General features: G+C 72.5%; 201 protein-coding genes, 3 tRNA genes, 2 pseudogenes and 1 riboswitch (2 of these 207 running past the window's edge). Of the genes and pseudogenes, 73 read left to right on the forward strand and 133 right to left on the reverse strand.

From position 1 onward, the window contains the following. Positions 1–855 carry the 3' portion of an LLM class flavin-dependent oxidoreductase gene (locus tag ACZ6ZT_RS08705; RefSeq protein WP_469716846.1) on the forward strand. 177 nt of this gene lie to the left of the window's left edge, so the window shows 855 of its 1,032 coding nt (coding positions 178–1,032); its start codon lies off the left edge, out of view; its stop codon occupies positions 853–855. A gap of 92 nt (positions 856–947) precedes the next feature. Here ACZ6ZT_RS08705 and ACZ6ZT_RS08710 read toward each other — a convergent pair whose 3' ends face one another. Next, positions 948–1,340 (reverse strand): SCO5389 family protein, encoded by a 393-nt coding sequence (locus tag ACZ6ZT_RS08710; RefSeq protein WP_469716847.1) that lies wholly within the window; start codon positions 1,338–1,340, stop codon positions 948–950. A 220-nt stretch (positions 1,341–1,560) separates the two neighbouring features. Here ACZ6ZT_RS08710 and nucS point away from each other — a divergent pair, with 220 nt between their 5' ends. Continuing rightward, positions 1,561–2,232, forward strand: a complete 672-nt coding sequence (gene nucS / locus ACZ6ZT_RS08715; protein ID WP_469716849.1) for an endonuclease NucS — start codon at positions 1,561–1,563, stop codon at positions 2,230–2,232. Between the two features lie 76 nt (positions 2,233–2,308). Here the strand turns inward: nucS and ACZ6ZT_RS08720 are convergent, their stop codons facing one another. The 4 genes from ACZ6ZT_RS08720 to ACZ6ZT_RS08735 all read right to left on the reverse strand — a co-directional run bounded on the left by ACZ6ZT_RS08720 (position 2,309) and on the right by ACZ6ZT_RS08735 (position 7,540). Continuing rightward, positions 2,309–5,263: an ATP-binding protein gene (locus ACZ6ZT_RS08720; RefSeq protein WP_469716851.1), complete on the reverse strand. Its 2,955-nt coding sequence runs from the start codon at positions 5,261–5,263 to the stop codon at positions 2,309–2,311. Between the two features lie 212 nt (positions 5,264–5,475). After that, positions 5,476–6,117, reverse strand: coding sequence for a LysE family translocator (locus tag ACZ6ZT_RS08725; protein ID WP_469716852.1), 642 nt, complete (start codon positions 6,115–6,117; stop codon positions 5,476–5,478). Positions 6,118–6,208: 91 nt separating this feature from the next. Further along, the gene (locus ACZ6ZT_RS08730; RefSeq protein WP_125603340.1) at positions 6,209–6,532 is read right to left on the reverse strand and encodes an STAS domain-containing protein; all 324 of its coding nucleotides are present in this window, start codon (positions 6,530–6,532) and stop codon (positions 6,209–6,211) included. Between the two features lie 159 nt (positions 6,533–6,691). Continuing rightward, a complete protein-coding gene (locus tag ACZ6ZT_RS08735) occupies positions 6,692–7,540 on the reverse strand; it encodes a 3-hydroxyacyl-CoA dehydrogenase family protein (protein ID WP_469716854.1) in 849 nt (282 codons plus the stop codon). 180 nt (positions 7,541–7,720) lie between these two features. Between ACZ6ZT_RS08735 and ACZ6ZT_RS08740 the strand changes: the two genes are divergently transcribed. Together ACZ6ZT_RS08740 and ACZ6ZT_RS08745 are read left to right on the forward strand one after the other, a co-directional pair. Beyond that, positions 7,721–8,293, forward strand: a complete 573-nt coding sequence (locus tag ACZ6ZT_RS08740) for a cob(I)yrinic acid a,c-diamide adenosyltransferase (protein WP_469716855.1) — start codon at positions 7,721–7,723, stop codon at positions 8,291–8,293. Positions 8,294–8,463: 170 nt separating this feature from the next. Next, entirely contained in the window at positions 8,464–10,377 is a 1,914-nt protein-coding gene (locus ACZ6ZT_RS08745) for a glycosyl hydrolase family 18 protein (protein ID WP_469716857.1), read from the forward strand. Between the two features lie 99 nt (positions 10,378–10,476). On the opposite strand, the gene ACZ6ZT_RS08750 is transcribed toward ACZ6ZT_RS08745, so the two are convergent. From ACZ6ZT_RS08750 to ACZ6ZT_RS08870, 25 genes are all read right to left on the reverse strand, one after another. After that, the gene (locus tag ACZ6ZT_RS08750) at positions 10,477–10,923 is read right to left on the reverse strand and encodes a DUF2550 domain-containing protein (RefSeq protein ID WP_469716859.1); all 447 of its coding nucleotides are present in this window, start codon (positions 10,921–10,923) and stop codon (positions 10,477–10,479) included. A 130-nt stretch (positions 10,924–11,053) separates the two neighbouring features. Continuing rightward, positions 11,054–11,428, reverse strand: coding sequence for a F0F1 ATP synthase subunit epsilon (locus ACZ6ZT_RS08755; RefSeq protein WP_469716860.1), 375 nt, complete (start codon positions 11,426–11,428; stop codon positions 11,054–11,056). Positions 11,429–11,568: 140 nt separating this feature from the next. After that, positions 11,569–13,011, reverse strand: coding sequence for a F0F1 ATP synthase subunit beta (gene atpD, locus ACZ6ZT_RS08760; protein ID WP_469716862.1), 1,443 nt, complete (start codon positions 13,009–13,011; stop codon positions 11,569–11,571). After that, positions 13,011–13,928 carry a F0F1 ATP synthase subunit gamma gene (locus tag ACZ6ZT_RS08765; protein WP_469716864.1) on the reverse strand — a complete coding sequence of 306 codons (918 nt, stop codon included), beginning with the start codon at positions 13,926–13,928 and terminating at the stop codon, positions 13,011–13,013. The genes atpD and ACZ6ZT_RS08765 overlap by 1 nt, the downstream gene beginning before the upstream one ends. 20 nt (positions 13,929–13,948) lie before the next feature. Beyond that, on the reverse strand, positions 13,949–15,544 hold the full coding sequence (atpA, locus tag ACZ6ZT_RS08770) for a F0F1 ATP synthase subunit alpha (RefSeq protein ID WP_469716865.1): 1,596 nt from the start codon (positions 15,542–15,544) through the stop codon (positions 13,949–13,951). 129 nt (positions 15,545–15,673) lie between these two features. Beyond that, the gene (locus tag ACZ6ZT_RS08775; RefSeq protein ID WP_469716867.1) at positions 15,674–16,489 is read right to left on the reverse strand and encodes a F0F1 ATP synthase subunit delta; all 816 of its coding nucleotides are present in this window, start codon (positions 16,487–16,489) and stop codon (positions 15,674–15,676) included. Next, entirely contained in the window at positions 16,486–17,025 is a 540-nt protein-coding gene (locus ACZ6ZT_RS08780; RefSeq protein WP_351028251.1) for a F0F1 ATP synthase subunit B, read from the reverse strand. The genes ACZ6ZT_RS08775 and ACZ6ZT_RS08780 overlap by 4 nt, the downstream gene beginning before the upstream one ends. 43 nt (positions 17,026–17,068) lie before the next feature. Continuing rightward, a complete protein-coding gene (atpE, locus tag ACZ6ZT_RS08785; RefSeq protein ID WP_079429787.1) occupies positions 17,069–17,302 on the reverse strand; it encodes an ATP synthase F0 subunit C in 234 nt (77 codons plus the stop codon). A gap of 79 nt (positions 17,303–17,381) precedes the next feature. Further along, positions 17,382–18,221 carry a F0F1 ATP synthase subunit A gene (gene atpB / locus ACZ6ZT_RS08790; RefSeq protein WP_469717298.1) on the reverse strand — a complete coding sequence of 280 codons (840 nt, stop codon included), beginning with the start codon at positions 18,219–18,221 and terminating at the stop codon, positions 17,382–17,384. A gap of 210 nt (positions 18,222–18,431) precedes the next feature. Beyond that, the gene (locus ACZ6ZT_RS08795) at positions 18,432–18,869 is read right to left on the reverse strand and encodes a hypothetical protein (RefSeq protein WP_469716870.1); all 438 of its coding nucleotides are present in this window, start codon (positions 18,867–18,869) and stop codon (positions 18,432–18,434) included. A 274-nt stretch (positions 18,870–19,143) separates the two neighbouring features. Further along, positions 19,144–20,478, reverse strand: coding sequence for an MraY family glycosyltransferase (locus tag ACZ6ZT_RS08800; protein ID WP_469717300.1), 1,335 nt, complete (start codon positions 20,476–20,478; stop codon positions 19,144–19,146). Positions 20,479–20,581: 103 nt separating this feature from the next. Then, a complete protein-coding gene (locus ACZ6ZT_RS08805) occupies positions 20,582–21,814 on the reverse strand; it encodes a serine hydroxymethyltransferase (protein WP_469716872.1) in 1,233 nt (410 codons plus the stop codon). 90 nt (positions 21,815–21,904) lie between these two features. Continuing rightward, positions 21,905–22,567: an arsenate reductase/protein-tyrosine-phosphatase family protein gene (locus tag ACZ6ZT_RS08810; protein WP_469716874.1), complete on the reverse strand. Its 663-nt coding sequence runs from the start codon at positions 22,565–22,567 to the stop codon at positions 21,905–21,907. Further along, entirely contained in the window at positions 22,564–23,211 is a 648-nt protein-coding gene (locus tag ACZ6ZT_RS08815; protein ID WP_469716876.1) for an L-threonylcarbamoyladenylate synthase, read from the reverse strand. The genes ACZ6ZT_RS08810 and ACZ6ZT_RS08815 overlap by 4 nt, the downstream gene beginning before the upstream one ends. Positions 23,212–23,260: 49 nt before the next feature. Further along, positions 23,261–24,106, reverse strand: a complete 846-nt coding sequence (prmC, locus tag ACZ6ZT_RS08820; RefSeq protein WP_469716878.1) for a peptide chain release factor N(5)-glutamine methyltransferase — start codon at positions 24,104–24,106, stop codon at positions 23,261–23,263. Positions 24,107–24,159: 53 nt separating this feature from the next. Then, positions 24,160–25,239 (reverse strand): peptide chain release factor 1, encoded by a 1,080-nt coding sequence (gene prfA, locus ACZ6ZT_RS08825; RefSeq protein ID WP_469716880.1) that lies wholly within the window; start codon positions 25,237–25,239, stop codon positions 24,160–24,162. A 120-nt stretch (positions 25,240–25,359) separates the two neighbouring features. Next, on the reverse strand, positions 25,360–25,578 hold the full coding sequence (gene rpmE / locus ACZ6ZT_RS08830; RefSeq protein ID WP_351879120.1) for a 50S ribosomal protein L31: 219 nt from the start codon (positions 25,576–25,578) through the stop codon (positions 25,360–25,362). Positions 25,579–25,756: 178 nt separating this feature from the next. Then, complete coding sequence (locus ACZ6ZT_RS08835) at positions 25,757–26,857, reverse strand: LCP family protein (protein WP_469716881.1); 1,101 nt, start codon at positions 26,855–26,857, stop codon at positions 25,757–25,759. Between the two features lie 220 nt (positions 26,858–27,077). Continuing rightward, the gene (gene rho, locus ACZ6ZT_RS08840) at positions 27,078–29,213 is read right to left on the reverse strand and encodes a transcription termination factor Rho (protein WP_469716883.1); all 2,136 of its coding nucleotides are present in this window, start codon (positions 29,211–29,213) and stop codon (positions 27,078–27,080) included. 427 nt (positions 29,214–29,640) lie between these two features. After that, entirely contained in the window at positions 29,641–30,579 is a 939-nt protein-coding gene (gene thrB, locus ACZ6ZT_RS08845; RefSeq protein WP_469716886.1) for a homoserine kinase, read from the reverse strand. 327 nt (positions 30,580–30,906) lie between these two features. Beyond that, the gene (gene thrC / locus ACZ6ZT_RS08850; protein WP_469716888.1) at positions 30,907–31,977 is read right to left on the reverse strand and encodes a threonine synthase; all 1,071 of its coding nucleotides are present in this window, start codon (positions 31,975–31,977) and stop codon (positions 30,907–30,909) included. Positions 31,978–31,983: 6 nt separating this feature from the next. Further along, positions 31,984–33,273: a homoserine dehydrogenase gene (locus ACZ6ZT_RS08855; protein ID WP_469717302.1), complete on the reverse strand. Its 1,290-nt coding sequence runs from the start codon at positions 33,271–33,273 to the stop codon at positions 31,984–31,986. A 170-nt stretch (positions 33,274–33,443) separates the two neighbouring features. Then, on the reverse strand, positions 33,444–34,835 hold the full coding sequence (gene lysA / locus ACZ6ZT_RS08860) for a diaminopimelate decarboxylase (protein WP_469716890.1): 1,392 nt from the start codon (positions 34,833–34,835) through the stop codon (positions 33,444–33,446). Positions 34,836–34,854: 19 nt separating this feature from the next. Beyond that, positions 34,855–35,847: an ArgS-related anticodon-binding protein NrtL gene (gene nrtL, locus ACZ6ZT_RS08865; protein WP_469716892.1), complete on the reverse strand. Its 993-nt coding sequence runs from the start codon at positions 35,845–35,847 to the stop codon at positions 34,855–34,857. An 80-nt stretch (positions 35,848–35,927) separates the two neighbouring features. Continuing rightward, positions 35,928–36,395, reverse strand: a complete 468-nt coding sequence (locus ACZ6ZT_RS08870) for a response regulator (RefSeq protein WP_469717304.1) — start codon at positions 36,393–36,395, stop codon at positions 35,928–35,930. 106 nt (positions 36,396–36,501) lie between these two features. Here ACZ6ZT_RS08870 and ACZ6ZT_RS08875 point away from each other — a divergent pair. Further along, a tRNA-Arg gene (locus ACZ6ZT_RS08875) sits at positions 36,502–36,573 on the forward strand. A gap of 135 nt (positions 36,574–36,708) precedes the next feature. Here the strand turns inward: ACZ6ZT_RS08875 and ACZ6ZT_RS08880 are convergent. The 13 genes and pseudogenes from ACZ6ZT_RS08880 to ACZ6ZT_RS08940 all read right to left on the reverse strand — a co-directional run bounded on the left by ACZ6ZT_RS08880 (position 36,709) and on the right by ACZ6ZT_RS08940 (position 47,773). Continuing rightward, complete coding sequence (locus tag ACZ6ZT_RS08880; protein ID WP_469716894.1) at positions 36,709–37,266, reverse strand: hypothetical protein; 558 nt, start codon at positions 37,264–37,266, stop codon at positions 36,709–36,711. Positions 37,267–37,391: 125 nt separating this feature from the next. Next, positions 37,392–38,833, reverse strand: a pseudogene (locus ACZ6ZT_RS08885) (tyrosine-type recombinase/integrase). A gap of 20 nt (positions 38,834–38,853) precedes the next feature. Then, on the reverse strand, positions 38,854–39,045 hold the full coding sequence (locus tag ACZ6ZT_RS08890; RefSeq protein WP_078892742.1) for a helix-turn-helix transcriptional regulator: 192 nt from the start codon (positions 39,043–39,045) through the stop codon (positions 38,854–38,856). A gap of 336 nt (positions 39,046–39,381) precedes the next feature. Next, positions 39,382–41,364 (reverse strand): YfjI family protein, encoded by a 1,983-nt coding sequence (locus ACZ6ZT_RS08895; protein WP_469716895.1) that lies wholly within the window; start codon positions 41,362–41,364, stop codon positions 39,382–39,384. A gap of 84 nt (positions 41,365–41,448) precedes the next feature. Continuing rightward, complete coding sequence (locus tag ACZ6ZT_RS08900) at positions 41,449–41,955, reverse strand: hypothetical protein (RefSeq protein ID WP_469716897.1); 507 nt, start codon at positions 41,953–41,955, stop codon at positions 41,449–41,451. 11 nt (positions 41,956–41,966) lie between these two features. Then, positions 41,967–42,416 (reverse strand): hypothetical protein, encoded by a 450-nt coding sequence (locus tag ACZ6ZT_RS08905; RefSeq protein ID WP_469716899.1) that lies wholly within the window; start codon positions 42,414–42,416, stop codon positions 41,967–41,969. Positions 42,417–42,427: 11 nt separating this feature from the next. After that, positions 42,428–42,622, reverse strand: a complete 195-nt coding sequence (locus ACZ6ZT_RS08910; protein ID WP_469716901.1) for a hypothetical protein — start codon at positions 42,620–42,622, stop codon at positions 42,428–42,430. Between the two features lie 23 nt (positions 42,623–42,645). After that, on the reverse strand, positions 42,646–42,897 hold the full coding sequence (locus ACZ6ZT_RS08915; protein WP_469716903.1) for a hypothetical protein: 252 nt from the start codon (positions 42,895–42,897) through the stop codon (positions 42,646–42,648). Positions 42,898–43,037: 140 nt separating this feature from the next. Then, on the reverse strand, positions 43,038–45,263 hold the full coding sequence (locus ACZ6ZT_RS08920; RefSeq protein WP_469716905.1) for a cell division protein FtsK: 2,226 nt from the start codon (positions 45,261–45,263) through the stop codon (positions 43,038–43,040). A 95-nt stretch (positions 45,264–45,358) separates the two neighbouring features. After that, entirely contained in the window at positions 45,359–45,742 is a 384-nt protein-coding gene (locus ACZ6ZT_RS08925; RefSeq protein WP_469716906.1) for an RRQRL motif-containing zinc-binding protein, read from the reverse strand. Beyond that, positions 45,742–46,830, reverse strand: coding sequence for a conjugal transfer protein (locus ACZ6ZT_RS08930; protein WP_469716908.1), 1,089 nt, complete (start codon positions 46,828–46,830; stop codon positions 45,742–45,744). Before ACZ6ZT_RS08930 ends, ACZ6ZT_RS08925 begins: the two co-directional genes overlap by 1 nt. After that, on the reverse strand, positions 46,830–47,474 hold the full coding sequence (locus tag ACZ6ZT_RS08935) for a GGDEF domain-containing protein (RefSeq protein ID WP_469716910.1): 645 nt from the start codon (positions 47,472–47,474) through the stop codon (positions 46,830–46,832). The genes ACZ6ZT_RS08930 and ACZ6ZT_RS08935 overlap by 1 nt, the downstream gene beginning before the upstream one ends. Then, the gene (locus ACZ6ZT_RS08940; protein WP_469716912.1) at positions 47,471–47,773 is read right to left on the reverse strand and encodes a hypothetical protein; all 303 of its coding nucleotides are present in this window, start codon (positions 47,771–47,773) and stop codon (positions 47,471–47,473) included. Before ACZ6ZT_RS08940 ends, ACZ6ZT_RS08935 begins: the two co-directional genes overlap by 4 nt. 815 nt (positions 47,774–48,588) lie before the next feature. On the opposite strand from ACZ6ZT_RS08940, the gene ACZ6ZT_RS08945 reads away from it, so the two are divergent. From ACZ6ZT_RS08945 to ACZ6ZT_RS08965, 5 genes are all read left to right on the forward strand, one after another. Next, positions 48,589–48,939: a GntR family transcriptional regulator gene (locus tag ACZ6ZT_RS08945; RefSeq protein WP_469716914.1), complete on the forward strand. Its 351-nt coding sequence runs from the start codon at positions 48,589–48,591 to the stop codon at positions 48,937–48,939. Between the two features lie 231 nt (positions 48,940–49,170). Further along, on the forward strand, positions 49,171–50,589 hold the full coding sequence (locus tag ACZ6ZT_RS08950) for a helix-turn-helix domain-containing protein (protein WP_469716916.1): 1,419 nt from the start codon (positions 49,171–49,173) through the stop codon (positions 50,587–50,589). Between the two features lie 41 nt (positions 50,590–50,630). Continuing rightward, entirely contained in the window at positions 50,631–51,314 is a 684-nt protein-coding gene (locus ACZ6ZT_RS08955) for a RibD family protein (RefSeq protein ID WP_469716918.1), read from the forward strand. After that, entirely contained in the window at positions 51,311–51,763 is a 453-nt protein-coding gene (locus ACZ6ZT_RS08960; protein WP_469716920.1) for a cytidine/deoxycytidylate deaminase family protein, read from the forward strand. Before ACZ6ZT_RS08955 ends, ACZ6ZT_RS08960 begins: the two co-directional genes overlap by 4 nt. 139 nt (positions 51,764–51,902) lie before the next feature. After that, entirely contained in the window at positions 51,903–55,271 is a 3,369-nt protein-coding gene (locus tag ACZ6ZT_RS08965) for a type ISP restriction/modification enzyme (RefSeq protein WP_469716922.1), read from the forward strand. Positions 55,272–55,633: 362 nt separating this feature from the next. Here the strand turns inward: ACZ6ZT_RS08965 and ACZ6ZT_RS08970 are convergent, their stop codons facing one another. Further along, on the reverse strand, positions 55,634–56,866 hold the full coding sequence (locus tag ACZ6ZT_RS08970; protein WP_469716923.1) for an MFS transporter: 1,233 nt from the start codon (positions 56,864–56,866) through the stop codon (positions 55,634–55,636). Between the two features lie 284 nt (positions 56,867–57,150). On the opposite strand from ACZ6ZT_RS08970, the gene ACZ6ZT_RS08975 reads away from it, so the two are divergent. Both ACZ6ZT_RS08975 and ACZ6ZT_RS08980 read left to right on the forward strand, forming a co-directional pair. Next, the gene (locus tag ACZ6ZT_RS08975) at positions 57,151–58,140 is read left to right on the forward strand and encodes an XdhC family protein (protein ID WP_469716925.1); all 990 of its coding nucleotides are present in this window, start codon (positions 57,151–57,153) and stop codon (positions 58,138–58,140) included. Between the two features lie 52 nt (positions 58,141–58,192). Beyond that, positions 58,193–58,597, forward strand: coding sequence for a DUF6479 family protein (locus ACZ6ZT_RS08980; RefSeq protein ID WP_469716927.1), 405 nt, complete (start codon positions 58,193–58,195; stop codon positions 58,595–58,597). Positions 58,598–58,655: 58 nt separating this feature from the next. Here the strand turns inward: ACZ6ZT_RS08980 and ACZ6ZT_RS08985 are convergent, their stop codons facing one another. Beyond that, positions 58,656–59,255: an ATP-dependent DNA ligase gene (locus tag ACZ6ZT_RS08985; RefSeq protein ID WP_469716929.1), complete on the reverse strand. Its 600-nt coding sequence runs from the start codon at positions 59,253–59,255 to the stop codon at positions 58,656–58,658. Positions 59,256–59,692: 437 nt separating this feature from the next. Here ACZ6ZT_RS08985 and ACZ6ZT_RS08990 point away from each other — a divergent pair, with 437 nt between their 5' ends. Together ACZ6ZT_RS08990 and ACZ6ZT_RS08995 are read left to right on the forward strand one after the other, a co-directional pair. Then, positions 59,693–59,971 (forward strand): hypothetical protein, encoded by a 279-nt coding sequence (locus ACZ6ZT_RS08990; protein ID WP_469716931.1) that lies wholly within the window; start codon positions 59,693–59,695, stop codon positions 59,969–59,971. Between the two features lie 189 nt (positions 59,972–60,160). Beyond that, positions 60,161–60,820 carry a hypothetical protein gene (locus ACZ6ZT_RS08995; RefSeq protein ID WP_469716932.1) on the forward strand — a complete coding sequence of 220 codons (660 nt, stop codon included), beginning with the start codon at positions 60,161–60,163 and terminating at the stop codon, positions 60,818–60,820. An 89-nt stretch (positions 60,821–60,909) separates the two neighbouring features. Here ACZ6ZT_RS08995 and ACZ6ZT_RS09000 read toward each other — a convergent pair whose 3' ends face one another. Continuing rightward, on the reverse strand, positions 60,910–61,839 hold the full coding sequence (locus tag ACZ6ZT_RS09000) for an ATP-dependent DNA ligase (RefSeq protein WP_469716934.1): 930 nt from the start codon (positions 61,837–61,839) through the stop codon (positions 60,910–60,912). Further along, positions 61,836–62,720, reverse strand: coding sequence for a non-homologous end-joining DNA ligase (gene ligD, locus ACZ6ZT_RS09005; protein ID WP_469716936.1), 885 nt, complete (start codon positions 62,718–62,720; stop codon positions 61,836–61,838). Before ligD ends, ACZ6ZT_RS09000 begins: the two co-directional genes overlap by 4 nt. A gap of 31 nt (positions 62,721–62,751) precedes the next feature. On the opposite strand from ligD, the gene ku reads away from it, so the two are divergent. Continuing rightward, entirely contained in the window at positions 62,752–63,939 is a 1,188-nt protein-coding gene (gene ku / locus ACZ6ZT_RS09010) for a non-homologous end joining protein Ku (RefSeq protein ID WP_469716938.1), read from the forward strand. Between the two features lie 18 nt (positions 63,940–63,957). Here the strand turns inward: ku and ACZ6ZT_RS09015 are convergent, their stop codons facing one another. After that, on the reverse strand, positions 63,958–64,758 hold the full coding sequence (locus tag ACZ6ZT_RS09015; protein WP_469716940.1) for a nuclease-related domain-containing protein: 801 nt from the start codon (positions 64,756–64,758) through the stop codon (positions 63,958–63,960). A gap of 203 nt (positions 64,759–64,961) precedes the next feature. On the opposite strand from ACZ6ZT_RS09015, the gene ACZ6ZT_RS09020 reads away from it, so the two are divergent. The 3 genes from ACZ6ZT_RS09020 (at position 64,962) to ACZ6ZT_RS09030 (ending at position 67,792) form a co-directional block, all read left to right on the forward strand. Continuing rightward, a complete protein-coding gene (locus ACZ6ZT_RS09020) occupies positions 64,962–65,585 on the forward strand; it encodes a hypothetical protein (RefSeq protein ID WP_469716942.1) in 624 nt (207 codons plus the stop codon). 171 nt (positions 65,586–65,756) lie between these two features. After that, positions 65,757–66,521, forward strand: coding sequence for a hypothetical protein (locus ACZ6ZT_RS09025; protein ID WP_469716944.1), 765 nt, complete (start codon positions 65,757–65,759; stop codon positions 66,519–66,521). Next, the gene (locus ACZ6ZT_RS09030; RefSeq protein WP_469716946.1) at positions 66,518–67,792 is read left to right on the forward strand and encodes an ATP-binding protein; all 1,275 of its coding nucleotides are present in this window, start codon (positions 66,518–66,520) and stop codon (positions 67,790–67,792) included. Before ACZ6ZT_RS09025 ends, ACZ6ZT_RS09030 begins: the two co-directional genes overlap by 4 nt. A gap of 643 nt (positions 67,793–68,435) precedes the next feature. Here the strand turns inward: ACZ6ZT_RS09030 and ACZ6ZT_RS09035 are convergent. The 3 genes from ACZ6ZT_RS09035 to ACZ6ZT_RS09045 form a co-directional block, all read right to left on the reverse strand. Then, complete coding sequence (locus ACZ6ZT_RS09035) at positions 68,436–68,705, reverse strand: hypothetical protein (RefSeq protein WP_469716948.1); 270 nt, start codon at positions 68,703–68,705, stop codon at positions 68,436–68,438. Between the two features lie 10 nt (positions 68,706–68,715). Continuing rightward, positions 68,716–69,429 (reverse strand): TetR/AcrR family transcriptional regulator, encoded by a 714-nt coding sequence (locus tag ACZ6ZT_RS09040; RefSeq protein WP_469716950.1) that lies wholly within the window; start codon positions 69,427–69,429, stop codon positions 68,716–68,718. A gap of 77 nt (positions 69,430–69,506) precedes the next feature. Continuing rightward, positions 69,507–70,436 (reverse strand): AurF N-oxygenase family protein, encoded by a 930-nt coding sequence (locus tag ACZ6ZT_RS09045; protein WP_469716952.1) that lies wholly within the window; start codon positions 70,434–70,436, stop codon positions 69,507–69,509. A gap of 160 nt (positions 70,437–70,596) precedes the next feature. Between ACZ6ZT_RS09045 and ACZ6ZT_RS09050 the strand changes: the two genes are divergently transcribed. Then, the gene (locus ACZ6ZT_RS09050; protein WP_469716954.1) at positions 70,597–71,721 is read left to right on the forward strand and encodes a ferritin-like domain-containing protein; all 1,125 of its coding nucleotides are present in this window, start codon (positions 70,597–70,599) and stop codon (positions 71,719–71,721) included. Positions 71,722–71,802: 81 nt separating this feature from the next. Here ACZ6ZT_RS09050 and ACZ6ZT_RS09055 read toward each other — a convergent pair whose 3' ends face one another. Both ACZ6ZT_RS09055 and ACZ6ZT_RS09060 read right to left on the reverse strand, forming a co-directional pair. Further along, positions 71,803–73,278, reverse strand: coding sequence for a penicillin-binding transpeptidase domain-containing protein (locus ACZ6ZT_RS09055; RefSeq protein WP_469716956.1), 1,476 nt, complete (start codon positions 73,276–73,278; stop codon positions 71,803–71,805). After that, on the reverse strand, positions 73,275–74,645 hold the full coding sequence (locus ACZ6ZT_RS09060; protein WP_469716958.1) for an FtsW/RodA/SpoVE family cell cycle protein: 1,371 nt from the start codon (positions 74,643–74,645) through the stop codon (positions 73,275–73,277). The genes ACZ6ZT_RS09055 and ACZ6ZT_RS09060 overlap by 4 nt, the downstream gene beginning before the upstream one ends. Before the next feature lie 109 nt (positions 74,646–74,754). Here ACZ6ZT_RS09060 and ACZ6ZT_RS09065 point away from each other — a divergent pair, with 109 nt between their 5' ends. Further along, on the forward strand, positions 74,755–75,144 hold the full coding sequence (locus tag ACZ6ZT_RS09065; RefSeq protein WP_469716960.1) for a DUF6325 family protein: 390 nt from the start codon (positions 74,755–74,757) through the stop codon (positions 75,142–75,144). After that, complete coding sequence (locus tag ACZ6ZT_RS09070; RefSeq protein WP_469716962.1) at positions 75,144–75,554, forward strand: SHOCT domain-containing protein; 411 nt, start codon at positions 75,144–75,146, stop codon at positions 75,552–75,554. The genes ACZ6ZT_RS09065 and ACZ6ZT_RS09070 overlap by 1 nt, the downstream gene beginning before the upstream one ends. Before the next feature lie 115 nt (positions 75,555–75,669). Here ACZ6ZT_RS09070 and ACZ6ZT_RS09075 read toward each other — a convergent pair whose 3' ends face one another. Genes ACZ6ZT_RS09075 through ACZ6ZT_RS09085 form a run of 3 tightly spaced genes read right to left on the reverse strand, consistent with a single transcriptional unit; the run spans position 75,670 to position 77,491 of the window. After that, entirely contained in the window at positions 75,670–76,260 is a 591-nt protein-coding gene (locus ACZ6ZT_RS09075) for a GntR family transcriptional regulator (protein WP_469716964.1), read from the reverse strand. A gap of 15 nt (positions 76,261–76,275) precedes the next feature. After that, on the reverse strand, positions 76,276–76,743 hold the full coding sequence (locus ACZ6ZT_RS09080) for an NUDIX hydrolase (RefSeq protein ID WP_469716965.1): 468 nt from the start codon (positions 76,741–76,743) through the stop codon (positions 76,276–76,278). Next, positions 76,730–77,491, reverse strand: a complete 762-nt coding sequence (locus tag ACZ6ZT_RS09085; protein ID WP_469716968.1) for a DUF5919 domain-containing protein — start codon at positions 77,489–77,491, stop codon at positions 76,730–76,732. The genes ACZ6ZT_RS09080 and ACZ6ZT_RS09085 overlap by 14 nt, the downstream gene beginning before the upstream one ends. 834 nt (positions 77,492–78,325) lie before the next feature. Here ACZ6ZT_RS09085 and ACZ6ZT_RS09090 point away from each other — a divergent pair. After that, complete coding sequence (locus tag ACZ6ZT_RS09090; protein ID WP_469716970.1) at positions 78,326–79,453, forward strand: C40 family peptidase; 1,128 nt, start codon at positions 78,326–78,328, stop codon at positions 79,451–79,453. On the opposite strand, the gene ACZ6ZT_RS09095 is transcribed toward ACZ6ZT_RS09090, so the two are convergent. The 5 genes from ACZ6ZT_RS09095 to ACZ6ZT_RS09115 are packed head-to-tail and all read right to left on the reverse strand — an operon-like array spanning position 79,408 to position 85,626. Beyond that, a complete protein-coding gene (locus ACZ6ZT_RS09095; RefSeq protein ID WP_469716972.1) occupies positions 79,408–80,664 on the reverse strand; it encodes a styrene monooxygenase/indole monooxygenase family protein in 1,257 nt (418 codons plus the stop codon). The two genes, ACZ6ZT_RS09090 and ACZ6ZT_RS09095, sit on opposite strands and share 46 nt — an antisense overlap. A gap of 49 nt (positions 80,665–80,713) precedes the next feature. Continuing rightward, the gene (locus ACZ6ZT_RS09100) at positions 80,714–81,328 is read right to left on the reverse strand and encodes a GTP-binding protein (protein ID WP_469717306.1); all 615 of its coding nucleotides are present in this window, start codon (positions 81,326–81,328) and stop codon (positions 80,714–80,716) included. Between the two features lie 28 nt (positions 81,329–81,356). Beyond that, on the reverse strand, positions 81,357–81,740 hold the full coding sequence (locus tag ACZ6ZT_RS09105; protein ID WP_469716974.1) for a DUF742 domain-containing protein: 384 nt from the start codon (positions 81,738–81,740) through the stop codon (positions 81,357–81,359). After that, positions 81,737–82,216, reverse strand: coding sequence for a roadblock/LC7 domain-containing protein (locus ACZ6ZT_RS09110; protein ID WP_469716976.1), 480 nt, complete (start codon positions 82,214–82,216; stop codon positions 81,737–81,739). The genes ACZ6ZT_RS09105 and ACZ6ZT_RS09110 overlap by 4 nt, the downstream gene beginning before the upstream one ends. After that, positions 82,213–85,626, reverse strand: coding sequence for a sensor histidine kinase (locus tag ACZ6ZT_RS09115; RefSeq protein WP_469716978.1), 3,414 nt, complete (start codon positions 85,624–85,626; stop codon positions 82,213–82,215). Before ACZ6ZT_RS09115 ends, ACZ6ZT_RS09110 begins: the two co-directional genes overlap by 4 nt. 376 nt (positions 85,627–86,002) lie before the next feature. Between ACZ6ZT_RS09115 and ACZ6ZT_RS09120 the strand changes: the two genes are divergently transcribed. Further along, a complete protein-coding gene (locus ACZ6ZT_RS09120; RefSeq protein ID WP_469716980.1) occupies positions 86,003–86,776 on the forward strand; it encodes a protein phosphatase 2C domain-containing protein in 774 nt (257 codons plus the stop codon). 33 nt (positions 86,777–86,809) lie between these two features. Here ACZ6ZT_RS09120 and ACZ6ZT_RS09125 read toward each other — a convergent pair whose 3' ends face one another. After that, the gene (locus tag ACZ6ZT_RS09125) at positions 86,810–87,250 is read right to left on the reverse strand and encodes a MarR family winged helix-turn-helix transcriptional regulator (RefSeq protein WP_469716982.1); all 441 of its coding nucleotides are present in this window, start codon (positions 87,248–87,250) and stop codon (positions 86,810–86,812) included. A 142-nt stretch (positions 87,251–87,392) separates the two neighbouring features. Next, entirely contained in the window at positions 87,393–89,789 is a 2,397-nt protein-coding gene (gene lon, locus ACZ6ZT_RS09130) for an endopeptidase La (protein WP_469716984.1), read from the reverse strand. A gap of 437 nt (positions 89,790–90,226) precedes the next feature. Between lon and ACZ6ZT_RS09135 the strand changes: the two genes are divergently transcribed. After that, positions 90,227–91,084, forward strand: coding sequence for an SDR family NAD(P)-dependent oxidoreductase (locus ACZ6ZT_RS09135; RefSeq protein WP_469716986.1), 858 nt, complete (start codon positions 90,227–90,229; stop codon positions 91,082–91,084). A gap of 96 nt (positions 91,085–91,180) precedes the next feature. Here the strand turns inward: ACZ6ZT_RS09135 and ACZ6ZT_RS09140 are convergent, their stop codons facing one another. After that, positions 91,181–92,449: a glycosyltransferase family 39 protein gene (locus ACZ6ZT_RS09140; protein WP_469716988.1), complete on the reverse strand. Its 1,269-nt coding sequence runs from the start codon at positions 92,447–92,449 to the stop codon at positions 91,181–91,183. 168 nt (positions 92,450–92,617) lie between these two features. Between ACZ6ZT_RS09140 and ACZ6ZT_RS09145 the strand changes: the two genes are divergently transcribed. The 4 genes from ACZ6ZT_RS09145 to ACZ6ZT_RS09160 all read left to right on the forward strand — a co-directional run bounded on the left by ACZ6ZT_RS09145 (position 92,618) and on the right by ACZ6ZT_RS09160 (position 99,410). Further along, on the forward strand, positions 92,618–93,190 hold the full coding sequence (locus ACZ6ZT_RS09145; protein WP_469716990.1) for a hypothetical protein: 573 nt from the start codon (positions 92,618–92,620) through the stop codon (positions 93,188–93,190). Between the two features lie 221 nt (positions 93,191–93,411). Further along, positions 93,412–94,152 carry a response regulator transcription factor gene (locus ACZ6ZT_RS09150; RefSeq protein WP_362124241.1) on the forward strand — a complete coding sequence of 247 codons (741 nt, stop codon included), beginning with the start codon at positions 93,412–93,414 and terminating at the stop codon, positions 94,150–94,152. Next, positions 94,149–95,228 (forward strand): HAMP domain-containing sensor histidine kinase, encoded by a 1,080-nt coding sequence (locus tag ACZ6ZT_RS09155; protein ID WP_469716992.1) that lies wholly within the window; start codon positions 94,149–94,151, stop codon positions 95,226–95,228. The genes ACZ6ZT_RS09150 and ACZ6ZT_RS09155 overlap by 4 nt, the downstream gene beginning before the upstream one ends. 258 nt (positions 95,229–95,486) lie before the next feature. Continuing rightward, complete coding sequence (locus ACZ6ZT_RS09160; RefSeq protein WP_469716994.1) at positions 95,487–99,410, forward strand: multifunctional oxoglutarate decarboxylase/oxoglutarate dehydrogenase thiamine pyrophosphate-binding subunit/dihydrolipoyllysine-residue succinyltransferase subunit; 3,924 nt, start codon at positions 95,487–95,489, stop codon at positions 99,408–99,410. 90 nt (positions 99,411–99,500) lie between these two features. On the opposite strand, the gene fxsT is transcribed toward ACZ6ZT_RS09160, so the two are convergent. From fxsT to ACZ6ZT_RS09195, 7 genes are all read right to left on the reverse strand, one after another. Continuing rightward, entirely contained in the window at positions 99,501–102,503 is a 3,003-nt protein-coding gene (fxsT, locus tag ACZ6ZT_RS09165) for an FxSxx-COOH system tetratricopeptide repeat protein (RefSeq protein WP_469716996.1), read from the reverse strand. A 100-nt stretch (positions 102,504–102,603) separates the two neighbouring features. Beyond that, positions 102,604–103,989, reverse strand: coding sequence for an HEXXH motif domain-containing protein (locus ACZ6ZT_RS09170; protein ID WP_469716998.1), 1,386 nt, complete (start codon positions 103,987–103,989; stop codon positions 102,604–102,606). Next, positions 103,986–105,254, reverse strand: coding sequence for an FxsB family cyclophane-forming radical SAM/SPASM peptide maturase (locus ACZ6ZT_RS09175; RefSeq protein ID WP_469717000.1), 1,269 nt, complete (start codon positions 105,252–105,254; stop codon positions 103,986–103,988). The genes ACZ6ZT_RS09170 and ACZ6ZT_RS09175 overlap by 4 nt, the downstream gene beginning before the upstream one ends. A 120-nt stretch (positions 105,255–105,374) precedes the next feature. Continuing rightward, on the reverse strand, positions 105,375–105,575 hold the full coding sequence (fxsA, locus tag ACZ6ZT_RS09180; RefSeq protein ID WP_469717001.1) for an FxSxx-COOH cyclophane-containing RiPP peptide: 201 nt from the start codon (positions 105,573–105,575) through the stop codon (positions 105,375–105,377). Between the two features lie 692 nt (positions 105,576–106,267). Continuing rightward, a complete protein-coding gene (locus ACZ6ZT_RS09185; RefSeq protein ID WP_469717002.1) occupies positions 106,268–110,686 on the reverse strand; it encodes an SAV_2336 N-terminal domain-related protein in 4,419 nt (1,472 codons plus the stop codon). Positions 110,687–110,692: 6 nt separating this feature from the next. Continuing rightward, positions 110,693–111,724, reverse strand: a complete 1,032-nt coding sequence (locus ACZ6ZT_RS09190; protein ID WP_469717004.1) for an AAA family ATPase — start codon at positions 111,722–111,724, stop codon at positions 110,693–110,695. 82 nt (positions 111,725–111,806) lie between these two features. Further along, a complete protein-coding gene (locus ACZ6ZT_RS09195; RefSeq protein WP_469717005.1) occupies positions 111,807–114,002 on the reverse strand; it encodes a VMAP-C domain-containing protein in 2,196 nt (731 codons plus the stop codon). 135 nt (positions 114,003–114,137) lie between these two features. Here ACZ6ZT_RS09195 and ACZ6ZT_RS09200 point away from each other — a divergent pair, with 135 nt between their 5' ends. Further along, positions 114,138–114,323 carry a DUF6104 family protein gene (locus tag ACZ6ZT_RS09200; RefSeq protein ID WP_469717007.1) on the forward strand — a complete coding sequence of 62 codons (186 nt, stop codon included), beginning with the start codon at positions 114,138–114,140 and terminating at the stop codon, positions 114,321–114,323. A 101-nt stretch (positions 114,324–114,424) separates the two neighbouring features. On the opposite strand, the gene sodN is transcribed toward ACZ6ZT_RS09200, so the two are convergent. Beyond that, the gene (sodN, locus tag ACZ6ZT_RS09205) at positions 114,425–114,820 is read right to left on the reverse strand and encodes a superoxide dismutase, Ni (protein WP_469717009.1); all 396 of its coding nucleotides are present in this window, start codon (positions 114,818–114,820) and stop codon (positions 114,425–114,427) included. Between the two features lie 171 nt (positions 114,821–114,991). Between sodN and sodX the strand changes: the two genes are divergently transcribed. Continuing rightward, positions 114,992–115,411: a nickel-type superoxide dismutase maturation protease gene (sodX, locus tag ACZ6ZT_RS09210; protein WP_469717011.1), complete on the forward strand. Its 420-nt coding sequence runs from the start codon at positions 114,992–114,994 to the stop codon at positions 115,409–115,411. Here the strand turns inward: sodX and ACZ6ZT_RS09215 are convergent. Beyond that, complete coding sequence (locus ACZ6ZT_RS09215) at positions 115,315–115,944, reverse strand: CGNR zinc finger domain-containing protein (RefSeq protein ID WP_469717013.1); 630 nt, start codon at positions 115,942–115,944, stop codon at positions 115,315–115,317. The genes sodX and ACZ6ZT_RS09215 overlap by 97 nt on opposite strands. A 92-nt stretch (positions 115,945–116,036) precedes the next feature. On the opposite strand from ACZ6ZT_RS09215, the gene ACZ6ZT_RS09220 reads away from it, so the two are divergent. Continuing rightward, positions 116,037–116,828, forward strand: coding sequence for a methyltransferase domain-containing protein (locus ACZ6ZT_RS09220; protein WP_469717014.1), 792 nt, complete (start codon positions 116,037–116,039; stop codon positions 116,826–116,828). 101 nt (positions 116,829–116,929) lie between these two features. Here ACZ6ZT_RS09220 and ACZ6ZT_RS09225 read toward each other — a convergent pair whose 3' ends face one another. The 3 genes from ACZ6ZT_RS09225 to ACZ6ZT_RS09235 are packed head-to-tail and all read right to left on the reverse strand — an operon-like array spanning position 116,930 to position 119,637. Then, a complete protein-coding gene (locus tag ACZ6ZT_RS09225) occupies positions 116,930–117,697 on the reverse strand; it encodes an amino acid ABC transporter ATP-binding protein (RefSeq protein WP_469717016.1) in 768 nt (255 codons plus the stop codon). Next, a complete protein-coding gene (locus tag ACZ6ZT_RS09230; RefSeq protein ID WP_469717018.1) occupies positions 117,694–118,644 on the reverse strand; it encodes an amino acid ABC transporter permease in 951 nt (316 codons plus the stop codon). Before ACZ6ZT_RS09230 ends, ACZ6ZT_RS09225 begins: the two co-directional genes overlap by 4 nt. Positions 118,645–118,680: 36 nt before the next feature. Further along, positions 118,681–119,637, reverse strand: a complete 957-nt coding sequence (locus ACZ6ZT_RS09235; RefSeq protein ID WP_469717020.1) for an ABC transporter substrate-binding protein — start codon at positions 119,635–119,637, stop codon at positions 118,681–118,683. Positions 119,638–120,162: 525 nt separating this feature from the next. On the opposite strand from ACZ6ZT_RS09235, the gene ACZ6ZT_RS09240 reads away from it, so the two are divergent. The 4 genes from ACZ6ZT_RS09240 to ACZ6ZT_RS09255 all read left to right on the forward strand — a co-directional run bounded on the left by ACZ6ZT_RS09240 (position 120,163) and on the right by ACZ6ZT_RS09255 (position 123,358). Continuing rightward, the gene (locus tag ACZ6ZT_RS09240; RefSeq protein WP_469717022.1) at positions 120,163–121,365 is read left to right on the forward strand and encodes an NAD(P)-dependent malic enzyme; all 1,203 of its coding nucleotides are present in this window, start codon (positions 120,163–120,165) and stop codon (positions 121,363–121,365) included. Positions 121,366–121,534: 169 nt separating this feature from the next. Continuing rightward, the gene (locus ACZ6ZT_RS09245; RefSeq protein ID WP_469717024.1) at positions 121,535–122,497 is read left to right on the forward strand and encodes a zinc-binding dehydrogenase; all 963 of its coding nucleotides are present in this window, start codon (positions 121,535–121,537) and stop codon (positions 122,495–122,497) included. 79 nt (positions 122,498–122,576) lie between these two features. Beyond that, positions 122,577–122,786: a helix-turn-helix domain-containing protein gene (locus ACZ6ZT_RS09250; protein ID WP_469717026.1), complete on the forward strand. Its 210-nt coding sequence runs from the start codon at positions 122,577–122,579 to the stop codon at positions 122,784–122,786. Then, positions 122,786–123,358 carry a Clp protease N-terminal domain-containing protein gene (locus tag ACZ6ZT_RS09255; protein WP_469717027.1) on the forward strand — a complete coding sequence of 191 codons (573 nt, stop codon included), beginning with the start codon at positions 122,786–122,788 and terminating at the stop codon, positions 123,356–123,358. Before ACZ6ZT_RS09250 ends, ACZ6ZT_RS09255 begins: the two co-directional genes overlap by 1 nt. 65 nt (positions 123,359–123,423) lie before the next feature. On the opposite strand, the gene ACZ6ZT_RS09260 is transcribed toward ACZ6ZT_RS09255, so the two are convergent. The 3 genes from ACZ6ZT_RS09260 to ACZ6ZT_RS09270 form a co-directional block, all read right to left on the reverse strand. Then, entirely contained in the window at positions 123,424–124,320 is an 897-nt protein-coding gene (locus ACZ6ZT_RS09260) for a PadR family transcriptional regulator (protein WP_469717029.1), read from the reverse strand. A gap of 1 nt (position 124,321) precedes the next feature. After that, entirely contained in the window at positions 124,322–125,242 is a 921-nt protein-coding gene (locus ACZ6ZT_RS09265) for a DUF4097 family beta strand repeat-containing protein (protein ID WP_469717031.1), read from the reverse strand. Positions 125,243–125,377: 135 nt separating this feature from the next. Further along, a complete protein-coding gene (locus tag ACZ6ZT_RS09270; protein ID WP_469717033.1) occupies positions 125,378–126,310 on the reverse strand; it encodes a LysR family transcriptional regulator in 933 nt (310 codons plus the stop codon). 214 nt (positions 126,311–126,524) lie between these two features. Here ACZ6ZT_RS09270 and snpA point away from each other — a divergent pair, with 214 nt between their 5' ends. Then, positions 126,525–127,184, forward strand: coding sequence for a snapalysin (gene snpA, locus ACZ6ZT_RS09275; RefSeq protein ID WP_469717035.1), 660 nt, complete (start codon positions 126,525–126,527; stop codon positions 127,182–127,184). 141 nt (positions 127,185–127,325) lie between these two features. Here snpA and ACZ6ZT_RS09280 read toward each other — a convergent pair whose 3' ends face one another. From ACZ6ZT_RS09280 to ACZ6ZT_RS09295, 4 genes are all read right to left on the reverse strand, one after another. Continuing rightward, positions 127,326–127,910 carry a dihydrofolate reductase family protein gene (locus ACZ6ZT_RS09280; protein WP_469717037.1) on the reverse strand — a complete coding sequence of 195 codons (585 nt, stop codon included), beginning with the start codon at positions 127,908–127,910 and terminating at the stop codon, positions 127,326–127,328. Between the two features lie 101 nt (positions 127,911–128,011). Continuing rightward, positions 128,012–128,626, reverse strand: coding sequence for a GNAT family N-acetyltransferase (locus tag ACZ6ZT_RS09285; RefSeq protein ID WP_469717039.1), 615 nt, complete (start codon positions 128,624–128,626; stop codon positions 128,012–128,014). Between the two features lie 193 nt (positions 128,627–128,819). Further along, positions 128,820–129,875, reverse strand: a complete 1,056-nt coding sequence (locus ACZ6ZT_RS09290) for a family 2 encapsulin nanocompartment cargo protein polyprenyl transferase (RefSeq protein ID WP_469717041.1) — start codon at positions 129,873–129,875, stop codon at positions 128,820–128,822. After that, positions 129,875–131,281 (reverse strand): family 2B encapsulin nanocompartment shell protein, encoded by a 1,407-nt coding sequence (locus tag ACZ6ZT_RS09295; RefSeq protein WP_469717042.1) that lies wholly within the window; start codon positions 131,279–131,281, stop codon positions 129,875–129,877. Before ACZ6ZT_RS09295 ends, ACZ6ZT_RS09290 begins: the two co-directional genes overlap by 1 nt. 485 nt (positions 131,282–131,766) lie before the next feature. Here ACZ6ZT_RS09295 and ACZ6ZT_RS09300 point away from each other — a divergent pair, with 485 nt between their 5' ends. The 3 genes and pseudogenes from ACZ6ZT_RS09300 to ACZ6ZT_RS09310 all read left to right on the forward strand — a co-directional run bounded on the left by ACZ6ZT_RS09300 (position 131,767) and on the right by ACZ6ZT_RS09310 (position 133,702). Further along, positions 131,767–132,357, forward strand: coding sequence for an N-acetylmuramoyl-L-alanine amidase (locus ACZ6ZT_RS09300; RefSeq protein WP_469717044.1), 591 nt, complete (start codon positions 131,767–131,769; stop codon positions 132,355–132,357). Between the two features lie 70 nt (positions 132,358–132,427). Further along, positions 132,428–132,793: pseudogene (locus ACZ6ZT_RS09305) on the forward strand (GNAT family N-acetyltransferase); the annotation flags it as partial. A gap of 15 nt (positions 132,794–132,808) precedes the next feature. Then, the gene (locus tag ACZ6ZT_RS09310) at positions 132,809–133,702 is read left to right on the forward strand and encodes a 1-aminocyclopropane-1-carboxylate deaminase/D-cysteine desulfhydrase (RefSeq protein ID WP_469717046.1); all 894 of its coding nucleotides are present in this window, start codon (positions 132,809–132,811) and stop codon (positions 133,700–133,702) included. A gap of 10 nt (positions 133,703–133,712) precedes the next feature. On the opposite strand, the gene ACZ6ZT_RS09315 is transcribed toward ACZ6ZT_RS09310, so the two are convergent. Beyond that, entirely contained in the window at positions 133,713–135,293 is a 1,581-nt protein-coding gene (locus ACZ6ZT_RS09315) for a Na+/H+ antiporter (protein ID WP_469717047.1), read from the reverse strand. Positions 135,294–135,337: 44 nt separating this feature from the next. Here ACZ6ZT_RS09315 and ACZ6ZT_RS09320 point away from each other — a divergent pair, with 44 nt between their 5' ends. The 3 genes from ACZ6ZT_RS09320 (at position 135,338) to ACZ6ZT_RS09330 (ending at position 137,219) form a co-directional block, all read left to right on the forward strand. Beyond that, the gene (locus ACZ6ZT_RS09320) at positions 135,338–135,598 is read left to right on the forward strand and encodes a UBP-type zinc finger domain-containing protein (protein WP_469717048.1); all 261 of its coding nucleotides are present in this window, start codon (positions 135,338–135,340) and stop codon (positions 135,596–135,598) included. A 215-nt stretch (positions 135,599–135,813) separates the two neighbouring features. Next, positions 135,814–136,227: an ATP-binding protein gene (locus ACZ6ZT_RS09325; RefSeq protein ID WP_030012703.1), complete on the forward strand. Its 414-nt coding sequence runs from the start codon at positions 135,814–135,816 to the stop codon at positions 136,225–136,227. Positions 136,228–136,238: 11 nt separating this feature from the next. Further along, complete coding sequence (locus ACZ6ZT_RS09330; protein ID WP_469717308.1) at positions 136,239–137,219, forward strand: RNA polymerase sigma factor SigF; 981 nt, start codon at positions 136,239–136,241, stop codon at positions 137,217–137,219. Between the two features lie 40 nt (positions 137,220–137,259). Here the strand turns inward: ACZ6ZT_RS09330 and ACZ6ZT_RS09335 are convergent, their stop codons facing one another. After that, positions 137,260–137,718: a hypothetical protein gene (locus ACZ6ZT_RS09335; protein WP_469717050.1), complete on the reverse strand. Its 459-nt coding sequence runs from the start codon at positions 137,716–137,718 to the stop codon at positions 137,260–137,262. 85 nt (positions 137,719–137,803) lie between these two features. Between ACZ6ZT_RS09335 and ACZ6ZT_RS09340 the strand changes: the two genes are divergently transcribed. Both ACZ6ZT_RS09340 and ACZ6ZT_RS09345 read left to right on the forward strand, forming a co-directional pair. Then, a complete protein-coding gene (locus tag ACZ6ZT_RS09340; RefSeq protein WP_469717052.1) occupies positions 137,804–138,769 on the forward strand; it encodes a diacylglycerol/lipid kinase family protein in 966 nt (321 codons plus the stop codon). A gap of 320 nt (positions 138,770–139,089) precedes the next feature. Beyond that, entirely contained in the window at positions 139,090–139,347 is a 258-nt protein-coding gene (locus ACZ6ZT_RS09345; protein WP_004937597.1) for a WhiB family transcriptional regulator, read from the forward strand. A gap of 165 nt (positions 139,348–139,512) precedes the next feature. Here the strand turns inward: ACZ6ZT_RS09345 and ACZ6ZT_RS09350 are convergent, their stop codons facing one another. Together ACZ6ZT_RS09350 and ACZ6ZT_RS09355 are read right to left on the reverse strand one after the other, a co-directional pair. Next, a complete protein-coding gene (locus ACZ6ZT_RS09350) occupies positions 139,513–140,982 on the reverse strand; it encodes a sensor histidine kinase (RefSeq protein ID WP_469717310.1) in 1,470 nt (489 codons plus the stop codon). Between the two features lie 448 nt (positions 140,983–141,430). After that, positions 141,431–142,033 carry a TetR/AcrR family transcriptional regulator gene (locus tag ACZ6ZT_RS09355; protein WP_469717053.1) on the reverse strand — a complete coding sequence of 201 codons (603 nt, stop codon included), beginning with the start codon at positions 142,031–142,033 and terminating at the stop codon, positions 141,431–141,433. Between the two features lie 84 nt (positions 142,034–142,117). On the opposite strand from ACZ6ZT_RS09355, the gene ACZ6ZT_RS09360 reads away from it, so the two are divergent. Next, positions 142,118–142,888: an SDR family NAD(P)-dependent oxidoreductase gene (locus ACZ6ZT_RS09360; RefSeq protein ID WP_469717054.1), complete on the forward strand. Its 771-nt coding sequence runs from the start codon at positions 142,118–142,120 to the stop codon at positions 142,886–142,888. Between the two features lie 159 nt (positions 142,889–143,047). After that, on the forward strand, positions 143,048–143,833 hold the full coding sequence (gene nagB, locus ACZ6ZT_RS09365) for a glucosamine-6-phosphate deaminase (RefSeq protein ID WP_469717056.1): 786 nt from the start codon (positions 143,048–143,050) through the stop codon (positions 143,831–143,833). A gap of 94 nt (positions 143,834–143,927) precedes the next feature. Here nagB and ACZ6ZT_RS09370 read toward each other — a convergent pair whose 3' ends face one another. From ACZ6ZT_RS09370 to ACZ6ZT_RS09385, 4 genes are all read right to left on the reverse strand, one after another. Continuing rightward, a complete protein-coding gene (locus ACZ6ZT_RS09370) occupies positions 143,928–145,418 on the reverse strand; it encodes a glycoside hydrolase family 3 protein (protein ID WP_469717057.1) in 1,491 nt (496 codons plus the stop codon). A 7-nt stretch (positions 145,419–145,425) separates the two neighbouring features. Then, positions 145,426–146,244: a carbohydrate ABC transporter permease gene (locus ACZ6ZT_RS09375; RefSeq protein WP_469717311.1), complete on the reverse strand. Its 819-nt coding sequence runs from the start codon at positions 146,242–146,244 to the stop codon at positions 145,426–145,428. A gap of 71 nt (positions 146,245–146,315) precedes the next feature. Then, on the reverse strand, positions 146,316–147,335 hold the full coding sequence (locus tag ACZ6ZT_RS09380) for a carbohydrate ABC transporter permease (RefSeq protein ID WP_469717058.1): 1,020 nt from the start codon (positions 147,333–147,335) through the stop codon (positions 146,316–146,318). A gap of 160 nt (positions 147,336–147,495) precedes the next feature. Then, positions 147,496–148,782, reverse strand: a complete 1,287-nt coding sequence (locus tag ACZ6ZT_RS09385) for an extracellular solute-binding protein (RefSeq protein WP_469717060.1) — start codon at positions 148,780–148,782, stop codon at positions 147,496–147,498. A gap of 293 nt (positions 148,783–149,075) precedes the next feature. Here ACZ6ZT_RS09385 and ACZ6ZT_RS09390 point away from each other — a divergent pair, with 293 nt between their 5' ends. The 3 genes from ACZ6ZT_RS09390 to ACZ6ZT_RS09400 all read left to right on the forward strand — a co-directional run bounded on the left by ACZ6ZT_RS09390 (position 149,076) and on the right by ACZ6ZT_RS09400 (position 152,441). Next, complete coding sequence (locus tag ACZ6ZT_RS09390) at positions 149,076–149,840, forward strand: GntR family transcriptional regulator (RefSeq protein ID WP_469717313.1); 765 nt, start codon at positions 149,076–149,078, stop codon at positions 149,838–149,840. 130 nt (positions 149,841–149,970) lie between these two features. Then, complete coding sequence (locus tag ACZ6ZT_RS09395) at positions 149,971–152,247, forward strand: carbon starvation CstA family protein (RefSeq protein ID WP_469717062.1); 2,277 nt, start codon at positions 149,971–149,973, stop codon at positions 152,245–152,247. Continuing rightward, the gene (locus ACZ6ZT_RS09400; protein WP_469717064.1) at positions 152,244–152,441 is read left to right on the forward strand and encodes a CstA-like transporter-associated (seleno)protein; all 198 of its coding nucleotides are present in this window, start codon (positions 152,244–152,246) and stop codon (positions 152,439–152,441) included. Before ACZ6ZT_RS09395 ends, ACZ6ZT_RS09400 begins: the two co-directional genes overlap by 4 nt. A 55-nt stretch (positions 152,442–152,496) precedes the next feature. Here ACZ6ZT_RS09400 and ACZ6ZT_RS09405 read toward each other — a convergent pair whose 3' ends face one another. Further along, positions 152,497–153,081, reverse strand: a complete 585-nt coding sequence (locus ACZ6ZT_RS09405) for a Uma2 family endonuclease (protein WP_469717066.1) — start codon at positions 153,079–153,081, stop codon at positions 152,497–152,499. Positions 153,082–153,193: 112 nt separating this feature from the next. Next, positions 153,194–153,326: riboswitch (cobalamin riboswitch) on the forward strand. A gap of 146 nt (positions 153,327–153,472) precedes the next feature. Between ACZ6ZT_RS09405 and ACZ6ZT_RS09410 the strand changes: the two genes are divergently transcribed. Together ACZ6ZT_RS09410 and ACZ6ZT_RS09415 are read left to right on the forward strand one after the other, a co-directional pair. After that, complete coding sequence (locus ACZ6ZT_RS09410) at positions 153,473–155,857, forward strand: ribonucleoside-diphosphate reductase subunit alpha (RefSeq protein ID WP_469717068.1); 2,385 nt, start codon at positions 153,473–153,475, stop codon at positions 155,855–155,857. Beyond that, positions 155,857–156,870 carry a ribonucleotide-diphosphate reductase subunit beta gene (locus ACZ6ZT_RS09415; protein WP_469717072.1) on the forward strand — a complete coding sequence of 338 codons (1,014 nt, stop codon included), beginning with the start codon at positions 155,857–155,859 and terminating at the stop codon, positions 156,868–156,870. The genes ACZ6ZT_RS09410 and ACZ6ZT_RS09415 overlap by 1 nt, the downstream gene beginning before the upstream one ends. 70 nt (positions 156,871–156,940) lie before the next feature. Here the strand turns inward: ACZ6ZT_RS09415 and def are convergent, their stop codons facing one another. From def to ACZ6ZT_RS09455, 8 genes are all read right to left on the reverse strand, one after another. Further along, on the reverse strand, positions 156,941–157,576 hold the full coding sequence (gene def / locus ACZ6ZT_RS09420; RefSeq protein WP_469717074.1) for a peptide deformylase: 636 nt from the start codon (positions 157,574–157,576) through the stop codon (positions 156,941–156,943). Positions 157,577–157,633: 57 nt separating this feature from the next. Continuing rightward, the gene (locus tag ACZ6ZT_RS09425; protein ID WP_469717076.1) at positions 157,634–158,629 is read right to left on the reverse strand and encodes a tetratricopeptide repeat protein; all 996 of its coding nucleotides are present in this window, start codon (positions 158,627–158,629) and stop codon (positions 157,634–157,636) included. A gap of 118 nt (positions 158,630–158,747) precedes the next feature. Continuing rightward, entirely contained in the window at positions 158,748–160,028 is a 1,281-nt protein-coding gene (locus tag ACZ6ZT_RS09430; protein ID WP_469717077.1) for an HD-GYP domain-containing protein, read from the reverse strand. Beyond that, on the reverse strand, positions 160,025–161,509 hold the full coding sequence (locus tag ACZ6ZT_RS09435; protein WP_469717078.1) for an HD-GYP domain-containing protein: 1,485 nt from the start codon (positions 161,507–161,509) through the stop codon (positions 160,025–160,027). The genes ACZ6ZT_RS09430 and ACZ6ZT_RS09435 overlap by 4 nt, the downstream gene beginning before the upstream one ends. A gap of 203 nt (positions 161,510–161,712) precedes the next feature. After that, a complete protein-coding gene (gene rsrA, locus ACZ6ZT_RS09440; protein ID WP_266574027.1) occupies positions 161,713–162,015 on the reverse strand; it encodes a mycothiol system anti-sigma-R factor in 303 nt (100 codons plus the stop codon). Beyond that, the gene (locus ACZ6ZT_RS09445) at positions 162,012–162,656 is read right to left on the reverse strand and encodes a sigma-70 family RNA polymerase sigma factor (RefSeq protein ID WP_266576354.1); all 645 of its coding nucleotides are present in this window, start codon (positions 162,654–162,656) and stop codon (positions 162,012–162,014) included. Before ACZ6ZT_RS09445 ends, rsrA begins: the two co-directional genes overlap by 4 nt. A 334-nt stretch (positions 162,657–162,990) precedes the next feature. After that, entirely contained in the window at positions 162,991–163,635 is a 645-nt protein-coding gene (locus tag ACZ6ZT_RS09450) for an alpha/beta hydrolase family protein (RefSeq protein ID WP_469717080.1), read from the reverse strand. A gap of 28 nt (positions 163,636–163,663) precedes the next feature. Then, positions 163,664–164,479 carry an SOS response-associated peptidase gene (locus tag ACZ6ZT_RS09455; RefSeq protein WP_469717082.1) on the reverse strand — a complete coding sequence of 272 codons (816 nt, stop codon included), beginning with the start codon at positions 164,477–164,479 and terminating at the stop codon, positions 163,664–163,666. Between the two features lie 53 nt (positions 164,480–164,532). Between ACZ6ZT_RS09455 and ACZ6ZT_RS09460 the strand changes: the two genes are divergently transcribed. The 4 genes from ACZ6ZT_RS09460 to ACZ6ZT_RS09475 all read left to right on the forward strand — a co-directional run bounded on the left by ACZ6ZT_RS09460 (position 164,533) and on the right by ACZ6ZT_RS09475 (position 168,086). Further along, a complete protein-coding gene (locus ACZ6ZT_RS09460) occupies positions 164,533–165,246 on the forward strand; it encodes a M50 family metallopeptidase (protein WP_469717083.1) in 714 nt (237 codons plus the stop codon). Positions 165,247–165,299: 53 nt separating this feature from the next. Next, positions 165,300–166,652 carry a 3-phosphoshikimate 1-carboxyvinyltransferase gene (aroA, locus tag ACZ6ZT_RS09465; protein WP_469717085.1) on the forward strand — a complete coding sequence of 451 codons (1,353 nt, stop codon included), beginning with the start codon at positions 165,300–165,302 and terminating at the stop codon, positions 166,650–166,652. Between the two features lie 8 nt (positions 166,653–166,660). Next, a complete protein-coding gene (gene rsgA / locus ACZ6ZT_RS09470) occupies positions 166,661–167,671 on the forward strand; it encodes a ribosome small subunit-dependent GTPase A (protein ID WP_469717087.1) in 1,011 nt (336 codons plus the stop codon). A gap of 91 nt (positions 167,672–167,762) precedes the next feature. After that, positions 167,763–168,086: a DMT family transporter gene (locus ACZ6ZT_RS09475; RefSeq protein WP_469717089.1), complete on the forward strand. Its 324-nt coding sequence runs from the start codon at positions 167,763–167,765 to the stop codon at positions 168,084–168,086. On the opposite strand, the gene ACZ6ZT_RS09480 is transcribed toward ACZ6ZT_RS09475, so the two are convergent. Beyond that, positions 168,052–168,654: a TetR/AcrR family transcriptional regulator gene (locus ACZ6ZT_RS09480; protein ID WP_469717091.1), complete on the reverse strand. Its 603-nt coding sequence runs from the start codon at positions 168,652–168,654 to the stop codon at positions 168,052–168,054. The two genes, ACZ6ZT_RS09475 and ACZ6ZT_RS09480, sit on opposite strands and share 35 nt — an antisense overlap. A 139-nt stretch (positions 168,655–168,793) precedes the next feature. Here ACZ6ZT_RS09480 and hisN point away from each other — a divergent pair, with 139 nt between their 5' ends. Then, positions 168,794–169,597, forward strand: coding sequence for a histidinol-phosphatase (gene hisN, locus ACZ6ZT_RS09485; protein ID WP_469717093.1), 804 nt, complete (start codon positions 168,794–168,796; stop codon positions 169,595–169,597). A gap of 185 nt (positions 169,598–169,782) precedes the next feature. Further along, positions 169,783–170,175, forward strand: a complete 393-nt coding sequence (locus ACZ6ZT_RS09490; protein WP_469717095.1) for a CBS domain-containing protein — start codon at positions 169,783–169,785, stop codon at positions 170,173–170,175. A 74-nt stretch (positions 170,176–170,249) separates the two neighbouring features. On the opposite strand, the gene ACZ6ZT_RS09495 is transcribed toward ACZ6ZT_RS09490, so the two are convergent. Continuing rightward, entirely contained in the window at positions 170,250–171,758 is a 1,509-nt protein-coding gene (locus tag ACZ6ZT_RS09495; RefSeq protein ID WP_469717097.1) for a catalase, read from the reverse strand. Between the two features lie 97 nt (positions 171,759–171,855). On the opposite strand from ACZ6ZT_RS09495, the gene ACZ6ZT_RS09500 reads away from it, so the two are divergent. Then, positions 171,856–172,272 (forward strand): Fur family transcriptional regulator, encoded by a 417-nt coding sequence (locus tag ACZ6ZT_RS09500; RefSeq protein ID WP_469717098.1) that lies wholly within the window; start codon positions 171,856–171,858, stop codon positions 172,270–172,272. 129 nt (positions 172,273–172,401) lie between these two features. Here the strand turns inward: ACZ6ZT_RS09500 and ACZ6ZT_RS09505 are convergent. From ACZ6ZT_RS09505 to ACZ6ZT_RS09520, 4 genes are all read right to left on the reverse strand, one after another. Then, a tRNA-Met gene (locus ACZ6ZT_RS09505) sits at positions 172,402–172,475 on the reverse strand. Between the two features lie 69 nt (positions 172,476–172,544). Further along, on the reverse strand, positions 172,545–174,401 hold the full coding sequence (locus tag ACZ6ZT_RS09510) for a tetratricopeptide repeat protein (protein ID WP_469717100.1): 1,857 nt from the start codon (positions 174,399–174,401) through the stop codon (positions 172,545–172,547). Positions 174,402–174,605: 204 nt separating this feature from the next. Further along, a tRNA-Met gene (locus ACZ6ZT_RS09515) sits at positions 174,606–174,679 on the reverse strand. Positions 174,680–174,743: 64 nt separating this feature from the next. Then, positions 174,744–177,635, reverse strand: coding sequence for a UPF0182 family membrane protein (locus ACZ6ZT_RS09520; RefSeq protein WP_469717315.1), 2,892 nt, complete (start codon positions 177,633–177,635; stop codon positions 174,744–174,746). A gap of 124 nt (positions 177,636–177,759) precedes the next feature. On the opposite strand from ACZ6ZT_RS09520, the gene ACZ6ZT_RS09525 reads away from it, so the two are divergent. Continuing rightward, entirely contained in the window at positions 177,760–178,332 is a 573-nt protein-coding gene (locus ACZ6ZT_RS09525) for a PPA1309 family protein (protein ID WP_469717102.1), read from the forward strand. Between the two features lie 46 nt (positions 178,333–178,378). Here ACZ6ZT_RS09525 and ACZ6ZT_RS09530 read toward each other — a convergent pair whose 3' ends face one another. The 4 genes from ACZ6ZT_RS09530 to ACZ6ZT_RS09545 form a co-directional block, all read right to left on the reverse strand. Beyond that, positions 178,379–179,467: a YlbL family protein gene (locus ACZ6ZT_RS09530; RefSeq protein WP_469717104.1), complete on the reverse strand. Its 1,089-nt coding sequence runs from the start codon at positions 179,465–179,467 to the stop codon at positions 178,379–178,381. 118 nt (positions 179,468–179,585) lie between these two features. Then, entirely contained in the window at positions 179,586–179,873 is a 288-nt protein-coding gene (locus ACZ6ZT_RS09535; protein WP_469717105.1) for a hypothetical protein, read from the reverse strand. Positions 179,874–180,021: 148 nt separating this feature from the next. Next, positions 180,022–180,483 (reverse strand): molybdenum cofactor biosynthesis protein MoaE, encoded by a 462-nt coding sequence (locus ACZ6ZT_RS09540; protein ID WP_469717107.1) that lies wholly within the window; start codon positions 180,481–180,483, stop codon positions 180,022–180,024. 145 nt (positions 180,484–180,628) lie between these two features. Further along, on the reverse strand, positions 180,629–181,795 hold the full coding sequence (locus ACZ6ZT_RS09545; protein ID WP_469717108.1) for an SDR family oxidoreductase: 1,167 nt from the start codon (positions 181,793–181,795) through the stop codon (positions 180,629–180,631). Positions 181,796–181,988: 193 nt separating this feature from the next. Between ACZ6ZT_RS09545 and ACZ6ZT_RS09550 the strand changes: the two genes are divergently transcribed. Both ACZ6ZT_RS09550 and ACZ6ZT_RS09555 read left to right on the forward strand, forming a co-directional pair. After that, positions 181,989–183,476: a zinc-dependent metalloprotease gene (locus ACZ6ZT_RS09550; protein ID WP_469717110.1), complete on the forward strand. Its 1,488-nt coding sequence runs from the start codon at positions 181,989–181,991 to the stop codon at positions 183,474–183,476. After that, on the forward strand, positions 183,473–184,003 hold the full coding sequence (locus tag ACZ6ZT_RS09555) for an NUDIX hydrolase (RefSeq protein ID WP_469717112.1): 531 nt from the start codon (positions 183,473–183,475) through the stop codon (positions 184,001–184,003). Before ACZ6ZT_RS09550 ends, ACZ6ZT_RS09555 begins: the two co-directional genes overlap by 4 nt. An 83-nt stretch (positions 184,004–184,086) precedes the next feature. Here ACZ6ZT_RS09555 and ACZ6ZT_RS09560 read toward each other — a convergent pair whose 3' ends face one another. The 4 genes from ACZ6ZT_RS09560 to ACZ6ZT_RS09575 all read right to left on the reverse strand — a co-directional run bounded on the left by ACZ6ZT_RS09560 (position 184,087) and on the right by ACZ6ZT_RS09575 (position 188,036). Beyond that, positions 184,087–184,842 carry an AIM24 family protein gene (locus tag ACZ6ZT_RS09560; RefSeq protein ID WP_469717114.1) on the reverse strand — a complete coding sequence of 252 codons (756 nt, stop codon included), beginning with the start codon at positions 184,840–184,842 and terminating at the stop codon, positions 184,087–184,089. Between the two features lie 15 nt (positions 184,843–184,857). Next, positions 184,858–185,538 carry an AIM24 family protein gene (locus ACZ6ZT_RS09565; RefSeq protein WP_469717317.1) on the reverse strand — a complete coding sequence of 227 codons (681 nt, stop codon included), beginning with the start codon at positions 185,536–185,538 and terminating at the stop codon, positions 184,858–184,860. Between the two features lie 26 nt (positions 185,539–185,564). After that, complete coding sequence (locus ACZ6ZT_RS09570; RefSeq protein ID WP_469717115.1) at positions 185,565–187,283, reverse strand: TerD family protein; 1,719 nt, start codon at positions 187,281–187,283, stop codon at positions 185,565–185,567. Between the two features lie 156 nt (positions 187,284–187,439). Next, the gene (locus ACZ6ZT_RS09575; RefSeq protein WP_469717117.1) at positions 187,440–188,036 is read right to left on the reverse strand and encodes a M48 metallopeptidase family protein; all 597 of its coding nucleotides are present in this window, start codon (positions 188,034–188,036) and stop codon (positions 187,440–187,442) included. A 154-nt stretch (positions 188,037–188,190) separates the two neighbouring features. Here ACZ6ZT_RS09575 and ACZ6ZT_RS09580 point away from each other — a divergent pair, with 154 nt between their 5' ends. Both ACZ6ZT_RS09580 and ACZ6ZT_RS09585 read left to right on the forward strand, forming a co-directional pair. Continuing rightward, complete coding sequence (locus tag ACZ6ZT_RS09580; protein WP_469717119.1) at positions 188,191–189,303, forward strand: ThiF family adenylyltransferase; 1,113 nt, start codon at positions 188,191–188,193, stop codon at positions 189,301–189,303. A 136-nt stretch (positions 189,304–189,439) separates the two neighbouring features. After that, on the forward strand, positions 189,440–190,768 hold the full coding sequence (locus ACZ6ZT_RS09585; protein ID WP_469717120.1) for an ABC1 kinase family protein: 1,329 nt from the start codon (positions 189,440–189,442) through the stop codon (positions 190,766–190,768). Positions 190,769–190,817: 49 nt separating this feature from the next. Here the strand turns inward: ACZ6ZT_RS09585 and ACZ6ZT_RS09590 are convergent, their stop codons facing one another. The 5 genes from ACZ6ZT_RS09590 to ACZ6ZT_RS09610 all read right to left on the reverse strand — a co-directional run bounded on the left by ACZ6ZT_RS09590 (position 190,818) and on the right by ACZ6ZT_RS09610 (position 194,753). Beyond that, entirely contained in the window at positions 190,818–191,024 is a 207-nt protein-coding gene (locus ACZ6ZT_RS09590) for a hypothetical protein (RefSeq protein WP_469717122.1), read from the reverse strand. Between the two features lie 117 nt (positions 191,025–191,141). Then, complete coding sequence (locus tag ACZ6ZT_RS09595; RefSeq protein ID WP_469717124.1) at positions 191,142–191,474, reverse strand: hypothetical protein; 333 nt, start codon at positions 191,472–191,474, stop codon at positions 191,142–191,144. Further along, the gene (locus ACZ6ZT_RS09600) at positions 191,471–191,842 is read right to left on the reverse strand and encodes a WhiB family transcriptional regulator (RefSeq protein WP_266574053.1); all 372 of its coding nucleotides are present in this window, start codon (positions 191,840–191,842) and stop codon (positions 191,471–191,473) included. The genes ACZ6ZT_RS09595 and ACZ6ZT_RS09600 overlap by 4 nt, the downstream gene beginning before the upstream one ends. Positions 191,843–192,024: 182 nt before the next feature. Next, on the reverse strand, positions 192,025–192,345 hold the full coding sequence (locus ACZ6ZT_RS09605; protein ID WP_469717126.1) for a hypothetical protein: 321 nt from the start codon (positions 192,343–192,345) through the stop codon (positions 192,025–192,027). A 167-nt stretch (positions 192,346–192,512) separates the two neighbouring features. Then, complete coding sequence (locus ACZ6ZT_RS09610) at positions 192,513–194,753, reverse strand: ATP-dependent DNA helicase UvrD2 (protein ID WP_469717128.1); 2,241 nt, start codon at positions 194,751–194,753, stop codon at positions 192,513–192,515. A gap of 159 nt (positions 194,754–194,912) precedes the next feature. Here ACZ6ZT_RS09610 and ACZ6ZT_RS09615 point away from each other — a divergent pair, with 159 nt between their 5' ends. After that, positions 194,913–195,173, forward strand: a complete 261-nt coding sequence (locus tag ACZ6ZT_RS09615) for a glutaredoxin domain-containing protein (protein ID WP_469717130.1) — start codon at positions 194,913–194,915, stop codon at positions 195,171–195,173. A 91-nt stretch (positions 195,174–195,264) separates the two neighbouring features. Here ACZ6ZT_RS09615 and nudC read toward each other — a convergent pair whose 3' ends face one another. From nudC to ACZ6ZT_RS09640, 5 genes are all read right to left on the reverse strand, one after another. Further along, positions 195,265–196,218, reverse strand: a complete 954-nt coding sequence (gene nudC, locus ACZ6ZT_RS09620) for an NAD(+) diphosphatase (protein WP_469717132.1) — start codon at positions 196,216–196,218, stop codon at positions 195,265–195,267. Between the two features lie 116 nt (positions 196,219–196,334). Then, positions 196,335–197,741 (reverse strand): dipeptidase, encoded by a 1,407-nt coding sequence (locus tag ACZ6ZT_RS09625; RefSeq protein ID WP_469717134.1) that lies wholly within the window; start codon positions 197,739–197,741, stop codon positions 196,335–196,337. A gap of 10 nt (positions 197,742–197,751) precedes the next feature. Further along, on the reverse strand, positions 197,752–201,819 hold the full coding sequence (locus ACZ6ZT_RS09630) for a UvrD-helicase domain-containing protein (protein ID WP_469717135.1): 4,068 nt from the start codon (positions 201,817–201,819) through the stop codon (positions 197,752–197,754). A 91-nt stretch (positions 201,820–201,910) separates the two neighbouring features. Further along, on the reverse strand, positions 201,911–205,375 hold the full coding sequence (locus tag ACZ6ZT_RS09635; protein ID WP_469717137.1) for an ATP-dependent helicase: 3,465 nt from the start codon (positions 205,373–205,375) through the stop codon (positions 201,911–201,913). Positions 205,376–205,621: 246 nt separating this feature from the next. Next, entirely contained in the window at positions 205,622–205,969 is a 348-nt protein-coding gene (locus tag ACZ6ZT_RS09640) for an MGMT family protein (RefSeq protein ID WP_469717139.1), read from the reverse strand. 167 nt (positions 205,970–206,136) lie between these two features. Here ACZ6ZT_RS09640 and ACZ6ZT_RS09645 point away from each other — a divergent pair, with 167 nt between their 5' ends. Together ACZ6ZT_RS09645 and ACZ6ZT_RS09650 are read left to right on the forward strand one after the other, a co-directional pair. Then, entirely contained in the window at positions 206,137–209,037 is a 2,901-nt protein-coding gene (locus ACZ6ZT_RS09645; protein WP_469717141.1) for a lysylphosphatidylglycerol synthase transmembrane domain-containing protein, read from the forward strand. Between the two features lie 138 nt (positions 209,038–209,175). Continuing rightward, positions 209,176–210,774, forward strand: coding sequence for an alpha/beta hydrolase (locus ACZ6ZT_RS09650; RefSeq protein ID WP_469717143.1), 1,599 nt, complete (start codon positions 209,176–209,178; stop codon positions 210,772–210,774). Between the two features lie 88 nt (positions 210,775–210,862). Here the strand turns inward: ACZ6ZT_RS09650 and moeZ are convergent, their stop codons facing one another. The 7 genes from moeZ to ACZ6ZT_RS09685 all read right to left on the reverse strand — a co-directional run bounded on the left by moeZ (position 210,863) and on the right by ACZ6ZT_RS09685 (position 219,210). Continuing rightward, entirely contained in the window at positions 210,863–212,041 is a 1,179-nt protein-coding gene (moeZ, locus tag ACZ6ZT_RS09655) for an adenylyltransferase/sulfurtransferase MoeZ (RefSeq protein WP_469717144.1), read from the reverse strand. A 63-nt stretch (positions 212,042–212,104) separates the two neighbouring features. Then, a complete protein-coding gene (locus tag ACZ6ZT_RS09660) occupies positions 212,105–212,860 on the reverse strand; it encodes a spherulation-specific family 4 protein (protein WP_469717146.1) in 756 nt (251 codons plus the stop codon). Then, positions 212,848–213,921, reverse strand: a complete 1,074-nt coding sequence (locus tag ACZ6ZT_RS09665; protein ID WP_469717148.1) for an NAD-dependent epimerase/dehydratase family protein — start codon at positions 213,919–213,921, stop codon at positions 212,848–212,850. The genes ACZ6ZT_RS09660 and ACZ6ZT_RS09665 overlap by 13 nt, the downstream gene beginning before the upstream one ends. Before the next feature lie 81 nt (positions 213,922–214,002). Next, on the reverse strand, positions 214,003–214,896 hold the full coding sequence (locus ACZ6ZT_RS09670; RefSeq protein ID WP_469717150.1) for a hypothetical protein: 894 nt from the start codon (positions 214,894–214,896) through the stop codon (positions 214,003–214,005). Next, on the reverse strand, positions 214,893–216,500 hold the full coding sequence (locus tag ACZ6ZT_RS09675) for a DUF3492 domain-containing protein (protein ID WP_469717319.1): 1,608 nt from the start codon (positions 216,498–216,500) through the stop codon (positions 214,893–214,895). The genes ACZ6ZT_RS09670 and ACZ6ZT_RS09675 overlap by 4 nt, the downstream gene beginning before the upstream one ends. A 218-nt stretch (positions 216,501–216,718) precedes the next feature. Next, complete coding sequence (locus ACZ6ZT_RS09680) at positions 216,719–218,224, reverse strand: DUF3152 domain-containing protein (protein WP_469717152.1); 1,506 nt, start codon at positions 218,222–218,224, stop codon at positions 216,719–216,721. 5 nt (positions 218,225–218,229) lie between these two features. Next, positions 218,230–219,210 (reverse strand): alpha/beta fold hydrolase, encoded by a 981-nt coding sequence (locus ACZ6ZT_RS09685; protein WP_469717153.1) that lies wholly within the window; start codon positions 219,208–219,210, stop codon positions 218,230–218,232. A 132-nt stretch (positions 219,211–219,342) separates the two neighbouring features. Between ACZ6ZT_RS09685 and ACZ6ZT_RS09690 the strand changes: the two genes are divergently transcribed. The 4 genes from ACZ6ZT_RS09690 (at position 219,343) to ACZ6ZT_RS09705 (ending at position 221,147) form a co-directional block, all read left to right on the forward strand. Next, positions 219,343–219,558, forward strand: coding sequence for a hypothetical protein (locus ACZ6ZT_RS09690; protein ID WP_469717154.1), 216 nt, complete (start codon positions 219,343–219,345; stop codon positions 219,556–219,558). 148 nt (positions 219,559–219,706) lie between these two features. After that, complete coding sequence (locus tag ACZ6ZT_RS09695; RefSeq protein ID WP_469717156.1) at positions 219,707–220,357, forward strand: TetR family transcriptional regulator; 651 nt, start codon at positions 219,707–219,709, stop codon at positions 220,355–220,357. A gap of 120 nt (positions 220,358–220,477) precedes the next feature. Next, positions 220,478–220,705: a DUF3107 domain-containing protein gene (locus tag ACZ6ZT_RS09700; RefSeq protein WP_469717158.1), complete on the forward strand. Its 228-nt coding sequence runs from the start codon at positions 220,478–220,480 to the stop codon at positions 220,703–220,705. Positions 220,706–220,844: 139 nt separating this feature from the next. After that, positions 220,845–221,147, forward strand: a complete 303-nt coding sequence (locus tag ACZ6ZT_RS09705; protein WP_469717160.1) for a hypothetical protein — start codon at positions 220,845–220,847, stop codon at positions 221,145–221,147. A 111-nt stretch (positions 221,148–221,258) separates the two neighbouring features. Here the strand turns inward: ACZ6ZT_RS09705 and ACZ6ZT_RS09710 are convergent, their stop codons facing one another. Continuing rightward, entirely contained in the window at positions 221,259–222,017 is a 759-nt protein-coding gene (locus ACZ6ZT_RS09710) for a ferritin-like fold-containing protein (protein ID WP_469717162.1), read from the reverse strand. A 456-nt stretch (positions 222,018–222,473) separates the two neighbouring features. Here ACZ6ZT_RS09710 and ACZ6ZT_RS09715 point away from each other — a divergent pair, with 456 nt between their 5' ends. The 3 genes from ACZ6ZT_RS09715 to ACZ6ZT_RS09725 all read left to right on the forward strand — a co-directional run bounded on the left by ACZ6ZT_RS09715 (position 222,474) and on the right by ACZ6ZT_RS09725 (position 225,674). Continuing rightward, on the forward strand, positions 222,474–224,456 hold the full coding sequence (locus tag ACZ6ZT_RS09715; RefSeq protein ID WP_469717164.1) for a DEAD/DEAH box helicase: 1,983 nt from the start codon (positions 222,474–222,476) through the stop codon (positions 224,454–224,456). 88 nt (positions 224,457–224,544) lie between these two features. Beyond that, positions 224,545–225,426, forward strand: coding sequence for an alpha/beta fold hydrolase (locus ACZ6ZT_RS09720; protein WP_469717166.1), 882 nt, complete (start codon positions 224,545–224,547; stop codon positions 225,424–225,426). Positions 225,427–225,521: 95 nt separating this feature from the next. Further along, positions 225,522–225,674 (forward strand): hypothetical protein, encoded by a 153-nt coding sequence (locus ACZ6ZT_RS09725; RefSeq protein ID WP_167456791.1) that lies wholly within the window; start codon positions 225,522–225,524, stop codon positions 225,672–225,674. Between the two features lie 63 nt (positions 225,675–225,737). On the opposite strand, the gene ACZ6ZT_RS09730 is transcribed toward ACZ6ZT_RS09725, so the two are convergent. Then, on the reverse strand, positions 225,738–226,328 hold the 3' portion of the coding sequence (locus ACZ6ZT_RS09730) for a MarC family protein (protein WP_469717168.1). The gene runs 15 nt beyond the window's last position; the window shows 591 of its 606 coding nt (coding positions 16–606); the start codon falls outside the window, past its right edge; its stop codon occupies positions 225,738–225,740.

Genomic DNA, 226,328 nt, shown 5'->3' on the forward strand with positions numbered 1-226,328 from the left:
GCGCTGCTGCTGGGGCGGACCCGGCGGCTGCGGGTGGGCACGGCGGTGAGCGTGCTGCCGAGCACCCACCCGGTGGCCCTCGGGGAGCAGGCGGCCCTGCTCCACATCACCTCGGGCGGACGGTTCACCCTCGGGGTGGGGCGCGGCGGGCCGTGGGTGGACCTGGAGGTGTTCGGGGGCGGTCTGGAGGCGTACGAGTCGGGCTTCCCGGCGGACCTGGACCTGCTGCGGCGGTGGCTGAGCGAGCCCCGGGTGGGCGCCGCCGAGGCCCGCTACGCGTTCCGCGAGGTGGCCGTCGTACCGCGGCCGGCCGAGGCGCTCGACGGGGACGGGACGGGGCCGGAAGTGATCGTCGCGTGCACCTCCCCGGCGTCGGTGCGGCTCGCCGCCGAGCGGGCGCTGCCGATGCTGCTGGGCATGCACTGCGGGGACGAGGAGAAGGCCGAGATGGTCGCGCTGTGGCGGCGCACCGCACGGGAGGCGGGCCACTCCCCCGACGCCGTACGGGCGGCCGGGCACGTGTCGGCCGGGGTCTGCCAGCTGGCCGACCGTACCGCGGACGCCCGCGAGGCCCTGCTGAAGGCGATGCCGGGCTGGCTGCGGCAGGGGCTGGACGCCCATGTGACGGTGGACGGCCGGCACCGCGCCATGCGCGACCCCGTCGCGTACACGGAGCTGCTGTGCGCCCTGCATCCGGTCGGCAGCCCCGCCCTGGCGGCGGACCGGCTCGCGGCGACCTCGGAGCGCACCGGCATCACGCGCTTCGCCCTGCTGACGGAGGGCTCCGGCGACCTCGCCGCGACGGAGGAGAACGTACGGCGCCTCGGCGCGGAGGTCCTGCCGCTGCTGGGATGAGCGGGGCAGGGCGGCTGGGCGGGACCAGGGCTGCCGCTCCGGTGTCAGTCGCACCTCCCGCGACACGGAGCGGCAGCGAAGTACGGGTCCCGCTAGCAGTCGCGGAGCTCCGGCGACTGGTTGAGCAGCTGGCCCCGGATCGAGGTGAACTTGGCCAGCCGGTCGTCCACCGAGGGGTCCAGCGGGAACACCGCCACCCGGTGACAGTTCTGGAACGCCAGGCGCACCCCGAAGTGCCGCTGCAGCGCACCGCGTATCGCGTCACTCGCGAGCGCGCGCAGCAGCTGCCCACGGGCCTGCTCGTCCGGCGGCGGCGTCTGGTTGTCGGCGAACTGCCCGCCCTCAACCTCCAGCTGGGCCACCAACGAGCTGATCATCTCCCATGCGAAAGGCAGGGAGGTCCGGACGCAGTCGACGAAGGCGGCTTCGTCGACCTCGCCTCGCTCGGCCTGTTCGAGTAGGGCCGGTGAGACGTCGAGCGACATGGGTTCTCCTCTCGTGACCCCGGGCATATGGGTTGCCGGAGTCTTACGGGCAGGGAAGGAGACGGCGACGCAGCGTGCACGTCTGACAACCTCCCGCTCACCACGGTAGGCGCCCACCGGGTGCCGCACCAGGAGAATGCGCATACAACGCGCCATCGGCGAACGGGGCTTTCAGGGGCGAATCGCGTGGAGGCCCGTCGGTCGAGTAGCGTTGCCGACCATGCGTCTCGTCATCGCCCGCTGCTCCGTCGACTACGCGGGCCGGCTCACCGCCCATCTGCCCTCGGCACCCCGTCTGATCCTCGTGAAGGCCGACGGCAGTGTCTCGATCCACGCGGACGACCGAGCGTACAAACCGCTCAACTGGATGTCGCCTCCGTGCACCCTCAAGGAGGGGAGCGGGGACGACGCGGGCGTCTGGACCGTGGTCAACAAGGCGGGCGAGAAGCTCATCATCACCATGGAGGAAGTCCTCCACGACTCCTCCCACGAGCTGGGCACCGACCCCGGGCTCATCAAGGACGGCGTCGAGGCGCACCTCCAGGAGCTGCTGGCCGACCGCATCGACACGCTGGGCGAGGGCTACACGCTGATCCGGCGCGAGTACATGACGGCGATCGGGCCCGTGGACATCCTGTGCCGGGACGCGTCGGGCGCGACGGTGGCGGTGGAGATCAAGCGGCGCGGGGACATCGACGGCGTCGAGCAGCTCACCCGCTACCTGGAGCTGCTGAACCGCGACCCGCACCTGGCCCCGGTGCGGGGCGTCTTCGCGGCCCAGGAGATCAAGCCGCAGGCGCGTGTCCTGGCCCATGACCGCGGCATGGCCTGCGTGGTCCTCGACTACAACGGCATGCGCGGCATCGAGGACGACAAGCTCCGCCTGTTCTGATCCGCCGTACGTACGCGGCCCCCCGAGCCACCGGCTCGGGGGGCCGTCGTCGTACCGGGGGGCCGGGAGGCCGGGGCTAGGCCGGGGCCGAGGCCGTCGGGGGCCGGGTGGCCGTCGGGGACTGGGCCGTCGTCGACGTGGCCGGGGGTGTCGCGGGGTCGGTGACCGGCGGGGGGCCGGTCGGGGGCTGGACCGGCGGCGTCAAGGTCGGGGGCTGCGACGCCGGGGGCTGGGGGGACGACGGAGCGGTCGGCGGCTTCGGCGTGGGCTTCGGGTCGTCGGGCCGGGTCTCCGGGGGCCGTGAGGGGCCGGGGGTGTGGGCGGGCGGGGTCGGCTGTCCGGGCTTCCCCTTGGCGGGTGGCGGCGCGGCGGGCCCGGAGGTGGCCGGCTGCGGCGCGGAGCCGTCGCCGTTCCCCGGGACCTGGGGCGGGACCGCCGCCGGGGCGTCCGGGGTCGAGGAGACGGCGGGGGCGGCGGGCTCACGCTCGTCCCCCGACCCCAGCGACAGGCCGATCACCGTACCGAGCGCCACCACCGTGAGCGCCCCGGCGGCGGCCAGCAGCACCGGCTTGCGCCGCCCGGACGGCTCGGGCCCCGGGCGGCCGGGCAGCGGCGCGGGACGCGGGGTCTGCGGGGTCTGCGGGAAGGCGTCCCCGAACATCTGGGACAGGGTCGTCGGCGGGACGGACGGCGCCTGGGACTGGCCGAGGCCGATCACCGGCGTCACCTGCGTGACGGCCTCCGGGGCCCCCGAAGCCGCGGCGGCATCCCGCTTCACCGCCGGGATCGGCGACGTCGCGGACGGCACCGACGGGAACGGCGTCTTCCCGGATGCCGACGGACCAGACGACGCCGAAGCCACCGGCGGGAACGGCGACTTCCCGGACGCCGACGAACCAGACGAGGACGGAGCCACCGGCGGGAAGGGCAACTTCCCGGGCACCGTCGAACCGGACGCCGTCGGCCCCACCGGCGGCAAAGGCGTATTCCCGGACGCCGACGGACCAGACGACGCCGAAGCCACCGGCGGGAACGGCGACTTCCCGGACACCGACGAAAGGGGCGCGGTCTCCGCTGCCGGAGAAGTCGGTGCGGTCGGTGCGGTCGTCGGGAGCGACGGGAGGGGCGCGGTCTCCGCGGCCGGGGAAGTCGGCGCCGTCGCCGGAAGCGACGGGAGGGGCGCGGTCGCCCGGAGCGGCGGAAGGGGCGCCGTCGCCGAGGTCGGGGACACGGGCGCCACCGGCGGGGTCGATGCCTTCGGCGGGAGCGCCGGCCCCGAGGCAGTTCCCGGCCCCGGCGGAGTCACCGGAGAAACCGGCGGAGCCACCGGCGGAGCCAGCCGCAGCGGCGGGGACGCCTCGCCCGTTAGGGCCTCGCGGTCGGTGACCAGGGCCAGGGCCCGCCGCCCCGCCACCGTTCCGCGCTTGTCCGCGAGCGCGCCGCGCAGGCCTATGGAGGCCTCCAGTTCGGCCCGCGCCCGCTCCAGCCGCCCCTCGCACAGCGCGAGCACGCCCAGCTCGTGGTGGAAGTACGCCTGCTCCGCGACCTCCCCCGCCTTCCGCGCGGCCTCCGCCCCCGCGCGCAGCACCCGCTCCCACGCCTCCCAGTGCAGGGACGCCGCGAAGGCGGGCGCCGCCGTGCGGGCCAGGAGTACGGCGGCCACCACATCGGCCCCGGCCAGCGCGGCCAGCACCGCGTCTGCGTCGGCCGCCACCCGCTCCGGGGTCACCGAGGCGTGCCCGGTCCACCAGGCGTAGTGCCGGGCGGCGGTCCGCGCCTCCTCGGCGGCGGTGTCCCCGTACCCGGCCTCCTCCAGCTGCCGCGCGACCCCCTCCGCGAGGCGGTACCGCGGCCCGACGGCGGTGATCAGCCCGCAGCCCAGCAGTTCCGCGACGGCGGAGTCGGCGTGCGTGTCCCCGACCAGCGCGGGCAGGTGCGCGTGGTGCGGGAGTTCCCCGCCCAGCGCGCAGGCGATCCGCAGCGCGGCCCGGGCCGACTCGCTGACCCGGGAGGCCAGCAGTGCCGCGGGGGCCGCGCCCTCGGCGAGGGTGGGCAGCGGCACCGGCGCGGCGTCGCGGGGGCGCTCCTCGAAGACGCCGGGCTCCTCGTCCTCGTCCTCGGCGGAGCTCCGGTTGAGCTCGTCGCGCTGCCGCAGCAGGGCGCCGGCCTGCACGAAGCGCAGCGGCAGCCCCTCCGAGGCGAACCGCAGGTCACCCGCCCAGGCGGTCTCCTCCTCGGTCAGCGGCCGGCCCGCGCCGGCTTCGAGCAGCAGCAGGCAGTCGGCCTTGCCGAGCCCGTCGAGGAAGACCTCTTCCAGGTGGAGTTCCTCGGAGGGGGGCGCGGCGTCGGGGGTGGCGGCCAGCAGGTAGGCGCACTCGGGGGTGGCGCGCAGCAGTTCGTCCAGCGCGGCCCCGCCCAGTTCCAGGTCGTCGAGGAGGACGATCGCGCCGATCTCGGCGGCCCGCGCGAGGAGTTCCGTACGGTCGGGACGGCGGCCGGGGGCCTCGTACACGGTGGCGTACAGGGAGTGCAGCAGTTCGGCCGGCTGCTGGACGCCGTGGCCCGAGAGCCGGACGACGCCGTCGGGGGCGAATCCGGCGCAGCCCGCGGCGACCGCGTCGAGCAGGGAGGTACGGCCGGATCCGGCGGGTCCGGTCAGGCGTACGGAGCGGCCCCGGCCCAGGAGCCGGACGATCCGCTCCCGCTCCTCGGCGCGCGCCCGCAGCGGCCGCGCGGGCGGGGGCGGCCCGGGAAGGGCGGGGGGCCGGGCGGCGGCGTCCCGGTCGGCGCGGTCGAAGGCGCCGCGCCTGCCGGGGGGACGGCCCGCGGCCGGGCCGTCGCCGGGGCGCAGGGGCTCGATCTCGCTGCCGTCGACGGGGTTCACGGTGAGGGTGAAGTCGCCGCTGGTCAGGGTCACGACGCGGGCGGGAGCTCCCGGCGCGGCCGCGGGCCCGGACGGGCCGCCCGCGGGCCGGTCCACCGGCTGTCCGCCCGAGGCGGGCCGCCCCTGTGTACCGTCCGTACGGTCCATGACCAAGTCCCCCGATCGCGTCGCGCGCGCCGTCGCCGCCGTCATTACGCCCGGCCTTCGCTCGCCGCTGTCGCTACTGGTCCGGTTTCCGCCCGAACCCTAGACGGTGGCCGGTCCCGCCGGAACCGCAGGGGTGGCTTCAGCACCGGACCGTTACGATTCCTGCGGATTCGCCCGGGACGTGACGGCCCGTCCGCGTCCCCGGGGCCCCGTCAGTCCTTGCGTCCGGTGACCGCGACGGTGACGCCGAGGCCGATCATCGCGAGCCCGCCGGCGCCGCCCACCCTGGACAGCCGGCGCGGCGATCCGGCGAACCAGCCGCGGGTGGTGGCCGCGACCAGCCCCCAGGCGCTGTCGGAGACGAGCGCGATGAGGTTGAAGACGAGACCGAGCTCCAGCATCTGGAGCGTGACGTCTCCGGCGGCGCGGTCCACGAACTGGGGCAGCACGGCCGCGAAGAAGACGATGGTCTTGGGGTTGGACACACCCACCACGAAGCCCTCGGCGAGGGTCCGCAGGCCGCCGCGCGCGGCCGGGGCCTGCCCGGCGAGGGCCTCCCGCAGGGATCCGCGCCCGCGAAGCGCCTTGACGCCCAGGTACACGAGGTACGCGGCGCCGACCAGCTTCAGCGTGGTGAAGACGGGGACGGAGCGCTCGACCACCGCGCCGACGCCGAGCGCCACGGCCACGACGAGTACGTACGCCCCGAGGGTGTTGCCGACGACCGTGGTCAGCGCGGCGCGGCGGCCCTGCGCGAGGGCGCGGCCGACCACGAACAGCACGCTGGGGCCGGGGATCACGATCAGCAGGCAGGACATGGCCGCGAAGGCCGGCAGTCGGTCGAGGGGCACCATGGGGCCATGAAAGCCGACCCCGGCGACCGCCCGCAGCCGGTTTTCCCGCCCGTGCCCGCAGCCGGTTTCCCGCGCCCGTGCCCGCCCCCGCTCACACCCGGGGCAGGGACTCCGCTTCCAGGCCGCCCTCGATCGCCAGGATCCGGTGCAGCCGGGTCGCCACGAGCAGCCGCTGCATCCGGTCGGGCACCCCGCGCAGCACCAGCCGGCGGCCGGTGCGGCCGGCCCGCCGGTGGGCCCCCATGATCACGCCGAGTCCGGTCGCGTCCCAGGAGTCCAGGCCGGTCAGGTCGAGCACGAGGTCGCCGTGGCCGTCGTCGAGGGCGGTGTGCAGGACCGTACGGGCGTCCGCCGCGCTGCGCACGTCGAGGCGACCCCCGACCGCGAGTTCGGCGTGGTCGCCCCTGATGTGCATGTGTGCTCCCCGGCTGTACCGCGTGCGTCTGGTCCGACTGATCCGTGACCGGCCACTCTCACTGCAACTGACTGCCCCGCGGGCGGGGAAGTTGCCGACCGTGAGCGAACCGATACCTAATTCACCCCGTAGGGGGTGCGGAGATTCGAACGTCCGTGCTCAGTGCTTGTAGAAGCCCTGCCCGCTCTTGCGGCCGATGTCGCCCGCGTCGACCATGCGGCGCATCAGCTCCGGCGGCGCGAACTTCTCGTCCTGCGACTCGGTGTAGATGTTGCTGGTGGCGTGCAGCAGGATGTCCACGCCGGTGAGGTCCGCGGTGGCCAGCGGGCCCATCGCGTGGCCGAAGCCCAGCTTGCAGGCGATGTCGATGTCCTCGGCGGAGGCCACGCCCGATTCGTAGAGCTTGGCGGCCTCGACGACCAGCGCGGAGATCAGACGGGTCGTCACGAAACCGGCGACGTCGCGGTTGACGACGATGCAGGTCTTGCCGACGGACTCGGCGAACGCGCGGGTGGTGGCGAGGGTCTCGTCACTGGTCTTGTAGCCGCGCACGAGCTCGCAGAGCTGCATCATCGGGACGGGCGAGAAGAAGTGCGCGCCGACGACCCGCTCCGGACGCTTCGTCACGGCCGCGATCTTGGTGATCGGGATGGCGGAGGTGTTGGAGGCGAGCACCGCGTCCTCGCGCACCAGCTCGTCCAGGGTGCGGAAGATCTCGTGCTTGACTTCGAGCTTCTCGAAGACCGCCTCGACGACGATGTCCACGTCGGAGACCGCATCGAGGTCGGTGGTCGTGGTGATCCGGGCCAGCGCCGCCTCGGCGTCCTCGGCCGTCAGCTTGCCCTTGGCGACGAACCGGTCGTACGAGGCCTTGATGCCGTCCGTGCCGCGGGTCAGCGCGGCGTCGGTGACGTCCCGCAGGACGACGTCCCAACCCGCCTGAGCGGAGACCTGAGCGATCCCGGAACCCATCAGTCCAGCACCGATGACGGCGAGCTTCCCAGCCACTGCACACCCCTCGTTTCCCTTACGGCCCCAGTCTCATGGCCCCTCCGCCGGAGACTAGCGTCCGCGACGTACGGTGTGACCGCGAAGTAACACGCGTCACGTCTCAGATGACGGACATCACACCGGGACGGGCCAGCAGTGCGCGGGCCCACCGCAGTTGGCCCGCACTACCCTGGCGCCATGGTGAACCTGACGCGTATCTACACCCGTACCGGCGACAAGGGCACGACCGCCCTGGGCGACATGAGCCGTACCCCGAAGACGGACCTGCGCATCGCCGCGTACGCCGACGCCAACGAGGCGAATGCCGCGATCGGGGCGGCCATCGCGCTGGGCTCGCTGCCGCAGGAGGTCGTGAAGGTCCTGGTCCGCGTGCAGAACGACCTCTTCGACGTGGGCGCCGACCTGAGCACGCCGGTCGTCGCGGACCCGAAGTACCCGCCGCTGCGCGTCGAGCAGTTCTACGTCGACAAGCTGGAGGCGGACTGCGACGCCTTCAACGAGGAACTGGAGAAGCTGCGCAGCTTCATCCTCCCGGGCGGCACCCCGGGCGCCGCCCTGCTGCACCAGGCCTGCACCGTGGTCCGGCGCGCCGAGCGCTCGACGTGGGCGGCGCTGGAGGTGCACGGCGAGGTCATGAACCCGCTGACGGCCACCTACCTCAACCGCCTCTCCGACCTCCTCTTCATCCTGGCGCGCACGGCCAACAAGGAGACCGGGGACGTCCTGTGGGTCCCCGGCGGCGAGCGGTAGTCGAGGGCGGACGATGAGGTCTGGACCTCTTGACGCTTGGTCCAGACCTTTCTAATCTCACCGCAACACTGTGGTGAGCGTGCCATGTCAAAGGCTCTCGAATGCGGCCTCCGAAGGCGGCCCGGAAGCCCCGGCACCGCGTGCTCACGGGCGGCGCAGGTCCCACCCCCATGGAGCGGTCGGCCCCACGACGGCTCCGGACCTACGGAGGAGCACCCTTGAGCACAGCACCCCCACGACGCACCCGACTGTTGCGGAGGCTGGCCGCCACGGTGGCCGCCCTCGCCCTGCCCGTCGCCGGCCTGGTCGGCCTGGCGGGTCCCGCGCAGGCCGCCGCCTCCGCCACCGCCACCTTCACCAAGGTCTCCGACTGGGGCTCCGGCTTCGAGGGCAAGTGGACGGTGAAGAACACCGGCACCACCACCCTCGCCGGCTGGACCGTGGAGTGGGACTACCCCTCCGGCACCTCGGTCACCTCCGCCTGGGACGCCACCGTCACCAGCTCGGGCACCCACTGGACCGCGAAGAACGTCGGCTGGAACGGCACCCTCGCCCCCGGCGCCACCGCCAGTTTCGGCTTCAACGGCGCGGGCCCCGGCGCCCCTGCCGGCTGCAAGGTCAACGGCGGCTCGTGCGAGGGCGGCACCACCCCCGCCGACACTCCGCCCTCGGCCCCCGGCGCCCCCACCGCGACGGGCGTCACCGAGACCGCGCTCACCCTGTCCCGGCCGGCCGCCACCGACGACAAGGGCGTGAAGAACTACGACGTCTACCGGGGCGGCAGCAAGATCGCCACGGTCACCGGCACCACCTTCGCCGACTCCGGCCTGACCAAGGGCACCACGTACTCCTACGCGGTCACCGCCCGCGACACCGCCGACCAGACCGGCCCCTCCTCCGCCACCCTCTCGGTCACCACCCCGGGCGGCGGCACCGATCCGGGCGACCCCGGCGACCCCGGCGACCCGGGCGCCAAGGTGAAGCTCGGCTACTTCACCGACTGGGGTGTCTACCAGCGCAACTACCACGTGAAGAACCTGGTCACATCCGGTACGGCGGCCAAGATCACCCACATCAACTACGCCTTCGGCAACGTCCAGAACGGCAAGTGCACCATCGGTGACTCCTACGCCGACTACGACAAGGCCTACACCGCCGACCAGAGCGTCGACGGCGTCGCCGACACCTGGGACCAGCCGCTGCGCGGAAACTTCAACCAGCTGCGCAAGCTGAAGGCCAAGTACCCGAACATCAAGATCATCTACTCCTTCGGCGGCTGGACCTGGTCCGGCGGCTTCGGCCAGGCCGCCCAGAACCCGGCCGCCTTCGCCCAGTCCTGCTACGACCTGGTCGAGGACCCGCGCTGGGCGGACGTCTTCGACGGGATCGACATCGACTGGGAGTACCCGAACGCCTGCGGGCTGTCCTGCGACACCAGCGGCGCCGCCTCCTTCAAGAACCTGATGTCGGCCCTGCGCACCAAGTTCGGCGGATCGAACCTGGTGACCGCCGCCATCTCCGCCGACGGCTCCAACGGCGGCAAGCTCGACCTCGCCGACTACGCGGGCGCCGCCCCGTACGTCGACTTCTACAACGTCATGACGTACGACTTCTTCGGCGCCTGGGACGCCAAGGGCCCCACCGCCCCGCACTCCCCCCTGACCTCCTACTCCGGCATCCCGATCGCCGGCTTCAACTCCGAGGCCGCCATCACCAAGCTCAAGGGCAAGGGCGTCCCCGGCTCCAAGCTCAACCTCGGCATCGGCTTCTACGGCCGCGGCTGGACCGGCGTCACCCAGGCCACCCCCGGCGGCACCGCCACCGGCCCCGCTCCGGGCACCTACGAGCAGGGCATCGAGGACTACAAGGTCCTCAAGACCAGCTGCCCCACCACCGGCACCATCGCCGGCACGGCCTACGCCAAGTGCGGCAGCAACTGGTGGAGCTACGACACCCCCGCCACCATCGCCGGGAAGATGACCTGGGCCAAGCAGCAGGGCCTCAGGGGCGCCTTCTTCTGGGAGTTCAGCGGCGACACCGCGAACGGCGAACTCGCCGCCGCGATCCACACCGGACTCCAGTGACCCCACGCACGGACCCGGTGACATGACGAAGCCGGGGAGACGGGTCCGCCCCCGTCTCCCCGGCTTCTCCGGCGTTTCCGCCTACTCGTACGTGCCGTCCTACGCGACGTTCACCCGCTGGCCGGGAGGCGCCGCCTCCAGCCAGGCCAGGAAACCGGTCAGCGCGTCCTCGCTCATCGCCAGCTCCAGGCGCGTCCCGCGGTGGGAACAGCCGAGCACGATGGCGTCGGACAGCAGGGCCAGCTCCTCCTCGCCCTCGGGCGCGCGCCGGGCGAGCACCTCGATCGAGGAGCGCTCCAGCAGCCGGCGCGGACGCGGGGAGTACGAGAAGACCCGGAACCACTCGATCCGGTCACCGCTGTAGCGGGCGACCCCGTACACCCAGCCCTTGCCGGAGACGTCGGACTCCTCGGACACGGCCCAGCGCAGGCTGCAGTCGAAGGTCCCGCCGGAGCGCTGGATGAGTCTGCGGCGCAGCCCGAAGACAAACAGCCCGATCACCACCAGGGCTACGACCAGGCCGCTCACAAGCAGAGCGAGGAGCATCTTCACCGACCTCCTCGCTCATCGAAATCACGCAGAACAAAAAACGGATCCGCATCGCCTCAGCCGCGACCCGGTCTGGAAAATTCCAGAACGGACCGCGGCTGAGGTGTCACGCTCTTCGGTACGGAGCTCAGTGCCCCGTCACCGCGCGCAGCCGGACATCGGCGCGACGTTCGGCGGCCGCGTCGGCCTCCGACTTCGCGCGCTCCAGTGCCCGCTCCGCCCGCTGGACGTCGATCTCGTCCGCGAGCTCGGCGATCTCGGCCAGCACGGACAGCTTGTTGTCCGCGAACGAGATGAATCCGCCGTGCACCGCGGCGACGACAGTGCCGCCCTCGCTGGTACGGATGGTCACCGGGCCCGATTCCAGCACACCGAGAAGCGGCTGGTGACCGGGCATGACGCCGATGTCGCCGGACGTGGTGCGGGCGACAACAAGGGTGGCCTCGCCGGACCAGACATTGCGGTCCGCCGCGACCAGCTCGACGTGCAGCTCAGCAGCCAAGGTGGCTCCTCGGGTCACCACCCGGCGGGTCGGCCGGGTGTTGGGTCAAATTCTAATGGGCGTGGGGAGAGGGACGGGACGCACCCCGCCCCTCTCCGTCAATCAGCGAACCGGAAGCGCTCCGGGAGGAGCGCGCCCGATCAGGAGACGCCCAGCTCCTTGGCGTTGGCCTTCAGGTCCTCGATGCCACCGCACATGAAGAACGCCTGCTCGGGGAAGTGGTCGTACTCACCGTCACAGATCGCGTTGAACGCGGTGATCGACTCTTCCAGCGGGACGTCCGAACCGTCGACGCCGGTGAACTGCTTGGCGACGTGCGTGTTCTGCGACAGGAAGCGCTCGACGCGACGGGCACGGTGGACAACGAGCTTGTCCTCCTCGCCCAGCTCGTCGATACCGAGGATCGCGATGATGTCCTGGAGGTCCTTGTACTTCTGCAGGATCCCCTTGACGCGCATGGCGCACGCGTAGTGGTCCGCCGCGATGTACCGCGGGTCGAGGATGCGGGACGTCGAGTCCAGCGGGTCCACGGCCGGGTAGATGCCCTTCTCGGAGATCGGACGGGAGAGAACCGTCGTCGCGTCGAGGTGGGCGAAGGTGGTCGCCGGCGCCGGGTCGGTCAGGTCGTCCGCGGGGACGTAGATCGCCTGCATCGAGGTGATCGAGTGACCACGGGTCGAGGTGATGCGCTCCTGGAGGAGACCCATCTCGTCGGCCAGGTTCGGCTGGTAACCCACCGCGGAGGGCATGCGGCCGAGCAGCGTCGACACCTCGGAACCCGCCTGGGTGTACCGGAAGATGTTGTCGATGAAGAACAGCACGTCCTGCTTCTGCACATCGCGGAAGTACTCCGCCATGGTCAGACCGGCGAGCGCGACGCGCAGACGGGTGCCCGGGGGCTCGTCCATCTGGCCGAAGACGAGGGCCGTCTTGTCGATGACGCCCGAGTCGCCCATCTCCTCGATGAGGTCGTTGCCCTCACGGGTACGCTCACCGACGCCCGCGAAGACCGACACACCGTCGTGGTTGTTGGCGACGCGGTAGATCATTTCCTGGATCAGAACGGTCTTGCCGACACCGGCACCACCGAACAGACCGATCTTTCCACCCTTGACGTACGGGGTGAGGAGGTCGATGACCTTGACGCCGGTCTCGAACATCTCGGTCTTCGACTCGAGCTCGTCGAAGTTCGGGGCCTTGCGGTGGATCGGCCAGCGCTCGGTGACCTCGGCGTTGGCCTCCGGGTAGTTGAGCACCTCACCCAGGGTGTTGAACACCTTGCCCTTGGTGAAGTCACCGACGGGGACGGTGATGCCCTCGCCCGTGTCGGTCACCGCGGCCTGGCGCACCAGACCGTCGGTCGGCTGCATCGAGATGGTACGGACGAGGCCGTCACCCAGGTGCTGCGCGACCTCAAGGGTCAGGGTCTTGAGCTTGCCGTCCTCGGCCGGGTCGGCGACCTGGACCTTGAGGGCGTTGTAGATCTCGGGCATCGCGTCGACGGGGAACTCCACGTCGACGACCGGGCCGATGACCCGGGCGACGCGGCCCGTGGCGGCGGCCGTCTCAACAGTGGTCGTCATTACTTGTCACTCCCCGCGGTCGCGTCGGCCATGGCGCTCGCGCCACCGACGATCTCGCTGATTTCCTGGGTGATTTCGGCCTGGCGGGCCGCGTTGGCAAGCCGGGAGAGGCTCTTGATGAGGTCTCCGGCGTTGTCGGTCGCCGACTTCATCGCGCGGCGGCGGGCGGCGTGCTCGGAAGCGGCCGACTGCAGCAGTGCGTTGTAGATACGGCTCTCGACGTAGCGCGGCAGAAGGGCGTCGAGGACGTCCTCCGCCGACGGCTCGAACTCGAACAGCGGAAGGATCTCGCCCTTCGCGTCGTCCTCGTCCGCAACCTGGTCGAGGCTGAGCGGCAGCATCCGGCCGTCCACCGCGTTCTGCGTCATCATCGACACGAATTCCGTGTAGACGATGTGCAGCTCGTCGACGCCGCCCTCGGCCGTGTCCGTCTGGATGGCCTCGATCAGCGGCGCCGCGACGCGCTTGGCGTCGGCGTAGGCCGGGCTGTCGGTGAAGCCCGTCCACGACTCCGCGATCTTGCGCTCGCGGAAGCCGTAGTAGGCGACGCCCTTGCGGCCGACGATGTAGGCATCGACGTCCTTGCCCTCAGCGCGCAGCCGCTCGGTGAGCCGGTCCGCCTGCTTGATGGCGTTCGAGGAGTAGCCGCCGGCCAGACCGCGGTCGCTCGTGATGAGCAGGACCGCGGCGCGGGTCGGGGCGTCGGCCTCGGTGGTCAGGGCGTGCTTGGTGTTCGAACCGGTCGCCACCGCGGTCACCGCACGGGTGAGCTCGGTCGCGTACGGCATCGATGCCGCCACCTTGCGCTGCGCCTTGACGATGCGCGAGGCGGCGATCATCTCCATCGCCTTGGTGATCTTCTTGGTCGCCGTGACGGCACGGATGCGACGCTTGTAGACCCGGAGCTGCGCTCCCATGAGTCAGGTCCCTTCCGTCGTCACTTGGAGACGTTGACGGCCGGCGCGTCCTCGCCCAGGAGCCTGCCGTCCGAGGTCTCGAACTGCTGCTTGAAGGCAGCGATCGCGTCGGCGATGGAGGTCAGGGTGTCGTCCGACATCTTGCCGCCGTCGGCGATGGAGGTGAGGAGGTCCTTGCGCTCGCGGCGCAGGTGCTCCAGCAGCTCCGACTCGAAGCGACGGATGTCGTTGACCGGAACGTCGTCCATCTTGCCGGTGGTGCCGGCCCAGACGGAGACGACCTGCTCCTCGACGGGCATCGGCTGGTACTGGCCCTGCTTCAGCAGCTCGACCATGCGCTTGCCGCGCTCCAGCGAAGCCTTCGACGCGGCGTCCAAGTCGGAACCGAAGGCGGCGAACGCCTCCAGCTCGCGGTACTGGGCGAGGTCCACGCGCAGTCGGCCGGAGACCTGCTTCATGGCCTTGTGCTGGGCGGAGCCACCGACGCGGGAGACCGAGATACCGACGTTCAGCGCCGGGCGCTGGCCCGCGTTGAACAGGTCGGACTCCAGGAAGCACTGGCCGTCGGTGATGGAGATGACGTTGGTCGGGATGAACGCCGACACGTCGTTCGCCTTGGTCTCGACGATCGGCAGACCGGTCATCGAACCGGCACCCATCGCGTCGGAGAGCTTCGCGCAGCGCTCCAGGAGACGCGAGTGCAGGTAGAAGACGTCGCCCGGGTAGGCCTCACGGCCCGGCGGGCGGCGCAGCAGCAGCGACACGGCGCGGTAGGCGTCGGCCTGCTTCGACAGGTCGTCGAAGATGATCAGGACGTGCTTGCCGGCGTACATCCAGTGCTGGCCGATGGCGGAACCGGTGTACGGCGCCAGGTACTTGAAGCCGGCCGGGTCGGACGCCGGGGCGGCGACGATCGTCGTGTATTCGAGCGCGCCGGCCTCTTCCAGGGCGCCGCGAACGGACGCGATGGTCGAGCCCTTCTGGCCGATGGCGACGTAGATGCAGCGGACCTGCTTGTTCACGTCGCCCGAGCGCCAGTTGTCGCGCTGGTTGATGATCGTGTCGACGGCAAGAGCGGTCTTGCCGGTCTGACGGTCACCGATGATCAGCTGACGCTGGCCACGGCCGATCGGCACCATGGCGTCGACGGCCTTGTAGCCGGTCTGCATGGGCTCGTGCACCGACTTACGGACCATGACGCCCGGGGCCTGCAGTTCGAGGGCGCGACGGCCTTCGGTCGCGATCTCGCCGAGACCGTCGATCGGGTTGCCGAGCGGGTCGACGACACGGCCGAGGTAACCCTCGCCGACGCCGACCGAGAGCACCTCACCGGTGCGCCGCACCGGCTGGCCCTCCTCGATGCCGCTGAACTCGCCGAGGACGATCGCACCGATCTCGCGCTCCTCGAGGTTGAGGGCGAGACCGAGGGTGCCGTCCTCGAACTTCAGCAGCTCGTTCGCCATGGCGGAGGGCAGGCCCTCCACCTTCGCGATGCCGTCGCCGGCAACGCTGACCGTTCCGACCTCCTCGCGCGAGGCCGCGTCCGGCTGGTACGACTGGACAAAGTTCTCCAGTGCGTCCCGGATCTCCTCCGGCCGGATCGTGAGCTCCGCCATCTGGGTTCCCTGCTCTCCTTGTTGGGCCTGAAGCTTCTTAGGGGTCTGGGGGCGACCCCCAGGAATCTTCTGCAAGTTCTGCACGGCCCAACCGGGCCGCTAGGAATGCGTTGTTCTATTGGTGGCTGGTCAGCCGGCCATGCGGCGGGACGCCTCTTCGAGGCGGTCCGCGATGGTGCCGTCGATGACCTCGTCGCCGACGCGCACCGAGATCCCGCCGAGGACCTCGGGGTCCACGTCGAGGTTCAGGTGCATCTGGCGGCCGTACAGCTTGGCCAGCACCGCTCCGAGACGCTGCTTCTGCACGTCGCTGAGCGGAACCGCGCTGGTCACGGTGGCGACCATGCGATCACGGCGCTCGGCGGCGAGCTTGGAAAGGGACTCCAGTCCCGCTTCCAGGCTACGTCCACGCGGGTGCGTGACAAGACGGATCACCAGGCGCTCGGTGACGGCGTTCACCTTGCCGTCGAGCAGGCTGCGCAGCAGCTCGCTCTTGGCGGAGGCGGTCGCCGCGCGATCGGTGAGCGCGGACCGCAGCGCGGTGCTCGACGCGACGATGCGGCCGAAGCGGAAGACCTCGTCCTCGACGTCGTCCAGACCGCCGGCCTGCTGGGCCGCCGTGAGGTCGGCGGTGGCCGCCAGCTCCTCCAGCGCGTCCACCAGGTCACGGGACTGCGACCAGCGGGACCGGGCCATGCCGGACACCAGGTCGAGGGTTTCCCCGCCCACCTGGCCGGACAGCAGTCGGCCGACCAGCTCGGCCTTGGCCTCGCCGGCCTGCGCCGGGTCCGTGATGACCCGACGCAGCGAGACCTCACGGTCGAGCAGCGCGGTGACGGCGGCCAGCTCACCGGCGAGCTTCGCCGCGTCGACGGACGTGTTGTCCGTCAGCGCGTCGAGACGCTCGCGTGCGGAGGCCAGTGCCTCGCGGCTCGCTCCGTTCATCGGGCGGCCTCGGCCTTCTCCTCAAGCTCGCTGAGGAAACGGTCGATGGTGCGGCTCTGCCGGGCGTGGTCCTCAAGGGACTCGCCGACGAGCTTTCCGGCCAGGTCGGTGGCGAGCTTGCCCACGTCCTGACGCAGCGCCTGAGAGGCGGCCTTGCGGTCGGCCGCGATCTGGGCGTGGCCGGCAGCGATGATCTCCTCACGCTGCCGCTGGCCCTCTGCGCGCAGTTCTTCCTTGAGCGCAGTGCCCTGCTCCAGCGCGTCCTGGCGCAGGCGCGCGGCCTCGTGCCGGGCTTCGGCGAGCTGGGCCTTGTACTGCTCCAGCACGCTCTGGGCCTCGGTCTGAGCGGCCTCAGCCTTCTCGATACCGCCCTCGATGGCCTCACGACGCTCGTCCAGAACCTTGTTGATGTTCGGGAGGAGCTTCTTCGCGAGGAAACCGAAGACGATGACGAAGGCGATCAGACCGATGACGAGCTCGGGGATCGGCGGGACGAGCGGGTTTTCCGTCTCGGCCGCGAGAACCAGGAGGTTCACATCAGTGCCTTTCGTCTAATGGGCTGTTCGTCGAGACCGAGGATCAGGAGGTCGGGTAGACGAACGGCATGACCAGACCGATCAGGGCGAGCGCCTCACAGAAGGCGAAGCCGAGGATCTGGTTGGCGCGGATCAGGCCGGCAGCCTCGGGCTGACGGGCGAGGGCCTGGGTGCCGTTACCGAAGATGATGCCGACGCCGACGCCGGGGCCGATGGCCGCGAGACCGTAACCAACGGAGCTGAGGGAGCCGGTGACGGCGGCAAGGGTCTGGGACATGCCAGTTCTTCCTTCTCTTTCACGGACCGGTGGGGGTTGGCCACCGGACGAATGGGGGCTGAGCGGGGGCGGGCCTGGCTCAGTGGTGCTCGGCGAGCGCGCCCTGGATGAAGCTGCAGGCCAGGAGGACGAAGACGTACGCCTGGACGGCCTGGATGAAGAGCTCGAAGGCGGTCATCACGATGACCATCACGAACGAGACACCCGCGTAGGCGATGCCGATGCCGTTCAGCAGGTACCAGCTGGCGATCGTGAAGAGCAGCAGCAGGGTGTGACCGGCGAACATGTTCGCGAACAGTCGGACCGCGTGGGTGAACGGGCGCACCAGGACGTTCGAGAAGAACTCGATGACCATGATGAGCGGCAGGACGCCGCCGAGGCTCTTGTCGTAGCCGGTCAGGTTCTTCAGGCCGCCGACGAAGCCGTGGCGCTTGAAGGTGACCGACATCCAGACCACGTAGACCAGCAGGGCCAGCACGGCCGGGTACGCGATGATCGAGGTCACCGGGAACTGGGCCACGGGGACGATCGACCAGACGTTCAGGATCCAGACGAAGAAGAACAGCGAGACCATCAGGGGGACGTACTTCTCGCCCTCCTTCTTGCCCAGCGTCTCGTAGACGATGCCGCGGCGGACGAAGTCGTAGCCCGCCTCGGCGACCATCTGGAGCTTGCCCGGAACCATCTTCGGCTTGCCGAAGGCGGCCCAGAAGAAGCCCACGATGATGATCGAGCCCAGCAGAGCCAGCAGCATCGGCTTGTTGAAGTAAGCACTGGTGGTGCCGGCTTCGCCCCACAGCGGCTCGAAGAGGAACGAGTGCAGGCCCGGACCGGGGAAGCCACATCCTTCGAAGATGTGACAGTCGGTCTCGAAGGCGAGCACCTGCGTCGGGTCAGCACTCACCGCGGGCTCCTTCAGCGTGGCGCATAGGTACGGCAACCTCGTTGTGTCGGCGCGGCGCACAGCCGCGGTTCGGCACTGGACTGGTGTAACGGATGTGGGGGCGGCGTTCAGGCATCGAGCCTCGCGATGGAACAGGCGTCAGCTCAGATGCCCGCGCCCGCAGTGCCGCAGTTGGAACCGGACGATAGCAGGATCTCGAACGCGCCCTTATCCCGGCCCTACCCCTCACGACTTCGATCCCGGATTCTCGGGCTTTTCGGCCTTCGAGGAGTCGGGCTCGACGTACAGGATCTTGGCTTTCATGTGAGCGCGCGTCTGCGCGGCGATCCACACGAGGGTGGTGGCCACGAGAGTGATCGCGAACGCCCGGGGGTGGAACAGCGTCGTGTTCTTGAACACGGCGAGAAAGACGAAGAGCAACAGGATCTGGGCCGCGTAGAGCATGAGGCCCATGGCCTGGAACAAGTGCGGAAGGGATTTCGCCGTGCGCTGCAGAACGACGAATCCGATGCCCATGAAGAGAATCACGACCACGGTCGCGACGACGGCCCCGACGGCCCCCTTGCCTCCAACGACCAACGCGCTGATCACGGCGGCGAGAGCGCCGGCGGCAGCTGTGGGCACGGCGGCGTGCAGGAGGGATCGGACGTCATCTGACCGCATGGCGGTTTGCTCCGCGTGGTGGTGGGGGCACGGGACTCGTACGGGACGAGCGTAAGCCCGGTCCGAGTGAGAGCCTCGGGCCAATGGACCGTCGCACTACGGTCCTTCGGCTCTGTCGCCGGGTTTAGTGAACGGTATCACAAACTATTTGATGAGAGCTTTACCTGTCCGGTGTGCTGACTGTCACACATGAGAGTGACCCTGCGCGTGTGTGCGGGACAGCCAAGTGTCTTGTCTGGTAAAGGGCGTTCATGTCGGACATGCCCCCGCACGGTCAGCGGGACGATCCGGCCTTACGCCGGTCGGGAAGGCGCGAACGGGGGCCTACCGCGGTCGCGCCGTTGACGCCCGCCACCCCGGCCGCGATCGGCCGCGCCGGTTCCGGCTCCGCGCCCGCGTCCTCGCGTACGGCCGCCTCCGCCGCCCGCTCCGCGTGCCGGTAGCGCGGCGGCACCAATGTCTCGGCCCAGCGGGGTGTCCGCGGCGTGAACCGCGGCAGCAGGAGCAGGACGAGACCCAGGCCGCTCAGCGCGGCGATGGCGAGGACGATCCACATCGAGGTGGAATGCACCGAATAGGCCACCGCCCCGAATGCGATCAGGCCCGACCAGAAATACATGATGAGTACGGCACGGCTGTGGGAATGTCCGAGTTCCAGCAGCCGGTGGTGCAGGTGCCCGCGGTCCGCGGCGAAGGGCGACTGGCCCTTCCAGGTGCGCCGCACGATCGCCAGGACGAGGTCCGCGACCGGAATCGCGACGATGCTCAGCGGCAGCACGAGCGGAATGAAGGCGGGCAGCATCGCGTGCGTCGCGTTGCGCTCACCGCCCGCGAAGAGCGCCATCGTGTCGGGGTCCACCTGACCGGTGATGGAAATGGTCGAGGCGGCCAGCACCAGGCCGATGAGCATCGAGCCGGAATCGCCCATGAAGATGCGCGCGGGATGCATGTTGTGCGGCAGGAATCCCAGGCACATGCCCATCAGGATCGCGGCGAAGAGCGTCGCCGGGGCGGCCGCCTCGATGCCGTAGCCGAACCAGATCCGGTAGCCGTAGAGGAAGAACGCCGCGGACGCGATGCAGACCATGCCGGCCGCGAGGCCGTCCAGGCCGTCCACGAAGTTCACCGCGTTGATGGTGATCACGACGAGGGCGACGGTCAGCAGGTTGCCCTGCCACTGGGTGAGCGCGACCGTCCCGATGCCCGGGACCGGGATCCACAGGATGGTCAGGCCCTGGATCACCATCACGCCGGCCGCGATCATCTGCGCGCCCATCTTGATCAGCGCGTCGAGCTCGAACTTGTCGTCCAGTACGCCGACCAGCCAGATCAGCGCCGCCCCCGACAGCAGGGCTCTCGGCTCGTTCGACCGCTCGAAGACCCCGTTGAGGTTGCGCAGGTGGTCCGCGACCAGCAGGCCCGCGCACAGACCGCCGAACATCGCGATCCCGCCGAGCCGTGGAGTCGGCTCCCGGTGCACGTCGCGGGCGCGGATCTCCGGCATGGCGCCGGCCGCGATCGCGAACTTCCGCACGGGTCCGGTCAGCAGGTAGGTCACCGCGACCGTGACGCAAAGCGTCAGCAGATATTCACGCACGGGCTGCCCCAGATGTATCGCCGGCCATCTCAGCCCCACACATTAGCCGCGATGTCACCGCTCACGAGGACGCTCGCTTACCCGTTCCCGGTTGCGGTACGCCCCTCGTGCCCCTTTAAACCCCGTACGGGGGAAATTCCCGGGCCAGCTCACCGGCCTTCTTACGGGTCCCCGCCGCGGCCCCGCCGCGCAGCGCGGCCGTGAACAGCTCCGCGATCCGGACCATCTCCGGCTCCCCCATCCCCTGCGTGGTCACCGCCGCCGTGCCGAGGCGGATCCCGCGCTGGTCGCCGTACGGCAGGGCGCAGGTGTCGAGGACGATCCCGGCCGCCGCGAGCCGGCCGCGGGCGGTCGGGCCGTCGAGGCCGAGCCGGGCCGGGTCGGCGCTGATGAGGTGGGTGTCGGTGCCGCCGGTGGTGAGCGCGAAGCCCCGGTCCTCCAGGGCCTGCGCCAGTGCGCGGGCGTTGGCGACGACCCGGTGGGCGTACCGGGTGAAGGCCGGGCCGGCCGCCTCCCCGAAGGCCACCGCCTTGGCCGCGATGGTGTGCATCTGGGCGCCGCCCTGGGTGAAGGGGAACACCGCCCGGTCCACGCGCTCCGCGAACTCCGCGCCGCACAGCACCATCCCGCCGCGCGGGCCGCGCAGCACCTTGTGGGTGGTCGCGCAGACCAGGTCCGCGTACGGCACCGGGCTCGGCGCGGCGCCACCCGCGACCAGGCCGATCGGGTGCGCGGCGTCGACGATGAGGTAGGCCCCGGCCTCGTCCGCGATCTCACGGAACGCCGAGTACTCGATGTGGCGGGGGTAGGAGATCGAGCCGCACACGATGGCCTTCGGGCGGTACGTCCGGGCCAGCTCCTGCACCTGCGCGTAGTCGATGAGCCCGGTCTCGGCGTCGACCCCGTAGCCGACGAAGTCGAACCAGCGGCCGGAGAAGTTCGCGGGCGAGCCGTGCGTGAGGTGTCCTCCGTACGGGAGGCCCATCGCGAGGACCGTGTCCCCGGGCCTCAGCAGGGCGGCGTACGCGGCGAGCACGGCGGAGGAGCCGGAGTGCGGCTGTACGTTGGCGTGCTCGACCCCGAACAGGGCCCGGGCCCGCTCGACGGCGGTCCGCTCGGCCAGGTCGGCGTACTCGCAGCCACCGTGGTGGCGGGCGCCGGGGTAGCCCTCGGCGTACTTGTTGGCGAGCGCGGAGCCGAGGGCGGCGAGCACGGCCGGGGAGGTGAAGTTCTCGGCGGCGCTCAGCTGGAGCGTCTCCGCCTGGCGCCGGTGCTCCCCCGCGAGGACGTCGGCCATCTGCGGATCCTGCTGCCGCAGCAGGTCCGAGGGCTGGGTGATGACGCTCATGGCGCGACTCCAGGGGCTACCCGACAGGTACAGCCACGATAGCCCCGCCCCCCTGAACCCGCCGCGCGGCGCGGCGCCCGCCGGCCCCGCTCAGCGTGCGGCCGTGACGCCCGTCAGGGCCGTGACCACGGGGTCCAGTGCCTGGTTGATCTCGTCGCCGATCGAGCGGAAGAAGGTGATCGGCGCGCCGTACGGGTCGTACACCTCGTCGGCGTCCGCGGACGGTGCCAGCAGCCAGCCGCGCAGCGCCGCGGCGGCCCGTACCAGGGCCCGGGCGCGCTCGGCCATGCCGTCGTCCAGCGGCGGCAGCGTCGCCGGGTCTATGGCCCGCACGAGCCGCGTGAACTCCTTCAGCGTGAAGGTGCGCAGCCCCGCCGAGTGGCCCATGGAGATGACCTGCGCCCGGTGGTCCCGGGTGGCGGTCAGCACCAGGTCGGCGCGTATGACGTGCTCGTCCAGCAGCTCGCGCCCGGTGAAGCCGGTCGCGTCGGCGCCGAAGTCCGCGAGGACGGCGGCGGCGTTGGCCTCCATCGGCGCTCCCTCGTGGCCCCAGGTGCCCGCGCTCTCCACGATGAGGTCGCCCGGGGCGAGCCCGAGGCCGTCGAGCCGGTGCGTCAGGGCGTGCCGCGTCAGCCGCTCGGTAATGGGCGAGCGGCACACGTTGCCGGTGCTGACGTGGAGTATGCGGAAGGGGTCTTCCCCGGCCCCCACCGGGACCCGGCCCCTTGCTATGCCACGCCCCTCAGGGCTCACGGGGCCACCTCAAGGTCGGGTACGACCTCCCGCAGCTGCTCGGCGGTCAGGGCCCCCGCGCGCAGCAGGACGGGAACCTTCCCGGTGACGTCGACGATCGACGACGGCAGCGTGCTCGGCGTCGGGCCGCCGTCCAGGTACACGGACACGGAGTCGCCCAGCATCGCGCGCGCCGCGTCGCAGTCCTCCGGCGCGGGGTGCCCGGTCAGGTTCGCCGAGGACACGGCCATCGGGCCGACCTCGGTCAGCAGCTCGATCGCGACGGGGTGCAGGGGCATGCGTACGGCGACGGTCCCGCGGGTCTCACCCAGGTCCCAGGCCAGCGACGGCTGGTGCTTGGCGACGAGCGTGAGGCCGCCCGGCCAGAAGGCGTCGACGAGCTCCCACGCCTGCTCGGAGAAGTCCGTGACCAGGCCGTGCAGCGTGTTCGGGGAACCGATGAGCACGGGCGTGGGCATGTTGCGGCCGCGCCCCTTGGCGGTGAGCAGGTCACCGACGGCCTCGGCGCTGAAGGCGTCCGCGCCGATCCCGTACAGGGTGTCGGTGGGCAGCACGACGAGCTCGCCGCGGCGCACTGCGGATGCCGCTTCACGCAGGCCCGTCTTGCGGTCCGTCGCGTCGTTGCAGTCGTATCGCCGGGCCATCAGCGGGCCTCCTCGTGCAGCAGGGGGGTGGCAGGGGTGTGCGCGCCGCTCACGGCATCGCCTTGCGGGCGGTCGCGAAGCGCGGTCGGTTGTTCAGGTCGGGGTGGTCGGCGGCGTCGGCCCAGCCCCGCTCGTCGGCGAAGATCCACGGCACCTGGCCGCCCTGGGTGTCGGCGTGCTCGATGACGACGATCCCGCCCGGCCGAAGCAGCCGGTGCGCGGTGCGCTCGATGCCGCGGATGGTGTCGAGGCCGTCCTCCCCGGAGAACAGCGCCATCTCGGGATCGTGGTCCCGGGCCTCGGGGGCCACGTACTCCCACTCGGTGAGCGGGATGTACGGCGGGTTGGAGATGACCAGGTCGACCTGCCCGTCCAGCTCCGGCAGCGCGCTCAGCGCGTCGCCCTGGTGCACGGAGACCCGGGAGCCCTCGGCGTTCTTACGGGTCCACCGCAGCGCCTCCTCGGACAGCTCCACGGCGTGCACGCGCGAGCGCGGCACCTCCTGGGCCATGGCGAGCGCGATGGCGCCGGAGCCGGTGCACAGGTCCACGATCAGCGGCTCGACCACGTCCATCGCGCGGACGGCCTGTATGGCCCAGTCCACGACCGACTCGGTCTCGGGCCGGGGCACGAACACCCCGGGGCCGACCTGGAGCTCCAGGTAGCGGAAGAAGGCGCGGCCGGTGATGTGCTGGAGCGGCTCGCGCGCCTCGCGGCGGGCGACGGCCTCCCAGTAGCGGGCGTCGAAGTCCGCGTCCTTGACGTGGTGCAGTTCCCCCCGCTTGACGCCGTGCACGAAGGCCGCGAGCTCCTCCGCGTCGAAGCGCGGTGAGGGCACGCCGGCGGCGGCCAGCCGCTGGGTGGCCTGGGCCACCTCGGCAAGCAGCAAGTTCACGCTGGTCCTCCGGGCTGCTGTCGTACGGGGGGTGGTGCGGGGATCGGGCGGACTCAGTGCGCGGCGGCGAGCTTGGCCGCGGAGTCCGTGTCGACGCAGGCCTGGATGACCGCGTCGAGGTCGCCGTCGAGCACCTGGTCCAAGTTGTACGCCTTGAAACCGGTCCGGTGGTCCGAGATCCGGTTTTCCGGGTAGTTGTACGTACGGATCTTCTCGGACCGGTCCACGCTGCGCACCTGGCTGCGGCGCACGTCGGAGGCCTCCTGCTCGGCGGCTTCCTGGGCGGCGGCCAGCAGGCGCGAGCGCAGGATGCGCATGGCCTGCTCCTTGTTCTGGAGCTGGCTCTTCTCGTTCTGGCAGGAGGCGACCACACCGGTCGGGAGGTGCGTGATGCGCACGGCCGAGTCGGTGGTGTTGACGGACTGGCCGCCGGGGCCGGAGGAGCGGTACACGTCGATGCGGAGGTCGTTCATGTTGATCTCGACCTCGACCTCCTCGGCCTCCGGGGTGACGAGCACGCCGGCGGCGGAGGTGTGGATGCGGCCCTGGGACTCGGTGGCGGGGACGCGCTGGACGCGGTGCACACCGCCCTCGTACTTCAGCCGGGCCCACACGCCCTGGCCGGGCTCGGTGGCGCCGTTGCCGCCCTTGGTGCGGACGGAGACCTGCACGTCCTTGTAGCCGCCGAGCTCGGACTCGGTGGCGTCGATGATCTCGGTCTTCCAGCCCACGCGCTCGGCGTAGCGCAGGTACATGCGCAGCAGGTCACCGGCGAAGAGGGCGGACTCGTCGCCGCCGGCGCCGGCCTTGACCTCCAGGAGCACGTCCTTGTCGTCGCTGGGGTCGCGCGGGACGAGCAGCAGGCGGAGCTTCTCGGTGAGCTCTTCGCGCTGGGCGCTCAGTTCCTTGACCTCGGCGGCGAAGTCCGGGTCGTCGGCCGCGTACTCCTTGGCCGTCTCGATGTCCTCGGCCGACTGCTTCCAGGCGCGAAAGGTCGCCACGATCGGCGTCAGCTCCGCGTAGCGCTTGTTCAGCTTGCGCGCGTTGGCCTGGTCGGAGTGGACCGAAGGGTCGGAGAGCTTCTTCTCAAGATCGGCATGCTCGCCGATCAGTTCCTCGACCGCCTCGAACATCGGGTGCTCCTGTGGGATGAGTCAAAAATTGGGCTGGGCTTGGCGACACGACGACAAAGGCGCCGGTCCGGCCGCCCCCGCGTGGTCAGGGGGCGGCCGGATACCGGCGCCTGGGTCGCGCTACTTCTTGGCCGCACCCTTGCCGAAGCGGGCCTCGAAGCGGGCCACACGGCCACCGGTGTCGAGGATCTTCTGCTTGCCCGTGTAGAACGGGTGGCACTCGGAGCAGACCTCGGCACGGATGGTGCCGTCGGTCAGGGTGCTACGGGTGGTGAACGACGCGCCACAGGTGCAGCTGACCTGGGTCTCGACGTACTCGGGGTGAACATCGCGCTTCAAGGTGTCTCCTAGATTCGGGAGGGCGCCGGGTCGCAGGAGCCGAATTGCGTACTGCGTGAACCGGGGCCGACAGACCAGTCTGCCAGGACCGGGCCGCCTGTCAAAATTCTGAGGACGCTCCCTTCAACGGGGAGGGTCCGGTATCTATTCCGGCCGGGCCGACTGGCGGCCGCGTGCGCTACTGGACGATCGAGCCGACGCCGCCCTTGTCGCCCGACGAGTTCTCGGTGGCCCCGGCGGGGATGGGCTGGTCGGCCAGCAGGGCGTCCCAGACCATCTTGGACTCCTTGGTGAGGGGCACCACGCGGTCCTTGTCGAGCGGGTCCCGCGTCACCGGCAGGGTGATCATGTGCATGTTCTCGGCGCCGATGCCCTGGAGGCCCTGGGCGAAGCCCATGAGGGACTTCACGTCGCCGAGCGCCTTGTCGGTGGTGATCGCCTTCGTCGCGGAGTCCGCGAGGTTCAGCAGCTTCTTCGGGTTGTCGAAGACGCCGATGCCCTTGACCTGCTTGATCAGCGCCTTGATGAAGGCCTGCTGGAGCTGGATCCGGCCCAGGTCGCCGCCGTCGCCGACGCTCTTGCGGGTACGGACGAGTCCGAGGGACTGCTCCCCGTTGAGCGTGTGGGGGCCGGGCGGGAGGTCGAGGTGGCTGTCCTTGTCCTTGATCGGCTTGGTCGTGGTGAGCGGGACCCCGCCGAGGTTGTCGATGATCTTCTTGAACCCCGTGAAGTCGACCTCGATGTAGTGGTCCATGCGGATCCCCGACATCTTCTCGACGGTCTTCACCGCGCAGGCGGCCCCGCCTATGGTGAAGGCCTCGTTGAACTGCGAGCGCTGGCGGCCGGGGTCGGTCTTGCCGTTCCCGGTGGCGCAGGCGGGCCGCGGGCCCATCGTGTCGCGCGGGATCGATATGACGCTGGCCTGCTGGTGGCCCTGGTACAGGTGGATGATCATCGCCGTGTCGGAGCGGGCCGAGCCGCCGTCGTCCTGGCCGTACTCGCCGTTGGCCCCGCCGCGGGAGTCCGAGCCGAGGACGAGGATGTCCATCGAGCCGTTGTCGACGTTGGCGGGACGGTCCTTGCCCAGGGCCTGGTCGATGTCGACCGTCTTCAGGTTGCCGTTGAGCTTGAAGTAGAACCAGCCGAGGCCGCCACCGCCCAGCAGGACCACCGCGGCGGCGGTCCAGGCGGCGATGGTGAGGGCCCTGCGGCGCTGCGTCGGTTTCCGCCGGCGCCGGGTTGCGGCCCGACGGCCGCGGCCCCTGCTTTCCTCGCTCATGCTCTCCTCAGTCCTGCGTGCGTCGCCCGAAGCTTCTCTCACTCAGACGGACCAGTGGGTTCCAGGGTTCCATGGCGTACGGAACGGACCGTTCACCGGGTCGCGAATGTGGCAAAGCTCGCACGGGCGGCGCGTACGGGGCGGTTCCCGGCGGGCGCACGAACGGAGCCGCCCCCTCCGCTGATGCGGCGGGGGCGGCTCCGGTCAGGCGCGGACCCGGTCAGTCGTCGTTCTTGCCGGCCGGGGTCGTCTTGGCGATCTGCATCAGGAACTCGGCGTTCGACTTCGTCTGCTTCATCTTGTCGAGCAGCAGCTCGATCGCCTGCTGCGAGTCGAGCGCGTGCAGCACCCGGCGCAGCTTCCAGACGATGGCGAGCTCCTCCGCGTTGAGGAGGATCTCCTCCTTGCGGGTGCCCGACGGGTCGACGTCGACGGCCGGGAAGATGCGCTTGTCGGCGAGCTTGCGGTCGAGCTTGAGCTCCATGTTGCCGGTGCCCTTGAACTCCTCGAAGATCACCTCGTCCATGCGCGAGCCGGTGTCGACCAGCGCGGTGGCCAGGATGGTCAGCGAGCCGCCGTCCTCGATGTTGCGCGCGGCACCGAAGAAGCGCTTCGGCGGGTACAGCGCGGTCGAGTCGACACCACCGGACAGGATGCGGCCGGAGGCGGGCGCGGCGAGGTTGTACGCGCGGCCCAGACGGGTGATCGAGTCCAGCAGGACGACCACGTCGTGACCCAGCTCGACGAGACGCTTGGCGCGCTCGATGGCCAGCTCGGCGACCGTGGTGTGGTCCTCGGCCGGGCGGTCGAAGGTCGAGGAGATCACCTCGCCCTTGACCGACCGCTGCATGTCGGTGACCTCTTCCGGACGCTCGTCGACCAGGACGACCATCAGGTGGCACTCGGGGTTGTTGACCGTGATCGCGTTGGCGATCGCCTGCATGATCATGGTCTTGCCGGTCTTCGGCGGGGCCACGATCAGGCCGCGCTGGCCCTTGCCGATCGGCGACACGAGGTCGATGATGCGGGTCGTCAGCACGCCCGGGTCGGTTTCCAGCCGGAGCCGGTCCTGGGGGTACAGGGGCGTCAGCTTCTGGAACTCCGGGCGGCCGCGGCCGGATTCGGGCGCCATGCCGTTGACCGAGTCCAGGCGCACGAGCGCGTTGAACTTCTCGCGGCGCTCGCCGTCCTTGGGCTGGCGGACGGCGCCGGTGGTGTGGTCGCCCTTGCGCAGGCCCGCCTTGCGGACCTGGGCCAGGGAGACGTACACGTCGTTCGGGCCCGGCAGGTAGCCGGAGGTCCGGATGAACGCGTAGTTGTCGAGGATGTCGAGGATGCCCGCGACGGGGATCAGCACGTCGTCGTCGGCGACCTGCGGCTCGCTCGGCGCGAACTCGTCGCGGCCACGGCGGCCACGGCGGTCGCGGTAGCGGCCGCGACGGCCGCGACGGCCGTCCTCACCGTCGAAGTCGTCCTGGGGGCCGTTGTCCTGACGGTCCTGCCGGCCCTGCTGGCCCCGGCCGCCCTGCTGCTGGCGGTCGGCGCGGTCCTGACGGTCGGCACGGTCCTGACGACCGGCGCCCTGGCCCTGGCCGCCCTGGCCGCCCTGACCCTGACCGCCCTGGCCGCCCTGACCCTGGCCGGCCTGGCCCTGGTCGTCGGCCTTGGCGCCGCGCTCGCGGCGGCCCTGCTGGCGCTCGCCCCGCTCGCCCCGCTCGGCACGGTCCCCGCGGTCACGGCGGTCCCGGCGGGTCCGGCCCTCGCCGGCCTCCTGCGTCTGGCCCTGGCCCTGGGCGGCGACGGTGGTCACCGCTTCGGCCTTGGGCTCGGCGACGGCGGCGGCCGGCGCGGCCTCGGTCTTCTGCTCGACCTGCACGGCGGCGGCGGCCGAGGACTCCGGGCTGCCGGAGGGCGCGGTCGCCCGGCGGCGGCGGCGCTCGCCGACCGGCGCGTCGTCGCTGGCGGGCTGGCCCGGAATGTCGATCTGCGCCTGCACGGCGGGCTTCTCGGCCGCCTTCTCGGCGGGCGCCTCGGCCGCGCTCTCGCCCGTACGGGCCTTGCTGGTGGCGCGGCGCTTCGGCTTGCTCTCGGCGGCGTCGGCGGCGGGGGCCGCGGTGGCCGCGGCCTTGGGAGCGCTGCCGCCCTGCGCCTCCTTGATGACCTCGATCAGCTGGCTCTTGCGCATCCGCGCGGTGCCCCTGATTCCGAGGCCCGACGCGACCTGCTGCAGCTCGGCCAGGACCATGCCGTCAAGGCCGGTGCCGGAGCGGCGACGCTTGGGTGCGGCGCCCGCGGCGGGGGCACTGGTGTCGACGTTGGTGTCGGCAGCGCCCATCAGATCGGTGGTGTCGCTCACGAAGGGTCCTTCCCTGGAGCGGACGTCGGCCTGTCTGGCTCGGCGACCGGTTGTGCTGTCCGACGACGGTCCATGGCCTGATGGGGCATGGGCCGCAGCCGGGGCGGTGGTCCGCCGGAAGATGTACGGCGGAGAGAAACGTGCATGGGTGGTTCCGGCGAGAAGCCCCCGAGCTGTACGCGTGGGAATGTCACGCCGATTCCGGAGCGTGCTCGAAACTGCTGGCAGTGATCAAAGCAGTCGGGGAGGCTCCCGGAAGAAAGGTGGTCCCGAATGGGGACACTGAGCACCGAGCCATGGCGGCTTCGGATGCGCACTTGAGACTAACACTACCGGATCCAACAGACATTCCCCCTCTCAATCACCGGCAATCGCCCCGTCCGCGGGGGGCGGCCTGCCCGGCCGCCCGCCCCGACGGGCCGTGTCGTCACGACACGGACTGGCCGCCCTGGGCACCCAGCGGAAGGACGCTCGCACCCGCGACGTCGAGCGCGAGCCGGTTGGCGGCCCACCCCTCGCCCGCGAGCCGCGCGACCTTGTCGGCCGCGTCGTTGTCGACCAGCGCGAGGACCGTGGGGCCCGCGCCGGAGATGACCGCGGGGATCCCGTCCGCCCGCAGCCGGCCCACGAGCGCGACGCTCTCGGGCATCGCCGGGGCCCGGTACTCCTGGTGCAGCCGGTCCTCGGTGGCGGGCAGCAGCAGCTCGGGACGCCTGGTCAGGGCCTCCACGAGCAGGCCCGCGCGGCCCGCGTTCACGGCCGCGTCCACGTGCGGCACGGTGCGCGGCAGCAGTCCCCGCGCGGTCTCGGTCAGGACTGGCTTGGAGGGCACGAAGACCACCGGAACGATGGAACCCGCGGGGTCCATCCGGATCGCGCGGGCGCTCCCCCCGTCCATCCAGGCCAGCGTGAAGCCGCCGAGCAGGCAGGCGGCGACGTTGTCGGGGTGGCCCTCGATCTCGGTGGCGAGCTCCAGCAGCGCCGCGTCGTCGAGCTTCGCCTCGCCGCCTATGGTCACGGCGCGGGCGGCGACGATACCGGCGCAGATCGCCGCCGAGGACGAGCCGAGGCCGCGCCCGTGCGGGATCCGGTTGGCGCAGACGACCTCCAGGCCGCGCGGCTGCCCGCCCAGCAGGTCGAAGGCCGTGCGCATGGAACGTACGAGGAGGTGGCTCTCGTCCCTGGGGAGGGTGTCGGCACCCTCACCCGCGATGTCGATGTCCAGGCCGGAGTCGGCGACCCGGACGACCACGTCGTCGTAGAGCCCCAGGGCCAGGCCGAGGGCGTCGAAGCCCGGGCCGAGGTTGGCACTGCTGGCGGGGACGCGCACTCGTACGGCGGCGGCGCGGAACGCTGGACCTGCCATCGGTCGATGACACTCCTTGTGACTGTGCGAGATCTGGTGTCGGTGCGGGATCTTCGCTGCGAATGTACTGGAGAACGTACGACACCCGAAGGCCCTTGGGGCAGCACCGCGTCATGTGTGCGGTGGCGGATGTAAGTACAGCGTATCGAAGGAAGGTTCCCTCGCGACATAGGGCGCACAAGAGGCGCACGATGCGTGTCGCGGCCGTCCCGTCGGACCGCCGCGGCCGCCGCTGCCGTACGGACCCGTTGCCGGGTCCCGGAGGTTTTCCGGAACCCGGCAACGGGGCGTCGGGGCGCGTACGCCCCGGGGGCCGGCCGGCCCGGGTCAGATCAGGCCGAGGCGGACGGCCGCGGCCTCCGCGTCCACCGGAATGGTGACCGGCTGCGGGGCGCCGGCGACCGCCCAGTCGGGGTCCTTCAGGCCGTTGCCGGTGACCGTGCACACGATCGTCTGGCCCGGGTCGACCAGCCCGGCGTCGGCGGCCTTGAGCAGACCGGCCACCGAGGCGGCCGAGGCCGGCTCGACGAAAACACCCTCCTGGGAGGCCAACAGGCGGTAGGCGGCCAGGATCTGGCGGTCCGTCACCTCGTCGATGAAGCCGCCCGACTCGTCCCGCGCGGCCAGCGCGTAGTCCCAGGAGGCCGGATTGCCGATGCGGATCGCGGTCGCGATGGTGTGCGGCTCCTTGACGATCTCCCCGCGCACGATCGGGGCGGAGCCGGAGGCCTGGAAACCCCACACCCGGGGCGTACGGGAGGCCAGGCCGTCGGCCTTGTACTCCTTGAAGCCCTTCCAGTACGCGGTGATGTTGCCGGCGTTGCCGACGGGCAGCACATGGACGTCGGGGGCGTCGCCGAGCGCGTCCACGATCTCGAACGCGGCCGTCTTCTGGCCCTCGATGCGCACCGGGTTGACCGAATTGACCAGGGCCACCGGGTAGTTGTCGGACAGCGCGCGGGCCAGATCCAGGCAGTCGTCGAAGTTGCCGTCAACCTGCAGGATCTTGGCGCCGTGCACGAGCGCCTGGCCCATCTTGCCGAGCGCGATCTTGCCGCGGGGCACGAGCACCGCCGAGACCATGCCGGCGCGCACCGCGTAGGCGGCGGCGGAGGCCGAGGTGTTGCCCGTGGAGGCGCAGATGACGGCCTTGGCGCCGTCCTCCTTGGCCTTGGTGATGGCCATGGTCATGCCGCGGTCCTTGAAGGACCCCGTGGGGTTCGCGCCCTCTACCTTGAGGTGGACCTCACAGCCGGTGCGCTCGGAGAGCACCTGGGCGGGGACGAGGGGAGTGCCGCCCTCGCGGAGCGTGACCACGGGAGTGGTGTCCGTCACCGGCAGGCGGTCCCGGTACTCCTCGATGATGCCGCGCCACTGGTGGGTGCGATTGCTGCTCATGGGTCCTTACTCCCCTTCAACGCGCATGATGCTGGCGACACCGCGCACGGTGTCCAGCTTCCGCAGCGCCTCGACGGTCCCGGAAAGGGCGGCGTCGGGCGCGCGGTGGGTGACGACGACGAGGGAGGCCTCGCCGTCCTTGCCCTGCTGACGGACGGTGTCGATCGAGACACCGTGCTCCGCGAAGACCGTCGCCACCTGGGCGAGGACGCCCGGCTTGTCCGCCACATCGAGGCTGATGTGGTAGCGGGTGACGACGTCCCCCATGGGGCTGACCGGCAGCTGGGTGTACGCCGACTCGCCGGGCCCCGTTGCCTGGGCGAGCTGGTTGCGGCAGACGGCGACGAGGTCGCCGAGGACCGCGGACGCGGTCGGGGCGCCGCCCGCGCCGGGCCCGTAGAACATGAGCCGCCCGGCGGCCTCCGCCTCGACGAACACGGCGTTGTACGCCTCGCGCACCGACGCCAGCGGGTGGCTGAGCGGGATCATCGCCGGGTGCACGCGGGCCGTCACGGACCGGCCGTCGGCGGCCCGCTCCAGGATCGCCAGGAGCTTGATGGTGCAGCCCATGCGCTTGGCCGAGGCGAAGTCGGCCGCGCTGACCTCGGTCATGCCCTCGCGGTAGACGTCGTCGAGGCGCACGCGGGTGTGGAAGGCGATGCCGGCCAGGATCGCGGCCTTGGCGGCGGCGTCGTAGCCCTCGACGTCGGCCGTCGGGTCGGCTTCGGCGTACCCGAGGGCGGTGGCCTCGTCGAGCGCCTCCTGGTAGCCGGCGCCGGTCGAGTCCATCTTGTCGAGGATGAAGTTCGTGGTGCCGTTGACGATCCCCATCACCCGGTTGATCTTGTCGCCGGCGAGGGACTCGCGCATCGGGCGGACCAGCGGGATGGCGCCCGCGACGGCGGCCTCGTAATAGAGGTCCCGGCCGTGCGCCTCGGCCGCGGCGTGCAGCGCGGCGCCGTCCTGGGCGAGCAGCGCCTTGTTCGCGGAGACGACGGAGATGCCGTTCTCGAAGGCGGTGGTGATCAGGGTGCGGGCGGGCTCGATACCGCCGATGACCTCGATGGCCACGTCGATGTCACCGCGTTTGAGCAGGGCCGTCGCGTCGGTGGTGATCAGCGCCGGGTCGACGCCCTCGCGCACCTTGGCGGGACGGCGTACGGCCACGCCGGCGAGTTCGACGGGCGCGCCGATCCGGGCCGTCAGATCGTCGGCGTGCGTCGTCATGATGCGCGCCACCTCTGAGCCGACCACTCCACAGCCCAGCAGCGCCACCTTCAGCGGACGCGTACGCATCATTCGACCTACGCCTTTCGATCTTCCATCCGTAACCCGTGCGCGGATGCGCGCGGGTCCTGAACCAGTCTCACTCAATGGACAGCACTTTCCATCCTCGGTCCATTGAGTGAGACACCGGTGAGTTGTCTATTTTGGGGGTCCGAGGGCTTTCCCCAGAAATATGGGAATCACCCGAGGTCGAGACGCAGGAGATCTTCCTCCGTCTCGCGCCGGACGATCACCCGCGCCTGCCCGTCGCGCACCGCGACGACCGGGGGGCGCAGCGCGTGGTTGTAGTTGCTGGCCATGGAGCGGCAGTACGCCCCGGTGGCCGGGACCGCGAGGAGGTCGCCCGGCGCCAGGTCGGCGGGGAGGAAGGCGTCCTTCACGACGATGTCGCCGCTCTCGCAGTGCTTGCCGACGACGCGGACCAGCATGGGCTCGGCGTCGGAGACGCGGGAGACGAGGGTGACCCCGTACTCGGCGTCGTAGAGCGCGGTGCGGATGTTGTCGGACATGCCGCCGTCGACGGAGACGTACGTACGCAGTCCTTCGAGGGGCTTGATCGTGCCCACCTCGTACAGGGTGAACGCCGTGGGACCCACGATCGCCCGGCCGGGCTCGACGGAGATCCGGGGCGGGCGCAGGCCGGCGCTCTCGCACTCGCGGGCCACGATCTCGGTGAGGGCCTTGGCGATCTCGTGGGGCTCGCGGGGGTCGTCGGCGGAGGTGTAGGCGATGCCGAGGCCGCCGCCGAGGTCGATCTCGGGGAGCTCCACGCCGTGCTCGTCGCGGACGGCGGCCAGCAGCTGGATGACCCGCTTCGCGGACACCTCGAAACCGGCCATGTCGAAGATCTGGGAGCCGATGTGGGAGTGGACGCCGAGCAGGTCGAGGCTCTCGTGGGCGAGGGCGCGGCGGACGGCCTCGGCGGCGGAGCCGTCGGCGACGGCGATGCCGAACTTCTGGTCCTCGTGCGCGGTCGCGATGAACTCGTGCGTGTGCGCCTCGACGCCGACCGTGACGCGGATCTGCACGGGCTGGCGCACGCCGAGCTCGCGGGCGGTGTGCGCGACGCGGGCGATCTCCTGGAAGGAGTCGAGGACGATGCGGCCGACGCCGGCCTCGACGGCCCGCCGGATCTCGGAGCCGGACTTGTTGTTCCCGTGGAAGGCGATCCGCTCCGCCGGCATTCCGGCGGCGAGCGCGGTCGCCAGTTCCCCGCCGGAACACACGTCCAGATTGAGCCCTTCCTCCTTCAGCCACTTCACGACGGCCTTGGAGAGGAATGCCTTTCCGGCGTAGAAGACGTCCGCGTCCTTGCCGAAGGCGTGCGCCCAGGCGCGGCAGCGGGCCCGGAAGTCCTCTTCGTCGAGGAAGTAGGCGGGGGTGCCGAACTCCTCGGCGAGCCGGGTCACTTCCAGGCCGCCGACGCTCACGACGCCGTCGTCGCCGCGGGTGACGGTGCGCGCCCAGACCTTCTCGTCCAGCACGTTGAGGTCGGCGGGCGGCGGTGCGTAGTGGCCCTCGGGCAGGACGTCGGCGTGGCGGGGCCCGGCGGGGTGCGCGGAACGGCTCATCGGATTCTCTCTTCGCGGGTCACAGGAAGTCGGGTGCGTCCATGCCGAGCAGGGCCAGGCCACCGGCCAGCACCGTCCCGGCGGCGTTGGCGAGGGCCAGCCGGGCACGGTGGGCGGCCGAGGGTTTCTCGTCCCCTCGGGGCAGGACGTCGTGCTGGTGGTCGAGGAGCACGTCGGCGACGGTGACGAGGTGCCGGCAGAGCCGCTCGGGCGCCCGGTGGTGCGCGGCGGCTTCGAGCACGAGGGGATGGTCGGCGAGCAGACCGGCGAGGCGACGGCCCTCGCCTGCGCTCCCCTCTTCTCCGCTCCCCTCTTCTCCGGCTTCGGGGTGGAAGCCGAGCAGGGCGGCGTTACGGACGAGGGCCCGAGCGCGGGAGTGCGCGTACCGGACGAGGAAGGGCTCGCTGGACTCGTCCTGGAGGAGCAGCCCGGGGGGGAAGGAGGGGGTCTCGCGGGGCGGCACGGCGAGCATCGCCCACCGCGCGGCATCCGCCCCGAACCGTACGAGAACGTCCCCGTCGCGGCGGGCGACGGGGGCGACGGGGGTGTCGGTTTTGCGGCACTCCTGCCCCTGGCTGGCCCGCAGCCGGGCGACGGTTTCCCGGACGGCCCGCTCACGGGGCCCGGTGGCGCCGGTCCAGTGGAAGGGGCCGGCCTCGACGGCGTCGTCCGCGTACCCGTACCGCGTCCCGCGGCGCAGGACCTCCCGTACGAGGCCGGCGTCGGAGCGGGGGGCGAGGGTGAAGTTCAGGAACCCGGCGCCGGTGACGTCCACGCGCGCGATCCCGGGCTCGGTCCGCAGCAGCCGGGCGAGGACGCGCGCGACCTCGGCGGGGGCCCGGCCGGCGGTCTTGGCCACCTGGAACGCGGCGGGGCTGGCGTACTCCCCCGCCCCGCCGGGCCGCGTCCGCTCGACGACCACCCGCTCGGGCGCGGGGCCGGCGAGCTCACCGCCCTCGACGGCGCGGCGTACGGCGCGTACGACGGCACGAGAGAGGTCGGCGGGGGTCACGGGACCCAGCCTAGGGGAGAAGCCCCGCGCCCCGGCATCGGGTTTCGCCATGTGAACAGCCGCCCGGACCGGCGCCCGCGTCAGACCCCTCGGCCGGCCGGAGCGCCCTTCCGCTCGCGCCGGTCCTTGCGCTCCACGAGCCGGCGTACGACGCGCACCAGCTCGGCGGGCTCGAAGGGCTTGGCGACGAAGGCGTCGACCCCGGCGGCGATCCCCGCCTCGACCTCGAACTGCGTGCACGCGCTGACGATGGCGACGGGCAGATGCAGCGTCCGCGGATCGGCCCGCAACTGCGCGGCCGCCCCGAACCCGTCCAGCCGGGGCATGACCACGTCGAGGGTGATCGCATCGGGCCGCACGCGATGGACGACGTCCAGACACTCGGCACCATCGTTCGCGGTCACGACCTCGAAACCCTCCAGTTCGAGATTGACCTTGATCAGCTGCCGGATGACCTTGTTGTCGTCGACAACAAGCACCCGGCCCGAGGCGCCTGGCACAACTCGAGAGTAGGTCGCCCTAAGCCCCCGCGTCCGGGTTTTCGCCACTTCCACCCCCTCCGGGCGACCGACCTCCTCCTCCCGCCCGAAACCGTTCCTGATCACCCCGCGGAAGCTGGTAGTGTTCAACCCGTCGCCGCAACGCGAACGACACGCCCCCGTAGCTCAGGGGATAGAGCAACGGCCTCCGGAGCCGTGTGCGCAGGTTCGAATCCTGCCGGGGGCACTCCAGCCACTCAGTGTGTAAGTGTCGCTGACCAGCTGAAGTGCCAAGCATGAAGGCCCGAACTCAGTCCCACTGAGTCCGGGCCTTTGTCGTTATTACGCACTGCTCCCGTGTGAGGGGCGTGTGGGCCACGCGTCAGCCGGACGCATCGCTGATCACCCGTCGGGCACGCTCGTAGAACTGCTCACGCGTCCCGTCCAGACCGGCTGCATCCGGGCGCGTCGTGAGATTCGACAGGGCTTCAGCAGTGCCGGCCGCCCACTCGCCGTAGGCCTCGAAGACGGCATTGGCCCGCTGCCGGAGCTCCAGGTCAGGCATCACCTCGATGACGGGCAGGGCGTCGTCATGGTGCCGGCGGACGGCGGCAGAGCACTCGTCGTACAGGAGCGTGGCGGCCAACGTGTCCGCGGCTTCCGTGGCCTCACCGATCTTCGCCCGGAAGTCCTGGAGCATCTTCGAGATGGTCGTGGAGGTGGCGATCACCTGCTCCCGCACGCGCTGCTCGTGCGTCAGCCTGGCCTCGTGCTCGCGCTTCGCCGCCTCCAGGGCATCGGCGTGCTGCTGCCTCCTCCCCTCGGTCCGTCCGGTGAAGTAGTGGGTGATCCAGGCCGCGGCGGCCGAGCTGATGAGCACAGCTCCGGCAGAGATCGCCGCCGTGACCCACTGGCTGTCCTGCACCACCGTCGTGGTCACTTCACCCGTGGTGGTGGTCGTCTGTCGGCCACCACACCCGGATATGGCCAACATGATCCCCAACAGCCCTAATCGGCTCGCCACTTGTCGCATGAGCGCAGATTAGTGTCAGCCATTCCTCGTGCTCACAGGGGTTCTGCCCACCCCATAGCCTTCGCGATCTTCGCGTTGTTCAGCTCCTCGTGGCCGTCGATGCAGCCTTCGTAGCGTCGGTGGATGACCTCGGGCGAGTTGCCGGCGCGGCGGGCGACCTCGGCGACCGGAACCCCGGCGTTCAGCCAGTTCGTGATGCAGGCGTGCCGGAGGTCGTACGGCCGCCGCGCGAGCGGTGAGGCGGCCCTGTCGGGAGGCAGGGCGAATGCCCGTGCCTCCTGCCAGACCCTCCAGTAGCTGGACGTCCCCAGCACGCCGCCTCGCTCGTTGGCGAAGAGCCGGCCGCCCGGAGCCGTGCCGAACTCCTCGATGTGCTCGCGGAGCATCGCCACCAGGATCGGCGGAATGGGCACTGGCCGGTCGGCCTTGGCCTCGCGCGACTTGAGGCCGCGCTTGTCGTGGCACTTCCCGGAGTCGGTCCACCTTTTGCCGGATACCGGCAGCGTCTCCCTGAGCGTGAGCGTGCCCCACCCCGTTTCGGGGAGGTGGCAGTCCTGCTCCCTCAGCCCGACCGCTTCCGCCGGCCGCATCGCCGCGTAGAGCTGGCAGGCGAAGAACGCGACGAGTCGTCGCCCGCGGTTGCGGTGGACGGAGCCGACGTAGGAGACCGCGGTTAGGAGCTGGCTTCCCTGGACGGCATTGACAGGACCCTGGGGTCCACCGCGTCACCGCCCTTGGGCCCGGCCCGCTTCACCCCGGCGAGAGGGTTCGCGTCCAGGTAGCCCGACTCGATCGCGTATTCCATGGCGGTGTTGAAGCCGCGGCGGCGGCGCTTGTAGGTCTCCCCCGCCGCCGGGGTGTCGTCCAGCTTGAACGAGAGCCGGTACTGGACGTCCCGGAGCATTCTCGGGTCCTGGAGGTCTGAGAGCGGCCGGGAGCGCTGCGCGAGCCACGTACAAGGCTTCACGAGCTCTGGCGGAGGCTCCTCGCCCTTGTGGGCCGGTACGACGGCCCAGCGCACCGCCAGGCGTACCTCTTCCGGGGTGGGCGCTTTGGCGCCGTCGCCCATCATCGCGATGGCCACCGTGGCGAGACTGTCCGCCAGCCCCTCGCGGGTCTTCGCCGCAGCGGTCCGCCACCTGACAGCCATGTACTCGCGACTGAAGTCCCACCAGGTGGGGTCGGGGCGGACGTTCTCTTTGGCGGCGGCCTTCCGGACCTCGGATTCCGGTAAGCCCGATTCGACGTCGAAAGGCTGCCCTTTCGTCATCGCGTTCCAGAGTTCCGAACGGCGGCTTTCGGCGAGCGCCACAGTGGCGAACGTCGCGTGCCGGACTTGCCCGGCCACGACCCAGCGCAGCTGATAGGGAGCCGACTTGCTCGAAAGCTTGCTGATCTTCCAAATCCGGACATCCGTGGTCAACGTGAGTTCCGCCGCGGGGGCCGGGCCCCCGCTCTTGCGGGGGCCCGGCACGTTCGCGGTCTTGCGGTTGGTCACGCGGCCTCTTCCAGGGTTGCGATCCAGCGCTCCAGCTCTGAGCGCCGGATTCGGACCGAGCCGTTCGGGAGCTTGATGGCCTTGGGGCCCTTCCTGAGCTGCCGCCAGCGGTAGAACGTGGCCAGAGGTACGCCGATCTCTTCAACGACTTGGGGGATGGTCAACATCTCGTCACGCGGTGCGGCCACTGTTCCTCCACGGGATAGGTGGTTGAGCTACGGGACGGCGGGGCGCCGCAGAAACCGCAGAATCCGCAGAAATACCGGGATCTGTGGCCTGACCTGCGGCGTTCGGGTGCTGCTGGCATGTGCCGCAGAAACCTCGGGAATCTCCGCAGAAATAGGTGGCGGCCCGTGGGGCGAGGCGGAGCCAGCCGTGGGCGCTGATTTCTGCGGGAGTTCCAAGGCTTTCTGCGGCCGTCGCGCTGCAGGGGCGTCGCCGCTGGTCAGAGTGGGCACCAGCGGGTTTCTGCGGATTCTGCGGTTTGTGCGGCGGGGTACGGGGGGTGCAGCTCCATCGAGGGCTCACGCCTTAGGCTCCCGGACGTTCGGGTGGATGAGGTACCGAGGGGCCGGCGGACGTCCGCGCTTGCCAGTCCGGGGTGGGGTGTCGGTGCGGAGGTAGCCGTGTTCCTCCAGGAGCGCGAGGGCAGGCTCCAGTTCGGCGACCGTGGGGAATTCGGATCGGGAGAGCTTGGCGAACAGGTCGCGGCGGGTGATGCTCTCCCAGCCGTTGTGCTCCAGAGCCGTCAGCAGGACGCGGGCTCGGGCGAGCGAGGTGTCCGCACCCATGAGGTCGAAGACGGTCAGCGCATGGGCGGTGAAGTAGTCCGCGATCTCGATGGCGGCACGCAGGGTGGCTTCGGTGATGGGCTCGTGGTGCCCGCCGTCGATGTGGGTCGCGAGGTGGAGCAGTCCGGCGATACGGGCGGTGGCGCCGACGAGCTTGCCCGCCCATTTGTCGATGTGGCCGAGCCTGCCTCCCTTGGCCCTGAGCTGCGGCTCCAGCCGCTCCTCGTACGCGATCAGGGCCCGGTCCGCTTCGGGGGTGAGCTGGACGACGAGGGGGTCCATCCACTCGGCCAGCCGCAAGGTGAGGGCGTACACGTTGCGCTCGTACGTCGCCGCCACGGCGGCCGGTACCTGCTCCGGATTGATCCTCCGGCGGCCGACGAGGGATTCGGGCAGGCAGTACAGGAAGCGGGCCAGCAGGCCGCGGCCGTCGAAGCCGCGGTTCTTGCCGATCTCTTCCAGGACGCTGGGCTGAACCGCCAGGCCCATGGTCAGGGCCGGGGCCTCGATGAACTCCTCGCGGCTCCGGCGGTCCACCCGGAGCCGGTCGCCAGCATGGCCCTTGAGGAAGACCTCCATGTTGGGAATCCCCGAGTAGCGCCCGGCGATGATGTCGAAGATGCCGCCCTCGGCAGACATGACGGCGAGCCTGCCGCCCTGCTCGGCGAGCAGGGTGGTGATGACCTCAGGCGTGGCGTCATCGGCGAGGAGTCGCGGGCTGGCGGGCACGGTCAGGCTCTCCGCGACCTGGGCGAGGCCGATGGCCTCGGCGATCAGGTTGTCCCGCTCCGGTCCCTCCGCCTTGGCCGCCTGGGCTGCGGCCTTCTCGGCTGCCTCGCGGGCCATCTTCGCAGTGACCTCCGCCTCCACGATCGTGAGGTTCGCCCCCTCCACGAGGCTCTTCTCCGCCTCGTACAGGGGGCGGGTCATCGCGGCGAAAACCGAGGACTTCCGGTTGGCGGGACCGAGCGCGACGACCATGAAGAGGTTGGTGGGCTCCCTCCAGCGACCGCGTACCTGGACCACGGCGCGACCGCCCGAGGCAGCGGACAGGACGGAGAGGGCCAAGGCTCCGGCCATGTCGGGCGGGGTCTGGGTCTCCTCGGCGACGGCGGCGACATATTCGGCGAGCCACCCGGGGAGGGCATGCGTGGGGAAGGGCGGAAGCTTGGGCTGGACGTTGAGCGGGATGGGCTCCGCCCACGTGCCGGGGATCGTCTCGGCGCCCAGGGCCAGGGCCTCACGCAGGTCGTCGTCCGTGGCGTCCGGGGACATGCCGGCCTGCACGATGCGGGTACCGGCCTCGATGCTGCGGCGGCGGCGCGCCAGCTGGTGGACAATCCCGGCGTAGTACTCGGCATTGGCGGTGCTGGGGACCGCCTGCACCAGGGTGTGGAGGTAGGGCCGTCCGCCGACCTTGCCGAGGACGCCGGCGTGGTCGAGGTGGTGGCCGAGGGTGATGGGGTCCGCGGCCTGCCCCTGGCCGTGCAGCTCCAGGATCGCGCGGTGGATCGTCTCGTGGGCCGGGCGGTAGTGGTCGGCGGGGTCCATCGCCGCGGCCACCTGTGCGGTGACCTCGGGGGCCAGCATCAGAGCGCCGACGACGGCCTGTTCGGCCTCCAGGTCGTGCGGCGGCACGCGCTCCAGGCTGCCAGCGGGTGCTGCCCGCAGGGGCACCACGGAGGCGTACTGCTCCGACTCGGGTTCGGGTGTCATGCTGGTGGTCTCCTGTTTCTGTCGAAGGGACGGAGAACCGGGGCGGTCGCGGTCTTTGGCGAGAGGCGACCGCCCCGGGCACAGCTAGTGGTGCCGGATCCAGAGGGCGTACTCCTGCCGGACGTAGCCGCGGGGGTCACGGATGCTGTCCGGGTGGTCCGGTGTGTACGGGCCGTCGGCGTAGCCGCTGGGGCCGAGGCCAGCGGTCTGGTCGATGTCCATGAGGCGTCGGGCAGCCTCGACGGCGAGCGTGGCGGCGTCGCCGCCCACGGGGTCGTCGTCGGTGAGCGCGATCCGGTCCAGGAGCGCGGCCTTACGGAGCCAGAACTCGCGGACGTGCACGCTGTGCAGGCAGTCCCGGACTCCTCGGGCGGTCCAGCCGATCTCGCTGATGACGCTCGGCGCGGTGGCGTAGGCCGTCTCGGGAGCGGGCCAGTTGCTTGGCTGCTGCTCAGCGGTGACGTACAGGCGGACGCGCTCGCCGTCGCGGCTGGCGTACCGGCGGACCGGCCCGGTCGTGAACGTCTCGGCCAGGGCCTTGGTGATCTCGGGTACCTCGGTCGGCCTGCAGAGGACGCAGATCTCGAACATGGATGGCTCCTTCACCCTCGGAAGTTGGTGCGCTTGAAGACGGCCCGGCGGATGTTGACGACCGTCCCGCCCCTGCCACGGCCGTGGTTGGCGCCGAGGACCTGGGTGGCGATGAAGCCGCCGAAGATGACGGCGGCCAGGATGACGAGCTGCTGGATGAGTGCGGCGACGGCCGCGATGAAGGTGGTCAGGAGCATCAGCCCGCCGCAGGCCGCGGCGAACCCGATCCCGCCGAGGGCGATGTTCACGGCGAGCGGATTGATAGCCGGCCGCTCCGGGACGGCCTCGGGGGCCTTGGTGGGGGCGATCGCGTAGCCAGTGATGATGCGGCCGTCCGGGAGCTGGATGGTCTGGATGTCCGGGACAGCGTGCGGGTGGTGGACGGCCAGCGGAGCGGGCGCGAGGGGGATCGGGTGGTGGGTCTCGTTGGTCTCCCGGCGGGCGGGGGTGTGGTGGTTCACGGCGGTGCCTCCTACTCGGCGAGGTCGGTGACCGCGACGGCGGCGGACTTCACGAGGTTGGTGATGGGCTCATAGGCGCCGGTCCCGGCGGTGAAGAAGCCGAAGAGGAACAGGACGATCGCGGCTCCGGCTCCGGCGGACTTCGACTTGAGGACGACGAACGATCCGGCGCCGAAGAGCAGGACCGCGGAGATGGTGAAGGTCATGGCGACTCCAGTCGGTGTGGGGTTCAGCGGGTGCCGTTGCGGTAGGTGCGGGCCCACAGGTTGCAGAGGTGGCGGCCGACCCGGATGCGGATGCCGTGGCCGTCGCAGCGGCGGCAGTGCTTGCCGCGCTTGGGCTTGCCCTTGCGGTCGTGGGTCAGGGCGAAGCCGAGTCCGTTGCACTTGCGGCAGCGGCCGAACGGCGAGGCCGCACACAGCCAGGTGTAACTGAGCGTGAAGAGCAGGGTGAAGGCGCTAGCGAGCAGGAAGAGGGTCACAAGAGGCCTCCAAGGCCGGAGTCAGCGGTTTCCGCTGGTGGGCCGCTATCTGCTAGCGACCTGATCAGGTGGCATACGGGCCGCTAGCGGGGTCGCTAGCGCTAGCGACGTCCGCTCCTAGCACTAGCGACCCCTGGGAGCTATTCGGCAGCCCGCTTCTTGTCGCGTTCCGTAATCGCCTTGGCGATGTGGGCGCGTTCGATGCCGCGCTTGTTGACGGTCTTGCCGTCGATGCGGCGGCCGATCTGGTCGGTGCCGATGCCGTACGGCTTGAGCGCTGCCGTGAGCTGTTCTGCCTTGGGCTTGGGCTCCATCTCGGCCCACGGCCCGTAGACCTCGGGCCGGTGCTGGGCGAGCCGGTCCACGATGGTCTCGGACCAGATCTTGGCCTCGCCCTTGCCGATGACTGCGGCGATGTCGTCCAGGATCGTGGCGAGCGCGGCATCAGTCGGCGCCTCTCCGGCGGCGTCGCCGGTGAGCGTGCCCTCCGCCTGCCGGAGGGCCTGGGCGCGGGTGAGGATGGTCTCCGCGTCGCGGCCGTCGGCGAGGTAGGTACGGACGATGCCGGCGTCGTCAGACATGCCCTTGAGCAGGCCGACTCCCTTGTGGGACTTCAGGAGCCGGGAGGCGTCCAACCCTTCGCCGTACGATCCGGCGCCGAGGATGGTCTCCGAGACCTGGTAGGCGCCGACCCGCAGGGCGAATCGGGCCTGGTGCTGGTCACGGAGCACGGACGGGCAGGCGGTGTCGTCGGGCTTCTGCGTTGCGGTCATCACCGAGACACCGACCGCGGGGGCGACCCGGGCGAGGAAAACCAGCAGATCAAGGATGGTCTTCCCGTGAACGGGGTGCATCAGGTACTCCTGCACCTCATCCACCACGAAGAGCACGAGCGGCATGTCGTACTTCTTGTCCCGCGAGATGGCCGGGGTGAGCTTGCCCTCGGGGCAGACGTGCAGGGGCAGTTCGGAGAGCCGGTGGTAACGGTCCTCCACGTCGGCCTTGAGCTCCTGGAGCGAGTTGACCAGGTGCATGACCGGGTCCACGCCGCTCTGCGGGACGGTGCCGAAGCCGACGCGGTGGGCGACCATCGCGAACTTCCGCCAGTCAGGGGATGCCTTGCCGTCGAACACGTACAGGCGGACGTACGGGTCCAGGGCCGCGGCGAGGGCAATGGTGCGGGCGGAGAACGTCTTGCCCTGCCGGGGCACAGCGCCGACGAGGAGCGAGAGCCACAGCATGCTGATCTCCACCTCGACTCCGCGCTCGTCGCGGCCCCAGGGGAAGGGCTTCCAGAAGTCCACGCGGTCCGCGCCGAGGAGCGGGGTGCGGCCGGTCGGTACGGCGAGCGGGTCGCGGTTGGCCACCCACATGGACACCCGGCGTGAGCTGGTTGTATCGCGGTCGAGGAACACCTGCGTCTCAGCGACGTCGATGCCCGAGGCGAGCGCGTCGCGCTTCTTGACCGCGTCGGAGAACGTCTTGCCGTACGGAAGGTCCACAACCACGCGCCAGCCGTCGCCGTCCTGCCGGATGGGCTGCGGGAAGGCGATGCCCTGATCCGGCTTGGTGAGGCCAGCGGCGAGGAAGGCCCGGGTCACGATGTCCGAGGTCAGCCTGCGGTGGCGGAACTTCGCCTTGGCCGCATCGATCAGCGGCCGGTCCGCCGGCGTGCCCGCCCACCCGAGGGCTCCAGTCAGGGCGATCAGAGTCAGGGTCAGGAGCCAGGCCGGTGCCAGCACCCACATGGCGAGGGCCGCGCCGAGGCCAATCACGCCGGCCAGGGTGGCGATGATGCTGCGCAGCTTCACCCGAGCGTCCCGCTGCCGGGAGAGCTTGAGGTACTCCCCCGCGTCCTCGGTACGGACTGCAGCGAGGCGGACCGGGAGGCCCTCGGCGTCGGAGACCCAACGGCCGCTCGCACCCACCCAGCGGAAGGCACCGCGCGGGGCGTAGGCCAGCAGCTTCGCCGAGTACACGGGGGTCCGCACCAGGTGGTAGGCGGTGGTCTGGCCGTAGTGGCCGACCGCCCACTTGGCGACGGCGGCCCGCTGCTTGGCGCTGGTCAGCCAGTCCGGGAGCACCGGCCGACGGGCCTTGTCCTTGGCCTCGATCACCTCGGCGATCGAGGGCGGGAACTCATGCTTGGACGGGTCCACCGGGTCGCCCTCGGCGACCTCGCCGTTGTCGTCCGGCTGGTCGTCGGGGAGTTCGGCCTCCCACTCCCCCGGCCTGGCCTCGCCCGGGGCCAGCGGCTCGGTCTTGCCCTTCTGCGCAGGGAACGGCAGGACCGACGCCGACCCCGGAGACTTCTGCGTGCGGTCCGGCTCTTCGGCCGGCTGCTCGATGACGTGGATCTCAGACACGATGGGTCTGCTCCCTCTGTGGAGTTGAGAAGGGGGCCCGGACGGCGCTTTGGACGGCCTTCCGTCCGGGCCCCGCACGACGTGATCTGTGCGGGTCAGGCGGCGCGCTGTTCTTCGGGGTAGGCGCAGGGCACGCACATGCCGAGCGAGGCCGGGATGACGTATCCGGCGTCGGTGGAGCACTGGGGGCAGATGCGGCGGGCGAGCATCGCCAGAGCGAGTGCTCCCCACTTGCGCGAGGTCATCGGCCGGACGGGTTTGGCCAGGTCGACGCGGTACAGGTAGGCGACCAGCGGCTCACGCCGGAACTGGGGCCGCAGGAGCTGCGCGGCGATCGGCTGGCCGCCGGGCCGCAGGCCCTCAGCGCGGAGCTGGCGGCGGGTGGCCAAGCCCTCGGGGGCCAGGCGCCACGGGTAGGTCGGTATCCCGAAACGGGCGCCGTCCGGGTCGAAGCACTTGGTGAACGTCAGCGCCGTCATCAGGCTGCCTCGGGCTCGGCCCGCTCGGCCCTGAGCGCATCACGCAGCGTCCGGCCGTTGGCGGACGACGTACGAACCGCCTTGCGGATCCTCTCCGCGGTCAACTCGATGTCGGGCCAGTCGGCCGTGACCGACCGAGCCTCGGCGAGGAGCTCCTCCGGGGTGCGAGTCGGTCGGGACGTCCGGGCCGACTGCGGTATCCGACCGGTCGCCCGACGCGGAGCGGACTCCGTGGCCGCGACCGCCTTTGTAGGAGCCGACTGGGGAAGCCCGACCGACTCGACTACCGGCATCGACTCAACCGGTCCGGCCGACTCGATGGCCGGCGCCGGCTCCGCCGACTCCGAAGAGGACAGTTCGGCGACCACGGTCGGGGGCTCAGCGGTCGACTCATGCTGGTCAGACCCCAACCGGTTGACGGTGAACTCGGGCGTTCCATCCTGGTTTCCGGGTCCGATGAACATGGCGGCGAGGGCGGCATCCGCGCCGCTGGTCAGCCGATCGCGTTGGACGTCCAGGAGCCTGGCACCCAGCGACGCGTCGCCCAGCCCGACCTTCTGGGCCAGCCGCCACGATGTCCGGTCGGACCACTTCCGCACCCAACCCGACGGATGATTCGCGGCACGGCCCCGGTGGTAGGCCAGGGCGCGCACCACGGCGGCCGCCTTGGCTTCGGCCTCGGCGTCGCGGCCGTCCTGGTGGACCACGATCCGCCGGGCCAGGAACGCCATGCCCTCAGCCGACACGCACATGCCCATCGGCGTCACGGCGTAGATCACGGTGCGGCCCGGGTCATCGGCCGCCATCGCGGCCATCACCGACGCGGCGGCAGGCAGTGCCCACAAGCCCACCCGGATGATCCCCGGGGAGGACTGCCCCAGCATCGTCAGCCCGAGCAGCACCAGCGCCAGAACGGCGGTCGCGCCCTCACCGGCCGCCACCGCTCCCAGCGCCGTACCTGAGCCGTAGGCACGGCTGATGTTGCTGAAGGTGCCGACCCCGCCGGCGAGGCCGGTGGCCACCATGGGAACGAACGCTGCCGTCAGGACGACCCTCTGCACCTTGGTCAGCGACCTGCGAGTTGTCATCACGCCGCCTCACCACCGGTGCCGCGGCGACCGTCCCGACGGCCGTTGACCGTCCGCATCTCCGGGACGGTCGACCGCTGCGCGATGCGCCAGCCTCCGCCGCGCTGCTTGGCCCGGTACATCTGCTCATCCGCACGGCGCAGCAGCGTGGAGAGCTCCCCGGCGCCGGCGCGGTAGTACGCGGCGCCGATCGACGTGTGCACCTCGACCGGGTGGCCATCGAACGGCACCGGCCGGTCCAGTCGAGCGGTGAGCATGTGCAGGTCTGCGCGCAGCTTGTCGATGCCGTAGCCGGGGATGACAGCGGCGAACTCATCCCCGCCCAGGCGCCCGGCAACTCCGGCGTGCTCCTCGGCCCACCGGCCCAGACGCTGCCCGGTCGCGCGGATGACCGCGTCTCCGGCCGCGTGGCCGAGGGTGTCGTTGATCTCCTTGAAGCGGTTGAGGTCCAAGACGAGCACGGCGAGCTGGCGCCTCCGGGCGAGGCTCTTGCGCGCACGGTCCTCGAACGGATCCCGCGTCCACAGGCCGGTGAGCGGGTCGCGGCGGGCCGTCTCGATCCGGCGCCGCATCCACAGGCTGTGAACCGACCAGCCGGACGCGAGCGGTAAGGCAGCGGACAGGGCGGCCAGGGTGTGGCTCATGCCGCGACCCCCTTGCCGCCCTTGCGCGACGGACGACGACCGGCGGGCCGTCGCACGAGCGGGGCGATGTTGAACAGTTCCGGGGCGTTGGCCTCGATCACCTGGGCAGCGACCCGACTCACGCCGTCGGGCAGGTCCGGAAACTCGGCGAGGATGTCGCGGGCCGCGTCCAGGCGGGCCGCGCGCTCTTCCTCGTTCTCCCCGTCCACCCCGAGCCAGAGCTCCAGCGGGGTGCCGAGGGCCAGTTCGATGAACTCGTCGACGCTCACGGCCTCCTGGCCGCCGATGTACGTACGCATCGTCGTTCTCCTGAAGTCGAAGGGATGCCGAGGCGGTCGCGGTCTTTGGCGAGAGGCGACCAGCCCCGGGGGTGAAGCCCGAATCTCGCGGCTCCCCGCAGCCCTGCCCGTAGGGCGCGAGGGCGCCGTACGGGCAGGGGAGGCAACCGGCCGCAGCGTTGGAAAACTGCGGAGGGCGTGAGGGCCTCGCGAAGCAGTACCGGACGTGATGCCGGGCCGCGTCGCGAGGCAGTTCAGCGGTGACGCATGGGGCGCGGCTGGCCGTACCGTTCCAGCACGGGCAGCGCCCACGTAGGTCGTAGGAACACAGCGGCCTCCCGATCGGAGGGGCGAGGCTTCACCGACACGCCGTTGCCACGGCTGCCGGTCCCGAGCCTGAGAGTCGGGTGCGCCATCGTCACTGCTCTGGCGCCAGCAGGGCGGCGCGTACCGGGTGGCACCCCGAGGGGTGTTCTCCAGAGCCAGCACGCGGAAGAAGTGGCCGCCGGCGACGTCCCGTCGCCCTGGGGACGGGGATCACGCCCCGTCTCGTCTCACTTGGCACGCTGTTGAGTTCTCAAGGAACGAGTGCTTCCTTCAGACCCCTCTCGAGGGCCCTCCGGGCACGGCGAAGCACGGCTCGATCGCGGTTGCCTGCGCGGCATTTGCGGCCGATCAGGTCGGGCTTCCGGAGAAGCTCAACTCTGCCTCAGAGTGCACTGTGAGGCAGAGTTGTGCAAGCACTTCTCCGCGGAAGAGCAGGGCGAGTCCTAGCTCTCCCTGTGCCACTTGGGCACACTGAGGCAGTGACTGCGAAGAGACATAGCGAGGTGCAGATGGTCGAGTGGACCGGCAAGCCCGCCTATCAACAGGTGGCCGAGCAGCTGCGGCGGAGGATCGCGGCCGGCGAGTTCACGGAGTCGCGCAAGCTGCCGTCCCTGGCGGACCTCCAGGCGACGTACGGCGTCACCGTGACCGTGGCTCGCGACGCCATCCGCCAGCTCAAAACTGACGGTCTCGCGGTAAGCCACCAGGGCAAGGGGGCGTTCCTGACCGCCGATGCCTCCGACGCTGCCAAGCTGGCCGACCCCGAGGCCGCCATCGCGGAGCTCCGCGAGCAGGTGGCGCGGCTCCGAGGTGAGGTCACCGACCTCCGCGAGCGGGTTGCGGAGTTGGAGAAGAAGTAGCTCCTGCCCCACGCCTCCCCAAGTGTCACCGTCGCGCCGCGCATCGGAATCGCGATCAGCTGCCGTTGCCACAATCTGGTCCCTTCGCTCGGATCGAATGGAGGGCTCCGACCTGCGCCGCTAGGCTGTCGCCGCCCTCTGCATCCTTTGTAGACCAGGCATTTGATGAACCGACAGATCCGCTATGTGGCTGCCCTCGGGCGGCCACATAGGCCGCATGAGGGGGGACGAGTGGGGCAGCGACCGAACGATCTGACACCGCATGCAAGCCCCCAGCACTACCTCGGCGCCGAGATGCGCGCCTGGCGCACGCAGCGGGGCTTATCGCTGGGCAAGCTCAGCCGATCGATCCTGTTCAACACCAGCTACATGGCACGAGTGGAGCGCGGTGGGCAGGCCGCATCCGCCGATCTGGTCCGGGCGTACGACGACGCGCTCGGCGCGAGCGGCTCGCTCGTCCGGCTCCACGCAACGATCCTCGAGGGGGTCAGCGTTGAGGCCCTCCCCGCAGGGGATGTGGCTAATCGAGGGCCCCATGTGGCCAACGGCTCTGTGGCTCTGGTTGGGGAAGCGGAGCCTCAGGCACCGTCGGAGGAGGGGATGTCCATCCCCGTACGTTCCGATGACGGAAGGATCATCTTCGTGTCCCTGTCTCGAAGGGCTCTGATCGGCGCGCTCGGCGCTGGTGCCGCGATCGCTGCGACCTCCGACCTTTCAGCGGCCGCGAGCCCTGCCCCACGATCCGATCTCATCGCCTCAGGGGCCGACCCGATCGAGCTGCTCCAGGCAACGCGACGGGTGCTGATCGACAACGACAACCTGTTCGGTCCCCATCGGGTGATACCGACGGTCCAGCAGCAGATCGCCGCCATCAAGGAACTCCGCGCGGATCGCCGCGGCACCGACCGCCGGCAACTGCTCCAGCTGCAGACCCAGTACTCCGAGCTGTGCGGCTGGCTTTACCAGGACCTCGGGGACTTCCGTGCGGCCCAGCACTGGATGCGAGAGGCCCTGGAGGCCTCTCACATGGCGGGCGACGACGAGCTGACCACGTACATCCTGGCGCGCCGCAGCCAGCTGGCCGGCGACATGAAGGATCCGATCGAGGCCGTCGACGTCGCCGAGGCCGCGGAGGACCGCGCGGCGCCGAGGAGTCGCCTCGCCGCAGTGGCCGCTACGTACGGGGCCCACGGACACGCTCTACGGAAAGACCCACTCATGGCCCAGCGTGCGTACGAACACGCGCGGGAGCTGCACGCCACGATGGATCCGGACCCCAGCTCGCCGTGGGGTGTCTGGCTCGACGGCGCGTATATAGACGTGCAGCGAGCTCACAGCCTCGCAGCACTCGGCGACCACCACGGAGCAGCGGCTGGCTTCCGGAACGCCATCAGCCGACTGCCCGCCGGCTTCCACCGAGACCGCGGGGTCTACCTGGGGCGCGAGGCCGTCTCGCTGGCCCACGCGGGCGAGGCCGAACAAGCAGCCTCCATCGGACTGCAGGCCCTGGCCATCGCGAAGGAGACCGGCTCCGACCGCATCTCGCGCGAGCTGGCCCAGCTCGACGGCGCCCTTGATCAATGGCGTACGGTCCCTGGCGTGAGCGACTTCAAGGACGCTCTGACCGAGGCAGTACTGCGCCAGGCCTGAACAGGCTCCCTCCGCCCTGACCAGCACATGAAGGAGACCCAATGCCCCGCCCGTACGTCCTCCTGAGCGTGGCCACGTCCGTGGACGGCTACATCGACGACACGAGCACCGAACGTCTGCTGCTGAGCAACAGCGAGGACTTCGACCGGGTCGACCAGGTGCGCGCCGAGTCGGACGCCATCCTGATCGGCGCCGGCACGATGCGGTCCGACAACCCCCGGCTCCTGGTGAACAGCGAGGAGCGGCGCGCGGCGCGGGTCGCCTCAGGCAAGCCCGCTTACCCCTTGAAGGTCACCATCTCCGCGAGCGGAGACCTGGAAGCCGACCTGAAATTCTGGCACCACGGCGGCGAGAAGCTCGCCTACACCACGGACGCGGGCGAGGAGAAGCTCCGCAAGCGGCTCGCCGGCCTGGCGGACGTCGTCTCCACGGGGCCGGCCATCGACTTCGGCGCCCTGCTGGACGACCTCGGAGCCCGCGGCATAGAGCGACTGATGGTGGAGGGCGGCGGCCAGATCCACACCGCTTTCCTCTCGCAGGGCCTGGCGGACGAAATTCACCTCGCCATCGCCCCGCTGGTCGTCGGCGACCCGGGCGCCCCTCGTTTCCTGAACCCCGCCACATACCCCGGAGGCTCCACCCGCCGCATGCACCTGGCAGAGGCCAGCACAATCGGCGACGTGGTCCTTCTCCGCTACCTGCCCAAGCAGGAGGGCTCCGCATGACGCACGCCGACGATGTGACCTGGATGGAGCGGGCCATCGAACTCTCCCGCAAGTGCCCGCCAGCCGAGGGCGCCTTCTCCGTCGGCGCCATCATCGTGGGCGCCGACGGCACGGAGGTCGCCAACGGCTACTCCCGCGAGACGGACGCCCACGTCCACGCGGAGGAGTCAGCTCTGGCCAAGCTCCTGGCGGACGACCCCCGCCTGCCCGGCGCCACGCTGTACAGCACGCTAGAACCCTGCTCCGAACGCAAGTCCCGCCCCCTCACGTGCACCCAGCTCATCCTCCGCTCCCCCATCCGCCGCGTGGTCATCGCCTGGCGCGAGCCGAGCCTCCTGGTGGCCGACTGCGTGGGTGTGGAGACCCTCCGAGCAGAAGCAACCGAAGTAGTTGAACTCATCGAGTGTGCCGATCAGGCTCGCGCGGTGAATGCCCACCTGCTGGCGTAACGCCAACCTGCGGCCACGGAGTGGCTGATTTTCGCCTCAAGCACCCTTCTCGCACGTCGTTTCGGATCGACTAAGCACCCACCGCGCTCGTACGATCATCGCCTTGAGTTGCTGCGACGGGGGGCTGACGGTGGCGTACGTGGACGACGGTCTGCACGGAATGACAAAAGAGTCGGTGGCTGACCTTGTCTTGAGGTTCGGGCGAGACATCTCGGCCAAACTCCAGGGGGCTGGGGGTAAAGACAGCGGCAGGGAAGAAGCGCTGACAGCACCGACCGAGCAACTACTAAGGGGAATGGCCAGACGCCAGAACGTCGGCCTTATCGCGCACGGTCAGCACACAATCAAAAAACTCAACGCTCGCCCCGACTTCGCTATCACTGTGGGCGGCAAGGTAATCGGACATGTCGAGCTGAAGGCTCCTGGAAAAGGCGCCGACCCGACAAAATGGCCAAACAGTAGCCATGACCACGAACAGTGGACAAAGATCAAGGCGTTACCCAACCTCCTCTACACCGATGGCTACGACTGGGCGTTATACCGTGGAGGCGTTCAGATCGGCGCCGCAGCTCGACTCGCGGGAAACTTCGATCGCGGCTCAGACAATTTCGCCCCGGCAGACGACCGATTCGAACAGCTCGTAGCCCTCTTCCTTGGGTGGGTTCCGGCCAAGCCGAGCAGCCTTAGCGACTTGGTGAAGCGGGTCGCCGGATTGTGTGCACTGTTACGGGATGAGGTACGCGAGCGCTTGTCTCGCGAAGCTCGGGGAGAGACGACCCAAGCATTCACGGTGCTAGCAGAGAACTGGCGAGACCTGCTATTCCCTGACGCCACTCCAGAGTCATTCGCTGACCAGTACGCACAGACGCTCACCTTCGCCTTACTCCTAGCCAGGATTGAAGGCATCGACCTAGAAGACTTGTCGCTCTCGGAAGCAGCAAGGAAGCTCGGCAAGAGTCATTCGCTGATGGGCAAAGCCCTCGCCGTCCTTACCGACGACGCTTTGGACGATCTGCGCGGCGTAGTCGGAATCATGGTCCAGGTCATATCCAAGGTCGACTCGGACCTATTCAAGGACGACAGTGGCGACGCATATCTGCATTTCTACGAGGGCTTCCTGAGCGCTTACGATCCGAAACTGCGCCAGAGCACCGGCACCTATTACACGCCGAATGAAGTCGTAAGCTTCATGGTGGATTTCACCGACAAGATATTGCGAGAGCGACTCGGACAGAGCAAGGGTTTCGGCAGCGAAGACGTGACCGTAGTCGACCCCGCCACCGGAACCGGAACCTTCCTGATCAATGTCATCAACCGCGTCGCCAACGATATCGAGCGCGAGTATGACAGCGGCCTCAAGCCCGGCCTCCTACGTAAACTCGCTGGCCGCCTTATAGGATTCGAGAAACAAACCGGCCCTTACGCAGTCGCCGAGCTGCGCCTTAGCCATGCCTTCAAGGCGCATCAGACTGAGGTCTCCGATAATGCAATTCGGCTGCACGTAGCGGACACTCTCGACGATCCAGCCGTCGAGCAGCACCTTGGCTTCATCTATGACGCTATCGCCCAACACCGAAGGGCAGCTAACAAAATCAAGACTGAAGAAAAGGTCATGGTGGTAATCGGCAATCCGCCATACCTAAGGGGCGCCAAGGCTGCAGGGCAAGGCAAGTGGATATCCGATGGAGGCGGAAATAACCTTCCACCCATTCTGAACCGCTTTCGCGCACCGGGTGTTAACAGAGTCGGGCACGCCTTGGATAACCTCTACATCCACTTCTGGGCTTGGGCCACCTGGAAAGTGTTTGATCAAGTTATTACTACCACGGGGCAACCCAATTCCCCTTCGGGGGTCATTGCATTCATTACGAACGCAGGCTTCCTGGATAGCGAAGGCACTGCGGGGATGCGCCGCTACCTCCGAAAGTCGGCTGACGAGGGATGGATCATCAGTTTGACACCAGAGGGCCCATACTCGAATGCCCGGACCCGAGTCTTCCCACTCGTCAAACGGGAGGTGTGCATTGCGATCTTTGTTCGCCGAGGAGACCCAGACCCCGACACCCCTGCGGTAGTACGCAGGCTCGACGCCCCCCAAGGTCACCGCGACGAAAAATTTGCATGGCTCGCCGGCCTCGGGCTGGACGGCCATGAGGACGGTTCACCCTGGCAGACATGTTCTGATGTTCTTACGGATCCCTTCCAGCCTGCAGCTGGCGAAGTCTGGTCGAACATGCCCTCTCTGGATGATTTGCTTCCATGGGCGTCGTCCGGGAACAAGAACAACCGTAGTTGGCCAGTCTCTCCGAGCGCGGAAATTCTTAAGAAGCGCTGGAAGATGCTCATCAAGGCGCCCAAGAGCCGTAAGGCCGCATTGATGAAGAGCACCGCGGATCGCCACCCGGACAAGCTGGAACAGCCCTTGCCGGGAGGCGAGTGGCAGGGAACTCTGGCCGAAGAGGAGAACGAGACCCCGCAGGTGCAACGCTACGGACGGATGACCTTCGACCGGCAATACCTTGTCGCCGACCGCCGCGTTATCGACCGCCCTCGCCCCTCGCTATTTTTCGTCCAGAGCAATCGACAGGTCTTCCTTTCCGAGCTCCATACAGAATCGGGGCGCTCCGGGCCTGCGGTTAGCTTCACTAACCTCATTCCGGACATGCATCATTTCAAGGGGACCGAGGGTGGGCGCGTGATGCCGCTGTATCGCGACCCTCTGAGCCAGCAACCGAACGTTGCGCCTGGCCTCCTGGCTACGATCTCCAGCGTTCTGGGGCTTTCGGTCAGCTCCGAGGATCTGCTTGCATACATCGCCGGGAGCGCAAGCCACTCTGGCTACACCGATCGGTACCAGCAGCAGCTGAGCGCCCGCGGAGTTCACATACCGCTCACCAGAAACCCGGCACTGTGGCAGGAAGTTGTCGATATCGGCAAGAGGGTCATATGGCTGCACACTTACGGTGAGCGATACGCGGACGCGGCCGCAGGGCGACCACGGGCAGAGCCGCGCCTCCCCGAAGGACAAAGGCCTAGAAACCCCGAGGCAATTGGTGAGAGCCCTCACGGATTTCCCGAGTCTTTGACCTACGACGCAAGCAACCAAGCACTCATACTTGGCGGGGGCGCAATCACCCCCGTCGCACCCGAGGTCTGGGAATACAAAATTGGGGGCGTCCAAGTCGTTCGAAAGTGGTTTGGCTTTCGCAAGCGCCATCCCGATGTCGAGCGTCAGACGCCATTGAATGACATCGTGCCGCCAGAGTGGCCTGCTGAGTACACGATTGAGCTCTTGAACCTTTTGAATGTTCTCGGGCTCCTAGTCGCGATGGAACCTGAGCAGGCACGCCTACTCAAGGAAATCTCGGAGGGGCCGTTGATCGGAGTAGATGAGCTGACACAGTGCTCGGTTCTTCCTATTCCTGCGTCGGCAAAAAAGGAGCCGAAGGTGCCGAGAGTTCCGCGCCCCAAGCCTGGCGATGGCCACCAGGGAACGATCGACTTCTAATACCACAGAGGCAACGAACACCAACGACTAGAAGCTCATCGCAGTCGGGTGATGGCCAGTCCGGGCGAGCTGGCGCCCAACGCTCAGTCATCCGTCGACTGATCGTCCTTTGGCAGCATCGCCTCGCTCAGTCAACTAGCCTACGGGAGCGTGTCCATGACGTGTGAAGCCACGACTGGCCAGTAACCCCTGCCGTGTCCGTGCAGGTCGGAGCGATTTCGCGCCGTACACGCCGATGCCCTCCGGAGCCGTGTGCGCAGGTTCGAATCCTGCCGGGGGCACTTCGCAGGAAGTGCCCAAAGACCCCGCCATCAGCGCCTCGCTGAGACGGGGTCTTCGCGTATGTGCGGTCAACCCGGCTGTCAGGAGCCCCCGTTGGGTTCCGGGGTGGGGGGCAGGGTGCGGAGCAGGGGCAGGGTCAGGGTGGCGGCCGTGAGGGAGATGAGGCCGCCTGTGGTGAGGGACCAGCGGGGGCCCCAGGATTCGGCCAGGTGGCCCGTGGCCAGGGCGCCCAGGGGGGTCGTGCCCTGGAAGATCAGCGTGTAGAGGGCCATCACGCGGCCCCGGTAGGCGGGGTCGGAGCCGAGCTGGACGCGGTGGTTCGAGGCCTGGGCGAAGTACATCATCGTGAAGCCGGTCAGGATCAGCAGCAGGCACGCCGTCGGCAGGGTCGGTGCCAGGCCGGTGAGGGCCTCGGTGGCGCCGAAGGCGAGGGCCGAGCCGGCCACCACCAGGGCCGTGGGCCGGCCGCGGCGGGCCGTGGTGGCGAAGGCGGCCAGCAGGGAGCCCGCGGCGAGGGAGCTGCCGAGCAGGCCGAAGGCGGCGGAGTCGGTGTGGAACTCCGTCTTGGCCAGCAGGGGCAGCGTCAGCTGGAAGTTGAACCCGGCCAGGCCCACGACGCCGACCAGCGCCAGGGGCAGCAGCAGGTCGGGGCGGCCGCCGATGTAGCGCAGACCGTCCACGACCCGGGGCTTGGCCGGCCGGGCCGCGGGGAGGTGCAGTTCGGCGGGGCGCATCAGGGCGACGCTGATCACCGTACCCGCGTAACTCACGGCGTTGATCAGGACGACCGCCGCGACGTCGAGGCGGGCGATGAGGAAGCCCGCGATCGCCGGGCCCACGACCCGCGCGGTGTTGAAGTACGCCGCGCTCATCGCGGAGGCGTTCGGCAGGAGTTCGCCCCCGACCATCTCGCCGACGAACGAGATCCGGGTGGGCGCCTCCACCGAGTTGACGGTGCCCAGGGCCAGGGCGAAGAGCCAGATGTGCCAGAGCCGGACGTCGCCGACGAGGATCCACAGGCCCAGCGCCAGGGCGAGCACCCCGGACGCGCCGTTGGCGAGCATCAGCAGGCGCCGCTTGCTGTGGCGGTCGGCGAGCCGGCCCCCGTACAGGGTCAGCAGCAGCACCGGCGTGAACTGGAGGGCGGTCACCACGCCCAGCGCGGTGCCCGAGTCCCCGGACAGCTCCAGCACCAGCCAGTCCTGGGCGACGACCATCATCCAGGTGCACGTGACGGAGAGCAGCTGCCCGAGGACGAACAGCCGGAAGTTGCGCACCGACAGGGACTGGAACGTGCGCCTGAGAGTCTCCACGGTTCGGTCGGCTCCCTTTCCCACGCGCCGGCCCCGTCCGGCGGCGCACCCGGGGAAACGGTCGCCCTCCCCACTCGATTCTGCGTGGTGAGGACGTACAGGCCACTCCAGCGGGCCTCCGGTCCGCCGTTCGGGTGGTCCGTACGAGGGGGGCTGGGCCGCTCTGTGGGTTCGGGGGGTGGGCCGGTGGCGGCGGCGTGCGTAGGGTGGTCGGCGAGGCCGCGTTGTGCCGTTGACCTGGCACTTTGCGGGAAACGGCAGACGTACGGGATGGGGTGGCGAGGATGCGTGAGCTGGCGGAGACCGCGCGGCGGTGGGTGGCCGAGGGGCGGGTCGCGTTCCTGGCGCGGCCGGTGACCGAGCAGGGGTTCGGGCCGCGGGATCCGGCCGGGGCCGTGCTCGTGGACGCGCGGGGCGAGTGCGCGGGGGCGCTGTACCGGGGGGTGTTCGACGCCGAGCTCGTCGCCGAGGCGGCGGCGCTGGGCGGCAGCGGCGGTGGCGGGCGGGCCCGGGTGTGCGCGCTGTCCGTCGGGGCGGATGAGGCCGTCGCGGCCCGGTTGACCTGCGGCGGACGGGCCGAGGTGCTGTTGCAGCCGCTGGCGGCGGTCCCGGAGCGGTGGTGGGAGCTGCTCGGCACGGGCGCCGGGGTGGCGCTGGTGACCCGGCTGAACGAGAGCGCCGACCGGGCGGAGAGCCGGGTCGTACGGGCCGGCGCGGCGCCGGGTGACGATGCCGAGCGGCGGGCCGGGGAGCTGCTGGGGACCCGGCGGCCCGGGCGGGACGCCCTGTACGACGGGTCGGGGCTGGTGCTCGTGGAGGCGTACCCGTCGGCGCCGCACCTGGTGATCGGCGGGTCCGGGGAGCTGGCCGACGTCATCGGGGCGCAGGCGGCGCTGCTGGGGTGGGGGGCCGTCGTCGTGGGGAGCGCGGCCGAGGCGGAGAAGGTGCTGGCCGCGCACCGGGACGCGGCCTGCCTGGTGCTGCTGAGCCACGAGCCCGACTTCGACGTACCGGCCCTGCGGACGGCGCTCGCGCTCGGGATCCCGTACGTCGGTGCGCTCGGGTCCCGCAAGACCACCGCGCGGCGCCGGGAGGGGCTGGTCGCCGCCGGGGCCGGGGAGGCGGAGCTGGCGCGGGTGCACGGGCCGATCGGGCTGGACCTCGGGGCGAAGACCCCGGCGGAGACGGCCCTGGCGATCTGCGCCGAGATCCTCGGGGTGCTGGGCGGGCGGGGGGCGCAGGGGCTGCGGGACTCCGACGGTCCGCTGCGGTGATTCTTTTCGATTGATTGCGTGAATCCTGCCGAAAAGCGGGAAAATAGGACGTATGAACACGACCCTGATCTCCCTCGCGTTGGACAGGACACTGACCAACATCGCGTGGTTCCTGGTCGTCGGGCTCGCCGTCGTCGGAGTCCTGCTCGGCGGATTCATGCTGGGCAGGCGGGTGCGCGACCACGAGCCCGCACCTCCCGCCCCGGAAACCCAGCCGCACCTCCCCGACGGTGGGGCGGTGCACGAGGTGCGCGAGGAGCGGGAGTACGTCGATTTCCCGGAGGGCGGACTGCGCCCGCACGAGATGCAGGGGTACGGGAACTTCGGGTCCCGGACCCACAGCCACCCGGACGAGGCCCGCGCCGAGCGGGAATCCGGCTACGCGCAGCAGGAGGGCCCGGGCCCCCACGCCCAGCCCGGCGCCCCACCGGACGCGGGCCGCGGCGCCCACGCCTGACGGCCCCGCCGCCCCCGACCACGGCCCCGCCTCTGACCCGCGCCGCCCGCGGCGCGGGTCAGAGGTCTGTCCGCAGCCGCAGCACCTCCGGCGGCGGATGCCGGGCCGAACTACGACGGACCTCGGCGGCCAGGGGCGGGTCCAGCGGGCTGAACGGCACCGCGCCGAAACCCATCGCGGTGACGGTGCCCCCGGCGGCCGGGGCCGTTCCGGTACGGCCCGCCACGGCCGCCGCCACCTCCGTACGCAGCCCCGCCGTCAAGGGACTTGAGACCAGCGGCTCCTCGTCATCGTCTCCGGGCAGCACCAGGACCAGTGCCTTCGGGTGTCGCCTGGTGCCGGTGAAGCCGACCACCGCCGCGTCCGCGACATCGGTGTGGCGGAGCTTGCGCCAGGCGCGCCGCCCGGTGGGGTAGGCCTCGTCGAGCCGTTTGACGACCAGGCCCTCGGCGCCGCTGGCGGGCAGGGTCTCGTACCAGGTCTCGGCCAGCTCCGGGTCCGTGGTCATCGGCACCGACTGCAACGGCGGGCCCAGCGGCAGGAGCAGGTCGACGAGGAGTGCCCGGCGGCGCTCGTAGGGCCGGGGCCGGACGTCGACCCCGGCCAGCTCCAGCACGTCGAAGGCGGCGTACGAGGCGGGCAGGGACCGCGCGAGCACCGCGGCCCCGGGCCTCCGTGGTGGCCGCCGCGCGCCGTTGGACCAACGCGAACTCGGTGCGCCCGGCGTGCCAGACCACCACCTTGCCGTCCAGCACGGGAGACACACCGAAGCCTCGTGCTGGCTGTCGCGGGACGCACTGACCTCACCATCGGCAGAGTCACGCACAGTAGACGCTTGCGTTCTGTGTGTCCTCCGGGCGACCGCAGAGGTCAACCCGACCTTGCGGTGACTTGGGACGGTGATAGAGGGGGCCGATGGCGCACCGCGCCCGCGCGGGTGATGAACTGCCGTCCGTTCACCGTTGATCAAGAGGGGGAGACAAGACTGCCGACGCTCCGGCCGCGCAAACGCCCGATTCCGCACCTGCCGCACAGACTCATGCCGAACATGAGCGACGGGCAGCAGGCCGTATCGAGGCGTGGTCGATCGCGTGGATGCTCCTGGCCCTGGCGATCTGGGGTTGTTTCGCCTTCCTCGTGCTCGCCGACTACGGCCCCGAGTTCGGGGACAGAGCCCTGTGCCGAGGCCCCCTGATCGAGCTGCCGACCCGGGCCGTTCGGTGCCGCGACCCGCTGCGCCAGTGGCCCGCGCTGCTGGGCATCCTCGCACTCGCGGTCATAGTGTCCGTTTCCGCGGCGGCGACGATCGTGTACGCCAAAGTCCTCTCCCGCCTGGCACAGCGCGACGGGCCCGGCGTGCAGCCGCAGGACTGAGTCTCCGGCAGAGCGGTGGTGCGGGCCGCCAAACGCGACCGGACACTGCGCTACAGATCTCCGTGCGGGCGAGCCGCGGCAAGCCACAGCAGCCCCCTGGCGGAGGACCGGCGGCCACCGGCACGGCGGCCTCGGCGCGTGTGCAGTTGGCATGCCTATGATCACTAAAGGTCGACGGGGAGGCGCACCATGGGGGATTTCGACCAGCACTGGCACCAGTCGCACGCTGACGCGTCGGGTCAGGTGGACATGCGGTTGAACGGAACGGGCGCCCCAACGAGTCCGCTGACACCCAGAGGGTCGGGGACCTTCGGGTCCACGCCGGCGTGGGCCGCCGCCGGATTAGGCCTGGCGCTGCTGGGCACCATCGCGGCGTGGTTCTTTCTCGGGCGTGAGACGTCCCCACCCTGCAACGGCCTGGCCGAGGACGCGAGCGTACGGAAGTCGGTGGGGGCGGCTGTCCACCCCGGCATGAGCTGCGCGGCACTCGGAGAGGCCATCGCAAAAGCGACTGCGGGCAGCGAACCCGGCCGTCACACTCAAGCACAGGCGCAGGCCATGAAAGACGTCCTCTTCGCGCTCGGCTTCGGGCAATCGAAGAAGCTCGACCTCGACCCTGCGCTGCGCGTCCCCGTTGCCACTGCTCTGGCCGACTATGCCCCCGACCTGCACGAGATGCTCGCCGGCCTTGACAGTGAGTACGTGCTGAAGGCGGGCCAAAACGCACCGCCTTGGGAAGCCGGGGGTACTCACCACATGTCGGTCCCCAACACCGTGTTCCGGGAGACCCTGCGAGCGGTGGCCAAGGACCCCCAGGCTGTTGGACGGGCGGGCCTCCCCAAAGAGTGATCAGGATCCGCAGGGCGCCCATCTCACCGCTGCATGGCTCCAGAACCTGAAGAACGCCCCCGAGGGGGAGCGACACGGAACGCGGTACCTCACCCCTCGAACCGGACGCGGACGAACTTGGCTGTTTCGTGGCGGCCGGCCGTTTCGCGGACCTCGACCGGGACGGGGTCGGTCAGGGCGGTCATGGGGCCGTGGTCGGGGTGTTCGGTGTGCCCGCCCAGGAGGCCGCGGACGGATTCGCCGACCTCCCGTGCCTGCGTGCCCGTCAGTCTCGGCGAGGTCTTCACGGTCCGGCCGTCGGAGAGCTCCACGAGAAGGGCGTACGGGCGGTGCTCCGGGCCGAACACGGCGAGGACCCGGCCGTCCCGGGTGTCGGAGTGCCTGATCTTCCTCCAGGCCCAGGTCTCCCCCGGCTGATAGCTCGAAGCGAGCCATTTCGCCACGACGCCTTCGACACCCACCGACCTCATCTCACGGAACCAGAGCTGCGCGGTCTCCTCGTCGAGCGTGGCCAGCACGCGTTGGAGGGGCGGCTCGGCTTGGCCCACGGCGGCGCCCAGGAGTTCCCAGCGTTCCGTCAGGGGCAGGCTCCTGACGTCCGTACCCGGGACGGCCAGGATGTCGAAGGCGATGTAGTAGACGGGCACCCCGGACCGTTCGCGGTCGGCGCGCGAGCGGAGCAGGTCGGTGAAGTTGAGCCGGCCCTCGCGGTAGGCGCAGAGCTCGCCGTCCAGGACGACTCCGGGCGGCAGATGCTCCCCCAGGTGCGCGGCGACGTGCGGGAAGTCCTTGGTGAGGTCCCGCCCGGACCGTGACTGCAGGACCACCCTTCCCCCCTCCAGGACGAAGGCCAGCGCGCGGAACCCGTCCAGCTTCAGGGAGTACTGGAGTCCTCCGGGCACGCTGTCCTGCGTGGGGATCTCGTCGGCCGGCCGCGGGCGCATGACGTCGAGGGGCGGGTGGAGGAGCACTTCCGGGGAGCTGCCCGGGGAGCTGCCCGGGGAACTGCCGCGGATCACGGCAGGCTCCGTGCGTGGGACGGGTCCGTCAGGGGGGCCAGGAGGTCGCCGTCGCGGGAGAGGCGGGGTGGGATGTCGTCGGCGAGGAAGACCAGGTCGGAGGGGGTGCGGCAGGACTGGACCTCCGCCCAGGAGATGGGGGCGGAGACGGTCGGGTCGGGGCGGGCGCGCAGGGTGTAGGGGGCGGCGGTGGTCTTGGCGGCGGCGTTCTGGCTGTGGTCGACGAAGACCTTGCCGGGGCGCAGCGCCTTGGCCATCCGGTGCACGACGAGGCCGGGGAGGGCGGCTTCGGCCTCCTGGGCGAGGGCCTTCGCGTACGCGGACACGTCGGCGGACGGGGTCGGCTCCAGGGCGACGGCCAGGTGCAGGCCCTTGGAGCCGGAGGTCTTGGCGTAGGCCTCCAGGCCGTCGGCGGCGAGGCGCTCGCGCAGCCAGAGGGCGGCCGCGCAGCATTCGACGACGGTGGCGGGCGGGCCGGGGTCGAGGTCGAAGACGATCCGGTCGGCGAGGGCCGGGCTGCCGGCGGTCCACTGGGGGGTGTGGAACTCCACGACGAGGTTGGCGGCCCACATGAGGGTGGGCAGGTCGGAGACGACCACCTGTTCGGCGCGCTCGTCCTCGGAGCGGGGCACCGGGGTGGTTTTCACCCAGTCGGGGGTACCGGGCGGCGGGTTCTTGGTGAAGAACAGCTGCCCGTCCGGGCCGTCGGGGTAGCGCAGGAAGGACACGGGGCGGTCGTGGATGTGCGCGAGGAGGGCGTTCGCCACGGTGGCGTAGTAGTGCAGCACCTCGCCCTTGGTGAAACCGGTCCCCGGATACAGGACCTTGTCCAGGTTGCTGAGCGCGATGCGACGCCCCTCCACCATGGTGATCGGCGTCATACGATGAGATTGCCACGAATCAGGAGGAACCGTGCGATCCATTTGGAATGGGGCGATCTCCTTCGGCTTGGTCAGCATCCCGATCAAGCTCGTGAACGCCACCGAGAGCCACTCGATCTCCTTCCGTCAGATCCATGTCAAGGACGGCGGCCGCGTCCGCTACCGCAAGGTGTGCGAGATCGACGGCGAGGAGGTGCCGAGCGCCGAGATCGGCAAGGGGTACGAGGAGGGGGACGGCTCGATCATCCCGATCACGGACGAGGACCTGGCGCGGCTGCCGATCCCCACCGCGAAGACGATCGAGATCGTGTCGTTCGTTCCCGCCGACCAGATCGATCCGCTCCAGATCGACGCCGCGTACTACCTCGCCGCGAACGGCGCCACGGCGGCCAAGCCGTACACGCTGCTGCGGGAGGCGCTCAAGCGGAGCCGGAAGGTGGCCATCGCCAAGTACGCCCTGCGGGGGCGGGAGCGGCTCGGCATGCTGCGGGTCGTCGACGACGTGATCGCGATGCACGGACTGCTCTGGCCGGACGAGATCCGCGAGCCGGAGGGCGTGGCCCCGGAAGGGTCGGTGAGCGTACGGGAGGCCGAACTCGACCTGGCCGACGCACTGATGGCCACCCTCGGGGAGGTGGAGATGGACTCGCTGCACGATGACTACCGGGAGGCCGTGGAGTCCATGCTGGCGGCGAAGTCGGGCGACGGGTTCGAACCGTCGGAGGCGGTGGTTGAGCCGGCCGGCGGGCAGGTCATCGACCTGATGGCGGCGCTGGAGAACAGCGTACGGGCGGCCAAGGCGTCGCGGTCCGGGAACGCGGGCGGGGACGGAAGCGGGGACGGCGGCGAGGGCGGCGAGGCGGCGGGAGGGGCCGAGGTGACGCCGATCCGGCGGAAGGCGCCGGCCCGGTCCGCGACGGCGCCGAAGGCGGTGGGCGGGAAGAAGTCGACGGCGTCGACGGCGTCGACGGGCGCCGGGAAGAAGGCCGCCGCCGGGCGGAAGACGGCCTCCACGGCCAAGTCGTCGGCTGCCGGCAAGACCGCGTCCACGTCCACGTCCGCGACCGTGAAGTCCACCTCCAAGGCCACCGCCAAGTCCACGTCGAAGTCGGCCGCGAAGGCGCCGGCGAAGGCCACCGCCAAGTCCGGTGCGGCCGGCGGGAGGTCCGCCTCGGCCGCCGCGAAGAAGGCCGCGCCCCGCAAGCGGAGTTCCGCCTGATCCCGGGCCCGCCCGCGCTCAGCGGCCCGACCACTCCGGATACGCCCGGGCGAGGGCGAAGAGGGCCTCGACGTCGGGGAGTTTGAGGGTGGCGGGCGACGCCATCACGGTGGCGGCGGCGGTCGGGGGCTGGAGGACGAGGACGTCCCGGACCGTCGGGGCCACCTCGACGCGCGCGGCGTCGGCCAGCGCGAGCACCGGGGTGACCTGCGCGTTCAGCACCCGGGCCGCGCAGGCCGCCGCGCTGCGGATCCAGCGGGGATCGGGGGCGGGGTCGGCCCGGCCCACCGTGAGCAGCAGGTCACCGACGCGGACGCGCTGGCGGCGGCCCGCGACCGTACGGACCGCGAGGACGCCGGGCGGGCCGATGAGCAGGTGGTCCAGCACCCCGAGGCCCGGCAGCGGGACGTCGTGCAGGACCCGCCAGTCCGCCTCCTCCAGGGCGTCCAGCTCGGCCCCCACCCGTTCCCGCGCCTGGAGCTCCAGCCGCATCCGGTGCCGGGTCCGGCTGCCCGGTGATCCGTACGCCAATTCGCCCAGCAGCCGCTCGCCCGGGCGGTTCGGGGCCAGGTCCTGGTCGGGCGGGAGGGTGAGCCGGCGCAGGTCGGCGGCGGTGGGGACGGGGGGCGGTCCGATGGTCCAGTCGCCGGTCAGGTACGGGCGCAGGGCCGCCAGCACCGCCTCGCGCTGGTCGTCGGCGAGGACGCTGATCCGGTTGGTCCGCCGGTCGTACCAGGCCACCGCCCGGCCGTCGGCCCGGTTGACGTAGAGCCGGCCGCGGCCCGGCCGGCCGCCCGGCACCACCTTGAGTCCGCGCATCGGCCTCACCCCCGCCGTCCATGGGAGCAGCCGGGGGCGTCCACGGCAATCCCTCGGTGGTGTAACAGCTCCGTCGGCTCCTTGCGGCCATCCTGTTACACGGCCACCGCTGTACCGCAACGGCCGGGGCCTACGTTGGTGGCGCCCGGACGCCCCGGGACCCGCCGGGCCCGCCCGGACCAAGCCCGTACCGAAGGATCCCCGTGAGTACCGTCAGCCGCCGCTCCGCCGTTCGCGCCATCGTCGTGACCGCCTGCGCGGCCGGTCTGCTGGCGCTGCCCGCGGGCGCGGCGCTCGCCGAGGGGGTGCCGGCCGCCTCCGGGACACAGCGGACGCTGGTCAAGAGCCTCTCCCTGGCCGACGGCCTCTCGACGGCGAACGTGTACCGGGTCGCGAAGGGCGCGTACCAGGCCGAAATCCTGCGCGCGGGCGCCACGGTGGCGACGCTGAGCAGCCGGGACGGTTACACCGGCTTCGGCACCACCGGCGAACTGCACACCGCGCTGCGGCCCGACGGGCGGCTGTCCTCCTGGATCGGCGAGACCCTCCCGGAGGGCGGCTCCCACGCGGTGGCCGGTGACGGGCACAAGACGGGGACCCGGCACGGGGGCGGGGGCGCCGGGGGCGGTCGGGTGCTGCCCGCTGCCGCCGTGGAGGACGACCACCGGACCGCCGGTACCGGTACCGCGCAGGCGCTGCGGCTGGACTCCCTCGCCGACGGGCCGGGCGAGGGCGTGCTGCTGCTCGCCGCGGGCGGCGGGATCGCGGCCGTCGGCGCGGCCGGGATGGGCTTCGCGATGCTGCGGCGCGGACGCACCGACGGCTGACGGCCGGGGGCCGGGTCCGGGGCAGGCCCCCGGGGCCGCGCCCGTGCCTCCGTGTCCGTGCCTCCGTGTCCGGCCGCCGGACGGGTCGGCAAAAGGGACGTACCTCTGCATAAGGTTGACGGACATCAACCGCAGCCGGACCGTGCGCCGCGCAGAGGAGGGCCCTTCACCATGCGATACCCACCGCTGCGCCCGGCTGCCGCGCTGCTCCTGGCCCTGCTGCCGCTGCCCCTGCTGGCGGGGTGCGGCAACACCGGCGGGCTCGTGGCCGCCGGGCCGACCCCGACCGCGAGCGGGCCCGTACACCTGTGGCCGCAGCGCCGGGGTGCCGAGGTGCCGCCCGCCGATCCGGGGGGCGCTCCGCCCGTCTACGTACAGGGCCTGCCGAAGGTTTCCGACGAGAACGTGCACGGCGTCGATCCGGTGGCCCTCGTCCAGGCCGAGCTGCGGGCGCATCCGGACACGGTGACCGGGCCGGACGGGATGCCGGCCGAGACGGCCGACGCCATCAGGGCGTGCGGGTCGGCGGGCGAGGAGCCGGGGAAGTGCCCGGTGCTCGCGCCGTACTACCGCGACCTCACCGGCAACGGCAAGGACGAGGTCGTGGTGGGCGTCGAGCTCCCCGACAAGATGATGTCCGTACGGGTCTACACGGCGGATCCCGACGGCCGCCTCAACCGGATCATGGCGACGACGCAGACCGTCATCGCGGTGGAGCTGGCCGGGCGGGACGTGGTCCTGCGGGTGCCGAGCGGGAACCCGGGCTACGAGCTGATCACCGCCTGGTCCTGGGACGACAGGCAGAGGACGATGCTGCCGGTGCGGGAGCAGATCGAACGGATACCCGCGCCGCCGGGGTCCACGGCCGGCCCGGGGTCCGGAGCCGGAACCGGCCCGGGGGTTGGCCGGGGAGCCTGGGCCGGGGAGGCCCGGTGAGGCGGGTGCTGCCCGCGTGGACGGCGTCGCTGACCTGGAAGTCGGCGTGCTTCATCGTGGTGATGTGCTGCTCGCTGGCGGCGGTGGTCGGTGTGCTCGTGCACGTCCAGGTGACCCGGCAGACCGTCGCGAGCGCCCGCGACAAGGCGCTGTCCAGGCTGAGCAACGCCGCCCACGCGTACGCGGCCGGCGAGAGCCTGCCGCGCGGTTCCGGCCTCGACCCCGCCGGGCTGCCGCCGCGGCTGCGGGCGCTCGCGGTGAGCGGGCAGCGCGGGACGGTCGTGGCGGACTACCGGGGCGAGCCCCTGATGTGGGCGGCGGGTCCGGCGGACGGGCGGGCGCTGGCCACGGCCGTCGACTACGGGCAGAGCGCGCGCACGATCCGGGGCCTGGACAACGCGATCATCGGCTCCTCGCTGCTGGCGCTCGGCGGCACCCTGCTGGTGGGCGCCTTCGCGGTGTCCCGGGTGACGCGGCGGCTGCACCAGACGGCGACGGTCGCCCGCCGGATCACCGGCGGTGACCTGGACGCGCGGGTCGCCGATCCGCGGGCGGAGGACCCCTCGCGGCACCAGGACGAGGTCGCGACCGTCGCGGGGGCGCTGGACACGATGGCCGGCACCCTCCAGGCGAAGCTGCTGCGCGAGCAGCGGTTCACGGCGGACGTCGCGCACGAGCTGCGCACACCGCTGACCGGTCTGCAGGCGGCGTCGGAGCTGCTGCCGGAGGGCCGGCCGACGGAGCTGGTACGGGAGCGGGTCCGCACGATGCGGCAGCTGACGGAGGACCTGCTGGAGATCTCCCGGCTGGATTCCGGGAGCGAACGGGTGGACACCGATCTGCACCAGCTGGGGCGGCTGGCGCACCGGGTGGTGCGGGCGGTGGGGTCGGCGGCGGCGGCCGGGGCCTCTTCCGCGGGCCCGGAGGTGGAGGTGGTCGTCGTACGGGACGCGCACGTGGAGACGGACCGGCGGCGGCTGGAGCGGGTGCTCGGGAACCTGGTCGCGAACGCCCGCACGTACGGGCGCGGGCCGGTGGTGGTGACGGTGGACGGGCCGGTGGTGACCGTACGGGACCACGGCGACGGCTTCCCCGACTACCTGCTGGCCCACGGACCGCAACGGTTCCGCAGCGGCGGCAAGGGCCACGGGCTGGGGCTGACCATCGCGGTGGGGCAGGCGGAGGCGATCGGCGCACGACTGGATTTCCGCCGGGCGGAAGGCGGCGGCGCCCTGGCGGTACTGACCCTGCCGGTGCCCTCCGGGGGGTGAGCGGGGGGCGGAGCCCGGGGCTGAATTCGGGGGCCGAACCCGGGGGCCGAGACCGGGGGCCGAGACCGGGGGCCGAGCTCGGGGAGCTGAACCCGCGGAGCCAAGCCCGGGAGGGCCGAGCCCAGGGGCCAAGTCCGGGAGCCAAGCCCGGGGGGCTGAACCCGGGAGGCCGAGCCCGGGGGGCCGAGCACCAGGGGCCGAGCACCAGGGGCCGAGCTCGGAGCCGAGCCCGGCAGGGCCGAGCCCAAGGGTCGAGCTCGGAGCCGAGCCCGGCAGGGCCGAGCCCAGGGGTCGAGCTCGGAGCCGAGCCCGGCAGGGCCGAGCCCAGGGGTCGAATCCGGGAGCCAAGTCCGGGAGGGCCGCGCCCGAAAGCGCCGAGCCGGGCAGGCCTAGCCCGGGAAGCCGAACCCAGGAAGCTGAACCTGGGCGCCAAGCCCGGGAGGGCCGAGCCCGGGAGCCGAGCCCGGGGCTGAACCGGGAGGCCGAGCCCTGGGAGCCGAGCCCGGGAAGCTGAACTCGGGAGCCGAGCCCCGGGGCTGAACCCAGGGGGGCTGAACCCAGGAAGCTGAACCGGGAGGCCGAGCCCTGGGGTCGAGCCCTGCCGGGGCTGAACTGGGGCCGGGCCGCCCCCGCCCCGCCCCGGCTACGCCTTCGGGGTTTTCGTCCAGGGCCAGCGGGGCTTCGGTTTCTCGCCCGTCGGGGTGAAGGCGTACTTCCAGCCCTTCTGGAGGCCGAGGCGCTTCGAGTAGCCCGCCGGGACCCGCTCGTACAGCAGGACCGTCGGGGGGCCGCCGTCCGGGGCCGGGACGGGGATCTCGTACCACTTCGGCGGGTGGCCGGTCGGGCCGAGCAGGATCGGGAGGACCCGGCCGTCCATCGGGCCGCCCTCGAAGGGGGTCGGTTCGCTTCTCACCCCACCAGTGTCACAGCAGGTGGGCCGCCTCGGAGACCACGGGGATCACGCGCCGGGCGAGGACGCCGACCGGGCCGTCGGCCGACTCCAGGGCCAGGGCGGCCCGGGCGGCGGCGGCCGTCTCGGGGTCGGTGGCCGCGGTGGCGGTCAGCAGCGCGATGAACTGGTCCAGCAGCCAGTCGCGCAGCTGCCCGGCCTCCGGCTGCCGGCCCTCGTCGATCCAGATCAGCGAGGCCGCCTCGACGGCGGTGATCCAGGTGCGCACCATCATCCGCAGCCGGGGGCCGGGGCTCGGGGCGGCGAGGTGGACCAGGATCTGCTCGGCCGCCGCGCGGCGGATCCCGTCGACCGTGGCCGTCGTACGGGAGGTCTCGACGACGCTGCCGCCTTGGAGGAGGGCGGAGAAGCCGGTGTGGTGCTCGTCCACGAAGGCGAGGTAGCGGTCCAGGGCCCGGGACAGGCGCTGGGTGAGGGGGCCCTGCTGGGGCTCGGCGAAGCAGAGTTCGAGGACGTCGGCGGCGGAGCGCAGGGCGGCCTCGTACAACTGCTGCTTGCCGCCGGGGAAGTACCGGTAGACGAGCGGGCGCGAGACCCCGGCGGCCTCGGCGACGTCGTCCAGGGAGACCTCCTCCGGCGCCCGGTGCGCGAACAGCGACAGGGCCGCGTCGAGGAGTTGGGCCCGCCGCTCCTCGACGCTCAGCCTGCGGTACGCGCGTACGGTCATGCACGCAGGGTAGACGACGCCCCCGCGGCCGGCCCCGGCTCGGGCCCTGCCCGCCAACGGCCCGCCAACGGCCCCGCTCAGGCCAGCAGGCCGGAGCTCTTCCACAGCCGGCGGCCCACGCCACGCATCACGCCGATGTCGTCCAGGAAGTCGGTGAGCCGCTTGGCGCCGGTCTGCATCACTTCGCGGCGGTGTCCGCTGGCCCGGACCTGGGCGACGGCCTCGCGCCGGTCCAGGCCGATGTTCTCGTAGACCTGCGGGTTGACGAAGGCGAGGGAGAAGACGCGGGCCGCCTCGCCGCAGCTGACCCGGGTGAGCTCCTGCTCCCAGCGCGGAGCCGTCAGCATCTGGCGGCGCAGTTCCTCGCGGGCGTAGCGGACGTGCCGGGCCTCCTCGATGACGTGGATGCGGGTGACGCCGCGCACCAGCGGCTGGATCCGCTCGTCCGGGAAGGTGAGGCGCTGCATCCAGTCGAGGATCTCCTCGCCGAGGAGGGTGCAGGCGAAGGAACCGGGGGTGGTGGAGACCGTCTTGAGGATGCGGGCGAGGTTGTGGTTGACCCGGGAGACGGGATAGGCGGGGGTGCCGCTCTCGCGGATCATGCGGGCGAACATCATCGAGTGGCGGCACTCGTCGGCGATCTCGGTGAGCGCGTAGCGGACGTGGTTGCTGGTCAGCGACTTGTCGTAGATGTGGCGGACCAGCAGCTGCATAAGGATGATCTCGAACCAGATGCCGAGCGAGCCGAGCGCTGCCGCCTCGTGGCGGGAGAGGTCGATGCGCTGCTCCTCCCCCATCTTCTTCCACAGCGGGGTGTCGTAGAGCGAGAGCAGCTCGGGCGGCCAGTAGTACTTGCCCTCGATCGGCGGGGCGTCCCAGTCCAGTTCGGTGTCGGGGTCGAAGGAGTGCTTGGCGGAGGACTCCAGCAGTCGTTCGGCGATCTGCTCGCGGTCCTTGAGCGGGCCGAGGGCGTCCCTCAGCGCGTCTCGCTGCGTCACGGTCGTCATGGCTTCGGGCACCTCGCGGTCGGGTTACCTGCGGTCACCTCTTATGAGACTGCTTGTCAGCAAGGTCGTCAATCCCCTGCGCACGACTTGTTGACCCCGCGTCTACCAACGTGTGACGCTGCCAACCACCGAGTCCCGTACGGCAGTCGAGGAGGCGTCAGTGTCGACGCACGAGCTCTACACCACACCCCCGGGCGAGGGCGTCTGGCAGGTACCGGCCTCCGGCGCGGCCCGCTTCAGCTGGGAGTACGACGGTGGCCGCGAACGGCTCCTCGCGCTCTACCAGAAGGGCAAGGACAAGCAGTGGGACGGCGCCAAGCGCATCGACTGGGACATCGAGGTGGACCCGTACGACCCCCTCGGCACCCCCGACGACGTCCTGACGCTGTACGGGACCCGGCACTGGGCCAAGCTGAGCGACCGGGACAAGGGCGAACTGCGCCGGCACTACACCGCCTGGAACTTCAGCCAGTTCCTGCACGGCGAACAGGGCGCGATGGTGTGCGCGGCGCGCATCGTGGAGTCGGTGCCGGACCTGGACGCCAAGTTCTACTCCGCCACCCAGACCATGGACGAGGCCCGGCACGCCGAGATCTTCGGGCGCTTCCTGCACGAGAAGATCGGGATGCTCTACCCGGTCAACGACAGCCTCCAGGGGCTGCTCGGCGACACCCTGCGCGACTCCCGCTGGGACATGCCGTACCTGGGCATGCAGGTGCTCATCGAGGGGCTGGCGCTGGCGGCGTTCGGGATGATCCGCGACACCACCGACAAGCCGCTGCCGAAGCAGATCCTGGCGTACGTGATGCAGGACGAGGCCCGGCACGTGGCGTTCGGGCGGATGGCGCTGCGGGACTACTACAAGCAGCTCACGGACGCCGAACTGCGCGAGCGCGAGGAGTTCGTGATCGAGGGCTGCTACCTGATGCGCGACCGGCTGCGCGGGGTGGAGGTGCTGGAGAACTTCGGGATCCCGCGGAACGAGGCGGCGGAGTTCACCGAGCGGTCGGAGTTCCTGCGGCTGTTCCGGAAGCTGCTGTTCAGCCGGATCGTGCCGTGCGTCAAGGACATCGGGCTGTGGGGGGAGCGGCTCCAGAAGGCCTACCTGGACATGGGGGTCTTCGAGATGGGCGACTCCAACCTGGACGCGCTGATGAGCCAGGACGAGGAGATCGCGGAAGCCCTGGACCGGGAGCGGTTCGCGTCGGAGGAGCGGGAACGGGTCGCGGAGGTGGCGGAGGCGATCCAGGAGGGGGCGGAGTCGGAACAGGGGGGCGGGGCTTAGCGGTTGGCGGAAGGGTCGGCGGCGCGGCTCGCATGGCGGTCGGCGGAACGGTCGGCGTACCACCCGGCTTTACGGTGTCCCTCAGCGCGGCGGCTGCGCTTCCGCCGCCAGGGCCGCCCGCATCACCTCGCGGGCGATCGGGGCCGCCGCCCCGTTTCCGCTGATGTCACCGCGCACCGCCGACGCGTCCTCGACCACCACCGCCACCGCCACCCCCGGCTGCGGGGCCGCCTCGGCGCGGGCCCAGGCGATGAACCAGGCGTACGGGGTCCCCGCGTTGCCGACGCCGTGCTGGGCCGTGCCCGTCTTGCCGCCGACGACCGCGCCCGGGATCGCCGCGTTGCGCCCCGTACCGTTCTCCACCACCTTGACCATCAGCTCCTGCATCCGCAGCGCGGTGCCCGGGCTCATCGCCCGCCCCAGGGTGCGCTGGGCGGTGCGGCGGACCTGGGAGCCGTCGTCCTGCGTGGTGCGGTCGACCAGGTGGGGGGCCTTCAGCTCGCCGCCGTTGGCGACCGCCGCCGCCACCATCGCCATCTGCATGGGGGTCGCGGTGGTGTTGAACTGCCCGATCGCGGACAGCGCCAGCTGGTCGGGGCTCATGTCGGTGTCGAAGTTCGAGCGCGACACCCAGGACGGCACGCGCAGCCCCGCGTCGTTGAACCCGAACCGGTCCGCCGCCGCCACCATCCGGCGCAGGCCCACTTGGACCCCGATCTTCGCCATCACCGTGTTGCAGGAGAACTGCACCGCCTCCGCCATGGAGGCGTCCTGGCAGCCCGTGCCCGCGTTCGGCAGCAGGGTGCTGGTGCCGGGGAGCGGGTACGGGTCGGGGGTCTCGGTGGGGGCGTCGACGTCGGTGACCACGCCCGCGTCGAGGGCGGCGGCGGCCGTCACGATCTTGAAGGTGGAGCCGGGCGGGTAGGTCTCGCGCAGCGCCCGGTTCAGCATCGGCTTGGCGGGGTCCGCGTTCAGCCGCTGCCAGGCCGCCTTGACCCGCGTACCGGTGCCGGAGAGCAGGCCGGGATCGTACGAGGGGCTGCTGACCAGGGCGAGGATCCGGCCGGTCGCCGGGTCGAGGGCGGCGACGGCGCCGCGCTTGCCGCCGAGTCCGCGGTAGGCGGCCCGCTGGACGGCCGCGCGCAGGGTGGTCACCGCGTTCCCGCCGCCGGGGCGGCCGCGCGAGAGCTCGTACCAGAGGGGGAAGGCGGAGAGCCCGGGGTCGGTGCCGGAGAGGACGGCGTCCTCGGCGCGCTCGACGAAGCTGGTCCCGTACGTCTGGGAGGAGAAGCCGGTGGCGGGCGCGTAGAGGGGGCCGTCGGTGTACGTCCGTTCGTAGCGCAGGAGCTGGCCGCTGTCGCGGGAGCCGGTGACGGGCCGGCCGTCGACCAGGATGTCGCCGCGCGGCTCGGCGTACCGCTGGACGGCCGGGCGCTTGTTGGCCGGGTTGGCGCCGTACGCGGCGGCCTCCCAGACCTGGACGCGGCCCACGTTGACCAGCAGGGCCAGGAGCAGCAGGGCGCAGAAGTACGCGCACCAGCGGATGTAGCGGATCACCCGGCGGCCTCCTCGTCCGGGCGGGGCCGGCGGGCGCTGTCGCTGAGCCGGACCAGCAGCGCGACGATGATCCAGTTGGTGACGACGGAGGAGCCGCCCTGGGCGAGGAAGGGCATGGCCATGCCGGTCAGCGGGATCAGGCCGGTCACGCCGCCCGCGATGACGAAGACCTGGAGGGAGACGATCGAGGCGAGCCCGGTGGCGAGCAGCCGCCCGAAGGGGTCGCGCAGCGCGAGTCCGGCGCTGAAGCCCCGGGAGACGAGGAGCCCGTAGAGGAGCAGGATCGCGGAGAGGCCGACGAAGCCGAGCTCCTCGCCGGCGGTGGCGAGGACGAAGTCCGATTTGGCGGCGAAGCCGATGAGGAAGGACTGGCCGTGGCCGAGGCCGGCGCCGAGGAGGCCGCCGGCGGCGAAGGCGAAGAGGGACTGGGCGAGCTGGCCGGGTCCGTCGCCGCGCTGGATGGAGGCGAAAGGATTCATCCAGTCGTCGACGCGGCCGTGCACGTGGGGCTCGAAGGTCCCGACGGCGTACGCGCCGAGGGCCGCCAGGGCCAGCCCGATGGCGATCCAGCCGATCCGGCCGGTGGCCGTGAACAGCATGATCACGAAGAGGCCGAAGAAGAGGAGCGAGGTCCCGAGGTCCCGCTCCAGGACCAGCACGCCCACGCTGAGCAGCCAGATCGCCAGGATCGGGCCGAGGACGCGGCCGGGCAGCAGGCGCAGCTTCCAGAAGAGCCGGCGGCCGGTGAGCGCGAGGGCGGTGCGGTTCGCGGCCAGGTAGGCGGCGAAGAACAGGGCGAACAGGATCTTGGCGAACTCCCCCGGCTGGAAGGAGAGGCCGGAGAACCGGATCCAGATGTGGGCGCCGTTGACCGCCGGGAAGAAGACCGGGACCAGCATCAGGGCGAGCGCGACGGTGACGGAGAGGTACGCGTACCGCTGGAGCGTGCGGTGGTCGCGCAGGCCCGTCACGACCAGGACGAAGAGGACCACCCCGAGGGCCGACCAGCGCAGCTGGTCGGCCGCGCCGGCCGCGCCGGGGGTGGTGAGGTCGAGCCGCTGGATCAGCACCAGGCCCAGGCCGTTGAGCAGCACCGCGATCGGCAGCAGGAGCGGGTCGGCGTACGGGGCGCGCAGCCGGACGGCGAGGTGCGCGAGCAGCGCGGCCCCGCCGAGCCCGGCGGCGTAGCGGTCGGCGGGCCGGGCGACGTGGCCGGGGGCGGCGAGGCCGACGTAGAGGTGACCGAGTACGGAGATCAGGACCGCGCCGACGAGCAGCGCCAGCTCCATGCCGCGCCGCTTGGCGGCCCGGATCTCGGGGGGCGGGGGCGGAGCGGGCTCCGTCACCTTCGCCGTCAGAGCGGTCATACGGGGAAACGTAGCAAGGAGAGGGATGGTATGTCCGCTTATGCCATAGTGTGCCGAAGAGTCGTCAGAAACGGTCAGGAATACGGTCAGGAATAGGGAGCCCCGGCTCATGGGACCTGTGGAATTCATCGTCCTCGCCTTCCCGGAGGAGCAGCTCCGGGTACCGGCGGTCGCGGCCGTGACGGGACTGCGCAAGACCGGGGTGGTCCGCCTGATCGACGGCCTCGTGGCGACGAAGACGGCCGGGGGCGAGGTGACGGCGGCGGAGTTCGACGAGTACGTCGAGCTACGGGGCCTCCTGGCGGGCCGCGACGTGGCCCGCCTGATCGGCCCGGAGGACGTACGGGAGGCCGCCGAACTGCTGGAACGGGGCAGCTGCGCGCTGCTCCTGGTGGTCGAGCACGTGTGGGCGCAGGACGCGGCGGTGGCCGTACGGGCGGCGGGCGGGCGGATCGCCGGCTCGGTCCGGATCCCGGCGGAGCGAGTGGGGGTGGCGTGATGTTCATCCGGCCGGTCGGCGCGACGGTGTCGGCGGCGACCCGCCCCCCGGGCCACCCCCTCCTGCGCGGCCTGCTCCGCCGGGCGGCGGGCGCGGCGGAGTGGGCGGAGCCGGCGGGGGTGGGGCCGGGGTGGGCGGAGCCGGAGGAGGCGGGGCCGGAGTGGGCGGCGGCGGAGGGGGTGGGGGAGGAACTGGAGGCGGCACTGGGGACGGAACCGGAACCGCAGCCGTTCGGCGAGCCGGGCCCCTCCCGGGAGCAGGCGCAGCCCCTCACCCGGCCGTCACCCCCGGAACCCCCACCGGCCCCCACCCTGGTGGCAGAGCTGACCCAACTCGCGGACCTCACCGACCGGGGCCTTCTGACCCCGGAGGAGTTCACCCTGGCGAAAACCCGCCTGCTGCGGGACTAGCGGGGTCCCTTTCGGCGGCAGCAGGGAAGGTTTGGTGTCTCCACACCTGCGGAGGCAAAACGGTGCCGGGCGCGGGTGGTCTCGTCCCGCTCTCGACCCGACCGCTCTCTGGGCTTCAGGCGTCGAAGTCGTACTCCAGCACGTACAAGGCGGAGTCCAGAGTCATCTCGTTGACCTCGACGGCGCGGCCTCCTCCAGCGAACGCGGTGCGGACGACCTGGATGACCGGGATGCCCGTGGAGAGTGCGAGCCGCTCGGCCTCGACGGCTGAAGGCATCCGTGACCGGATTTCCTCTCGGAAATGAACGGGCTTGTGCCCCAGCTCGGCCAGCCTCGCGTACATCCCGCCAGGGCCGGTATCCACCTGGGTGATGGCCGAGCCGGCGACGACGTCCGACGGTAGGTACGAGGTCGCGATGAGCACCGGCTTGCCATCGAGCACGTACCGACGGCTGCGCACCCATACCTGGGATCCCACGAGAACCCTCAGGGCCGCCGCCATACGACCACTCACCTTTTCTTCGCGCACTTCCACCTGATCGACCACGAGCTCGCGGTCATCGGTATCGGCGGACCAGATGGACCGGCCTGAACCCCACCGCTCATGAGCGAGCCGCTGAATACCGTGTCGCCGCAAGGGTTTGAACGACTGCAAGCCACCGCCGCTGGGCTCTACTGGCCCCTGGCCGGCGTCCTGACCACTCATCTGATCGCTCCTCGGTCAGCGGATCGCCGGGCCCTGGCCGGCTCGCCAGTCGGTGAGGCGTTTGCGGATGCTCGGCACCATCGGGAGGCCGTCGACTTCCTCAGGGGTGAACCAGGCGACTTCGAACGACTCGTCCGACGCCTGCGGAGTGCCGCCGGTGGGCCTGGCCAGGAGGCAGATGGAGAACTCCTGCCGGACCTCGCCATCGTCGTAGGCGAAGACATGGCCCGGGTTCGTGTACGTGCCGACGATGCCCGTGATCTCGACGGTGATCCCGGTCTCCTCCAAGGTTTCCCGGACCGCGCAGTCGCCGATGGACTCGCCGAGTTCCATCTTCCCGCCCGGCAGGGCCCACATCCCGTTGTCGGCCCGGCGCTGCAACAACACCCGCCCGTCGCGGTCCACCACCACGGCGGAAGCCGCCGGCACCAGGCTGTTCGCCTTCGGCGCCTCGGGATCATCCTCGTAGTCACGCCTGGCCATCGGCACTCGTCTCCCTGATAGCGCGGCCCCGGCTCCACAGCTCCTCGACATGTGCCGAGAAACGGTCGAACATGCCGTCCGCCTGACGCCTCCGTAGATGCAACATCGGCGAATCGTGACCCACCGCGCGCGCCAGAATCGGTGTCACGATCATCTCGTCATCGAAGCGAAAGACCGACAGGTTCACGTGACCCGTCTCGAACCGGCTCTCGATGCCGTTCACGTCACGCAGCTTCTCCAGTTCGCTCAAAGTCACCGCGATCCGGGTCGAGAGGGTCAGTGGAACGCCCTCTTCGGCCTCCCGAGCAGCGGTGACGGGGCTGTCCGGATCGCCGACGAGGAATCGAATCCGGCAACCTCCTTGCGCTTTGCGGTGCAGGGCGCCGGCCAGGTTGGCTTGCTCAAGCCACAGGAAATAGTTGGTGTATCCGGCGAATACCAGCTCGCGCTGCGCCTTCGTCACCAGCGAGCGCCACAGACTGGCGGGAGCTGCCGAGCGGTAGGGGAAGACCTGAACTATCTCCCGGTCAGGCCCGGTGGCTAGCGCCGCACGGATCGCGTTGGGCCACAAGTTCCCTTCCTCCTCTCCTAAAGCCTCGCAGACCACCCATCGGTGGCGGGCGTAGGGAACGCGGTTGGGTTCGGTGATCCACCGCCCCACTGTCTTCGCGTCGACTCCACACAGTCCTGCGAGCTGTATCTCGGTCATCTTGGCAGTCGCCATGGCGCGACGCAGTGCGTGATTCACAGTCTGCTCCGTGAGCCGTTGTGGACGGAACAGACCGTAATGGCGAAGCGTCCCAAACGTCCGGCAAACGGTGTAGTAACGCCCGGACGCAGGACTCAGCATCAGTGGCGGACCCATGGGAGCTGCCGAGGCTCCGTCCGTTGCGAGAAAAGCGGTGCTTGCGCATGACAAAGGACAAGACACAGCCCGCGCGGTGGCACGAGCCCCCGCTGACGCTCCCCCTGCGGTTGCCTCAGGCCACTCCTGAGCCGGTGGCCGGCTGCCCGGAGTGCGCCCGACTCGGCGCACTCCGGGCTTCAGCGGCCACGGACACCTACGTCGACCATTCCCTCATCTCCGACTGCAACGTCCTGCTCCGCATGCACGAAACGGGCCATTGATGGACATGCAGACGTGGCGGGACGGCCACGCGCGCGCAACGAACGCCTCGGAGTCGCTCCGGACAGCGCTCACCGCCCTTGGCGTACCCGAATCCGCTTGGACCGGCCTGCGGCCGATGGTGACACGCTCGGGCCACCCGTACGTCCACCTGGGCCAGCTCCCGGCCGAGGTGGTCGAACTCGTCGCTGAGCTGCTGAGGTGCGTCCCCACCGGCGGCGTGCCAGGAGCCGCAATGGTCGTCCCGGTCTCACCCGAGACGACAGACGGACGCCGAGACGGGTGAAGCGGTACGTGTGCCCGGCCGGCCTCGGCGGGGGCGGGCAGCGCTGAGGGGGGTGGGTCTGTTCCTCTACCGCCGCCGCGCCCAAGTGGGTGACCTGCGCGTTGTCGTTCACGTGCGGTGCGTCGGGTCTTGGGCGTCTCGTGGGAGATTGGCGGGGTGGAGGTGATTAGATGACTAAACGACTGGTTTGGGTGGTTTGTTTTGCTGCCGTCGTCGGTGTGGTCGGGCCGGCGCCGCAGGCTGGGGCCGAGCCCGTCGGGGAGCTGCTGACGCGGCTTCAGGGGCTGTACCAGAAGGCCGAAGAGGCCAGTGAGGCCTACAACGCCACCGAGGTGGCCCTCAAGGCGCGGCAGGACGAGGAGCGGCGGCTCGCCGCCGAGTTGGGGCGGGCCCGTACCGCGCTCGGGGCGGAGCGGGCCATCGCCGGGCGGCTGGCGCGGGAGCAGTACCAGGGCACCCTCGGCCTCTCCCCGTACCTGCGGATGCTGCTCTCCGGCGACCCCCAGCAGGCCGTCGACCAGCGTCGGCTCGCCGCCCGCCAGGGCGCCCGGCAGGCCGGGGTCATCGCGCGGCTGGAGCAGGGCGCGCAGCGGGCCGACGCCCTGGCCGCCGCCGCCCGCACCTCCCTCGACGCCCAGCGGGACCTCGCCGCCGAGCGCAAGCGGCAGCAGACGGAGGTCTCGGGCCGGCTCAAGGACGTCGAGCGGCTGCTGGCGGCGCTCACCCCGGAGGAACTGGCCCGCCTGGACCGGCGCGAGGCGGCCGTCACCGCCGGGGCGCAGCGGCAGCTGGTGGACTCCGGCCGGCTGCCCGCCCGTACGGGTACGCCGACGGCCGCCGGCGGCTCGGCCCTGCGGTACGCGACCGCGCAGATCGGCAAGCCGTACCTGTGGGGGGCGGAGGGCCCGGCCGCGTTCGACTGTTCCGGGCTGACCTCGCAGGCCTGGCAGCACGCCGGGCGTTCCATCCCCCGGACCAGCCAGGAGCAGTGGGCGCGGCTGCCCCGGGTGCCGCTGGACCGGCTGCGGCCCGGGGACCTGGTGGTCTACTTCCCGAAGGCCACCCACGTGGCCCTGTACATCGGAGACGGCAAGGTGATCCAGGCCCCCCGCCCGGGCGCCACCGTCAAGGTGTCACCGATCGCCGCGAACCCGCTGCTCGGGGCGGTACGGCCGGATCCCGACGGGGTGCCGCTGGCGGAGTTCACCCCGCCGCCGCTGCCCGAGGGCGCGACGGCGGGCGACGACACCGGCTATTCCGAGGCCGAGGAGAGTGACCCTGATACCTCCGCCAGGTAGTCCGCCGTGTCGGCCGGGTCGTAGAAGTAGGAGTCGAAGTCGGCCGGGTTGTCGAAGCCATTGGCGAAACGATCCGCCACCGGCTGGAGCTGCCCGGCCGCGCCGATCAGGTTCAGCACGTGCTCCGGCGGGGCGCCCAGCATGGCGTTCGTCCAGTCGGTCACCGGCTTGCCCGTCGTGAACCAGTACGTGTCGAAGGTGGCCTTCATCCACGCCTCGTCGAACGGCTCGTCCCCGCGCCTGAGGATGGAGGACAGGTACGAGGCCGCGCACTTGGCGGCCGCGTTCGAACCCTGCCCGGTGATCGGGTCGTTCGCCACGACCACGTCACCGACGCCGAGGACCAGTCCGCCGCCGGGCAGCCGCCCGATCGGGTCGCGCACCACCGGCGCGTACCGGCCGGCCAGGGTGGCGCCCGCGTCCGTGAGCTCCACCTTCGTCGCCCGCGCGTACTCCCACGGCGTGTACTTCTCCATCAGCTCCAGCGTGAGCGCCAGGTGCTCGGCCGGACCGCGCGCGCCCCGGAACACGTCCAGCGGCCCGCCCGGGATCCCCTCCCAGAACAGGATGTCCGCCCGGCCCGAGGTGGTCAGGGTCGGCATCACGAACAGCTCGCCGACGCCCGGGACCAGGTTGCAGCGCACGGCCTCGGTGCCGGGGTGCTCGGGGCGCGGCCCCAGCCCGTGGACGTAGCTGACGGCGAGGGCGCGCTGCGGGGCGGTGTGCGGCGAGCGGGCGGCGTTCCGTTCGAACATGGAGACCAGCTCGCCCTTGCCGGCGGCGACCAGCACCAGGTCGTAGGTCCGGGAGAAGAAGTCCAGGTCCGCGACCGACGCGCCGTGGATCACCAGCTGGCCGCCGCGCTGCGTGAAGGCGTCGAGCCAGCCGGACATCTTCACGCGCTGGTCGACGGACTGGGCGGGGCCCTTGAGCCGGCCGAGCCAGTCGATCGCGCGGGAGCCGTCGGGGGCGGCGACCGAGACGCCGAGCCCCTCGATCCGGGGCGCCTGCCGGTCCCAGAAGGCCAGTCCGAGGTCGCGCTCGTGGCGGAGCGCCGTGTCGAACATGCACTGCGTGGACATGACCCGGCCGGTGCGGATCTCCTCCGCCGTCCGGTTGGACATGAGGGTGACCTCGTAGCCCTTCGCCTGGAGGCCGAGGGCGAGCTGGAGGCCGGACTGACCGGCCCCCACGACAAGTATCCTGCGCATCTCACGATCTCAATCTGCGGGAATCTGCGGTGTCAGCGGGGCGGTTCGGCTATGCGGGGGTGACGTCCAGCGCGTGGCGCACGAGGGTCAGCAGGGACGCGACGACCGTGTCCCGGCGCCGCGCGTCCATGATCAGGACGGGAACGCCCGGCGGGATGCTGAGCGCCTCCCGGACGTCCTCCACCTCGTACGCGCGCGAACCCTCGAAGTGGTTGACGGCGACGGCGTACGGGAGCCCGCAGCTCTCGAAGTAGTCGAGCGCGGGGAAGCAGTCGCGCAGCCGGCGCGTGTCGGCCAGCACGAGACCGCCGATGGCGCCGCGCACCAGGTCGTCCCACATGAACCAGAACCGCTCCTGGCCCGGGGTGCCGTACACGTACAGCACGAGGTCGTCGGCGAGCGTGATGCGGCCGAAGTCCATCGCCACGGTCGTCGTGCTCTTGTCCGGGGTGGCGGAAAGGTCGTCGGTGGGGGCGCTCGCCTGGGTCATCACCGCCTCGGTGCGCAGCGGGGCGATCTCGGAGACGGAGGACACGAAGGTGGTCTTGCCGACCCCGAAGCCGCCCGCGACCAGCACCTTGACGGCGACGGGCGCGCGCGAACGGTCGTACTGCCAGGGCTGGACGGGCTCGTCGGCCAGCAGGGCGGCCGGCCCGGCGGCCAGGGTCCCCGCCTCCGTGACGGCGGCCCGGTCAGAGACTGCTGAGCCCACTGAGCACCCTTTCCAGCAGCGCGCGTTCGGGCCGGCCGGGGCCGTGCCCGGTGCCGTACACGCGGATCCGGCCCTGGTCGGCGAGGTCGCTGACCAGGACCCGGACCACGCCGAGCGGCAGCTTCAGCAGCGCGGCCACCTCGGCGATGGTCCGCATGCGGCGGCACACCTCGACGATGGCCCGCATCTCGGGCGTGCGGTCCGGCGTCGTGGCCGGGCCGGTGTCGAGGGCGGCGACGAACGTCTCGACCAGCAGCACCTGCGTGAAGCGGGTGCGGCCGCCCGTCAGCGAGTACGGGCGGACGCGGGCGGGGCGGCGGTCGGCGCCGCGTATCGGCAGCCGGTCGGAGGCCGTACTCCTCACGTGGTCTTCTCCATCGACTGGCGCAGCTCACTGCGGACTTCGGGGGTCAGGACGTGTCCGGCGCGGCCGACGAACAGGGCCATGTGGTAGGCGACGACGCCCATGTCGCAGTCGGGCGTGGCGTGCACGCCGAGCAGCGAGCCGTCGCTGATGGACATGACGAAGACGGAGCCGTGCTCCATCGCGACCATGGTCTGCTTGACGTGGCCGAACTCCATGAGCGCGGCGGCGCCGGTGGTGAGGCTGCCGAGGCCGGACACGATGGTGGCGAGGTCGGCCGAGGCGCCGCGGGGGCCCTTGGGCCGGTCGCGGCCCTGGGCGGACTCCCCCGCCGGGGCGGAGGAGAGCAGCAGCAGCCCGTCCGACGAGACGACGGCCACGGAGTTGACCCCGGGCACCTCCTCGACCAGGTCGGTCAGCAACCACTGCAGGTTGCGGGCCTGGGTGCTCAGTCCGTACGTACTGGGCGCGGTCATGTGCGAGCCTCCTGTGCGGTGTCCCCCTGGTCGGTGTGCCCCTGCCCCTGCCTCTGCCCCCGGTCCTGGGCGAGCTCGGCGGCGACGACGCGCCGCCCGTCCTGGGCGCCCTGGTAGAAGCCGCCGAGGCGGCGGCGCAGCTCCTCGGCGTCCACCCGGCGCGGCTCGGGGCGGGCCGCGGCGGGGCGTCCGGCGGCGGGGCCGGGGACGGAACGGGGGGTGCGCTTGGGCAGGCCCTTGCCGGTGACGGCGGCGGCCGCGGGCCCGGGGTCCGTGGGGTGGCCGGGGTGGCCGCCCTGGCGGGGCACGAAGCCGTCCTCGGCGTCGGCGGCGCGCAGGTGGGCCGGGGGTCCGGCGTCGGGGGCGGCGGCGGCGCGCGGGGGCGCGGGCGGCGTCGGCCCGTCGTGCTGTACGGGGACCACCGGTGCGGCGTCCGGTCCCCCGGCGGGGTCCCGCGGCGCGGGGTCGGCCACCGTGAAGGCCTCGCCGTCCGCGTCGGCGGTGACCCGCGCGAGGAGCTCCTCCCCGGGCCGGACCCCGGCGCCGACTCCGTCCGCGACCGGGGCCACGGAGGGCTCGGCCGGGGGCACGACCCGGGCCAGCAGCTCCTCGGCCGGGGTCTCGGCGGAGGCGGTGAACACCTGGTCGGCGGGCGGCGGCGGAGCATCGTCGAAGGCCTCCCCCAACGTCACCACCCGCCCGGCGAACGCGTCCCCGGCCTCGGCGTAATCCCCCGACGCGGGGTCGGCCTGGGGGTCGGCGGCATACGCACCCGGCGCGGGGTCGGCCTGCGGATCGGCGGCGTAATCCCCCGCCCCGGGGTCGACCTGCGGATCGGCGGCGTACGCCCCCGCCCCGGAACCGGCCTGTCCGGCGTCGACGCCCCCGGCGGAGGGGTCCCCGTACGGGTGCCTCTCGTCCTCGGTGCCCCGGCCGGTCCCGCCCGGCGCGTCGGCGCCGTCGGCGGATGCGGGGCCCGCGTCCGCCACCGGGGCGGCGAACGCACCGGCCCCGGCATCCGGACCGGCGGAGCCCAGCCCCTCGGCGTCCCCGCCCTCGAAGCCCGGACCGGCGGTGCTCAGGTCCTCGGAGCCCCGACCCCTGGCGCCCAGCACCTCGACGCCCGGCCCCTCAGCCGCCACCACATCGGCGGCGCCGTCGTCCGCGGTGTCCCGCGGCTCCGGGTCGAAGGCCTCGGCCAGGGTGACCACGCGGGCCGGTGCCTCCGGTTCCGCGAAGCCCTGGACGGCGTCCGTGTTCGCGTCCACGGCCGGCTCGGACTCCGGCTCCGGGCGGGGCCGCGGCGGGAGGGTGTTCTCGTTGGCCTCGGCGACCACCCCGGGCAACAGCAGCGCGGGCGCGCCGGGCGAGGCCAGGGTGTGGACCGGGGAGAGGGGTCCGGCGACGGGCAACAGGGACGCCGGGACGACGACCAGTGCCTCGGTGCCGCCGTGCCGCGGGGCCCGCAGCTCGGCCGTCACGCCGTGGCGCGCCGCGAGCCGCCCGGCGACGTACAGGCCGAGGCCCAGGCCGTGTTCGGCCTCGGGCTCCTCGTCGTAGGCCTCGGGGGTGGCCAGGCGCAGGTTCAGCGCGGCGAGCCGGTCGCCGGTGACGCCGATGCCCTCGTCGACGATGGACAGCACCACCTCGCCGGAGTCCTGGAGCCGGCCGGAGACCTTCACCTTGACCTCGGGCGGGGAGAACGTGGTGGCGTTCTCCAGGAGTTCGGCGAGGACGTGCGCGATGTCGTCGGCGGCGTGGCCGGCGACCTGGATGCCGCCGGGGAGGGCGGCGAGGTCGACGCGTTCGTAGCGCTCGATCTCGCTGACGGCGGCCCGGACGACGTCGACCAGCGGCACCGGCAGGCTCTGGCCGTGGCCGTGTTCCTGTCCGGCGAGGACCAGCTGGTTCTCGTTGTGGCGGCGCATCACGGTCGCCAGGTGGTCCAGCTTGAAGAGGGTGGCGAGCCGGTCGGGGTCGCCCTCCTTGGACTCCAGTTCCTCGATCACCGTGAGCTGACGCTCGACCAGGCCGAGGGTGCGCCGCGAGAGGGAGACCGACGTCGTCGACATGACGCGGCGGTGTTCCTCCAGCCCGGCGCGCAGTTCCTTCAGCTCCTTCTCCAGGGCGTCACGGCCGCTGGACAGGGCTTCGTTGCGGCCGATGAGCCGGCGCCGGTCGGCGTCGAGTCCGGCGATCCGGGTGTGCAGGGAGACCGTCTGGTCCCGTACGGCGTTGAGGTGCCGGACGACCTCGGCGAACTCGTCGTTGCGGCCGGTGAAGCGGACCGGTTCGACCGAGCCCTCGGCCGTGGTCAGCCGCTCGGCGCCGCGCCGCAGGACCGACAGCGGCCGGGTCAGGGAGCGGGCGACGGCGGTGGAGAAGCCGACGACGAAGAGGAAGAGCACGCCGAGCCCGGCGACCACCAGTTCGAGGCGGGTCACGTCGTCGTCGCGCAGGGTGGCGAGGGCGGTGGCCCGCTGGCCCGCGAGGGTGGACTCCACCGAGCGCATGCGGTCGAGGCGGGCGGTGAGGGCCGAGCCGACGGCCCCGGGGTCGGCCTTGCGGTCGGCCGGGGTGAGGGTGGGCCGGTCGGTGAGCCGCTTGAGGTGGTCGTCGGCGGCCTTGACCTCGGGGCCGGTGACGGTGACCGCGAGGACCTGGCGTACGTCGGGGCGCGCGGCGCGGTTGAAGTCGTCCAGCGCGGCCTGTTCCCGGACCCGGGACCGCTGTGCGGCGGTGGTGAGTTCGTCGGCGACGGCGGAGTTCGGGAGCTGCTCGCCGCGGGGGACGGCCAGGGCGGCGAGCAGCAGTCCGCGGGTGGCGGAGGCCTGGTCGACGGCCTGGCCCAGCGGGGCCATGGGCCGGGTGACGGCGAGGGCGGCCTCCGCGCGGGGCGGGGTGAGTTCGGCGAGCCGGTCACCGGGCGCGAGGAGTTCGGCGATGAGGCCGGAGTAGGCCTGGTGGGCGGCGAGGGCGGTGCCCTTGCCGTCGACGGCTTCGGTGCGGACGGCCTTGACCCGGCCGAGGGCGCGGGCGAGTTCGGCGTCGGCCTCGGGCCGCAGCTCGGCGATCTGGCGGTCGGTGCCCGCGGTGCGCTCGTCGACGGACGCCCTGGCACTGCCGGGCCGGCCCTTCGCGGCGAACTCGGCGACGGCGTCGCGCTCGTCGCCCAGCAGGTGGGCGAGGGTGAGGGCGTGCTGTGTCTGTTCGGCGAGGGTGACCAGCCGCTGGGAGTCGTTCAGTTCCCTGCTCGCGGAGACCACGGCGGGGGCGCCGGCCGCGAGGACGGTGAGTCCGGCGACGGCCACTCCGACCACCAGCCTGCGGCGGACGCGGACGCGCCGCCCCGCGTTGGCGGGTCCGTCGGCGCTGGCGGTGCCGTTCTTCCGAGACCGCTTCTTCTGCACCGGTGCTCGCAATCCTGTACGTGTGCTCGTGCTCGTCTACTCGTGTGGCCGAGGTAACGGCCGGTCAACAAGTAAACGCCCCCTGCCCCCTCGTACCGCCTCAGACCTTCGCAGTGTGTTGGGAGGAGAGCCGCACATCGCCCACCCGGCCACTCGAAGGAGTGAACATCACAGAGGAGGGGCCGACCAACTCGGGCACCGCGTGTCAGGCGGCGTCCGTGGACGGGCGGTTGAAAGATCCAGCCGGGCTTTGGCAGTATGCCCGCCCACATCGGCGCGGAGCGGTGGCGCGCCCGTCCGGCGGCTGCCGGAAACGCTGCCCCTATTGGTACGGACCTTCCCACGTACGGGCGTTACGCACGGGCAGAATGTCCCCATGCGCATCGACCTGGCCTCGGCCCCCGGTGATCCGGAACGCCCCAATGAGGATTGGGTGTCGGCGTCGGTACCTGCGGCGGGGGGAGGCGTCCTGGTCGTCCTGGACGGGGTCACCCCACCGCGCGGCGACGACGGGTGCGTGCACGGAGTGCCGTGGTTCTCGACGCGGCTCGGCGGCCGATTGACCGAACTGTCCGGATCCCGGCGGGACACGCCGCTGGACCGGATCCTGGCGCGGGCCATCGGCGACACGGCCGACGCGCATCGCGACACCTGTGACCTTTCTCACGTACGCACCCCCCAGGCGACGGTGGTCCTCGTGCGCTGGGACGAGGCCCGCGTGGAGCACCTGGTGCTCTCGGACTCCGTCCTCCTGCTCCGCGCGCCCGGCGGCGCCGTCACGGCCGTGCTCGACGACCGGCTGGACCGGATCCCGCGCGCGGTGCTCGGCTCGGTGGCGGCGACCGACGCGCTGCGCAACGCGCACGGGGGCTTCTTCACCGCGGCCGCCGACCCGGCGGTGGTGGCCCGGGCGGTGACCGGGAGCACCCCGCGCGAGCGGGTCCGGGCGGTGGCGGCGCTCACGGACGGGGCGAGCCGCTGGACGGACACCTTCGGGGAGGGCGACTGGGCGGCCTGCCTGGACGTGCTGCGCAAGGAGGGCGCCGAGGGGCTGATCGGCCGGGTGCGGGCCATCGAGTCCGATCCGCGGCGCCCGCCGGCCCGCGGCAAGCGCCACGACGACGCCACGGCGGTCTACGCGGAACTCTGAGGGCGCCCCCGTGTCATCACGCCCCCCGCCCCCTCACTCCTCGCCGGAGTTCAGCTGGTTGAGCAGCCGGGCCAGTTCCGCCACCTCGCCCCGGTCCCAGTCGGCCAGCTTGCGCATGTACTGCTCGCGCCGGGCTCCCCGTACCCGCAGGAAGCGGGCCCGGCCCTCGTCGGTGAGGCCGATGAGGAAGGCGCGGCCGTCGGCGGGGTCCGGTTCGCGGGCCACCAGGCCCAGCAGCTCCAGGGCGCGCAGCTGGCGGCTCATGGTGGCCTTGCCGACCCCGAAGTAGGCGGCGAGTTCGGTGGCCCGCTGGCGGCCCGCCGCCTCCAGCCGGACCAGCAGCCCGTACGCGGCGGGCTCCAGCTCGGGGTGGAGCGCCCGGGCCATCTCCCCGGAGGAGGCGCGGGCCCGCCGGAGGAAGACGGACAGCTCCCGCTCCAGGGCAAGGAACTCCTGGTCTTCGCTCCCGTGCACGTTCCGCTCCGATCACTGGTGGTGGGTCTCCGGAGCCCGTACGGGCCCTCGGCAGGGGCCCCAGTATTTCGCAGCGGGTACGCCGACGGCCCGGGGCCCCGCCGAAGCGGGCTCCCGGGCCGTGCGCGCCCTCGGGCGCAGGTCAGGCGGCCTTGGTGAAGGAGACCTCGGCGGAGGAGAGGGCCAGCTCCAGCACCTGGCGCACGTCCGTCACCGGGTGCACCTCCAGCCCCTCCAGCACCTCGGCCGGGACGTCGTCCAGATCGGCCTCGTTCCGCTTCGGGATGATCACCGTGGTCAGGCCCGCCCGGTGCGCGGCGAGCAGCTTCTGCTTGACCCCGCCGATGGGCAGCACCCGGCCGGTGAGGGAGACCTCGCCGGTCATGGCCACGTCCGTCCGCACCTGCCGCCCCGAGAGCAGCGAGGCGAGCGCCGTCGTCATCGTGATGCCCGCGCTCGGGCCGTCCTTCGGCACCGCGCCCGCCGGGAAGTGGATGTGCACGCCCCGGTCCTTCAGATCGGCGACCGGCAGCTCCAGTTCGGCGCCGTGCGAGCGCAGGAAGCTCAGCGCGATCTGCGCCGACTCCTTCATCACGTCGCCCAGCTGCCCGGTCAGCGTCAGCCCCGCCGCCCCGGTCTCGGGATCGGCCAGCGAGGCCTCCACGAACAGCACGTCACCGCCCGCCCCGGTCACGGCGAGGCCGGTGGCCACGCCGGGGACGGCGGTGCGCCGCTCGGCCGGGTCCTGCGCGGACTCCGGGACGTGGTGCGGGCGTCCGATGAGCCCGCGCAGGTCCCCGGCGCCGATCCGCAGGGGCAGCTCGCGCTCGCCCAGCTCGTGCTGCGAGGCCACCTTGCGCAGCAGCCGCGCGAGGGACCGCTCCAGGGTGCGCACGCCGGCCTCGCGGGTGTACTCCCCGGCCAGCCTGCGCAGGGCGTCCTCCTCCAGGACCACCTCGTCGGCGGCCAGCCCGGCGCGCTCCAGCTGCCGGGGCAGCAGGTGGTCGCGGGCGATGACGACCTTCTCGTCCTCGGTGTAACCGTCGAGGCGGACGAGCTCCATGCGGTCGGCGAGCGCCTCGGGGATGGCTTCGAGCACGTTCGCGGTGGCCAGGAACACCACGTCGCTCAGGTCCAGCTCCACCTCCAGGTAGTGGTCGCGGAAGGTGTGGTTCTGCGCGGGGTCCAGCACCTCCAGCAGCGCGGCCGCCGGGTCGCCGCGGAAGTCGGAGCCGACCTTGTCGATCTCGTCCAGGAGCACGACCGGGTTCATCGAGCCGGCCTCCTTGATGGCCCGCACGATGCGGCCGGGCAGCGCGCCGACGTACGTACGGCGGTGGCCGCGGATCTCGGCCTCGTCCCGTACGCCGCCGAGGGCGACGCGGACGAACTTGCGGCCCATCGCATGGGCCACCGACTCGCCGAGGGAGGTCTTTCCGACGCCGGGAGGCCCGACCAGCGCCAGGACGGCGCCCCCGCGCCGCCCGCCGATGACGCCCATGCCCCGCTCGAAGCGGCGCTTGCGCACGGCGAGGTATTCGGTGATGCGGTCCTTCACGTCGCTGAGCCCGGCGTGCTCGGCGTCGAGGATCGCACGGGCGCCGCGGATGTCGTACTCGTCCTCGGTCCGCTCGTTCCAGGGCAGCTCCAGCACCGTGTCGAGCCAGGTCCTGATCCAGGACCCCTCGGGCGACTGGTCGCTGGCCCGTTCCAGCTTCTCGACCTCCTTGAGGGCGGCCTCGCGCACCTTCTCGGGCAGGTCGGCGGCCTCGACGCGGGCGCGGTAGTCGTCGGACTCCTCGCCGTCCTTCTCGCCGTTCAGTTCGCGCAGTTCCTTGCGGACGGCTTCGAGCTGGCGGCGCAGCAGGAACTCGCGCTGCTGCTTGTCGACGCCGTCCTGGACGTCCTTGGCGATGGACTCGGCGACGTCCTGCTCGGCGAGGTGGTCGCTGAGCGCCTTGACGGCGAGCCTGAGGCGGGTGACCGGGTCGGCGGTCTCCAGCAGTTCTACCTTCTGGGCGACGCTCAGGAACGGCGAGTACCCGGAGTTGTCGGCGAGCGCCGAGACCCCCTCGATCTGCTGGACCCGGTCCACGACCTGCCAGGCGCCGCGCTTCTTCAGCCAGCTGGTGGCGAGGGCCTTGTACTCCTTGACGAGCTCGGTGACGGCGCCGGGCAGCGGATCGGGCACCGTCTCGTCGACGGTCTCGCCCTCCACCCACAGCGCGGCCCCCGGGCCGGTGGTCCCGGCGCCGATACGGACGCGGCCGCGGCCGCGGATGAGCGCTCCCGGGTCCCCGTCGGAGAGCCTGCCGACCTGCTCGACGGTCCCGAGCACACCGGTGCCGGTGTACGTGCCGTCGACGCGGGGCACGAGCAGCACCCGGGGCTTACCGGTCCCGGCCGCCGCCTGCGCCGCCTCCACGGCCGCGCGCACCTCGGCGTCGGACAGGTCCAGCGGTACCACCATTCCGGGCAGCACGACCTCGTCGTCGAGCGGCAACACGGGCAGGGTGAGCGTTACGGACGTCGAAGCCATGATCTTCCCTCCGGCAGTGAAGTTGAGCTATGCCGACTCAATGCATGTGCGCCGCCCAATGTTCCCCAACCAGCGTTCGCCGGGGGCGAACACCCGCCCCGCGGGGAAACGAGCTGCGGCTCGGCGTCCAGCACCCGGAGGACGGCCCGCTCAGGCCGATGCGGCGGCTGGTCGGCGAGGAGGAGGTGTGCGTGTTCTGCGGCGACGAGGGAAACGTCGCCGCAGAACCCTGGCGCCACGAGGACGGCGGACTGCGGGACTGGCTCGTCTGCCTGGCCTGCGGCACGAGCAACCAGCGCCACGCCACGGAACCACCGCCCCGGCCCCCTGACGCGCCGAGACGAACCGTCTTGACTGACGATCACCCCCAGAGGCACACTGACAACCACCAAGACGAACCGTCTCGTCTTGCACACTACGACGACGGGAGCCCACCCATGCGCACTCCATCCGCCGACACCGGCCGGGTCTGGTTCGTCACCGGCGCCAGCCGCGGCCTCGGCCGGGCCTTCGCCGACGCGGCCCTGGCCGCCGGCGACCGCGTCGCCGTCGCCGCCCGCAGCACCGAGCCGCTGGAGGAACTCGCCGCCGCCCATCCCGGCCGGGTGCTGCCCCTCCCCCTGGACGTCACCGACCGGGACGCCGTCTTCGCGGCCGTCGCCGAGGCCGTACGCCACTTCGGGCGGCTCGACGTCGTCGTCAACAACGCCGGGACGCTGACCATGGGCATGGTCGAGGAGTTCACCGAGGCCGAGGCCCGCGCCCAGCTGGAGGTCAACTTCTTCGGCGCGCTGTGGGTGACCCAGGCCGTCATGCCGGTCCTGCGCGGACAGGGCGCGGGACACCTCGTACAGATATCGAGCATCGGCGCCCTCAGCGGCTTCCCCAGCACCGGGCTCTACAGCGCGAGCAAGTGCGCCCTGGAGGGGATGAGCGAGGCCGTCGCCATGGAGGCGGCCGGCTTCGGGGTGAAGGTGAGCATCGTCCAGCCCGGCGGCTACTGGACCGACCTCTACACGGCGATGCACGCCACCACCCCGCAGGAGCCGTACGCCCCGCTGCGGGCGGAACTGGAGCAGCAGTTCGCGGAGGGCTCCGTCGACAGCGACCCGGCACTCGCCGCCCGCGCCCTGCTCACCCTGGTCGACAGCGACGAACCGCCGCTGCGCCTGCTGCTGGGCAGCATGGTCTACGACCTGGCCTTCGACATCGCCCGCCGCCGCATGGCCACCTGGGCCTCCTGGGAACCGGTCAGCCGCGCCGCAGAGGCGGCGGTACCCGCGCCGACCGCCTGAGCGCCGGGCGCCTGCGGGCCGGGGGGCGCTGGGAGGCGGGGAGGGCGATGCGGTCTGCTGTGTGGGCGAGCCGTCTGGGGCGGGGCGCAACCCCCCTCACCCGCAACCCCCCCGTTTCGCGTACACCGCCACGCGGGCGCCCCTGACCTGGGTTACCGAGCAGCGGTCGAAGGCCGTGGTCAGGGTGTCGCGTTTGGCGGCTTCCGGGGGGTACGGGTCCTGGGGCTGGTCCGGGGGGTCCAGGAGGGCTATCACCCTGGGGGAGGCCAGCAGGGCCTCGCGGATGCGGGGCGGGGGGAGTTCGGTGCCGTGGAGGGTGTGCGAAGCCGTCGGGGGGCCGTCCAGGGCGATGTCGCGCAGGCCCTCGTACACCGTCGGCGAGGACAGCAGCCACTCGCGGCGCCGGGACGGCATGAAGAGCACCGCGTCGCCCGGGCGCGCGCGTTCCCGTACGGCGGCGGCGACCGCGAGGGCGTCGTCCTTGCGGCTCTCGGGGGTGCGCAGCCACGCCGACCAGCAGCCCGTCGGCACCAGCAGGGCCGCCGCCAGCAGCCATGGCCACCCCGTGCGGGCGCGGGCCAGGCGGGCTCCGGCGAGGAGGGCGAGGCCGGCGAGCGCGTAGAGGACGTACCGGTCGACGTACCAGGGGTGCACCAGCGAGAGGGTCATCAGCAGGCCCGGCGGCAGCAGTGCGAGCGGTACGGCGACCCGGGCGAGGTCCGTGAGGTCGCGTCGGGCGGCGCCCCGGGCGAGCAGCAGGACGGAGCCGGTGAGGACTCCGTACGCCGACCAGTCCTGCCAGGAGGGGCGTCCCAGCCAGCCCAGTTGCGCCTGCGCCTGCCGGGCGCTGACCAGGGCGAGCGGCAGGAGCCCGGCGGCCACGGCGGCGGCGCTGCGGCGCCAGCCGCGGGAGTGGCGGGCGGCGGGGGCATGGGCGAGCAGGGCGAGGGCGGCGAACTCGTGCAGCCAGCAGCCGGCGAGCAGCACGGCCGCGTACGCCGTCCACCGCTCGCGCAGCATCAGGTAGGTGGCCCAGGCCACGGCGGCGGCCACGAGGGCGTACGAGCGTCCCTCCTGGGCGTACATCTGCACCGGCGGGAGCAGGGCGTAGGCGCAGCCGGCGAGCAGCGCGGCGCGTTCGCCGGCCAGCCGGTGTCCGACCGCGGCCACCCCGGCGGCGGCGAGCGCGGTGGCGGCCACGGAGGGCAGCCGCAGCGCCCAGAGGCCGCCGTCCCACAGGCCGAACACCCCGTGCATCAGCAGGTAGTAGAGGCCGTGGACGGCGTCGACCTGGCCGAGGAGCCCGGCGAGGTCGGGGAGGGTGCGGTGGGCGGCCTGCCAGGTGGTGGATTCGTCGCGCCACATGCTGCCGCCGCGTTCCAGGGCGAGCAGGCCGAGGAGGGCGGCGAGGAGCGGGGGCAGCCAGCGCCAGGGGGCGGTGCGGCGGATGGGGGCCTCCGGGGTTCGGGTGCTTTCGGTGGCGGGGCGGGGACTCCATACTCGGGGTTCGGCCGAGTCCCCGCGGAGGTGGGTGTGCGAGCGTCCCGAGTGGTGTGCGTGGTGGCCGTGGCGGCGGCGGTGCTGGCGGGCGCGGCCGGGTGCGGTCCGGGCGGGCGGCCCGCGTCGCCGGCGTCGGCCACCACGTCGGCGTCGGTGTCCGGGGGGCCGGGCGGGCCGGGCTCCGTGCCCCCGGCGCGCACCCCGGCGCGCACCCCGTCCGCGCCCCCTTCCGCGAGCCCCTCCACCCACTCGTCCCGGCCGGCCTCGCAGGCCCTCCTCGGGGTCACCCGCACCGGCGGCTACGCGGGCCGGAGCCACACCCTCCGCATCGCCGGGGACGGCTCCTGGACCCGGCAGGGCGCCGACGGGCGGCCGGAGGGGTCGGGCCGGCTGGACCCGGCCGGGCTGGAGGCGCTGCGGGTGGCCCTGCGCGAGGCGGACCTGCCCCGGCTGCCCCGGGCCGCGAGGGCGGATCCGCCGGTCAGGGACGGTTTCACGTACGCCTTCGTCCACGACGGCGTCGAGGTCTCGGCCGACCAGGACGCCCTGGCCCCGGGCCTGGTGAAGGTGCTGGCCGCCCTCCCGGGCCTCGACCCGGAGTCCTGAGACCCGGGCCCCGCCGCCCCGGTGTCGCGGCCGCCTCCCGGGCTGCTCCGTTCGGGGGACCCCGGCGCGGGGCCGCCCGTGGGCCGCGCCTCGTCCGGGGGGCTCCCCCGGGGGCCGGGCGTCACCCGCCGGTCACTGTCCGAACCGCACATAGCCGCAGGCCGGTGGCTCCTCTACGCTGCACCCCAACACGCGACACGCGGGATCTTCAGGGGCGGGACATGGAACAGACACACACCACCCACAGCGGCGCCGCGGCCACCCCCGGCGCCCAGCGGCGCGTGCTCGTGGTCGAGGACGACCGCACCATCGCCGACGCCATCGCGGCCCGGCTGCGCGCCGAGGGCTTCCAGGTGCAGACGGCGTACGACGGGCCGGCCGCGGTGGCGGCCGCCGAGAGCTGGCTGCCGGAGCTGCTGGTGCTGGACGTCATGCTGCCGGGCTTCGACGGGCTGGAGGTGTGCCGCCGGGTGCAGGCGCAGCGGCCCGTCCCGGTGCTGATGCTGACCGCCCGCGACGACGAGACGGACATGCTGGTCGGCCTCGGGGTCGGGGCGGACGACTACATGACGAAACCGTTCTCGATGCGCGAGCTGGCCGCGCGGGTCCACGTACTGCTGCGCCGGGTGGAGCGGGCCACGCTGGCCGCGCACACCCCGCGCGGGGCGACGCTGCGCCTGGGCGACCTGGAGATCGACCACGCGCAGCGCCGGGTCCGGGTGCAGGCGGAGGACGTGCACCTGACGCCGACGGAGTTCGACCTGCTGGTGTGCCTGGCGGGGACGCCGCGCGCGGTGCTCTCGCGGGAGCAGCTCCTCGCCGAGGTGTGGGACTGGGCCGACGCGTCGGGCACCCGTACGGTCGACAGCCACATCAAGGCGCTGCGCCGCAAGATCGGCGCGGAGCGGATCCGTACGGTCCATGGCGTCGGGTACGCCCTGGAGACCCCGGCGCAGCCGTGACCGGGCGGCCGCCCGGGACGGGGCTGCGGCCCTTCTCGCCGTTCTCGATCAAGACGAAGCTGGGCACGCTCGTCGTGGTGTCGGTGTTCATCACCACGGGCCTGCTGATGGTGGCCCTGCGCACGGCGACGGAGCTGCGGTTCATCACGGTGTTCTCGGTGATCGCCTCGATGCTGATCACCCAGTTCGTGGCGCACAGTCTGACGGCCCCGCTGGACGACATGACGACGGTGGCCCGGGCGATATCCCACGGGGACTACACGCGCCGGGTGCGCGGGGCCGGGCGCCGGGACGAGCTGGGCGACCTGGCCTCGACGATCAACCTGATGGCCGATGACCTGGAGGCGGTGGACCGGCACCGCAAGGAACTGGTCGCGAACGTCTCGCACGAGCTCCGTACGCCGATCGCGGCGCTGCGGGCGGTGCTGGAGAACGTCGTGGACGGGGTGTCGCAGGCCGATCCGGAGACGATGCGGACGGCGCTGAAGCAGACGGAGCGCCTCGGCCGGCTGGTGGAGACGCTGCTGGACCTGTCCCGGGTGGACAACGGGGTGGTGCCGCTGAGGGCGCGCCGCTTCGAGGTGTGGCCGTACCTGTCGGGGGTGCTGAAGGAGTCGGGGCTGGCGGCGGCCGGGCGGCCGGGGCTGGCGTCCGGCTCGGGCGGGCACACCCGTAACGACGTGCACCTGCATCTGGACGTGTTCCCGACCGAGCTGACGGCGTACGCGGACGCGGAGCGGCTGCACCAGGTGGTGGCGAACCTGATCGACAACGCGGTCAAGCACAGTCCGCCGCACGGCCGGGTCACGGTCCGCGCCCGGGCGGGCGAGGCGGCCGGGAGCCTGGCCCTGGAGGTCGTGGACGAGGGTCCCGGCATCCCGGAGGCCGAGCGGCACCGGGTCTTCGAGCGCTTCAACCGGGGCGCGGCGCGGGGCGGTGACGGGGGGACCGGTCTGGGGCTGGCGATCGCCCGTTGGGCGGTCGGCCTGCACGGGGGCCATATCGGCGTGGCCGAATCGTCACGGGGTTGCCGAATCCTTGTCACTCTTCCGGGCAGCTCACCGGCACGGTCTTGACGTAGGGTTCCTGAGGGAAGGACATGATCTCGGCCACACGTGCCCGGGGTCGTCAGGGGTGCGAGGCCTTACGGGTCGCAACCTGGGTGCCCCCTACCCGAACCACGCTTGTTTCCCGCCATTCCACGTGACGAAACCCGCCGTTCGGTGTGACCTGCGCGACGGAAGTCCCGCCCGGACTGCATCACCCCCGCCGGGAGGCGTAGCCTTTATTCCCGCTGTCCATACCTTGTGAAGCGGAAGAGGGCGGTTGCCGCCGTGTCGCCACAGTCCCCCAGTAATTCGAGCACCACGACCGACGCAGCAGAGGGCGGGAAGACCCCTGCCTCAGGCTTCGGCGCGAACGAGTGGCTCGTCGACGAGATCTATCAGCAGTACCTCCAGGACCCGAATTCGGTCGACCGGGCCTGGTGGGACTTCTTCGCCGACTACAAGCCGGGGGGCGCTGTCGCCGCTCCGGTGAAGGCGGATGGTCCCGGGAAGTCCACGCCGACGGATGGCGCCTCCGCACAGGCCGCCCCCTCCGCCGCGGCCCAGGCCCCCGCCGCAGCCCCTCAGGCCCCCGTCGCCGCCGCCACGGGGGCGGCGCGCGCCGCGTCGCCCGCAGCCGGCAACGGCTCCGGCCCGGGCTCCACGGGAGCGGCCCCGGCCGCCCCGGCCGCTCCGCCTGTGTCAGCTCCTGCCCCTGCTCCTGCCACCCCCTCTGGTGCCCCTGCTGTGACTGTCACCCCTCAGGCCCCGGCCGCCGCACCGGCCGCTCCTGCCCCTTCCGCCGCAGCCCCGAAGGCCGCGCCCGCCACCGAGGCCCCTTCGGGCCCCGAGCTGGTGACGCTCCGCGGCCCGGCCGCCGCCGTGGCGAAGAACATGAACGCCTCCCTCGACGTCCCGACGGCCACGTCCGTCCGCGCCGTCCCGGTGAAGCTGCTGTTCGACAACCGCATCGTCATCAACAACCACCTCAAGCGCGCCCGGGGCGGGAAGATCTCCTTCACGCACCTCATCGGCTACGCGATGGTGCAGGCGATCAAGGCCATGCCGGCCATGAACCACTCCTTCGCGGAGAAGGACGGCAAGCCGACCCTGGTCAAGCCGGAGCACGTGAACTTCGGCCTGGCGATCGACCTGGTGAAGCCGAACGGCGACCGCCAGCTCGTCGTCGCCGGCATCAAGAAGGCCGAGACCCTCAACTTCTTCGAGTTCTGGCAGGCGTACGAGGACATCGTCCGCCGCGCCCGCGTCGGCAAGCTGACGATGGACGACTTCACCGGCGTCACCGTCTCGCTGACCAACCCCGGCGGCCTGGGCACCGTGCACTCCGTGCCCCGCCTGATGCCCGGACAGTCGGTCATCATGGGCGTCGGCTCCATGGACTACCCCGCCGAGTTCCAGGGCACCTCGCAGGACACCCTGAACAAGCTGGGCATCTCCAAGGTGATGACCCTGACCTCGACCTACGACCACCGGGTCATCCAGGGCGCGGCCTCCGGCGAGTTCCTGCGCATCGTCGCGAACCTGCTGCTGGGCGAGAACGGCTTCTACGACGACGTCTTCGAGGCGCTGCGCATCCCCTACGAGCCGGTCCGCTGGCTCCGGGACATCGACGCCTCCCACGACGACGACGTCACGAAGGCCGCCCGCGTCTTCGAGCTGATCCACTCCTACCGGGTCCGCGGCCACGTCATGGCCGACACCGACCCGCTGGAGTACAAGCAGCGCAAGCACCCCGACCTCGACATCACCGAGCACGGCCTCACCCTGTGGGACCTGGAGCGCGAGTTCGCGGTCGGCGGCTTCTCCGGCAAGTCGATGATGAAGCTGCGCGACATCCTCGGCGTGCTGCGCGACTCGTACTGCCGCACCACCGGCGTCGAGTTCATGCACATCCAGGACCCGAAGCAGCGCCGCTGGATCCAGGACCGCATCGAGCGCCCGCACACCAAGCCGGAGCGCGAGGAGCAGCTGCGCATCCTGCGCCGGCTGAACGCGGCCGAGGCCTTCGAGACGTTCCTGCAGACGAAGTACGTCGGCCAGAAGCGCTTCTCCCTGGAGGGCGGCGAGTCCGTCATCCCGCTGCTCGACGCGGTCATCGACTCCGCGGCCGAGGCGCGCCTGGAAGAGGTCGTCATCGGCATGGCCCACCGCGGCCGGCTGAACGTCCTCGCGAACATCGTCGGCAAGTCGTACGCGCAGATCTTCCGCGAGTTCGAGGGCAACCTCGACCCGAAGTCGATGCACGGCTCCGGTGACGTCAAGTACCACCTGGGCGCCGAGGGCACCTTCACGGGTCTGGACGGGGAGCAGATCAAGGTCTCGCTCGTCGCGAACCCGTCCCACCTGGAGGCCGTCGACCCGGTCCTGGAGGGTGTGGCCCGCGCGAAGCAGGACGTCATCAACAAGGGCGGTACGGACTTCACCGTCCTGCCGCTGGCCCTGCACGGCGACGCGGCCTTCGCCGGCCAGGGTGTGGTCGCCGAGACGCTGAACATGTCGCAGCTGCGCGGCTACCGCACCGGCGGCACCGTGCACGTGGTCATCAACAACCAGGTCGGCTTCACCGCCGCCCCGGAGTCCTCGCGTTCGTCGATGTACGCGACCGACGTGGCCCGCATGATCGAGGCGCCGATCTTCCACGTGAACGGTGACGACCCGGAGGCCGTGGTCCGCGTGGCGCGGCTGGCCTTCGAGTTCCGCCAGGCGTTCAACAAGGACGTGGTCATCGACCTCATCTGCTACCGCCGCCGCGGCCACAACGAGTCCGACAACCCGGCGTTCACCCAGCCGCTGATGTACGACCTGATCGACAAGAAGCGTTCGGTGCGCAAGCTGTACACCGAGTCCCTCATCGGTCGCGGCGACATCACCCTGGAAGAGGCCGAGCAGGCGCTCCAGGACTTCCAGGGCCAGCTGGAGAAGGTCTTCGCGGAGGTCCGCGAGGCCTCCACGCAGCCCGCGGTCAGCGCGCCGGCGCCGGCCCCGCAGGGCGACTTCCCGGTCTTCGTGGACACCGCGGTCTCCCAGGACGTCGTCAAGCGGATCGCCGAGTCCCAGGTCAACGTCCCCGACGGGGTCACCGTCCACCCGCGTCTGCTGCCGCAGCTGCAGCGCCGCGCGGCGATGATCGACGAGGGCACGATCGACTGGGGCATGGGCGAGACCCTGGCCTTCGGTTCGCTGCTGATGGAGGGCACCCCGGTCCGGCTGTCCGGCCAGGACTCGCGCCGCGGTACGTTCGGCCAGCGCCACGCGGTCCTCATCGACCGCGAGACGGGCGAGGACTACACCCCGCTGCTGTACCTGTCGGACGACCAGGCCCGGTTCAACGTCTACGACTCGCTGCTCTCCGAGTACGCGGCCATGGGCTTCGAGTACGGCTACTCGCTGGCCCGCCCGGACGCGCTGGTGCTGTGGGAGGCGCAGTTCGGTGACTTCGTCAACGGCGCGCAGACCGTCGTGGACGAGTTCATCTCCTCCGCCGAGCAGAAGTGGGGCCAGACCTCCGGCGTCACGCTGCTCCTGCCGCACGGCTACGAGGGCCAGGGCCCGGACCACTCCTCGGCCCGCCCGGAGCGCTTCCTGCAGCTCTGCGCGCAGAACAACATGACGGTCGCGATGCCGACCCTGCCGTCGAACTACTTCCACCTGCTGCGCTGGCAGGTCCACAACCCGCACCACAAGCCGCTGATCGTCTTCACCCCGAAGTCGATGCTGCGTCTGAAGGCTGCGGCGTCGAAGGCGGAGGAGTTCACGAACGGCTCGTTCCGTCCGGTCATCGGTGACGCGACGGTGGAGCCGAACGCGGTCCGCAAGGTCGTCTTCTGCGCGGGCAAGGTCTACTACGACCTGGAGGCCGAGCGGCAGAAGCGCGGCATCACGGACACCGCGATCCTGCGCATCGAGCGGCTGTACCCGCTGCCGGGCGAGGAACTCCAGGCGGAGATCGCCAAGTTCCCGAACGCGGCGAAGTACATCTGGGCCCAGGAAGAGCCGGCGAACCAGGGTGCGTGGCCGTTCATCGCGCTGAACCTGATCGACCACCTCGACCTGGCCGTCGGCGCCGACATCCCGGCCGGCGAGCGCCTGCGCCGCGTTTCGCGCCCGCACGGCTCGTCCCCGGCGGTCGGTTCCGCGAAGCGCCACCAGGCGGAGCAGCAGCTCCTCCTGAACGAGGTCTTCGAGGCCTGAGCGGCGTGAACCCGGAAGGCCCGGCTCCCCTCATCGGAGGGGAGCCGGGCCTTCCGGCCGTCCGGGCCGGGTGGGGGTGCTGGTGCGGGGCTACGGCTGGGGTTCGAAGTCCCAGTAGGGGCGGGCCTGCTGGCGGGCCGAGACGGTGTGGACGTGCTGGGGGCCCAGGGTGCGGGTGAGGGACTTGAGGGCGGCTTCCTCGTGTTTGGAGGCCTCCGCGTCCTCGCGTACGGAGCGGAGGTCGGCGGCCAGGGCCGTCTGGGCGCTCAGGGTCATCGGGTGGTCGGGGCCGAGGACGCGTTCCGCGCCGCGCAGGGTCTCGCGGCTCAGGTCCACCGCGGATTCCAGGCGGCCGGTGATGTTGCGGTGCCCGGTGGTGTTCAGGGCGCAGCCCAGCGTCCAGGGGTGGCGGTCGCCGAGGGCGCCCCGCATGCCGACCAGGGCCTGTTCGGCGAGGTTGAGGGCCTCGGTCCGCTCGCCCTGGGCGCGCAGCACGAGGGCGAGGTTGCCGACGGTGCCGATGCTGTACGGGTGGGCGAGGCCCAGCTGGGACTGGTAGCCCCGGACGACCTCCTCGGAGATCCGCCGGGCCTCCTCGATGTCCCCGTACTCGCGCAGGTAGGTGGCGTAGTCGGAGGCGACCATCAGGGTCCAGGGGAAGTCGGCGCCGAAGACCCGGGTGGAGCGTTCCAGGACGCTGCGCAGCCGGGCGCCGGCGCCGGGGATGTCGCCGGAGCGGCGCAGGCACATGCCGAGGTTGTGTTCGGCGCGCAGGGTCTGGGGGTGGTTGAGGCCGAGGACCTGGGTGTTGAGCTTGAGGCCCTGTTCCTGGCGGGCGAGGGCCTCGCGGTAGCGGCCCATGAGGCGCAGGCCCATGGCGCAGCCGATGCCGGAGGAGAGGGTGGCGATGTGCCGGACGTGCAGGACGCGTTCGCGCCGGCGCAGGGTGTCGAGGTCGGTGTCGTACGCCTCCTGGTAGCGGCCGAGCAGGCGGAGCACGACGGCGACGTTGTTCTGGGCGTTGAGGGTGGTGGAGTCGTCCTCGCCGAGGAGTTCGCGGTAGGCGGCGAAGGCGTGCTCCAGCAGTTCCCGGGCCCGGTCGAACTTGCCGGTGCCGAGCAGGACCCCGGCGTAGGTGCTGGTGGCGCGGAGGGTCTCCAGGTCGCGGGGGCCGCGTTCGGCGACGAGCCGGTCGGCGACGGAGCGGGCGAGGACCTCGGCCCGCCGGAAGTGGCCGAGCATGCGCAGGGCGCCGCCGTAGTGGTAGCTGAGCTCGCGGACCTGGTCGTGGTCGTCGCCGAGCATGGCCCGCCAGACGCCGTCGGTCTGTTCGGCCAGGCGCAGGCAGGTGCGGTACTCGCCGGCCAGGATCAGGTACCGCAGGCAGTGCAGCAGGAAGTTCTGGATACGGGGATTGCTGCTGGTCAGCACGCCGGCGGAGTCGAGGTGCGGGATGAGTTCGGCGTACCGGGGCCAGAGCCGGGAGTCGGTGGGGCGGCCGGGGTCGGCGGCGGCGAGGACCTGGCGGACGGCGCGCGCGAGCTGGTCGGCCTCGTCCTCGGCGAGGTTCTCGCGGACGATGTTGTGGACCATGCGGTGCAGTTGCACGGTCTCCAGTCCGCCGCCCTCCTCCACGGCGAGGTCGGAGTACTCCAGGCGGACGACGGAGAACTGGACGAGCTTGTTGAGCGCGGCGTTCCAGCGGATCTGGTCGTTGATCAGCCCGGCGAGGTGCTCGGGGACGTCGTCGGCGGGGAACTCGCGCAGCAGCCGCAGCGGGACCCGGCCGGGGGCGAAGAACACGAACAGCCGCAGCAGGGAGAGGGCGTCGGGGAAGTTCTCCCGGACGTTGTTGAGGAGTATGGCCAGCGCGGTCGGGAAGGGCAGCGGGTAGTCGTCGGAGAGGGTGACGGCCTCGTGGGAGTCGAGGCGGTGGCGCAGGAGTTCGAGGTAGTCGCCGACGCGCATCGGGGAGTCGGCGAGCCAGCCGGCGGTCTGGTCGAGGGCGAGGGGGTAGTCCTCCAGCGCCTCGGCGAGCTGGTCGGCCTCCTCGCCGGTCAGGCGCAGGGCCCGGCGGCGGATGAAGGTGATCGACTCGGGGCGGGCGTAGAGGGGGACTTCGACGAGGCTGGTGTGCCGGGCGGCCCACTCGCGGTTGCGGGAGGTGATGATGACGTCCCCGGCGCCGGAGGGCAGCAGGTCGGTGAGGTCGTCGGGGCTGTCGCAGCCGTCGAAGACCAGCAGCCACCGGTGGTACGGGGTCCCGCGCCGCAGCGCCTCCAGCACGGCCCGGATCTGCTCGCCGTAACTGCCGGCGCCGCGCGGCAGGCCGAGGGCGGGGGCGAGGTCGGCGAGGCGTTCGCGCAGGGTGGGCCGGTCCTCGGCGGGGACCCACCAGACGACGTCGTACTCGGAGGCGAAGCGGTAGGCGTACTCGGTGGCGACCTGGGTCTTGCCCACGCCGGAGAGGCCGAGCAGGGTGACCATGGAGGCGCCGGGCGGGGCCTCGGTGAGGGCGGCGCGCAGCCGGCCGATGACGTCGTTGCGGCCGGTGAAGCGCGGGTTGCGGCGTGGGACCCGGCCCCAGATCTCGGGCGGGTCGTTGGGGAAGCGGGGTCCGCGGCGGCCGCTCTCGGTGCCGATCCGGTCGGTGGGCAGCTCCAGCCGGCGCAGCAGCCGGTACTCGGCCTCGTAGGCGTCCAGGCCCCACAGGTCGGTCTTCTCCAGCGCGGCGACGGCACTGGGCAGCGGGGCGTCGGTGAGGCAGACGGCGGCGAACCGGTCGGGGTGGGCCTCGGTGACGGTGCGCAGCGCGGTGTTCCACTCCTCGTCGGTGTGGGTGCCGGCGGAGAAGTAGCGCTCGCTGAGGACGAGGACGACCGTGCCGCCGGCCCGAGGGAGGTCGTCCAGGGCTTCGGTGAGGCCGGGGCTGGTCAGCGGGTCGAAGCGCTGGAGCGCGACGCGGTGGCCGTGCTCTTCCAGGCGGTGGGCGATCCACGCCGCCCAGGGGCGGTTGAAGCCCGCGAAGCTGATGACGAAGCGCTGCGCCGGGGCGGCTCCGTCGCGGTCGAATCGCGTACCGGTACCGGTCATGCTGCCGTCTCCCTGGGGTCCGGGCGGTGGACGGGGTGTGAGGCGGTGGGGGGCGGTGCGGAGAGGGGCGGGGTTGAAAGGTACCGCAGCGGACGGCCCCTCAGACCCGTACGAAAGGGGCGAGTTCGGGGTGGGCCTCGCACCAGGCGCGGCGTTCCCGCTCCAGGGCCCGGCGGGCGGTGGCGTGCTGGTCGCCGGGGGGCGGCAGTTCGTCCATGGCCCGCTCGGCCGCGATCATGCCGTCGACGAACTCGGCGCCGGTGCGCGTCAGTTGGGGCTGGGCGCGCAGGACGGGCAGGACGGCGGCGACCTGGGAGCGGATCCGGGCGTGCTGGGCCCAGGCGCCGCGGGCCCCGTAGAGCGCGGCCCGCTGCCAGTAGCCGGCCAGGGCCAGGTGGGCGTACGCCCCGTGCAGGAGCCCCTCCAGCGGCCGGGGGTCGGCGCGCCAGGGGGCCCAGTACCGGGGGGTGCGGTCGGCGGTGTGCAGGGTGAGGATGTCGGCGAGCGCGGCCAGTTTGCCGTGCTGGACCTCGTGCACCAGGGTCGCGGCCAGGGCGGGCGGGGCCTGTCCGCGGGCCAGGACGGACCCGGCGGCCGCGGGGAGGGTGGCGCCGCTGGAGCGGGTGCCGCCCGCGAGGGGGACCACGGAGCGCAGCAGCAGGCCGGTCTCTTCCGCGCGGGTGGAGTCGTAGCGCTCCAGCAGGGTGAGGGCGCCCGACCACTGGGTGTCCCAGCGCTTGTGGCCCTTGGGGGTGAGCCGGCGGGCGGGGCGTACGGGCGCCGGGTGCGGGGCGGTTGGGGCGCGGTACGGGTCGAGGTCGTCGAGGGAGGTGCGGCCGCCGGGCAGGGGGTGCAGGGGGAGGGTGGCGCCGGTGTCCCAGGAACGGTCGGTCAGGGCGAGCGGGCCGGTCCGGTCGGGGCGCAGCAGCCCGAGGGTGGGCAGGGCGAGGCGGCCGTGGACGGGGCGCAGGGTGGTCTTGAAGGCGATGCGGGCGCGCAACGCGGCGGCGACGGCCAGCGCTCCGAGGTGGCCGAGGTCGGGCGGGGGGCCCTGGGGGTCGTGCAGGCGGCGCAGGGTCTCCTCGGCCCAGACCCCGGTGGCGGGGTAGTGCAGGACGTCGTGGACGGCTTCGGGGTCCTGGCGTTCGGCTTCCTCCAGCAGGGCCCAGCGCTCGGCGCTCTCGGCGCCGGGGGCGGCGTCGAGGACGGCGCGCAGCAGCAGGAGGCGCCGGGAGCGGCGTACGTCGCGGACGAGGCGGGTGCCTTCGGGGGTGGGCTCGGTGGAGGCGAGGTCGCGGAGGGTGCGGGAGGTGACGGTGAAGGGGATGAGGCCGGTGGGGGTTTTGGGGTTGAGGGGTTGTTCGGAGCGGGTCTGATGGGCGGGGGCGGCGCCGGGCCGCGGGCCGGGAAACGGGCTGGGACCCTCCCCCGTCGCCCCGGCCTCCCCCACCTGCCCGGCGGCGGCTTCGGTGCGGTGCGGGGTCATGACGCGGCCCGTCCCGTCGTCGTGGCCGCGTGCAGGGCCCCGGCGATGTGCCGGATGACGGCCTGGAGGTCGGCGCAGTACACGGACGGCCGCCGGAATCCCTCCCCCGCCCGGTAGCGGTGCGGGTAGTGGCCGCCGCCGCACACCTCGACGAGGTCACAGGCCCGGCAGTCGGCCGCGAGGGCCTCCCGGCCGATCTGGCGGGCGGCGAAGCCGGGGTGGTCGAGCAGCTCGTCGAAGCTGTGGGTGTCGAGGGTCATGCCGGTCGCGGCGGCCCCTTCGTAGGCGGACTTCAGGGAATCGGCCTGCTCGATGGCGCCGTCGGTCTCGATGACGGCGGTCGTGGCCGGGGCCAGGCCCAGGGTCTCGGTGGCCTCGGGCAGGCCCAGCAGCAGCGCGATGACCTCTTCGAAGAGCCGGATCCGGGTGCGCCGCACCCCGTCGTGCCACCAGCGGTCGAAGACGGCCAGCAGCCAGTCCGCGTACGGGGTGCCGTGCGCGGTCCGGCCGGGCGGCGGGGTGCTCCAGTTGGCCAGCGGCAGCAGCAGGCCGAGGCTGGGCGGGGCGAACGCCAGCAGGGACTCGTACGTCTCCACCGGGTCCTGGGCCAGGTCCACCACACACAGCACCCCGGCGTAGTGGGCGGGGTGCCGGGCGAGCAGCCGCAGTCCCCGGGCGGCCGCGCCGAAGCCGGGCCGCCCGGCGTGGTCGACGCGGCGGGCGTTGTGCGCGGGCAGCCCGCCGTCGAGGCTGACGCCGACCCGGATCCCGGCGGCGTCCAGGGCGGCGAGGCGGCCGCGGGTCAGGAGCGTGCCGTTGGTCTGGACGCTGGCGGTGACCCGGGTGCGGGGCGCACGGCGGGCCAGGGCCGCCCGTACCGCCTCGACGGGGGCGGCCAGGTCGGCGGGCGCGGCGAGGAGGGGTTCACCGCCGTGCAGCACGAGGTCCACGCGGGGCAGGTCGTGGGCGGCGGCGTGGTCGGCGATCCGCTCGGCGGCGCGGCGGGCGGTGGCGAGGGTCATGGCGGCGGGGCGGGTGCGCCAGCTCTGGTCGGCCATCTCGTAGACGTAGCAGTACGTGCAGGCGAGGTTGCAGCGGCTGTGCGTCTTGAGGACGAACTGCCGGATGGGCCGGGGGCGGTGGCCCGCGGCGCGCAGGGCGGGTACGTCGAGGAGGGCGTAGGGCCAGGGGGCGTGGCGGGCGTGCCGCGGGTCGGGGGCCCGGTGGGCGGGCGGCAGCGGGCCGCTCGTGATCGCTGGGCTCATCGCCTGTGCCTCCCTCCCCCGGCGGACTGCCCATCCCTGCCCTTCGGAGGGGCCCGGCTAACGGCGGAAAGTGGTCAACTCGCGGCGGTGGGGGGCGGGGGCGGGGCCGGGCGGGGGTGGTCAGGCGACGCCGGAGTCGAAGGCGTTGAGGATCTCGGCGGGGTGGGTGACCCGCTCCACCATGCCCTCGATGACCTCGGCGAGGACCGGGTGCCCGATGCCGCGCAGCGCGGCCAGGTCGAACCCGGAGAGATCCGGAAGCGGCCCGGGACACGGCCGTACGGTCGGCGCTGCCGCTTCCTGACGTCGTCCGCTCACCATGGGCTGCCCGTCCCCTTGTCGTCTGGTCGTCCGTCGCGCGGTCGTGGTGGTGCGTGGTCGTCGTGCGCGGCCGTCGTGCGCGGCCGTCGTGCGCGGCCACCCGTGCGCGGCCACCCGTGCGCAGCCGTCGTACGCGGCCACCCGTGCTCGGCCACCGTGCGCGACCGTCGCGCCCGGTCGTCGTACGCGGCCACCATGCCCAGCCGGCCTGCCCAGCCGGCCTGCCCAGCCTCCTACCCGGCCATCGTGTCCGATCACCGTGCCCGGCCCCCGTGTCTAGCCGTCGCACCCGACCATCGTGTCCGGCCGTTCTGCCCGGCCATCCTGTCCGGCCGCCGTACACGGCCGTTGTACGCGGCCGTTGTACGCGGCCGTTGTACGCGGCCGTTGTACGCGGCCGTTGTACCCGGCCGTCGGGCTCGGCCACCGTGCCCAGCCGTCCTGCCCGGCCGCCGTACACGGCCGTCCTGCACGGCCGTCGTGCCCGCCGTTGTACGCGGCCACCGTGCCCAGGCGTCGGGCTCAGCCACCGTGCCCAGCCGTCGTGCCTGGCCGTCGTGCCCGGCCGCCGAACGCGGCCGTCGTGCCCAGCTGCCGTACACGGCCTCCGGCCCGGCCGTCGTACGCGGTCGGCTCCGGTCTGCCGGGTCGGTCGAACTGCCCTTTCCCGCCGGCCGGCGGGGGGAAACGGTTCAGAGCGCCTCCTCCAGCGCGCGGATCCGTTCCTGGAGCGCGGCCACGGCCCTGATGGCGGCGGGGAGTTCGGGCTCCGGCGGGTCGAGGCGCCCGCGCAGCTGCAGGGCGGCCCGGTAGGCGTCGAGGGCGGCCCTGGGGCGGGCGAGGCCCTCCAGGACCTCCCCGCGCGACTCCTGGACCCGGGCCGCCAGCCGCAGCGCCCGGCCGGTGTGCGCATCCGATTCCGGCTCCTCCCGGTCGGCTTCGAGCGCGGCGCGCCAGGCCCGGCGGTAGGAGTCCGCCGCCCGGTCGAGGCGGTCGGCGGTATGGGTGTGGACGTGGATCTCCTGCTGGACGTCCCCGTGGTCCCGCCAGGCGAGGGCCCGCTCCAGCGGGCGGTGCCCCTGCCGGGCGGCCAGCTCCAGCAGGTGCTCCGCCTCGCGGAGGTCCACGAGGTCGCCCTCGTACGAGTGCCGCAGCCGCAGCCCGGTGGCCAGCCGCAGGAGCCGGTGCGCCGCCCGGGGGTCGGTCTGCGGGACCGCCGCGCGGCTCTCGCGCAGCACCCGTACGGCGGTGGACGCGAAGCCGCGCCCGCCGGTGGCCCGGGCCCGGGCCAGGAGTACGTCGCCCCACTCGGGCAGCAGCTCCCCGAAGGCCTCCCCGTCGCGGGGGATCAGCCGCCGGGCCCGCCCGTAGGCCTCGGAGGCCGCGTCGAGGGCCGCCGGTTCCCCGTCGCGGGCGTACCGGGCCCGGTGCACGCGGGCCAGGCAGACCAGGGCGGCGAGGCGCGGGCCGGGGTCGTCGGCGGCCTCGTCCAGGGCCCGTGCCAACTGCCCGGCCGCCTCCTCCAGCCGCCCGGGCAGGTACCGCAGCGCCTCGGCCAGCTCCACCCGAACCCGCGCGACCCGCCGCCTGCGCGCGGCGCCCTGGCCGGCGGAGCCCCGCTGCGCACCGGCTCCCCGCCCCGGGCCGGCGCCCCCCTCCGGCCCCGCCGCATCCCGCCCGGCCCCGCCCACGGCACCCGCCCCACGTCCGGACTCCGCACCCGCACCACGCCCAACCCGCTCGGCGGCACCGCCAGAGGACGCCGGCGCACGCCCGCCCCCACCCGCCGCAGCACCGGCCACCGGCGCCGACCGCCCGTCCGCGCCACGACCCGGCGTCCCGGCCCGGTCGACCGCGCCGTCAGAGGACGCCGGGGCACGCCCGCTCCCACCCGCCGCAGCACCAGCCACCGGCCCGGAGCCCGCGCCCGCACCACGCCCCGACGGCCCAACCCGCTCGACGGCACCGCCAGAGGACGCCGGAGCACGCCCGCTCCCACCCGCCGCAGCACCGCCCACCGGCGCCGACCCCCCGGCCACACCACGCCCCGGCAGCCCGGCGTCCCGCCCCGGCTCCCCCTGGTCGGCGGCCCCGTCCGGGTTCGCCGGGGCGGGGCCGACCCCGCCTGCCGGCCGTACGACAGCTCCCGGCCCAGGGTCGGGCCCGCTGGCCGGGTCATCGCCCGGCAGCTCGATGTCCCCTCGCTGCGAACCGGCTGCCCGTCCCCCGCCGTCGGCGCCGGGCGGGGTCGCCGGGGCGCGCCCGGAGTCGCCCCCGGCACCCCCGTCCGCCAGACCGGGCAAGCCACCGCCGCCGGGGTGCTCACCGGTGCCGCCCGCCTCCGCGCCCGGGGCAGTGCCCCCGCCCTCCGGGCCCGCATCCGGCGAGCCGTTGGCGTTGCCGCCGGTGCCCGGCGGCTCCGTAGCCGCCGCGCCCCCGCGCGTCGGGTCCGCCCCGACCGGGCCCGGGGCGGCGCCGGGTCGGTCCGCGTCGGGCTGCGGGGGCGTGCCGGTCGGGGCTTCGGCGTCCCGGGGCGGCTGCTCCGGGACGCCCCCGGCGGGGTCCCCGGCGGGGTGGGGGAGGAAGGCGGTCAGGGCCGTTGTCAGGTGGGCGGCGGCCTGTTCGGCCAGGGGGGTGCGGGCGGCGGGGGCAGGGGTGCGCGGCAGCAGGACCAGCAGGACGCGGCCCAGGGCCAGGGCCAGCTCCGGCTGCGCGTCGGCGCCGGGGGCGGCGGTCAGGGCGGCCTCCAGCGTGGAGCGGGCCTCGAACAGTGGCCCCGCGTCATCGCGCGCCGCGCTCAGCCGGATCAGGGTCCGCGCCCGCCACACCGCGCAGACCACGCCCAGCTCCGTCCCGGCGGCGGCGCCCGCCGCGGCGAACTCCCGGTCGGCGGCGGTCAGCAGCTCCGCGTCCCCGCCGCCCGCCAGGGCCCGCTCGTACAGCACCCGGCCCCGCGCCGCCCGGGCCGGCGGGGTGCCCAGCCCGGCCACCGCCGCTTCGGCCTCGCCCAGCAGCTCGGGGTCGCGCTGGACCGCCCACAGCCGCAGCAGCGCCCCCGCCAGCTCCGTCCCGGCCTCCTCCGGCGGGTCGCCGGGGCCGGCCGGGGCCGCCACGGCCCGCCGCAGCAGGGCCACGGCCTCGTACAGGGCGCGGGCGTCACCGTCCGCGAGGCGCTCGCGGGCCGCCCGTACCCCCGCCGCCCGGCCGCTCCCGGCGGCCACGGGCGACTGCGGCTCGGGGGCGGGGGCCGGGCCCGGGCCCGGGGCGTCGTCCGGGTCCTCCTGCGGCGGGCCCGGCAGGTAGCGGCGTACGACCTTCGCCGAGACGTGCGCGAAGGCCCGCGGCAGCCGCCCGGCCGGCACCGGCCCCGCCTCGTCCTCGGGATCGGCCGCCGGGACGCCGGTGAGCTGGGTGACGGCGAGCGCGGGGAAGTTCCGTACGCCCCTCCCGAAGTGCGCCAGCACGTACTCCGAGCAGTGCTTGAGCACCAGCGCGGCCTCATCGCGCCCCAGCGGCCCCAGCAGCACGTCCTGCACCCCGGGGACGAACTCGTACCACTGCCCCGGCGCTTCCCCGCTGCGCCGCACCAGCCCGCTGAGCAGCACCTCGGCCAGGTCGGACGGCTCCGAGTCGGGCAGCATCGTGCGCTGGACGAGCCGCATCACGGGCAGGGTCAGCGGCGCCGCCGCCAGGTACACGGCGAGCTGGACGGCGCCGGGCGCGGCGGAGGACCGGAAGCGGCGCACCAGCTCGCCCGGGGGCCGGGCGGTGCGCGGCAGCGGTACGGGCGCGGCGGGGTGGCGGGCCAGGACCCGGCCGACCTCCGCCGGTACCGGGCCGGTGCCGAGCCCGGCGACGAGCCGGGCCCAGGCCCCGAGGGCGGTCGCGTGGGGCGGCAGTACGGGTATGGCGAGCCCGCCCGTGCGCTGCCCGGGCCGCGACGGCCGGTCCGAGCGGAACCTCAGCTTCACCCCGCCGCCCACGCCCTCGCCGCCGCCCCCGGCCCGCTCCAGCACGCCCCGCTCGGTCGGCAGCCAACTGCGGCTCCACAGCCGCTGCGGGAGGGGCTGGACGACCACGCAGGGCGCGCACTGCGCCCACCGGTGGAGCAGCCGCTGCGCCTCGCCCTCCCGCCACACGGGCCCGGCGCAGTCGGAGACGACCATGGTCAGCACCCGCCCGGTGGGATCGCGCAGCTGGTCGCCGGAGCGCAGGACCCCGCCGGTACGCGGGCCGTCGCCGGAGCGCGGGGCGCCACCGGAGCGCGGGCCGCCGCCCGCCGAGGGGCCGCGTCCGAGGGCCGCGGTCCCGTCCGCCAGCCGGTGCAGCCAGTGCGCCTGCACGTCCCGGAAGGCGCCCAGCCGCTCGCAGACGGACCGCAGTTCCTCGAACATCTCCTGCCACACCGCCATGGACGGCGAGGCGTCCATCACCAGGCGTACGGTCGCCTCGCGGCGGCTCTCCGGCCGCAGCACCGGGATGACCAGCCCCAGGGCCCGGGCGCTGGCCTCGGCGGTGGCGGTCTCGTCCAGGACGGTACGGACGGGCGGGCCGGGCGGGTGGTGGCGCTGGAGGACGCGCAGGGCCCGCTGGATGTCGAGGATGCGGGGCAGCGCGGTCGCCCCGGGCACCCGGACCGGCACCCCGGCGCCGACTGGGATGTCGGCATCCGGATCGATCCCGGAGCCGTGCCCGCGCCGCGCCCCGACCGCGTAGAGCCGGACCGGATCCTCAGTCTCCGGTTCCTCCCGCTCCGGCGGCGGGACGGGCTCCGGCTGCCCGGGCGGCTCGCCCGGTGCGTCCTGCGTCCTCCCTTCCGGCCCCCCGGCCCGGACGGGCTCCGGCGGTGCGGTGGCGGCCGTCGGGGGCCGGGCGGCCGGGCGGCGCGTGTGCCCGGCCAGCCAGAGGGCGTCGGCCAGCTCCCCGGCCGAGGGGTCGAGCCCGGCCTCCCGCAGCAGCCCGGCCAGCACCCGCAGCCCGAGCTCGACGGACCCCCCGCCGCCCGCCCCGGGGCGCGGGCGGCCGCCGGACCCGGCGCCCGCGCCGCCGCCTGAGCCCGCTGCGGAGGATCCCGGCTCCCGGCGCCCCGGGTCAGGTGCTCCGGTCGTCACGGCCGCTCACCTCGGGCGGTCGAGGCGCTGGATGAGCAGGTCCGCGAGGTCCTCCCGGGTGGGCGGGGCGGCGTAATGCGTCAGGTAGATGGCGTTCAGCAGCTGGTCGGCGGCCACCAGCTCCGAGCGGGAGCGGCTGAGGAACTCCCGGATCAGGTCCGCGCCCAGCCGGGCGGCCTCCTCCCCCAGGTGCGCCCGGACCAGGGTGGCCAGCCGCTTCTCCCCCGGCTGCCCGAGCTTGAGCTGGATGCAGCGGCGGAGCAGGGCGGCGGGGAAGTCCCGTTCGCCGTTGCTGGTCAGGATGATGAACGGGAAGGCCCGGCAGCGCACCCGCCCGCCCCGGACGGTGACCTTCCCGCCGTCGTCGGTCAGCACCTCCACCTCCGGCTCGGAGTCGGCGACCCGCTCCAGCTCGGGGAGGGTGAACTCGCCCTCCTCCAGCACGTTCAGGAGGTCGTTCGGCAGGTCGATGTCGCTCTTGTCGAGCTCGTCGATGAGCAGCACCCGGGGTTTCGCGGTCGGCAGCAGCGCCGTCCCCAGCGGCCCGAGCCGCACGTACCTGCCGATGCCGGCGCCGGAACCGCCGCCCCTCCCAGCACTCGCGCCCGCGCCCCCACCGGCGGCGATCTGCACGTCCTGGAGCCGGGCGAGCGCGTCGTAGCGGTACAGCCCGTCCTGGAGCACCGTCCGCGACACCACCGGCCAGCGCAGCACCCGCCCCAGCTTCAGTTCGTGGGCGACGGCGTGCGCCAGGGTGGACTTCCCGGTGCCGGGGTAGCCGGTGACCAGCAGCGGCCTGCGCAGGTAGAGCGCGGCGTTGACGGCCTCCAGCTCCTCCGGTTCCGGCCGGTGCAGTTCGGCGGCCTGCCGGTGGGCGCCGAGCCGGCGCGCGACGTTCCCGTCGGCGGCCGCGGCCGCTCCGCCCGGCTCGGCGACGGGCCCGCCGTCGAAGTCCCGCCAGGGCGGCGGATCGGGCAGCGCCGCGATCCCGTCGTGGGGTTCGCCCACACCCCGGTAGATGAGCCATTCGTCGTTCACGGCCGCTCCCTCCCACGAAGCACGCGTCGTCCGCGCCGGCCCCCGCGGCCGGCCCCCGGCCGACGGGGTCCGGTCCCCCTGCTCACAGATCCCCCTGCAACGGTTCGTCCTCCGGCAGCGCCCGCCGCGGGTCCTCCCATACGAGGGCCAGCCCGGCCGCCCAGTAGGCGTCGGGGTCCGCCCCGTGAGCCCGTACGCGCAACGCCTGGACGCGCTGCGGCAGCGACGCGCCCCGCCCCGCCTCGGCCAGCTCCTCCCGCAGGCCCCGGTGGTAGGGCGCGCAGGACACCCCCGGGTCGGCGGGGGGCCGCCGGCACACCACGACCCGGTAACCGGCGTCCCGCAGGGCGTGCAGGGCCCCCAGGGTCGGTTCGGTGTCCGGCGCCCGGCACAGGACGGGCACCGTGTTGTCCGCGAGCCCCGCCAGCCAGTCGGGCGAGGGGCTGCGGGGCCGTCCCCGCGAGCAGTCGGCGCGCTGGTCCAGCAGCGGCCCGGCCCCCACCCGCGACCACCGCCCACCGCCGGCCGGGACCACGCAGACCCCATGAACCTCGCAGCCCGCAGAAGCATCGGGAGCCCCCACGGCTCCCAAAGCCCCCAAGGCTCCCGTGGCCCCCGTGGCCCCCACACCCCCCGGCCCGCCACCCTCGAACCGCACCACCACCGGCCGCTGGACCCCCACCGGCACCCCGCCCGACACCGTCCAGGCGTCCACCGCGAGCCCGAACAGCTCCGGCGCCACCGCGACTTCGAGGAGCGCGGCCGCCTCGTGCGTGTCGCAGCGCCGGAACCCCTCGGCGAGCGGCGCCCGCAGCGCCTCCGGCAGCCGCTCCAGCCGCGTCCGTACGCCGGAGTCCACGGGCGTGACCCGGCCGGGGCGGGCCGGACCCGCCAGGACGCACACCCGCCAGTCGTAGACGTCCTCCCAGCCGTGCGCCCACACCTCCAGCAGCACCGACGGCCCGGTCGGCAGGGCCCCCGACCGCCGGGCGGGCCCGTGCGCCGACCGCCCGACGAAGGCGCGGCGGCGGCGCTCCCGCTCGGCCAGGCCGCGCTCGTGCCGCTCGCCGAGCTCCCGCCGCAGCGGACGCCACAGCCGTTCCGCGGTGGCCCGCACCCAGTCCCACAGCTCTTCGTCGGCGCCGGGCGCCGGGGGTTCGCGGTGGTCCGCCACGCTCACGTCGGTCGCGTACCGGAGCATCGCGGCGGCCTCCCCGCCCGCGCCCGGCGGGTCGTGGAGCAGCCCGAGCCCGTCACGCCAGCTGAGCGGGGCCGGCAGCCCGGGGTCGGGTTCCTCGCCGCGGGCCCGTTCGGCCAGCTCGCGGACGGCTTCGGAGGACCCGGGCGGCGGCAGCTCGGCCAGCAGCCCGCAGAGGGTGGTGCGCTCGCCGGGGGTGAGCCTGCCGCGGCCGCCGTACGGGTCGCGGTCCGCGTCCGGGAGCTCGTCGTGTACGTCGGTCCAGGTCCGGCGGCTGTCGAGATCACTGAGGTGGCGGTCGTAGTGGTAGAGGTCGTGGGCCTGCATGACCCGGCGGTAGAGCCCGGTCTGGCCGGTCGCCGCCAGCGGCAGGGTCCGTAACTGGGCCACGGACACGGCGACCCCGCCGCCGTTCCCGTGTCGGCGGGCCTTGACCACCCCGACGACCTCGCCGCGCGTCAGGTCCACCACGGGCCCGCCGGACATGCCGGCCTCGATCTCGTCGTCGTCGCCGAGGCGGATCGCGGCGCCGTTCGCGGCGGTGCCCCGCAGCCGGGTGGTGCGGCCGGTGATCTCGCGGATGCCGAGTTCCTCGGTGCAGCCGAAGTACGCGGCCTCGTCCATCCGGGGCCGGGCCCGGTCGGTCAGCCACACGCAGGCGTGCGATATCGGCGAGAGCACCCGGACCAGCGCCAGGTCGGGCAGGTCCCACAGGGCCCGCCGCCCGGGGCGCGGCTCGTCCAGCCGCTCGGGCAGCACGCACTCCACCCGCCCGGCGACCGTACCGGTACCGCCGCCCGGGGCTCCGGCGGCGGGCAGCGGCCCGGAGTGGAAGCTGATGCCGACCTCACGGCCTGACAGACGCACCGCGGCACCACCCCCTTCACCGACCACGTGCGCACACGTCAGGACCCAGCCGGGGGCGATGAAGAAGCCGCTGCCCCAGGTGGGTCCGGTCCCGTCGCCGCCGGGGTTCTCATACCCGCCCGGGGGCGCGTGGACGCGTACGGTGGCGGCCCGGACCAGGGGCTCCAGGAGCTCGAAGGCGCGCGCGGAGCCTGCCGTGCGCCCGTCCGGCATCCCCTGACCCCCCTCCCCCGCTCGTCCCACCCGGGCCTCCACGCTAGCGCCGCAGGCGGGACGGCGGGAGGTGTCGCCGGGACCCGGCTTATCCTGGCGGGAAACACCCCATCACCCCATGGCACGGAGCCCGACTTGTACTTCACCGATCGCGGCATCGAGGAGCTGGAGAAGCGGCGCGGCGAGGAGGAGGTCACCTTCGCGTGGCTGGCCGAACAGCTGCGGACCTTCGTCGACCTCAACCCGGACTTCGAGGTCCCGGTGGAACGCCTGGCCACCTGGCTCGCCCGCCTCGACGACGAGGACGAGGACGAGGACTGACACAACCGGCCGGAGCGCCCCCTCCCCCCGACACGCACACGAGGGGCCCGACCGCGAACGGTCGGGCCCCTCGGTCGTACCCGGCGAGCGGGCGCCCAAGATCAGGCGGCCTTGGTCTCCCAGAAGATGCGGTCGATCTCGGCGATGAGCTCCAGGGCCTTGGCGCCGGTCGCCGGGTCGTTCGACGCCTTGGCGGCCGAGAGGGCCTTCAGGGTGTCGTTGACCAGGGTGTGGAGCTGGGGGTACTTCTCGAAGTGCGGGGGCTTGAAGTAGTCGCTCCAGAGCACCGACACGTGGTGCTTCGCGAGCTCGGCGCGCTGCTCCTTGATGGTGATGGCGCGGGCGCGGAAGTCGGCGTCCTCGTTGGCCTGGTACTTCTCCTGGACGGCCTTGACGGACTCGGCCTCGATACGGGCCTGGGCCGGGTCGTACACGCCGCAGGGCAGGTCGCAGTGGGCGGAGACCTTCACCCGGGGGGCGAAGAAGCGGGAAAGCATGGAGTGGGTCCTCCTCGTGATCGTCTTCTCAAGGGCGAGATTACTCGCTGAGAAACCGGAAATCGCGGGCGCCCCCATGGGCTTCGGACAAAAGTCCAGGGGCGGTCGAGGAGTGGTGAGCGAATGTACGGGGCCGTACGGCAGCATGCGGGGAGGCAGAGGAGGCCGGACATGGCGGAGAACAGGCGCGCGCGGGGGCGCATCGGCATCACCGGGGTGACGGGGCCGTCGATGGCCCCGACCCTGTGGGACGGGGACCAGCTGGTGGTCCGGTACGGGGCGTTGGTCCGTCCGGGTGACGTGGTCGTGTTCCGCCATCCGCTCCAGCAGGACCTGCTGGTGGTCAAGCGGGCGGCCGAGCGCCGCCCGGGGGGCTGGTGGATGCTCGGCGACAACCCGTTCAACGAGACCGGGGACAGCACCGACTACGGCGCGGTCCCCGAGGACCTGGTGCTGGCGGTGGCCCGGCTGCGGCTGCGGCCGCTGCCCGCCGGTCAGCGTTCGCTGAGGGCGTGGCTGTCGTGGGCGGCCTCGGCGGTGCGGCCGATGCGGGCGGACTCCTCGGCCTCCAGGCGCTTGCGGGCGCGGTAGGCGGCGACGTTGGCGCGGGTGGCGCAGCGGTCGGAGCAGTAGCGGCGCGAGCGGTTGGTGGAGGTGTCGAGGTAGGCGTTGCGGCAGGGCGGCGCCTGGCACAGGCCGAGCCGGTCCGGTCCGTGCTCGGTGAGGTGGAAGGCCAGCCCCATGGACGCGATCGCGGCGTAGCCGGCGGAGGCGTTGGAGGGGTGGTCGGCGAGGTGGATGTGCCAGTCGGGGCGGCCGTCGGGGCCGACGAGCTCGTGGCCGGAGACCTGGGGGCTGACCGGGAACTCCATGAGCAGGGAGTTCAGCAGGTCGACGGCGAGGACGTGGTCGCCGCCGTCGGCGGCCTCGAAGACGGCGCGCAGCCGGCCGCGGACGTTGCGGAAGCGGGTGACGTCGGTGTCGGTGACCCGGCGGGCCATCTGCACACTGGCCCCGAAGAGTGCGCGGACGTCGTCCACCGAGGTGAGGGCGTCCTTGTTGCGGGCCGGCTCCTCGGTGTTGACCAGGCGCACGGCATAGTCCGAGTAATGGGCCAGTTCCACTTGTAGTCCTTACGGATGCGGTTTAGTGTCGGCGATGGCCGCCCGGTAACGGCTGCTCATGCTTCGAGGGTATTACGTGTGGAGGGGTTTCGATGGCGGATACGGCGGATACGGCGGATACGGTGACCGGCTCGTTCGGTACGGACTGGCAGGCGTGGCAGGACAGCTGGGACCGCCAGCAGGAGTGGTACATGCCCGACCGCGAGGAGCGGTTCCGGGTGATGCTCGACATGGTCGAGGCCCTGGTGGGCCCCGCCCCCCGGGTGCTGGACCTCGCGTGCGGTACGGGAAGTATCACGGACCGGCTGCTCAAGCGGTTCCCGCAGGCCTCCAGTACGGGGCTGGATCTCGACCCCGCGCTGCTGACGATCGCCCGGGGCCACTTCGCGGGCGACGACCGGGTCACCTTCGTCACCGCCGACCTCAAGGACCCCGACTGGCGCGCGGCGCTCCCCCACACGTCCTACGACGCGGTGCTGACGGCGACGGCCCTGCACTGGCTCCCGAGCGCGGAGCTGGCCGTCCTGTACGGGCAGCTCGCCCCGCTGGTCCGCCCGGGCGGGGTCTTCATGAACGCCGACCACATGCCCGATCCGGCCACGCCGCGCATCGACGCCGCCGAGCACGCGCACCGGCACGCCGTCATGGACGCGACCCGGGCCCGGCTCGGCGTCCCGGACTGGCGCGAATGGTGGTCCCTGGCGGCGGCCGACCCGGTGCTGGCCGAGCCCACGAAGGCCCGGTTCGCGATCTACGGGGAACACGCCGACGGCGACACCCCGGACGAGGCCTGGCACGCCCGCACCCTGCGCGAGGCGGGCTTCGCCGAAGCCCGCACGGTCTGGCGCTCCCCCTCGGACGCCCTGGTCCTGGGCCTGAAGTAGCGGCTTGCGGAGGGCTCGGGGAGCAGGGGCCCGGGGCCGGCCCCGGATACGACGGAGGGGCGGTACGGGAAATCCCGTACCGCCCCTCCGGCATCGGACGCCTACAGCACCTTGGACAGGAACGCCTTCGTCCGGTCGTGCTGCGGGTTGCCCAGGACCTCGCGCGGGTGGCCGGATTCGACCACGACGCCGCCGTCCATGAAGACGAGGTTGTCGCCGACCTCGCGGGCGAAGCCCATCTCGTGGGTCACCACGATCATGGTCATGCCCGACTCGGCCAGGTCCCGCATGACGTCGAGGACGTCACCGACGAGCTCCGGGTCGAGCGCCGAGGTGGGCTCGTCGAAGAGCATCAGCTTCGGCTCCATGGCCAGCGCGCGGGCGATCGCCACGCGCTGCTGCTGCCCGCCGGAGAGCTGGGAGGGGTAGTTCCCGCCCTTGTCGCCGAGGCCGACGCGGTCCAGGAGCTTGATCGCGCGCTCGCGCGCCACCGCCTTGGACTCGCCCTTGACCTGGACGGGCGCCTCCATGACGTTCTCTATGGCCGTCATGTGCGGGAACAGGTTGAAGCGCTGGAAGACCATGCCGATCTCGCGGCGCTGCGCCGCGACCTCGCTGTCCTTGAGCTCGTAGAGCTTGTCGCCCTTCTGGCGGTATCCCACCAGTTGCCCGTCCACCGACAGCCGCCCGGAGTTGATGCGCTCCAGGTGGTTGATGCACCGCAGGAAGGTCGACTTGCCGGAGCCGGACGGACCGACCAGGCAGAAGACCTCGCGCGGGGCGACTTCGAGGTCGATGCCCCGGAGGATGTGGGCGGCGCCGTACGACTTGTGGACGCCTTCTGCCTTGACCATCGGCTGGGCGGTCATCGCGCGACCTCCGTACGGCGGAACATGTTGAGGTTGGCACGCAGGCGCTGGAACGGCGTCGGCGGCAGGCTGCGCAGCGAACCGCGGGCGAAGCGGCGCTCCAGGTAGTACTGGCCGACGCTGAACACACTGGTCAGGGCCAGGTACCAGACGGATGCCACGAACAGCATCTCCATGATGGCACCGGCCGTGTTGCCGATGTTCGACGAGGCCCGCAGGAGTTCCGTGTACTGCACCGCCGAAACCAGTGAGGAGGTTTTCAGCATGTTGATGAACTCGTTGCCGGTCGGCGGGATGATCACGCGCATCGCCTGGGGCAGCACGACACGGCGCATCGTCTTCGTCTGGGGCATGCCGAGCGCGTGCGCGGCCTCGGTCTGGCCCTCGTCGACGGACTGGATGCCGGCCCGGACGATCTCCGCCATGTAGGCGCCCTCGTTCAGGCCCAGACCCAGCAGGGCGACCATGAACGGGGTCATGACGGCGACCGTGTAGTTCTTGTAGATCGGCCCGAGGTTGATGTACTCGAAGATCAGCGACAGGTTGAACCACACCAGCAGCTGGACGTACACCGGGGTGCCGCGGAAGAACCAGATGTAGAGCCAGGAGACGGCGCTGGTCACCGGGTTCTTCGACAGGCGCATCACAGCGAACACGATGCCGAGCACGAGGCCCAGCGCCATGGCGGTGACGCTGATGAGGATGGTGTTCCAGAGGCCGCCGAGGATGGCCGAGTCGAAGAGCTTGTCGCCGACCGTCCCCCAGATGACGTTGCCCTGGGAGAAGGCGTAGACGAGCCACGCCAGGAGCGCGACGACGATGACACCGCTGACCCAGCGGCCGTAGTGCCGTACGGGGATTGCCTTGATCGCCTCGTACGGGGTTCCCGAGGCACCGGGTCCGGCCGGCGGGGTTGCGGCCGGACCCTTGTCGATCTTGTCAGTCACAATGACTGCCCTTCAGTGGAGCGTGGAGCGCGGGACTTACTGACCGGCGTTGACCGTGGCGGACTTGACGGCACTGTCCTGCACGTTCCACTTCTCCAGCGCCTTGCCGTAGGAGCCGTCCTTGATCGTGGCATCGAGGGCCTGCTTGAAGGCGTCGCGCAGCTGCGTGTTGTCCTTGCTGACGCCGATGCCGAAGAGGCCGACGCCGGTCTGCTGGCCGGCGATCTCGAAGTCGTTGCCGCCGCCGGAGGTCTTCACGGTGTAGGCGGCGACCGGGTAGTCGTTCAGGTCGGCGACGGCGCCGCCGGCCTTGACGCGGGTCTGCGCCTCGGCGTCGGTGTCGAAGGCCTGGATGGTGAGCTTCTTGTCACCGCACTTCTCAGCCTGCTTCTTGAACTCGTCCTCGTACGTCGTTCCGCGCTGGACGGCGACGGTCTTGCCGCACAGGTCGTCCAGGGTCTTGACGCCCTCGGGGTTGCCCTTCTTGACCAGGAGCGAGAGGCCGGAGGAGAAGTAGTCGACGAAGTCGATCCCCTTGCCGATCTTCTGGCCCTTGTCGTCCAGGCCCTCCTGGCGCTGCTTGTTGTCCGTGATGGAGGACATGATCGCGTCCTCGCGGCCGGTGTAGATCGAGGTGATCAGGCCGTCGAAGGTGCCCGCGGTGAACTGGATCTTCACACCGAGCTGCTTGGCCAGCGCGTCGGCGATGTCGGGGTCGACGCCGACGATCTTGCCGTTCTCGACGAATTCCATCGGGGGGTACGCGGAGTCGGTGCCGATCTTGATGACGCCGGCGTCCTGGATCTTCTTCGGCAGGGCCGAGAAGAGGGGGGCGTTGCTGGACTTGGTGCCCGAGGAGGCCGTATCGCCGGAACCGCTCTTGGTCTGGTCACCACAGCCGGTGAGGATCAGGGCGCCGGCGACCGCGATCGCGCCGACCGCGGCGATCCGGGACCGGGCGGCGGTCGTACGACGGGTGGTGCTTGCGGTCATGGGCTGGTTCCTCCGACAGGGGTGGAAAGCATCCGAGAGGGGTCGGGCACGCACCATCGAGTGTCGCGACCTTGTGTGATTACGGCATCTTGCCATTCGGACTGCCGCATTCAGGCTGCCCATCAGGTCAAAATCAGATAACGGGCGCCCGCGACTAGCCAACAGGACTGCGGGCAAGGGCCCTCGGAGCGACACAAACCGCCGCGACCAGCCCTTTTGTCCTCACTATTTCCCGCCTGTCTCACCTATCGGACAGGGGGCTTTGGACTTTTGCCCAAAAACCGGACAGTCGGCCTACAGTTGAGCGGGAATCGACTCGTCTGGGCACGCGTTCTTCCGGTAGAACAGATCCTTACACCCCTCATCCGGGGCTCAGGGCGCGCGTGCGGCGCGCCCGCGCGTACGAACCTCCCCTTCGCGGAGGCGGGCCAACCGCCGAAGTGAAGAACGGACGCGGTGCCCGCCCACCCCTTAACCAGGGATGGCCACCCTCAACGATTCAAAGGACTTAAGGGGTCACACACAGTGGCAGCGGAGATCGTCAACCCTCGCAGTGACAGCGCTACCGACAACAACCCGGACGCGGTGTTCGCACTGCACCGGGGCGGCAAGATGGCCATTCAGGCCACGGTGCCGGTCAACGACAAGGACGACCTGTCCCTGGCGTACACGCCCGGCGTGGCGAAAGTGTGCAGCGCCATCGCCGAGCAGCCCGAACTCGTCAACGAGTACACCTGGAAGTCCAACGTGGTCGCCGTCGTCACCGACGGTACGGCCGTGCTCGGACTCGGTGACATCGGCCCCGAGGCCTCCCTCCCCGTGATGGAGGGCAAGGCGATTCTGTTCAAGCAGTTCGGCGGCGTGGACGCGGTTCCGATCGCCCTCGCCACCAAGGACACGGACGAGATCATCGAGACGGTCATCCGCCTCGCTCCGTCCTTCGGCGGGGTCAACCTGGAGGACATCTCCGCGCCCCGCTGCTTCGAGATCGAGCGCCGCCTCCAGGAGGCGCTGGACATTCCGATCTTCCACGACGACCAGCACGGCACCGCCATCGTGACGCTGGCCGCCCTGCGCAACGCCGCGAAGCTCACCGGCCGTACCCTCGGCGACCTGCGCGCCGTGATCTCGGGCGCGGGCGCGGCGGGCATCGCCATCGCCAAGATCCTCGTGGACGCCGGCATCGGCGACGTCTGCGTCACCGACCGCAAGGGCGTCGTCTCGGCGGACCGCTCGGACCTGACGGACGTCAAGGAAGAGATCGCGGGCCTGACCAACAAGACGGGCCTGAACGGCTCGCTGGAGCAGGCCCTCGCGGGCGCGGACGTCTTCATCGGCGTCTCCGGCGGGACGGTGCCCGAGGAGGCGGTGGCCTCGATGGCGAAGGACGCCTTCGTCTTCGCCATGGCCAACCCGAACCCGGAGGTCCACCCGGACGTCGCGCACAAGTACGCGGCGGTCGTGGCCACGGGGCGTTCGGACTTCCCGAACCAGATCAACAACGTGCTGGCCTTCCCGGGCATCTTCGCGGGCGCCCTCAAGGTGCGCGCGACCCGGATCACCGAGGGCATGAAGATCGCCGCCGCCGACGCCATCGCCGGTGTCGTGGGTGACGAGCTCGCCGCCGACTACGTGATCCCCTCGCCGTTCGACGCGCGCGTCGCCGAGGCCGTCACGGCCGCGGTCGCCGCGGCGGCGAAGGCCGACGGGGTCGCCCGGCTGGCCTGACCGCCACCGCGCGCAGTACGGACGAGGCCCGGCCGGATCACTCCGGCCGGGCCTCGCCGCGTACGGGGCCGACGGCGGCGACCGGGGGCGGCCGTGGGCTTCCGCTCCGGCGCGGCGGCGTTCTCGGGATGCTGGCCAGACGGGCCTACTGACCGGTAGCCTCCGCGCCATGTTCGCTGCCTACGCCGCCCGAATCGACCGTGACCAGCCGCTGAGCGGCCTCGTGCTGGGCGAGCGCCCCGCACCCGAGGCCCGGCCCGGCTGGGTGACCGTGAACGTCCGCGCCGCCTCCCTCAACCACCACGACCTGTGGTCGCTGCGCGGAGTCGGCCTGGACCGGGACAAGCTCCCCATGATCCTCGGCTGTGACGCCGCCGGGACCGACCAGGACGGCAACGAGGTCGTCCTGCACTCCGTGATCGGCCAGAGCGGCCACGGCGTCGGCCCGGACGAGCGGCGCTCGATCCTGACCGAGCGCTACCAGGGGACCTTCGCCGAGCAGGTGACCGTCCCCGCCTGGAACGTACTGCGCAAGCCCGCCGGGCTGTCCTTCGAGGAGGCCGCCTGCCTGCCGACGGCCTGGCTGACCGCGTACCGGATGCTCTTCACCAACGCCGGGGTGCGCCCCGGGGACTCGGTGCTCGTCCAGGGCGCGGGCGGCGGTGTCGCCACCGCCGCGATCGTCCTCGGCAAGGCGGCGGGCCTGCGCGTCTTCGCCACCAGCCGGGACGCGGCCAAGCGCGCGCGGGCCGTGGAGCTGGGCGCGCTGGAGGCGTACGAGCCGGGCGCCAAGCTCCCGCAGCGGATGGACGCGGTCATGGAGACGGTGGGGGCGGCGACCTGGTCGCACTCGGTCAGGTCCCTGCGCCCGGGCGGGACCCTGGTCATCTCGGGCGCCACCAGCGGCGACCGGCCGGCCCACGCGGAGCTCACGCGCATCTTCTTCCTGGAGCTGAAGGTGGTCGGCTCCACGATGGGCACCAAGGACGAGCTGGAGGACCTGCTGTCCTTCTGCGCGGCCACCGGCGTACGGCCCGTCATCGACGAGGTGCTGCCGCTGGACCGGGCGCGCGAGGGCTTCGAGAAGCTGGAGTCGGGCGAGCTGTTCGGGAAGATCGTCCTCACGGTCTGAGTCTCCGGCGCCCCGCACCTCCGCCCCGCCTTGTCAATCAAGGTTGACAGCCCTCCCCTGTCAACCTAGATTGACACGCATGACCGAAGCCACCGATCTCGCCGCACAGGCCGGAGACCAGGACCCGCGCGTGGGCCTGCGTTCCGTCGCCGCCCTCCGGCGGCTGCTGGAGCAGCTGGAGGCCGTACAGGTACGCAGTGCCCGCGCGCGGGGCTGGTCCTGGCAGGAGATCGCGGCCGAGCTGGGCGTCAGCCGGCAGGCCGTGCACAAGAAGTACGGGAGGCTCTGATGTTCGAACGCTTCACCCGCGACGCGCGGCAGGCGGTGGCGGGCGCGGTGGACGAGGCCCGCCGCGCCGGGGCCGCCACCGTCACCGAGGAGCACCTGCTGCTCGCCCTCCTCGGCGGGGGCACGCTGGACCCCCTCGGGGTGGACCGGGAGGCCGTACGGGCCCGGCTGGCCGAATCCCGGCGCCGGGGCGGGATGTCCCGGGCCGACGAGGAGGCCCTCGCGGGACTCGGCATCGACCTCGGCGAGATCGTCTCCCGGATCGAGGAAACCCACGGCGCGGGCGCCCTGTCGGCCCCGGCGCCCCGCCGCCGGACCCTGGGCGCCTCGCTCCGCTCGGCCCTGGGCCGCCCGGAGCCGGACGACCGGAGCGGCGGTTACCGGGTCCCCTTCACGGAGGGCGCCAAGAAGGTCCTGGAGCAGTCCCTGCGCATCGCCCTGGGCCGCCACGACCGCCACATCGGCACCCTGCACCTGCTCCTGGCCCTGCTGTCCCGGCCCGGCACCGTCGCCGAGGCCCTCGCGGACCACGGGGTCACCTACGCCACGGCCGAGACGGGCCTGGCGGCCTGATCCCGGCGCGACCCGGGGCGCACAACGTCCCCGCCCCCTGATCGCCTGATCGGCGCCCCTCCCGGCTAGGCCCCCGGGCGCAGCCCCGCCTCGATGCGGGCGGCGGCCGCGGCCAGGTGGGCGCGGGCCTCGGCCAGCTGGGCCGGGGTCACGCCGTGGTCGCGGGCCGCGTCGCGGACGTCGTCGCGGAAGCGGTCCAGCAGCCGGTCGAGGTCCCGGGCCGGGTCCGCGGTCGGCGTCAGGTCCTCGGCCCAGCCGGCGCCCGAGGGGCCGGTAGCGCCGGCGGCCGACTCCGGGGCGGGGTGCGCGGCGGTTCCGCCGCCGAGCCAGGCCCCGGCCAGGCTGCCCAGCATCCCGCCGGACTTGGAGAGCTGCTCCTGGAGCTGGGCGGCGATCCGCTGGACCTCCTCACGGGCCCGCTCCTGCGCCTCCTTGGCCTGCCGGCGGGCCTGCTGGGCCTCCTCGCGGGCCCGGCGGCTCTCGTCCTTCGCCCGGCGGGCCTGCTCCTTCCACTCCTGCTTCGCCTTGCGCAGCTCCTCCTTGGCGTTCTTCCAGGACTCGTCCTCGACCCGGGTCGCCGTGGCGGAGGCCGCGGCCCGCATCTCGCGCCGCAGGTCCCCGGCGGCCCCGCGGACGTCGTCGCGGATCTCGGCGGCCAGTTCGGAGACGGAGTCGCGGATCTCCAGCTCCAGGTCGGCCAGTTCACCGCCGCGGTCGGCCAGTTCGGCGCGCCCCGCCTCGGTGATGGAGTACACCTTGCGCCCGCCTTCGGTGGCGTACGTGACCAGCCCCTCCGCCTCCAGCTTCGCCAGCCGGGGGTACACGGTGCCCGCGGAGGGCGCGTACAGGCCCTGGAAGCGCTCCTCCAGCAGGCGGATCACCTCGTAGCCGTGGCGGGGTGCCTCGTCCAGCAGCTTGAGGAGGTAGAGGCGGAGGCGGCCGTGGGCGAAGACGGGCGGCATGTCAGAGCACCTTCTTGTCGAGCTGGAGGGGCGCGGGGGCGTCGGCCTGCGGGCGGCGCAGCAGGGCGATGGCCCCCGAGACGGTGGTGGCCCGCAGGGTGCCCGCGCCGGTGCCGAGGGTGCCGGTGATGCGCTTGGCGCCGAGCTGGCCGGAGACGCGCAGGTCCTCGAAGGCGTTGGAGACCCCGCCGGTGGCCGTGTTGGCCTCCACCTTGGCGTCGGCGGGGTGCGGCAGCCGGATGGCGACCTCGCCGGAGACGGAGTTGAGGAAGATGTCCACCGGCTTCGGGGCGGCCGGGTCGGGGGCCAGGTCGATGAGCATGTCACCGCTGACCGAGTCGGCCCGTACGCCGCCGCCCGAGCCGTCGACCACCGTCAGGCCGCCGGAGACGGAGTGGAAGGCGAGTTCACCGGTGAGGGACTGGGCCTCGACGCTGCCGGAGACGGTGTGCGCCTTGACCCGGCCGGAGAGCCGCACCAGGGTGGCGTCGCCCGAGACGCCGTTGACGTCGGTGGCGCCGGAGATGCCGGAGACGAAGGCGGTGGCGCTGACGGTGGCCAGCTGGACGCGGGTGGCGGCGGGGACGGTCAGCGTCACGGTGACGCTGCGCTCCCAGGTCTTGCGGCCGCCGCCGGCGCCGCCCGACCAGGCCTTCCAGGGCTTGCTCTCGAACCACTCCTTGAGGCCCTGGGAGCCGTTCCAGGGGAGGTCCTCGTACGACAGGGTGAGGGTGCCGCCCTCCTGCACCACGTGCAGCGGCGGTCCGTCGACCTGGGAGACCTCCAGCCGGGCCGGACCGTCCTCGGCCGCCGCGACCACGTTCACCGTGCCGCCGACGACGCGGACGCGCAGGTCGGTCACCGGCCACTCGAAGGCCAGCTTCTGCGGTGCGGCGACGGACCACGTCATCTGCTCTGCCATGGTGCTGCTCCTCCTCCGGGAATGAAGCACGCAACATATCGCGTCTTCTGTAGACACGATATATCGCGGTTGGCGGAAGTCAAGCAGCGGCGGTACGGGCGGCTCCCTGGAGTACGGGTCGAGGTGCGGCGGCCGTCAGGCCACCAGCAGCGGGCTGGCGTGGGTGCGCAGCCACGCGCGGTACGGCGGGGTGTTCAGGGCGGCTTCGCGATAGGCGGCGCGGAGGTCCGCGTAGACCTCGGCGTGCGCCCCCGGCCGGGACGCGAGCAGCAGCCGCACCGCGAGCGGGTCCCCCGACAGCGGCCGGATGGCCATGTCGTCGCGGGGCCCGGAGGTCGGCTGGCAGGGGGCGACCGCCTCGCCGGAGACGATCAGCGAGGTGGCGGTGTGGTAGTCGGCGTGCAGGACGGGCGGGTCGAGCCCGGCTCCGGCGAAGACCCTGCGCAGGCCGTCCCATTCGCCGTCGACGGAGGGATCGACCGTCCAGCGGTCCTGCGCCAGGTCCCGTAACTCCACCACCGGCGACCGCGCGGCCGGGTGGTCCCGGGACATGGACACGAACTGCGGCTCGCGCTCCATCAGCACGCGCAGCTCCAGGCCCTCCGGCACCCGCAGCGGGCAGCCCTCGACCTCGTGCACGAACGCCACGTCCAGCTGCCCGGCGGCCACCATCCGCAGCAGCGCGTTCGGCGACACGTCGACCACCAGCGAGGTCTCCGCCTCCGGCGCGCGCCGGTGCAGCCGCCGCAGCCAGCCGGGCAGCGCGCGGCTGGCGGTCGAGCCGATCCGCAGCCGGGGCCCGCGGGCGAGCGCCCGCGCCTCGTCGACCAGCGCGGCCATCTCGGCGAGCAGCGGCCGGGCCCGGCCGAGTACCGTGCGCCCGAACGGGGTCGGCCGGCAGCCGGTGCGCTCGCGCAGGAACAGCTCGCCGTCCAGGGCCCGTTCGATCCGGCGCAGCTGGGTCGTCAGCGAGGGCTGGCTCACGCCGAGCTGCCGGGCCGCCTTGTGCAGACTGCCGGCGTCCGCGATGGCGCACAGCGCGCGCAGGTGCCTCACCTCAAGCTCCATGGCCCGAGGGTAGGTCGGCCGCGGTCGGCCGCACCAGCCACCGATAGCCCCCCGAATCCCGCCATTCTCACGCCAGTTGCCCTGTCGAAATCTTCCCGATAGGGCGGCGCTATCGGGCGCTGACATCATCCCGCGGCGCCCTCCGCTCCCTCAGACTCCGGTACCGGACGACCCATCCACCCCCCACGGCACCAACCGAGTAGGAGCCCCCCACATGCGCCACTCCCGCAGGATCACGCTGTCCGCGACCCTGGGCCTCGGCCTCGCCGCCGCCCTCGGCGGCGTGGTCCCCACCGCGAGCGCCGCCCCGGCCCCGGCCGGCAACACGGCCACGTACGCCGCGTACGAGCGCTCGCCGGAGAACGACGCCGCCAACCGCGCCTTCTTCGAGGCCGTGCGCCGCTCGGTCGCCGAGCAGCGGGCCGCGCACCCGGGTGCGCTGGCCGTCACCGTCACGTACACCACCGGCAACGCGCCGAGCTTCCGCAGCGTGATCGCCCGCTCCACGCAGATATGGAACAGCTCGGTGTCGAACGTGAAGCTCCAGGAGGTGTCCTCGGGCGGGAACTTCTCCTACTACGAGGGCAACGACTCGCGGGGTTCGTACGCGAGCACCGACGGCCACGGCCGGGGCTACATCTTCCTCGACTACGCGCAGAACCAGCAGTACAACTCCACCCGGGTGACGGCGCACGAGACCGGTCACGTGCTCGGGCTGCCGGACCACTACTCGGGTCCGTGCAGCGAGCTGATGTCGGGCGGCGGGCCGGGCCCCTCGTGCACCAACCCCAACCCGAACAGCACCGAGCGCTCGCGCGTCAACCAGCTGTGGGCGAACGGCCTGGTCGCCTCGGGCCTGGACGCCAAGGGCTAGTCACCGAGGGTCTCGACGGCGCTCCCGCGGGCCGGGCACGAGCGGCGCTCGTGCCCGGCCCGCGGGGCGTCCGACCCGCGCGCGTGCCGCTGTTCCGCGGCCATGCCTCCCCGGCAGGCCGCGTTCGCGCGCGCCGCGGCGTCAGCGCTTGACGGCGTACGAGGTGACGATCTGTCCGCCGCCGAGGACGGTGCAGCCGGTCAGCTCCAGCGGGCGGACGCCGAAGCCCGCGCGGGACATCGGCATGCCGGTGCCCACCACGACCGGGTAGGTCTTGACGACGTACTCGTCGATCTCCCCGGCCAGCTGCCCCGCGAGGTCCGCGCCACCGCACAGCCAGATGTCCAGCCCGTCGCGCGCCTTCAGCTCGCGGACCGCCGCCACCACGTCCCCGCTGATCAGACGCACGTCCGGGTCCGGGGAGAGCGCCAGGGAGCGCGAGACGACGTACTGCTCGCGCAGGTGGCCGTAGGGGCTGGTCATGCCCGCCTTGAGGCCGGGCTCGTAGGTGCCCCGGCCCATGAGGACCGTGTCGAAGCGCTTCGCGGCGGCGCCCTCGACGCCGAGCTGAGCGCGCCCGGCGGCGGCGATCGTCTCCGGGTACTCGGCCACCAGGTGCGCGATGAACTCGGGGTCGAGGTGGGCGTACATGAAGTCGGCGTCGCCGTCCGGGTCTCCGATGAAGCCGTCGACCGTGGTGGCGACGAAGTACGTGAGCTTGCGCAAGCGAGTCTCTTCCGCTGGGGAGTGCCGCCGCTCCGGGGCACGGCGACGAAAGTACTTCAGCTGAAGTACTTCAGGCAAGCCCCTTTACGTGGCGAACGCTCTCACCCGCGCGGCTTGCGCCACATCGGCCACATCAGCGGTCCGTCCGGCAGCCGTACCGCGTCGCCCGTGAACTCCCAGCCCAGCCGCTCGTAGAGCCGCATGCTGCGCTCGCTGCTGGCCTCCAGGTACGCCGGCAGCCCCTCCCGGTCGCAGCGTTCCAGGACCGGCCGGATCAGCTCCCGCCCCAGCCCCTCCCCCTGCCGGTCCGGGGCGACCGCGATCATCAGCAGGTACTCGTGCTCCTCGCCCGTCGGGTGGACCTCCCCGGTCAGCCGTCCGACCAGCTCGCACCGCTCGTTGTCGGGGTCGGCCGCCGCCCGCATCCGCGCCGGGACCTCGTCCTCGACGGCCTCGCCCTCCGCATCACCCTCCGGATCGCCCGCCGGGACGCGCAGCCACAGCGCCGCCGCCGAACCGTCCACCGCGTAGTCGATCCGGCCCTCGGCGAGGGCCACGTCCACGAAGACGCCGAGGAAGCGGCCGTGTACGGCGGCCCGGTGCGCCGGATCGGGGAACACCCAGCAGCTCACCGGGTCGCTGCGGAACGCCTCGTCCAGCAGCCGCGCGACGGCGTCCCGGTCCGACTGGTCCGCTTGGCGTATCTCCAGAACCACAGGTCACACCCTTCACTCAAGTCTCAACAACCCTGAGTGATCCTAGAGTTGGGGCACCTGCGCGGAAAGGCCCGTTCCGGCACCTCCCGGTACCGGAACAGGCCTCTCCCGTCATGACCGACGCGTCCCTTCGGCCGGCGCGTCACTTCGGCCGGCGCGTCACTTCGGCCGGCGCGTCACTTCGGCCGGCGGGTCATTTCGTCCGGCGCGTCACGAACTCCGCCAGGGCCAGCAGCCCGCCCGCCGCCGCCAGGTCCGGGACGGCCCGCGACAGCTCCTGCACCGCCCGGCCCATCCGGTCGGCGGCATGGGCCTGCGCCCAGTCCCGCCCGCCGGCCCGCTCCACCGCGCGGGCCGCCGCGCGTACGTCGTCCCCCGCCATCGGGCCCGCGTACAGGGCGGCCAGCTCCTCCCCGGCCTCGGTGCCCGAGGTGAGCGCGGCCACGACCGGGAGGGACTTCTTGCGGGCGATCAGATCGGCCCCGGCGGGCTTGCCGGTGTGGCCCGGATCGCCCCAGATGCCGATCAGGTCGTCGATCAGCTGGAAGGCCAGCCCGGCCTCCCGGCCGAAGGCGTCCATGGCGTCGACCTCCTCCGGCCCGGCCCCCGCGTAGAGCGCGCCCAGGGCGCAGGCGCAGCCCAGCAGGGCACCGGTCTTGGCGGTGGCCATGGTCAGGCACTCGTCCAGCGAGACGTCCGGGCGCCGTTCGAAGGCACAGTCCGCCTGCTGCCCGGCGCACAGCTCGATCACGCAGGCCGCGAGCCGGGCCGAGGCCGCCGCCGAGGCCGGATGCGGGTCCTCGGCGAACAGCCGCAGCGCGAGCGCCATCACGGCGTCGCCGGTGATGATCGCGTCGGCCACGCCGAAGACGGTCCAGGCGGTGGGCCGGCCGCGCCGGCGGACGTCCTTGTCGATGACGTCGTCGTGCAGCAGTGTGAAGTTGTGCGCCAGTTCCACGGCCACCGCCGCCCGTACGGCGCTGCCCGCCTGCGGGTCGCCGGCCCGCGGACCGCCGAGGGCCTGGGCGGAGGCGAGGACGAGCGCGGGCCGGATCGCCTTGCCCGCGTGGCCCGCCGCCGGGCGGCCGTCCTCGTCCTCCCAGCCGAAGTGGTACATCGCCACCCGCCGCATGGAGCCGGGCAGGCTTTCGATGGTGCGGCGCAGTTCCGGGTTGACCGTGTCCCTGGTGCGCTCCAGCAGGGCCGCCGCCTCCTGCCCCTCCCCCGCGGCGAGGGCGTTCGCGGTCATCAGCGCCAGCGGCCGATCTCGACGTTCTCCAGGACGCCGATCGCGTCGGGGACCAGCACCGCCGCGGAGAAGTAGGCGGTGACCAGGTAGGAGATGATCGCCTGCTCGTTGATGCCCATGAAGCGCACCGACAGGCTCGGCTCGATCTCGTCGGGGATGCCGGGCTGGTGCAGGCCGATCACGCCCTGCTCGTCCTCGCCCGTACGCATGCACAGGATGGAGGTGGTCCGGGCGTCGCTGACCGGGATCTTGTTGGACGGGAAGATCGGCACGCCGCGCCAGGCCGGCACCCGGTGGCCGCCGACGTCCAGCGTCTCGGGGTAGATGCCGCGCTTGTTGCACTCGCGGCCGAAGGCGGCGATGGCCTTGGGGTGCGCGAGGAACAGCTTGGAGCCGCGCCGCATGGCGAGCAGCGCGTCGAAGTCGTCGGGGGTGGGCGCGCCGTCGTGGGGCTGGATGCGCTGGTCGTAGTCGGCGTTGTGGAGCAGGCCGAACTCGCGGTTGTTGAGCATCTCGTGCTCCTGGCGCTCGCGCAGCGCCTCGACCGTGAGCCGCAACTGCTGCTCGGTCTGGTTCATCGGCTGGTTGTACAGGTCGGCGACGCGGGTGTGCACGCGCAGGACCGTTTGTGCAATGGAGAGTTCGTACTCGCGCGGCCGGGCCTCGTAGTCGACGAAGGTACCGGGGAGGACGGCTTCGCCCTGGTGGCCGGAGGAGAGGTCGATCGCGGCCTCGCCGTACTTGTTGGTGCGCTGGGCGGGGATGGACCGCAGCTCGTCCAGGTGGGAGCGCAGCGAGTCGACGCGGTCGGCGAGGAGCTGGAAGTCCTGCCGGCTGAGGACGAGCGCGGTGCCGGAGGTGGCGGCGCGGGCGGTGTACTCCCAGATCGCCTCCTCGTCGGTGAGGGCGCCCTCGCCGAAGAAGGCTCCGTCGGCGACGGTGCGCAGGACGGCGTCCTCGCCGTAGGGGCCGGGGCCGACGTGGTCGATGCGGCCGTGGGCGAGCAGGAAGACCTGGTCGGCGGGGCTGCCGAAGGAGGTGAGCTCCTGGCCGGCCTCGAAGTCGACCTGGCGGCAGCGGGCGGCGAGTTCGGTGAGGGCGTCCTGGTCGTCGTAGTCGCGCAGGATCGGGAGCTCGCCGAGTTCGGCGGGGATGACCTGGACCTGGGTGCCGGTCTTGATGAATTCGACGATGCCGTTGCCGACCGAGTAGCTCAGCCTGCGGTTGACGCGGTAGGTGCCGCCCTGCACCGAGACCCACGGGAGCATCTTGAGCAGCCAGCGGGAGGTGATCTCCTGCATCTGCGGCGCGGACTTGGTCGTGGTTGCCAAGTTCCGCGCGGCCGAGGTGCCGAGACTGCGTTGCGGTGTCTGGGCTTCGGATTCGGAACCTGCCTGGACCGACATGTCTTTCCCTTTCGATCACTCCACGGATCTTCGGGACGGAACACTTCCAGTACGAGGTGTGGTGGGACCATTACACAAAAGGGTGGGACTACTCCGTGTGGGTCTGGGCATTCTCCGAGGTTCAAGCTCTTCGCGGAGCCCCGATGGCGCCCCATCGATTCCGGCCATCACGGGCGGCCCCCTGGGGCGGCGGCCGTGGCGGCCCCGTACCCGCACACGGCCAAGGCTCTCGACATCTCGGGCGCATCCGCAGGCCGGGCCTGATGGCCGATTAGGTGTGCCGCCGGCTCCCCAGGCCGCCCCCCGGATGAAACCCTTCGAACAAAGATCCGCTCCACGGCGGGCCGCCCGGCGCCCCCTCCTGGCCGGATCGGCTCGCACACCGTACGAAGGCCCTAGCCGCGGAAGAGCCGCCTCCACTAGACCGGTAAGTGACGCTGCGGACACAGAGGGTGTCCGTGGCGCACCGCACGAAGGAGGCGGCCATGTCCGCACCCATGTCCGCGGACCGTTTCCTCGACGCCCTGCGCGCCGAGGGCCTCACCGTCGTCGAGGTCGGTGAATGGCGCACCCACAACCGCAACCACAAGGGCCCGTGGGGTCCGGTGAACGGCGTGATGATCCACCACACCGTCACGCAGGGCGCCGCCTACACCGTGGCGCTCTGCCGTGACGGGGACCCCGACCTGCCCGGCCCGCTCTGCCACGGCGTCATCACCAAGGACGGCCACGTCCACCTGGTCGGCTACGGCCGGGCCAACCACGCCGGCCTGGGCGACGCCGACGTCCTGGAAGCCGTGATCGCCGAGAAGCGGCTCCCCCCGGACCACCACGCCGACACCGACGGCAACCGCCACTTCTACGGCTTCGAGTGCGAGAACCTCGGCGACGGCGAGGACCCGTGGCCCGCCGTCCAGCTCGACGCCATCGCCCGCGCCGCCGCCGCCGTCTGCCGGGTCCACGGCTGGGGCGCCCGCTCGGTCCTGGGCCACCTGGAATGGCAGCCCGGCAAGATCGACCCCAAGGGCTTCACGATGGACTCGATGCGCGACCGCGTCGCCGCCCGCCTGAAGTGACCGAAAGGGCTTGCCCGCCGCCCCACGGCGGGCTTGCCTGACCGCATGAACCGCGTAAGCCACGTGAAACCCACCCGACGCCCTCACCCTCGCCGAGGTGCGCGAACGCGCCGGCCGCAACCGGCTGGAAACCGCCCGCCTCGGCGACGTGCTCGTGGGCTGCGCGACCCTGCGCCCGCCCACGCCCGACAACGACGCCACCGCCACCGTGATCGCCCGGATCCTGCCCGCCCACCGCCGCCGGGGCCTCGGCGCCGCGCTCTACGCGCACGTCCTGGAACGGGCCCGCGCCCTGGCTCCCGCCGCCGTCGAGACCGTCGTCCTGGAGTCCAACCAGGACGGCCTGCGCTTCGCCCTGGCGCACGGCTTCACCGAGACCGAGCGCTACCTGCTGCCCGGCGCCACCGTCCCCTACCTGACGCTCCGGCTGACCTGACCCGACAATGGACGGGTGACCCGCCCCGAGCTGCTCCCCCGTCCGCCCTCCCCCCTCGTGGAGGCGGCGGACGAACGTTTCACCGCGCACGGCGTACGGCTGCTCCTGAAGCGGGACGACCTCGTGCACCCGGAGCTGCCCGGCAACAAGTGGCGCAAGCTCGCGCCGAACCTGCGGGCGGCCCTCGCGGCGGGCCACGGCCGGCTGGTCACCTTCGGCGGGGCCTACTCCAACCACCTGCGGGCCACCGCCGCGGCCGGCCGGCTCCTCGGCCTCGGCACGGTCGGCATCGTCCGCGGCGACGAGCTAGCCGGCCGCCCCCTCAACGACTCCCTCGCCCGCTGCGCGGCGGACGGCATGCGGCTGCACTTCGCGACCCGGGCCGACTACCGCCGCAAGACGGAGCCCGCCGTGGCGGCCCGGCTGCTGGAGGCCGCCGGGGCGGCCGGCGCGTACGTGATCCCCGAGGGCGGCAGCAACGCCCTGGCCCTGGAGGGGTGCGCGGAGCTGGGCCGTGAGCTGCGCGGCAGCTGCGACGTGGTAGCGGTGGCCTGCGGTACGGGCGGCACCCTGGCCGGTCTCGCGGCGGGCCTCGCCCCCGGGCAGCGGGCCCTCGGCGTACCGGTCCTGGCCGGGGGCTTCCTCGGCCCGGAGATACGTTCCCTCCAGGCGGCGGCCTTCGGTGGCCCGGCCGGCGACTGGACCCTGGCCGAGGGCTTCGACCACGGCGGCTACGCCCGCGTCCCGGCCGCCCTGGACGCCTTCGCCGCCGGCTTCGAGTCCCGCCACGGCCTCCCGGTGGAACGCGTCTACGTGGCGAAGCTCCTCTGGGCCCTGACCGCCCTGACCGAGGCCGGCGCCTTCCCCCGCGGCACCACCCTGACGGCGGTCGTCACCGGCCGCCCCTGAGCCGGGCCGGTCAGGTCTCCTCGCGGTACGCCGCAGCCTCCTCCAGGTCCAGCCGGCGCAGCAGCCCCCGCAGCATCTCGTCGTCGATCCGGCGCCGGTCGCGCAGGGTCACGAACACCTCCCGCTCGGCCGCGATCATCTCCCGCGCGAGCCGCCGGTAGATGTCGTCCGCCGACTCCCCCGTCACCGGATTGACCTCCCCCAGCCGCTCCCACACCGCGTTGCGCCGCCGTTCCAGGACCGTCCGCAGCCGGTCCACCAGCGGCGGCGGCAGGCTGCTGTTGACCGGCGACTCCAGCAGCTCCACCAGCCGTTCCTCCGCCGCCCGCGAGGCCTCGCTCTGCGCCTGCGCCTCCGCGAGGGTCTCCGCCTGCTGGTCCTTCACCGGCAGCTTCAGCATCCGGATCAGCGGCGGCAGGGTGAGCCCCTGGACGACCAGGGTCCCGATGACCGTCGTGAAGGTGAGGAACAGGATCAGGTTGCGGTGCGGCACGCTCATCGGCACCGAGAAGGCGATCGCCAGCGAGACCACCCCCCGCATCCCGGCCCATCCCACGATCACCGGCGCCTTCCAGTCGGTGTCCGGCTCCCGCAGCCGGATCCGCTCCGAGACCCACCGCGGTACGAAGGTCGCCGGGAACACCCACAGGTACCGGGACGCCACCACCGCGAGGAACACCACCAGCGCGTACCCGGCCGCGGCCAGGCCCTCGTACTCGCCGAGCCCCTTCAGGACCACCGGCAGCTGGAGCCCGATCAGCGCGAAGACCACCGACTCCAGCACGAAGGCGACGACCTTCCACACCGCCTCCTCCTGGAGCCGGGTCGCGAAGTCGACCTGCCAGTTGCGGTGCCCCAGGTACAGCGCGACCACCACCACCGCGAGCACGCCCGAGGCGTGCACCCGTTCGGCCGCCGCGTACGCCACGAACGGGATCAGCAGCGACAGGGTGTTCTGCAGGAGCGGCTCCTTGAGCCGTTTGCGCAGCTGGTGGATCGGCACCATCAGCAGCAGGCCCACGCCGACGCCGCCCACCGAGGCCAGCAGGAACTCCGCGACGCCGCCCGCCCAGCCGGCCGACGTGCCCACCGCGGCGGCGAGGGCCACCTTGTAGGCGGTGATGGCGGTGGCGTCGTTCACCAGGGACTCGCCCTGCAGGATGGTCGTGATCCGGTTCGGCAGCCCGAGCTTGCGCGCGATGGCCGTCGCCGCGACCGCGTCCGGCGGGGCGATCACCGCGCCCAGCACCAGCGCCACCGGCGGCGTCAGCCCCGGCACCACCATGTACGCCACCCAGCCGACGGCCAGCGTCGCGAAGAGCACGTACCCGACCGACAGCAGCGCGATCGGCCGCGCGTTGGCCCGCAGGTCCAGGTACGAACTGTCGACCGCGGCCGTGTGCAGCAGCGGCGGGAGCAGCAGCGGCAGCACGATGTGCGGATCGAGCGTGTACGAGGGAAGCCCCGGCAGGTACGCCGCGATCAGCCCGACGGCGACCAGCATCAGCGGCGCGGGCACCGGTGTCCGCCGCGCCAGCCCCGCCACGGCGGCGCTCGCCGCCACCAGCGCCACCAGCGGCAATACCTCCATGCCGATTCCATCCCCACTCGTCGCCCGCCCGTACGCTGGCCATCATGAGCGAGTGCACCCATGTTGCCGAATTGCCGCGCCCCGAGCCGGTCCCGCTTGCCCCGACCTGCCCGGAATGTGAGGCCTTGGGGAGCCATCCCGTCCAGCTGCGGATGTGCCTCCAGTGCGGACACGTGGCCTGCTGCGACTCCTCCCCGTACCGCCACGCCACCGGGCACCACGGATCGACGGGTCATCCGGTGATGCGGAGCTTCGAACCGGGCGAGAGCTGGCGGTGGTGTTTTGTCCACGGTTCGATCGTCTGAGCCGGGGTAGGTCAACCCTCCGCCGGTTCCCCCGAATTGGGCCCGCAGACCCCTAGCCACTGTGCGTACCCATGGGCTTACCATCAGTCACTGCACGGAGGCAGGCCCGGCCCGGGCGCTCCCAAATCGGGCGCCATGAGGGGTGCCGCGACACGATCGCCCGGATCGCGATAGCGTCACCGGCGAACAGAGCTCGTACCACCTTGGAGGTGAGGGTGTCCCAGATCGCAGGCGAGCCCGGGACCCAGGACTTCGTGGAAGTCCGGCTGCCGGCTGCGGGTGCCTACCTGTCGGTGCTGCGAACGGCCACGGCCGGTCTCGCGGCACGTTTGGACTTCACCCTCGACGAGATCGAGGACCTCCGCATCGCGGTGGACGAGGCCTGCGCGATCCTGCTCCAGCAGGCCGTGCCGGGCTCCGTCCTCAGCTGCGTCTTCCGGCTGATCGACGATTCGCTGGAAGTGACCGTGTCGGCACCGACCACCGACGGGCGCGCCCCCGAGCGCGACACGTTCGCGTGGACGGTCCTGTCGGCGCTGGCCGGCAAGGTCGAGGCCACGGTCGAGGAGAACCGGACAGTGAGCATCAGCCTCTACAAACAGCGCGGCGCGGGGCCAGGCCCGGCGTGAGCGGCGGGGAGATCCCGGTGCGGGGCGGGGATCGGCCCCGGGTACGTCACGAGGTCGACGGGGGCATCCCGGAACAGCAGCACGCCCGGCCGCACCCGGCTGACGCGGATGCGGAAGACGGCTTTTTGGACTCGGCGGAGCGACGGGCGGGCCCTATGAGCGAGAACCAGCACGAGGAACCACAACCATCACAGCCACCGGTGGCCGCTCCGGCGGCTCCGGCCGCGCTGCCGGACCCGCGGGACCGCAGCGGCGCGCGGGCCCTGTTCTTCGAGCTGCGCGAGCTGCCCGAGGGTTCGCCGCAGCGGGCGGAGCTGCGCAACCGGCTGGTCCGGATGCACCTTCCGCTGGTGGAACACCTGGCGCGCCGGTTCCGCAACCGGGGCGAGCCGCTCGACGACCTGACGCAGGTGGCCACCATCGGCCTGATCAAGTCGGTGGACCGGTTCGACCCGGACCGCGGGGTCGAGTTCTCCACGTACGCCACGCCCACCGTGGTCGGCGAGATCAAACGGCACTTCCGTGACAAGGGCTGGGCGGTCCGGGTCCCCCGGCGCCTCCAGGAGCTGCGGCTTTCGCTGACCACGGCCACGGCGGAGCTGTCGCAGCAGCACGGCCGCTCGCCGACGGTGCACGAGCTGGCCGAGCGGCTGGGGATCTCCGAGGAGGAGGTGCTGGAGGGGCTGGAATCGGCCAATGCCTACAGCACCCTGTCCCTGGACGTGCCGGACACCGACGACGAGTCGCCGGCGGTCGCGGACACGCTGGGTTCGGAGGACGAGGCGCTGGAGGGCGTCGAGTACCGCGAGTCCCTCAAGCCGCTCCTGGAGGGGCTGCCGCCGCGGGAGAAGCGGATCCTGCTGCTGCGGTTCTTCGGCAACATGACCCAGTCGCAGATCGCTCAGGAGGTCGGCATCTCGCAGATGCACGTCTCGCGCCTGCTGGCCCGCACCCTGGCCCAGCTCCGCGAGAAGCTCCTCGTGGAGGAGTAGCCGAGGAGCGGCCGAGGAGTGGCCGAGGCAGAGTCGAGAGCTATCGGGCCTGGTCCGCGGGCCCGATGCCGAGCGCCTCGGTCGCCGTCGGGTTCACCAGGAGCCCCGCGACGGCCACCGCGGCCAGGGCCAGGGCGACGGCGGCGATCCGTACGGCCCCGCCGGTGTTCCACAGCGTCCAGGCCACCGGCAGCGCCATCAGCTGGGTGATCAGCGCCGGGCCGCGGCTCCAGCGGCGGCCCAGGCGCAGCCCGCGCGCGGCGATCAGCGGGAGCACGGCGAGCCCTAGCAGGGTGACGCCCCCGGTCTCGGCCTGCTCCGGGGAGTCGGGGTGGCCGGCGATGCCGACGAACAGCATGTAGACGCCGAGCCCGGCCAGGGCCAGGCCCTCCAGGGCGGTGAGCACCGCGGCGGCGGTCAGCCGCCCGGGCAGCGGCGCCGCGGGCTGGGCGCCCGGGCCCGGGGCGGTGGGGGTGTGGGGGGTCGGCTTTTTGCTCACCTCAGCAGGGTAGTCGGGTCCCGGTGGGCTTCGGCGGGTACGGTCGATAGCGACCGCATATGACGGGGTGGGTACTCTGGCGCTCATGCGTGCACTTCTCGTGGCCAACCCAGCAGCGACGACCACCAGTGCGCGCACGCGTGACGTCCTGACGCACGCCCTGGCCAGCGAGATGAAGCTGGAGGCGGTGACCACCGAGTACCGGGGGCACGCCCGTGACCTGGGCCGCAAGGCCACGCACGAGGGGGTGGACCTCGTGGTGGCGCTGGGGGGCGACGGCACCGTGAACGAGGTCGTCAACGGTCTGCTGCACGAGGGTCCCGACCCGGAGCGGCTGCCGCGCCTGGCGGTGGTGCCGGGCGGTTCGACGAACGTGTTCGCCCGCGCCCTCGGCCTGCCGAACGACGCGGTGGAGGCGACCGGCGCGCTGCTCGACGCGCTGCGGGAGCGGCGCGAGCGGACGGTGGGCCTGGGCCTGGCCGAGGGGACGCCGGGGACCGAGGACGAGTCGGTGCCGGCGCGCTGGTTCACCTTCTGCGCGGGCTTCGGTTTCGACGCGGGGGTGGTGGGGCGGGTCGAGCAGCAGCGGGAACGCGGCAAGCGTTCGACGCACGCCCTGTACGTACGACAGCTGATGCGGCAGTTCTGGGAGGAGCCGCACCGCCGTCAGGGGACGATCACCCTGGAACGGCCCGGCGTGGATCCGGTGACGGGTCTGGTGCTGTCGATAGTCTGCAACACCTCGCCCTGGACATATCTCGGCAACCGTCCGCTCTACGCCTCTCCGGAGGCATCGTTCGATACCGCGCTTGACGTATTGGCGCTCGACCGTTTGTCAACTCCGGCGGTCGCCCGGTACGCCACACAGCTCCTGACCTCGACTCCTGAGCGCGGTCCGCACGGTAAGCACGCGGTGTCTCTGCACGATCTGACCGACTTCACCTTGCATTCGAAGGTTCCGCTCCCCTTCCAGATGGACGGGGACCACCTGGGACTGCGCACCAGCGTTCGGTTCACAGGCGTACGCCGTGCACTGCGTGTGATTGTGTGAGTGGAAGGGCCCAAAGTCCTTTCACTCGAACGTTTACACGCCGGTCCACCCCCAGGAACTAGGGCTGTGACCTAGTCGACACCGACGAATCCAAAAAAACTTTCCGGAAGGGGTTGTATCCCCGTCCGAGGTTTGCGAATCTCTACATGGCGATCGGGACAGCCCGCAGCACCGGCACCCATACAGAGCGCCAGAACCCCTCCACGAATCTTCGGACCCCACCAGTTCAACTGGGGGTCGGCCCTTCCCTCACGGGGGGATTCGTGAAAGCGTTCACATTCACAAGCAACTTGCCCGCAATACAAGGAGATGGAGCAGCCATGGACTGGCGTCACAACGCCGTTTGCCGCGAGGAAGACCCCGAGCTCTTCTTCCCCATCGGCAACACCGGTCCTGCGCTGCTGCAGATCGAGGAAGCCAAGGCCGTCTGCCGCCGCTGCCCCGTCATGGAGCAGTGCCTGCAGTGGGCGCTTGAGTCCGGTCAGGACTCCGGCGTCTGGGGTGGCCTCAGCGAGGACGAGCGCCGCGCGATGAAGCGCCGCGCCGCTCGCAATCGGGCGCGCAACGCCACCGCCTGACATCGACTTTCGAGAGCCGCAGCGCGTAGTAACCGGATAAGCGCTCAGCAACGTGCTCTTGAGCCCCGGACCGAGAACTTCGGTCCGGGGCTCAGTGCTGTTCCGGGGTCGTTCGGGCTGTTCCCCGCGACGCGTCCGTCACGCTGGGTGACGTCCGGGTCAGGGCTACTTCTGCGAGCTCGCCGGTATGTCCAGCACGACCCGGGTGCCGCGCGGCTCGGCCCGGACCATGTCGAAGGTGCCGCCGAGTTCGCCCTCCACGAGGGTCCGTACGATCTGCAGCCCGAGGTTGCCCGCCCGCTGGGGGTCGAAGCCCGCGGGCAGACCGCACCCGTCGTCGAGCACCGTGATCAGCAGCCGGGCATCGGCGCGGCCGGTGCCGGAGCGGATCGCGGAGACCTCGACCGTGCCGCCCTCCCCCTGGGTGAACGCGTGCTCCAGGGCGTTCTGGAGGATCTCGGTCAGCACCATCGACAGCGGAGTGGCGACCTCCGCGTCCAGGATGCCGAAGCGGCCCGTACGCCGGCAGCTCACCTTGCCGGGCGAGATCTCGGCGACCATCGCGATCACGCGGTCGGCGATCTCGTCGAACTCCACCCGCTCGTCGAGGTTCTGAGACAGGGTCTCGTGCACGATCGCGATCGAACCGACGCGGCGCACCGCCTCGTTCAGCGCCTCGCGGCCGGTCTCCGAATCCATCCGCCGGGCCTGGAGCCGCAAGAGGGCCGCCACGGTCTGGAGGTTGTTCTTCACCCGGTGGTGGATCTCCCGGATGGTCGCGTCCTTGGTGATGAGTTCGCGTTCGCGACGGCGCAGTTCGGTCACGTCGCGGCACAGCACGAGGGAGCCGATCCGGGTGCCCTTGGGCTTGAGCGGGATGGCCCGCAGCTGGATGACCCCGCCGTTGCCCTCGACTTCGGTCTCCCGGGGGGCCCAGCCGGACGCCAGTTTGACGATCGCCTCGTCCACCGGGCCCCGGGTGGGGGCGAGTTCGGCGGTGGTGGTGCCCAGGTGCTGGCCGACCAGGTCGGAGGCGAGGCCGAGGCGGTGGTACGCGGAGAGCGCGTTGGGGGACGCGTACGTCACCACGCCGTCGGCGTCGAGCCGCAGCAGGCCGTCCCCGACGCGCGGGGAGGCGTCCATGTCGACCTGCTGGCCCGGGAAGGGGAAGGAGCCCGCGGCGATCATCTGGGCGAGGTCGGAGGCGGACTGGAGGTAGGTCAGCTCCAGCCGGCTCGGTGTACGCACGGTGAGCAGGTTGGTGTTGCGGGCGATGACGCCCAGCACCCGGCCCTCGCGGCGCACGGGGATCGACTCCACGCGGACGGGCACCTCCTCCCGCCATTCCGGGTCACCCTCGCGCACGATGCGGCCCTCGTCCAGGGCGGCGTCGAGGAGGGGCCGGCGGCCACGGGGCACCAGGTGGCCGACCATGTCGTCCTGGTACGAGGTGGGGCCGGTGTTCGGGCGCATCTGCGCGACCGAGACGTACCGGGTGCCGTCGAGGGTGGGCACCCAGAGCACGAGGTCGGCGAAGGAGAGGTCGGAGAGCAGCTGCCACTCCGAGACCAGCAGGTGGAGCCACTCCAGGTCGGTTTCACCGAGAGCGGTGTGCTGGCGTACGAGGTCGTTCATGGAGGGCACCCGGCGAGCGTACCCCGGGTACGGGGATGAGTTTTCCCACGGGGAATACCCAGGAGTACCCAGGAGGGGGTCTGTCCGCGTACTGTTGGAGGAAGTGACGGGATTGCGGGCCGCGTCATTGGATGGACAGAACAGATTGGTCTAGTCCACAATTGTGTCAAAGCTTCCGCCCTCCCCGCACAGGAGGACGGATCGAGGTAACCGCGCGCTCTGCCCTGACCGCGCAGGCACCTCCCAACCGGCCGTCGGGAACCGCACACCCGTCGGCCGTAAGTACTCCGGGCTACGGTGCCGGGCGGGCTGAGGGTCCCTCCCAGCACCGTGGCCCAGAGGAAAACGTCCGTCGCCGATCAGGTGCGGCGCGGATCATGTGCGGCGCGGGTCGAATTCCCTGATCGAATTCCCCGCCTGGCCGGCCCCGATGCCCCCGGAATTCCCTTTACGCGGCCTTACCCGGCCACGCGCGCATCGCCACCTCCGCGACCGCCTCCAGTTCCCCCCGCCCCGCCCCGTCACGCGCCTGCTGCGACATCCCCTGGAGCACGGCCTCGGCGTAGCGGGCCAGCGCCCGGGCGTCGGTGTCCGCGGGCAGCGCCCCGGTGGCGATGTCGGCCCGGACGCGGCTCTCGAAGGCTTCCAGGTGCGCGGTGCGCCGCGCGCTCAGGGCGTCGGCCACCTCCCGCGAGGTGGTGTTGACCGCCGCGCTGATCACCAGGCAGCCCGGCGGGTGGGCCGGGTCGGTGTAGATCCCGGCGGCCTCGCGCAGGATCCGGCCGAGGGCCGCGCGGGCGGTGGGCTCCTCGGCCAGAGCGGCGCCGGCGAAGTCCCCGTAGCGGCCGCCGTAGACGGCCACGACCTCGTCGAAGAGCGTGCGCTTGTCGCCGAAGGCGGCGTAGAGGCTGGGCGCGCCGATACCCAGGGCCCGGGTCAGGTCGGCGATGGACGTCGTCTCGTAGCCGCGCTCCCAGAAGGTGAGCATCGCCTTGTCGAGGGCGGCGTCGCGGTCGAAGGAACGGGGCCTGCCCCGCTGTCCGGTCACCATGCGCCAATTCTATAGCGGCCGTTAGGGAATCTGCTACGGTCTTTTCTGTAGCGACCACTAGCGAATGCTGAAGGGGGGCGCGTCATGGGCGTGCTCAAGGGGAAGACGGCGCTGGTCACGGGCGGCAGCCGGGGGATCGGCCGGGCGGTCGCCGAGCGGCTGGCGCGGGACGGGGCGCTCGTCGCGGTCCACTACGGGCGCGACGAAGCGGCCGCGGCGCGGACCGTCGCGGCGATCGGCGCGGCCGGGGGCCGGGCCTTCGCCCTCCGGGCGGAGCTGGGCGTGCCGGGGGACGCGCGGGCGCTCTGGGCGGCCTACGAGGCCCATCCGCTCGCCACGGAGGGCGTCGACATCCTCGTGAACAACGCGGGGGCGGCGGCTTTCGCGGGCATCGAGGAGACGGACGAGGAGACCTTCCTGCGGATCCAGGCCCTCAACGCGCAGGCCCCGTTTTTCGTGATCCAGCACGGTCTGGAGCGGCTGCGCGAGGGCGGCCGGATCGTCAACGTGACCGGCACCCCCGCCCTGGCGCTGCCGGCCATCCTGGCCACGATCATGGCCAAGGGCGCGGTGAACGCGCTGACCGTGTCCCTGGCGGCCGCCCTCGCCCCGCGCGGGATCACCGTGAACTCGGTGGGACCCGGCGTCATCGAGACCGACCTGAACGCGGCCTGGCTGGCCGACCCGGCGGCCCGCGCGCACGCGGCCTCACGCTCCGTGTTCGGCCGGATCGGCACGCCCGCGGAGGTCGCGGACGTGGTGGCCTTCCTGGCCTCGCCGGACTCGCGCTGGATGACGGGCCAGCACCTCGACGCCACCGGCGGCCTCCAGCTGGCGCTGATGCCGAACGCCTAGACGGCCTGGGGGCGGGCGCCGGGCGTCCGGGCGGCGGTGTGGCGGGAACGGGATCACCATGGAATGTGGCCGTGCGCGGGCCCGCCGTCTGGGGGTGGGCTCTGCTAGATTGGTCTATACCACAAGTGTCCACACCTCTCTCAGATCGGCAGGCCCCGCGTGGAAGTTGTCATCGTCCCGGACGCCAAGGCAGGCGGCGAGCTCATCGCGGAGGCCATGGCCGCCCTGGTCCGCCGCAAGCCCGACGCCCTGCTCGGCGTGGCGACCGGCTCTACCCCGCTGCCCATCTACGAAGCCCTCGCCGCCAAGGTCAGGGCCCGCGAGGTCGACGCCTCCCGGGCCCGGATCTGCCAGCTCGACGAGTACGTCGGCCTGCCGGCCGGGCACCCGGAGTCCTACCGGGCCGTCGTGCTCCGCGAGGTCGTCGAACCCCTCGGGCTGACCGAGGCCTCCTTCATGGGCCCCGACGGCTCCGCGGACGACGTCCAGGCCGCCTGCGTGGCCTACGACCAGGCCCTGGCCGCCGCCGGCGGGGTGGACCTCCAGCTGCTGGGCATCGGCACGGACGGCCACATCGGCTTCAACGAGCCGTGCTCCTCGCTGGCCTCCCGCACCCGGATCAAGACGCTGACGGAGCAGACCCGCGTCGACAACGCGCGCTTCTTCGACGACGACATCGACCAGGTGCCCCACCACGTCATCACCCAGGGCATCGGCACCATCCTCGACGCCCGCCACCTGGTCCTGCTGGCCACCGGCGAGGGCAAGGCCGACGCCGTCGCGCAGACCGTCGAGGGCCCGCTGTCCGCGCTGGTCCCCGCCTCCGCGCTGCAGCTGCACCGGCACGCCACCGTCGTCGTGGACGAGGCGGCCGCCTCGAAGCTGAAGCTGGCCGACTACTTCCGCCACACCTACGCCAACAAGCCGGCCTGGCAGGGCCTGTAGCCACACCAGCCACACCGGCCGCACCGGCAACACCGAAAGGGCCGGGCCCCCCTCCTCGGGGGCCCGGCCCTTTTCCTGTGCCGCCGTCGGCGCGCTAGGCCCCCCGTACGCCCGCGATGACCTCGGCGGCGGCCTGTCCGCAGACGCGGGAGGCGCCGTGGGTGGCGACGTACAGGGCCCCGCGCGGCGCGGCGCGCGGCACGCCCATCTCGACGACCACCGTGTCGGGCCGGGCCGCGACCAGCGCGTCCAGGACCGCGGTCATCCAGGGGTGCCGGTGCGCGTCCCGGACCACGGCGACGACCGTACGCTCCCCCGCGGCGGCCAGCACCTCGCCCGCGCCCGAGCCCTCGGGGTAGACGCCCGACTCCGTGCCCGGGACCAGGGCGGCCAGCTCCGCGGCCACCCCCCAGGGGGTCTCGTCGCCCACCGCGATGTTCGCGACGGGGGCGAGCGTGGCCACGTACGGGGCCGTGACCGGGACTACCGGACCCGAGACGGCCACGGCGCGGCGGGCCGCCGTCAGGCCGATGCCGGACGCGCGGCTCCCCTCCGGTCGCGCGTCCGGCCGGGCCCGGCGGGTCCACTCGGCGAGGGCACGCACCCGGGCCGCGGCGTCGGCGAGCCGTTCCTCCGGGAGCGTGCCCTCGCGTACGGCGGCCACGAGGGCGTCGCGCAGGGCGAGGACGGTCCCCTCGTCGGCCAGTCCCCCGCCGACGCAGATGGCGTCGGCGCCGGCGGCGATGGCCAGCACCGAGCCGCGCTCGATGCCGTACGTCCCGGCGATGGCGTTCATCTCCATGCCGTCGGTGACGATGAGGCCCTCGTAGCCGAGCTCCTTGCGCAGCAGGCCGGTCAGGATCTGCGGGCTGAGCGTGGCCGGCCGGGTCGGGTCCAGGGCGGGCACCAGGATGTGCGCGCTCATCACGGCCTTGCTGCCGGCCTCGATGGCCGCCTTGAACGGGACCAGTTCGCGCGCCTGGAGGGTGTCCAGGTCGACGTCGATGCGGGGCATCGCGTGGTGGGAGTCGACGTTGGTGTCGCCGTGGCCCGGGAAGTGCTTGGTGCAGGCGGCGACGCCGGCGGCCTGGAGGCCCTCGACGTACGCGGCGGTGTGCCGGGCGGCGAGCGCGGTGTCGGCGCCGAAGGAGCGGACGCCGATGACCGGGTTGTCGGGGTTGGAGTTGACGTCCGCGGACGGCGCCCAGTTGAGGTTGACCCCGCACTCGGCGAGCCGGCGGCCGAGCTCGCGGGCGACCTCGCGGGTCAGCGCGGTGTCGTCGACGGCGCCGAGGGCCAGGTTGCCGGGGAAGGACGAACCGTCCCTGACCTCCAGGCGGGTGACGTCGCCGCCCTCCTCGTCGATGGCGACGAGGACGTCGTCGCGTTCGGCGCGCAGTTGCGCGGTGAGCGCCGACAGCTGCCCGGCGGAGGCGATGTTGCGGCCGAACAGGCCGACGGCGGTGAGGCCTTCGCCGACCATCCGCAGGACCCAGGCGGGGGCGGTGGTGCCCTCGAAGCCGGGCTGGAGGACGGCGAGGGCGTCGCGGGTCAGGGTGTCGGAGCGGTGCGCAAGGACGGTCATCGGGGCGTTATCCCTTCACGGCGCCGGCGGTCATGCCGCCGACGGCCTTGCGCTGGAGGAAGATGAAGATCAGCAGGACCGGGACGGCGAACAGCGAGGACGCGGCCATGGTGGCGCCCCAGTCGTTGCCGAAGGCGGTCTTGAACTGGGTCAGCCACAGCGGGAGGGTCTGCGCGGACTTGTCCTTGTTCAGGATCAGGACCATCGCGAACTCGTTCCAGGCGGTGATGAACCCGAAGAGCGAGGTGGACATCAGGCCGGGGGCCAGCAGCGGGAGGATCACCTTGCGGAAGGCCTGGCCGCGGGTGCAGCCGTCGATCTGGGCGGCCTCCTCCAGGGTCACCGGGACGGCGGCGATGAAGCCGCGCAGGGTCCAGATGGTGAAGGGCAGGACCATCACGAAGTAGATGGCGGTCAGCAGCGGGAGGCTGTTCAGCATCTCGCCGTCCCGGGCGATCATGTACATCGCGATGACCATGACCTCCCAGGGCGCCATCTGGGCCATCATCACGGCGAGGACCATGCCCTTGCGGCCGCGGAACCTCATGCGGGCGATGGCGAAGCTCGCGGCGAGGGCGACGACCAGGGCCAGCAGGACCGCGCCCAGGGTGACGGCGAGGCTGTTGGTGACGTACGTCCAGAAGTTGTCGACCCCGGTGGCCTTCTGGAAGTTGTCGAGCGTCGGGGTGAAGACGAAGACCGGGTCCTTGGTGAGGATCTCGCTCGACGGCTTGAGGGCCGAGGCGAACATCCAGTAGACCGGGAAGAGGAAGAGGAGCGCCAGCAGGAGGGCGCCGAGGTTCTTGGCGACGGCGCCGGGGCGCAGCGGCCGGCGGGTACGGAGCCGCTGTGCGGGCCGCTCGGCGGGGGCGGCCGGCTTCGGGGCGGTGGTGGTGCTCACTGCTCCTCCTCCTGCTTCAGGATCAGGCGGAAGTAGAAGGACATGATGACGATCAGGATCAGGATCGTCAGGACGGAGATCGCGGCGGCGAGGCCGTAGTGGGACTGGCTCTGGCCCTCGACGTAGGCGAAGACCGGGAGGATCTCGGAGGCGCGGTCGGGGCCGCCCTTGTTCATCGCGTAGACCTGGGTGAAGGCCTTGAACACCCAGATCACCTCCAGGAAGGTGGTGATCAGGAAGAAGGGCCTGAGCTGCGGGAAGACGACCCGCCAGAAGGTCTGCCAGCCGTTGGCGCCGTCCATCCGGGCGGCCTCGTACAGCTCGGCGCCGACGGTGGTCAGCGCGGCGTACATGTTGAGGGCGACGAAGGGGATGGAGCCCCAGACCACCAGGACGGTGACGATCGTCAGGGTGGACAGGCCGGTCTCGAACCAGTTGTGCTGCTCGTACCCGGCGAAGCCGGCGGTGCGCATCAGCCAGTTCATCACGCCGAACTGCTCGTCGAACAGCCAGGAGAAGACCTGGACGGAGGCGACGATCGGCATGGCCCAGGCCATCACCAGCGCCATCGACAGGACCAGGCGCATCTTCTTGCCGAGCTTGTTCAGCAGGACGCCGATGAGGCTGCCGATCGCCATGATGAGGACGACGTTGGCGAAGGTGAAGCCGAAGCTGCGCAGGACGACGGTCCAGAAGTTGGAGTCGCCGAGCAGCTGGGTGTAGTTGTCGAAGCCCGCGGAGGGATACTTGCGCTGGATGAACTCGATCTTGTTGATGTCCTGGAAGGACAGGATCACGTTCTTGATCAGCGGGTACACGAGCAGGACCAGCATGCCGATCGCGGCGGGCGCGATCAGCAGGTAGGGCAGCCACCCCGTGGGGAGCGACTTTCTGCCCCCGCGAGGAGACGGATGACGGGGCCGGGCGACGGGGGCGGGCGCGTCGGGCCCTCCGGCGGACTTCTGTGGTGCGTCCTGTGGAACGGTCGGCGCCGCTCCCTGGGAGTGCACGGTCATGTCTGGGCTTCCTCGCGGTTGACTGTGGAGTCACATGCGCGACCGGGGGCGCGGCGGGCGCTGCGGGGCGCCTGCCGCACCCCCCGGTGCGATCACACTGCCGGGTGCTGCGGGTGGCGCGGCGGTGTGCCGCCGCGCCACCGGGTGCTGCGGAGCGGGACTACTTGTTGATGCGGTTCGCGATTTCCTTGTCCGCGTCCGCGCCCGCCTTGGCGGCGTCCTCGCCCTTCAGGACCTTGGTCATGAACTCCTTGATGGGGTTCGGCTCGGTCTCGACGTTCGCCCAGCCGGCCGTGACCGGGGTGATCTTGCCGGAAACGGAGGCCTTGGCCATGGCCTCGGCGAAGGAGCCCGGGGCGGCGGCGAAGTTCGCGGCGGCCTGGTTCGGGAGCAGGGCGCCCTCGGTGGCGGCGGCGTACTTGGTCATCTGCTCCTTGCCGGAGGCGAGGGCGAGCCACTCCTTGGCGAGCTCCTTGTTCTTGGAGCGCTCGGCCACGGCGAGGTTCGAGCCGCCGAGGAAGACGGAGCCCGGCTTGTCGGCGGTCTTGCCCGGGATCGGGAAGTAGCCGAAGTCGCCTTCCTTGCCCGCGTCCTTCAGGGCCTTCAGCGCGCCCTGGGCCTCCCAGCCGAGACCGATCCAGGACGAGACGCCGCCCTTGGGGACGATGTCGGTGGACTGCTGCGGGGTGGCCTCGTCCTTGTCCTTGGGGGCGGTGGAGTAGGACTGGAGCTTCTTGTAGAAGTCCATCGCGGAGGCGGCCTGGGCGGTGCCCAGCTGGCCCTTCCACTTGCCGCCGTCCTTGACGGCGAGGTCGCCGCCCTCGTCCCAGACGAAGCCGGCGAGGATGTACCAGCTCTGGCCGGGGAGGTAGATCGGCTGCGCGGAGGGGTCCGAGGCCTTCAGCTTCTCCAGGCCGGCCACCCACTCGTCGCGGGTCTTCGGCGCGGTGATGCCGGCCTTCTCGTAGGCCTTCTTGTCGTAGATGACGACGCGGTTGGCGGCGTACCACGGGGCGGCGTACAGCTTGCCGTCGACCTCGGCGGAGGACAGCATGCCCTTCGACCAGGCGTCGGCGCCGAGCTTGGCCTTGTCGCCGGACAGGTCGGCGAGGCCTCCGGTGACGGCGTAGCCGACGGTCTGGGTGTTGCCGAGTTCGAGGACGTCCGGCGGGGTGTTCTCGGAGAGGGCGGTGGTGACCTTCTCCTGGATGCCGGTCCACTTCTGCTCTTCGACCTTGACCGTGACACCGGGGTGCTTGGCCGAGAACTCCGCGTTGACCGCGTCGATCCACGTCTTCGGCGCGGAGCCGTCCATCACCCAGACGGTGATCTCCTTGGCGCCACCCGACGCGTCGGACTTCGGCTTGTCGTCGCCGCCGTTGCCGCACGCCGCGACACCGGCCATCATGCCTACGACACCGACCGCCGCAATGAGCTTGCGCTTCACGCCACCCTCCTCAGGGATGCTGCCTGCAACTTCCCTCGCCCGCCGCGGTGACGTACGTACCAAGTACTGCCCGTGGGGCCGGGATCCGATCCATATTGGTTTAGACCAGTAACCGGAGCTTGGCCTAGACCTTTAGGGGTGTCAAGGGTCTAATGAGCGGGTGCTCGGTCCGTTATCGGACCGACACCTGGGGGAGGGAACAGGCCTGTCCTCCCGCCCGTGTCACGATGTGACCGCACATATCGGAGGAGCCGGTGACGGCAGCGAAACTGGAGTCGGGAAGGCGGGCGGCGATGGCCACCGAAGGGGCGACCACGGAGCCGGAAGGCGGGGCGGTCACTCGCACGGCACGCGTGCCCAAGTACTACCGACTCAAGCGGCACTTGCTCGACATGACCGACACGCTGCCCCCCGGCACCCCCGTGCCGCCGGAGCGCACCCTCGCCGCCGAGTTCGACACCTCCCGGACCACGGTCCGCCAAGCCCTCCAGGAGCTCGTCGTCGAGGGCCGCCTGGAGCGCATCCAGGGCAAGGGCACCTTCGTCGCGAAGCCGAAGGTCTCCCAGCCACTGCAACTCTCCTCTTACACAGAGGACATGCGGGCGCAAGGGCTGGAACCGGCCTCCCAGCTCCTGGACATCGGCTACGTCACCGCCGACGACACCCTCGCCGGACTCCTGAAGATCGCCACCGGCGGACGGGTCCTGCGCATCGAGCGGCTGCGGCTGGCCAGCGGCGAGCCCATGGCCATCGAGACCACCCACCTTTCGGCCAAGCGCTTCCCCGCCCTGCGCCGTTCGCTCGCCAAGTACACCTCCCTCTACACCGCCCTCGCCGAGGTGTACGACGTCCGGCTCGCGGAGGCCGAGGAGACCATCGAGACCTCGCTGGCCACCCCGCGCGAGGCCGGCCTGCTCGGCACCGACGTCGGCCTGCCGATGCTGATGCTCTCCCGGCACTCGCTCGACGCCGACGGCGAACCGGTCGAATGGGTACGTTCGGTGTACCGCGGCGACCGTTACAAGTTCGTAGCCCGCCTGCGCAGGCCCGCCTTGTAGCAGATGGTTGACTCGCGTTCGACCCGCGGTGGACGCTCGTACCGCTATGCGGACGGGGGCTTACGTCCACCGGTCGGGCCCCCGTAGATTCCCTGCGCTTACGCAGATGATCAACGAGGGGACGAGGATCATGCCGGAACCGGAAGCAACAGGTATAGATCGGGCACCAACATCCGGGAACGGGGCGGGTCCAGGCGTCCGGCCTGGCTCGCCATCCCCTTCGGGCGGATCCTCCGGAGCACCGTCGGGCGGGCTCACCCCCCGCTCCATCGCCGTCTGGGTCGCCGTGGCCCTCGTCGGGGCCATCGGCTGGGGCGTGCTGGCGCTGTCCCGCGGCGAGGAGATCTCCGCCGCCTGGCTGCTCGCCGCCGCACTGGGCTCGTACGCCATCGGGTACCGCTTCTACGCGCGCTTCATCGCGCACCGCGTCCTGAAGCTCGACAAGACCCGCGCCACCCCCGCCGAACGCCTCGACAACGGTGTCGACTTCCACCCCACCGACCGGCGCGTGCTCTTCGGCCACCACTTCGCCGCCGTCGCCGGCGCGGGCCCGCTGGTCGGACCGGTGCTCGCCGCGCAGATGGGCTACCTGCCGGGCACCATCTGGATCGTGGCGGGCGTGATCTTCGCGGGCGCCGTCCAGGACATGGTGACGCTCTTCTTCTCCACCCGCCGCGACGGGCGTTCGCTCGGCCAGATGGCCCGGGACGAGATCGGCCCGGTCGGCGGAGCCGCCGCCCTCCTGGCCGTCTTCGTCATCATGATCATCTTGCTGGCGGTGCTCGCCCTCGTCATCGTGGGCGCGCTGGCGCACTCGCCGTGGGGCGTCTTCTCCATCGGCATGACCATCCCGATCGCCCTCTTCATGGGCGTGTACCTGCGCGTCCTGCGGCCGGGCCGGGTCACCGAGGTCTCCGTCATCGGCGTCGCCCTGCTGCTCCTCGCGATCGTCGCGGGCGGCTGGGTCGCCGAGTCCTCCTGGGCCGGCTTCTTCACCCTGGAGAAGGAGACGCTGGTCATCTGGATGATCGCGTACGGGTTCATCGCCTCGGTGCTGCCCGTGTGGCTGCTGCTGGCGCCGCGCGACTACCTGTCCACCTTCATGAAGGTGGGCACCATCGGCCTGATGGCCGTCGGCGTGGTCATCGCGATGCCGACGCTGCGGATGCCCGCGGTCACCGACTTCGCCTCGCGCGGCGACGGCCCGGTCTTCGCCGGCTCGATGTTCCCCTTCGTCTTCATCACCATCGCGTGCGGGGCGCTGTCCGGCTTCCACTCGCTGGTCGCCTCCGGCACCACCCCGAAGATGATCCAGAAGGAGACCCAGGTCCGGGTCATCGGCTACGGCGCGATGCTCACCGAGTCCTTCGTCGCCATCATGGCCGTGATCGCCGCCTGCATCATCGAGCCCGGCCTCTTCTTCGCGGTCAACTCCCCGGCCGGGGTCATCGGCACCACCGTCCAGACCGCCTCCGAGGCCGTCACCCACCTGGGCTTCGCCATCAGCCCCGAGTCCCTCGCGCAGGCCGCGAAGGACGTCGAGGAGACCAGCCTGCTGTCCCGTACGGGCGGTGCGCCGACCTTCGCACTCGGGATGTCGGACATCTTCTCCTCCGTCGTCGGCGGGTCCGGGATGAAGGCCTTCTGGTACCACTTCGCCATCATGTTCGAGGCGCTCTTCATCCTGACCACGGTGGACGCGGGCACCCGGGTGGGGCGCTTCATGCTCCAGGACACCCTCGGCAACGTGCACAAGTCCTTCAAGGACGTCAGCTGGAAGCCGGGCGTCTGGGCGGCGAGCGCGGTCGTGGTCGGCGGCTGGGGCTACTTCCTGTGGGTCGGCGTCAAGGACCCGCTGGGCGGCATCAACCAGCTCTTCCCGCTGTTCGGCATCGCGAACCAGCTGCTGGCCGCGGTGGCGCTCGCCGTCTGCACCACGCTGCTGGTGAAGTCGGGCCGGCTCAAGTGGGCGTGGATCACGGCCGTCCCGCTCGCCTGGGACGTGGCCGTCACCCTCACCGCGAGCTACCAGAAGGTCTTCTCCGACGACGTGAAGGTCGGCTTCTTCGCGCAGCGGGACAAGTACCAGGGCGGGATCGACGCCGGGAAGGTGCTGGCGCCCGCCAAGAACATGGACGAGATGCACACCGTGGTCACCAACGCCACGGTCGACGGCGTCCTGTCGGTGCTGTTCGCCGTGCTGATCCTGATCGTGCTGGCGGACGCGGCCCGGACCTGCCTGCGGGCCGTCTCCGACCCGGGCTCGGTGCGGCTCTCCGAGGTGCCGTGGAGCCAGTCGCGGATCGTCGCCCCGGCCGGGCTGATCGCGACCGCCGAGGAGAAGGCCGAGATGGCCGCGGCCGGCCTCGACAGCGGCGGCGGCCGGGCCGCGGAGCCCGTCCGGTGAGCCGGGTCCGCGGGGCGCTGGCGAAGGCGCGGTACTTCGTACGGGAGTTCTCGGGCGAGGCCGCGTACGACCGTTACGTCGCCCACGCCCGCTCCCACGACCCGCACGCCGAGGTCCTGACCCGCCGGGCCTTCGAACGGGCCCGGACGGACTCCCGCGAGGCCGACCCCCGCGAGGGCTTCCACTGCTGCTGACCCCCCGCCACCCCCGAAGGGCCGCTCCGTGAAACGGGGCGGCCCTTCGTCGTGGTCAGCGCACCCAGTCCTTGAGGACCTCGGTCTGAAGAGTGATGCCGACCGGGTCGGGGAGGGCGATGTCCGTGCCGTACGGAACGATGTGGACGCTCTCGTACCGTCGGCCGTGGGGCTGGCTGTAGACGGAGACCTCGCACTTGGCCCGGTCGATCAGGAGGTAGACGGGAATGCCGGTCTCCGCGTAGGCGCGGGGCTTTTCGACGTGGTCCCGCCGGTGGGTGTCGGCATCCCAGGAGGTCACCTCGACGGCCATCAGGACCGGCTCGGGATCGACCCAGTCACCGTGGCCGACAAAGGCGTCCGGATGCGCCAGGACCGCATCGGGGATGGCCCGCCCGGTCCGGTATTCCTCCGCCTTGATCCCCTGCCCCGGATGCAGGAACAGATCGGGCCGCGACTGCAGGCAGATCTTGAGCAGCCACTGGATGATCCGACCGTGGTCTCCGTCCGGCATGGCTTTGCTCCTGATGACCCCGTCGATGAACTCCAGCCGCGTCCCCTCCCGCTCGCGAGCCGCTATGCGTGCCACGGCCTCGAAGTCCTCGGTCGGCATGTGGGGCCTGTGGGTCATCACGGTCATGCCTCGCTCACCTTCCTCGACGGTGCTGTCTCCGACGATAGCGGAGAGGTACCTCACCGGGACGCGGCGTTGTGGGCCGACACTACATGTGGGGGCTACCGCATCCAGGCGCCCCCACATGTATGCTCAGGGCTGCTGTCGCCGCAGGGGAATCCGGTGCGAATCCGGAACTGTCCCGCAACGGTATGAAGTGCACCCTTTCGTGCTCCGCAAGTCCGAGGACCTGCCGACAGCGCGCCCGGCTCGACCGATCCGGGTGCCGACCACGTCCGGGCCTCGCGGTTGGGCCGGGGGACGCCATGCGGTGGGGTACGCGTACCCGCACGCCCGCATGCGCCCGCCCGTGCTCCGCCCCACCGATGACCGGGCCGAGCGAGGGAGAGCTCCCCCCGTGACCATCGCGCCCGCCGCACCGCGCGCCGAGTCCGACCAGCCCGCAGCCGAAGGCCCCGGGGCCGCGCTGCTGCGCACCCTCACCGAGCTGACGGCCGACCTCCCCGACACCGACCCCGGCCGGGTCGCCGCCGCCGCCCTGCGCGGCCGCAGCTCCGTCGCGGACGAGGCCGAACTGCGCGGGCTGGCCACCGAGGCAGCCGCGGGGCTGATCTCCGAGGACCCGGCGTACTCCCGCCTCGCCGCCCGCCTGCTCACGCTGGCCGTCGCCGACGAGGCCGCGGGCCAGGGGTCCACCTCCTTCGCCGAGTCCGTCGCGGTGGGTCACCGCGAGGGCCTGATCGCCGACCGCACCGCCGAGTTCGTGGCCCTCCACGCCGCCCGGCTCGACGCCCTGGTCGCGCACGCGCTCGCCGAGGGCGCGGACGACCGCTTCGGCTTCTTCGGCCTGCGCACCCTGCACAGCCGCTACCTGCTGCGCCACCCCCTCACCCGTCAGGTGATCGAGACCCCCCAGTACTTCATGCTGCGCGTGGCGTGCGGCCTCGCGGAGAACGACTCGGTCCAGGCCGTCGAGGAAGTCGCCTCCCTCTACCGGCTGATGAGCCGCCTGGACTACCTGCCGTCCTCCCCCACGCTCTTCAACTCCGGCACCCGCCACCCGCAGATGTCCTCCTGCTACCTGCTGGACTCCCCGCTGGACGAGCTGGACTCGATCTACGACCGCTACCACCAGGTCGCGCGCCTGTCCAAGCACGCCGGCGGCATCGGCCTGTCGTACTCCCGCATCCGCGCCCGCGGTTCGCTGATCCGCGGCACCAACGGCCACTCCAACGGCATCGTGCCGTTCCTGAAGACCCTCGACGCCTCCGTCGCCGCCGTGAACCAGGGCGGCCGCCGCAAGGGCGCCGCCGCCGTCTACCTGGAGACCTGGCACGCGGACATCGAGGAGTTCCTGGAGCTCCGCGACAACACCGGCGAGGACCAGCGCCGCACCCACAACCTGAACCTCGCCCACTGGGTGCCGGACGAGTTCATGCGCCGGGTCAACGCCGACGCCGAGTGGTCGCTGTTCTCCCCCGCCGACGTGCCCGAGCTGGTCGACCTGTGGGGCGACGACTTCGACGCCGCCTACCGCAAGGCCGAGGCCGACGGGCTGGCCCGCAAGACCATGCCCGCCCGCGACCTGTACGGCCGGATGATGCGCACCCTCGCGCAGACCGGCCAGGGCTGGATGACCTTCAAGGACGCCTCCAACCGCACGGCGAACCAGACCGCCGAGCCGGGCACGGTCGTCCACTCCTCCAACCTCTGCACCGAGATCATCGAGGTCACCAACGACGGCGAGACGGCCGTCTGCAACCTCGGCTCGGTCAACATGGGCGCCTTCGTCGTGGACGGCGACATCGACTGGGAGCGCCTGGACGAGACCGTCCGCACCGCGGTGACCTTCCTCGACCGCGTCGTGGACATCAACTTCTACCCGACCGAGCAGGCGGGCCGCTCCAACTCCCGCTGGCGGCCGGTGGGCCTGGGCGCGATGGGCCTCCAGGACGTCTTCTTCAAGCTGAAGCTGCCCTTCGACTCCCCCGAGGCGAAGGCCCTGTCCACCAAGCTCTCCGAGCGCATCATGCTGGCCGCGTACGAGGCCTCCTGCGACCTCGCCGAGCGCAGCGGCCCCCTCCCGGCCTGGGAGCAGACCCGCACCGCCCGCGGCGTCCTGCACCCCGACCACTTCGACGTGGAGCTGAACTGGCCCGAGCGCTGGGACGCCCTGCGCGCCCGCGTCGCCACGTCCGGCATGCGCAACTCGCTGCTCCTGGCCATCGCCCCGACGGCGACCATCGCGTCCATCGCGGGTGTGTACGAGTGCATCGAGCCGCAGGTCTCCAACCTCTTCAAGCGCGAGACGCTCAGCGGTGAGTTCCTCCAGGTCAACGCCTACCTGGTGGAGGAGCTGAAGCAGCTCGGCGTGTGGGACGCGCAGACCCGCGAGGCGCTGCGCGAGGCCAGCGGCTCCGTGCAGGGCTTCGGCTGGATCCCGGCCGAGGTGCGCGAGCTGTACCGCACGGCGTGGGAGATCCCGCAGCGCGGTCTGATCGACATGGCGGCGGCCCGTACGCCGTTCCTCGACCAGGCGCAGTCGCTGAACCTGTTCCTGGAGACGCCCACCATCGGCAAGCTCAGCTCGATGTACGCGTACGCCTGGAAGCAGGGTCTGAAGACCACGTACTACCTGCGCTCCCGCCCGGCGACGAAGATCGCCCGCGCCGCCTCCGGCAGCGCCGTGCCGGCCGCCGCCGCCCCCCTCCCGCAGGCCGTCGACGCCGATGCCCTGGCCTGCTCCCTTGAGAACCCCGAGTCCTGCGAGGCCTGCCAGTAATGAGCTCCACCGCCAAGAACCTGCTCGACCCGGGCTTCGAGCTGACGCTTCGTCCCATGCGCTACCCGGACTTCTACGAGCGCTACCGGGACGCGATCAAGAACACCTGGACCGTCGAGGAGGTCGACCTCCACTCGGACGTCGCCGACCTGGCGAAGCTGACGCCGGCCGAGCAGCACATGATCGGCCGTCTGGTCGCGTTCTTCGCGACGGGCGACTCGATCGTCTCGAACAACCTGGTGCTGACGCTCTACAAGCACATCAACTCCCCGGAGGCGCGCCTTTACCTGTCGCGCCAGCTGTTCGAGGAGGCCGTGCACGTCCAGTTCTATCTGACGCTGCTCGACACCTACCTGCCCGACCCGGACGACCGCGCGGCCGCCTTCGACGCCGTCGAGGAGATCCCGTCGATCCGCGAGAAGGCGCAGTTCTGCTTCAAGTGGATGGACTCGGTCGAGAAGATCGACCGGCTGGAGACGAAGGCCGACCGCCGCCGCTTCCTGCTGAACCTGATCTGCTTCGCCGCGTGCATCGAGGGCCTGTTCTTCTACGGCGCCTTCGCGTACGTGTACTGGTTCCGCTCGCGCGGCCTGCTGCACGGTCTGGCCACCGGCACCAACTGGGTGTTCCGCGACGAGACCATGCACATGAACTTCGCGTTCGAGGTCGTGGACACCGTCCGCAAGGAGGAGCCGGAGCTCTTCGACGACGCGCTCCAGCAGCAGGTCACCGACATGCTGAAGGAGGCCGTGGAGGCGGAGCTGCAGTTCGGCCGCGACCTGTGCGGTGACGGCCTGCCCGGCATGAACACCGAGTCGATGCGCGAGTACCTGGAGTGCGTCGCGGACCAGCGCCTGGTCCGCCTCGGCTTCCCGGCGGTGTACGGCTCGCAGAACCCGTTCTCCTTCATGGAGCTGCAGGGCGTCCAGGAGCTGACGAACTTCTTCGAGCGCCGCCCGTCGGCCTACCAGGTCGCGGTCGAGGGCACCGTCGACCTGGACGAGGACTTCTGAGTCCCGCCCACCGCCCGCACATGGTGAAGGCCCCGCCCCGGATTCCGGGGCGGGGCCTTCGCCCTGCGGGTCAGGCGTTGGGGACGACCTCGTAGCGCGGGGTGCCCTCTTCCATCTGCCGCAGCGCGTCCTTGCGGTCGCGCTTCGAGAGGCGGTCGATGTACAGGTACCCGTACACGTGGTCCGTCTCGTGCTGGAGGCAGCGGGCGAAGTAGCCGGTGCCGCGGACCTTGATCGGGTTGCCCCGCGCGTCCTGGCCGGTCACCTCCGCGTAGTCCGGGCGCGCCAGCGAGACGTACGCGGTCGGGACCGACAGGCAGCCCTCGTTCGAGTCGTCCAGCACCCGCCCGGCGGTCGGCAGCTCCACGAGCTTCGGGTTGACGACGACACCGGTGTGCCGCCTGCCCTCGTCGTCGGGGCAGTCGTAGACGAAGACCTTGGCGTCCACGCCGATCTGGTTCGCGGCCAGGCCCACGCCCTCGGCGGTCTTCTGGCTGGCGAACATGTCGTCGATCAGCCGCGCCAGCTCCTCGCCGAACTCGGTGACGTCCTTGCACTCCCGGTGCAGCACCGGATTGCCGACCACCGTGATGGGGCGGGACGTGCCGCGCTCGCGGTGGGCGAGCTCGCGCGCCTCACAGTCCTCGGTGTCCACGACGTAGCCCTCGTCGTCGACCGGGACCACCTGGTTCTCCTGCTGCGCCATGTCCGCCGTACGCCTTCCTCAAGTCACCGATGTGCCGGTACAGACTACGGCCCGGGCTCAGCAGACTTCTTCGAGATCCCGCCATTCCCGGCTGTCGGGGCTGTCCGCGACCCATCCGTCGAGCAGTCCGCGCACCAGTCCGGCCGGGGCCGCGATGCCGCATTCGCGCTCGGGCACCCACAGGGAGCCGGAGCCGGCCGTACGGTGGCCGAGCGGGCCGGGGTGGCCCGGTTCGCTGTGGTCGTGCGGGTCGAGGTGGTCGCCGTCGCCCTCGCCGCTGGGCATCGCGCTCTCCGAGCAGGTCCGGCACAGCAGCCGTACCGACGAGGACCAGTCCTCGGCGGCGAAGCCCGCGTCGGAGGCCAGCTGCTCCAGGGCGTCGCGGTCGGCCTCGGTGGCCGCCTCCAGGAGCACCACCCAGGTCGGTACGGGGGAGGGCGCCCACAGCTCGATCTCGTCGAAGACCGGGTACGAGGGGCCCGCGGCGGTGATCCGCTCGCCGTGCGGGACCCCGTCGTGCAGGACCACCTCGCCCCAGCGCCGGCCCGAGGAGGGCAGCGGGATGGACAGGACCTCCATACGGGCCGGATCGAGCCTGCGGCCCCACACGACCTCGGCCTCCCCCTCGGGGGACAGCCGTACGGCGGCGCTGCCGAGCTCCATGCCGGCCGGCTCGCCCGTCGCGGCCGTGCTGTGCGGGTCGCCGGGCACCTTCAGCCCGTACGCCTGCCAGGCCCGCCGGGCCAGCGGCCAGTCCTGGAGGGCGGTCGCGGCGATCCCGACGTTCCACCAGTCCGGGGCGCCGCTCTCGCGGTCCAGCAGGGCCACGGCGCGCAGCCCGGCGGCCCGGGCCTGTTCCCAGTCGTGCCGGAACTTGTGCAGCAGGGCCAGGTTGAACCAGGACTCGGACAGCCAGGGCTCCAGATCGGCCGCCTTGGTCAGCAGCGCGCCCGCGTCCTCGTACCGGCCGTCGCCGATCAGCGTGAACGCGCGGTCGGTCGCCTGCCGCCACGAGGCGGAGGGCCGATGCCGTACCTTCCCGAAGATCCTCACGTTTCCCGCCTGCCTGGGGGCACCTCCCAGCGGTGGCTGGGGGACAACGGTGCAGCCTTGCGGACACTCCTACTGCATCCAACCATGCCCGCGCGGACGGCCGCTCATTACCCATGGGTTACCCCGGTGGAACGGGAACGACTCCGCCCCGCCCGCCCCTGGCCAGAACCCTCGCCAGACACTCCACGACCTCCGGCTGGTAGTCGTGCCCGGTGCCCAGCCGCAGCCGCTCCAGGGCGTCGAGTGAGCCGCCCGGGTGACGGGCCCCGCCGACCAGGTCGTCGTACGCGTTCACCGCGCGCACGATCCGGGCGGCGACGGGCTGGTCCCGGTACGGCTCGGCCTGCCGCTCGACGATCACCGCCACCTCCGCGGGCACCCCGGTCCGCCGGGCCACCTCGCCGCCCAGCCCCGCGATCCGGCGGGCCTCGTCGGGGGGCAGGGCGGCGGTGGCCCCGGAGGGGACCGGGTCGACCAGCGAGAGCTGGCCGATGTCGTGCATCAGGGCGGCGTACTCCAGCACCGTGAGCTCCCGCTCCGAGAGCCCCAGCTCCCGCCCGACGGCGCAGCTCAGGGCCGCGACCCGGCGGGAGTGCCCCGGCGGGGTGTACCCGGCGATCTCGGTGGCGCGGGCCAGGGAGGTGATGGTCTGGCGGTAGGTGGTGCGGATCGCGGCGATCCGGTGGAAGGAGGTCTGGGTCAGCAGCAGCGGCACGCTGAGGACGGGCAGCGCCCACAGCCCGGCCACGGCCACCCCCAGGGCCATCACCACCCCGGTGGCGCAGATCGCGGCGCCCGTCCCGAGCCGCGCGCGCAGCTCGTCGCGCAGCAGCGGCCCGTACGGGCGGCTGCCGCGGGCCCCGGCCAGGGCGGCGGCGAGCACGGCGTCGCACAGGGCGGTCAGGCCGAGCAGGAGCAGCAGGAACAGGACGAGGTACGGGCCCGACCCGATCCGCTCCGCCAGCCGCCCGGAGTGGTGGAGCGGCTGGAAGCAGACGGCGGCGAAGCCCGCGGTGAGGATCCGGCGGGCCGCGTGGTCCAGGGCGGGGCCGCGGCCCCGGGCGACGTGCGGGACGGTCCCGGCGAGGACGGCCGCGACGACGACGGCGACGGTCTGGAGGACCCCGTGCTGGGTGGGCTGCCCGGCGTTCTGGCCGAGCAGGGCGTACGCGAGGGCCCCGGCGGAGCCGAGCGGCGCGTGTTCGCGGTCCCGGCGGGCGGGATGGCCGTCGTCCCCGGCGCGGTCGTCGGCCCGGGCGAGTTCCCCGACGGCGATGAGGGTGCCGAAGGCGAGGGCGGCGCCGGGTTCCAGGACGCCGGTCCACAGGGTGTGCCCGAGCCCGGCGAGGGCGAGCAGCCAGGCGGCCGCCCGGACGGACCGGGCGGTGGCGCCCCTCACCGGGGACCCCGGGCGGGCAGGTCGGGAGGCGGTCCGCCGTCGCCGCGCGGGGAGGCGGCCGGACGCCCCTCCGCGGGGGCCGCCTCCCGGCCCTGGCCCGGCAGGGCGGGCAGCACGGGGGCGGGGGCCGTGGGAGCGGGAACGGGATCGGGAACGGCGGCGGTCGGAGCCGGCCCGGCGGGGTCCGCGCCGATCACCTGGAGGTCGTCGTCGGAGGTGACCACGGGATGCCAGCCGTGCCGCCCGATGGCGGCGGCCAGCGCCCGCACCATGGCCGGATCGAACTGGGCCCCGGCACACCGCTCCAGCTCCGTCAGCGCCACCGGCACCGGCCGGGCCCTGCTGTAGGAGCGGGTCGAGGTCATGGCGTCGAAGGAGTCGGCCACCGCCACCACCCGGGCCAGGACCGGGATCTGCTCCCCGCTCAGCCCGTACGGGTAACCGGTGCCGTCGACCCGCTCGTGGTGGTGCAGGATCGCGGAACGGGCCTCCCCCAGGAAGCCGATGCCCCGGACGATCTCGTGCCCGTACTCGGGGTGCAGCTCGATGACGCGGCGTTCCTCGGGCGTCAGCGGGCCGTCCTTGCGCAGCAGCCGGGTCGGCACGCCCAGCTTGCCGACGTCGTGCAGGATCCCGGCGATGCGGACGACCTCCAGCCGGTCCTCGTCCATCCCCAGCTCGCGGGCGATCATCGCGGAGGCCTGGCCGACGCGTTCGCTGTGCCCGCGCGTGTACCGGTCCTTGATGTCGACGGCCTGGACCAGGGCGCGGATCGTGGCCCGGTGGGCGGCGCGCTCGCGGTGGTACTGGGTGAAGGCCCAGCAGGAGACGTACATCGGCAGCAGGACGAGCAGGGCGGCCGGGATCCCGTACGGGCTGCGCCACAGGACGGCCATCATCAGTCCGGCGAGGCCGTGGACGCAGTACGGGGCGAGGGAGCGGGTGAGCAGCCCCTGCCAGGCGGTGGCGGCGGGCCGGCGTTCGGCGGCGGCCAGGACGCCCCCGTCGAGCGCGGTGAGGACCAGGCAGAAGACGGCGGCCGCGGCGGTGGCGGGGAGCATCACGGAGGGGAAGTCGGCCCCCGCGAGCGCCTCGCGGCCGCCGAGGAGCCCGTGGACCGTGCCGGCCGCCCACGCCCCCGTCGCCTGCTGGGCGGCGTGCCACACCCGGCGCACCCCGGCGGGCCGCTGGACGACGGCCTGGGCGAGGCCGCCGGGCACGGCCACGAGCGCGGCGGCGGCGGGCGGCAGCAGGTAGACGGCGGCCAGCAGGACGGGGAAGAGGGAGCCGATGCCCTCGGGCACCCGGCCGCCCACCAGCGGCCAGGGCCTGAGCAGTTCGCAGCCGAGGTAGAGCGCGGCCAGCAGGGCGACGGCCGGCCACGGCGTGGCGGCGTCCACCAGGGCGGGGGCGGCGCACAAGGCGGCGACGAGCACGACGGTGAGGACGTACGCGCGCGCGGCCGGCGGAAGTGCCCGCATGGCGCTCTCCTCCCCCCGTGCCGTGCACCGGGCACCGGATCGCACCGGCACCGAGAGGGGAGGATAGGGCGGCCCCCGCGGAAAGCAGGGGAGATTCACGCTTTGCGCCGTACGGACGCCCCCGGATTCGCACCTTCGGGTGAACGAAGGGGTGTCCGGGGGCGGTCGTTCAGCTCACCGCGGCGCCACGGCGCCGCGGGGTCTCAGCCGGTCGCGGGATCGGCCGTCACGTCGTGGTCGGGCACGGCCTGGCCCGAGCGGATCAGCTCGATCCGGCCCATGACCTTGGAGCGCAGGTCGCTCGGCACGTCGTCCGAACCGCAGCAGCGCTTCACCAGCTTCTTCACGGCCTGCTCCAGCCCGTACTTCTCCAGACAGGGATTGCATTCGCCGAAGTGCGTCTCGAACTTCGTGCAGTCACTATCGGGCATCTCGTGGTCCAGGAACTCATAGAGATGGTCCAGGACCTCCGCGCACTCCGTCTCGTGCGGCTCTCCGCAGCTCATGAGCCCGAGCCTTTCAGGTCGTTCGACTCTCCCGCGCCCGCGGGGACCAGCCCGCGCTCACGGGCGTAGTCCTCCAGCATTCCGCGGAGTTGACGGCGGCCACGGTGCAGTCGCGACATGACCGTACCGATGGGTGTACCCATGATGTCCGCGATCTCCTTGTACGCAAAGCCCTCCACGTCGGCAAGATAGACCGCGATGCGGAACTCCTCCGGAATGGCCTGAAGCGCTTCCTTCACGTCGGAATCGGGCAGGTGGTCGAGCGCCTGGGACTCCGCCGAACGCAGACCCGTCGACATGTGCGACTCGGCGCGCGCGAGCTGCCAGTCCTCGATCTCCTCCGCCGCGCTGCGCTGCGGTTCGCGCTGCTTCTTGCGGTAGGAGTTGATGAACGTGTTGGTCAGGATGCGGTACAGCCACGCCTTCAGGTTGGTGCCCTCGCGGAACTGGTGGAAGGACGCGTACGCCTTCGCGTACGTCTCCTGGACCAGGTCCTCGGCGTCGGCCGGGTTGCGCGTCATGCGCAGCGCGGCGGAGTACATCTGGTCGAGGTAGCCGAGGGCGTCCCGCTCGAAACGCGCGTTGCGCTCCGGCGTCGTCTCCTGTGCCTGGCCTTCGTCGGTCCCAGCGACAGGACCCACCTCCTCCGACAGCGTGGCGGCTCCGAAAGCGGATCCGCTCGAATCGGAGAATAGTCGACCATCCCGGCCTTCCGCCGCCCGAAGCGAGCTGTGCTTGGGCGCGGGCAGTACCGTCCAGTCCAGGTCAGCGGCCTGCCGACGGTTCTGACTGATGACCTGGGTCATGCGCTCCCTCTCCTCCGACGATTCCCCTGCGTTCCGACACCCCTGACAACAGGCGGTCCGGGCAGGGCATTCCCGGGCCTGCCAAGGGTTTTCGCGGGCGGCGGGCCGGGGCGGCGCGGGGTGAGCGGGATCACTGCGGAATCCGTCAGGTCGGCCCCGCGCGGGGTCCTCAGCCGATGAGCCGGCCGAGCCAGGGGGCCACCGCCCCGGTGATCACGGCGAGGGCCTCCTCCTGGGTCGGGCCGGCCTTCTTGGGCACCGCGAAGCCGTGGTCCCCGTACGCCACCTCGACCAGCGTGTACGGGTCCTCTCCGGCCGGTCGCGGAAACTCCCCGGGGTTCCCGAAGGGATCCCGGCCCCCTTGGACCACCAGGGTGGGCCGCCCGGCGCCCAGCAGCTCGGCGGCCCGGGACTTCTCGGGGCGGCCCGGCGGGTGCAGCGGGAAGGCCAGCGCGAGCACCCCGGCCGCGTCCAGCTCGACGGCGGTGCGGCAGGCCACCCGGGCCCCGGCGCTGCGCCCGCCGGCCACCACGGGCAGGCCGGGGCGGCGCAGCGCGGGCCACAGGGCGCGCCAGCCCTCGTCGAGCACCTTGGGGGCGGCGGCGACCTTCTTGCCGGCGACCCGCCAGGGCTGCTCCACCAGGGCGACGGTGACGCCGTGCGCGGGGAGGGCGGCGGCCAGGGCCACCAGGTCCCGGGCCTCGATCCCGCCGCCGGCGCCGTGGCCGAGGGCCAGCACCAGCCGCGCGGCGGGGGCGGTGTGCCAGGTGACGCGGGCCTCGCCCGCCGGGGTGTCGACGCTCTCGGTGCTCATCCCCCGATCATGCCGCCCGGCCGGCGGATCAGAAGAGGGTGGCCTCCTCCGGCGCGGCCAGCTCGCCGAGCAGCTCCGGCCCGTTGTTGCGTACGTTGCTCACGGCCGTGGACACCGGGTAGGCCCGCATCAGCCCGCCGGGCGGCGGGGCGAGCAGCCCGCGCAGCTCGTCCTCGTCGGTGCGGGCGGGGTCCAGCCAGGCGTCCCAGCGGTCCGGGGTCAGCATGAGCGGCATCCGGGGGTGGATGTCGGACAGCGAGCGGGGCCCCTCGGCGGGTCCGGCGGCCAGCGGCGCGGTCTCCGCCTCGGCGGTGATCACCGAGCAGGTGGCCCACCAGGCCCCCGGATGGTCGGCGGGCAGCGCCGGGTCGCGCCAGAACTCGTAGAGCCCGGCCATCGCGAAGACGGAGCCGTCGGCGGGCAGCACGAAGTACGGCTGCTTGCGGGCCCGCTTCCGCTTCCCCTCGACCTCCAGTTCGCGCTCCTCGTGGGCGGTGACCCACTCGTAGTACCCGTCGGCGGGCAGGATGCAGCGGCGCTGGGCGAAGGGGCGGCGGAACGAGGGCTTCTCGTGCAGGGTCTCGGACCGGGCGTTGATCATCCGGGCGGCGCCCTCGGGGCTCTTGGCCCAGGAGGGGACCAGACCCCACTTCAGGACGCGCAGCTGGCGAACCGGACGCGGATCCCGCGCGTCCTTCAGGGGACGGTCGAGGACGACGTGGACCTCCTTGGTCGGCGCCACGTTCCAGTCCGGGGCCAGTGCCTCCAGCGGTTCCCACCGCTCGACACCGAATATCCCCGCCAGCTCCTGTGGCGTACGACTCGCCGCAAACCTTCCGCACATGGCTGACACACTGCCATGGCAGCCGCCGCCCACCGCAAGGGATCCGCCACTCCATGGACACCACCACGACAGCCGGTCTCTGGGACCGGCTCACCGGCATACAGACCGAGCCCGCCTGGTGGCTGGTGGTCGTCACGGGCGTGGCGGCGCTGGCGGTGGTGGGGCCCCGGCCGGTGTGGCGGGTGGCGCGCAACGCGATCACCATCGCGCACGAGGGCGGCCACGGGCTGCTCGCCCTGCTCACCGGACGGCGGCTCGACGGGATCCGGCTGCACTCGGACACCAGCGGCGTCACCGTCAGCCGCGGCAGGCCCACCGGCCTCGGGATGGTCCTGACGGCCGCCGCCGGGTACACGGCCCCCTCGCTGCTGGGCCTGGGCGGGGCGGCCCTGCTGTCGGCGCACCGGATCACGCTGCTGCTGTGGGCGGCGACCGCGCTGCTGCTGGCGCTGCTGGTGATGGTCCGCAACGCGTACGGCCTGATGACGGTGGTGCTGACGGGGGCCGCCTTCGTGCTGGTGTCGTGGCTGGCCCCGTCCGGCGTACAGGCGCTGTTCGCGTACGCGGTGGTGTGGTTCCTGCTGCTCGGCGGGGTGCGGCCGGTCTTCGAGCTCCAGGCCAAGCGCCGGCACGGCGGAGCGCCCGACTCCGACGCCGACCAGCTGGCGCGGCTCACCCATGTGCCGCCGCTCGCCTGGCTGCTGCTGTTCCACGCGGTCGCGCTGTGCTCCCTGATCGGCGGCGGGCGCTGGCTTCTCGGCCTCTGAGACGGGCCCGTGATCAAGTTCTGGCCCCCCCTGGAGCCACTAAAGTGGTGGCCATGACCGAGACCCCCGCGCTCCACGCCCTCTGGCCCGCTCCGCTCGCGGACGGGGCCGTCCACGCGACCGTCACCGTGCCCGGGTCGAAATCGGTCACCAACCGCGCCCTGGTCCTCGCCGCCCTCGCGTCCGAGCCCGGCTGGGTGCGCCGCCCGCTGCGCTCGCGCGACTCCCAGCTGATGTCGGACGCCCTGCGGGCGCTGGGCGTCGGCATCGAGGAGACGGTCTCCTCCAGCTCCGCCGGGGACGGCGCCGGCGGGGAGGCCTGGCGGGTCATCCCGGCGGCTCTGCACGGCCCGGCCACCCTCGACGTCGGCAACGCGGGCACGGTCATGCGCTTCCTGCCGCCCGTCGCCACCCTCGCCTCCGGCGACGTCCGCTTCGACGGCGACCCGCGTTCCTACGAGCGTCCGCTCGGCGAGGTCATCAAGGCGCTGCGCGTCCTCGGCGCCCGGATCGACGACGACGGCCGCGGCGCGCTGCCGATGACCGTCCAGGGCGGCGGGGCCCTGGAGGGCGGCACGGTCGAGATCGACGCCTCCAACTCCTCCCAGTTCGTCTCGGCGCTGCTGCTGTCCGCCCCGCGCTTCAACCAGGGCGTCGAGGTCCGGCACACCGGCGCGACGCTGCCGTCCATGCCGCACATCCTGATGACGGTGGACATGCTCCGCGCCGCGGGCGCCCAGGTCGACAGCCCGGAGGCGGGCGGCGAGCCGAACGTCTGGCGGGTCTCCCCGAGCGCCCTGCTCGGCCGCGACCTCGTCGTGGAACCGGACCTCTCCAACGCGCAGCCCTTCATGGCCGCGGCCCTGATCACCGGCGGCACGGTGACCTTCCCGGACTGGCCGGCCCGCACCACGCAGCCCGGTGACGCGCTGCGCGAGATCTTCACCGCGATGGGCGGCTCCTGCGAGCTGACCGACGCGGGCCTGGTCTTCACCGGCAGCGGCAAGATCCACGGCATCGACGTGGACCTGGGCGACCTCGGCGAGCTGACCCCCGGCATCGCGGCGGTCGCGGCCCTGGCCGACTCGGAGTCGGTCCTGCGCGGCGTCGCCCACCTGCGGCTGCACGAGACGGACCGGCTCGCCGCGCTGACGGCGGAGATCAACGCCCTCGGCGGCGACGTCACGGAGACCGCCGACGGCCTGCGCATCCGCCCGCGCCCGCTGCGCGGCGGTGTCTTCCACACCTACGACGACCACCGCATGGCCACCGCCGGAGCGGTGATCGGCCTCGCGGTCAAGGGCGTGGAGATCGAGAACGTGGCGACGACCGCGAAGACCCTGCCGGACTTCCCGGCGATGTGGACAGAGATGCTCGGGCAAGCCCCGCGGGGAGCGGGAGCGTAGGGCCCGTCATGCGCAGGTACGGCAAGAACACCGACGAGGACGACATCCGCCAGCGCCCGAACCCCAAGGGCAACCGGCCGCGGACCAGCATCCGGCCCAAGCACGAGGACGCCGCCGAGGGCTTCGTCCTCACGGTGGACCGCGGCCGGCTGACCTGCCTGGTCGGGGACCGCCCGGTGCACGCGATGAAGGCCCGCGAGCTGGGCCGCAAGGCGGCGGTGGTCGGCGACCGGGTCTGGATCGTCGGCGACCTGTCCGGCAAGAAGGACACCCTCGCCCGGATCGTGCGGATCGAGGAGCGCAAGTCCGTCCTGCGCCGCACCGCCGACGACGACGACCCGTACGAGCGGGTGGTCGTCGCCAACGCCGACCAGCTCGCCATCGTCACGGCGCTCGCCGACCCGGAGCCCCGGCCGCGCATGATCGACCGCTGTCTGGTGGCCGCGTACGACGCCGGGCTGGAGCCGCTCCTGGTGCTCACCAAGTCCGACCTGACCTCCGCCGACAAGATCCTGGAGATCTACTCGACCTTCGGCCTGAACTACGTCGTCACCAACCGGGAGGAACTGGAGACGGGCGATGCCGCCGAGCGGGTGCGCGAGCGCCTAAACGGCCGGATCACGGCCTTCGTCGGCCATTCGGGCGTCGGCAAGACCACCCTCGTGAACTCGCTGGTCACCGAGGGCCGCCGCCGCGCCACCGGCCACGTCAACGCGGTGACGGGCCGCGGCCGGCACACCACCACCTCCGCGCTGGCCCTGCCGCTGCCCTCCGGGGACGGGTGGGTCATCGATACCCCGGGCGTGCGCTCCTTCGGCCTGCACCACGTGGACCCGTCCCGGGTGATCCTGGCCTTCCCCGAGCTGGTCCCCGGGACGGAGGGCTGCCCGCGCGCCTGCAGCCACGACGAGCCGGACTGCGCGCTCGACCAGTGGGTGGCGGACGGCCACGCGGACCCGGCACGCCTGTACTCGCTGCGCCGGCTGCTCCAGACCCGGGAGCGTCGCGAGGGCGACTGACCGGCTGCCGGGGTTTGCAGGACGCCCTGTCTGGTAAATGCATCCTCGCACCAGGTGATGTGACGTCAGGCGAGGCGGGGAGGCAATCGAGATGGCGTGGCTGCTGGTCGTGGTCGCGGGGATCCTGGAGACCGGCTTCGCGGTCTGCCTGAAGATGTCCCACGGTTTCACCCGGCTGTGGCCGACGATCGCCTTCGCCTGTTTCGCCCTGGGCAGCTTCGGCCTGCTGACCCTGGCCCTGAAGAAGCTGGACGTGGGCCCGGCGTACGCGGTGTGGACGGGCATCGGCGCCGCCGGGACCGCCATCTACGGCATGGTCTTCCTCGGCGACCTGGTCTCCACCCTGAAACTCGTCTCGATCTCGCTGGTGATCCTGGGCGTCATCGGGCTCCAGCTGTCCGGCTCGGCGCACTGAGCGCCTCCGCGGCCAGCCGCAGCAGCCCGGCCGGTCCGCGCTCCGGCTCCGCGCCCCCGGCCGCGTCCTGCCCGGGGGCTATCACGTAGGACAGCGCGAGGCGTACGGCGAGCTCGCACCGCCAGGCCGGCTCCGGGCTGAGCGCGGCCGCGGCCCGGTCCCGTACCACCCGCGCCAGGTCGCCCGGCGCGAGCGCCTGCCGGCTGCCCGGCGGCGGCGGCACGGGCAGCGCGAGGTCCCACCCGCCGGTCAGCAGGGCCCGTACGAGGGGCTGGGCGCGGGCGGCCCGTACGGTCCACTCCGCGAGGGCCGCGAGCCGCCCCTCGGCGTCCGCCGGGCCGGGAGGCGGCGCGCTCTCCAGCGCCCGGTCGACCCCGTCGAGGTACCCCTCGGCCGCCCGGCGCACGAGGGCCCGGCCGAGGCCCTCCTTGCCGCCGAACTCGTTGTAGAGGGTCTGCCGTGACACCCCGGCGGCGGCCGCGACCTCCACCATCCGCACGGACGGCCAGGGCCGCGCGGACAGGGCCGCTTCGGCCGCTTGCAGCAAGGACTCCCGGCCCGCCGGCATCGTCGCCTCCCCCGCTGTGGGTTTCCCGCTGGGCTCCCCCGTCAGAGTTGACGGGCCGACAGATCCTGTCAAGGGCGCCTCCCCGGCCGTACCGCGGACGCCGTTCGCCGGGCCGCGGCGGGCTCGGTACTGTTCGGGCATGCCCGAGTATGACGATGACCTGCGCCTCGCCCTCGACCTCGCCGACGCCGCGGACGCCGCCACGATGCAGCGCTTCCGCGCCCTCGACCTCCAGGTCGAGACGAAGCCGGACATGACCCCGGTGAGCGAGGCCGACAAGGCCGCCGAGGAGATCGTCCGGGCCGGGATCCTGGCCGCCCGCCCCTCCGACGCGATCCTGGGCGAGGAGTACGGGCTCCAGGGCGACGGCCCCCGCCGCTGGGTCGTGGACCCGATCGACGGGACGAAGAACTACGTGCGCGGGGTCCCCGTCTGGGCGACGCTGATCTCCCTCATGGAGGAGGACGCGGACGGGGTCTTCCGCCCGGTCGTCGGCGTGGTCTCGGCCCCGGCGCTGGGCCGGCGCTGGTGGGCGGCGCGGGGCACCGGCGCCTTCTCGGGCGGCGCGCTCGGCGAGCCGGCCCGGATCGGGGTCTCCAAGGTCGCGACCCTGGCCGACGCCTCGTTCGCCTACTCCTCGCTCGGCGGCTGGGAGGAGCAGGGGCGCCTGCCCGGGTTCCTGGACCTGACCCGCGCGTGCTGGCGTACGCGGGGCTACGGCGACTTCTGGCCGTACATGATGGTCGCCGAGGGCTCCCTGGACCTGTGCGCCGAGCCCGAGCTGAACCTGTGGGACATGGCGGCCATCGCGGTCGTGGTCCAGGAGGCGGGCGGCACCTTCACCGACCTGGAGGGCGTGGAAGGCGTGCACGGCGGGAACGCCGCCGCCTCCAACGGACTGCTGCACGCGGAGATGCTCGCGCACCTGCGCCCCCGCGCCTGACCCCCCTGCGCGGGTCCGCACCCGGCACGCGCCCGGCAATCGCTCCGTGTGCCTCCTTGCTGACGCTCCGTGTCGGTGCGAATCTGAGGGTCCCTCCGCTTGTGCACTTGTGAAGCGATTCTCGAAGGGTCGCCCGCCGGTGCACCCACCCAAGCGGGGGCCTCACCCAGGAGGTGGCTCTCTTCATGTTCGTCCGTGACGCCATGAGCACCCTGATCCTCACCCTCGGACCCGCGCACACCCTTCGTCAGGCGGCCACGCTGATGTCCGGCCGGCGCGTCGGCGCGGCCGTCGTCCTCGATCCCGACCACAGCGGCGTCGGCATCCTCACCGAACGCGACATCCTCAACTCGATCGGCGCCGGCCACGACCCCGACCGGGAGACGGTCGGCGCGCACACCACCAACAACGTCGTCTTCTGCACCCCCGAGGCCACCGTCCAGGAGGCGGCTGAGGCCATGGCGCTCGGCGGCTTCCGGCACCTGATCGTGCTGGAGGGCGGCGGCCCGGTGGGCATCGTCTCCGTCCGCGACGTCATCCGCTGCTGGGTGGGGGCCCGGCGCACCGTCCCGGCGTGACACGACGACGGCGGGCCGGGCGGCCCCCGAAGGGGTTCCCGGCCCGCCGTCCCGCTCCGGCGAGCGGCCTCGTACTAGCCGCGGAGGGCCTGGACCGCGGCTTCCAGTCGCTTGCCGAAGTCGTCGTCCGCCTTGCGGAAGTTGTCGATCGCCCGCTCGGCGATGTCGTCCCGGGAGACCTTGGCGATGAAACCGGACAGGTTCTCCACCAGACGGGACTTCTCGTCCTCGGACATCAGCCGGTAGAGGTCGCCCGCCTGGACGAAGTCGTCGTCCTCGGCGTGCGCCGGGATGGCGTGGTCGCCGGTGGCGCCGATGACGGTGGAGGGGGCCCACAGCGGGCGGTCCGTCTGGACGGGGCCGCCGAAGCTGTTCGGCTCGTAGTTCTTCGCGCCCTTGTGGCGGCCGTCGTAGAGGGCGCCGTCACGGGAGTGGGTGCGCGCCTCGGTGGCGTGCGGGCGGTTCACCGGCAGGTGGTCGGCATTGATGCCGACGCGGTAGCGGTGGGCGTCGCCGTACGCGAAGAGGCGGCCCTGGAGCATCTTGTCCGGGGAGGGGCCGATGCCGGGGACGAAGTGGGCCGGGCTGAAAATGGACTGCTCGACCTCGGCGAAGACGTTCTCCGGGTTGCGGTTCAGCTCCAGCTTGCCGATCTCGATCGGCGGGTAGTCCTCGTGCGGCCACACCTTGGTGAGGTCGAACGGGTTGAAGCGGTACGTGGCCGCCTCGGCCGCCGGCATGATCTGCACCTGTACGGTCCAGCTCGGGAAGTCGCCGCGCTCGATGGACTGGCGCAGGTCGCGCTGGTGCGAGTCGGGGTCCTCGCCGGCGAGGGCGTTCGCCTCGGCCTGGGTGAGGTTCTTGATGCCCTGGTCGGTCTTGAAGTGGTACTTGACCCAGAAGACCTCGCCCGCCTCGTTGTTCCACTGGAACGTGTGCGAGCCGTAGCCGTTCATGTGGCGATAGGACGCCGGTATGCCGCGGTCGCCGAACAGCCAGGTCACCTGGTGGGTGGATTCCGGCGACAGGCCCCAGAAGTCCCAGACGTTGTCCGGCTCCTGCGAGCCCGTGTAGGGGTCGCGCTTCTGGGTGTGGATGAAGTCGGGGAACTTGATCGCGTCCCGGATGAAGAAGACCGGGGTGTTGTTGCCGACGAGGTCGTAGTTGCCCTCCTCGGTGTAGAACTTCAGCGCCCAGCCGCGCGGGTCGCGGCGGGCGTCCGCGCCGCCGAGGCTGTCGGCGACGGTGGAGAAGCGCAGGAAGGTCTCGGTCTGCTTGCCGACCTCGGAGAGGAACTTCGCCCGGGTCCACCGCGTCACGTCACGGGTGACGGTGAAGGTGCCGTACGCGCCGGCGCCGCGGGCGTGCACCACGCGCTCCGGGATGCGCTCGCGGTTGAAGTGGGCGAGCTTCTCCAGCAGGAGCTGGTCCTGGACGAGAACGGGCCCGCCGACGCCGGCGGTCTCACTGTTCTGGTTGTCGGCGACCGGAGCGCCGGCCTCCGTGGTGAGCGGTCCCTGCTGCGACACGTGCGCCTCCTGCGTATCTCCCGCAAGCCCTGCCTTGGTCCTTGCGTCTTCCATAACGGATCCTACAATAGACTTTATCTAAGTCAATCAAGCATCCAAATCCGAACCGGTTCGGGTTCTACACCGAATCGCCACTGTTAGGCTGGCTTGTATGAGTGACCTGCTGGAACGACTTCGCGGACGCGGCTGGCGCATGACGGCGCAGCGGCGCGTCGTGGCCGAAGTGCTCGACGGTGAGCACGTGCACCTGACGGCCGACGAGGTCCACGCCCGTGCCGTGGCCAAACTGCCCGAGATCTCCCGCGCGACGGTCTACAACACCCTGGGCGAGCTGGTGACCCTCGGCGAGGTCCTGGAGGTCTCCACGGACCGGCGCGCCAAGCGGTACGACCCGAACGCCCACCGCCCCCACCAGCACCTGGTCTGCGCCCAGTGCGGCGCGATCCGCGACGTCCACCCGGCGGGCGACCCGCTGGCCGACCTGCCCGACGTCGAGCGCTTCGGCTTCGTCGTCTCGGCGGTCGAGGTGACGTACCGCGGCCTGTGCCCGAACTGCGCGGGCGCCTGACCGGACGGCGGCCGGGGCGGCCCGGAGAACACGGAAGGCCGGGGGCTTCTGCCCCCGGCCTTCTTCCGTCTTCGCACACAGAAACGACCTGAGGCCCGGATCCATGGGATCCGGGCCTCAGGCCTTCAGTAGCGGGGACAGGATTTGAACCTGCGACCTCTGGGTTATGAGCCCAGCGAGCTACCGAGCTGCTCCACCCCGCGTCGGTAAACATGACTGTACGGGAGTGTGCCCGGCAGATGCAAATCAGTGAACGGGCGGCCGTCGCGGGCTCAGGCCGACAGCTCCTCGGCCAGCGCGTCCCGCAGCCGGGCCGCCCGCTCCGACACCTCCGCCGGACCCAGCTCCATGGCCCGTACGCACCACTTCTGCCCCTCCGAAAGGTCCCCGTGCCGGGCCGCGAGCAGGCCGAGGCGCAGCGCGGCGCGGCCGTGCCCGGCCACCGCGGCGCGGGTCCACCACAGGGCCGCCTCGGGCTCGTTCCCCTCGCGGGCCAGCAGCAGCCCCAGGTTGAAGGCGCCGTTGCGCGAGCCGGCCTCCGCCGCCTCCCGGTACCACCGCGCGGCCACCACGAGGTCGCCCCGGGCGGCGGCCAGCATGCCGACCCGGACCTGGGCCCGGCGGTGGCCCTGCTCGGCGGCCCGCTCGTACCACTCCTCGCTCTCGGTGCGCGCCGCCCCGCCGGCCGGCTCACCCAGCGCCACCGGCTCCGGCGCCGGGGCCAGCGACTCCAGCAGCGAGGCCAGCCGGAACGCCGCCTCGGCGCTGCCGCCGCCCGCGGCGCAGCGCAGGTGCCGCTCGGCGGCCCGCTCCTCGCCGTCGCGCACCAGGGCGATGCCGACCTGGAGCGCCGCGTCGGTGTGCCCGGCCGCGGCGGCGCGCTCGTACCACTTGAGGGCGGTGCGGTCCTCGTCCCGGCTGGCGAAGAGGATCCCGAGGTTGAAGGCGGCGTCCACGCTGCCCGCCTCGGCGGCCTTGGAGAACCACGGCTCGGCCCCGGCCGCGTCCCCGCCCTGGAGGAGCAGGATCGCGAGGGCGTTGGCGGCCTCGCGGTGGCCCGCGTAGGCCGCCCGGCGGTACCACTGCTCGGCCTGCGCGGTCCGCTCCTGCGCGGCGCACAGCAGTGCGAGGTTGTACGCCCCGTTCTGGTCGCCGGCGTCCATGGCGGCGCGGTACCACTTCTCGGCCGTCTGGGTCTCGCCCCGGGCGGCGTGCAGCGCGCCCAGGGCGTTGGCCGCGTTGCCGTCCCCGTCCTGGGCGGCGCGCAGCCACCAGGAGGCCGCGCTCTCCTCGTCCCCGGCGTCGCGCAGCAGGAAGCCGAGGGCGCACGCGGCCCGGGCCTCGCCCTGCTTCGCCGAGCTGAGGTACCAGCGCCCGGCCTCCTTGAGCTCGCCGCGCGCCTCCAGCAGGGCGCCCAGGTGCAGCCCGGCGCGCCGGTGCCCGCGCGCGGCGGCCTGCCGGTACCACTGCTCGGCCTCGGTGGGGTCGCCCTTGCGCAGGTGCCGCGCCAGGCGGTACGCCGCCTCGCGGTGCCCCTGTTCGGCGGCGGCCCGGAACCAGCGCTCGACGCCCCGGTCGCCCCGGTGTTCCAGCAGGTCGGCCAGTCCGAACGCGCCCAGCGCGTGGCCGGATTCCGCCGCCTGGCGCAGCCAGTACTCGGCGGCGGGCTCGTCGCCGCGCTCGCGGTAGTGGCGGCCCAGGGCGTGCGCGGCCGGGGCGGAGCCGGCGACGGCGGCGACCCGCCACCAGCCGGCGGCCTCGTCGGGGTAGCCGCGCTGGTGCAGCAGGACGCCGAGGTTGTTGGCGGCCGCCCGGTCGCCTTCGGCGGTGGCTCCGCGCAGGTAGGGCTCGGCCCCGGCCAGGTCGCCGCGGCGCAGCAGGAGCGCGCCGAGCACGCTCATGGCCCCCGCGTCGCCCTTGTCGGCGGCCACCCGGTGGCGTGCCTCCAGCTCGGCGTCGGTGGCCCCCTCCGCCTCTCCGAAGGCTTCTTCCGCGAACACCGCATCGGTCAGTGCGGTCTGCGCGTTGACAGCCTGAGCCGCCTCGGCGGACTCCGTACCCGACTCGGCCTCCGCCCTCACAAACCGCCCTGTCTCCAGCAGAGTTGACCTGTCCCCCATAAATCCCATCGTCGCATCACCTGCTACCCGCGTACACCTGGTATGTCGCAGCCAGTGAGGTCACTACAGCGTTTTGTCGACATGCCCACAGAGAGACAAGTCAAACACGCTCCTACCCCAACTCACCCGCCCCAGTGACCCCGTGTCGTCCCGGTTGCTCTTCCGGACATGACGAAGGCCCGGATCCCATGGGATCCGGGCCTTCGTTTTCAGTAGCGGGGACAGGATTTGAACCTGCGACCTCTGGGTTATGAGCCCAGCGAGCTACCGAGCTGCTCCACCCCGCGTCGGTGAAACCACAGTATCACGACGCGGGACGGTGCCTTGACCGCGTGCTCCGCGGCCTCCTCCTCAGCCTCCCGGCTTGGGGGCCGTCAGCTTCGCCTCCGCGTCGAGTGCCCGCTGCAGCGCCGCCTTGATGTCGTCCTGGGCCTTGCCGAAGGCCGTCCAGTCGCCGGCCTGCCGGGCCTTCTCGGCGGCGTCGACGGCCTTCTGGGCGTCGTCCAGGGCCGCCTTGACCGTCGGGTCCTGGCTGCTGGGCGGCGTGGTGGTGCCCTCGCCCGGCGGGGTCGTCGGCGGCGTCGGCGTCGTGGGCGTGGTCGGGGCCTCGGCTCCGAAGACCACGTTCAGCGCCTTCTCCAGGGTGTCCTCGAAGGCCGTCTGGCCGCCGTAGGTCACGAGCACCTTGCGCAGCAGCGGGTACTTGAGCCCGGAGCTGCGGACGTACACCGGCTCCACGTAGAGCATGCCGCCGTCCAGCGGGACGGTGAGCAGGTTGCCGTACTCGACCTCGGAGTCGCCACCGCGCAGCAGGCGGATCGACTCGGCGATCTTCGGCTCGGAGTTGAACTTGCTCTGGACCTGCTTGGGGCCGTCGACCGGACTGCTGGTCGGCAGCTTCAGAAGTCTGATCTTCCCGTAGTCCGCGGTGCCCGGGTCGGCGTTGACCGCCATGAAGGCGCTCAGGTTGTCCCGGCCGTTCGGCGTGAAGGTCGTGGTGAGGGAGAAGACCTGGTCCTTCTGCTTCTGCTCCGGCATCTTCATCGACAGGTAGTACGGCGGGACCGCCGTGCCGGCCTTGGTCGTCGGGTCGTCCGGGACCTGCCAGGCCTCGCTGCCGCTGAGGAAGGTCTGCGGGTCGGTGACGTGGTACCGGGTGAGCAGCTCGCGCTGGACCTTGAAGAGGTCCTGCGGGTAGCGCAGGTGGTCCATGAGCGTCTTGTCGATGGCGCTCTTGGGCTTCACCGTGCCCGGGAAGGCCTTCATCCAGGTCTTGAGGACCGGGTCCTCGGTGTCCCACTGGTACAGGCTGACCGTGCCGTCATAGGCGTCGACGGTGGCCTTCACCGAGTTGCGGATGTAGTTGACCTGGTTCTCCTGGGCCACCACCGCGCGCTGGCTGTTGGTCAGCGAGTCGGTCGTACTGTCGCCCAGGGTGGTGCGGGAGGCGTACGGGTAGCCGTTCGTCGTCGTGTAGGCGTCGACGATCCACTTGATCCGGCCGTCCACGACCGCCGGGTACGGGGCCCCGTCGATGGTCAGCCAGGGCGCGACGGCCTCGACGCGCTCCTTGGGCGTGCGGTTGTACAGGATCCGCGAGCCCTCGCCGATGGCGCCCGAGTAGAGGATCTGCGGCTCGTTGAAGGCGAGCGCGTACGCGGCGCGGTTGACCGGGTTGTCGAGGTTGACGCCGGAGCCGCCCTTGTAGCTCGTCTCCTTCTCGCCCTTGTCGTCCGAGTAGTCGAGCTCCTTCTGCGGACCGCCGACGATCGAGTACTGCTTCGTCTGCTCTCCGTAATAGATGCGCTGCTCGAAGCCCGTGCCGAACATGCCCTTCGAGGGCAGGTCGTACTGGGTGAAGTCGGGGGCGCCCTTGTCGGTGGCGGTGTTGCCCTTGGCGGCGACCACGCCGAAGCCGTGCGTGTACCGGAAGTGGTCGTTGATCCAGTTGTTCTTCGGAATGCCGCCGATGTTCAGCTCGCGCAGCCCGATCACCGTGTCCTGGCCGCTGTAGCGGTCCACGGCGAGCGTGGACGGGAAGGCGTAGTAGCCCTTGACCTGCTGGAGCTGCTGGAAGGCCGGGGAGACGATGTTCGGGTCGAGGAGGCGGACGCTGGCGGTGGTGTCCGCCGTCTTGCGCAGCTGGTCCTTGTTCGTGCCCGCGTTGGGCACGCCCGGGTAGTCCTTCACGTCGGTCCCGGCGATCCCGTAGGCGTCGCGCGTGGCCTTGATGTTCTTCTCGACGTACGGGGATTCCTTGGCCTGCTCGTTCGGCTGGACCTGAAACTTCTGCACGATCGCCGGGTAGAGCCCGCCGATGAGGATCGCCGACAGGACCATCAGACCGAAGCCGATGACCGGCAGCTGCCAGGTGCGGCGCCACAGGGTGGCGAAGAACAGCACCGCGCAGATCGCCGCGATGGCGACCAGGATCGTCTTCGCCGGCAGGTAGGCGTTGGCGTCGACGTAGCGCAGGCCGGCCCAGTTGTCGGCGGCCTTGAAGTCGCTGGACTTCACGGCGAGGCCGTACCGGTCGAGCCAGTACGCGATCGCCTTGAAGGTGACGAAGAGGCCGAGCAGCACCGACAGGTGCCCGGTGGCCGCGGCGGTGGCCCGGGCGCCCGGGCTGGTCACGCGCAGTCCGCCGTACAGGTAGTGCACGACGACGGCGGCGATCACCGAGAGCACGACGGCGGCGAAGCCGAAGCCGAGCAGGAAGCGGTACCAGGGCAGGTCGAAGGTGTAGAAGGACACGTCCAGACCGAACTGGGGGTCCTTGCGGCCGAAGGACACCCCGTTCACGTACATCAGCCAGGTCTTCCACTGGCCGGCGGCCGAGGCGCCCGCGATCAGCCCGACGACGGCGGCGATGGCGAGGAGCAGCCACTTCTTGTACGGGGCGACGCTCATCCGGTAGCGGTCGAGGCTCTGCTGCTCCATCGACATCGCGCTGAGCGGCGGCCGCAGCCGGTGCGCCAGCCAGATGTTGAACCCGACGGCACCGGCCATCAGCAGGCCGAAGACGGCGAACAGGCCGATCTTGGTCCACAGGGTGGTGGTGAAGACGGTGGAGTACTTGACCGAGCGGAACCAGAGCCAGTCCGTCCAGAATCCGGCGAACATGATGAATGCCATGGCCAGGACGGCCAGGACTGCCAGGGTCATCAGAAGAGTCCGGGCACGCCGGGACGGGCGGCCGACTCTCATCCGTGGCCCGGAGGGGCCTCCGCCGCGGTCCGGCATCTGGAAAGCCAAGGTGCGCACCTCGAAAGTCGCTGTGGTCTGGTCGGCCCCCGATCGTAGGGCCCATCCATGCAACTTACTGAGGCTTTAGTCAGTTCCCGGTATCAGGGGGAAAGGAGGCAGGATGTTGTCCATGTCCAACCTTTCGCCCTCCCCCGGCACCCCCATGGCGGCCACTCCGCTGACCCGCGCCGTCCTCGAAATCGACGAGTACGCCTCCACCCTCGGCTGGGACAAGCCCGCCCGGCTCTTTGCCCTGGTCGACACGGCCCGGCTGCGCAGGTCGGAGCCCGGCCTCGCGAACCAGCTCGGCCTCGACCAGGACGACACCGGCAAGAACCAGCTGACGCCGATCGAGCAGGACCAGGTGCCGGCCGGTACCCCGCTGGACAAGTTCCTGGGAACCCTCGCCTGGCCCGACGCGATCGTCGGCTGCGCCCTGACCGTGGAGCGGCTGATGCTGCCGCCGTCCGCGGAGGCCTCCGTACCGGAGGGGCTCAGCGACAAGCAGCTGACCAAGTGGGTCGCCGCGCACCCCGACCGGCAGGAGGTGCGGCTGACCGTGGGCGTACTGCGCGACGGCTCGCGCGAGTCCGCGGTGCGGCTGCGCGAGAAGGACTCCTCCAGCGAGGTGCTGACCGGCGCGAGCCTGGTGCCGGGCCTGGCCGAGGCGCTGGCCGCGACCTTCCTGGACTAGCCGGCCCGCGGGAGGGCGGCGGGGGCGGCCGCGGGGCCGGCCGCGGTCAGGACTTCGCGCACCGCGGCAGGCCCGCCGTGTCGCCCTTGCCGATCTTCTCCAGCGCCTTGGTGGCGTCGTCGATGGTGGAGACCTTGACCAGGGTCAGGCCGTCGGGCACGTGCGCGGCGGCCGCGGCGCAGTTCTCGGCCGGGGTGAGGAAGTACTCCGCCCCGGCCTGGCGGGCGCCGATGGTCTTCATCTGGATGCCGCCGATGGGGCCGACCTTGCCCGCGTCGTCCATGGTCCCGGTGCCCGCGATGAACTTCCCGCCGGTCAGGTTCTCCGGGGTCAGCTTGTCGACGATGCCGAGGGCGAACATCAGGCCGGCGCTGGGGCCGCCCACGTCGGCGAGCTTGATGTCGATGGGGAACGGGAAGGTGTGGTCGGTCCCGGCCCGGATGCCGACGATGGCGTGGCCGTCGTCCGGCGCCTTGGCGGCGGTGACGGCGACCTTGGTGGTGGCGGTCGGCTCGCGGTTCGTCTTCTCGGCTTCGGCGGCCTCGGCGGCCGGGACGATCGTGAACTCCACCGGCTCGCCGGGCTTGTGCTTGGTCACCAGCTTGGCCACGTCGCCCGGGGCGGTGACGGGCGCGCCGTCCACTTCCCTGATCACGTCGCCGGCGTGCAGCCTGCCCTCGGAGGGGCTGCCCTTGACGACGGTGGAGACGATGACGCGGGCGGAGACCGGGATGCCGAGCTGCTTGAGGGCGGCCACCTTGGCGCTCTCCTGCGACTGGCTGAACTCCTCGGCGTTCTCCTGCGTCGACTCCTTGTCCGTCTTGCCGTTCGGATAGAGGTTCTCGTGCGGCACGACGATGTTGTCGTCGGCCAGCCAGCCGTACACGGCTTCGAGCAGGTTCATGTCGTAGTCGGCGCCGGTGACGCGGACCGTGGTCATGTTGAGGTGACCGGTGGTCGGGTACGTCTTGTGACCCGAGATGTTGAGGACCGGCTCGCCGCGGGAGTCGCCGAGCGTGTTCACGGTCGGACCGGGGCTCATCTCGGAATACGGGACCTTGATGAACACCCCTGCGCAGAGAAGCGCGAACAGCACGAGGAAGGAGGCGAGCATCGTCGCGGTGCGGCGTGGCATGGATCGACAGTACGGGACGGCCTCGGAGGGCGGCCCGTGGGGCCGGTCCGTACGGGGACCGCGGGCGGAACTCTCAGGGGATTCTCAGCGGACCGGCGGGCGGGACTCGCGGGACGCGTCAGACGGCGTCGGAACCGGAGTGCGCCTTCTCCTTCACCTGGGCCCGATGGGCCGGGGACCGCTCGGCCTGGACCTGCTCGGCCTGGACCCGTTCGGCACGGGACCGCTCGGCTTGGGCTCGCTCGGCCTGGGCCCGCTCGGCCTTGTCCATGACCTCGCGGAACCGCGCGTAACCGGCGAGCTCCGATATGTCGCCTTGCGTGCGGTCGCGCGCCGCCCAGCTGCCCCATATCGCCGCCCCTATCGCGGCGAACAGCGGAATCAGCAACCACGCCAGTGATGCCATGGACGTGCCTCCCTGCCCCGAAAGTACGTGTCGTCGTGGCTTCAACGCTCGTGCCCGGGAAGGGGTTACGCAAATCGAGGGCGTGTTGCGCGGCCGAACGGGTGTGAGGGTACCGCCGACCGGGTCGACTCCCGCGCGCGGGGGCGTGTCAGCAGGCGCCGACCCACTCCTGCGTGCCGTCCGAGAACGTCTGGTGCTTCCAGATGGGGACCTCGTGCTTGAGGTCGTCGATCAGCATCCGGCAGGCCTCGAAGGCCTCGCCCCGGTGCGGGCAGGACACGGCGACGACCACGGCGAGGTCGCCGACGGCCAGATCACCGATGCGGTGGACCGCCGCCAGGGCGCGGACCGGGTACTTCTCGATGACGCGTTCGGCGACGCGCCGCATCTCGGCCCGCGCCGTCGGGTGGCAGGAGTAGCCGAGCGCGTCGACGTCGGCGCCGCCGTCGTGGTTGCGCACCGTGCCGACGAACAGGGCCGTGCCGCCGCTCGCGTCGTCGCCGACGGCCCGGAAGACCTCGTCGAGCGACAGCGGGGCGTCACGGATGTCGAGCAGCCGGATCGGGTCCGGGGCGGCCTGCTCGCCGGGGTGGTCGAAGTGCGGTGCCATGTCCCCATCGTGCCCTAGCGGCCGGGGCGGCGGAATAGCCGGATCACCCGGGCCCGGCGCGTCCGCTTGGGAGCCTCCTACAGGGGGCCTGCGGGAGCCTTCCCCGGCGGGGGCGTGCCGGGGCGCCCGGCCGGGGCCCGCGCCGTCACAGGCCCCGGCGCTTGCGGGCCCGGCGGACCGCCGCCGCGGCGCCCAGCAGGGCCACCGTGGCGCCCGCGGCGCCCGCGGCCGTGGCGGCGTCCTTGCGGCCCAGCCGGCGGCCCGCGACGGTGTGCCGGCCCGCCACCTCCTGGAGCAGCTCGGCGAGGACCTCCTCGTTGGTCCAGCGGGGCCGCCAGCCCGCCGCGTGCAGCCCGCTGACGCTGACCACCCACGGGTGCATCGTGTACGCGAGGTCCCCGGCCGGGGACGGCGTCAGGCCGATCCGGTGCAGCCGGGCCGCCGCGCCCAGGGCGACCGCCGAGGGCAGCTCCATGCGGCGGATGCCGCTCAGCTCCTCGACCTCCTCCTGCTCCAGCCAGCCCTCGCAGCCCACCGCCAGCTCGCCCTCGGCCTTCTCCAGCGCCGCGTACTCAAGGGCGCTGACCAGGTCCTCGACGTGGCAGAACTGCCAGGTGGGCCGGGATCCCGCGACGACGAGCAGGCGCGGGGACTCGAAGTACCGGGTCAGCGCGGTGTCGGTGCCGCCGACCAGGACCGCCGGGCGGACCACGGTCACGTTCAGCCCGGGGTGCGCGCGGGGCGCCCGGCGGCCCAGGCGCTCGATCTCCAGGAGGTCGCCGACGCCGGTCGCCTCGGCGGTGGCCCGCAGCTCGGAGTCCTCCGAGAGCGGGATGTCGTTGTCCGGCAGGGCCCCGTAGACCATCGCGGAGGTGCAGAGCACGACCCGGTGCACCCCGGCGGCCGCGGCGGCGGTCAGCACGGTCTGCGTCCCGCGCACGTTGTACGCCGTACGGGCCGCCGGGTCGGTCTCCAGGTCGAGGTCGAGCGCCAGGTGTACGACCACGTCCGCGCCGCGCAGTTTCTCGGCGATGGCCGGGTCGCGTACGTCCAGGACGTGCCACTGCGCGGCGGCGCAGTCGCCGCGCCGCTCGTCGATGGCGACGACCTGCTTGACCTCGTCCGATGCGGCGAGGCGGCTCACCAGGGCGGCGCCGACCCCGGACGCGGCGCCGGTCACCGCGATCACGGGGCTGCGTCGTCGGGGTTCGGCCTGGTTTCGCGGCTGGCGAACGCCGGGGGCGCTGTCACCGTGCTCAGGGCGGTTTTCGGCGTCGTGCGGCGCGCGAGCCTGCGGATCTGGGGAACTCACCGGGCGTCTCCAGCGGTTGTCTTCAGTGGGGGCGCGTCGTGACGCGTACCCACCAGGTGATGTCCATCCTGCCGCAGCCCAGGAGTCGGCGGAGCACCGAGCCCGGAAGCGGGAGGGGTGTCTACGCTGGAGTGGTGTTGTCGGACCATTGCCCGTCGGCTCCCGCCGACGGCCCTACGAGCCGAGGAAACCCGTGAGCGACACCCCATTCGGATTCGGCCTTCCGCCGGAGGAGCCGGAGGACGGCGACGAGGGCAAGAAGGGCGGGCAGGGCGGTCCCGCGAATCCGTTCGGCTTCGTCCCGGGCGCCGCGCCGGGCGGCGGCCTGCCCGGCGGCGCGGACAATCCGTTCGCCGCCATGTTCGGCGCCATGAACCCGGGCGACCTCGGCGCCGCCTTCCAGCAGCTCGGCCAGATGCTGAGTTACGAGGGCGGCCCGGTCAACTGGGACATGGCCAAGGACATCGCCCGCCAGACCGTCGCGCAGGGCACCGCGGACGGTGTGAAGGACGTCAGCGTCGGCGTCGCCGAGAAGGCGGCGGTCGAGGAGGCGGTGCGCCTCGCCGACCTGTGGCTGGACGGGGTGACCTCCCTGCCCTCGGGCGCCAGCACGGCCGTGGCGTGGAGTCGCGCCGAGTGGGTCGAGGCGACCCTGCCGGTGTGGAAGGAGCTCGTGGACCCGGTCGCCGAGCGCGTCGGCGCGGCCATGGGCAGCGTCCTGCCCGAGGAGATGCAGGCCATGGCGGGCCCGCTGCTCGGCATGATGCGTTCCATGGGCGGAGCCATGTTCGGCCAGCAGATCGGCCAGGCCGTGGGCACGCTCGCGGGTGAGGTCGTCGGCTCCACCGACATCGGCCTGCCGCTGGGGCCGGCCGGGCGGGCGGCGCTGCTGCCGCTGAACATCCAGGCCTTCGGCAAGGACCTGGGCGTTCCCTCCGACGAGGTGCGCCTGTACCTGGCGCTGCGCGAGGCGGCCCACGCCCGTCTCTTCGCGCACGTGCCGTGGCTGCGCTCGCACCTGTTCGGCGCGGTCGAGGGCTACGCGCGCGGCATCACGGTGGACACCTCGAAGCTGGAGGACGTGGTCGGCCAGCTGGACCCGTCGAACCCGGAGCAGCTGCAGGAGGCGCTCCAGGGCGGCATGTTCCAGCCGCAGGACACCCCCGAGCAGAAGGCCGCCCTGGCCCGCCTGGAGACGGCGCTCGCGCTGGTCGAGGGCTGGGTGGACGCGGTCGTGCACGAGGCGGCCAAGCCCCGTCTGACCTCGGCCGACGCCATGCGCGAGACGATGCGCCGGCGCCGTGCCTCGGGCGGCCCCGCGGAGCAGACCTTCGCGACGCTGATCGGGCTGGAGCTGCGGCCCCGGCGGCTGCGTGACGCCTCGCGGCTGTGGGCCTCGCTCACCGACGCGCGCGGGGTGGACGGCCGCGACGGGCTGTGGGAACACCCGGACATGCTGCCGACGGCCTCCGATCTGGACGACCCGGACGGGTTCGTGCACCGGGAGCAGCTGGACTTCTCCGAGATCGACAAGATGCTCGGCGAGGCCGCGCGGGGGCACGACGCGACCGGCGAGCGGGCCGGAAACGGCGAGCGCGACGAGAACGCCGAGAACGGCAAGAACGACGGCAAGAGCTCCGGTGACAAGGGCTCCGACGGAAACGGCGACGGCGAGAAGTGAGCCTGCACGAAGACGCTGTCCTCGTCCTGAAGCGGTACGAGGACCAGCCCGAGCTCCGCGACGTCTACCTGGAGCACCTGGCCGCCCACCCGGACGGGGTCTACAAGCCCTGCCGGGCGGGTCACATCACGGGCAGCGCCCTGGTCGTCGACCCGGAGGGCGGCCGGGTCCTGCTGACCCTGCACCGGAAGCTGGGGCTGTGGCTCCAGATGGGCGGCCACTGCGAGCCGGGTGACGCCGCGCTGGCCGATGTCGCGCTGCGCGAGGCCGTCGAGGAGTCGGGGATCGCCTCCGGGCTGACCCTGCTGCCGGGCGGACCGGTGCGGCTGGACCGGCATCCCATCCCGGCACCCTGCAACTGGCACCTGGACGTGCAGTACGCGGCGCTCGCTCCGCCCGGCGCGGTGGCGGAGATCAGCGAGGAGTCGCTGGACCTGCGCTGGTACCCGTACGAGGAGGTGGCGGCGGTGGCCGACACCTCGGTGGTGCGGCTGATGGAGGCCACCCGGGCGCGCCTCGGCGGCTGATCCCGGGCGGGCGGAAGGGGGCGGTCCCGCGCGGGACCGCCCCCTTCGTCACGCCGTGCCCGGCCCGGGTACCGGTCGCCGGATCAGTTCCAGGCGTTGTTCTGGTTCTGGGCGTGGGCGCCGTGCTGGCCCATGCCGAACTGCGCGGCCGCGCCCTGCCCGAGCTGGGCGTTCTGCGGCGGGAGCACCTCGCTGGGCTGCACCAGCGCGAAGCCGGTGCCGAGGAAGCTGAGCTCCCAGCCCTCGCCGGTGTTGCCGCGGCGCCGCCAGACGCCGGCGGAGTGGGTCTGGGCCTGCATCTGGACGCGCAGCGAGGTGGACCAGGCGACGATGGCGTCCGCGTCGGCGTTGACGTACTTGTCCGGGGTGACCTGCATCATCAGCGGCTGGCCGGAGGTCATCAGGGCGACCTTGCCGCGCCCGGTGATGTTGAGCTGGTACTTGCCGGAGCCGGAGATCCCGTACTGGCTGTCCACCGCGATGACCTCGGTGTGCAGGGTGGAGTCCAGGGCCAGCACGTAGCCGCTGTCGACGGTGAGGCCGTCCTGGTCCACGTCCACGACGTGCACGTACTGGGCGAGGTTGGCCAGGTAGACCGTGCCCTGCCCGGAGCAGCGCATCAGGTCCAGGCCCTCGCCGGTGCGGCCGCGGGCGCCACGCCGACCGGCGCTCTCGTACTCGCCGTCGAAGTCGACGATGCCCTGGTAGGCGACCATGGCGCCCTTGCGGGCGAGGACGTCGTCGGAGCCGGTCAGCGAGACCCTGAGGAGCTGGGGGTTCTGGACGGTGTACCGGTCCTGGGACTGCGCTTCCGCGTAGCCGAAAAGTGCGCTCTGCATGATGTCCGCTCCCCCTCAGCCCCGGGTCCGGAGCCGGTCGGTGCTGTCCTCGCTGGGCTGTACGACGACGACGCCCTGGCCGGAGAAGGCCATCTGGTAGGCCTCCCCGCTGCCCCGGCCGATCATCGACGAGGCCTTGAAGCTGCGCTTGCCCTTGACCTTGAGCTTCGGGGACCAGGCGACGAGCGCGTCGGGGTCGACGTACGTCTCGTCCTCGCCGCGCCCGCAGTCGACCACGATCGGCGTGCCGCGGGAGGTGATGGCGACCCACCCGGTGCCGGAGAGCTGGACGTTGAAGAGGCCCTGGCCGGCGAACTTCGCCATGCCCTTGACCCGCTCGACGCCCCACTGGAGGTGGGCGTCGAAGGCGAGGAGGTTGGTGCCGTTGACGGAGAGGGCGTCGTTGTCGAGGTTGATGCAGACGACGTCGGCGCCGTAGTCGGCGAGGTAGAGCAGGCCGTCGCCGGTGCACTTCATCAGCGGGGCGCCCTCCCCGGTCAGCCACTGCGAGGCCATCTGGCGCACGGCGGGCGGGTTGGGCTCGTACTGGACGAAGCCCTCGTAGGCGACCATCGAGCCGGTGCGGGCGAAGAGGTCCTGGCCGCTCTGCAGGGCGACCTTGAGCATGGCGCGGCCGTGGTTCTCCATGCGGGCCGTGACGGGGGTGGGGGCGTAGCCCGCGAGCTGCTGGTTCATGTTCATGGCGTTCATGTGGGGCTCCCTCAGACCTCGTACGGCTGGACGACGATGAAGTTGCCGGGGGCGCCGCGGAACTGGAGGTTCACGGTCTCGCCGCTGTGGCCCGGGTAGGCGTTGCGGCGCAGGCGCACCTGGCTGGAGATGATCACCTGGGAGGCGGCCGACCACGCGACGATGGCGTTGCTGTCCGCGAAGGTGGTCGGGGTGACGGGCAGGACGACGGGCACGCCGTGGGTCTTGACGATCACGGTGCCGGAGCCCTGGAAGAGCATGGTGAACAGGGCGCCGCCGGGGATGCCGTGGCCCTCGATGCGGCGGACCTCGTGCTGGAGGGACTCGTCGAAGGCGAGGACGGACTCGGCGGAGACGCAGATGCCGTCGCCCTGGAGCTCGATGGCGTGCAGGTGGGCGCCGTCCTCGGCGAGGAAGACCTGGCCGCGGCCGGTGCAGCGCATCAGCTGCATCTCCTGGCCGGTGGCGTTGCCGACGATGCGGCCGGCGAAGCCCGCGCCCTTGTAGCTGAAGTCGACCTTGCCCTGGTAGAGGACCATGCTGCCCTGGCGGGCGAGCACGGCCTGGCCGCCGCCCATCGCCAGGTCGACGCGCATGAGCTGCTGGTTCTGCGGGGTCCAGCGGGCGCCCGTGGGGGCTTCCTTGTACGGCTGGAGGGCCGCGGCGAGACCCGCCCCAGTGGCGGCCGTCGGGGCCTGGCCGTAGGGCGGCGGAGGCTGCTGACCGTACGCGGGCTGCTGCGGGGCCGGTACCTGGCCGTACGAGGGCTGCGGCTGCTGCCCGTACGGGGCGGGCACGGGACCCGGCGGCGGGACCTGGCCGCCGTACGGGGGCTGCGCCGGCTGCTGCCCGTACCCGGGCGGGCCGGGCTGCTGCGGGGGGTGCGGGGGCCGACCGTACGGGGCCTGCGGGGCAGGCGGGACCAGGGGGCCGACCATGGTCGGGGCGGTGTGCACCGCGGCCGGGGCGGGCTGCTGGTACGGAGGCTGCTGCGGCGCGGGCTGGTGGTGCTGGGGCTGCTGGTACGGAGGCTGCTGCGGCGGGGCGTAGGGCGCGGGGGCGGGCGGCGGCGGTGGCTGCTGCTGCACCGGGGCGCCGAAGGAGGGCGCGGGCGCGGCGGCCTGCGGCGGCGGGGCGAAGCCGGGCGCGGCGGCCGGCGGCGGGGCCTGGGCCGGCACCTGCTGCTGCGGCTGCTCCTCTTCCTCGGCGACCTCGCCGCCGAAGTTCTGCAGCAGCGCGGCGAGACCGCCGTCGAAGCCCTGGCCGACGGCGGCGAAGCGCCAGACGTCCTTCAGGTAGAAATCGCCGATCATCAGCGCCCGTTCGGTGCTGAACTCGGAGCCGGTGAAGGAGTACCGGACGACTTCCTCGCCGCCCGCCACGACCCGGATGTAGCCGGGCCCGATCTGCGACATCTGGCCGGGGCCGTCGAGGGTGGCGGTGAAGGAGAGGCGGTGGATGCCCGCCGGGACGCGGTCCAGCGTCACCCGGAAGGATTCCGTGTCACCGGCCTGCGCGCCGAGCTGCTGGATGGACTCCTCCGGCGACTTCGGCTGGTTGTAGAAGACGAAGTAGCGGTCGTCCGAGAGCCGTTCGTCGGCGTCGAGGCCGAAGCAGCTGATGTCGAAGGCGAGCCCGGGCCCGGTGATCTGGACACCCACGTACAGATCGGTACCCGCCGTCAGATCACTGACCCTGGCCTTGTGGCCGCGTTGGAATTCCCTGGCCATACGTCCGACCGTCCCCCATCCCGACTGAAACCGTGCCGCTGAAGCGCGCCCACGCGGCGTGTGGCCGGAGCGCGTGCCGCTCAGGCTAACGGCTCCCGCCGACATCCGGCCAAGTCGGTACCGACCCGGTACACAACCGCCCGCCGTGACGGAGGGTCACTCCTCGCGGGCGCCCGGCACCGTGGGGAGGCGCTCCGCCGCGACCACTCCCTCCAGGAAGCCGCGGGCCCGCTCGGTCTTCGGGTAGGCCTCCAGCAGCTCCCAGAAGCGGGGGCCGTGGCCGGGCACCAGGAGGTGCGCCAGCTCGTGGAGCAGCACGTAATCGACGACGTACTCCGGCATGCCCTGGAGGCGGTGGGAGAGCCGGATGCTGCCCTCGGCGGGGGTGCAGGAGCCCCAGCGGGTGTGCTGGTTGGTGACCCAGCGGACCGAGCCGGGGCGGGCGCGGCCGTCGAAGTACTGCTCGGACAGACGCGCGGCGCGTTCGGTGAGTTCCGCGTCGCCGAGGGTGCGCTTGCTCTCCTGGGCGGCGAGCTTGTCCAGCATGACGCCCACCCAGCGGCGCTCCTCCGCCTCGGACATCCGGGCAGGGATCAGCACGACCGTCCGGTCACCCTCGCGGTAGGCGGAAACGGTCCTGCGGCGGCGCGCGCTCCGGCGTACTTCGACGGCGCGCTGGGGTGGGTCGGCGGACACGCCTCGACGGTACCCGGTCGCCGTGGCCGAAGTCCCGCGCGTCCGCCGTTCGAACATGATCGAGGCGGCGGGGAGGGCACGAACGCCTCTTTTCTCATTTCATATGCCTTATACCTGCTGCCTGTGGACAAACTTCCGCACGTCGGGCGGCGGCCGGGCAAGGTGGTGGACGACAGCGGAAGGCAGTGGAAGCGGTTCGTGGGGGGATGTCATGTATCCGAAGGTGAAGCCCGCGCTGGCGCGGGCCTGGCGGGATCTGCAGACGGTCCAGTTCGGTGTGACGCCGGCGCACGCGGTGGTGCTCGGGCCGGTGGACACGGCCACCGGCTCGCTGATCGACCGGATCGACGGGACGCGCGGGATGGACCTGCTGCGGGCGGAGGCCCGGGCGGCGGGGCTCGCGGAGGGCGGGCTGGACGAGCTGGTGCGGCGCCTCGCGGGGGCCGGGCTGCTCGACGACCTGACGGCGGGCGGGCCCCGGGCCCAGGCGGTGCGGCGCCGCCCGGAGGTGCTGGAGCGGCTCGGGCCCGACCTGGGGTCCCTCTCCCTGGTGCACCGGGAGCCGGGTGGTGATCTGCGGGGGCTGGCGGCCCGGCGGGCGATACGGATCCAGGTGCGCGGGAGCGGCCGGGTCGGGGCAGCCGTCGCGGCGGTCCTGGCGGGGGCCGGGGTGGGGCGGGTCGAGGTGCTGGACGGGGGCCGGGTGACGGCGGCCGACGTGGCTCCGGGCGGGCTGGGTCCCGCGAGTGTGGGCCGGCTGCGGGCCGAGGCGGCGGCCGCTCTGGTCCGCGAGTCGGCGCCGGGCCGGGCGCCGCGTACGGGGGATCCCGAGGGGCCGGGGCCCGCACCGCCCGCGCTGGTGGTGGTGGCGCCCCGGGACGGGCTCCAGGCGTGGGCGCCCGATCCGGCGACGGCGGCCGACTGGGTGGCCGCGGGCACCCCGCACCTGTACGCGGGGGTGCTGGAGGGGACGGGGCTGGTCGGCCCGCTGGTGCTGCCGGGGGCCACGGCCTGCGCGGGGTGCATGGAGCGCGACCGCGTCGACCGGGATCCGGCCTGGCCGCGGATGCTGGTCCAGTGGCGCTCGGCGCACCGCCGCCGGGCCACGGCGGCCTGCGACCTGGGGCTGGCCACGGCGGTGGCGGGGCTGGCCGCGGCGCACGCCCTGGCCTTCCTCGACGGGGAGCTCCCCGCCTCGACCGCCGCCCGCTGGGAGGCGGCCCTGCCCGGGCTGCACTGGGAGCATGCGGCGCTGCGGCCCCACCCCGACTGCCCGTGCGCGGCGGCGGCCCCCGCCGTGGACGCCGGGGCGGTGCGGTCGTGAACGGCCGGACCGCCGCCGGACCGGGGGCGGGTGCCCGGGTCCGGGCCGCGGGGGTCGTGACAGGATGCGCGGGGGGCCGAGGGGCCGTCCCGGAACCGCCGCTCGCGGCGCAGCCGTCTGGGAACTGGAGGGGCGAATGTCTGATCTTCCCCGGAAGGCGGTCACCCGTACCGTCAAGCTGGCCGCTCTCCCGCTGGGCATCGCGGGACGGGCGACCTGGGGCCTGGGCAAGCGGATCGGCGGGAAGTCGGCCGAGATCGTGGCCCGTGAGCTCCAGCAGCGCACCGCCGATCAGTTGTTCCGCACCCTCGGCGAGCTGAAGGGGGGCGCCATGAAGTTCGGGCAGGCCCTTTCGGTGTTCGAGTCGGCGCTGCCCGAGGAGGTCGCGGGCCCCTACCGGGCGGCGCTGACCAAGCTCCAGGAGGCGGCTCCGCCGCTGCCGGCGGCGCGGGTGCACCAGGTGCTGGCCGAGCGGCTGGGCGAGGACTGGCGGGAGCTGTTCGAGGAGTTCGAGGACAAGCCGGCCGCGGCGGCCTCGATCGGCCAGGTCCACCGCGCCGTGTGGCACGACGGACGGCAGGTCGCGGTCAAGGTCCAGTACCCGGGGGCCGGGGAGGCGCTGCTGTCCGACCTCAAGCAGCTGAGCCGGTTCGCCGGGCTGCTCGGCCCGCTCGTCCCCGGCATGGACATGAAGCCGCTGATCACCGAGCTGCGCGACCGGGTCGCGGAGGAGCTGGACTACGAGCTGGAGGCGGAGGCGCAGCGCACCCACGCGGACGCCTTCGACGGCGATCCGGACGTGGTGGTGCCGGACGTCGTGCACCAGGGCGACCAGGTGCTGGTGACGGAGTGGATGGACGGAGTCCCGCTGTCGGAGGTCGTCGCCGACGGTACGCGGGAGGAGCGTGACCGCGCGGGGCAGCTGCTGGCCCGCTTCCTCTTCTCCGGGCCCGCGCGCACCGGGCTGCTGCACGCCGATCCGCATCCGGGGAACTTCCGGCTGATACCGGGAGCGGACGGCCGGATGCGGCTGGGCGTGCTCGACTTCGGCACGGTGGACCGGCTGCCGGGCGGCTGGCCGAAGCCCATCGGCCGGTCGCTGCGGATGACCCTGGACGGGGACGCCGAGGGGGTCTACGGGCATCTGCGCGCCGAGGGCTTCGTGAAGGAGTCCATAGCGCTCGACCCGGAGGCGGTGCTCGATTACCTCAAGCCGATGCTGGAGCCCGCCGAGGCCGAGGAGTTCACCTTCACCCGGCCGTGGCTGCGCGGCCAGGCGGCGCGGATCGCCGACCCCCGCTCCCCCGCGCACCAGTTGGGACGCCAGATCAACCTGCCGCCCTCGTACCTGCTGATCCACCGGGTCACGCTGAGCACCATCGGGGTGCTGTGCCAGCTGGGCGCGACGGTACGGCTGCGCGACGAACTGGAGTCGTGGCTGCCGGGGTTCCTGCCGGAGGACTGAGCCCGGCCTCGGCCACGGTCAGGCGGCATCGGCCATGGTCAGGCGGCGGTCACCACCAGGAGGAGTCGAGGCGGCCCTCGATCGCCCGCAGGTTGGCGCGCGCGCAGGCGACGCAGAAGTACTGTCTGGTCCCGTTCTCCACCGAGCAGGTCCAGGTGGGCGGGGCGCCGTCCGGGGAGCGGGCGCCGCATCGCGCGCAGACGACGGGCTGGGCCCCGGGTCCCGGCGGGGAGGGGTGGGGAGGCTGCTGGTCCACCTCCAGACGATATCCCCGCGGGGGGTGCGGCCGGCTCCGCAACGCACCGGGGGGACCAGTCCGTTCGGACCGGTCCCCCCGGTGGTTCAGTCGGTGGCTCGGTGGCTCACCGGCCGGTCAGTGCATGACGGCCATGGCGAGCGCGCGCCGGGCGCGCAGGGAGACGCGCTCGGCCTTGCGCTGCATGCGCCGGGCGGCGACCAGGCGCAAGGCGTGACGCTCGGCGTCCGCCTCACGCATGCGGTCGTCCATATGGGCACGAGCCAGGGCTTCTGGGATGAGTTGCATTTCGCGGGTCCTGTTCTGACGCGAGGTGTTCGCGCCTGCGGTGATGAAGTCTGCGGTGGCGGCGCCGTGCGGCTGCTCGCTCGTGGTGGTGAAGGGGGACATCGGGGCCTGCTTCAGGGGGTCGTGCGTGACGGGGCGGTCGATGGTTCCGATGGCGGTCATGCCGCAGCAACCGGGTTCTTGCGCGGACGGCCACGCGGACGCTTGCGCGCCACGACGACGCCCTGGACGAAGAGCTCGCCACCCCAGACGCCCCAGGGCTCGCGGCGCTCCTTGGCGCCGGCGAGGCAGGCCTCGACCAGCGGGCAGGTGCCGCAGAGGGACTTGGCGTACTCGACGTCGGCCGGGGACTCGGCGAAGAAGACCTCGGGGTCGAAGGTGCGGCAGGGGACGGGTACGCCGAGGTTCTCGATGGCGTCGTCGAGCGCGGTGAGCGCGGTGAGGGGGGTCAAGGCGGAGTCCTCCGGGACTGCGGGCGGGGAGATCGTTTGGGTCTGCGGTACGGACGGGGCGTGCGCTTCGAGTTGCACGGTGTTTTCTTCCTCGTCTTGTTCGGCTAGTCGTTCCGGCCGGTCGGCCGGTCGCGGCTTGGTACCTGGTCTTGCCAGTCCCGAGGCCCCTTCGCTCCGTCGTCCCCGGTCGGGGACAAACAGAAGGGCCGCGGATCCCGGTTGGGTTCCGCGGCCCTGAAGGCGCCGGCCTGATCGTGAGATCAGGCTGGATCACTCCAGGGTTCGAGCCCGCGGAAGGCCCACATCAGGTGGTGCTGGTGCTGCTTCGTCGTCTGCGTCCGGGATCCGGCACCGGCTGCGGCCGCGGAGCCATAGGCGGCGTGCGCCTGGGCTTCCAGTACTGCCACCGGTGCCTGGGTCGGTCGCTCATTGCGCTCGCTGACCGGAAGGGTCGCCATCAGGGCGGGGCTGACAGCGGAAATCGCGGACAGACCGGTACCCAGGAAGGAGACGGAGCCGAGCAGGCAGGAAGCGTCGACCGAGCGATCGGTCATTTTGGTGAAGGTCATGAAGCTGGTCACTGGTCTCGCCTCCTCTCGGCGTCTCGGGGACTGGGCCCGAGGGCCTGTCCCATGCGTATTCGGATAAGTACAGCACGAATCCAGGGCTTCGGAGAAGCCACCGTTTCCGTTGCTAAGAACCTATGGGGCTTCGCCGGGCATGTGCAAACTATTTTTCCGACGAGTTTCTACGCGTCGTCAGGATCCGCACCGCCGGGCTCCTGGCCTGCGCAGATGGCCAGCACATCGGCCCCGTACCGCTCAAGCTTGCGACCGCCCACGCCGGAGATCATCGAGAGCTCTCCCGCCTCGGAGGGCGAGGCCTCCGCGATGGCCATGAGGGTCTTGTCGGTGAAGACGCAGTACGCGGGCAGTCCCTGGGCCTTGGACTGGCCGGCACGCCAGTCGCGCAGCCGTTCGTAGAGCCCTTCGTCCATGTCGGACGGACACTCCTCGCAGCGCGTCAGTTTGATGTCGCCGGCCTCCGTCAGGGTCTTGCCGCAGACCCGGCACAGCACCGGGCCGCGGCGGCCGCGCTTGCGGGCGCCCTCGGCCGGGGCGCCGGTCCGGCTCGCGGGGACCGCGGAGCCCGGCCGTAGGCCGTTCAGGAACCGGCTGGGGCGGCGGGAGGCCCGGCCGCCCGGCGCCCGGGAGAGCGCCCAGGAGAGCGTCAGGTGCACCCGCGCCCGGGTGACGCCGACGTACAGCAGCCGGCGCTCCTCCTCCACCTGCTCGTCGGTCTTGGCGTAGGTGATCGGCATCATGCCGTCGGTGAGGCCGACCAGGAACACGGCGTCCCACTCCAGGCCCTTCGCGGCGTGCAGCGAGGCGAGGGTGACGCCCTGGACGGTCGGCGCGTGCTGGACGGCCTTGCGTTCGTCCAGCTCGACGGTGAGATCGGCCAGGGTGGCGCCGGGGCGGGCGCGGGCGAAGTCCTCGGCCAGCCGGACCAGCGCGGCCAGGGATTCCCACTGGTCGCGTACGGCGCCGGAGCCGGCGGGCGGCTCGGCGGTCCAGCCGGTGGAGCTGAGCACGGCCCGGACCTGGGAGCCCAGCTCCACGACGTCTTCGAGCAGCGGATCGTTGCTGCCGCCGGAGCGGGCGGCTCCGCGCAGGGCGAGGACGGCCTTCTGGACCTCGGCCCGCTCGAAGAACCGCTCGGCCCCGCGCAGCTGGTACGGGACCCCGGCGTCGGCCAGGGCCTGCTCGTACACCTCGGACTGGGCGTTGATCCGGTAGAGGACGGCGATCTCCCCGGCCGGGACGCCGGCCGCGATCAGGTCCCGGACCCGGCCGGCGACGCCCTCGGCCTCGGTGGGCTCGTCGGAGTACTCGGCGTACACGGGGGCGGGGCCGGGCTCGCGCTGGGAGACCAGCTCCAGGCGGTGTTCGGCGGCCCGCCCCTTGGCCTGGCCCAGCAGGCCGTTGGCCAGGTGTACCACCTGGGGGGTGGAGCGGTAGTCGCGGACCAGCTTGACCACGGTGGCCTGCGGGTAGCGGTTGCGGAAGTTCAGCAGGTGGTCGGGGGTGGCGCCGGTGAAGGAGTAGATGGTCTGGCTGGCGTCGCCGACGACGCAGAGGCTGTCGCGCTCGCCGAGCCACAGGTCCAGCAGGCGCTGCTGGAGCGGGCTGACGTCCTGGTACTCGTCCACCACGAAGTGCTGGTACTGGGAGCGGATCTGTTCGGCGATGTCGTGGCGGTCCTGGAGGATGCCGACGGTGAGCAGCAGCACGTCCTCGAAGTCGATCATGCCGCGGTCGCGCTTGAGCTGTTCGTACGTGCCGTAGATCTGGGCGGTCTCGGCCAGGTCGCGGGGGGCCTCGCGGCCCGCCTTGAGGGCGGCGGCCGGGTAGTCGGCGGGCACGGTCTGGGTGACCTTGGCCCACTCGATCTCGCCGGTGACGTCGCGCAGCTCGTTCCGGTCGAGGCGGATGCGGCAGCGGGCCCCGGCCTCGGCCACGAACTGGATCTTGCGTTCCAGGAGCCGGGGCACCTCGCCGCCGACGGCTCTGGGCCAGAAGTACTGGAGCTGGCGCAGGGCGGCGGAGTGGAAGGTGCGGGCCTGGACGCCGCCCGCGCCGAGGGTGCGCAGGCGCCCGCGCATCTCGCCGGCGGCGCGGTTGGTGAAGGTGACGGCCAGCACGCTGGCCGGCATGAGCCGGCCGGAACGCACCCCGTAGGCGATGCGGTGGGTGATCGCGCGGGTCTTGCCGGTACCGGCGCCCGCCAGCACGCACACCGGGCCGCGCAGGGTCGTGGCGACCTCGCGCTGCTCCGGGTCCAGGCCGAGGAGCACCGCGTCGGCGTCGGCCGCGTCGCTGCCGGTGGCGGCCGGGAAGTCTGAGAAGTGCGTTGCTGCTGTCACCCCGCCATGCTGCCAGGTCCCGAGCGCCGGGCGGGAAAACTGTCCACAGGTGAGGCCGTTCATCACACCGGACGACCCCGTCCGGCGCCCAGTGGATCAGTCGGATCCGTCACACCGCCCGCCCGGGGCGGCCGGGCCGGGAATGGCGCGGAGACGGTGCGCGTTCGAGTACTCGGGTCGGCCGCAGGCTCCGATCCACCGAGACCTCACAGAGGAGCGAGCATGCAGGACACGGGCACCGTCACGATGTACAGCACGACCTGGTGCGGCTACTGCCGTCGGCTGAAGTCGCAGATGGACCGGGAGGGCATCGCGTACAACGAGGTCAACATCGAGCTCGACCCGGCGTCCGCGAAGTTCGTCGAGGAGGCCAACGGTGGCAACCAGACCGTGCCGACCGTCCTCGTGAAGTCCTCCGCCGGTGTCGAGTCCGTCATGACGAACCCGAGCCTCGCCCAGGTCAAGCAGGCGCTCGCCGTCTGACCGGCGCGCCGCCCACCGGCCCCCAGAGCGGCCCCCGCCACGGCGGGGGCCTTCTGCGTGTCCGGGGCGGGGCCACGCCCCCAGCGTCCCGTCAGACCGCCGCGGCCGGCTTGGGCAGGGGCTGGCCGTACCAGAGCTCGACCAGGCGGGCGGCGATGGAGACGCCCGACGGCGGGAGGACCTCGCCGGTCTCGATGGCGGCGCGCAGGTCCTCGCGGGAGAACCAGCGGGCCTCCTGGATCTCCTCGCCGTCGACCGTGATCTCCGAGGTCACGGCCCGGGCGGTGAAGCCCAGCATCAGGCTGTACGGGAACGGCCACGGCTGGCTGGCCACGTACGCGACCGTGCCGACCTTGACGCCCGCCTCCTCCCACACCTCGCGTATCACCGACTGCTCGATGGACTCGCCGGGCTCCACGAACCCGGCCAGCGTCGAGAAGCGGCCCTCCGGCCAGTGCACCTGGCGGCCCAGCAGCGCTCGGTCCTGCTCGTCCGTGACCAGCATGATCACGGCCGGGTCGGTGCGCGGGTAGTGCTCGGCGCCGCAGCCCGGGCAGCGGCGGATGTGGCCGGCGGCCGCGACGACGGTGCGCTCGCCGCAGCGGGAGCAGAAGCGGTGCATGCGCTGCCAGTTCTCCAGCGCCACCGCGTGCACCATCAGCCCGGCGTCGCGCGGGGACAGCAGCAGCCCGGCCTCGCGCAGGCCGGCCGGGCGGGCCGACTGGTCGATGCGGCCCGGCAGCGAGTCCTTCTGCAGCGCGAAGTACCGTACGCCGTCCTCGTCGGTTCCCAGGAAGTAGCGGTGGGTCTCGGTGAGCGGCGCCTCGAAGGCGGGCGTCATGACGATGGCGGACCCGCCGTCGGGGGTGTCGTCGATCAGAACCTGGCCGCCGGAGACCACGAAGACGCGGGTCGTCGGGTGGCTCCAGGCCGCGGCGAGCCAGGCCTCGTCGAGGCGGTGGTGCGCGGCGCGGTCGATGTCGCTGGGCGCGGCGAGCGAGATCGGGCGCTCGGGCTCGGTATGGGTGCTCACAGGTACTTCCAACTCCCCCGGTGGGTGGGACGAGGCAGGCGGCGCTGCGCTGCTCTGCTCTGTTCTGCTCAGGTGGCGGTACGGCGGGTGTGGCTGGTGCGGCGCGTGCGGCTGGTGTGGCGCGTGCGTCAGGCGGTGGGCTTCCAGTGCTCGGCGAGGTCGCCCCACAGGTAGGCGGCGGTCTCCACGCCCTTGAGGAGGAGGTCCAGCTCGACCTTCTCGTTGGGCGAGTGCCAGCCGTCGGAGGGGACCGAGATCCCGAGGAAGAGGACCGGCGCGCCCAGCACGTCCTGGAGGTCCGCCGCCGGGCCCGAGCCGCCCTCGCGGGTGAAGCGGACCCGCTGCCCGAAGGCCCGGCCCATGGCGCGGACGACCGACTGCAGGGCCGGGTGGTCCAGCGGGGTCAGGCAGGGCCGGGTGGGGGCGCCGAAGGTGATGGAGTGGCGGATCCCGGCGGGCACGCGGGCCGCGACCCAGTCCCGTACGGCCGCCTCGACCTCGTACGGGTCCTGCCCCGACACCAGGCGGAACGACAGCTTCAGGTGCGCGGAGGCGGGCACGATGGTCTTGCCGCCGGGGCCCTGGTAGCCGCCGCCGATGCCGTTGACCTCGGCGGTCGGGCGGGCCCAGACCCGCTCCAGGGTGGAGTACCCGGACTCGCCCGCCGCCGCGTGGGACTTCGCGGTGCGCAGCCACTCGGCTTCGTCGAAGGGCAGCTCGGCGATGAGCGCGCGTTCGGCGTCGGTCAGCTCGGTGATGCCGTCGTAGAAGCCGGGGATCGTGACCCGGCCGTCCTCGTCGTGCAGGGCGGCGACGAGGCGGGCGACGGCGGTGGCCGGGTTGGGCACGGCGCCGCCGAAGGCACCGGAGTGGATGTCCTGGTCGGGGCCGTGGAAGTCGATCTCGCAGTCGGCGACGCCGCGCATGCCGGTACAGACGGTGGGGGTGGTCTCGGACCACATGCCGGTGTCGGAGACGATCACGACATCGGCGGCGAGCCGCGCGGCCCGCTCCTCGACGAGGGCGCGGAAGTGCGGGGAGCCGGACTCCTCCTCGCCCTCGATGAGGAGCTTGAGGTGCACGGCGGGGGCGGCGGCGCCGGTCGCGGCGAGGTGGGCGCGCACGCCGAGGGTGTGGAAGAGGACCTGGCCCTTGTCGTCGGCCGCGCCGCGCCCGTACATGCGGCCGTCGCGGACGACCGGCTCGAAGGGCTCGGTGTGCCAGCCGTCGGCGAGGGCGGCGGGCTGGACGTCGTGGTGACCGTAGACGAGGACGGTCGGGGCCGCCGGGTCCTCGGCGGGCCACTCCGCGAAGACGGCGGGGGCGCCGGGCGTCGGCCAGACCTCGGTGACCGGGAAGCCGGTCTCCTTGAGCTTCGCGGAGAGCCATTCCGCGCTGCGGCGCACGTCGTCGGCGTGCTCGGGCTGGGCCGAGACGGACGGGATGCGCAGCCACTCGGCGAGGTCGCCGAGGAAGGCCTCGCGGTGGGCGTCGATGTACGTGCGGACGGCGCTGTCCGGCAGGGTGTCGCTCATGGCCACGAGCCTAGCCGTCCACCTGAGGGTCACCGTCCGTGTCCGGTTCGCCTTGGAGGATCCGCTCAAGGCGGGCCCGACCGGGGAGGTCGCGCGGGCGGATCACGCGGCCGCTGCGGACGTGCAGGAACGCGGCGGCGACCCGGTCGAGGGGCGTGCCGGTGGCTTCCGCCCAGGCCAGGCGGTACACGGCGAGCTGAAGGGGGTCGGCCTGGGTGGTGCGGCCGGTCTTCCAGTCGACGACCTCGTACGAGCCGTCGGGGTCGCGGTAGACGGCGTCGATCCGGCCGCGGATGACCCGGCCGGCCAGGGTCAGCTGGACCGGCGCCTCCATCCGGTACGGGGTCCGCTCGGCGTACTCGCTGCGCTCGAAGGCCGCCTTGAGGGCGTCGAGGTCGGCCTCGTCGGCGACTTCCTGGTCGGAGCCGGGGAGGTCGGTGGCGGGGTCGAGGAGGCCGTCGAGGAGGGGCAGCGGCAGTTCGTCGAAGCGGGACTCGACCCAGGCGTGGAAGCGGGTGCCCTGGCGGGCGGCGGGCTGCGGGGGCTTGGGCATGGGGCGGGCGAGGTCGCGTACGAAGCCCTGCTCGTCGGCGGCGAGGCGCATGAGCTGGCTCGCGGACAGGGCGGAGGGCAGCTCGACCTCGCGGACGGCTGCGCGGGCGCGGCGGAGCTCGCCCTCCAGGGCGTCGAGGTCCCGGTCCCAGGACGCGACGGCCCGCGCCTCCTCGGCCGTGAGCCCGTCCCCTGCGGGACGCCGCCGGGGCCCGGGCACCGAGACCGGCCCACCGGGGTACGCGTGCCCCGCGCGGGGTCGGGCGGTGTACGGGGCTTCCCCCTGGGGATCGGCGCCGTACGCGGCCCCCCCTTGGGGGTCATTGCCGTACGCGGCCTCGCCCCGGGCGTCGGCGCCGTACGCGGCCTCCCCCTCGCGGGGAGCGTCGGCGCGTGCGGTCTCCCCGTCGCGGGGGTGCCCGGCGGGGTACGCGGTTTCGCCCGCCCAGAGCTCGTCCGTCTGCGCGGGGTCGTCGGCCCAGGGGCCGTCCGGCTCCCCCGCCCACGGCTCGTCGGCGCCGGCCGGGGGGTGGATGTCCCCCGCCCCGCCCCTTCCCGAAACCGGGGCGCTGCCCCGGACCCCGTCCCGGGCAGCGCCCGCCGCCCCGGCACCCGCCCCCGGCGGCACCGCCGAAGGGGCGTCGGCCCCGGACGGCTCCGCCCAGGGGACGTCAGCGCCGGACACCTCCGTCCAGCCGTCGTCGGCGCCGGATGGCTCCGCCCAGGAGCCATCGGCTCTAGACGGCCCCGACCAGAGGTCGTCGGCACCCGACGGCCCCGCCCACGGGTCGTCTGCGCCCGGCGGCACCGCCGAAGGGTCATCAGCCGCAGACGGACCTGACCAGAGGTCATCCGCGCCGGGCGGCCCCGCCGAAGGGTCATCAGCCCCGGAGGGCTCCGCCCAGGGGGCGTCAGCGCCGGGTGGCTCCGGCCAAGCGTCCTCCGGCCACAAGGGGTCGGCCTCGGGTGTGGGGTCCTCGCGGTGGGGGTCCGGGGTGGGGGTGGTCAGGTGGGATTCGACCAGGGTGGCGGCTCGGCGGCGGAGGGTCAGGGACGTGGGGTCCAGGGGGAGGGGCCAGGTCTCGGCGGGGGACGCCTCCGTGTCCAGGGCCGGGTTCTGCGCGTCCTCGGGGGGTTCCTGGGCCCAGGCGTCGATCTCGCCGAAGCCCGCCTCGCAGTGGGCGCGGAGGGACTCCAGGAACGCCGACGGGCCCCGGCGGCGCTTCTGCGTCGGGCCCCACCAGTGGCCGGAGGCCAGCAGCAGGGAGCGGGGGCGGGTGAAGGTCACGTACCCGAGGCGGAGTTCCTCGGTCTGCTTGTGCGTCCTGAGGGCGGTCTTGAAGGACTTGAGGCCCGCCGAGGTCCACTCCGGGTCCGCCGGCAGGGTGGGGGCGTCGCCGCGCAGGGCGTACGGGAGGACCTTCGCGTACGAGGTCCAGGCCTCGGGGGCCTTCTCCTTCGGGAAGGAGCCCGCGCACAGTTCGGGGACGACGACCACGTCCCACTCCAGCCCCTTGGACTTGTGGGCGGTGAGCACCTTCACGGTGTTCTCCCCGCCCGGCAGCGCGTGGTCGAGCCCCTTCTCGTACTGCGCGGCCGTACGCAGGAAGCCCAGGAACGCCAGCAGCGTCGCCTCGCCGTCCAGCGCCGCGAAGCCGGCCGCCACGTCCAGGAAGTGCGACAGGGTCTCCCGGCGCCGGGCCGCCAGCGCGTGCGGGGACGCGGACAGCTCCACCTCCAGGCCGGTGGCGGCCAGCACCCGGTGCAGTACGTCCATCAGCGGATCGGCGAGCGCACGCCGCAGGTCCCGCAGCTCCTGCGCCAGGTGCGCGAAGCGGACCCGGGCGTCGGCGGAGAAGGGGAGCTCGTCGGGGGCCTGCCCGGCGCCGTCCAGGAAGGTCTCCAGCGCGTCGGCCAGGGAGACCACCTCCGCCGGGTCCACCCCCTCGACCGCCGCCGCGAGCCGCCCGTCGGGCCCGCCGTCGGAGGCGGCGCGGGCCACCAGCTGCCGGGCCCGGCGCCCGAGCAGCGCGAGGTCCCGGGCGCCGATGCGCCAGCGCGGCCCGATGAGCAGCCGGACGAGGGCGGCGTTGGCCCCGGGGTCCTGGAGCACCTCGCAGACGGAGACCAGGTCGGCGACCTCGGGCAGGTGCAGCAGCCCGGACAGGCCGACGACCTCCACCGGCACCTCCCGCGCCACCAGCACCGCCTGGATCCGCGCGAAGTCCGCCGCGGAACGGCACAGCACCGCGATCTCGCCCGGCTCCTTGCCCGTGCGCACCAGGTGGGCGATGGAGTCGCCGAGCCACTCCAGCTCCTCCTCGTGCGTCTCCAGCAGCGCGCACCGCACCACCCCGTCCCGCTCGGCGCCCGGCGCGGGCCGCAGCGCCTCGACCCCCTCGTGCATCGCGCGCAGCGGGGCGGCCAGGCCGTTGGCCAGGTCGAGCAGGCGGCCGCCGCTGCGCCGGTTCTCGCTGAGGGACAGGCGGGTGGCGGGGCTGCCGTCGGCGTGCGGGAAGTGCTCGGGGAAGTCGTCCAGGTTGGCGACGGACGCGCCGCGCCAGCCGTAGATGGCCTGGCAGGGGTCGCCGACGGCGGTCACGGCGTGGCCGGTGCCGCCGCCGAAGAGGCCGGACAGGAGCAGCCGCTGGGCGACGGAGGTGTCCTGGTACTCGTCGAGCAGGACGACGCGGAACTCCTCGCGCAGCAGCGCGCCGACCTCGGGGCGGGTGGTGGCGAGCCGTGCGGAGAGGGCGATCTGGTCGCCGAAGTCGAAGAGGTCCCGGGCCCGCTTGGCCGCGCGGTAGCGGCCGACGAGTTCCAGCAGCTCCAGGCGGCCGCGTACGGCCTCGGGCACCTTGCGCAGGTCGTCGTTGGTGAGCTTCACGCCGACCAGGGAGTCCAGCAGCCCGGTGTCGTACGCGCGCAGCGCGTCGGGCTCCACGAGGTGCTCGGAGAGTTCCCCGTCGAGCGCGAGGAGGTCGCTGACCAGGTCGGGGACGGATTTGGTGAGGGAGGGGTAGGGGCCGGGGGCCTCGCGGATCACCTTCGCGGCGAGCTGGAAGCGGGTGGCGTCGGCGAGCAGGCGGGCGCTCGGTTCCAGGCCGATGCGCAGGCCGTGGTCCTTGAGGAGCTGTCCGGCGAAGGCGTGGTACGTGGAGATGCGCGGCTCCCCGCCGGCCGCGGGCCCGGCTCCGGCCGGGGAGGGGTCCGGGTCGGTGACGCCGGCCCGGGCGAGAGCCTTGCGGACGCGCTCGGCGAGCTCGCCGGCGGCCTTGTTGGTGAAGGTGAGCCCGAGAACCTGTTCGGGGGCGACCGCGCCGGTGCCGACGAGCCAGACCACGCGGGCGGCCATGACGGTGGTCTTGCCGGAGCCGGCGCCCGCGACGATCACCTGGGGGGCGGGCGGGGCGGTGACGCAGGCCAGCTGTTCGGGCGTGAAGGGGATCCCGAGGAGCTCCTTGAGCTGCTCGGGATCGGTGAGGACGGGGGTGCGCCCGGCCTCGTACGCGGTCACGGCGGTCACCCCGAAAGGCTAGCCGCCGGCACCGACATCCCGGTCCGACGGCTGGTCGGGCGTCCGGTCCGGCGTCCCGGCCGGAACACTCGGCACAGGCTCATTCGACGGTCTGGCGGCCCTCGGGGCGGGCGCTGCACGCGCTGCGGAAGGAGCAGCGCTTGCAGTGTTCGCCGGTGGCGGGGGTGAAGCGTTCGTCCAGGACCCGGCCGGCGGCGGTGGCCAGCAGATCGCCGACCCACGCGCCGGACGGCCCGGCGTCGAGCGGCTGCTGCGCCTGGACCTTGGGGACCTCGTCGCCGCCGTCCTTCTTCGCGGCGCCCTGGCGGAGCTGGACGAGCTCGGCGCCGCCCGGCTCGGGCCGCAGGCCGTCGAAGACCTCGTCGACGGCGCCCTCGCGGACGGCGAGCTGGTAGACGGCGAGCTGGGGGTGGCGGGCGACCTCGTCCTTGGTGGGGGCGCCCTTGCCGGTCTTGAAGTCCACGACGTACGCGCGGCCCTGCGGGTCGGCCTCGACCCGGTCCATGGAGCCCCGAATGCGGACGGCGTACTCCCCCGCGTCGAGGGTGACGTCGAAGTCGTGCTCGGTGGCGACGGAGGTGCGGCCGCCGCGGTCGGTGGTGTGCCAGCGCAGGAAGCGTTCCAGGGCGGCGCGGGCGTTGTCCTTCTCCTGGCGGGACTTCCAGGGGGCGTCGAAGGCGAGGGCGTCCCAGACCGAGTCGAGGCGTTCCATGAGGACGGCGAGGTCGGCGGGGGTGCGGCCGGAGGCGACCTCGTCGGCGAGGACGTGGACGACGTTGCCGAAGCCCTGGGCGGCGGTGGAGGGGGCGTCGGCCTTGACCTCGCGGCCGAGGAACCACTGGAGGGAGCAGGTGTTGGCGAGCTGCTCCAGGGCGCTGCCGGAGAGGGCGACGGGCCGGTCGCGGTCGCGCAGGGGCACGGTGGAGGCGGTGGGCTCGTACAGGCCCCACCAGCGCTGCGGGTGTGCGGCGGGGACCAGGGGGCGGTCCTCGTCGTCGGTGAGCGCGGCGAGGCGGGCCAGGCGCCGGGCGGCGGCATCGCGCATCGCCTCGGAGGCCCCGGGGTCGACGGTGGTGGCGCGGAGTTCCGCGACGAGCGCGGGGACGGCGAGGGGGCGGCGGGGGCGGCCGGTGACGTCCTTGACCGGTACGCCGAGTTCGGTGAGGAAGCGGGAGGGCTGGTCGCCGTCCTCGGCGGGGGCCTTGACGGCGGTGACGACGAGGCGGTGGCGGGCGCGGGTTGCGGCGACGTAGAAGAGGCGGCGTTCCTCGGCGAGGAGCGCGCCGGGGGTGAGGGGTTCGGCGAGGCCGTCGCGTCCGATGCGGTCGGCTTCGAGGAGGGAGCCGCGGCGTCGGAGGTCGGGCCACAGGCCCTCCTGGACCCCGGCGACCACGACGAGGCCCCACTCCAGGCCCTTGGAACGGTGGGCGGTCATGAGACGGACGGCGTCGGTGCGGACGGCGCGGGTGGTGAGGGTGTCGGCGGCGATGTCCTCGGCGTCGAGCTGTTCGAGGAAGTTGAGGGCGCCGCGGCCGCCGGTACGTTCCTCCGCGCGGGCGGCGGTGTCGAAGAGGGCGCAGACCGCGTCGAGGTCGCGGTCGGCGTTGCGGCCGGCGGCGCCGCCCCGGCGGGCGCGGCGTTCCAGGCGCTGCGGCCAGGGGGTGCCGTCCCAGAGGGTCCAGAGGGCCTCTTCGGCGGTGCCGCCGCCCTGGAGGAGCTCGCGCGCCTTGCGCAGCAGCAGGCCGAGGCGTTGCGCTCCGCGGGCGTACGCGGGGTCGTGGGCGGTGAGCCGTTCGGGCTCGGCGAGGGCGCGGGCCAGCAGGACGTCGGAGGGCGCGGGGACGGTGACCCCGGCGGCCCGCTCCTCGTCGCGCAGGGCCCGGCCGAGGCGGCGCAGATCGGCGGAGTCCATCCCGCCGAGCGGCGACCCGAGCAACTCGATGGCCGCCTCGACCCCAACCCACCCCTCGCCTCCGGCGGCCCCCGCGTAGGCGTCGGACCCGGCACCCGCGTCGGCGGCCGGCACCCCGCCCTCGGCGGGGCCCGCGTCGGCGGCGGATGCGGCACCCGGGTCGGCGGTCGGCGACGCGCTCGGGGCGGCGGGGTCCGGGCTCAGGCCGAGGGGCGTCCCGCCCGCTGCGGCGGGGTCCGCGTCGGCGGCGCGGGCCGGGTCCGGGGCCAGGGCCCCGGTGGTGGTCGGGGTGGTGGCCATCGCCGTGACCCGGAGGGCCGTGAGGAGGGGGGCCACGGCCGGTTCGTGGCGCAGCGGGGTCGCGGAGGCGTCGGTTTCCGCCGGGACGCCCGCCGCGATCAGGGCGCGCCGCATCGCCGGGAGGGTGCGCCCGCCGGCGCGAACCAGGACGGCCATGTCCCGCCAGGGCACGCCGTCCTCCAGGTGGGCCCGGCGCAGGATGTCGGCGATGTTGTCGAGCTCGGCACCGGCCGTCGGGTACGTGTACACCTCCACCCGGCCCCCCTCCCGTACCGGCTCCAGCGCCCGGTGCGCCCGTACGGCCGCCGACGGCAGCCGCGGCACCGGCATGCGGGTGGTCAGCAGCCGGGTGGCGGCCAGCAGGGCGGCGCCCGAGCGGCGGCCGACCGTCAGGGCGCGGACGCGCGCGCCCGGGAAGGCCGACTCGAAGTCGAGGACGTTGTTGATGTCGGCGCCCCGGAAGGCGTAGATCGACTGGTCCGGGTCGCCGAAGGCCACCAGCGTCCCGCCCGGGCCGTTCAGCGCGCGCAGCAGCCGCAGCTGGGAGGCGTCGGTGTCCTGGTACTCGTCGACGTAGATCACGTCGTACGCGGAGGCGAGCGCCGGGGTGCGCTCCGCCAGCAGCACCGCGCGGTGCAGGAGTTCCGCGTAGTCCAGCGCGCCCTGGAGGTCCAGGACGTCGAGGTACTCGGAGAGGAAGGCGGCGGCCGCCTTCCAGTCGGGGCGGCCGATGCGGTCGGCGAAGTCGGACAGGGCCCGCGGGCCCAGGCCCAGCTCGCGGGCGCGGGCCAGCACGGCCCGGACCTCGTCGGCGAACCCGCGGGTGGTCAGCGCGGCCCGCAGGTCGTCGGGCCAGCGGATGGTGCCGAGCCGGCGCTGCCCCTCCAGCAGAGTGCGGACGGTCACGTCCTGTTCGGGGCCGGAGAGCAGCCGCAGCGGGTCCGCGAACAGTTCGTGGTCCTGGTGGGCCCGCACCAGGCCGTAGCAGAAGGAGTGGAAGGTGGTGGCCTGCGGGGCGCGGGCGCCGCCGAGCCGCAGGGCCGCCCGGTCGCGCAGCTCCACCGCGGCCTTGCGGCCGAAGGTGAGGATCAGGACGCGCGCCGGATCGGTGCCCGCCTCGACCCGGGCGGCGGCCGCCTCGACCAGCGTGGTCGTCTTGCCGGTGCCCGGCCCGGCCAGCACCAGCAACGGCCCGCGGGTGTGGTCAACCACCGCGCGCTGCGCTGCGTCCAGGACAGGGGGAGCCACCTGCTCCGGCCCGGTACGCACCAGCCGGTACGCGTCAGGGGTCCGCGTACGCCGCTCGGAGCGGCCGGAGGAAGAGGTGATCACGTGGGGTGCCGGTCCTGGTGGGTCTGCGGCCACCGCGGTGGCCGCGGTCGCCGCGCGTGCGGTGACGGAGTCGCCGGCGGCAGCGGCCGCCATGGCCGCCGCGTACGCCGAAGAGGCAACGCTACGCCAACCGCGCCGGCCGCCGCAGTCCGTCCCGGGGGGCGGGAACGTCGCCTCCGGGGCCCCGGAGGTCGTCCCCCGTACGGGCCTTCGACCCTCCGTCCGCGTCCCGCATGGCGGAAGCTGTCAGGTGTGAGCCTCGTCGCCTCCGTCCCCCTCGTCACGTCCGTCCCAGCGCGCCCGCCGCATCGCCAGCCGGGGCTCGCCGGAGGGGGTCTCGCGCAGCGGCGTGCCCTCGGTCCGGTAGTGCTCCAGGGCCCGCCGCTCGCTCCCGGGCAGGGGCACGCCGTCCGCCCGCACCACCCGCCACCAGGGCACGGCTGCTCCGTACAGGGCCATGACACGGCCGACTTGGCGGGGTCCGCCCTCGCCGAGCCACTCCGCGACGTCCCCGTAGGTCATCACCCGGCCGGGCGGAATCCGCTCGGCCACCTCCAGCACCCGCTCCGCGTACGCGGGCAGCTCTTCGCTCATTCGGGACATGGTGCCGGACGCCGGGGAGGGCGCGGCGGAAGTCTCGCTTCCGCACCGGCGCGCACCCTGCTGCCCCGCTGGGCCGCCGGTCCGTGCCACCATCTTCCGGGCGGTGACTGGTGATACGTGATCAAGAAGAGACGGATGTGACGGCGAAGGAGCAGGGTGTGAGCCCTCCGGACGGTGCGTCGAGGGACGACCGCGCGCGCCCCGACGAGGGCGCGCCCGCGGACCCCGACGCGCGGGCGGACGGCGACGCGCACCCCGCGACACCCGCGAACGACCCCGCGGACCCGGCGGGCACACCGCCCGCCGACGGGCACGCGGACCCCACGGGCACACCCCCCGCCCACGACCCCGCGGCCACGCCCCCCGCCCACGAGCCCGCAGAGCCCACCGGCACGCCCCCCGCGACCCGCGGCGCGCACCCCGACGACTGCGACCCGCACCCCGACGACCCGCCCGGCCACACCCCGACCGCGGCCGACCGCGTCGAGGTCGACGAGCCGCTGCTCGCCGCCCGCGTGCACCGGCCCTCGGACCTCGTACGGCTCCTCGTCGGCGTCCTCGGCATCGCCGTCGTCCTCGGCATCGCCGCCTTCGCCCACGGGACCACCGCGGGCCTGGAGGAGGACATCACCAAGGGCACCGGCCAGGCGCCCGACCTGCTGATCAAGGTCGCCGGCCTGGTGTCCTCGATCGCGGTGCTGCTGGTGCCCGTCGCCTTCGCCATCGAGCGGCTGATCAAGCGCGACGGCCTGCGCATCGCCGACGGCGTCCTCGCCGCCGTGCTCGCGCACGGCGTCACCCTCGCCACCGACCTGTGGGTCTCCCAGGCCGCGCCCGGCACCATCCAGGAGGCCCTGACCCGCGCGACCGACACCGCGGGCGGTTCCACCGACCCGGTGCACGGCTACCTCGCGCCCGTGATCGCGTACATGACCGCCGTCGGGATGACGCGGCGGCCGCGCTGGCGGGTGGCGCTGTGGGTGGTCCTGCTGCTGGACGCCTTCGCGATGCTGGTCAGCGGGTACACCACCCCCTTCTCGATCATCCTGACCGTGCTGATCGGCTGGAGCGTCGCGTACGGGACCCTGTACGCGGTCGGCTCCCCCAACGTCCGGCCCACCGGGCAGAACCTCCTCGCGGGCCTGCGCCGCGTCGGTTTCCAGCCGGTCAGCGCGATGCGCGCGGAGGCCTCCGAGGCGGACGGCGCCGAGGCCGGCGACCGCGGCCGGCGCTACCACGTCACGCTGGAGGACGGGCCGCCGCTGGACGTCACCGTCGTGGACCGCGAGCAGCAGGCCCAGGGCTTCTTCTACCGGGTCTGGCGGCGGCTGACCCTGCGCGGGATCACCACCCGGCGCAGCCTCCAGTCGCTGCGCCAGGCACTGGAGCAGGAGGCCCTGCTGGCGTACGCGGCCATCGCGGCCGGGGCCAACGCGCCGAAGCTGATCGCCACCTCCGAGCTCGGCCCGGACGCCGTGATGCTCGTGTACGAGCACCTGGGCGGCCGCAACCTCGACGCCCTGCCCGACGAGGAGATCACCGACGACCTGATCCGCAACGCGTGGGAGCAGGTACGGGCCCTCCAGTCGCGCCGGATCGCGCACCGCCGCCTCACGGGGGACGCGCTGGTGGTGGATCGTTCCGGCAATGTCGTCCTCACCGACCTGCGGGGCGGCGAGATCGCGGCGGGCGACCTGGTGCTGCGCATGGACATCGCGCAGTTGCTGACCACGCTCGGCCTGCGGGTCGGCGCGGAGCGGTCGGTGGCCTCGGCGGTCTCGGTGCTCGGCCCGGACGCGGTGGCGGACTGCCTGCCGCTGCTCCAGCCCATCGCGCTGAGCCGCTCGACCCGGGCGACCCTGCGCAGGCTGGCCCGGGAGCGGGCCGACCGGCAGCGGGAAGCCGTACTGGAGTCCTCGCGGGCGGCGAAGGCGGCCCGCGAGGCGGCCGCCGCGGCCGGGGCGGAGGCCGCCGCCGCGCCCGCCGCCAGTCCCGCCGCCGACCGCAAGGCCGAGAAGCGGGCGCTGGACGACGCGCTGGAGGACGCCCGCGAGGAGGACCTGCTCAGCCAGATCCGCCGGCAGGTGCTGCTGATCCGTCCGCAGGCGCCGGTGGAGCCGGCCCGGCTGGAGCGGATCCGGCCGCGCACGCTGGTGTCGTTCATCGCGGGCGCCTTCGGTGCGTACTTCCTGCTCACGCAGCTGGCCCACGTGGACTTCGCGACCATCGTCGGCGAGGCCCGGTGGGGCTGGGTCGGGGCGGCGCTCGCCTTCTCGGCGCTGAGCTACCTCGCGGCGGCGATGAGCCTGCTGGGCTTCGTACCGGAGCGGGTGTCGTTCGCGCGGACGGTGGTCGCCCAGGTCGCGGGGTCCTTCGTGAAGCTGGTCGCCCCGGCGGCGGTCGGCGGTGTCGCGCTGAACACCCGGTTCCTCCAGCGGGCGGGGATCCGGCCGGGGCTGGCCGTGGCCAGCGTCGGCGCCTCGCAGCTGTTCGGGCTGGCCAGCCACGTCCTGCTGCTGCTGTCGTTCGGCTACCTGACCGGCACCGAGAAGACCCCGGAGATGACCCCGTCCCGGACGGTCATCGCCGGGCTGCTGACGGTGGCGGTGCTGGTGCTGGTGGTGACGGCGGTGCCGTTCCTGCGCAAGTTCGTCGCGACCCGCGTACGGGCACTGTTCGCCGGGGTCGTGCCGCGCATGCTGGACGTGCTCCAGCGGCCGCAGAAGCTGATGACGGGCATCGGCGGCATGCTGCTGCTGACCGGCTGCTTCGTGATGTGCCTGGACGCCTCGATCCGCGCCTTCGGGGGCGGGCAGGCCATCAGCTACGCGAGCATCGCCGTGGTCTTCCTGGCCGGCAACGCCCTGGGCTCGGCGGCGCCGACCCCCGGCGGCATCGGCGCGGTGGAGACCACGCTGACGCTGGGCCTGATCGCGGCGGGCCTGGAGAAGGAGGTCGCGATCTCGGCGGTCCTGCTCTTCCGCCTGATGACCTTCTGGCTGCCGGTCCTGCCGGGCTGGCTTTCGTTCAACTTCCTGACCCGCAAGGAGGCGATCTAGCTCCGGCCCTTCAGGGCCGGAGCCGGAACGCCGGGGACCCGAAGGCGCAGACCGGAAGCGGCGCCCCCGGCGGGCCGTCCGTCCCCCGGACGGGTCAGCGCGCGGGCGGGGCGGCGGCAGGCGGCAGAGGATGAGGGCATGCCCAGAATCGTCCTGCGGACCGCCGCCGCCGCCACCCTCGCCGCCGCGCTGCTCACCACCAGCGCCTGTTCCGACGGCGGCGGGACCCAGAAGAAACCGCGGGCCGGCGGCACCAAGGACGCCAAGCCCCTGAAGTGGGGCGAGTGCTCCGCCCCGACGGCCGCCGAGGGCGGCGGGCAGACGCCCGGCAAGTCCTGGCAGTGCGCCACCCTCGACGTCCCCCTCGACTACGCGGACCCCGGGGGCGAGCAGATCCCCCTCGCGCTGATCCGCGCGAAGGCCCGCGACCAGAAGCACCGCCTCGGCTCGCTCGTCTTCAACTTCGGCGGCCCCGGCGGCTCCGGCATCACCACCCTCCCCGGCGCCGCCCAGGAGTACGCGGCCCTGCGCGGCCGGTACGACCTGGTGAGCTTCGACCCGCGCGGCGTCGGCCGCAGCGCGCCGGTGCGCTGCGAGGACGACAAGCAGCTGGACGCGTACTACGCCCAGGACAACACTCCCGCCACCCCGGCGCAGGAGAAGGCCTTCGTCGACGGGATCAGGAAGTACCAGCGGGCCTGCTCGGCGAACTCCGGCAAGCTCCTGCCCCACGTGGGCACCGAGAACGCCGCCCGCGACATGGACCGCATCCGCCAGGCCCTCGGCGACGAGAAGCTGAACTACTTCGGGATCTCCTACGGAACGGAACTGGGCGGGGTCTACGCCCACCTGTTCCCCAAGAACGTCGGCCGGGCCGTCTTCGACGCCGTCGTGGATCCCACCGCCGACGCCGAACAGGGCGCGCTCGGCCAGGCGAAGGGCTTCCAGCTGGCCCTCGGCAACTTCGCCCGGGACTGCGTGGACCGGGGCGACGAGTGCCGCCTGCCGGGCAGCACGGCCCAGGAGATCGAGGCGGACGTCATCAGCCTGCAGAAGCGGCTGGCGGCCAAGCCCATCCCGGGCATCGGCGACCGCGAGCTCACCGAGTCCGCCGCCACCAACGGCATCGCGCAGGCCCTGTACTCCAAGGAGCTGTGGCCGCTGCTGGAGCAGGGGCTGGACGAGGCCGACGGCGGTCAGGGCCAGTTGCTGATGGCCCTGTCGGACGCCCTCAACGGCCGGGACCAGCAGGGCCGCTACAGCAACATCGGCGCCGCCAACACCGCCATCAACTGCGCCGATTCCAAGGACCGGTACACCCTGGCGCAGACCAAGGCGAAGCTGCCGGAGTTCCGGGCCGCCTCGCCCGTCTTCGGGGACTTCCTCGGCTGGGCCATGATGAGCTGCACCGACTGGCCGGTGCCGGGCGCCTGGAGCACCCCGGACGTCTCCGCCCCCGGCTCCGCGCCGATCGTGGTGATCGGCAACACCGGCGACCCGGCGACCCCGTACGAGGGCGCGCGCAAGATGGTGGAGCGACTCGGCAAGGGCGTGGGCGTGGAGCTCACGTACAAGGGCGAGGGGCACGGCGCGTACAACAGCGGCGACAAGTGCGTACAGGCGGCGGTGAACTCCTACCTGCTGGACGGACACGTCCCGTCCGCCGGCACCGTCTGCACCCCGTCCCCCACCGCCACCCCGACGGCCGAAATCCCCTCCGCCCCGACGCGCGCCTAGGCCGCAAGGGCCGCGGGCGCGCCGAAGGGGCCGTGCCCGGTGTGGGTGCGGCCCCTTCGGGGTGCTGCCGTGCGGCAGGCGGTCGGGACTAGTAGACCGGCTTCTCGGGCTCGATCTGGTGGACCCAGCCGATGACGCCGCCGCCGACGTGCACCGCGTCGGAGAAGCCGGCGGACTTCAGGACCGCGAGGACTTCCGCACTGCGGACACCCGTCTTGCAATGCAAGACGATCCGCTTGTCCTGCGGCAGGTCCTGGAGGGCGGTGCCCATCAGGAACTCGCCCTTGGGGATCAGCTTCGCGCCGGGGATCGAGACGATCTCGTACTCGTTCTTCTCACGGACGTCGATGATCTCGATGGGCTCGTCGGCGTCGATCCACTCCTTGAGCTGCTTGGGAGTGATCGTGGAGCCGGCCGCCGCCTCCTGGGCCTCCTCCGACACGACGCCGCAGAAGGCCTCGTAGTCGATGAGCTCGGTGACGGTCGGGTTCGGGCCGCAGACCGCGCAGTCGGGGTCCTTGCGGACCTTCACCTGGCGGTACTGCATCTCCAGGGCGTCGTAGATCATCAGCCGGCCGACCAGCGGCTCGCCGACGCCCGTGAGGACCTTGATGGCCTCGGTGACCTGGATGGAGCCGATGGACGCGCAGAGGACGCCGAGGACGCCGCCCTCGGCGCAGCTCGGGACCATGCCCGGCGGCGGGGGCTCCGGGTAGAGGCAGCGGTAGCACGGGCCGTGCTCGGACCAGAAGACGGAGGCCTGGCCGTCGAAGCGGTAGATCGAGCCCCATACGTACGGCTTGTTCAGCAGCACGCAGGCGTCGTTGACCAGGTAGCGGGTGGCGAAGTTGTCCGTGCCGTCGACGATGAGGTCGTACTGGTTGAAGATCTCCATTACGTTCTCGGCTTCGAGCCGCTCTTCGTGCAGGACCACGTTGACGTACGGGTTGATGCCCAGCACGCTGTCGCGGGCCGACTCGGCCTTGGAACGGCCGATGTCCGCCTGGCTGTGGATGATCTGGCGCTGCAGGTTCGACTCGTCGACCTCGTCGAACTCCACGATGCCCAGCGTGCCCACACCGGCCGCGGCCAGGTACATGAGGGCGGGGGAGCCGAGGCCGCCCGCGCCCACGGCCAGCACCTTGGCGTTCTTCAGGCGCTTCTGGCCGTCCATCCCGACATCCGGGATGATCAGGTGGCGGGAGTACCGACGGACCTCGTCAACGGTGAGCTCAGCAGCTGGCTCTACCAGGGGTGGCAGCGACACGGGGACTCCGTAGATGGGAATGTCTGAACGGTGGTGCTTCCCGTAACACTGCCACGCCCTTCTTCATTCCGAGACACCTGGTCCGACACGCGAGACGATTTCGTCCCAGTACCCGGGCATCGAGGCCCAGGGGTCGCGGTCCCCGGCGGCCCGCCGGTCGGTGAACCAGACGGTTCCGGCACCCTGCCAGCGGGCGATCCGCAGGGCTTCTTCCAGGTGGCCGCGCGGCACCCCGTGGACGAGGTGGCAGAACCGCTCGGGCGGGTGGTCGGCCGTCCACTCGGCCACCTGCGACCAGCGGTAGTCGGCCCAGGGGCCGCAGAAGGTGACCAGTTGGTCGGCGGCCTCGGTGTAGCCCTCGCAGGGGTGCGTGCCGTGTCCGAGGACGATCCGCAGGTCCGAGCCGAGCCCGCGCAGGGCGTCGGTGACCCGGCGGACCCCGGCCAGGCCGTCCCGGCCGGCGGGGACGTCGGCGAGGTAGAAGCCGCCGACCCCGTACCAGTCGCGGAAGCGGTGCGCGTCGGAGACCAGCTCCGCGAAGGACCGGCTCCCGTCCCGCATCGCGAGATGACCGAGGATCACCCCGCCCGCCTGCCGGAGCCGGGCCGTGGTCTCGGTGCAGTGCGGGTCGGGCCGGCCGCCCGGCCCGTCGGCGACGTTCAGCACGGCCCAGTGCAGCGGGGTCCCGGGGCGGGTCAGCTCGGCCCACTCGACGGGGGCGAGCAGCGGGTGCGCGTAGCCGGGGATGCCGAGGCCGAGGCGGCCCGCCCCGGTCCCGGCCGTCGCCGTGGCCCCCGGCGGGGTGGTCAGATGCGGCACGCCGCCTCCATCCAGATGTCGGCCAGGGACTCCTCCAGGTTGATCCGGGGCCGCCAGCCGAGCCGGTCGCGGGCGGTGCGCACGTCGGCCTGCTGCCAGGCGCCGCAGCCGTCGGGGTAGGGGAACGGCTGGGGGGCCGCGGCGGCGATCTGTTCGGCGGTGGCCTCCGAGCGGGGCGCGCCGATGGCGGCCAGGCCCTGCGGCCGGCCGGGGTGGCCGTGACCCGCCCCGCCGTGGCCGCCCCCGCCGAGGACCGCTCCCCCGTGGCCGCCCGCGCCGTGGCCGCCGTGCTGCGGTCCGCCGTGCGGGACGTCCAGCTCGTGCAGGGCGCCGCCGTACCCGGCGACCCGGGCCAGGACGGACGCCGCGTCGCGCAGCCGGACCGCGCGGCCGGTGCCGATGTTGACGACGCCCTGGGCGGCGGAAAGGGAAGCGGCGTGCACGGCCCGCGCCACGTCCCGTACGTCGACGAAGTCGCGCTGTACGCCGAGGCCGCTCAGCTTCAGCTCCCCGTCGCCGGACTGCATGGCGCGGCGCATGGCCTCGGCGAGCCGGCCCAGCGGGGAGCCGGCCGGGGTGCCGGGGCCGACGGGCGAGAACACCCGCAGTACGACGGCGTCCAGCCCGGAGCCGAGCACCAGCTCGGTCGCGGCCAGCTTGCTGACGCCGTACGGCCCGCCGGGTCTCGGCACGGCGTCCTCGGCCGTCGACGAGCCGGGCTGGCTGGGCCCGTACTCGGCGGAGCAGCCGAGCTGGACGAGCCGGGCCCCGCAGCCGCTGCGGCGCAGCGACTCGCAGATGGTGGCGACGGCGACGGTGTTGTGCCGGGTGAGTTCGCGGGCGCCACCGCGGGTGGCGCCCGCGCAGTTGATGACGACACCGGGGTGGACGGCGTCCAGGAACCGGGTGAGGGCGCCGGGGCTGCCGGTGGCGAGGTCGAAGCGGACGTCGGCGTCGTCGCCGCGGCCGAGCGCGGTGAGCTGGACGGCCGGGTCGGCGAGCAGCCGGTCGGCGACGTAGCGTCCGAGATAGCCGTTGGCTCCGATCAGCAGAACCCTCATCGCGCGGCCCCTCGGGTGGTTGGCTGGCCGGTCATCCTGTTTCTCCTTGACTGGGTGGGGTGGGCAGAGGGGGTACGGGGCTCAGGCCCGGGCGTGGGCGGAGGCCCGGGCCAGCGTGAGCACGGCGGGTACGAGGAGTCCCGCGGCGGCGACGCTCACCGCGGCCCCGGCCGGGACCAGGGCGAGCGCCAGGGCCAGGGCCACCGGTGCGCGGTGCGCCCCGTGCCGCAGCAGCAGCCGGACCAGGAACAGCAGCACCGCGAGCGGTACGGCCGTCGCCGGGGCGGCTCCGGCGAGCGCGGCGGCCCCCGCGGCGGCAGCGGTGAACAGCAGCAGGATCCCGGCGAGCAGCGGCCGCGCCCCGGCGGCGAAGTCCTCCAGGGCCCGGCTCCCGGCGAGCCGGCGCCGCGCCCGGGCCGCGTACAGCGCGGCGGCGAGGTGCCCGGGGGCCACCGCCAGCGCGAGGGCGACGCCGAGCGCCGGTCCGTGCCGGTGGACGGCCCAGCCGACGGCGGCCGCCGCGAGCAGGTGGGCGGCGTACGGCGGCCGCCCCCCGGCGCTGCGGCCGGGCCACACCAGCGCGGCGACGGTGACGAGCACCGCGAGGGGGCCCGCCCCCGGCATCCCGGCGGCGGCCGCCCCGCAGGCGAGGGCGCCCGGCAGCAGGGCGTACCCGAGGCCGCGCACCGCCCGCGGCCCGGCCGGCTCGGCGCGCCGCGCGGGGTCCGCGGGGGCCTCGCCGCGCGGGGTGCGGGCGTACAGCTCCTCGGCGAGGGAGAAGACGTCCCGGTGCCGGAAGCGCGCGGCGGTGCGGTCGCTGATGCCGTGCGCCTCCAGCCCGGCGGCGATCTCCAGCGGATCGACGGCCCGTTCGCAGAGCTCCCGGTGCCGGTGCAGCAAGGCCTTGACGGGGTCCGCGCCGCCCCTGCGCCGGCCGTCCCGCGCCGCCGCGCCCGCGAGGTCGGAGGTGGTCATACCGCGGCCTCCGTGCCCGCCGCCGGGGCGACGGGCGCCCAGGTCGGCGTGGTCCAGTGGCCCGGCACCCGCGCCTCGGCGGGGCGTTCGAAGGGGACCTCCCCGTCCGGCCGCGCGCAGCCGCGGGCCAGCAGCAGCAGGTAGCTGTCGCCGAAGGCCGTCACGTTCTGTTCGACGGTGAACAGCTCCAGCGCCCTGGCCCGGGCCGCCGCGCCCAGCCGCTGGGCCCGCTCGGGGTCCCGCAGGAGGGCGAGGCAGGCGTCGGCGAGCGCGCGCGGATTGCGCGGCGGGACGACGAGCCCGGTGCCGCCGATGACCTCGCAGACGGCCCCGACGTCCGTGGAGACGGTGGCGCGGCCGCAGAACATGGCCTCGGCGAGGGTGCGGGGGAAGCCCTCGATCACCGAGGAGAGCAGCACGATCCGCCCGGCCCCGTACGCGTCGGCCGGCGAGGGCGCCTCGGGTCCGCCGACCTCCTCGAAGGCGACGGGGTTCTCCCCCGCCGTCCGCGCGTCGGCGGCCTCGTCGGGGAAGAGCTGTGCGGCGAGCGAGCGGCAGCCGGCCAGGTAGCCGGGGTCGACGGCGGTCGCGAAGATCCGCAGCCGGGCCCCGGGCGCGGCCCGGCGGACCTCCGCGAAGGCGTGCAGCAGGCCGATCAGGTCCTTGGCGGGTTCTATCCGCCCGACCCAGACCAGCGTGTCGGGGTCCCCGCAGCCGGGATCCTCGCCGACGGCGGCGAATCGGTCCGCCTCCATCCCCGGGTACACGGTCCGCAGCCGCTCGCGCGGGGCCCCGCAGCGTTCCTGCCAGCGGCGGGCGTGCGCGTTGCCGGGGGTGAGCAGGTCGGCGCGGGCGTAGATCTCCCCGGCGAGCCGGACGTGAAAGGCGCCGAGGAGGGCCCGTACGGCGGGCCGGTCGTCCGCCCCGTGCTCCAGGTAGTGGGCGCGCAGCTGGACCCCGTACTCGGTGACCAGCAGCGGAACCCCGAAGAAGCGTTTGGCCAGGAGTCCGGGCAGGGCCGCGACCCCGCCGGCGGCCGCGTGGCAGACGTCGACGGCGCCGAGGCCGGGCCCGTCGTGCCGTTCCTCGTACCAGTCGAGGGACAGCGGCCGCAGCATCCGCTCCAGCGCGTCCACGAACTCCAGCAGGTCCGGCACCCGCGCCGCCGCCACGGCGCGGCCCGCGCCCGGGGCCCGGCAGCCCGCCTCGACCGCCCGTACGGCCGTCTCGGAGCGCAGGGCCGCGTACAGCCCGCCCTGCTCACGGGCGAGTTCGGCCAGGGCGTAGAGCCCGGTGGCGAAGGGCTCCGCCGCGTCCGCGCAGATCCCCCGGACCAGTTCCCCGAACCCGTCGGCGAAGCGCCGCCGTTCGCGCCGGGAGTACGTGCGCCCGTCGTCGGCCGGCGCCCACAGCGGGGCGGTCCGTACGCGGGTGACCTGCCGCGGGAGCGGGAGGTGTCCGCGCTCCTCCTGGCCGGCGCTGCGGCTCAGCGCGTACAGCTCGAACTCGTGCTGCGGCATACCGCGCACGAGCCGGTCGCACCAGAGCCCCGCCTCTCCCGCCGCATACGGATAACCGCCTTCCGTGAGCAGTCCGATCCGCACGAGTGGCACCCCCGATCTCCCGTCCAGGCGGTCGCCGTTCGGTCCGGTGACCCGCTGCGGGAGAACTCAAGCGGATGCGCCGGTGGCGCGACGGACGGTTGTCCGTCGCGCCACCGGAAGGGGTGAAGAGTCGTAACTTTCCCCTGCGGCCCGCGTTCGAGCGCGCTAAAAAGGGGCTCCTCGCGCCCGCGCGGCGGGTGCGAGACGCATTTCTCCGGTCAGCTGCCGGGAAATACCCAGGGATTGGGCAGGCAGTGAATGTTGTCGATGTCGAGGGATTTCGTCTGCTGCTGCATGATCGGGGCCAGTGCGCCGGGAGTCCGGCAGCTCACGTGCCCGTGGCCGAGCCGGTGGCCGACCTCGTGGTTGATGAGCATCTGCCGGTAGGCGAGCATCTGGTCCGGGCCGTAGGTCGGTGAACCCTGGGCCCACCGGTAGGCGTTGATCATCACGCGTTCGGTCGCGGCGGAGTCGCACGAGACGTTGTCGACCGTGGTGTCCAGGCCGGACTTCGCGCACCAGGCGCCGGTGGTGCCGGGGCTGGCCAGGGTGATCACGAAGTCGGCCTCGCCGCCCGGGACCCGTTCGAAGGTCATCGCACCGCCGTGGCCCCAGCTGCGCGGGTCGTTGAGGGTGCGCTGCACCGCCTCGGCGAACAGCTGCGGGTCCAGCCCGAGGCCCTGCTCGACGTCCACCCGGTAGCGCACCGTCCTGCCCTTGCCGGGGGCGGGGGCCACGCCGGGCACGGTGTCGAAGAGGCCGGAGCCGGTGAGCTTCGCGTCGATCGGCAGCTGCCGCGCCATCTGCTCCTCGTACGTGGCCGGTTGCGCGGGCGGGGAGGCGGGGGTGGGGCGGCCGTCGGAGCGGGAGACGGCGGACTGCCCGCTCAGGGAGCGGTCGGCGCCGTCCTCGCCGGCGGCCCGCGCGCTGCCGGCGCCGGGACCGTCCTCGGTGGCCACCTGGCCGGCCACGACGACGGCCAGCACGGTGGTGACGGCCGCCGCGGCCATCCCGGTGTACGTACGGAGCCGCGAGCCGCGCCCGGCGGGGGGCCGTTCGGCGGCGGCGGGTCCGGAAACGGGCTCGGCGAGCTCGACGGGCTTGCGCGGGCCGGGCACGCGGCGGTGGGAGCCGGTGGAGGTGAGGGGGTCCGCGGCGGGCCCGGCGGGCGGCACGGCCCGGGGGGTGCCGGCGGCGGGGGTGCCGGTGTCCCGGGCAGGTCCGGGGGCGGGGGCCTTGGGCGCCCCGCGCCAGTCCCCGTACACGCCGGCGGGCTCGGTGCCCGGCCCGGAACCCCAGGCTCCCCCGGCCTCACGCTGCTCGGGGTGCCCCCCGTCCCGCGCACCGGGCAGGGCCGAGGGGACGTACCCCCGGTGCCGGACGGTGGACTCGGGCCGGCGCGCCTCGGGCTGACGGGATTCGGGCCGGTGCGCCTCGGGCCGGTGCGGTTCGGCGGGCGCGGGCCGGGACTCGTGCGCCTCGGGCCGGTGCTGCCGGGAGAGGTAGGGCCGCGGCCCGGGCGCCTCGGGCCGCTGCGGCCGGGGCCGTTCGGCGGCAGCGGCGTACGGCCGGGACGCGTACGGCCCGGATGCGTACGGCTCGGGCTCATACCGGCCGGGGGTCCCGCGCGTCTCGTCCCCGTACGGCGGCGCCGGCGCCGCGGCCGTCGGCGGGCCGGGTTCCGGGCGGGCGGGGGCGGGGTCCTTGCGACTATGTCGTCCCACGGTCCTCAGCCCTTGCCGTCTTCGGTGTCCCGCTCGGTGTCGTGCAACAGCTCCCGGAAGGCGGCGGCCACCACCTCGGGGTACTCCATCATCGCCACGTGTCCCGCCTCGGGCAGGCACAGGAGCCGCGAGCCCCGGAAGGCCGCCGCGGCCTTGCGCGCCATACGGTACGCGACCAGTTGGTCCCGCCCACCGTAGACCAACAGCGTGGGCGCCAGCACCCGTTGCGCCTGACGCCACAGTCCGTGCTGCCCGCCGAGGGTGTACGCGTCGACGATCCCGCGCGAGGAACGGGTCATCGCCTCCCAGAAGTACGGCAGCGCCATCCGGCGCCCCATCTCCTCGACGGCCGCCCCGAAGCCCTCCTCCGTCACCCGTGAGGGGTCCCCGTAACAGAGCTGCGTCACCCCCCGGGTGCGCTGCTCGGCCGACAGGTTCCGGGTCAGGCGCACCAGCACGGCGGCCATGCCCGGCATCGCGAGCAGCGCCGTGGGCACGGCCGAGCGCTGTACGCGCAGCTCGGGCAGCGCGGGCGAGACCAGGGTCAGCGTGCGCACCAGGTCGGGCCGGACGGCGGCGATCCGGGTGGAGACGGCGCCGCCGAGGGAGTTGCCGAAGAGGTGGACGGGCCCGCGGCCGGCGGCGTCGAGGTGGCGGATGACCCCGCGGGCGAGCGCGCTGATGGTGTAGTCGCGGTCGGCGGGCGGGGGCGACCAGCCGAAGCCGGGCAGGTCCACGGCCTCGGGGTCGACGCTGTCGGCCAGCTGCTCCATGAGCGCCGACCAGTTCTGCGAGGACCCGCCGAGCCCGTGGACGAACAGCGCGGGCGGCAGACCCTCCCGCGCGGGTGGCCGGAAACGTACGTTCATCTCCAGGCCCGGCAGCGCGACGGTGCGCAGCTGCTCTCCTTCGGCCACCCGCGCGGATCCCACCTGGGAGATCGGCTCGACGGCGGACCGCACACCCGGCAGCTCGGTCGAAGACATGGCCCAATGTTACGAGAGGATCACGCTCACCCCCGGGTCTTCGCTTGTGTTGGCGGTCACAAGACCACCTGGCGGCGCGCTCCCGATCCTCCTAGGCTCTAAGGGGAAACGACCGAAGGCGAGGGGAGCCCCATGACTGTCGACCCCGCGGACCCGGACACCTTCCGGGAACAGCTCCGGGAGACGCCCGGCCCGGAGGCCCCGGAGGCGGACGCCGCCGAGCAGGACACCGATATCCAGCCGCAGGAGGACGACGCGCTCGACGGCCTGGAGCCGCTCGACGCCCCGGAGGCCGATGCCGCCGAGCAGGCACGGGTGGTCCCGCTGGACGAGGACGACTACCGCTGACCGGCGCTGACCAGCGGGTCAGCGGTGTCCCAGGGCGGTCCGCACCGCGAGAAAACTCGGCTTGAACCCACCAGATTCGGTTACCGAAAAGTACGATGGCGGGCGCGGCGCAGAACGCACTGTGTTCTTAGAGAAAGTGGGAGGCGGCGTGACAGCCATCGAGCAGACCGAGGCAGCGCGTCCGCGGGGCACGCGACTGCCGCGCCGGGCCCGGCGCAACCAGCTCCTGGGCGCGGCCCAGGAAGTGTTCGTCGCGCAGGGCTACCACGCCGCCGCGATGGACGACATCGCGGAGCGCGCCGGGGTCAGCAAGCCGGTGCTGTACCAGCACTTCCCCGGCAAGCTCGACCTGTACCTGGCCCTGCTGGACCAGCACTGCGAGGCACTGCTGGTGGCGGTGCGCACGGCGCTGGGGTCCACCAGCGACAACAAGCTGCGCGTCGCGGCGACGATGGACGCCTACTTCGCGTACGTGGAGGACGAGGGCGGCGCGTTCCGGCTGGTCTTCGAGTCGGACCTGACGAACGAGCCGGCGGTGCGCGAGCGCGTCGACCGGGTGTCCCTGCAGTGCGCGGAGGCCATCTCGGACGTCATCGCCGAGGACACGGGCCTGTCGAAGGACGAGTCGATGCTGCTGGCCGTGGGCCTCGGCGGGGTCTCGCAGGTCGTGGCCCGCTACTGGCTGTCCAGCGCGAGCCCGGTCGCCCGCGATACGGCGGTGGGCCTGCTGACCTCCCTCGCCTGGCGCGGCATCGCCGGATTCCCGCTGCACGGCAGCGAGGGCGGAGCGGAGGCCTGACCGGCCACTGTTCGCTGCGAGCGTGTTCGCGGGGAAGCGGTCGTGTCCTCTCTACGGGCTAATGTGGTCCGGGTACGGCGCGGCTGATCGCGCGAAACGGACCGTCGGAGGGACATAGCCGTGGAGGTCAAGATCGGCGTGCAGCACGCACCCCGGGAGATCGTGCTGGAGAGCGACCTGAGCGCCGAGGAGCTGGAGTCCGTGGTCACCGCCGCGCTGTCCGGCCAGTCGCCGCTGCTGAGCCTGACCGACAACAAGGGCCGCAAGGTCCTCGTGCCGTCGGAGCGCCTGTCGTACGTCGACCTGGGCGAGCCGAGCGTGCGCAAGGTCGGTTTCGGCGCTCTCTGAGTCGTATCTGCGTCACATCTGAGTCACCGGCATCATCGAGGTACGGCCCGGCGGTTGGTTCCGCCGGGCCGTTTCCGTTTCTTCCGCTTCGGGTAGGACCGCTGTGACCCGGTTCGCCCTGACGTAGGGGAGTGACGTGATGCTGCTGATGGAGGCGCTCGGCTCCGGCCTGATCGGCCTCGCGCTGGCGGGAGCTGCCGTCCGCGTACTCGCCAAGCGGCTGCCCTCCACGAGAACGGTGCTGGTCAGCGGTGTGTCGGGGGCGCTCTTCGGGGCATATCTGACACACACCGCGCTCGGCCCGGGGCACAACACGCTGCTCGCGACCTTCCTCGGCGGCCTCAGCGTGTCGGCCGTCGTGGTCTCGCTGCTGCTGCGGCCTTCCGGGGGTTCCGGCAGGACCTCCCGGCGGCCTCCGTTTTCGCTCCCGTCGCGCGGTTGAGCGGGACTGGAGCCTGACCCGGAGCCCGGCCTGAACCCCACTCGTACGCCGGCCCCGGCCGCGGAGGTTTCCGCGGCCGGGGCCGGTGACGTAGGGAGGCGGGGTGAGCGGTCAGGCGGCGAGGCCGAGGGCCGCCATCCGCCTGGTGTGGGCCTTGGTGATCCGGGTGAACATCTCGCCGACGGCCGCGAGGTCGAAGCCCGCCGCCATCCCGTCGACGCCGCCGACCAGCATGGTGGAGAGGGCGTCGCGCTCGGCGACCACGCGCTGGGCCTGCGAGAGGGCCTCCCCCATCAGACGGCGGGCCCACAGCGCGAGTCGGCCGCCGACCCGCGGGTCCGCCTCGATCGCCGCGCGCACCTTCTCGACGGCGAAGCCGCCGTGGCCGGTGTCGTCGAGGACTCCGACGACCAGGGCGCGGGTGTCGGTGTCGAGGTGGGTGGCGACCTCGCGGTAGAAGTCGCTGGCGATGGAGTCGCCGACATAGGCCTTGACCAGGCCCTCCAGCCAGTCGGAGGGGGCGGTCTGGCGGTGGAAGTCGTCCACGCCCTTGGCGAAGGGCTCCATCGCGGCGGTCGGCTCGGCGTCGATCGCCGCGAGCCGGTCGCGCAGCCGCTCGAAGTGGTGGAACTCGGCGGAGGCCATCTTCGCCAGCTCGGCCTTGTCGCCCAGGGTGGGCGCGAGCTTGGCGTCCTCGGCGAGGCGCTCGAAGGCCGCGAGTTCCCCGTACGCCAGCGCGCCGAGCAGGTCCACGACGGCGGCCCGGTACTGGGGGGAGGCCGAGGCGGTCGCCCAGTCCTGGGCGGCGATGCCCTGCGCCTCCTCGGGCGCGCCGTCGTCGGCGGGAGATGCGTTTTCTACGGTCGACATGCTCCGCACAATAGCCCGCCGAAAGGCGGCACGAACCCCCTGCTCAGTCCGCCTAAACCCGCCTACCCGGTGAATTCACCCGACACACCTGCGCGATTCCGGGGTACAGTGGTAATGCGCCTGCCGGATACTCGGCGGGCCATCCGAATGAGGATGCCCGGTCGGTGGCCCGATCGGCTCCACCCCGACCGCCCTCGGTGCGGTGCGTACGTCCATGCGTACCGCCTCCGCACGAGGGGCCCCCTCAGCGGCAGAAGCGCTTGAGCGAAGGCTAGTGGTCCCGCGCAGCTTTGTACGGCCCGCCCGAACGTGGGTGGGCGTTACTGCAAGCCCGGCACGGTACGACCCCCCTCGCCGCCTCGCGCCGCGTCTCACAGAAGAGGCAGCACCCTGACTACGTTCCGTGACCTCGGGATCTTTCCCGAGACGGCCGAGGCTCTGGAAGCCGTCGGCATCGTGTCCCCCTTCCCGATCCAGGAGATGACCCTCCCCGTCGCCCTTTCCGGCACGGACGTCATCGGCCAGGCCAAGACCGGCACCGGCAAGACGCTGGGCTTCGGCCTCCCCCTGCTGGAGCGGGTCGTCGTCCCCGCGGACGTCGAGGCCGGCCGGGCCACGCCCGCGCAGCTGACCGACGCCCCGCAGGCCCTCGTGGTGGTTCCGACCCGCGAGCTGTGCACCCAGGTCACCAACGACCTCCTGACCGCGGGCAAGGTCCGCAACGTCCGCGTCCTCGCCATATACGGCGGCCGCGCGTACGAGCCCCAGGTCGAGGCGCTCAAGAAGGGCGTCGACGTGATCGTCGGCACCCCGGGCCGCCTGCTGGACCTGGCCGGGCAGAAGAAGCTCGACCTCTCCCGCGTCAAGGCCCTCGTCCTCGACGAGGCCGACGAGATGCTCGACCTGGGCTTCCTGCCCGACGTCGAGAAGATCATGAACTACCTGCCCGCGAAGCGCCAGACGATGCTGTTCTCGGCGACCATGCCGGGCGCCGTCATCGGACTGGCCCGCCGGTACATGACGCAGCCGACGCACATCCGCGCCACCTCTCCCGAGGGCGAGGGCGTGACCGTCGCGAACATCAAGCAGCACGTCTTCCGTGCGCACAACATGGACAAGCCGGAGCTGGTCTCCCGCATCCTCCAGGCCGAGGGCCGTGGCCTCGCCATGATCTTCTGCCGCACCAAGCGCACGGCGGCCGACATCGCCGAGCAGCTGGAGAAGCGCGGCTTCGCCTCCGGCGCCGTCCACGGCGACCTCGGCCAGGGCGCCCGTGAGCAGGCGCTGCGCGCGTTCCGCAACGGCAAGGTCGACGTGCTGGTGTGCACCGACGTCGCCGCGCGCGGCATCGACGTCGAGGGCGTGACGCACGTCATCAACTACCAGGCGCCGGAGGACGAGAAGACCTTCCTGCACCGCGTGGGCCGCACCGGCCGCGCGGGCAACAAGGGCATCGCCGTCACCCTGGTCGACTGGGACGACATCCCGCGCTGGCAGCTGATCAACAAGGCGCTGGAGCTGGACTTCCACGACCCGGTCGAGACGTACTCCACGTCCCCGCACCTGTACGAGGAAATGAACATCCCGGCCGGCACCAAGGGCATCCTGCCGCGCGCCGAGCGCACGCGGGCCGGCCTGAAGGCCGAGGACGTGGAGGACCTGGGCGAGACCGGCGGGCGCGGTGGCCGTGGCGGCCGCGGTCCGGCCGCCGCCGCCGTGGTCACCGAGGAGCGCCCCGCGCGCACCGGGACGCCGCGTCAGCGCCGCCGTACCCGTGGTGGTTCGGAGCTGGGCGCCGAGGACGCGTCCGCCGCCCCGGCGGCTCCGGCCGCCGAGGTCCCCGGTGCCGCTCCGGCGGGCGAGGAGGCGCGCCGTCCGCGCCGCCGCCGCACCCGGGTGGGCGCCCAGGCCGCCGCGGCCGTGGCAGCCGAGGCCGCCGTGGCCGAAGCCGCCGTGGCCCCGGCCGTGGTCGAGGCTCCGGCCGCTCCGGCGGTCGTCGAGGTCCCGGCTCCGGCCGTGGCCGAGGAGGCGCCGGTCAAGGCCCGCCGTACCCGGACCCGCAAGGCCGCCGAGGCGCCCGCCGCCGTCGCGCCGGTCGCCGAGGCCGCCGCCGTGGTGGAGGAGGCGCCGGTCAAGGTGCGTCGTCCCCGCAAGGTCGCCGCGCCCGCCGTGGACGAGCCGGACTTCCAGATGGCCCCGATGGTCGAGCCCGTCAAGGCCCGCCGCACCACCACCCGGCCCCGCAAGGCCGTGGCGGCCACCGCCGCCGCTCCGGCCGCCGCCGTGGCCGAGGAGGCGCCGGTCAAGCCGAAGCGCACCCGGACGCGGAAGGCCGTCGAGGCCCCCGCCGCCGAGGCGCCCGCCGCCGCCGAGGCCGCTGCGGCCAAGCCGAAGCGCACCCGGACCCGCAAGGCCGCCGAGGCCGCGCCGGAGGCGTAGCACCCCGTACGAGAACGGCCCCGGTCCCCTTGCGAGGGGGCCGGGGCCGTTCTCGTACCCGGGGCGTACGGGCCGGTAACCTCGGGCCATGAGCAAGCCGCCGCGCCTGACCCTGCCGCCCGCCGCCCGCGCGTACCGCCTGAGCACCGCGCGGGGTGACTTCGCCGTGCACGAGGCGGGCGGGCCCGTGCGCGGCACCGCCCTGCTGGTCCCCGGGTACACCGGCAGCAAGGAGGACTTCATCGGCCTGCTGGAGCCGCTCGCCGCGGCCGGCTACCGGGTGGTCGCCGTCGACGGGCGCGGCCAGCACGAGAGCCCCGGCCCGCGCGAGGAGTCCGCGTACGCGCTGGAGGAACTCGGCCACGACGTGCTGGCGCAGGCCGCCGCGCTCGGTGCGGGCCCGGTGCACCTGGTCGGGCACTCCCTCGGGGGGCTCGTCGCCCGCGCGGCGGTGCTGCGCGACCCGGCTCCCTTCGCCTCCCTCACCCTGATGAGCAGCGGGCCGGGCGCCATCGCCGAGGAGCAGCGGGCGCGCACGAAGCTGCTGGTCGCGGCACTGGAGGGGCTGCGCGAGCTGCCGCCCGCCGAAAGCATGGCGGCGGTCTGGGCGGCGATGCGGGCCGAGGACCCCACCGACCCCGAGGAGTCGGCGGCGGACACGCCCGAGCTGGCGGAGTTCCTGCGGACGCGCTGGCTGGGCACCGTACCGGAGCAGCTGATCGCGACCGGGCGGGTGCTGATCGGGGAGCCGGACCGGGTGGCGGAGCTGGCGGCGGCGCCGCTGCCGAAGCTGGTGCTGTCGGGGACGGTCGACTACGCGTGGCCGGTGCCCGAGATGGACGAGATGGCCGTGCGGCTGGGCGCTTCGCGGGTGCGGGTGGAGGGCGCGGAACACTCCCCCAATGCGGAGAATCCGCAGGTCACGGCGGGTGCTCTAGCGGACTTCTGGCGTTCTTCGAGCGGCCGGTAGTTAGCTTATGAAAAAATTTCCTTAGCGTAGGGAATGTTTCATGCAGGCCCTCCGTTGAACACTCTGCAAGGAGAACACCGACGAAGGGAGAAGCGATGCGCTTCGAGATTCTGCGCCTGAACGACGTCGACGGGTCCGCCGTGGACAGCACCGTCGTGGACGCGGCCTCCGTCAACCGGATCGTGCAGCAGGCCGCCGCGGTGGGCCAGCGCATCCTCATCCGGCCGGCCGAGACGGCGTCCTCCTGATGCTTTCGCGAAAACGCCCCCGCACCGACGACGGTGCGGGGGCGTTCGTGTGCGCGGGCGGCCTCAGGCGCCGCGGACGACCTGGAGCACGCCGTTGATGATCTGCTGGACGGCGATGGCCGACAGCATCATGCCGGCCAGGCGGGTGACGAGGACGACGCCGCCGTCCTTGATGACCCGGATGATCACCAGCGAGTAGCGCATGGTCAGCCACAGCACCAGGTGCATGGCGATGATCGCGCACCACACGGAGACCTGGCCGGTGAAGCCGTCGGCCTTCTGCACGGCGAGGATCACGGACACGATCGCGCCGGGCCCGGCCAGCAGGGGCATGCCCAGCGGGACGAGGGCGACGTTGACGTCCTTGGTCTGCTTGGGCTCGTCCGTCTTGCCGGTGAGCAGGTCCAGCGCGATGAGCAGGAGCAGCAGACCGCCCGCGATCATCAGCGCCGGGATGGAGACGTGCAGGTAGTCCAGGATCTGCTGGCCGCAGATGCCGAAGACGGCGATGACGCCGAAAGCCACGCACACCGCCTGCCAGGCCATGCGGCGCTGCACCTTGGCGGGGCGCCCGGAGGTCAGGGCGAGGAAGATCGGCGTGATCCCCGGGGGGTCCATAATCACAAAAAGCGTGAGAAAAAGGGATCCGAAGAC

It is taken from the genome of Streptomyces sp. NPDC102258, assembly GCF_055584685.1.

Bases quoted from the DNA above. Each gene is read 5' to 3' on its own strand.
- ACZ6ZT_RS08710 (WP_469716847.1), bottom strand. From the start codon at position 1,340: ATGTCGCTCGACGTCTCACCGGCCCTACTCGAACAGGCCGAGCGAGGC.
- nucS (WP_469716849.1), top strand. From the start codon at position 1,561: ATGCGTCTCGTCATCGCCCGCTGCTCCGTCGACTACGCGGGCCGGCTC.
- ACZ6ZT_RS08720 (WP_469716851.1), bottom strand. From the start codon at position 5,263: ATGGACCGTACGGACGGTACACAGGGGCGGCCCGCCTCGGGCGGACAG.
- ACZ6ZT_RS08725 (WP_469716852.1), bottom strand. From the start codon at position 6,117: ATGGTGCCCCTCGACCGACTGCCGGCCTTCGCGGCCATGTCCTGCCTG.
- ACZ6ZT_RS08730 (WP_125603340.1), bottom strand. From the start codon at position 6,532: ATGCACATCAGGGGCGACCACGCCGAACTCGCGGTCGGGGGTCGCCTC.
- ACZ6ZT_RS08740 (WP_469716855.1), top strand. From the start codon at position 7,721: ATGGTGAACCTGACGCGTATCTACACCCGTACCGGCGACAAGGGCACG.
- ACZ6ZT_RS08745 (WP_469716857.1), top strand. From the start codon at position 8,464: ATGGAGCGGTCGGCCCCACGACGGCTCCGGACCTACGGAGGAGCACCC.
- ACZ6ZT_RS08750 (WP_469716859.1), bottom strand. From the start codon at position 10,923: ATGCTCCTCGCTCTGCTTGTGAGCGGCCTGGTCGTAGCCCTGGTGGTG.
- atpD (WP_469716862.1), bottom strand. From the start codon at position 13,011: ATGACGACCACTGTTGAGACGGCCGCCGCCACGGGCCGCGTCGCCCGG.
- ACZ6ZT_RS08765 (WP_469716864.1), bottom strand. From the start codon at position 13,928: ATGGGAGCGCAGCTCCGGGTCTACAAGCGTCGCATCCGTGCCGTCACG.
- atpA (WP_469716865.1), bottom strand. From the start codon at position 15,544: ATGGCGGAGCTCACGATCCGGCCGGAGGAGATCCGGGACGCACTGGAG.
- ACZ6ZT_RS08775 (WP_469716867.1), bottom strand. From the start codon at position 16,489: ATGAACGGAGCGAGCCGCGAGGCACTGGCCTCCGCACGCGAGCGTCTC.
- atpE (WP_079429787.1), bottom strand. From the start codon at position 17,302: ATGTCCCAGACCCTTGCCGCCGTCACCGGCTCCCTCAGCTCCGTTGGT.
- ACZ6ZT_RS08795 (WP_469716870.1), bottom strand. From the start codon at position 18,869: ATGCGGTCAGATGACGTCCGATCCCTCCTGCACGCCGCCGTGCCCACA.
- ACZ6ZT_RS08805 (WP_469716872.1), bottom strand. From the start codon at position 21,814: ATGAGCGTCATCACCCAGCCCTCGGACCTGCTGCGGCAGCAGGATCCG.
- ACZ6ZT_RS08815 (WP_469716876.1), bottom strand. From the start codon at position 23,211: ATGGCCCGGCGATACGACTGCAACGACGCGACGGACCGCAAGACGGGC.
- prfA (WP_469716880.1), bottom strand. From the start codon at position 25,239: ATGTTCGAGGCGGTCGAGGAACTGATCGGCGAGCATGCCGATCTTGAG.
- ACZ6ZT_RS08835 (WP_469716881.1), bottom strand. From the start codon at position 26,857: ATGAGCGAGGAAAGCAGGGGCCGCGGCCGTCGGGCCGCAACCCGGCGC.
- thrB (WP_469716886.1), bottom strand. From the start codon at position 30,579: ATGGCAGGTCCAGCGTTCCGCGCCGCCGCCGTACGAGTGCGCGTCCCC.
- thrC (WP_469716888.1), bottom strand. From the start codon at position 31,977: ATGAGCAGCAATCGCACCCACCAGTGGCGCGGCATCATCGAGGAGTAC.
- ACZ6ZT_RS08855 (WP_469717302.1), bottom strand. From the start codon at position 33,273: ATGCGTACGCGTCCGCTGAAGGTGGCGCTGCTGGGCTGTGGAGTGGTC.
- lysA (WP_469716890.1), bottom strand. From the start codon at position 34,835: ATGAGCCGTTCCGCGCACCCCGCCGGGCCCCGCCACGCCGACGTCCTG.
- ACZ6ZT_RS08895 (WP_469716895.1), bottom strand. From the start codon at position 41,364: ATGACACCCGAACCCGAGTCGGAGCAGTACGCCTCCGTGGTGCCCCTG.
- ACZ6ZT_RS08900 (WP_469716897.1), bottom strand. From the start codon at position 41,955: ATGTTCGAGATCTGCGTCCTCTGCAGGCCGACCGAGGTACCCGAGATC.
- ACZ6ZT_RS08910 (WP_469716901.1), bottom strand. From the start codon at position 42,622: ATGACCTTCACCATCTCCGCGGTCCTGCTCTTCGGCGCCGGATCGTTC.
- ACZ6ZT_RS08925 (WP_469716906.1), bottom strand. From the start codon at position 45,742: ATGACGGCGCTGACGTTCACCAAGTGCTTCGACCCGGACGGCGCCCGT.
- ACZ6ZT_RS08930 (WP_469716908.1), bottom strand. From the start codon at position 46,830: ATGACAACTCGCAGGTCGCTGACCAAGGTGCAGAGGGTCGTCCTGACG.
- ACZ6ZT_RS08935 (WP_469716910.1), bottom strand. From the start codon at position 47,474: ATGAGCCACACCCTGGCCGCCCTGTCCGCTGCCTTACCGCTCGCGTCC.
- ACZ6ZT_RS08940 (WP_469716912.1), bottom strand. From the start codon at position 47,773: ATGCGTACGTACATCGGCGGCCAGGAGGCCGTGAGCGTCGACGAGTTC.
- ACZ6ZT_RS08945 (WP_469716914.1), top strand. From the start codon at position 48,589: ATGGTCGAGTGGACCGGCAAGCCCGCCTATCAACAGGTGGCCGAGCAG.
- ACZ6ZT_RS08955 (WP_469716918.1), top strand. From the start codon at position 50,631: ATGCCCCGCCCGTACGTCCTCCTGAGCGTGGCCACGTCCGTGGACGGC.
- ACZ6ZT_RS08960 (WP_469716920.1), top strand. From the start codon at position 51,311: ATGACGCACGCCGACGATGTGACCTGGATGGAGCGGGCCATCGAACTC.
- ACZ6ZT_RS08975 (WP_469716925.1), top strand. From the start codon at position 57,151: ATGCGTGAGCTGGCGGAGACCGCGCGGCGGTGGGTGGCCGAGGGGCGG.
- ACZ6ZT_RS08980 (WP_469716927.1), top strand. From the start codon at position 58,193: ATGAACACGACCCTGATCTCCCTCGCGTTGGACAGGACACTGACCAAC.
- ACZ6ZT_RS08990 (WP_469716931.1), top strand. From the start codon at position 59,693: ATGCTCCTGGCCCTGGCGATCTGGGGTTGTTTCGCCTTCCTCGTGCTC.
- ACZ6ZT_RS08995 (WP_469716932.1), top strand. From the start codon at position 60,161: ATGGGGGATTTCGACCAGCACTGGCACCAGTCGCACGCTGACGCGTCG.
- ligD (WP_469716936.1), bottom strand. From the start codon at position 62,720: ATGACGCCGATCACCATGGTGGAGGGGCGTCGCATCGCGCTCAGCAAC.
- ACZ6ZT_RS09015 (WP_469716940.1), bottom strand. From the start codon at position 64,758: ATGCGCGGACTCAAGGTGGTGCCGGGCGGCCGGCCGGGCCGCGGCCGG.
- ACZ6ZT_RS09025 (WP_469716944.1), top strand. From the start codon at position 65,757: ATGCGATACCCACCGCTGCGCCCGGCTGCCGCGCTGCTCCTGGCCCTG.
- ACZ6ZT_RS09040 (WP_469716950.1), bottom strand. From the start codon at position 69,429: ATGACCGTACGCGCGTACCGCAGGCTGAGCGTCGAGGAGCGGCGGGCC.
- ACZ6ZT_RS09045 (WP_469716952.1), bottom strand. From the start codon at position 70,436: ATGACGACCGTGACGCAGCGAGACGCGCTGAGGGACGCCCTCGGCCCG.
- ACZ6ZT_RS09060 (WP_469716958.1), bottom strand. From the start codon at position 74,645: ATGACCGCTCTGACGGCGAAGGTGACGGAGCCCGCTCCGCCCCCGCCC.
- ACZ6ZT_RS09065 (WP_469716960.1), top strand. From the start codon at position 74,755: ATGGGACCTGTGGAATTCATCGTCCTCGCCTTCCCGGAGGAGCAGCTC.
- ACZ6ZT_RS09070 (WP_469716962.1), top strand. From the start codon at position 75,144: ATGTTCATCCGGCCGGTCGGCGCGACGGTGTCGGCGGCGACCCGCCCC.
- ACZ6ZT_RS09075 (WP_469716964.1), bottom strand. From the start codon at position 76,260: ATGAGTGGTCAGGACGCCGGCCAGGGGCCAGTAGAGCCCAGCGGCGGT.
- ACZ6ZT_RS09080 (WP_469716965.1), bottom strand. From the start codon at position 76,743: ATGGCCAGGCGTGACTACGAGGATGATCCCGAGGCGCCGAAGGCGAAC.
- ACZ6ZT_RS09090 (WP_469716970.1), top strand. From the start codon at position 78,326: ATGACTAAACGACTGGTTTGGGTGGTTTGTTTTGCTGCCGTCGTCGGT.
- ACZ6ZT_RS09095 (WP_469716972.1), bottom strand. From the start codon at position 80,664: ATGCGCAGGATACTTGTCGTGGGGGCCGGTCAGTCCGGCCTCCAGCTC.
- ACZ6ZT_RS09110 (WP_469716976.1), bottom strand. From the start codon at position 82,216: ATGACCGCGCCCAGTACGTACGGACTGAGCACCCAGGCCCGCAACCTG.
- ACZ6ZT_RS09120 (WP_469716980.1), top strand. From the start codon at position 86,003: ATGCGCATCGACCTGGCCTCGGCCCCCGGTGATCCGGAACGCCCCAAT.
- lon (WP_469716984.1), bottom strand. From the start codon at position 89,789: ATGGCTTCGACGTCCGTAACGCTCACCCTGCCCGTGTTGCCGCTCGAC.
- ACZ6ZT_RS09135 (WP_469716986.1), top strand. From the start codon at position 90,227: ATGCGCACTCCATCCGCCGACACCGGCCGGGTCTGGTTCGTCACCGGC.
- ACZ6ZT_RS09140 (WP_469716988.1), bottom strand. From the start codon at position 92,449: ATGTGGCGCGACGAATCCACCACCTGGCAGGCCGCCCACCGCACCCTC.
- ACZ6ZT_RS09150 (WP_362124241.1), top strand. From the start codon at position 93,412: ATGGAACAGACACACACCACCCACAGCGGCGCCGCGGCCACCCCCGGC.
- fxsT (WP_469716996.1), bottom strand. From the start codon at position 102,503: ATGACCGGTACCGGTACGCGATTCGACCGCGACGGAGCCGCCCCGGCG.
- ACZ6ZT_RS09170 (WP_469716998.1), bottom strand. From the start codon at position 103,989: ATGACCCCGCACCGCACCGAAGCCGCCGCCGGGCAGGTGGGGGAGGCC.
- ACZ6ZT_RS09175 (WP_469717000.1), bottom strand. From the start codon at position 105,254: ATGAGCCCAGCGATCACGAGCGGCCCGCTGCCGCCCGCCCACCGGGCC.
- fxsA (WP_469717001.1), bottom strand. From the start codon at position 105,575: ATGGTGAGCGGACGACGTCAGGAAGCGGCAGCGCCGACCGTACGGCCG.
- ACZ6ZT_RS09195 (WP_469717005.1), bottom strand. From the start codon at position 114,002: ATGCCGGACGGGCGCACGGCAGGCTCCGCGCGCGCCTTCGAGCTCCTG.
- sodN (WP_469717009.1), bottom strand. From the start codon at position 114,820: ATGCTTTCCCGCTTCTTCGCCCCCCGGGTGAAGGTCTCCGCCCACTGC.
- sodX (WP_469717011.1), top strand. From the start codon at position 114,992: ATGGCGGAGAACAGGCGCGCGCGGGGGCGCATCGGCATCACCGGGGTG.
- ACZ6ZT_RS09220 (WP_469717014.1), top strand. From the start codon at position 116,037: ATGGCGGATACGGCGGATACGGCGGATACGGTGACCGGCTCGTTCGGT.
- ACZ6ZT_RS09225 (WP_469717016.1), bottom strand. From the start codon at position 117,697: ATGACCGCCCAGCCGATGGTCAAGGCAGAAGGCGTCCACAAGTCGTAC.
- ACZ6ZT_RS09235 (WP_469717020.1), bottom strand. From the start codon at position 119,637: ATGACCGCAAGCACCACCCGTCGTACGACCGCCGCCCGGTCCCGGATC.
- ACZ6ZT_RS09245 (WP_469717024.1), top strand. From the start codon at position 121,535: ATGTTCGCTGCCTACGCCGCCCGAATCGACCGTGACCAGCCGCTGAGC.
- ACZ6ZT_RS09250 (WP_469717026.1), top strand. From the start codon at position 122,577: ATGACCGAAGCCACCGATCTCGCCGCACAGGCCGGAGACCAGGACCCG.
- ACZ6ZT_RS09255 (WP_469717027.1), top strand. From the start codon at position 122,786: ATGTTCGAACGCTTCACCCGCGACGCGCGGCAGGCGGTGGCGGGCGCG.
- ACZ6ZT_RS09260 (WP_469717029.1), bottom strand. From the start codon at position 124,320: ATGCCGCCCGTCTTCGCCCACGGCCGCCTCCGCCTCTACCTCCTCAAG.
- ACZ6ZT_RS09265 (WP_469717031.1), bottom strand. From the start codon at position 125,242: ATGGCAGAGCAGATGACGTGGTCCGTCGCCGCACCGCAGAAGCTGGCC.
- ACZ6ZT_RS09270 (WP_469717033.1), bottom strand. From the start codon at position 126,310: ATGGAGCTTGAGGTGAGGCACCTGCGCGCGCTGTGCGCCATCGCGGAC.
- snpA (WP_469717035.1), top strand. From the start codon at position 126,525: ATGCGCCACTCCCGCAGGATCACGCTGTCCGCGACCCTGGGCCTCGGC.
- ACZ6ZT_RS09290 (WP_469717041.1), bottom strand. From the start codon at position 129,875: ATGACCGCGAACGCCCTCGCCGCGGGGGAGGGGCAGGAGGCGGCGGCC.
- ACZ6ZT_RS09295 (WP_469717042.1), bottom strand. From the start codon at position 131,281: ATGTCGGTCCAGGCAGGTTCCGAATCCGAAGCCCAGACACCGCAACGC.
- ACZ6ZT_RS09300 (WP_469717044.1), top strand. From the start codon at position 131,767: ATGTCCGCACCCATGTCCGCGGACCGTTTCCTCGACGCCCTGCGCGCC.
- ACZ6ZT_RS09315 (WP_469717047.1), bottom strand. From the start codon at position 135,293: ATGGAGGTATTGCCGCTGGTGGCGCTGGTGGCGGCGAGCGCCGCCGTG.
- ACZ6ZT_RS09320 (WP_469717048.1), top strand. From the start codon at position 135,338: ATGAGCGAGTGCACCCATGTTGCCGAATTGCCGCGCCCCGAGCCGGTC.
- ACZ6ZT_RS09340 (WP_469717052.1), top strand. From the start codon at position 137,804: ATGCGTGCACTTCTCGTGGCCAACCCAGCAGCGACGACCACCAGTGCG.
- ACZ6ZT_RS09345 (WP_004937597.1), top strand. From the start codon at position 139,090: ATGGACTGGCGTCACAACGCCGTTTGCCGCGAGGAAGACCCCGAGCTC.
- ACZ6ZT_RS09350 (WP_469717310.1), bottom strand. From the start codon at position 140,982: ATGAACGACCTCGTACGCCAGCACACCGCTCTCGGTGAAACCGACCTG.
- ACZ6ZT_RS09355 (WP_469717053.1), bottom strand. From the start codon at position 142,033: ATGGTGACCGGACAGCGGGGCAGGCCCCGTTCCTTCGACCGCGACGCC.
- ACZ6ZT_RS09360 (WP_469717054.1), top strand. From the start codon at position 142,118: ATGGGCGTGCTCAAGGGGAAGACGGCGCTGGTCACGGGCGGCAGCCGG.
- ACZ6ZT_RS09370 (WP_469717057.1), bottom strand. From the start codon at position 145,418: ATGACCGTCCTTGCGCACCGCTCCGACACCCTGACCCGCGACGCCCTC.
- ACZ6ZT_RS09380 (WP_469717058.1), bottom strand. From the start codon at position 147,335: ATGACCGTGCACTCCCAGGGAGCGGCGCCGACCGTTCCACAGGACGCA.
- ACZ6ZT_RS09390 (WP_469717313.1), top strand. From the start codon at position 149,076: ATGGCCACCGAAGGGGCGACCACGGAGCCGGAAGGCGGGGCGGTCACT.
- ACZ6ZT_RS09395 (WP_469717062.1), top strand. From the start codon at position 149,971: ATGCCGGAACCGGAAGCAACAGGTATAGATCGGGCACCAACATCCGGG.
- ACZ6ZT_RS09405 (WP_469717066.1), bottom strand. From the start codon at position 153,081: ATGACCGTGATGACCCACAGGCCCCACATGCCGACCGAGGACTTCGAG.
- ACZ6ZT_RS09415 (WP_469717072.1), top strand. From the start codon at position 155,857: ATGAGCTCCACCGCCAAGAACCTGCTCGACCCGGGCTTCGAGCTGACG.
- def (WP_469717074.1), bottom strand. From the start codon at position 157,576: ATGGCGCAGCAGGAGAACCAGGTGGTCCCGGTCGACGACGAGGGCTAC.
- ACZ6ZT_RS09435 (WP_469717078.1), bottom strand. From the start codon at position 161,509: ATGCGGGCACTTCCGCCGGCCGCGCGCGCGTACGTCCTCACCGTCGTG.
- rsrA (WP_266574027.1), bottom strand. From the start codon at position 162,015: ATGAGCTGCGGAGAGCCGCACGAGACGGAGTGCGCGGAGGTCCTGGAC.
- ACZ6ZT_RS09450 (WP_469717080.1), bottom strand. From the start codon at position 163,635: ATGAGCACCGAGAGCGTCGACACCCCGGCGGGCGAGGCCCGCGTCACC.
- ACZ6ZT_RS09455 (WP_469717082.1), bottom strand. From the start codon at position 164,479: ATGTGCGGAAGGTTTGCGGCGAGTCGTACGCCACAGGAGCTGGCGGGG.
- ACZ6ZT_RS09460 (WP_469717083.1), top strand. From the start codon at position 164,533: ATGGACACCACCACGACAGCCGGTCTCTGGGACCGGCTCACCGGCATA.
- aroA (WP_469717085.1), top strand. From the start codon at position 165,300: ATGACCGAGACCCCCGCGCTCCACGCCCTCTGGCCCGCTCCGCTCGCG.
- rsgA (WP_469717087.1), top strand. From the start codon at position 166,661: ATGCGCAGGTACGGCAAGAACACCGACGAGGACGACATCCGCCAGCGC.
- ACZ6ZT_RS09475 (WP_469717089.1), top strand. From the start codon at position 167,763: ATGGCGTGGCTGCTGGTCGTGGTCGCGGGGATCCTGGAGACCGGCTTC.
- ACZ6ZT_RS09480 (WP_469717091.1), bottom strand. From the start codon at position 168,654: ATGCCGGCGGGCCGGGAGTCCTTGCTGCAAGCGGCCGAAGCGGCCCTG.
- hisN (WP_469717093.1), top strand. From the start codon at position 168,794: ATGCCCGAGTATGACGATGACCTGCGCCTCGCCCTCGACCTCGCCGAC.
- ACZ6ZT_RS09490 (WP_469717095.1), top strand. From the start codon at position 169,783: ATGTTCGTCCGTGACGCCATGAGCACCCTGATCCTCACCCTCGGACCC.
- ACZ6ZT_RS09495 (WP_469717097.1), bottom strand. From the start codon at position 171,758: ATGGAAGACGCAAGGACCAAGGCAGGGCTTGCGGGAGATACGCAGGAG.
- ACZ6ZT_RS09500 (WP_469717098.1), top strand. From the start codon at position 171,856: ATGAGTGACCTGCTGGAACGACTTCGCGGACGCGGCTGGCGCATGACG.
- ACZ6ZT_RS09510 (WP_469717100.1), bottom strand. From the start codon at position 174,401: ATGGGATTTATGGGGGACAGGTCAACTCTGCTGGAGACAGGGCGGTTT.
- ACZ6ZT_RS09520 (WP_469717315.1), bottom strand. From the start codon at position 177,635: ATGCCGGACCGCGGCGGAGGCCCCTCCGGGCCACGGATGAGAGTCGGC.
- ACZ6ZT_RS09525 (WP_469717102.1), top strand. From the start codon at position 177,760: ATGTTGTCCATGTCCAACCTTTCGCCCTCCCCCGGCACCCCCATGGCG.
- ACZ6ZT_RS09530 (WP_469717104.1), bottom strand. From the start codon at position 179,467: ATGCCACGCCGCACCGCGACGATGCTCGCCTCCTTCCTCGTGCTGTTC.
- ACZ6ZT_RS09535 (WP_469717105.1), bottom strand. From the start codon at position 179,873: ATGGCATCACTGGCGTGGTTGCTGATTCCGCTGTTCGCCGCGATAGGG.
- ACZ6ZT_RS09540 (WP_469717107.1), bottom strand. From the start codon at position 180,483: ATGGCACCGCACTTCGACCACCCCGGCGAGCAGGCCGCCCCGGACCCG.
- ACZ6ZT_RS09560 (WP_469717114.1), bottom strand. From the start codon at position 184,842: ATGCAGAGCGCACTTTTCGGCTACGCGGAAGCGCAGTCCCAGGACCGG.
- ACZ6ZT_RS09565 (WP_469717317.1), bottom strand. From the start codon at position 185,538: ATGAACCAGCAGCTCGCGGGCTACGCCCCCACCCCCGTCACGGCCCGC.
- ACZ6ZT_RS09570 (WP_469717115.1), bottom strand. From the start codon at position 187,283: ATGGCCAGGGAATTCCAACGCGGCCACAAGGCCAGGGTCAGTGATCTG.
- ACZ6ZT_RS09575 (WP_469717117.1), bottom strand. From the start codon at position 188,036: ATGTTCGAACGGCGGACGCGCGGGACTTCGGCCACGGCGACCGGGTAC.
- ACZ6ZT_RS09580 (WP_469717119.1), top strand. From the start codon at position 188,191: ATGTATCCGAAGGTGAAGCCCGCGCTGGCGCGGGCCTGGCGGGATCTG.
- ACZ6ZT_RS09585 (WP_469717120.1), top strand. From the start codon at position 189,440: ATGTCTGATCTTCCCCGGAAGGCGGTCACCCGTACCGTCAAGCTGGCC.
- ACZ6ZT_RS09595 (WP_469717124.1), bottom strand. From the start codon at position 191,474: ATGACCGCCATCGGAACCATCGACCGCCCCGTCACGCACGACCCCCTG.
- ACZ6ZT_RS09610 (WP_469717128.1), bottom strand. From the start codon at position 194,753: ATGAACGGCCTCACCTGTGGACAGTTTTCCCGCCCGGCGCTCGGGACC.
- ACZ6ZT_RS09615 (WP_469717130.1), top strand. From the start codon at position 194,913: ATGCAGGACACGGGCACCGTCACGATGTACAGCACGACCTGGTGCGGC.
- ACZ6ZT_RS09625 (WP_469717134.1), bottom strand. From the start codon at position 197,741: ATGAGCGACACCCTGCCGGACAGCGCCGTCCGCACGTACATCGACGCC.
- ACZ6ZT_RS09640 (WP_469717139.1), bottom strand. From the start codon at position 205,969: ATGAGCGAAGAGCTGCCCGCGTACGCGGAGCGGGTGCTGGAGGTGGCC.
- ACZ6ZT_RS09650 (WP_469717143.1), top strand. From the start codon at position 209,176: ATGCCCAGAATCGTCCTGCGGACCGCCGCCGCCGCCACCCTCGCCGCC.
- ACZ6ZT_RS09665 (WP_469717148.1), bottom strand. From the start codon at position 213,921: ATGAGGGTTCTGCTGATCGGAGCCAACGGCTATCTCGGACGCTACGTC.
- ACZ6ZT_RS09670 (WP_469717150.1), bottom strand. From the start codon at position 214,896: ATGACCACCTCCGACCTCGCGGGCGCGGCGGCGCGGGACGGCCGGCGC.
- ACZ6ZT_RS09685 (WP_469717153.1), bottom strand. From the start codon at position 219,210: ATGTCTTCGACCGAGCTGCCGGGTGTGCGGTCCGCCGTCGAGCCGATC.
- ACZ6ZT_RS09690 (WP_469717154.1), top strand. From the start codon at position 219,343: ATGACTGTCGACCCCGCGGACCCGGACACCTTCCGGGAACAGCTCCGG.
- ACZ6ZT_RS09705 (WP_469717160.1), top strand. From the start codon at position 220,845: ATGCTGCTGATGGAGGCGCTCGGCTCCGGCCTGATCGGCCTCGCGCTG.
- ACZ6ZT_RS09710 (WP_469717162.1), bottom strand. From the start codon at position 222,017: ATGTCGACCGTAGAAAACGCATCTCCCGCCGACGACGGCGCGCCCGAG.
- ACZ6ZT_RS09720 (WP_469717166.1), top strand. From the start codon at position 224,545: ATGAGCAAGCCGCCGCGCCTGACCCTGCCGCCCGCCGCCCGCGCGTAC.
- ACZ6ZT_RS09725 (WP_167456791.1), top strand. From the start codon at position 225,522: ATGCGCTTCGAGATTCTGCGCCTGAACGACGTCGACGGGTCCGCCGTG.